This window comes from Sphingomonas sp. BLHR8, assembly GCF_056821725.1.
Map to the genome: position 1 here is coordinate 1,631,716 of NZ_JBPDIM010000001.1, position 221,723 is coordinate 1,853,438.

At 68.5% G+C, this 221,723-nt stretch carries 226 protein-coding genes, 6 tRNA genes and 5 pseudogenes (2 of these 237 only partly in view); 113 read left to right on the plus strand and 124 right to left on the minus strand.

Features of this window, described 5'->3' with window-relative positions; all coding sequences use genetic code 11:
* The 28 genes from ACRYJK_RS08125 to ACRYJK_RS08260 form a co-directional block, all read right to left on the minus strand.
* On the minus strand, positions 1-414 hold the 5' portion of the coding sequence (locus ACRYJK_RS08125; protein WP_482667024.1) for an adenylate kinase. Its footprint begins 255 nt before the window's first position; only the first 414 of its 669 coding nucleotides appear in the window; the start codon lies at positions 412-414; its stop codon lies beyond the left edge, outside the window.
* 51 nt (positions 415-465) lie between these two features.
* On the minus strand, positions 466-1,833 hold the full coding sequence (gene secY / locus ACRYJK_RS08130; protein WP_482667025.1) for a preprotein translocase subunit SecY: 1,368 nt from the start codon (positions 1,831-1,833) through the stop codon (positions 466-468).
* A gap of 166 nt (positions 1,834-1,999) precedes the next feature.
* Positions 2,000-2,494, minus strand: a complete 495-nt coding sequence (gene rplO, locus ACRYJK_RS08135; RefSeq protein WP_482667026.1) for a 50S ribosomal protein L15 — start codon at positions 2,492-2,494, stop codon at positions 2,000-2,002.
* An 87-nt stretch (positions 2,495-2,581) separates the two neighbouring features.
* Complete coding sequence (gene rpmD, locus ACRYJK_RS08140) at positions 2,582-2,770, minus strand: 50S ribosomal protein L30 (protein WP_482667027.1); 189 nt, start codon at positions 2,768-2,770, stop codon at positions 2,582-2,584.
* Positions 2,771-2,777: 7 nt separating this feature from the next.
* Positions 2,778-3,509, minus strand: coding sequence for a 30S ribosomal protein S5 (gene rpsE, locus ACRYJK_RS08145; protein ID WP_482667028.1), 732 nt, complete (start codon positions 3,507-3,509; stop codon positions 2,778-2,780).
* A 2-nt stretch (positions 3,510-3,511) separates the two neighbouring features.
* Positions 3,512-3,862 carry a 50S ribosomal protein L18 gene (rplR, locus tag ACRYJK_RS08150; RefSeq protein WP_482667029.1) on the minus strand — a complete coding sequence of 117 codons (351 nt, stop codon included), beginning with the start codon at positions 3,860-3,862 and terminating at the stop codon, positions 3,512-3,514.
* Between the two features lie 11 nt (positions 3,863-3,873).
* Positions 3,874-4,407 (minus strand): 50S ribosomal protein L6, encoded by a 534-nt coding sequence (gene rplF / locus ACRYJK_RS08155; protein WP_482667030.1) that lies wholly within the window; start codon positions 4,405-4,407, stop codon positions 3,874-3,876.
* Positions 4,407-4,811 (minus strand): 30S ribosomal protein S8, encoded by a 405-nt coding sequence (rpsH, locus tag ACRYJK_RS08160; protein WP_482667031.1) that lies wholly within the window; start codon positions 4,809-4,811, stop codon positions 4,407-4,409. Before rpsH ends, rplF begins: the two co-directional genes overlap by 1 nt.
* Positions 4,812-4,821: 10 nt before the next feature.
* A complete protein-coding gene (gene rpsN / locus ACRYJK_RS08165) occupies positions 4,822-5,127 on the minus strand; it encodes a 30S ribosomal protein S14 (protein WP_482667032.1) in 306 nt (101 codons plus the stop codon).
* 36 nt (positions 5,128-5,163) lie between these two features.
* The gene (gene rplE / locus ACRYJK_RS08170; RefSeq protein ID WP_482667033.1) at positions 5,164-5,742 is read right to left on the minus strand and encodes a 50S ribosomal protein L5; all 579 of its coding nucleotides are present in this window, start codon (positions 5,740-5,742) and stop codon (positions 5,164-5,166) included.
* Complete coding sequence (rplX, locus tag ACRYJK_RS08175; RefSeq protein ID WP_482667034.1) at positions 5,735-6,052, minus strand: 50S ribosomal protein L24; 318 nt, start codon at positions 6,050-6,052, stop codon at positions 5,735-5,737. Before rplX ends, rplE begins: the two co-directional genes overlap by 8 nt.
* Before the next feature lie 2 nt (positions 6,053-6,054).
* Positions 6,055-6,423: a 50S ribosomal protein L14 gene (rplN, locus tag ACRYJK_RS08180; protein WP_482667035.1), complete on the minus strand. Its 369-nt coding sequence runs from the start codon at positions 6,421-6,423 to the stop codon at positions 6,055-6,057.
* 68 nt (positions 6,424-6,491) lie between these two features.
* On the minus strand, positions 6,492-6,794 hold the full coding sequence (gene rpsQ, locus ACRYJK_RS08185) for a 30S ribosomal protein S17 (RefSeq protein WP_482667036.1): 303 nt from the start codon (positions 6,792-6,794) through the stop codon (positions 6,492-6,494).
* Positions 6,795-6,805: 11 nt separating this feature from the next.
* A complete protein-coding gene (rpmC, locus tag ACRYJK_RS08190; RefSeq protein WP_482667037.1) occupies positions 6,806-7,033 on the minus strand; it encodes a 50S ribosomal protein L29 in 228 nt (75 codons plus the stop codon).
* Complete coding sequence (gene rplP / locus ACRYJK_RS08195; protein ID WP_482667038.1) at positions 7,033-7,467, minus strand: 50S ribosomal protein L16; 435 nt, start codon at positions 7,465-7,467, stop codon at positions 7,033-7,035. Before rplP ends, rpmC begins: the two co-directional genes overlap by 1 nt.
* Positions 7,468-7,473: 6 nt before the next feature.
* Positions 7,474-8,184 carry a 30S ribosomal protein S3 gene (rpsC, locus tag ACRYJK_RS08200; RefSeq protein ID WP_482667039.1) on the minus strand — a complete coding sequence of 237 codons (711 nt, stop codon included), beginning with the start codon at positions 8,182-8,184 and terminating at the stop codon, positions 7,474-7,476.
* Between the two features lie 4 nt (positions 8,185-8,188).
* On the minus strand, positions 8,189-8,566 hold the full coding sequence (rplV, locus tag ACRYJK_RS08205) for a 50S ribosomal protein L22 (RefSeq protein WP_482667040.1): 378 nt from the start codon (positions 8,564-8,566) through the stop codon (positions 8,189-8,191).
* Positions 8,566-8,841 (minus strand): 30S ribosomal protein S19, encoded by a 276-nt coding sequence (gene rpsS, locus ACRYJK_RS08210; RefSeq protein WP_482667041.1) that lies wholly within the window; start codon positions 8,839-8,841, stop codon positions 8,566-8,568. Before rpsS ends, rplV begins: the two co-directional genes overlap by 1 nt.
* A 3-nt stretch (positions 8,842-8,844) precedes the next feature.
* The gene (gene rplB, locus ACRYJK_RS08215) at positions 8,845-9,681 is read right to left on the minus strand and encodes a 50S ribosomal protein L2 (protein WP_482667042.1); all 837 of its coding nucleotides are present in this window, start codon (positions 9,679-9,681) and stop codon (positions 8,845-8,847) included.
* Positions 9,682-9,695: 14 nt separating this feature from the next.
* On the minus strand, positions 9,696-10,013 hold the full coding sequence (locus tag ACRYJK_RS08220) for a 50S ribosomal protein L23 (protein ID WP_482667043.1): 318 nt from the start codon (positions 10,011-10,013) through the stop codon (positions 9,696-9,698).
* On the minus strand, positions 10,006-10,632 hold the full coding sequence (gene rplD / locus ACRYJK_RS08225) for a 50S ribosomal protein L4 (RefSeq protein ID WP_482667044.1): 627 nt from the start codon (positions 10,630-10,632) through the stop codon (positions 10,006-10,008). Before rplD ends, ACRYJK_RS08220 begins: the two co-directional genes overlap by 8 nt.
* A 6-nt stretch (positions 10,633-10,638) precedes the next feature.
* The gene (rplC, locus tag ACRYJK_RS08230) at positions 10,639-11,397 is read right to left on the minus strand and encodes a 50S ribosomal protein L3 (protein ID WP_482667045.1); all 759 of its coding nucleotides are present in this window, start codon (positions 11,395-11,397) and stop codon (positions 10,639-10,641) included.
* 243 nt (positions 11,398-11,640) lie between these two features.
* Entirely contained in the window at positions 11,641-11,952 is a 312-nt protein-coding gene (gene rpsJ, locus ACRYJK_RS08235; RefSeq protein WP_482667046.1) for a 30S ribosomal protein S10, read from the minus strand.
* Between the two features lie 158 nt (positions 11,953-12,110).
* Positions 12,111-13,301 (minus strand): elongation factor Tu, encoded by a 1,191-nt coding sequence (tuf, locus tag ACRYJK_RS08240; protein WP_482667047.1) that lies wholly within the window; start codon positions 13,299-13,301, stop codon positions 12,111-12,113.
* Positions 13,302-13,390: 89 nt separating this feature from the next.
* Positions 13,391-15,463 carry an elongation factor G gene (gene fusA, locus ACRYJK_RS08245; RefSeq protein ID WP_482667048.1) on the minus strand — a complete coding sequence of 691 codons (2,073 nt, stop codon included), beginning with the start codon at positions 15,461-15,463 and terminating at the stop codon, positions 13,391-13,393.
* 66 nt (positions 15,464-15,529) lie between these two features.
* The gene (gene rpsG, locus ACRYJK_RS08250) at positions 15,530-16,000 is read right to left on the minus strand and encodes a 30S ribosomal protein S7 (RefSeq protein WP_482667049.1); all 471 of its coding nucleotides are present in this window, start codon (positions 15,998-16,000) and stop codon (positions 15,530-15,532) included.
* Positions 16,001-16,106: 106 nt separating this feature from the next.
* Positions 16,107-16,478 (minus strand): 30S ribosomal protein S12, encoded by a 372-nt coding sequence (gene rpsL / locus ACRYJK_RS08255; protein WP_482667050.1) that lies wholly within the window; start codon positions 16,476-16,478, stop codon positions 16,107-16,109.
* A 244-nt stretch (positions 16,479-16,722) separates the two neighbouring features.
* On the minus strand, positions 16,723-19,125 hold the full coding sequence (locus tag ACRYJK_RS08260) for a S8 family peptidase (protein ID WP_482667051.1): 2,403 nt from the start codon (positions 19,123-19,125) through the stop codon (positions 16,723-16,725).
* A 169-nt stretch (positions 19,126-19,294) separates the two neighbouring features.
* Between ACRYJK_RS08260 and ACRYJK_RS08265 the strand changes: the two genes are divergently transcribed.
* The 3 genes from ACRYJK_RS08265 to ACRYJK_RS08275 all read left to right on the plus strand — a co-directional run bounded on the left by ACRYJK_RS08265 (position 19,295) and on the right by ACRYJK_RS08275 (position 23,126).
* On the plus strand, positions 19,295-20,026 hold the full coding sequence (locus ACRYJK_RS08265; RefSeq protein WP_482667425.1) for a pyrimidine 5'-nucleotidase: 732 nt from the start codon (positions 19,295-19,297) through the stop codon (positions 20,024-20,026).
* A gap of 1 nt (position 20,027) precedes the next feature.
* The gene (dapD, locus tag ACRYJK_RS08270) at positions 20,028-20,909 is read left to right on the plus strand and encodes a 2,3,4,5-tetrahydropyridine-2,6-dicarboxylate N-succinyltransferase (protein ID WP_482667052.1); all 882 of its coding nucleotides are present in this window, start codon (positions 20,028-20,030) and stop codon (positions 20,907-20,909) included.
* A gap of 114 nt (positions 20,910-21,023) precedes the next feature.
* Positions 21,024-23,126, plus strand: coding sequence for a TonB-dependent receptor plug domain-containing protein (locus ACRYJK_RS08275; RefSeq protein ID WP_482667053.1), 2,103 nt, complete (start codon positions 21,024-21,026; stop codon positions 23,124-23,126).
* Here ACRYJK_RS08275 and gpmA read toward each other — a convergent pair.
* The 3 genes from gpmA to ACRYJK_RS08290 are packed head-to-tail and all read right to left on the minus strand — an operon-like array spanning position 23,123 to position 26,425.
* Positions 23,123-23,809, minus strand: a complete 687-nt coding sequence (gpmA, locus tag ACRYJK_RS08280; protein ID WP_482667054.1) for a 2,3-diphosphoglycerate-dependent phosphoglycerate mutase — start codon at positions 23,807-23,809, stop codon at positions 23,123-23,125. The genes ACRYJK_RS08275 and gpmA overlap by 4 nt on opposite strands.
* A 22-nt stretch (positions 23,810-23,831) precedes the next feature.
* Entirely contained in the window at positions 23,832-24,398 is a 567-nt protein-coding gene (locus ACRYJK_RS08285; RefSeq protein ID WP_482667055.1) for a cytochrome b, read from the minus strand.
* Between the two features lie 17 nt (positions 24,399-24,415).
* A complete protein-coding gene (locus ACRYJK_RS08290; protein ID WP_482667056.1) occupies positions 24,416-26,425 on the minus strand; it encodes a TonB-dependent receptor in 2,010 nt (669 codons plus the stop codon).
* Between the two features lie 107 nt (positions 26,426-26,532).
* Here ACRYJK_RS08290 and ACRYJK_RS08295 point away from each other — a divergent pair, with 107 nt between their 5' ends.
* Complete coding sequence (locus tag ACRYJK_RS08295) at positions 26,533-27,795, plus strand: multidrug effflux MFS transporter (RefSeq protein ID WP_482667057.1); 1,263 nt, start codon at positions 26,533-26,535, stop codon at positions 27,793-27,795.
* Here ACRYJK_RS08295 and ACRYJK_RS08300 read toward each other — a convergent pair.
* From ACRYJK_RS08300 to ACRYJK_RS08315, 4 genes are all read right to left on the minus strand, one after another.
* Entirely contained in the window at positions 27,749-28,246 is a 498-nt protein-coding gene (locus ACRYJK_RS08300) for an acyl-CoA thioesterase (protein WP_482667058.1), read from the minus strand. The genes ACRYJK_RS08295 and ACRYJK_RS08300 overlap by 47 nt on opposite strands.
* Positions 28,246-29,028 carry an SDR family NAD(P)-dependent oxidoreductase gene (locus ACRYJK_RS08305; RefSeq protein WP_482667059.1) on the minus strand — a complete coding sequence of 261 codons (783 nt, stop codon included), beginning with the start codon at positions 29,026-29,028 and terminating at the stop codon, positions 28,246-28,248. The genes ACRYJK_RS08300 and ACRYJK_RS08305 overlap by 1 nt, the downstream gene beginning before the upstream one ends.
* Positions 29,029-29,240: 212 nt before the next feature.
* Entirely contained in the window at positions 29,241-30,413 is a 1,173-nt protein-coding gene (locus ACRYJK_RS08310; protein WP_482667060.1) for an acetyl-CoA C-acetyltransferase, read from the minus strand.
* 67 nt (positions 30,414-30,480) lie between these two features.
* Positions 30,481-31,635, minus strand: a complete 1,155-nt coding sequence (locus ACRYJK_RS08315) for an acyl-CoA dehydrogenase family protein (protein ID WP_482667061.1) — start codon at positions 31,633-31,635, stop codon at positions 30,481-30,483.
* A 347-nt stretch (positions 31,636-31,982) separates the two neighbouring features.
* On the opposite strand from ACRYJK_RS08315, the gene ACRYJK_RS08320 reads away from it, so the two are divergent.
* From ACRYJK_RS08320 to ACRYJK_RS08380, 13 genes are all read left to right on the plus strand, one after another.
* On the plus strand, positions 31,983-32,870 hold the full coding sequence (locus ACRYJK_RS08320; RefSeq protein WP_482667062.1) for an SMP-30/gluconolactonase/LRE family protein: 888 nt from the start codon (positions 31,983-31,985) through the stop codon (positions 32,868-32,870).
* Positions 32,871-32,939: 69 nt separating this feature from the next.
* A complete protein-coding gene (locus ACRYJK_RS08325; RefSeq protein WP_482667063.1) occupies positions 32,940-33,911 on the plus strand; it encodes an ABC transporter ATP-binding protein in 972 nt (323 codons plus the stop codon).
* Positions 33,908-35,146 carry an ABC transporter permease gene (locus ACRYJK_RS08330; RefSeq protein WP_482667064.1) on the plus strand — a complete coding sequence of 413 codons (1,239 nt, stop codon included), beginning with the start codon at positions 33,908-33,910 and terminating at the stop codon, positions 35,144-35,146. Before ACRYJK_RS08325 ends, ACRYJK_RS08330 begins: the two co-directional genes overlap by 4 nt.
* 203 nt (positions 35,147-35,349) lie before the next feature.
* Positions 35,350-36,591, plus strand: a complete 1,242-nt coding sequence (locus ACRYJK_RS08335; RefSeq protein WP_482667426.1) for a cytochrome P450 — start codon at positions 35,350-35,352, stop codon at positions 36,589-36,591.
* Positions 36,592-36,771: 180 nt separating this feature from the next.
* Positions 36,772-37,260: a peptide-methionine (R)-S-oxide reductase gene (gene msrB, locus ACRYJK_RS08340; RefSeq protein WP_482667065.1), complete on the plus strand. Its 489-nt coding sequence runs from the start codon at positions 36,772-36,774 to the stop codon at positions 37,258-37,260.
* Positions 37,261-37,336: 76 nt separating this feature from the next.
* Positions 37,337-38,446, plus strand: coding sequence for a 4-hydroxyphenylpyruvate dioxygenase (gene hppD, locus ACRYJK_RS08345; protein WP_482667066.1), 1,110 nt, complete (start codon positions 37,337-37,339; stop codon positions 38,444-38,446).
* Positions 38,446-39,777: a homogentisate 1,2-dioxygenase gene (hmgA, locus tag ACRYJK_RS08350; RefSeq protein ID WP_482667067.1), complete on the plus strand. Its 1,332-nt coding sequence runs from the start codon at positions 38,446-38,448 to the stop codon at positions 39,775-39,777. Before hppD ends, hmgA begins: the two co-directional genes overlap by 1 nt.
* Complete coding sequence (gene fahA / locus ACRYJK_RS08355; protein WP_482667068.1) at positions 39,774-41,063, plus strand: fumarylacetoacetase; 1,290 nt, start codon at positions 39,774-39,776, stop codon at positions 41,061-41,063. The genes hmgA and fahA overlap by 4 nt, the downstream gene beginning before the upstream one ends.
* Complete coding sequence (locus ACRYJK_RS08360) at positions 41,060-41,443, plus strand: Rieske (2Fe-2S) protein (RefSeq protein WP_482667069.1); 384 nt, start codon at positions 41,060-41,062, stop codon at positions 41,441-41,443. Before fahA ends, ACRYJK_RS08360 begins: the two co-directional genes overlap by 4 nt.
* Positions 41,444-41,520: 77 nt before the next feature.
* Positions 41,521-42,291, plus strand: coding sequence for a DUF2334 domain-containing protein (locus ACRYJK_RS08365; protein ID WP_482667070.1), 771 nt, complete (start codon positions 41,521-41,523; stop codon positions 42,289-42,291).
* Positions 42,288-43,460 carry a glycosyltransferase gene (locus tag ACRYJK_RS08370; protein ID WP_482667071.1) on the plus strand — a complete coding sequence of 391 codons (1,173 nt, stop codon included), beginning with the start codon at positions 42,288-42,290 and terminating at the stop codon, positions 43,458-43,460. Before ACRYJK_RS08365 ends, ACRYJK_RS08370 begins: the two co-directional genes overlap by 4 nt.
* Positions 43,457-44,446: a hypothetical protein gene (locus ACRYJK_RS08375; RefSeq protein WP_482667072.1), complete on the plus strand. Its 990-nt coding sequence runs from the start codon at positions 43,457-43,459 to the stop codon at positions 44,444-44,446. The genes ACRYJK_RS08370 and ACRYJK_RS08375 overlap by 4 nt, the downstream gene beginning before the upstream one ends.
* A 10-nt stretch (positions 44,447-44,456) precedes the next feature.
* Positions 44,457-45,611 (plus strand): glycosyltransferase, encoded by a 1,155-nt coding sequence (locus ACRYJK_RS08380; RefSeq protein ID WP_482667073.1) that lies wholly within the window; start codon positions 44,457-44,459, stop codon positions 45,609-45,611.
* Between the two features lie 95 nt (positions 45,612-45,706).
* Here the strand turns inward: ACRYJK_RS08380 and ccoS are convergent.
* The 15 genes and pseudogenes from ccoS to ACRYJK_RS08455 all read right to left on the minus strand — a co-directional run.
* Positions 45,707-45,850: pseudogene (ccoS, locus tag ACRYJK_RS08385) on the minus strand (cbb3-type cytochrome oxidase assembly protein CcoS); the annotation flags it as partial.
* 13 nt (positions 45,851-45,863) lie between these two features.
* Entirely contained in the window at positions 45,864-48,014 is a 2,151-nt protein-coding gene (locus ACRYJK_RS08390; protein WP_482667427.1) for a heavy metal translocating P-type ATPase, read from the minus strand.
* Complete coding sequence (locus ACRYJK_RS08395; protein WP_482667074.1) at positions 48,011-48,463, minus strand: FixH family protein; 453 nt, start codon at positions 48,461-48,463, stop codon at positions 48,011-48,013. The genes ACRYJK_RS08390 and ACRYJK_RS08395 overlap by 4 nt, the downstream gene beginning before the upstream one ends.
* Positions 48,460-49,920 carry a cytochrome c oxidase accessory protein CcoG gene (gene ccoG, locus ACRYJK_RS08400; protein ID WP_482667075.1) on the minus strand — a complete coding sequence of 487 codons (1,461 nt, stop codon included), beginning with the start codon at positions 49,918-49,920 and terminating at the stop codon, positions 48,460-48,462. The genes ACRYJK_RS08395 and ccoG overlap by 4 nt, the downstream gene beginning before the upstream one ends.
* Positions 49,917-50,981: a cytochrome-c oxidase, cbb3-type subunit III gene (gene ccoP / locus ACRYJK_RS08405; RefSeq protein ID WP_482667076.1), complete on the minus strand. Its 1,065-nt coding sequence runs from the start codon at positions 50,979-50,981 to the stop codon at positions 49,917-49,919. The genes ccoG and ccoP overlap by 4 nt, the downstream gene beginning before the upstream one ends.
* Entirely contained in the window at positions 50,971-51,150 is a 180-nt protein-coding gene (locus ACRYJK_RS08410) for a cbb3-type cytochrome c oxidase subunit 3 (RefSeq protein WP_482667077.1), read from the minus strand. The genes ccoP and ACRYJK_RS08410 overlap by 11 nt, the downstream gene beginning before the upstream one ends.
* A 28-nt stretch (positions 51,151-51,178) precedes the next feature.
* Positions 51,179-51,907 carry a cytochrome-c oxidase, cbb3-type subunit II gene (gene ccoO / locus ACRYJK_RS08415; protein ID WP_482667078.1) on the minus strand — a complete coding sequence of 243 codons (729 nt, stop codon included), beginning with the start codon at positions 51,905-51,907 and terminating at the stop codon, positions 51,179-51,181.
* A gap of 13 nt (positions 51,908-51,920) precedes the next feature.
* Complete coding sequence (gene ccoN / locus ACRYJK_RS08420) at positions 51,921-53,588, minus strand: cytochrome-c oxidase, cbb3-type subunit I (protein ID WP_482667079.1); 1,668 nt, start codon at positions 53,586-53,588, stop codon at positions 51,921-51,923.
* Positions 53,589-53,660: 72 nt separating this feature from the next.
* A complete protein-coding gene (locus tag ACRYJK_RS08425) occupies positions 53,661-53,942 on the minus strand; it encodes a hypothetical protein (protein WP_482667080.1) in 282 nt (93 codons plus the stop codon).
* Positions 53,943-53,975: 33 nt separating this feature from the next.
* Positions 53,976-55,292: an oxygen-independent coproporphyrinogen III oxidase gene (gene hemN / locus ACRYJK_RS08430; protein WP_482667081.1), complete on the minus strand. Its 1,317-nt coding sequence runs from the start codon at positions 55,290-55,292 to the stop codon at positions 53,976-53,978.
* A 73-nt stretch (positions 55,293-55,365) separates the two neighbouring features.
* Positions 55,366-56,073, minus strand: a complete 708-nt coding sequence (locus ACRYJK_RS08435) for a Crp/Fnr family transcriptional regulator (protein WP_482667082.1) — start codon at positions 56,071-56,073, stop codon at positions 55,366-55,368.
* 50 nt (positions 56,074-56,123) lie between these two features.
* Positions 56,124-56,687: a DUF1190 domain-containing protein gene (locus ACRYJK_RS08440; RefSeq protein ID WP_482667083.1), complete on the minus strand. Its 564-nt coding sequence runs from the start codon at positions 56,685-56,687 to the stop codon at positions 56,124-56,126.
* Between the two features lie 14 nt (positions 56,688-56,701).
* Positions 56,702-57,121 (minus strand): DUF350 domain-containing protein, encoded by a 420-nt coding sequence (locus tag ACRYJK_RS08445; RefSeq protein WP_482667084.1) that lies wholly within the window; start codon positions 57,119-57,121, stop codon positions 56,702-56,704.
* 22 nt (positions 57,122-57,143) lie between these two features.
* Positions 57,144-57,782: a DUF2491 family protein gene (locus ACRYJK_RS08450; protein WP_482667085.1), complete on the minus strand. Its 639-nt coding sequence runs from the start codon at positions 57,780-57,782 to the stop codon at positions 57,144-57,146.
* Positions 57,779-58,807: a potassium channel family protein gene (locus ACRYJK_RS08455; RefSeq protein WP_482667086.1), complete on the minus strand. Its 1,029-nt coding sequence runs from the start codon at positions 58,805-58,807 to the stop codon at positions 57,779-57,781. Before ACRYJK_RS08455 ends, ACRYJK_RS08450 begins: the two co-directional genes overlap by 4 nt.
* Before the next feature lie 80 nt (positions 58,808-58,887).
* Between ACRYJK_RS08455 and ACRYJK_RS08460 the strand changes: the two genes are divergently transcribed.
* From ACRYJK_RS08460 to ACRYJK_RS08470, 3 genes are read left to right on the plus strand one after another with little or no spacing between them, the layout of a single operon-like run.
* Entirely contained in the window at positions 58,888-59,325 is a 438-nt protein-coding gene (locus ACRYJK_RS08460; protein WP_482667087.1) for a YjfI family protein, read from the plus strand.
* Between the two features lie 36 nt (positions 59,326-59,361).
* A complete protein-coding gene (locus ACRYJK_RS08465) occupies positions 59,362-60,132 on the plus strand; it encodes a PspA/IM30 family protein (protein WP_482667088.1) in 771 nt (256 codons plus the stop codon).
* 10 nt (positions 60,133-60,142) lie between these two features.
* On the plus strand, positions 60,143-61,309 hold the full coding sequence (locus ACRYJK_RS08470; protein WP_482667089.1) for a glutathionylspermidine synthase family protein: 1,167 nt from the start codon (positions 60,143-60,145) through the stop codon (positions 61,307-61,309).
* Between the two features lie 217 nt (positions 61,310-61,526).
* On the opposite strand, the gene ACRYJK_RS08475 is transcribed toward ACRYJK_RS08470, so the two are convergent.
* Positions 61,527-63,806 (minus strand): NADP-dependent malic enzyme, encoded by a 2,280-nt coding sequence (locus tag ACRYJK_RS08475; RefSeq protein ID WP_482667090.1) that lies wholly within the window; start codon positions 63,804-63,806, stop codon positions 61,527-61,529.
* Between the two features lie 77 nt (positions 63,807-63,883).
* Complete coding sequence (locus ACRYJK_RS08480) at positions 63,884-65,953, minus strand: S9 family peptidase (protein WP_482667091.1); 2,070 nt, start codon at positions 65,951-65,953, stop codon at positions 63,884-63,886.
* Between the two features lie 118 nt (positions 65,954-66,071).
* Between ACRYJK_RS08480 and ACRYJK_RS08485 the strand changes: the two genes are divergently transcribed.
* The 3 genes from ACRYJK_RS08485 to rpmG all read left to right on the plus strand — a co-directional run bounded on the left by ACRYJK_RS08485 (position 66,072) and on the right by rpmG (position 68,783).
* Positions 66,072-67,889: an aminopeptidase P family protein gene (locus ACRYJK_RS08485; RefSeq protein WP_482667092.1), complete on the plus strand. Its 1,818-nt coding sequence runs from the start codon at positions 66,072-66,074 to the stop codon at positions 67,887-67,889.
* A complete protein-coding gene (locus ACRYJK_RS08490; protein ID WP_482667093.1) occupies positions 67,889-68,362 on the plus strand; it encodes an acyl-CoA thioesterase in 474 nt (157 codons plus the stop codon). Before ACRYJK_RS08485 ends, ACRYJK_RS08490 begins: the two co-directional genes overlap by 1 nt.
* 253 nt (positions 68,363-68,615) lie before the next feature.
* On the plus strand, positions 68,616-68,783 hold the full coding sequence (gene rpmG, locus ACRYJK_RS08495) for a 50S ribosomal protein L33 (protein ID WP_066483558.1): 168 nt from the start codon (positions 68,616-68,618) through the stop codon (positions 68,781-68,783).
* 100 nt (positions 68,784-68,883) lie between these two features.
* Here rpmG and ACRYJK_RS08500 read toward each other — a convergent pair whose 3' ends face one another.
* Positions 68,884-69,267, minus strand: a complete 384-nt coding sequence (locus tag ACRYJK_RS08500; RefSeq protein ID WP_482667094.1) for a response regulator — start codon at positions 69,265-69,267, stop codon at positions 68,884-68,886.
* Positions 69,268-69,365: 98 nt separating this feature from the next.
* Between ACRYJK_RS08500 and ACRYJK_RS08505 the strand changes: the two genes are divergently transcribed.
* From ACRYJK_RS08505 to ACRYJK_RS08515, 3 genes are read left to right on the plus strand one after another with little or no spacing between them, the layout of a single operon-like run.
* Positions 69,366-69,644, plus strand: coding sequence for a DUF3572 family protein (locus tag ACRYJK_RS08505; protein WP_482667095.1), 279 nt, complete (start codon positions 69,366-69,368; stop codon positions 69,642-69,644).
* Positions 69,641-70,264, plus strand: coding sequence for an HAD family hydrolase (locus ACRYJK_RS08510; RefSeq protein ID WP_482667096.1), 624 nt, complete (start codon positions 69,641-69,643; stop codon positions 70,262-70,264). Before ACRYJK_RS08505 ends, ACRYJK_RS08510 begins: the two co-directional genes overlap by 4 nt.
* Before the next feature lie 41 nt (positions 70,265-70,305).
* The gene (locus ACRYJK_RS08515) at positions 70,306-70,758 is read left to right on the plus strand and encodes a RidA family protein (protein WP_482667428.1); all 453 of its coding nucleotides are present in this window, start codon (positions 70,306-70,308) and stop codon (positions 70,756-70,758) included.
* 7 nt (positions 70,759-70,765) lie between these two features.
* Here ACRYJK_RS08515 and ACRYJK_RS08520 read toward each other — a convergent pair whose 3' ends face one another.
* The 4 genes from ACRYJK_RS08520 to ACRYJK_RS08535 all read right to left on the minus strand — a co-directional run bounded on the left by ACRYJK_RS08520 (position 70,766) and on the right by ACRYJK_RS08535 (position 75,174).
* Positions 70,766-73,183, minus strand: a complete 2,418-nt coding sequence (locus ACRYJK_RS08520) for a transglycosylase domain-containing protein (RefSeq protein WP_482667097.1) — start codon at positions 73,181-73,183, stop codon at positions 70,766-70,768.
* Positions 73,184-73,238: 55 nt separating this feature from the next.
* Complete coding sequence (locus ACRYJK_RS08525; RefSeq protein WP_482667098.1) at positions 73,239-74,174, minus strand: ribose-phosphate pyrophosphokinase; 936 nt, start codon at positions 74,172-74,174, stop codon at positions 73,239-73,241.
* Positions 74,175-74,239: 65 nt separating this feature from the next.
* Entirely contained in the window at positions 74,240-74,983 is a 744-nt protein-coding gene (locus ACRYJK_RS08530; RefSeq protein WP_482667099.1) for an extensin-like domain-containing protein, read from the minus strand.
* Positions 74,984-75,051: 68 nt separating this feature from the next.
* Entirely contained in the window at positions 75,052-75,174 is a 123-nt protein-coding gene (locus ACRYJK_RS08535; protein ID WP_482667100.1) for a hypothetical protein, read from the minus strand.
* Here ACRYJK_RS08535 and ACRYJK_RS08540 point away from each other — a divergent pair.
* The gene (locus tag ACRYJK_RS08540; protein WP_482667101.1) at positions 75,173-75,559 is read left to right on the plus strand and encodes a hypothetical protein; all 387 of its coding nucleotides are present in this window, start codon (positions 75,173-75,175) and stop codon (positions 75,557-75,559) included. The two genes, ACRYJK_RS08535 and ACRYJK_RS08540, sit on opposite strands and share 2 nt — an antisense overlap.
* Here ACRYJK_RS08540 and ACRYJK_RS08545 read toward each other — a convergent pair.
* Genes ACRYJK_RS08545 through rsmI form a run of 4 tightly spaced genes read right to left on the minus strand, consistent with a single transcriptional unit; the run spans position 75,556 to position 78,414 of the window.
* Positions 75,556-76,167, minus strand: coding sequence for a DedA family protein (locus ACRYJK_RS08545; protein ID WP_482667429.1), 612 nt, complete (start codon positions 76,165-76,167; stop codon positions 75,556-75,558). The two genes, ACRYJK_RS08540 and ACRYJK_RS08545, sit on opposite strands and share 4 nt — an antisense overlap.
* A 5-nt stretch (positions 76,168-76,172) precedes the next feature.
* Positions 76,173-77,162 carry a glutathione synthase gene (gshB, locus tag ACRYJK_RS08550; RefSeq protein WP_482667102.1) on the minus strand — a complete coding sequence of 330 codons (990 nt, stop codon included), beginning with the start codon at positions 77,160-77,162 and terminating at the stop codon, positions 76,173-76,175.
* 47 nt (positions 77,163-77,209) lie between these two features.
* Positions 77,210-77,566 (minus strand): YraN family protein, encoded by a 357-nt coding sequence (locus tag ACRYJK_RS08555; RefSeq protein ID WP_482667103.1) that lies wholly within the window; start codon positions 77,564-77,566, stop codon positions 77,210-77,212.
* Positions 77,563-78,414 (minus strand): 16S rRNA (cytidine(1402)-2'-O)-methyltransferase, encoded by an 852-nt coding sequence (rsmI, locus tag ACRYJK_RS08560; protein ID WP_482667104.1) that lies wholly within the window; start codon positions 78,412-78,414, stop codon positions 77,563-77,565. The genes ACRYJK_RS08555 and rsmI overlap by 4 nt, the downstream gene beginning before the upstream one ends.
* Here rsmI and ACRYJK_RS08565 point away from each other — a divergent pair.
* Positions 78,413-79,639 carry a penicillin-binding protein activator gene (locus ACRYJK_RS08565; RefSeq protein WP_482667105.1) on the plus strand — a complete coding sequence of 409 codons (1,227 nt, stop codon included), beginning with the start codon at positions 78,413-78,415 and terminating at the stop codon, positions 79,637-79,639. The genes rsmI and ACRYJK_RS08565 overlap by 2 nt on opposite strands.
* 268 nt (positions 79,640-79,907) lie before the next feature.
* On the opposite strand, the gene fsa is transcribed toward ACRYJK_RS08565, so the two are convergent.
* The gene (gene fsa / locus ACRYJK_RS08570; protein ID WP_482667106.1) at positions 79,908-80,561 is read right to left on the minus strand and encodes a fructose-6-phosphate aldolase; all 654 of its coding nucleotides are present in this window, start codon (positions 80,559-80,561) and stop codon (positions 79,908-79,910) included.
* 113 nt (positions 80,562-80,674) lie between these two features.
* On the opposite strand from fsa, the gene ACRYJK_RS08575 reads away from it, so the two are divergent.
* From ACRYJK_RS08575 to ACRYJK_RS08600, 6 genes are read left to right on the plus strand one after another with little or no spacing between them, the layout of a single operon-like run.
* Positions 80,675-81,319 carry a DUF2490 domain-containing protein gene (locus ACRYJK_RS08575; protein ID WP_482667107.1) on the plus strand — a complete coding sequence of 215 codons (645 nt, stop codon included), beginning with the start codon at positions 80,675-80,677 and terminating at the stop codon, positions 81,317-81,319.
* Between the two features lie 58 nt (positions 81,320-81,377).
* Positions 81,378-82,769, plus strand: a complete 1,392-nt coding sequence (radA, locus tag ACRYJK_RS08580) for a DNA repair protein RadA (protein WP_482667108.1) — start codon at positions 81,378-81,380, stop codon at positions 82,767-82,769.
* Positions 82,770-82,778: 9 nt separating this feature from the next.
* Complete coding sequence (locus ACRYJK_RS08585; RefSeq protein WP_482667109.1) at positions 82,779-83,378, plus strand: CvpA family protein; 600 nt, start codon at positions 82,779-82,781, stop codon at positions 83,376-83,378.
* Entirely contained in the window at positions 83,375-83,824 is a 450-nt protein-coding gene (locus ACRYJK_RS08590) for an iron-sulfur cluster assembly scaffold protein (protein WP_482667110.1), read from the plus strand. The genes ACRYJK_RS08585 and ACRYJK_RS08590 overlap by 4 nt, the downstream gene beginning before the upstream one ends.
* The gene (locus ACRYJK_RS08595) at positions 83,821-85,629 is read left to right on the plus strand and encodes a cation:proton antiporter domain-containing protein (protein WP_482667111.1); all 1,809 of its coding nucleotides are present in this window, start codon (positions 83,821-83,823) and stop codon (positions 85,627-85,629) included. The genes ACRYJK_RS08590 and ACRYJK_RS08595 overlap by 4 nt, the downstream gene beginning before the upstream one ends.
* The gene (locus ACRYJK_RS08600; RefSeq protein ID WP_482667112.1) at positions 85,629-85,994 is read left to right on the plus strand and encodes a DUF423 domain-containing protein; all 366 of its coding nucleotides are present in this window, start codon (positions 85,629-85,631) and stop codon (positions 85,992-85,994) included. Before ACRYJK_RS08595 ends, ACRYJK_RS08600 begins: the two co-directional genes overlap by 1 nt.
* On the opposite strand, the gene ACRYJK_RS08605 is transcribed toward ACRYJK_RS08600, so the two are convergent.
* The 3 genes from ACRYJK_RS08605 to ACRYJK_RS08615 are packed head-to-tail and all read right to left on the minus strand — an operon-like array spanning position 85,949 to position 87,755.
* Positions 85,949-86,101 carry a DUF2256 domain-containing protein gene (locus tag ACRYJK_RS08605; RefSeq protein WP_482667113.1) on the minus strand — a complete coding sequence of 51 codons (153 nt, stop codon included), beginning with the start codon at positions 86,099-86,101 and terminating at the stop codon, positions 85,949-85,951. The genes ACRYJK_RS08600 and ACRYJK_RS08605 overlap by 46 nt on opposite strands.
* The gene (gene aroB / locus ACRYJK_RS08610) at positions 86,101-87,210 is read right to left on the minus strand and encodes a 3-dehydroquinate synthase (RefSeq protein ID WP_482667114.1); all 1,110 of its coding nucleotides are present in this window, start codon (positions 87,208-87,210) and stop codon (positions 86,101-86,103) included. Before aroB ends, ACRYJK_RS08605 begins: the two co-directional genes overlap by 1 nt.
* On the minus strand, positions 87,207-87,755 hold the full coding sequence (locus ACRYJK_RS08615) for a shikimate kinase (protein ID WP_482667115.1): 549 nt from the start codon (positions 87,753-87,755) through the stop codon (positions 87,207-87,209). The genes aroB and ACRYJK_RS08615 overlap by 4 nt, the downstream gene beginning before the upstream one ends.
* Before the next feature lie 105 nt (positions 87,756-87,860).
* On the opposite strand from ACRYJK_RS08615, the gene ACRYJK_RS08620 reads away from it, so the two are divergent.
* The 4 genes from ACRYJK_RS08620 (at position 87,861) to ACRYJK_RS08635 (ending at position 93,482) form a co-directional block, all read left to right on the plus strand.
* Positions 87,861-89,870: a hypothetical protein gene (locus tag ACRYJK_RS08620; RefSeq protein WP_482667116.1), complete on the plus strand. Its 2,010-nt coding sequence runs from the start codon at positions 87,861-87,863 to the stop codon at positions 89,868-89,870.
* Positions 89,867-90,832: a tyrosine recombinase gene (locus ACRYJK_RS08625; RefSeq protein WP_482667117.1), complete on the plus strand. Its 966-nt coding sequence runs from the start codon at positions 89,867-89,869 to the stop codon at positions 90,830-90,832. The genes ACRYJK_RS08620 and ACRYJK_RS08625 overlap by 4 nt, the downstream gene beginning before the upstream one ends.
* 33 nt (positions 90,833-90,865) lie before the next feature.
* A complete protein-coding gene (locus ACRYJK_RS08630; protein ID WP_482667118.1) occupies positions 90,866-91,825 on the plus strand; it encodes an acetyl-CoA carboxylase carboxyltransferase subunit alpha in 960 nt (319 codons plus the stop codon).
* Positions 91,826-91,967: 142 nt separating this feature from the next.
* Positions 91,968-93,482 carry a M48 family metalloprotease gene (locus tag ACRYJK_RS08635; RefSeq protein ID WP_482667430.1) on the plus strand — a complete coding sequence of 505 codons (1,515 nt, stop codon included), beginning with the start codon at positions 91,968-91,970 and terminating at the stop codon, positions 93,480-93,482.
* A gap of 81 nt (positions 93,483-93,563) precedes the next feature.
* On the opposite strand, the gene ACRYJK_RS08640 is transcribed toward ACRYJK_RS08635, so the two are convergent.
* From ACRYJK_RS08640 to ACRYJK_RS08650, 3 genes are all read right to left on the minus strand, one after another.
* Positions 93,564-93,725 (minus strand): Flp family type IVb pilin, encoded by a 162-nt coding sequence (locus ACRYJK_RS08640; protein ID WP_482667119.1) that lies wholly within the window; start codon positions 93,723-93,725, stop codon positions 93,564-93,566.
* Positions 93,726-93,857: 132 nt separating this feature from the next.
* Positions 93,858-94,040 carry a Flp family type IVb pilin gene (locus ACRYJK_RS08645; protein ID WP_482667120.1) on the minus strand — a complete coding sequence of 61 codons (183 nt, stop codon included), beginning with the start codon at positions 94,038-94,040 and terminating at the stop codon, positions 93,858-93,860.
* A gap of 87 nt (positions 94,041-94,127) precedes the next feature.
* The gene (locus ACRYJK_RS08650; RefSeq protein WP_482667121.1) at positions 94,128-94,937 is read right to left on the minus strand and encodes a methyltransferase domain-containing protein; all 810 of its coding nucleotides are present in this window, start codon (positions 94,935-94,937) and stop codon (positions 94,128-94,130) included.
* A gap of 82 nt (positions 94,938-95,019) precedes the next feature.
* Here ACRYJK_RS08650 and ACRYJK_RS08655 point away from each other — a divergent pair, with 82 nt between their 5' ends.
* The 6 genes and pseudogenes from ACRYJK_RS08655 to ACRYJK_RS08680 all read left to right on the plus strand — a co-directional run.
* Positions 95,020-95,787, plus strand: coding sequence for a double zinc ribbon domain-containing protein (locus tag ACRYJK_RS08655; RefSeq protein WP_482667122.1), 768 nt, complete (start codon positions 95,020-95,022; stop codon positions 95,785-95,787).
* A gap of 64 nt (positions 95,788-95,851) precedes the next feature.
* Entirely contained in the window at positions 95,852-96,112 is a 261-nt protein-coding gene (gene grxC, locus ACRYJK_RS08660) for a glutaredoxin 3 (protein WP_482667123.1), read from the plus strand.
* A complete protein-coding gene (locus ACRYJK_RS08665; RefSeq protein ID WP_482667124.1) occupies positions 96,109-96,636 on the plus strand; it encodes a DUF1178 family protein in 528 nt (175 codons plus the stop codon). Before grxC ends, ACRYJK_RS08665 begins: the two co-directional genes overlap by 4 nt.
* A 54-nt stretch (positions 96,637-96,690) precedes the next feature.
* A tRNA-Arg gene (locus ACRYJK_RS08670) sits at positions 96,691-96,767 on the plus strand.
* A gap of 99 nt (positions 96,768-96,866) precedes the next feature.
* On the plus strand, positions 96,867-97,349 hold the full coding sequence (locus tag ACRYJK_RS08675) for a hypothetical protein (protein WP_482667125.1): 483 nt from the start codon (positions 96,867-96,869) through the stop codon (positions 97,347-97,349).
* Between the two features lie 272 nt (positions 97,350-97,621).
* Positions 97,622-97,963, plus strand: a pseudogene (locus tag ACRYJK_RS08680) (pyridoxamine 5'-phosphate oxidase family protein); the annotation flags it as partial.
* Positions 97,964-98,026: 63 nt separating this feature from the next.
* Here ACRYJK_RS08680 and ACRYJK_RS08685 read toward each other — a convergent pair.
* The gene (locus ACRYJK_RS08685) at positions 98,027-100,216 is read right to left on the minus strand and encodes a S9 family peptidase (RefSeq protein ID WP_482667126.1); all 2,190 of its coding nucleotides are present in this window, start codon (positions 100,214-100,216) and stop codon (positions 98,027-98,029) included.
* An 84-nt stretch (positions 100,217-100,300) separates the two neighbouring features.
* Positions 100,301-100,747 (minus strand): DUF2147 domain-containing protein, encoded by a 447-nt coding sequence (locus ACRYJK_RS08690; protein WP_482667127.1) that lies wholly within the window; start codon positions 100,745-100,747, stop codon positions 100,301-100,303.
* A 199-nt stretch (positions 100,748-100,946) separates the two neighbouring features.
* Between ACRYJK_RS08690 and ACRYJK_RS08695 the strand changes: the two genes are divergently transcribed.
* Positions 100,947-102,044, plus strand: coding sequence for a CaiB/BaiF CoA transferase family protein (locus ACRYJK_RS08695; RefSeq protein WP_482667128.1), 1,098 nt, complete (start codon positions 100,947-100,949; stop codon positions 102,042-102,044).
* Here ACRYJK_RS08695 and ACRYJK_RS08700 read toward each other — a convergent pair.
* Positions 102,016-102,540, minus strand: a complete 525-nt coding sequence (locus ACRYJK_RS08700; protein WP_482667129.1) for a DUF3833 family protein — start codon at positions 102,538-102,540, stop codon at positions 102,016-102,018. The genes ACRYJK_RS08695 and ACRYJK_RS08700 overlap by 29 nt on opposite strands.
* 35 nt (positions 102,541-102,575) lie before the next feature.
* Between ACRYJK_RS08700 and ACRYJK_RS08705 the strand changes: the two genes are divergently transcribed.
* Positions 102,576-102,866: a DUF3253 domain-containing protein gene (locus tag ACRYJK_RS08705; RefSeq protein ID WP_482667431.1), complete on the plus strand. Its 291-nt coding sequence runs from the start codon at positions 102,576-102,578 to the stop codon at positions 102,864-102,866.
* On the opposite strand, the gene ACRYJK_RS08710 is transcribed toward ACRYJK_RS08705, so the two are convergent.
* On the minus strand, positions 102,863-103,870 hold the full coding sequence (locus ACRYJK_RS08710; protein WP_482667130.1) for a DUF2171 domain-containing protein: 1,008 nt from the start codon (positions 103,868-103,870) through the stop codon (positions 102,863-102,865). The two genes, ACRYJK_RS08705 and ACRYJK_RS08710, sit on opposite strands and share 4 nt — an antisense overlap.
* Before the next feature lie 191 nt (positions 103,871-104,061).
* On the opposite strand from ACRYJK_RS08710, the gene ACRYJK_RS08715 reads away from it, so the two are divergent.
* The 4 genes from ACRYJK_RS08715 to ACRYJK_RS08730 all read left to right on the plus strand — a co-directional run bounded on the left by ACRYJK_RS08715 (position 104,062) and on the right by ACRYJK_RS08730 (position 106,235).
* Positions 104,062-104,481 (plus strand): pyridoxamine 5'-phosphate oxidase family protein, encoded by a 420-nt coding sequence (locus tag ACRYJK_RS08715; RefSeq protein WP_482667131.1) that lies wholly within the window; start codon positions 104,062-104,064, stop codon positions 104,479-104,481.
* Positions 104,478-104,873, plus strand: coding sequence for a DUF2061 domain-containing protein (locus ACRYJK_RS08720; RefSeq protein WP_482667132.1), 396 nt, complete (start codon positions 104,478-104,480; stop codon positions 104,871-104,873). Before ACRYJK_RS08715 ends, ACRYJK_RS08720 begins: the two co-directional genes overlap by 4 nt.
* A gap of 64 nt (positions 104,874-104,937) precedes the next feature.
* Positions 104,938-105,435 (plus strand): GAF domain-containing protein, encoded by a 498-nt coding sequence (locus ACRYJK_RS08725; RefSeq protein WP_482667133.1) that lies wholly within the window; start codon positions 104,938-104,940, stop codon positions 105,433-105,435.
* Between the two features lie 98 nt (positions 105,436-105,533).
* Positions 105,534-106,235, plus strand: coding sequence for a hypothetical protein (locus tag ACRYJK_RS08730; protein ID WP_482667134.1), 702 nt, complete (start codon positions 105,534-105,536; stop codon positions 106,233-106,235).
* 4 nt (positions 106,236-106,239) lie between these two features.
* Here the strand turns inward: ACRYJK_RS08730 and ACRYJK_RS08735 are convergent, their stop codons facing one another.
* The 3 genes from ACRYJK_RS08735 to ACRYJK_RS08745 form a co-directional block, all read right to left on the minus strand.
* On the minus strand, positions 106,240-106,959 hold the full coding sequence (locus ACRYJK_RS08735) for a S24 family peptidase (protein WP_482667135.1): 720 nt from the start codon (positions 106,957-106,959) through the stop codon (positions 106,240-106,242).
* Between the two features lie 68 nt (positions 106,960-107,027).
* Entirely contained in the window at positions 107,028-108,401 is a 1,374-nt protein-coding gene (locus ACRYJK_RS08740; RefSeq protein WP_482667136.1) for a DUF5935 domain-containing protein, read from the minus strand.
* Between the two features lie 39 nt (positions 108,402-108,440).
* Positions 108,441-108,581: a hypothetical protein gene (locus ACRYJK_RS08745; protein WP_482667137.1), complete on the minus strand. Its 141-nt coding sequence runs from the start codon at positions 108,579-108,581 to the stop codon at positions 108,441-108,443.
* Between the two features lie 64 nt (positions 108,582-108,645).
* On the opposite strand from ACRYJK_RS08745, the gene ACRYJK_RS08750 reads away from it, so the two are divergent.
* Positions 108,646-109,893, plus strand: a complete 1,248-nt coding sequence (locus ACRYJK_RS08750) for a TIGR04063 family PEP-CTERM/XrtA system glycosyltransferase (RefSeq protein WP_482667138.1) — start codon at positions 108,646-108,648, stop codon at positions 109,891-109,893.
* Between the two features lie 3 nt (positions 109,894-109,896).
* Positions 109,897-110,838, plus strand: coding sequence for a hypothetical protein (locus tag ACRYJK_RS08755; RefSeq protein ID WP_482667139.1), 942 nt, complete (start codon positions 109,897-109,899; stop codon positions 110,836-110,838).
* Between the two features lie 6 nt (positions 110,839-110,844).
* On the opposite strand, the gene arfB is transcribed toward ACRYJK_RS08755, so the two are convergent.
* Entirely contained in the window at positions 110,845-111,252 is a 408-nt protein-coding gene (gene arfB / locus ACRYJK_RS08760; protein ID WP_482667140.1) for an alternative ribosome rescue aminoacyl-tRNA hydrolase ArfB, read from the minus strand.
* A gap of 61 nt (positions 111,253-111,313) precedes the next feature.
* On the opposite strand from arfB, the gene ACRYJK_RS08765 reads away from it, so the two are divergent.
* Positions 111,314-111,913 carry a DUF2939 domain-containing protein gene (locus ACRYJK_RS08765; protein ID WP_482667141.1) on the plus strand — a complete coding sequence of 200 codons (600 nt, stop codon included), beginning with the start codon at positions 111,314-111,316 and terminating at the stop codon, positions 111,911-111,913.
* Here ACRYJK_RS08765 and ACRYJK_RS08770 read toward each other — a convergent pair.
* On the minus strand, positions 111,843-112,466 hold the full coding sequence (locus tag ACRYJK_RS08770) for an RluA family pseudouridine synthase (RefSeq protein WP_482667142.1): 624 nt from the start codon (positions 112,464-112,466) through the stop codon (positions 111,843-111,845). The genes ACRYJK_RS08765 and ACRYJK_RS08770 overlap by 71 nt on opposite strands.
* A gap of 264 nt (positions 112,467-112,730) precedes the next feature.
* Between ACRYJK_RS08770 and ctrA the strand changes: the two genes are divergently transcribed.
* The 5 genes from ctrA to ACRYJK_RS08795 all read left to right on the plus strand — a co-directional run bounded on the left by ctrA (position 112,731) and on the right by ACRYJK_RS08795 (position 118,273).
* On the plus strand, positions 112,731-113,471 hold the full coding sequence (ctrA, locus tag ACRYJK_RS08775) for a response regulator transcription factor CtrA (RefSeq protein ID WP_482667143.1): 741 nt from the start codon (positions 112,731-112,733) through the stop codon (positions 113,469-113,471).
* 80 nt (positions 113,472-113,551) lie between these two features.
* Positions 113,552-115,216, plus strand: a complete 1,665-nt coding sequence (locus ACRYJK_RS08780; RefSeq protein WP_482667144.1) for an NAD+ synthase — start codon at positions 113,552-113,554, stop codon at positions 115,214-115,216.
* Positions 115,213-116,541, plus strand: a complete 1,329-nt coding sequence (locus tag ACRYJK_RS08785) for a glutamate--tRNA ligase (protein ID WP_482667145.1) — start codon at positions 115,213-115,215, stop codon at positions 116,539-116,541. Before ACRYJK_RS08780 ends, ACRYJK_RS08785 begins: the two co-directional genes overlap by 4 nt.
* 11 nt (positions 116,542-116,552) lie before the next feature.
* Complete coding sequence (locus ACRYJK_RS08790; protein WP_482667146.1) at positions 116,553-117,746, plus strand: acetyl-CoA C-acetyltransferase; 1,194 nt, start codon at positions 116,553-116,555, stop codon at positions 117,744-117,746.
* Positions 117,743-118,273: a GNAT family N-acetyltransferase gene (locus ACRYJK_RS08795; RefSeq protein WP_482667147.1), complete on the plus strand. Its 531-nt coding sequence runs from the start codon at positions 117,743-117,745 to the stop codon at positions 118,271-118,273. The genes ACRYJK_RS08790 and ACRYJK_RS08795 overlap by 4 nt, the downstream gene beginning before the upstream one ends.
* A gap of 132 nt (positions 118,274-118,405) precedes the next feature.
* On the opposite strand, the gene ACRYJK_RS08800 is transcribed toward ACRYJK_RS08795, so the two are convergent.
* The 6 genes from ACRYJK_RS08800 to cysS form a co-directional block, all read right to left on the minus strand.
* On the minus strand, positions 118,406-119,020 hold the full coding sequence (locus ACRYJK_RS08800) for a GNAT family N-acetyltransferase (RefSeq protein ID WP_482667148.1): 615 nt from the start codon (positions 119,018-119,020) through the stop codon (positions 118,406-118,408).
* Between the two features lie 211 nt (positions 119,021-119,231).
* The gene (gene rpmA, locus ACRYJK_RS08805; protein ID WP_482667149.1) at positions 119,232-119,510 is read right to left on the minus strand and encodes a 50S ribosomal protein L27; all 279 of its coding nucleotides are present in this window, start codon (positions 119,508-119,510) and stop codon (positions 119,232-119,234) included.
* A 32-nt stretch (positions 119,511-119,542) separates the two neighbouring features.
* A complete protein-coding gene (rplU, locus tag ACRYJK_RS08810; RefSeq protein WP_482667150.1) occupies positions 119,543-119,938 on the minus strand; it encodes a 50S ribosomal protein L21 in 396 nt (131 codons plus the stop codon).
* A gap of 142 nt (positions 119,939-120,080) precedes the next feature.
* Positions 120,081-120,155: transfer RNA gene (locus ACRYJK_RS08815), tRNA-Glu, on the minus strand.
* A 58-nt stretch (positions 120,156-120,213) separates the two neighbouring features.
* Positions 120,214-120,288 (minus strand) — tRNA-Glu (locus ACRYJK_RS08820).
* An 84-nt stretch (positions 120,289-120,372) separates the two neighbouring features.
* Entirely contained in the window at positions 120,373-121,809 is a 1,437-nt protein-coding gene (gene cysS, locus ACRYJK_RS08825) for a cysteine--tRNA ligase (RefSeq protein ID WP_482667151.1), read from the minus strand.
* 101 nt (positions 121,810-121,910) lie between these two features.
* On the opposite strand from cysS, the gene ACRYJK_RS08830 reads away from it, so the two are divergent.
* Genes ACRYJK_RS08830 through grxD form a run of 3 tightly spaced genes read left to right on the plus strand, consistent with a single transcriptional unit; the run spans position 121,911 to position 122,838 of the window.
* Complete coding sequence (locus ACRYJK_RS08830; RefSeq protein WP_482667152.1) at positions 121,911-122,234, plus strand: DUF1476 domain-containing protein; 324 nt, start codon at positions 121,911-121,913, stop codon at positions 122,232-122,234.
* Positions 122,235-122,244: 10 nt separating this feature from the next.
* The gene (locus ACRYJK_RS08835; RefSeq protein ID WP_482667153.1) at positions 122,245-122,481 is read left to right on the plus strand and encodes a BolA family protein; all 237 of its coding nucleotides are present in this window, start codon (positions 122,245-122,247) and stop codon (positions 122,479-122,481) included.
* 30 nt (positions 122,482-122,511) lie between these two features.
* Positions 122,512-122,838: a Grx4 family monothiol glutaredoxin gene (grxD, locus tag ACRYJK_RS08840; RefSeq protein ID WP_482667154.1), complete on the plus strand. Its 327-nt coding sequence runs from the start codon at positions 122,512-122,514 to the stop codon at positions 122,836-122,838.
* A gap of 202 nt (positions 122,839-123,040) precedes the next feature.
* Here grxD and putA read toward each other — a convergent pair whose 3' ends face one another.
* The 3 genes from putA to ACRYJK_RS08855 form a co-directional block, all read right to left on the minus strand.
* Positions 123,041-126,106 (minus strand): bifunctional proline dehydrogenase/L-glutamate gamma-semialdehyde dehydrogenase PutA, encoded by a 3,066-nt coding sequence (gene putA / locus ACRYJK_RS08845; protein ID WP_482667432.1) that lies wholly within the window; start codon positions 126,104-126,106, stop codon positions 123,041-123,043.
* A 71-nt stretch (positions 126,107-126,177) separates the two neighbouring features.
* Positions 126,178-127,179 carry a YeiH family protein gene (locus ACRYJK_RS08850; protein ID WP_482667155.1) on the minus strand — a complete coding sequence of 334 codons (1,002 nt, stop codon included), beginning with the start codon at positions 127,177-127,179 and terminating at the stop codon, positions 126,178-126,180.
* Positions 127,180-127,257: 78 nt separating this feature from the next.
* A complete protein-coding gene (locus ACRYJK_RS08855) occupies positions 127,258-127,635 on the minus strand; it encodes a hypothetical protein (RefSeq protein ID WP_482667156.1) in 378 nt (125 codons plus the stop codon).
* Positions 127,636-127,824: 189 nt separating this feature from the next.
* Here ACRYJK_RS08855 and ACRYJK_RS08860 point away from each other — a divergent pair, with 189 nt between their 5' ends.
* Entirely contained in the window at positions 127,825-129,576 is a 1,752-nt protein-coding gene (locus ACRYJK_RS08860; RefSeq protein ID WP_482667157.1) for a DUF885 domain-containing protein, read from the plus strand.
* A gap of 8 nt (positions 129,577-129,584) precedes the next feature.
* On the opposite strand, the gene ACRYJK_RS08865 is transcribed toward ACRYJK_RS08860, so the two are convergent.
* Positions 129,585-130,097, minus strand: a complete 513-nt coding sequence (locus ACRYJK_RS08865) for an outer membrane protein assembly factor BamE (RefSeq protein WP_482667158.1) — start codon at positions 130,095-130,097, stop codon at positions 129,585-129,587.
* Between the two features lie 174 nt (positions 130,098-130,271).
* On the opposite strand from ACRYJK_RS08865, the gene ACRYJK_RS08870 reads away from it, so the two are divergent.
* From ACRYJK_RS08870 to ssb, 3 genes are read left to right on the plus strand one after another with little or no spacing between them, the layout of a single operon-like run.
* Positions 130,272-130,532, plus strand: a complete 261-nt coding sequence (locus ACRYJK_RS08870; protein WP_482667159.1) for a FeoA family protein — start codon at positions 130,272-130,274, stop codon at positions 130,530-130,532.
* 13 nt (positions 130,533-130,545) lie between these two features.
* Positions 130,546-132,399: a ferrous iron transporter B gene (feoB, locus tag ACRYJK_RS08875; RefSeq protein WP_482667160.1), complete on the plus strand. Its 1,854-nt coding sequence runs from the start codon at positions 130,546-130,548 to the stop codon at positions 132,397-132,399.
* Between the two features lie 20 nt (positions 132,400-132,419).
* Positions 132,420-132,941: a single-stranded DNA-binding protein gene (gene ssb, locus ACRYJK_RS08880; protein ID WP_482667161.1), complete on the plus strand. Its 522-nt coding sequence runs from the start codon at positions 132,420-132,422 to the stop codon at positions 132,939-132,941.
* 13 nt (positions 132,942-132,954) lie between these two features.
* On the opposite strand, the gene ACRYJK_RS08885 is transcribed toward ssb, so the two are convergent.
* Positions 132,955-133,479, minus strand: coding sequence for a gamma carbonic anhydrase family protein (locus tag ACRYJK_RS08885; RefSeq protein WP_482667162.1), 525 nt, complete (start codon positions 133,477-133,479; stop codon positions 132,955-132,957).
* A gap of 135 nt (positions 133,480-133,614) precedes the next feature.
* Here ACRYJK_RS08885 and ACRYJK_RS08890 point away from each other — a divergent pair, with 135 nt between their 5' ends.
* The 7 genes from ACRYJK_RS08890 (at position 133,615) to ACRYJK_RS08920 (ending at position 139,127) form a co-directional block, all read left to right on the plus strand.
* Positions 133,615-134,361, plus strand: a complete 747-nt coding sequence (locus tag ACRYJK_RS08890) for a glutaredoxin family protein (RefSeq protein WP_482667163.1) — start codon at positions 133,615-133,617, stop codon at positions 134,359-134,361.
* A gap of 61 nt (positions 134,362-134,422) precedes the next feature.
* Positions 134,423-134,767, plus strand: coding sequence for an ArsR/SmtB family transcription factor (locus ACRYJK_RS08895; protein ID WP_482667164.1), 345 nt, complete (start codon positions 134,423-134,425; stop codon positions 134,765-134,767).
* Positions 134,764-135,654 carry an MBL fold metallo-hydrolase gene (locus tag ACRYJK_RS08900; protein WP_482667165.1) on the plus strand — a complete coding sequence of 297 codons (891 nt, stop codon included), beginning with the start codon at positions 134,764-134,766 and terminating at the stop codon, positions 135,652-135,654. The genes ACRYJK_RS08895 and ACRYJK_RS08900 overlap by 4 nt, the downstream gene beginning before the upstream one ends.
* Before the next feature lie 11 nt (positions 135,655-135,665).
* A complete protein-coding gene (locus tag ACRYJK_RS08905) occupies positions 135,666-136,436 on the plus strand; it encodes a sulfite exporter TauE/SafE family protein (protein ID WP_482667166.1) in 771 nt (256 codons plus the stop codon).
* 42 nt (positions 136,437-136,478) lie between these two features.
* Positions 136,479-137,918 carry a cytochrome ubiquinol oxidase subunit I gene (locus tag ACRYJK_RS08910; RefSeq protein ID WP_482667167.1) on the plus strand — a complete coding sequence of 480 codons (1,440 nt, stop codon included), beginning with the start codon at positions 136,479-136,481 and terminating at the stop codon, positions 137,916-137,918.
* Positions 137,918-138,985 (plus strand): cytochrome d ubiquinol oxidase subunit II, encoded by a 1,068-nt coding sequence (gene cydB / locus ACRYJK_RS08915; protein WP_482667168.1) that lies wholly within the window; start codon positions 137,918-137,920, stop codon positions 138,983-138,985. Before ACRYJK_RS08910 ends, cydB begins: the two co-directional genes overlap by 1 nt.
* The gene (locus ACRYJK_RS08920; protein WP_482667169.1) at positions 138,975-139,127 is read left to right on the plus strand and encodes a DUF2474 family protein; all 153 of its coding nucleotides are present in this window, start codon (positions 138,975-138,977) and stop codon (positions 139,125-139,127) included. Before cydB ends, ACRYJK_RS08920 begins: the two co-directional genes overlap by 11 nt.
* Positions 139,128-139,447: 320 nt before the next feature.
* Here the strand turns inward: ACRYJK_RS08920 and glmS are convergent, their stop codons facing one another.
* The gene (glmS, locus tag ACRYJK_RS08925; RefSeq protein ID WP_482667170.1) at positions 139,448-141,271 is read right to left on the minus strand and encodes a glutamine--fructose-6-phosphate transaminase (isomerizing); all 1,824 of its coding nucleotides are present in this window, start codon (positions 141,269-141,271) and stop codon (positions 139,448-139,450) included.
* 93 nt (positions 141,272-141,364) lie between these two features.
* Between glmS and ACRYJK_RS08930 the strand changes: the two genes are divergently transcribed.
* Complete coding sequence (locus tag ACRYJK_RS08930) at positions 141,365-144,961, plus strand: class I SAM-dependent DNA methyltransferase (protein WP_482667433.1); 3,597 nt, start codon at positions 141,365-141,367, stop codon at positions 144,959-144,961.
* Between the two features lie 245 nt (positions 144,962-145,206).
* On the opposite strand, the gene glmU is transcribed toward ACRYJK_RS08930, so the two are convergent.
* The 5 genes from glmU to ACRYJK_RS08955 are packed head-to-tail and all read right to left on the minus strand — an operon-like array spanning position 145,207 to position 149,244.
* On the minus strand, positions 145,207-146,613 hold the full coding sequence (gene glmU / locus ACRYJK_RS08935; protein WP_482667171.1) for a bifunctional UDP-N-acetylglucosamine diphosphorylase/glucosamine-1-phosphate N-acetyltransferase GlmU: 1,407 nt from the start codon (positions 146,611-146,613) through the stop codon (positions 145,207-145,209).
* Positions 146,614-146,638: 25 nt separating this feature from the next.
* Complete coding sequence (locus ACRYJK_RS08940) at positions 146,639-147,658, minus strand: nucleotidyltransferase family protein (protein ID WP_482667172.1); 1,020 nt, start codon at positions 147,656-147,658, stop codon at positions 146,639-146,641.
* The gene (locus tag ACRYJK_RS08945; RefSeq protein WP_482667173.1) at positions 147,655-148,521 is read right to left on the minus strand and encodes an HprK-related kinase A; all 867 of its coding nucleotides are present in this window, start codon (positions 148,519-148,521) and stop codon (positions 147,655-147,657) included. Before ACRYJK_RS08945 ends, ACRYJK_RS08940 begins: the two co-directional genes overlap by 4 nt.
* The gene (locus ACRYJK_RS08950) at positions 148,518-148,802 is read right to left on the minus strand and encodes an HPr-rel-A system PqqD family peptide chaperone (protein ID WP_482667174.1); all 285 of its coding nucleotides are present in this window, start codon (positions 148,800-148,802) and stop codon (positions 148,518-148,520) included. Before ACRYJK_RS08950 ends, ACRYJK_RS08945 begins: the two co-directional genes overlap by 4 nt.
* Before the next feature lie 22 nt (positions 148,803-148,824).
* Complete coding sequence (locus ACRYJK_RS08955; RefSeq protein WP_482667175.1) at positions 148,825-149,244, minus strand: hypothetical protein; 420 nt, start codon at positions 149,242-149,244, stop codon at positions 148,825-148,827.
* 108 nt (positions 149,245-149,352) lie between these two features.
* Here ACRYJK_RS08955 and ACRYJK_RS08960 point away from each other — a divergent pair, with 108 nt between their 5' ends.
* From ACRYJK_RS08960 to ACRYJK_RS09005, 10 genes are all read left to right on the plus strand, one after another.
* Positions 149,353-150,609, plus strand: coding sequence for a sensor histidine kinase (locus ACRYJK_RS08960; protein WP_482667176.1), 1,257 nt, complete (start codon positions 149,353-149,355; stop codon positions 150,607-150,609).
* A gap of 127 nt (positions 150,610-150,736) precedes the next feature.
* A complete protein-coding gene (locus tag ACRYJK_RS08965; protein WP_482667177.1) occupies positions 150,737-151,789 on the plus strand; it encodes a substrate-binding domain-containing protein in 1,053 nt (350 codons plus the stop codon).
* A 34-nt stretch (positions 151,790-151,823) separates the two neighbouring features.
* On the plus strand, positions 151,824-153,221 hold the full coding sequence (gene pstC / locus ACRYJK_RS08970; protein WP_482667178.1) for a phosphate ABC transporter permease subunit PstC: 1,398 nt from the start codon (positions 151,824-151,826) through the stop codon (positions 153,219-153,221).
* Positions 153,214-154,497 (plus strand): phosphate ABC transporter permease PstA, encoded by a 1,284-nt coding sequence (gene pstA, locus ACRYJK_RS08975; protein WP_482667179.1) that lies wholly within the window; start codon positions 153,214-153,216, stop codon positions 154,495-154,497. Before pstC ends, pstA begins: the two co-directional genes overlap by 8 nt.
* A 65-nt stretch (positions 154,498-154,562) precedes the next feature.
* A complete protein-coding gene (gene pstB / locus ACRYJK_RS08980) occupies positions 154,563-155,309 on the plus strand; it encodes a phosphate ABC transporter ATP-binding protein PstB (RefSeq protein ID WP_482667434.1) in 747 nt (248 codons plus the stop codon).
* A gap of 16 nt (positions 155,310-155,325) precedes the next feature.
* Positions 155,326-156,063, plus strand: a complete 738-nt coding sequence (phoU, locus tag ACRYJK_RS08985) for a phosphate signaling complex protein PhoU (protein ID WP_482667180.1) — start codon at positions 155,326-155,328, stop codon at positions 156,061-156,063.
* Between the two features lie 24 nt (positions 156,064-156,087).
* Positions 156,088-156,786 carry a phosphate regulon transcriptional regulator PhoB gene (gene phoB / locus ACRYJK_RS08990; protein ID WP_482667181.1) on the plus strand — a complete coding sequence of 233 codons (699 nt, stop codon included), beginning with the start codon at positions 156,088-156,090 and terminating at the stop codon, positions 156,784-156,786.
* A gap of 191 nt (positions 156,787-156,977) precedes the next feature.
* Positions 156,978-157,340 (plus strand): hypothetical protein, encoded by a 363-nt coding sequence (locus tag ACRYJK_RS08995; protein ID WP_482667182.1) that lies wholly within the window; start codon positions 156,978-156,980, stop codon positions 157,338-157,340.
* Entirely contained in the window at positions 157,337-157,627 is a 291-nt protein-coding gene (locus ACRYJK_RS09000) for a hypothetical protein (RefSeq protein ID WP_482667183.1), read from the plus strand. Before ACRYJK_RS08995 ends, ACRYJK_RS09000 begins: the two co-directional genes overlap by 4 nt.
* 367 nt (positions 157,628-157,994) lie before the next feature.
* Complete coding sequence (locus tag ACRYJK_RS09005) at positions 157,995-158,891, plus strand: SDR family NAD(P)-dependent oxidoreductase (protein WP_482667184.1); 897 nt, start codon at positions 157,995-157,997, stop codon at positions 158,889-158,891.
* 120 nt (positions 158,892-159,011) lie between these two features.
* Here the strand turns inward: ACRYJK_RS09005 and ACRYJK_RS09010 are convergent.
* Together ACRYJK_RS09010 and ACRYJK_RS09015 are read right to left on the minus strand one after the other, a co-directional pair.
* Positions 159,012-159,087, minus strand: a tRNA-Ala gene (locus tag ACRYJK_RS09010).
* A 92-nt stretch (positions 159,088-159,179) separates the two neighbouring features.
* A complete protein-coding gene (locus ACRYJK_RS09015; protein WP_482667435.1) occupies positions 159,180-159,506 on the minus strand; it encodes a TIGR02300 family protein in 327 nt (108 codons plus the stop codon).
* A 181-nt stretch (positions 159,507-159,687) separates the two neighbouring features.
* Between ACRYJK_RS09015 and aroA the strand changes: the two genes are divergently transcribed.
* Genes aroA through ACRYJK_RS09050 form a run of 7 tightly spaced genes read left to right on the plus strand, consistent with a single transcriptional unit; the run spans position 159,688 to position 166,382 of the window.
* Entirely contained in the window at positions 159,688-160,953 is a 1,266-nt protein-coding gene (gene aroA, locus ACRYJK_RS09020) for a 3-phosphoshikimate 1-carboxyvinyltransferase (protein ID WP_482667185.1), read from the plus strand.
* A complete protein-coding gene (locus ACRYJK_RS09025) occupies positions 160,950-161,216 on the plus strand; it encodes a CBU_0592 family membrane protein (RefSeq protein WP_482667186.1) in 267 nt (88 codons plus the stop codon). Before aroA ends, ACRYJK_RS09025 begins: the two co-directional genes overlap by 4 nt.
* Positions 161,213-161,848: a (d)CMP kinase gene (gene cmk / locus ACRYJK_RS09030; protein ID WP_482667187.1), complete on the plus strand. Its 636-nt coding sequence runs from the start codon at positions 161,213-161,215 to the stop codon at positions 161,846-161,848. Before ACRYJK_RS09025 ends, cmk begins: the two co-directional genes overlap by 4 nt.
* 55 nt (positions 161,849-161,903) lie before the next feature.
* Entirely contained in the window at positions 161,904-162,584 is a 681-nt protein-coding gene (locus tag ACRYJK_RS09035; protein ID WP_482667188.1) for a GIN domain-containing protein, read from the plus strand.
* On the plus strand, positions 162,539-163,363 hold the full coding sequence (locus ACRYJK_RS09040) for a GIN domain-containing protein (protein ID WP_482667189.1): 825 nt from the start codon (positions 162,539-162,541) through the stop codon (positions 163,361-163,363). The genes ACRYJK_RS09035 and ACRYJK_RS09040 overlap by 46 nt, the downstream gene beginning before the upstream one ends.
* A gap of 56 nt (positions 163,364-163,419) precedes the next feature.
* Positions 163,420-164,745 carry a M48 family metalloprotease gene (locus ACRYJK_RS09045; RefSeq protein WP_482667436.1) on the plus strand — a complete coding sequence of 442 codons (1,326 nt, stop codon included), beginning with the start codon at positions 163,420-163,422 and terminating at the stop codon, positions 164,743-164,745.
* Positions 164,746-164,783: 38 nt separating this feature from the next.
* Positions 164,784-166,382, plus strand: coding sequence for a DsbA family protein (locus ACRYJK_RS09050; RefSeq protein ID WP_482667190.1), 1,599 nt, complete (start codon positions 164,784-164,786; stop codon positions 166,380-166,382).
* On the opposite strand, the gene ygfZ is transcribed toward ACRYJK_RS09050, so the two are convergent.
* Entirely contained in the window at positions 166,379-167,113 is a 735-nt protein-coding gene (gene ygfZ, locus ACRYJK_RS09055) for a CAF17-like 4Fe-4S cluster assembly/insertion protein YgfZ (protein WP_482667191.1), read from the minus strand. The genes ACRYJK_RS09050 and ygfZ overlap by 4 nt on opposite strands.
* 49 nt (positions 167,114-167,162) lie before the next feature.
* On the opposite strand from ygfZ, the gene ACRYJK_RS09060 reads away from it, so the two are divergent.
* Positions 167,163-168,491 (plus strand): dihydroorotase, encoded by a 1,329-nt coding sequence (locus ACRYJK_RS09060; RefSeq protein WP_482667192.1) that lies wholly within the window; start codon positions 167,163-167,165, stop codon positions 168,489-168,491.
* A 96-nt stretch (positions 168,492-168,587) separates the two neighbouring features.
* Here ACRYJK_RS09060 and rarD read toward each other — a convergent pair.
* Positions 168,588-169,391 (minus strand): annotated as a pseudogene (rarD, locus tag ACRYJK_RS09065) (EamA family transporter RarD); the annotation flags it as partial.
* Complete coding sequence (locus ACRYJK_RS09070) at positions 169,367-169,588, minus strand: hypothetical protein (RefSeq protein ID WP_482667193.1); 222 nt, start codon at positions 169,586-169,588, stop codon at positions 169,367-169,369. The gene ACRYJK_RS09070 and the pseudogene rarD, both read right to left, overlap by 25 nt.
* Positions 169,589-169,851: 263 nt before the next feature.
* Between ACRYJK_RS09070 and ACRYJK_RS09075 the strand changes: the two genes are divergently transcribed.
* Both ACRYJK_RS09075 and clpS read left to right on the plus strand, forming a co-directional pair.
* Positions 169,852-170,322, plus strand: a complete 471-nt coding sequence (locus tag ACRYJK_RS09075) for a phasin family protein (protein WP_482667194.1) — start codon at positions 169,852-169,854, stop codon at positions 170,320-170,322.
* Positions 170,323-170,465: 143 nt separating this feature from the next.
* Positions 170,466-170,852, plus strand: coding sequence for an ATP-dependent Clp protease adapter ClpS (gene clpS / locus ACRYJK_RS09080; RefSeq protein WP_482667195.1), 387 nt, complete (start codon positions 170,466-170,468; stop codon positions 170,850-170,852).
* A gap of 12 nt (positions 170,853-170,864) precedes the next feature.
* On the opposite strand, the gene aguB is transcribed toward clpS, so the two are convergent.
* Positions 170,865-171,713, minus strand: a complete 849-nt coding sequence (gene aguB / locus ACRYJK_RS09085; RefSeq protein WP_482667437.1) for an N-carbamoylputrescine amidase — start codon at positions 171,711-171,713, stop codon at positions 170,865-170,867.
* Between the two features lie 58 nt (positions 171,714-171,771).
* On the opposite strand from aguB, the gene ACRYJK_RS09090 reads away from it, so the two are divergent.
* The gene (locus ACRYJK_RS09090) at positions 171,772-172,560 is read left to right on the plus strand and encodes a DUF72 domain-containing protein (RefSeq protein WP_482667196.1); all 789 of its coding nucleotides are present in this window, start codon (positions 171,772-171,774) and stop codon (positions 172,558-172,560) included.
* A 26-nt stretch (positions 172,561-172,586) separates the two neighbouring features.
* A tRNA-Arg gene (locus ACRYJK_RS09095) sits at positions 172,587-172,663 on the plus strand.
* A gap of 75 nt (positions 172,664-172,738) precedes the next feature.
* On the opposite strand, the pseudogene ACRYJK_RS09100 reads toward ACRYJK_RS09095, so the two are convergent.
* The 8 genes and pseudogenes from ACRYJK_RS09100 to exbB all read right to left on the minus strand — a co-directional run.
* A pseudogene (locus ACRYJK_RS09100) lies at positions 172,739-172,918 on the minus strand (NAD(P)H:quinone oxidoreductase); the annotation flags it as partial.
* 282 nt (positions 172,919-173,200) lie between these two features.
* Positions 173,201-173,521 (minus strand): PepSY domain-containing protein, encoded by a 321-nt coding sequence (locus ACRYJK_RS09105; RefSeq protein ID WP_482667197.1) that lies wholly within the window; start codon positions 173,519-173,521, stop codon positions 173,201-173,203.
* Between the two features lie 2 nt (positions 173,522-173,523).
* Positions 173,524-174,060 (minus strand): ferric reductase-like transmembrane domain-containing protein, encoded by a 537-nt coding sequence (locus ACRYJK_RS09110; protein WP_482667198.1) that lies wholly within the window; start codon positions 174,058-174,060, stop codon positions 173,524-173,526.
* Positions 174,061-174,098: 38 nt separating this feature from the next.
* Positions 174,099-174,782 carry a Fe2+-dependent dioxygenase gene (locus tag ACRYJK_RS09115; RefSeq protein WP_482667199.1) on the minus strand — a complete coding sequence of 228 codons (684 nt, stop codon included), beginning with the start codon at positions 174,780-174,782 and terminating at the stop codon, positions 174,099-174,101.
* Between the two features lie 16 nt (positions 174,783-174,798).
* A complete protein-coding gene (locus ACRYJK_RS09120; protein ID WP_482667200.1) occupies positions 174,799-177,156 on the minus strand; it encodes a TonB-dependent receptor in 2,358 nt (785 codons plus the stop codon).
* A 15-nt stretch (positions 177,157-177,171) separates the two neighbouring features.
* Positions 177,172-177,933, minus strand: coding sequence for an energy transducer TonB (locus ACRYJK_RS09125; protein ID WP_482667201.1), 762 nt, complete (start codon positions 177,931-177,933; stop codon positions 177,172-177,174).
* Entirely contained in the window at positions 177,933-178,358 is a 426-nt protein-coding gene (gene exbD / locus ACRYJK_RS09130) for a TonB system transport protein ExbD (protein WP_482667202.1), read from the minus strand. The genes ACRYJK_RS09125 and exbD overlap by 1 nt, the downstream gene beginning before the upstream one ends.
* A gap of 3 nt (positions 178,359-178,361) precedes the next feature.
* Positions 178,362-179,132, minus strand: a complete 771-nt coding sequence (gene exbB, locus ACRYJK_RS09135) for a tonB-system energizer ExbB (protein WP_482667203.1) — start codon at positions 179,130-179,132, stop codon at positions 178,362-178,364.
* Between the two features lie 295 nt (positions 179,133-179,427).
* Here exbB and ACRYJK_RS09140 point away from each other — a divergent pair, with 295 nt between their 5' ends.
* The gene (locus ACRYJK_RS09140) at positions 179,428-179,697 is read left to right on the plus strand and encodes a hypothetical protein (RefSeq protein WP_482667448.1); all 270 of its coding nucleotides are present in this window, start codon (positions 179,428-179,430) and stop codon (positions 179,695-179,697) included.
* Positions 179,698-179,917: 220 nt separating this feature from the next.
* Here the strand turns inward: ACRYJK_RS09140 and ACRYJK_RS09145 are convergent.
* Together ACRYJK_RS09145 and ACRYJK_RS09150 are read right to left on the minus strand one after the other, a co-directional pair.
* Positions 179,918-180,148 (minus strand): annotated as a pseudogene (locus ACRYJK_RS09145) (DUF6538 domain-containing protein); the annotation flags it as partial.
* A gap of 21 nt (positions 180,149-180,169) precedes the next feature.
* Positions 180,170-180,245, minus strand: a tRNA-Thr gene (locus tag ACRYJK_RS09150).
* 126 nt (positions 180,246-180,371) lie between these two features.
* Here ACRYJK_RS09150 and ACRYJK_RS09155 point away from each other — a divergent pair.
* On the plus strand, positions 180,372-181,742 hold the full coding sequence (locus ACRYJK_RS09155) for a PAS domain-containing protein (protein WP_482667204.1): 1,371 nt from the start codon (positions 180,372-180,374) through the stop codon (positions 181,740-181,742).
* Here the strand turns inward: ACRYJK_RS09155 and ACRYJK_RS09160 are convergent.
* The 5 genes from ACRYJK_RS09160 to ACRYJK_RS09180 all read right to left on the minus strand — a co-directional run bounded on the left by ACRYJK_RS09160 (position 181,739) and on the right by ACRYJK_RS09180 (position 190,905).
* On the minus strand, positions 181,739-184,033 hold the full coding sequence (locus tag ACRYJK_RS09160) for a glycosyltransferase (RefSeq protein WP_482667205.1): 2,295 nt from the start codon (positions 184,031-184,033) through the stop codon (positions 181,739-181,741). The two genes, ACRYJK_RS09155 and ACRYJK_RS09160, sit on opposite strands and share 4 nt — an antisense overlap.
* Positions 184,034-184,080: 47 nt before the next feature.
* Complete coding sequence (locus tag ACRYJK_RS09165) at positions 184,081-185,184, minus strand: zinc-dependent alcohol dehydrogenase (protein WP_482667206.1); 1,104 nt, start codon at positions 185,182-185,184, stop codon at positions 184,081-184,083.
* Positions 185,181-187,223: a glycosyltransferase gene (locus tag ACRYJK_RS09170; protein WP_482667207.1), complete on the minus strand. Its 2,043-nt coding sequence runs from the start codon at positions 187,221-187,223 to the stop codon at positions 185,181-185,183. Before ACRYJK_RS09170 ends, ACRYJK_RS09165 begins: the two co-directional genes overlap by 4 nt.
* 26 nt (positions 187,224-187,249) lie before the next feature.
* On the minus strand, positions 187,250-189,610 hold the full coding sequence (glf, locus tag ACRYJK_RS09175; protein WP_482667208.1) for a UDP-galactopyranose mutase: 2,361 nt from the start codon (positions 189,608-189,610) through the stop codon (positions 187,250-187,252).
* A gap of 92 nt (positions 189,611-189,702) precedes the next feature.
* Complete coding sequence (locus tag ACRYJK_RS09180; protein ID WP_482667209.1) at positions 189,703-190,905, minus strand: glycosyltransferase; 1,203 nt, start codon at positions 190,903-190,905, stop codon at positions 189,703-189,705.
* A gap of 147 nt (positions 190,906-191,052) precedes the next feature.
* Between ACRYJK_RS09180 and ACRYJK_RS09185 the strand changes: the two genes are divergently transcribed.
* A complete protein-coding gene (locus tag ACRYJK_RS09185) occupies positions 191,053-195,711 on the plus strand; it encodes an NAD-glutamate dehydrogenase (RefSeq protein ID WP_482667210.1) in 4,659 nt (1,552 codons plus the stop codon).
* 67 nt (positions 195,712-195,778) lie between these two features.
* Here the strand turns inward: ACRYJK_RS09185 and ACRYJK_RS09190 are convergent, their stop codons facing one another.
* On the minus strand, positions 195,779-196,132 hold the full coding sequence (locus ACRYJK_RS09190) for a glycine zipper 2TM domain-containing protein (RefSeq protein ID WP_482667211.1): 354 nt from the start codon (positions 196,130-196,132) through the stop codon (positions 195,779-195,781).
* Positions 196,133-196,298: 166 nt separating this feature from the next.
* Between ACRYJK_RS09190 and ACRYJK_RS09195 the strand changes: the two genes are divergently transcribed.
* The 9 genes from ACRYJK_RS09195 (at position 196,299) to ACRYJK_RS09235 (ending at position 205,806) form a co-directional block, all read left to right on the plus strand.
* Positions 196,299-197,099, plus strand: coding sequence for a hypothetical protein (locus tag ACRYJK_RS09195; RefSeq protein ID WP_482667212.1), 801 nt, complete (start codon positions 196,299-196,301; stop codon positions 197,097-197,099).
* Entirely contained in the window at positions 197,099-198,310 is a 1,212-nt protein-coding gene (locus ACRYJK_RS09200) for a hypothetical protein (RefSeq protein WP_482667213.1), read from the plus strand. The genes ACRYJK_RS09195 and ACRYJK_RS09200 overlap by 1 nt, the downstream gene beginning before the upstream one ends.
* On the plus strand, positions 198,307-199,263 hold the full coding sequence (locus tag ACRYJK_RS09205) for an AAA family ATPase (protein WP_482667214.1): 957 nt from the start codon (positions 198,307-198,309) through the stop codon (positions 199,261-199,263). Before ACRYJK_RS09200 ends, ACRYJK_RS09205 begins: the two co-directional genes overlap by 4 nt.
* Positions 199,264-199,290: 27 nt before the next feature.
* A complete protein-coding gene (locus ACRYJK_RS09210; RefSeq protein ID WP_482667215.1) occupies positions 199,291-200,598 on the plus strand; it encodes a DUF58 domain-containing protein in 1,308 nt (435 codons plus the stop codon).
* A complete protein-coding gene (locus ACRYJK_RS09215; RefSeq protein WP_482667216.1) occupies positions 200,595-201,614 on the plus strand; it encodes a stage II sporulation protein M in 1,020 nt (339 codons plus the stop codon). Before ACRYJK_RS09210 ends, ACRYJK_RS09215 begins: the two co-directional genes overlap by 4 nt.
* A complete protein-coding gene (locus tag ACRYJK_RS09220; protein ID WP_482667217.1) occupies positions 201,611-202,564 on the plus strand; it encodes an RDD family protein in 954 nt (317 codons plus the stop codon). Before ACRYJK_RS09215 ends, ACRYJK_RS09220 begins: the two co-directional genes overlap by 4 nt.
* Positions 202,561-203,229, plus strand: a complete 669-nt coding sequence (locus tag ACRYJK_RS09225; RefSeq protein ID WP_482667218.1) for a nitroreductase — start codon at positions 202,561-202,563, stop codon at positions 203,227-203,229. The genes ACRYJK_RS09220 and ACRYJK_RS09225 overlap by 4 nt, the downstream gene beginning before the upstream one ends.
* A gap of 153 nt (positions 203,230-203,382) precedes the next feature.
* On the plus strand, positions 203,383-203,904 hold the full coding sequence (gene infC / locus ACRYJK_RS09230) for a translation initiation factor IF-3 (RefSeq protein ID WP_482667438.1): 522 nt from the start codon (positions 203,383-203,385) through the stop codon (positions 203,902-203,904).
* Positions 203,905-204,009: 105 nt separating this feature from the next.
* Complete coding sequence (locus ACRYJK_RS09235; RefSeq protein WP_482667219.1) at positions 204,010-205,806, plus strand: sensor domain-containing diguanylate cyclase; 1,797 nt, start codon at positions 204,010-204,012, stop codon at positions 205,804-205,806.
* Between the two features lie 63 nt (positions 205,807-205,869).
* Here ACRYJK_RS09235 and ACRYJK_RS09240 read toward each other — a convergent pair whose 3' ends face one another.
* Positions 205,870-206,637 (minus strand): c-type cytochrome, encoded by a 768-nt coding sequence (locus ACRYJK_RS09240; protein ID WP_482667220.1) that lies wholly within the window; start codon positions 206,635-206,637, stop codon positions 205,870-205,872.
* Between the two features lie 153 nt (positions 206,638-206,790).
* On the opposite strand from ACRYJK_RS09240, the gene thrS reads away from it, so the two are divergent.
* The 6 genes from thrS (at position 206,791) to infB (ending at position 215,081) form a co-directional block, all read left to right on the plus strand.
* Complete coding sequence (thrS, locus tag ACRYJK_RS09245) at positions 206,791-208,824, plus strand: threonine--tRNA ligase (RefSeq protein WP_482667221.1); 2,034 nt, start codon at positions 206,791-206,793, stop codon at positions 208,822-208,824.
* Entirely contained in the window at positions 208,821-209,378 is a 558-nt protein-coding gene (gene copM, locus ACRYJK_RS09250) for a CopM family metallochaperone (RefSeq protein ID WP_482667222.1), read from the plus strand. Before thrS ends, copM begins: the two co-directional genes overlap by 4 nt.
* A 147-nt stretch (positions 209,379-209,525) precedes the next feature.
* Entirely contained in the window at positions 209,526-210,089 is a 564-nt protein-coding gene (locus ACRYJK_RS09255) for an LSm family protein (RefSeq protein ID WP_482667223.1), read from the plus strand.
* Positions 210,090-210,091: 2 nt separating this feature from the next.
* The gene (gene nusA / locus ACRYJK_RS09260; protein ID WP_482667224.1) at positions 210,092-211,732 is read left to right on the plus strand and encodes a transcription termination factor NusA; all 1,641 of its coding nucleotides are present in this window, start codon (positions 210,092-210,094) and stop codon (positions 211,730-211,732) included.
* Positions 211,713-212,474 carry a DUF448 domain-containing protein gene (locus tag ACRYJK_RS09265; protein WP_482667225.1) on the plus strand — a complete coding sequence of 254 codons (762 nt, stop codon included), beginning with the start codon at positions 211,713-211,715 and terminating at the stop codon, positions 212,472-212,474. Before nusA ends, ACRYJK_RS09265 begins: the two co-directional genes overlap by 20 nt.
* Before the next feature lie 18 nt (positions 212,475-212,492).
* Entirely contained in the window at positions 212,493-215,081 is a 2,589-nt protein-coding gene (gene infB, locus ACRYJK_RS09270) for a translation initiation factor IF-2 (RefSeq protein WP_482667226.1), read from the plus strand.
* Positions 215,082-215,096: 15 nt separating this feature from the next.
* Here infB and queG read toward each other — a convergent pair whose 3' ends face one another.
* The 7 genes from queG to recQ form a co-directional block, all read right to left on the minus strand.
* A complete protein-coding gene (gene queG / locus ACRYJK_RS09275; protein ID WP_482667227.1) occupies positions 215,097-216,164 on the minus strand; it encodes a tRNA epoxyqueuosine(34) reductase QueG in 1,068 nt (355 codons plus the stop codon).
* A gap of 43 nt (positions 216,165-216,207) precedes the next feature.
* Complete coding sequence (locus ACRYJK_RS09280) at positions 216,208-217,794, minus strand: GMC family oxidoreductase (RefSeq protein WP_482667228.1); 1,587 nt, start codon at positions 217,792-217,794, stop codon at positions 216,208-216,210.
* Positions 217,781-218,632 carry a sterol desaturase family protein gene (locus ACRYJK_RS09285; RefSeq protein WP_482667439.1) on the minus strand — a complete coding sequence of 284 codons (852 nt, stop codon included), beginning with the start codon at positions 218,630-218,632 and terminating at the stop codon, positions 217,781-217,783. The genes ACRYJK_RS09280 and ACRYJK_RS09285 overlap by 14 nt, the downstream gene beginning before the upstream one ends.
* A gap of 68 nt (positions 218,633-218,700) precedes the next feature.
* Positions 218,701-219,114, minus strand: a complete 414-nt coding sequence (locus ACRYJK_RS09290; RefSeq protein WP_482667229.1) for a hypothetical protein — start codon at positions 219,112-219,114, stop codon at positions 218,701-218,703.
* Positions 219,111-219,557, minus strand: coding sequence for a protein tyrosine phosphatase family protein (locus ACRYJK_RS09295; RefSeq protein ID WP_482667230.1), 447 nt, complete (start codon positions 219,555-219,557; stop codon positions 219,111-219,113). The genes ACRYJK_RS09290 and ACRYJK_RS09295 overlap by 4 nt, the downstream gene beginning before the upstream one ends.
* A gap of 16 nt (positions 219,558-219,573) precedes the next feature.
* On the minus strand, positions 219,574-220,599 hold the full coding sequence (locus ACRYJK_RS09300; RefSeq protein WP_482667231.1) for a YihY/virulence factor BrkB family protein: 1,026 nt from the start codon (positions 220,597-220,599) through the stop codon (positions 219,574-219,576).
* Between the two features lie 44 nt (positions 220,600-220,643).
* A protein-coding gene (gene recQ, locus ACRYJK_RS09305; protein ID WP_482667232.1) for a DNA helicase RecQ crosses the window boundary here: on the minus strand, positions 220,644-221,723 show its 3' portion. Its footprint extends 705 nt past the window's final position; 1,080 of the gene's 1,785 nt are visible here — the last part of the coding sequence; its start codon lies off the right edge, out of view; the stop codon is at positions 220,644-220,646.

The following is a 221,723-nucleotide window of genomic DNA, read 5'->3' on the forward strand; positions in this document are numbered from 1 at the left end:
CGGCGCGCCGCAATTTGCGCAGGAGAAACGGCCGCTGATCCGCTGCACCAGCGCGTCCTCGTCGACCTCGAGCTCGATCACATGATCGAGCGTTCGACTCCGCGACGCGAGCAGCTGGTCCAACGCCTCGGCCTGGCGTTCGGTGCGCGGATAACCGTCGAACGCCACCGGCGTATCGTGCCCGAGCACATCGAGCTGCTCGCCGATCAACCCTGAGACGATCTCGTCCGAGACGAGTTCGCCGGCTTCCATCACCGCCTTGGCCTGCAGCCCGATCGGCGTCCCCGCCTTGACCGCCGCGCGCAGCATGTCGCCGGTCGACAGCTGCACCATGCCGTAACGATCCTTGAGCCGCGCCGCCTGCGTGCCCTTACCGGCGCCCGGTGGTCCAAGCAGGATGATGTCGAGCGCCATTCAGCCGTCCCCTTCAGCCTTCAAGCCGTCCGTTGTGCCGAGCCCGGAGGATCAGCGCAACCGACCCTTGAGCTTCGCTTTCTTGATCAGGTCGGCATACTGATGCGCGAGCAGATGGCTCTGAATCTGTGCCACCGTGTCGATCGTGACGTTGACGAGGATCAGCAGGCTCGTGCCGCCCAGCGCAAGCCCTACACCCGTCGCCGACGTGACCCACTCCGGAATGAGGCAGATCACCGCGAGGTAGATCGCGCCCACCACCGTAATGCGCGTCAGCACATAATCGAGGTAGTTGCTGGTCGCCTGCCCCGGGCGATAGCCGGGGATGAACCCACCCTGCCGCTTCAAATTGTCCGCCGTCTCTTCGGGGTTGAACACCACCGCCACGTAGAAGAACGCGAAGAAGATGATGCCCGCGGCGTAGAGCGCCATGTACAGCGGCTGGCCGTGCGCGAACCACTGGTTGAGCTTCAGCAGCGCCGAACCCCACACTGTTTCCTCGTTCACCCGCTGACCGAGAAACTGCGTGATCGTCAGCGGCAGCAGCAGCAGCGAGCTCGCAAAGATCGGCGGGATGACGCCGGCGGTGTTGACCTTGAGCGGCAGGTGACTGCGCTCCTGCTGCGCACGGCCTTGCGCGGTCATGCGCTTGGGATATTGCACCAGCACGCGCCGCTGCGCACGCTCCATGAAGCTGATCGCCCAGATCACCGCAAAGGCGCCGATCAGCAGCGCGGCTATCAGCAGCGGCCCCTTGTCGCCGGTCCGGCCCTGCTCGAACAGCTGCGCGATGGTGCGCGGCATGCTGGCGACGATGCCCGCCATGATGATCAGTGAGACGCCATTGCCGATCCCGCGCTGCGTGATCTGCTCACCCAGCCACATCAGGAACATGGTGCCGCCGATCAGCGTCACCACCGCGCTGATCTTGAACAGCAGGCCAGGGTTGACCACCGCAGCGATGCCCTGGCTGGCGCCCAGCGTTTCGAGGCCCGAGGCGATGAACCAGCCCTGCACCGCGGTCAGCGCGACCGTGCCGTAGCGGGTATATTGGTTGAGCTTCTTGCGCCCGCTCTCGCCCTCTTTCTTGAGCGCGCCCAGCGTCGGCGAAAGCGCCGCGGCAAGCTGCACCACGATCGACGCGGTGATGTAGGGCATCACGCCGAGCGCGATGATGCTCATCCGCTCGAGGCTGCCGCCCGAGAAGGTGTTGAACAGATCGAGGATGCCGCCCGACGCCGCTTGGCTGTAGAGCTGGTTCATCGCCACCGGGTCGACCCCGGGGATCGGCACGAACGACAGCGCGCGAAACACGACCAGCGCGCCGAGCGTGAACCACAGCCGGTTCTTGAGCTCGGTGGCCTGGCCGAATTTGCTGAAATCTAGGCTCATCGCCATCTGGTCGGCGCGGGTCGCCATGTCGCTTCACTCGACTGATAGGAGGGCCCGCGTGCGTCGCGGCGCCGATGAAAAGCCCATCTGCGAGCGTGCTACGCCAAACGCAAGTGTGGGCGAGATGGCACAGGCTTTCCGTGCCGAAGCAACAGGGGGCGCCCCGCGAATGGAGCGCCCCCCGGTCGAAGCCTCAGGCTTCGGTCGTCTCTGCGGTCGCGTCGGCCTTCGGCGCGAGCAGCGTTACCGAACCGCCGAGCTTCTCGACCGCTTCGATTGCGCCCTTCGACGCGCCGGCGACGGAGAAGGCGAGCTTCGTCGTGAGTTCGCCCTTGCCGAGCAGCCGCACGCCGTCCTTGCCGCCGCGCGCGACGCCCGCCGCCTGCAGCGCGGCCTGGTCGACGGTCGCGCCGGCCTCCAGCTTGCCGGCATCCACCAGCTTCTGGATCATGCCGAGGTTTACGATGGCGTAATCCTTGGCGAAGACGTTGTTGAAGCCGCGCTTTGGCAGCCGCATGTGCAGCGGCATCTGGCCGCCTTCGAAGCCGTAGACGCTGACGCCCGAGCGCGCCTTGGCACCTTTCTGGCCGCGCCCTGCGGTCTTGCCCTTGCCCGAGCCGATGCCGCGGCCGACGCGCATGCGCTGCTTGCGGGCACCAGGATTGTCGCGGAGGTCGTTGAGATTCATGGTCTGCACTCGCTTTCGCTTCGTTCGCGCTGAAAAAGGTGACGCCCGCCACTGGGGCGGGCGCCGGGTCCGGTCAAGCCGTCAGGCTTATTCCTCGACCACTTCCACCATGTGCCGCACGGCGTGAACCATGCCGCGGGTGGACGGGGTGTCCTCGAGCTCGACAACGCGATGCAGCTTGCCGAGGCCGAGGCCGGTGAGGATCTTGCGCTGGTCCTTGGGACGGCGGATCGGCGAACCGATCTGACGCACCTTCATCATCTTCTTGTCGGCCATCGCCCGATTACTCCGTCAGCGCAGCCGCGTCCGCCTCGGCGGTCTGCGAACCGCCACGGCCGAGAAGATCGGCGATCTTCTTGCCGCGACGCTGCGCCACCGACTTGGGGCTGGTCTGCGTGGTGAGCGCGGCAAAGGTCGCGCGGATCATGTTATAGGGGTTCGACGTGCCGTTCGACTTCGTCACGACGTCGGCAACACCGAGCGCTTCGAACACCGCACGCATCGGACCACCGGCGATGATGCCGGTCCCCTGCGGCGCCGAACGCACGTTGACGAGGCCCGCACCGAAGTGGCCGACGCCGTCATGGTGCAGTGTGCGACCATCCTTCAGCGGCACGCGGACCATTGCACGCTTCGCAGCGGCGGTGCCCTTCGAGATCGCTTCCGGCACTTCGCGCGCCTTGCCGTGACCGAAACCGACGCGGCCCTTGCCGTCGCCGACCACGACCAGCGCCGCAAAGCCGAAGCGCTTGCCGCCCTTCACCGTCTTCGAGACGCGGTTGATGTGGACGAGCTTTTCGATCAGCTCTTCGCCGCCCTCTTCGCCGCCGCCGCGACGATCGTCGCGCCGACCACGGTTGCCGTCACGGCCGCCGCGACCGCGGTTGCCGTCGCGACCGCCGCCACGCCCGCCGCGCGGACCGCGCGACTGGTGCTGCTCGGGGGCGAGGCCCTGCGCGTCCTGCGCGGTCACCTCGGGGGTGATGACCTCGTTCTGGGTGGGATCGTCAGCCATCGTCAGAACTCCAGTCCGCCTTCACGCGCGGCATCCGCCAGCGCCTTCACCCGCCCGTGGAAGAGGTAGCCGCCACGGTCGAAGACGACGCGGGTGACGCCGGCTTCCTTGGCGCGCTCGGCAATGCGCTGCCCGACGGCGCGCGCCGCGTCGCAGGTCGCGCCGGCCTGGCCGCGCACGTCCTTGTCGAGCGTCGAGGCCGAAGCGAGCGTGCGGCCTGCCGCATCGTCGATCAGCTGCGCATAGATGTGCTGGCCCGACCGATAGACCGACAGCCGCTTGCGGTCGCCCGCGCGCGAACGGATCGCGGTGCGGACCCGCTGACGCCGCTTGTCGAACGGCGTGCGTTTCATGCCCATGCCCATTACTTCTTCTTCCCTTCCTTGCGGAAGATGAACTCGCCGCGATACTTGATGCCCTTGCCCTTGTACGGCTCGGGCTTACGCCAGCGGCGGATTTCCGCTGCGACCTGGCCGACCTTCTGCTTGTCGATGCCGGTGATCTCGACGGTGGTGTTGTCGGGGGTCTTGATCTCGATCCCCTCCGGCACCGCATAGTCGACGTCGTGGCTGTAGCCGAGCTGCAGCTTGAGCTTCTTGCCCTGCGCCGTCGCACGATAACCGACACCCGAGATCTCGAGTACCTTGGTGAAGCCCTCGGTCACGCCGGTGACGAGGTTCTGCACCAGCGTGCGCTGCATCCCCCAGGCCGCGCGAGCGTCCTTCGTGTCGTTCGACGGCTGCACGCTGATCTGGCCGTCGGCCACATCGTAGCGCACATGGTCGCTGAGCGGCATGGAGAGCTGGCCCTTGGCGCCCTTCACCGTCAGCTGGTTGTCGTTGATGGTCGCGGTGACGCCGCCGGGGACGGCGACCGGACGTTTGCCGATGCGGCTCATCAGAACACCTCCGCCAGCACTTCGCCGCCGACGTTGCTCTCACGCGCTTCCGCATCCGAAAGCACGCCGCGCGGCGTCGAGACGATGGTGATGCCGAGGCCCGACTTCACCCGCGGCAGCTCCTTGCTGCCCGAATAGATGCGGCGGCCCGGCTTCGAAACGCGGGCCACGTGGCGGATCGCCGGCTCGCCTTCGAAATACTTGAGCTCGATGCGCAGCCCCTTGTGCTGCTCCATGCGGCCCAGCAGGACTTCGGTGTATCCGCGGATATAGCCTTCGCGCTGCAGCACATCGAGCACGCGCGCGCGCAGCTTCGACGCCGGCGTGATCACGCTGTCCATCTTGGCGCGCTGGCCGTTGCGGATGCGGGTGAGCATATCACCCAGGGGATCGGTCATTGCCATCGGATGATCCTTACCAGCTCGACTTCACGACGCCCGGGATCAGGCCCTTGTTGGCCAGATCGCGAAGCTGCACGCGGCACAGCTGGAACTTGCGGTAATAGGCGCGCGGACGCCCGGTCAGCGCGCAGCGGTTGCGCACGCGGGTCGGGTTCGCATTGCGCGGAATTTCCGCCATTTTGAGCCGGGCGATCAGCCGCTCCGTCTCGTCGAGGCTCTGGTCGTTCGCCGTCGCCTTCAGCCGCGCATAGCGACCGGCGTACTTGACGACCATTGCCTTGCGCTTCTCGTTCTTGTTGATCGAACTCAGTTTCGCCATGACTTAAGTTCTAGCCTTTCACGTCGAAGGAAGGGTTCAGGCCGCCTGCGCGACCGTCTCGTCCTTCGGGAAGGGGAAGTTGAACAGACGCAGCAGCTCGCGCGCCTCTTCGTCGGTGGTCGCGGTGGTGGCGATGATGATGTCCATCCCCCGCACCTTCTCGATCTTGTCGTAGCTGATTTCCGGAAAAATCAACTGCTCCTTGAGACCCATCGCGTAGTTGCCGCGCCCGTCGAAGCTCTTCGGGTTCAATCCACGGAAGTCGCGGATGCGCGGCATGGCGATCGTCACCAGGCGGTCGAGGAATTCGTACATGCGCTCGCGACGCAGCGTCACCTTGACGCCGATCGGCATGCCTTCGCGCAGCTTGAAGCTGGCGATCGACTTCTTCGCCTTGGTGATGACGGGCTTCTGACCAGCGATCAGCTCGAGTTCCGCCGCGGCGGTCTCGACCTTCTTCTTGTCCTGGACCGCCTCACCGACGCCCATGTTGATGACGATCTTGTCGAGCTTCGGCACCGCGAAACGGTTCGCGTAGCTGAACTTCTCGGTCATCGCCTGAACGATGCGCTCGTCATAGTCGCGCTTGAGGCGCGGGATGTAGCGATCAGCCATTGATCAGCTCCCCGGACTTCACCGCGACGCGCACTTTCTTGCCGTCGCGGGTTTCGAAACGAACGCGGGTGGCCGCGCCCGACTTGGGATCGGCGACCGCAACCTTGCACAGCGCCATCGGCGCTTCACGACGCTCGATCCCGCCCTGCGGATTGGTCTGCGACGGCTTCACATGACGGGTGATCATGTTGACGCCTTCGACGACAACCTTGCCGTCCTTGGGGTGGACGCTGGCGACGGTGCCGGTCTTGCCCTTGTCCTTGCCGGACAGGACGACGACGCTGTCACCCTTCTTGATCTTCGCGGCCATGGTCAGAGCACCTCCGGCGCCAGGCTGATGATCTTCATTGCACCGCGGTTGCGCAATTCGCGCACCACCGGGCCAAAGATACGGGTGCCGATCGGCTCCTGGTTCTTGTTGATCAGCACCGCGGCATTGCCGTCGAAGCGGATCACGCTGCCATCGGCGCGGCGGATGTCCTTCGCCGTGCGCACGATGATCGCGCGGTGAACGTCGCCCTTCTTGACGCGACCGCGCGGGGCCGCATCCTTGATCGACACGACGATCACGTCGCCGACGCCCGCAAAGCGACGCTTCGACCCGCCCAGCACCTTGATGCACTGGACGCGCTTCGCGCCGCTGTTGTCGGCGACGTCGAGGTTGGACTGCATCTGGATCATCGATCCGTATCCTCACGTCTGGCCTACCGAGCGCGTGCCCGGCGGTTCCGGTTACTTCTCTGTGACCCTCAGGCCGCGGCGTCTTCGGGGGCCGGGGCGGGAGCGGCATCGACCGAACCCTTGGGCCGCGAGTGCGTGTCGACCTTGTCGAGCACACGCCACGTCTTGGTCTTGCTGATCGGGCGGGTTTCTTCGATCCGCACCACCTGACCTTCCGAGAACGCGTTGTCCTCGTCGTGCGCGTGGTACTTCTTCGAAAGGCGGATGATCTTGCCGTACAGCGGGTGCTTCACCCGGCGCTCGACCTTGACCACGACCGTCTTGTCGCCCTTGTCGGACACCACGGTGCCCTGCAGAATGCGCTTCGGCATCGCTTACGTCCTCAATTCGCCGGCGCGGCGTCGGCGCGCTTGGCTTCCGCCGAGCGCTGCGTCTGCAGCGTCTTGATCTGCGCGATGGTGCGACGCACCTCGCGCACGCGGGCCGGGCGCTCGAGCTGCCCGGTGGCCGACTGGAAACGCAGGTTGAAGGCCTCGCGCTTCAGGTCACCCAGGCGCTCCGACAGCTGGTCGTCGCTCTGCTGACGCAGGTCTTCGATCGGCTTGGCCATCATTCGCCTCCCAGGTGGCTGGTGTCGCCCAGGCGAGCAACAACCTTGGTCTTGATCGGCAGCTTCATCGCCGCACGCTCGAACGCTTCCGCTGCGAGCGGGCCGGGGACGCCGTCGAGCTCGAACAGGATGCGGCCGGGCTTGACGCGCGCCGCCCAATATTCAGGCGCGCCCTTGCCCGAGCCCATGCGGACTTCGGCGGGCTTCGAGCTCACCGGCACATCGGGGAAGACGCGGATCCACAGCCGGCCCTGACGGCGGATGTGACGCGTGATCGCGCGGCGCGCCGCTTCGATCTGCCGGGCGGTGATGCGTTCCGGCTCCATCGCCTTGAGGCCGTAGGCGCCGAAGTTGAGCGCGGTGCCGCCCTTCGCTTCGCCGTGGATGCGGCCCTTGTGCGCCTTGCGGAACTTGGTGCGTTTCGGTTGCAACATGACGACTTAGTTCCTGCGGTCTTCGCGCGCCGGACGGACGCCCGAGGTCTGCGATTCAAGCATCAGCCGATCGGTCGCGAGCGGATCATGGGCAAAAATCTCGCCCTTGAAGATCCACACCTTGATCCCGCACACGCCATAGGCGGTGTGCGCTTCGGCTTCGGCATAGTCGACGTTAGCGCGCAGCGTGTGGAGCGGCACGCGGCCTTCGCGGTACCATTCGGTCCGTGCGATTTCCGCGCCACCCAGGCGACCCGCGCTGTTGATCCGGATACCTTCCGCACCAAGGCGCATCGCCGACTGCACCGCGCGCTTCATCGCCCGGCGGAACGCCACGCGGCGTTCCAGCTGATCGGCGATACCCTGCGCGACGAGGCGGGCGTCGACTTCCGGCTTGCGGATTTCGACGATGTTCAGGCTGACCTCGGCCTGGGTCATCGAACCCAGCGCCTTCTTCAGCTTGTCGATGTCCGCACCCTTCTTGCCGATGATCACGCCGGGGCGCGCGGCATAGACGTTAATGCGGCACAGCTTCGCCGGGCGCTCGATCACCACCTTGGAGATCGCCGCCTGCGGCAGCGTCTTCATGATGTGGCTGCGGATCCGCAGATCCTCGAGCAGCATGCGGCCGTACTCGGCGCCTTCCGCGTACCAGCGGCTGTCCCAGGTGCGGTTGACCTGCAGCCGGAGGCCGACGGGGTTGGTCTTGTGACCCATGACGTTACGCCTCTTCGCTCTGTTCGACGACGATGCGGATGCGGCTGAACGGCTTTTCGATCCGCGTCGACTTGCCACGCCCGCGGGCATGGAAGCGCTTCATCGTGATCGACTTGCCGACGCTCGCTTCGCTGACGACCAGCGCGTCCACGTCGAGGTTGTGGTTGTTTTCGGCGTTGGCGATGGCGCTCTGGAGCACCTTCTTCACGTCGACGGCCATCGCGCGCTTGGAGAAGGAGAGCACGTTCAGCGCTTCCTCGACCTTGCGACCACGGATGAGCGCGGCGACGAGGCCGAGCTTCTGCGCCGAGCCGCGGATCTGCGTGCCCACGGCGAGCGCCTGATTGTCGCCCACGCGACGGGGAGCGGCTGCCTTGCCCATTAGCGCTTGCCCTTCTTGTCGGCAGCGTGACCCGGGAAGAAGCGCGTCGGCGCAAATTCGCCGAGCTTCATGCCGACCATGTCCTCGTTGACCGAGACGGGCACATGCTTGCGCCCGTTATAGACGTTGAAGGTCAGCCCCACGAACTGCGGGAGGATAGTGCTGCGGCGCGACCAGGTCTTGATCGGCGCACGATTGCCACCTTCCGAAGCCGCTTCCGCCTTCTTCAGGAGATGCAGGTCCACGAACGGACCCTTCCAGACCGAGCGGGCCATGGCTTACCTCTTCTTCTTCGCGTGACGGCTGCGGATGATGAACTTGTCCGTCGCCTTGTTGTGCCGCGTGCGCGCGCCCTTGGTCGGCTTGCCCCACGGGGTGACCGGGTGACGACCGCCCGAGGTCCGGCCTTCACCACCGCCGTGCGGGTGATCGACCGGGTTCTTGGCGACGCCGCGGGTCAGCGGACGCTTGCCGAGCCAGCGATTGCGACCGGCCTTGGCAAGGTTCTGGTTGGCGTTGTCGGGGTTCGACACCGCACCCACCGTGCCCATGCAGTCGCCGCGCACGTAGCGCTGCTCGCCCGAGCCCAGACGCACGATCACCATGCCGCGATCGCGACCGACGAGCTGCGCATAGGTGCCGGCCGAACGAGCGATCTGCCCGCCCTTGCCCGGCTTCATCTCGATGTTGTGGATGATCGTGCCGACTGGCATCTGCGACAGCAGCATCGCATTGCCGGGCTTCACGTCCACCTTCGCACCCGCGACGACGGTGTCGCCCGCGGCGAGACGCTGCGGCGCGAGGATGTAAGCGAGCTCGCCGTCCTCATACTTCACCAGCGCGATGAATGCCGACCGGTTGGGATCGTACTCGAGCCGCTCGACGGTCGCCGGCATGTCCCACTTGCGCCGCTTGAAGTCGACGTAGCGGTACTTCTGCTTGTGGCCGCCGGCGATCCCGCGCGAGGTGACGTGGCCCATGTTGTTGCGGCCGCCGGTCTTGCGCTTGCCTTCGGTCAGCGCCTTGACGGGCTTGCCTTTCCACAGCGCCGACTTGTCGACGAGGATCAGGCCGCGCCGTGCGGGGCTGGTCGGGTTGTAGTTCTTGAGTGCCATGGTTCCCGTCCGCCTCAGATGCCCGAGGTGACGTCGATCGACTGGCCCTGGGCCAGCGTCACGACCGCCTTCTTCACGTCCGAGCGCGTGTAGGGACGACCCTTCCAGCGCTTGGTCTTGCCCTTGGCGACCATCGTGTTGACGCCGGTGACCGAGACGTTGAACAGCGCCTCGACCGCCGCCTTGATGGCCGGCTTGGTCGCGTCCTTCGCCACCCGGAACACAACCGCGTTGTGCTCCGACAGCAGCGTCGACTTTTCGGTGATGACCGGGCTCAGCACCACGTCATAGTGACGCGTGTCGACCGCGGCCGTGGTCTTTGCCTTAGCCATTGAACCGCGCCTCCAGGGCCTCGACCGCGGCGCGCGTGAGCACCAGCTGGTCGTGCTTCAGAATGTCGTAGACGTTGGCACCCATCGACGGAAGCATGTTGACCCCCGCAAGGTTCGCCGACGCCCGCGCAAAGCTGACGTTGGTCGCATCGCCGTCGATGAACAGCACGCTCTTGGCGCCGTTCTTTTCGAGCTGGCCGACCAGCGACTTGGTCTTGCCCTCGGCAACGTCGAGACTGTCGACGATGCGAAGACCGCCGCCCTGCGCCTTGGCCGACAGCGCCATCTTCAGCCCCAGCGCACGAACCTTCTTGTTGAGGTCGTGGCCAAAGGTGCGGGCGCGAGCGCCGTGCGCCTTGCCGCCGCCGATGAAGATCGGGGCCGCGCGATCGCCGTGACGAGCCGTGCCGCCGCCCTTCTGCTTGCCGAACTTCTTGCCGGTGCGCGACACCTCCGACCGCTCGCGCGTGGCGCGCGCCGGAGCACGGCGCTTCTCGAGCTGCCAGGTGACGACGCGGTGGAGAATGTCCGTCCGCGGCTCGACGCCGAAGATCGCGTCGTTGAGCTCGATCTCGCCCGAACCGGTCGAGCCGTCGAGATTGTGGATGGGAAGCTTCATGGCGTGTTAGCCCTCGCTCGCTTCGTCGGTGGTGGTCACCGCGGCGGTATCTTCCGCCGGCGTGTCGGCCACGACCGGAGCGTCATTCTTCGCCGAACGCGCGGCGACCGGGTAGGGCGCCTCGCCGTGACGGGCGACCTTGACCGCGTCCTTGACGAACAGCCAGCCGCCCTTGTGCCCCGGGACCGAGCCCTTGACGAACAGCAGGCCACGTTCGGCGTCGGTGCGCACGATCTCGAGGTTCTGCTGGGTGCGATTGCGCGCGCCCATGTGGCCGGCCATCTTCTTGTTCTTGAAGACGCGGCCCGGATCCTGGCGGTTACCGGTCGAACCATGCGCACGGTGGCTGATCGACACGCCGTGCGTCGCACGCATGCCGCCGAAGCCCCAGCGCTTCATCGGACCGGCAAAGCCCTTGCCCTGCGTGACGCCGGAGACGTCGACCATCTGGCCGGCGACGAAATGGTCCGCCGAGATTTCGATGCCGACTTCGACGAGCGCGTCGTCCGCCACGCGGAACTCCACGACCTTCGCCTTGGGCGCGATCTCGGCGTTGCCGAACGCGACGCGCTGCGGCTTGTTGACATTCTTGGCCTTGGCGGTCCCGGCGCCGACCATGACGGCGGTGTAGCCGTCCTTGTCCGCGTCACGCTGACCGATCACCTGGCACCCTTCGAGCGCGAGAACCGTCACGGGAACGTGGCGGCCGTCCTCTTGGAACAGCCGCGTCATTCCGACCTTCTTCGCGATCACGCCGGTACGCATGATCCGTTGCTCCTACAGAGGCCCCCGAACCCTCACGGTCAGGGGGCGTGCACAGCCCACGAATGATGCCTCGCCCCGCCTGGGCTGCAGTGTCGCCCGCTCCGTTTAGAAGCCGACGACGGCGGGGGACGCATGCCCGGGCGCTTGCCCGGAGGTATCCACCTGATTTCCGTCATCCCTGCCCGAAGGCGGGGGACCCGGAGCGGCGCCCTGAAGCGCCCGGCTGCTCCGGCGGCCGGCCGATCAGGCCAGCTTGATTTCGACGTTCACGCCCGACGCGAGGTCGAGCTTCATCAGCGCTTCCACCGTCGCGGCGGTCGGCTGGACGATGTCCAGCAGCCGCTTGTGCGTGCGCACCTCGAACTGCTCACGCGACTTCTTGTCGATGTGCGGTCCGCGGTTGACGGTGAAGCGTTCGATGCGCGTCGGCAGAGGGATCGGGCCGCGCAGCAGCGCGCCGGTGCGACGCGCGGTCTCCGCAATCTCATTGGTGGCCTGGTCGAGCACACGATGGTCGAAGGCCTTGAGGCGAATGCGGATGTTCTGCGTGTCCATGGAAAAACCCGTACGATCCCGTCTTACCGATGCGAAAGAGCGCCGCCGGCCTCAAAAAGAGGAGGGCGCCCGACTAGGGGCACCCCCGCAAATCTTCAGACCGGCTGAATTTCCGCCCGCCCGAATCTGTCGATCCGGGCGGTGCGGGCTGGCCTATATTACTTCGTGATGGTGCTGACAACCCCGGCACCGACCGTGCGGCCACCTTCGCGGATCGCGAAACGCAGGCCCTGGTCCATGGCGATCGGCGCGATCAGCTTCACGCCGATCGTGATGTTGTCGCCCGGCATCACCATCTCGGTGCCCTCGGGGAGGACGACCTCACCGGTGACGTCGGTGGTGCGGAAGTAGAACTGCGGACGATAGTTGTTGAAGAACGGCGTGTGACGGCCGCCTTCGTCCTTCGACAGCACGTACACTTCCGCGTTGAATTCGGTGTGCGGGGTGATCGAACCCGGCTTCGCCAGGACCTGGCCGCGCTCCACGTCTTCACGCTTGGTGCCGCGCAGCAGCGCGCCGATGTTGTCGCCCGCTTCGCCGCGATCGAGCAGCTTGCGGAACATTTCGACGCCGGTGCAGGTGGTCTTCACCGTGTCCTTGATGCCGACGATTTCGATTTCGTCGCCAACGTTGACCACGCCCTGCTCGACGCGACCGGTCACCACGGTGCCGCGACCCGAGATCGAGAACACGTCTTCGATCGGCATCAGGAACGGCTGGTCGACCGGACGATCCGGCTGCGGGATCCAGCTGTCGACGGCGCGCATCAGCTCGAGGATGGCTTCACGACCGATCTTGTCGTTGGTGCCTTCGAGCGCGGCGAGCGCCGAACCCTTGATGATCGGAATGTTGTCGCCGTCGAAGTCGCGCTTCGAGAGCTCTTCGCGGATTTCCAGTTCGACGAGCTCGAGGATTTCCTCGTCGTCGACCTGGTCGACCTTGTTCATGAACACGACCATCTGCGGCACGCCGACCTGCTTGGCGAGCAGGATGTGCTCCTTGGTCTGCGGCATCGGGCCGTCGGTCGCCGACACGACCAGGATCGCGCCGTCCATCTGCGCCGCGCCGGTGATCATGTTCTTCACATAGTCGGCGTGACCCGGGCAGTCGACGTGCGCATAGTGGCGGTTTTCGGTCTCATACTCGACGTGCGCGGTCGAGATGGTGATGCCGCGCTCGCGCTCTTCCGGCGCCTTGTCGATGTTGGCGTAGTCGACGAACGTCGCGCCGCCGGTTTCGGCCAGCACCTTGGTGATCGCCGCGGTCAGCGAGGTCTTGCCATGGTCGACGTGACCGATGGTGCCGATGTTGACGTGCGGCTTGTTCCGCTCAAATTTAGCCTTGGCCATTGGGGTTCCTCAGATTTTCGATGGGTTCCAGTGAAGCGAGCGCCGCACGCGACCGGAATCAGGCGCGGCCATTACTCGCTTGGGTCCGATCAGGCAAGTTTCGCCTTCACCTCGTCGGCAACGTTCTGCGGCACTTCCTCATAATGAGAGAACTGCATCGTGTACTGCGCACGCCCCTGGGTGAAGGAGCGCAGCTGGTTCACGTAGCCGAACATGTTGGCGAGCGGGACCTGCGCCTCGACGACCTGCGCGTTGCCGCGGCTGTCGGTGCCCTGGATCTGCCCGCGACGCGAGTTGAGGTCGCCGATGACGTCACCCATGAATTCCTCAGGGGTGACCACCTCGACCTTCATCACCGGCTCGAGCAGCTTGATGCCCGATTTGGCGGCGACTTCGCGCATCGCCGCGCGGCCGGCGATTTCGAACGCCAGCGCCGACGAGTCGACGTCGTGGTACGCACCGTCGACCAGCTTGATCTCGAAGTCGATGATCGGGAAGCCGATCATATGGCCGTTCTCGGCGCTCTCGCGCATGCCCTTCTCGACCGACGGAATATACTCGCGCGGGATGTTGCCGCCCTTGATCTCGTCGAGGAAGGTGATGCCCGAACCACGCTCGCCGGGCGCGACCTGCACCTTGACGCGGCCGAACTGGCCCGAGCCGCCCGACTGCTTCTTGTGGGTGTAGTCGATCTCGACCGGCTTCGCGAGGCTCTCACGATAGGCCACCTGCGGCGCACCGACGTTCGCTTCGACCTTGAACTCGCGCTTCATGCGATCGACGAGGATGTCGAGGTGAAGCTCGCCCATGCCCTTGATGATCGTCTGGCCCGATTCATGGTCGGTCGACACGCGGAACGAGGGATCTTCGGCGGCGAGGCGATTGAGCGCGATGCCCATCTTTTCCTGATCGGCCTTGGTCTTCGGCTCCACCGACAGCTCGATCACCGGCTCGGGGAATTCCATCCGCTCGAGGATGATCGGCGCACGTTCGGCGCACAGCGTGTCCCCGGTGGTGGTTTCCTTGAGGCCCGCGAGCGCGACGATGTCGCCCGCATACGCTTCTTCGATGTCCTCGCGGCTGTTGGCATGCATCAGCAGCATGCGGCCGATCTTTTCCTTCTTGTCCTTCACCGAGTTCAGGTAGCTGCCCTTGGTCAGCGTGCCCGAGTAGATGCGGCAGAAGGTGAGCGAGCCCACGAAGGGATCGTTCATGATCTTGAACGCCAGCGCCGAGAAGGGCGCGTCGTCCGCGGTCTTGCGGCTGTCGGGCTCGTTCGTGTCGGGGTTGACGCCCTGCACATCGGCAATGTCGAGCGGCGAGGGCATGAAGTCCACGACCGCGTCGAGCAGCGTCTGCACGCCCTTGTTCTTGAACGACGAGCCGCACAGCACCGGCACGAACGCCTGCGCCAGCGTGCCCTTGCGGATCAGCGCCTTGAGTTCGTCGGCCGACGGGATGGTGCCTTCGAGATAGGCCTCCATCGCCGCATCGTCCTGCTCGACGGCCAGCTCGATCAGCTTCTCGCGATACTCCGCGGTCTTGTCGGCCATGTCGGCGGGGATGTCGGTATATTCGAACTCGGCGCCAAGGCTCTCGTCCTTCCAGACGATGCCGCGTTCGTTGATGAGGTCGACGAGGCCGACGAAGTCACCTTCGGCGCCGATCGGCAAATACAGCACCGCCGGGGTCGCGCCGAGACGGTCGATGATCGTCTGCACGCAATAATAGAAATTGGCGCCGGTGCGGTCGAGCTTGTTGATGTAGCACATCCGCGGCACGCCGTACTTGTCGGCCTGGCGCCACACCGTTTCCGACTGCGGCTCCACGCCGGCAACGCCGTCGAACGCGGCGACTGCGCCGTCGAGCACGCGCAGCGAACGTTCGACTTCGATGGTGAAGTCGACGTGGCCGGGGGTGTCGATGATGTTCAGCCGGTGGTCGTTCCAGAAGCAGGTCGTCGCGGCCGACGTGATCGTGATCCCGCGCTCCTGCTCCTGCTCCATCCAGTCCATCGTCGCGGCCCCGTCATGGACTTCGCCGATCTTGTAGGACTTGCCGGTGTAGTAGAGGATGCGCTCGGTCGTCGTCGTCTTGCCGGCGTCGATGTGCGCCATGATGCCGAAGTTACGGTATTTCTCGAGCGGATGGCTGCGGGCCATGATCTGTCTCCGAGGGAGGGAGGCGGGGAGTAAGGCCGGCGGCGGGTCGCCCCGCCGCCGATGCTGTTACCAGCGGTAGTGCGAGAAGGCGCGGTTCGCTTCCGCCATGCGGTGCGTGTCTTCGCGCTTCTTGACGGCGTTGCCGCGATTGTTCGAGGCGTCCATCAGTTCGCCCGACAGGCGCGCGGCCATCGTCGGTTCGCTGCGCTTGCGCGAGGCGTCGATCAGCCAGCGGATGGCGAGCGCCTGGGCGCGCTCGTGACGCACCTCGACCGGCACCTGGTAGGTCGCACCGCCGACGCGGCGGCTGCGGACCTCAATTCCCGGCTTCACGTTGTTGAGCGCGTCGTGGAACACGCCCAGCGGTTCGCGCTTCGCACGCTGTTCGACGGTGTCGAGCGCGCCATAGACGATCGCTTCGGCGACGGACTTCTTACCATCGTACATGATCGAGTTCATGAACTTGGTCAGCACCTCATCACCGAAACGGGGATCGGGCAGGACTTCGCGGCGTTCGGGACGACGACGACGGGCCATGGGTAATTCCTTCGTTCGCTGGGACGCCACGCTCGGTATGTCGGGCGGCGGGCAGCGGTAAGACCAATGTCAGCGGCGCGCCGGACAAACCGCGCGCCGCACGCAATCACTTCGGACGCTTGGCGCCGTACTTCGAACGCGACTGCTTGCGATCCTTCACACCCTGCGTGTCGAGCACGCCGCGCAGCACGTGATAGCGCACACCCGGAAGGTCGCGCACACGACCGCCGCGGATCAGCACCACGCTGTGCTCCTGCAGGTTGTGGCCCTCGCCGGGGATGTAGGTGATCACCTCACGGCTGTTGGTGAGGCGGACCTTGGCGACCTTGCGAAGCGCCGAGTTCGGCTTCTTCGGGGTCGTCGTGTACACGCGGGTGCACACGCCACGCTTCTGCGGGTTGGCCTCCATCGCGGGGACCTTGGACTTGGTCTTCTGCAGCTCGCGACCCTTACGGACGAGCTGGTTGATCGTAGGCATGAAGTCTTCACCTTGAGTCTGGTTACTCTGCCCAAGCGCGGTCACCGGCATCGCGCAGACGGGGCACACCCCGACAAGCGCAAAGACTCCGGCGGGCATCCCTGAAGGGCGCCCCGGAGCCACGTCGATCCCGGCTTGAACAGTGTTCAGGCGTCTGTAGCGCCCGGCCGAAGGCTGTCGCCCCCTGACTCGGACGAGCGCGCCTGTAGGCGAAGGGGGCCGCCGGGTCAATCGGCGGCCGCCGTCAAAAGCCGAGCGCGAGCCGCACCGCTGCGCCGAGATCGTCGCGCGCGTCGCTGCGATGCTCGGGGTGGGTGCGCCAGTAACCCCCGAGCGAGAGCGATCCGACCGCCAGCGGCGCGCTCCACACCGCTTCGGCCACGCGTTCGCGCTGTTTCGGCGCGAGCGACAGGCTGACGTTGCCCATCGTCGGCGCGAGCGTCGCATAATCGTAGGCAACCGGCACCTCGAGCGCCAGCGCGCCCCCGGTCACCGCCAACGGCTGCGCATAACGGAGCGCCAGACGGTCGCCACGGCTCACCAGGTTGCTGCCAGTGAGCGTCATGCTCCATGCCTGCGAGCGGACCGTTGCGCCGCGTGCCGCCACGCCGCCCTGCCCGGCGCGCGTGAAGCCTTCGCGCCATTCACCATCGATCCGCCAGGACGGCGAAAGCGCGACCCCCGCCCCCGCATCGAAAAACAACGTGCTCGCCCCGACCGGTGCCAGTCCGGGGAGCAGCCGCGCGCCGAGTAGCGTATCGCGTTCGGTCATCAGCGACGCGCCACCATGCAGATCGAGCCGTCCGACCCCGCGGTCGTAGCGTACGCGGGCGACGTGATAGCGATAGTCGCCGTCGAAGGCATCGAAGCGGCCTTGCCGTCCGCCGCTGAGCAGCGGGTCGATGCGCCCTTCCTCCAGCGTCGCGGTGACCGCTCCACCGAACGCGAGGCGACGCGCCCCGCCGGCAAGCGTTCCCCGCGCACCGATTCGGTCGAGCGACTGCGCGCCGCTCGCCAGCAGGAAGGGGGCCGCGTGGGCCGCGCTGGCCGGGGCAAACAGGCTGTCGCCGCCGCGACCGATGCCGAACGCGACCGACGTATTGGGCGAAATCCGGCTCACCACCCCCGCTGCAATGGCCCGTGCCTGCTGGCGCTGGTGCGGGCCGAGCGCGAGCGGCGCAATGTCGACGAGCCCGCCTTGGCGCAGCGACACGGACACCGCCGTCGCGCCGACGCTAGCGCCCACCTGCCGCACCGGGTCCGCCAGCGCAGCGGCCAGCCGCGGGCGGACGGGCGCGGAGCGGTGCAGCTTGGCAAGATCGACCGCGTAGGCGCGACCATAGCTGTCGAGCACCACCGTCTGCGCGACGCCGCTGGTGGTGGCGTCGCCGGTCGCGCCCGAGCCCATCCCGGCGAGTTGATCGAGCGGCAGCGCGGCGTTGCTTCCCGCCAGAGTCGCGCTGCCCTGTGGCGCGAAAGCCCGCGCGATATCGAGGATGCCGCGCCCGAACACCGCATCCGTTCCGGGGTTGCCTGCCTCGCGCGCGCTCGTCAGCAGCAGTTCGACGATCTGCCGCCCGGTGAGATTGGGAAACGCCTGCGCGAGCAGCACCGCGGCTCCCGAAATCTGCGGCGCCGCAAATGACGTTCCGTTGAGCAGGTAGACATAGGTCCCGGTCGCATCGGTGGTCGTGCGGATCTGGCCGTTCTCGTAATCGCAGCAGACCCGCACACCCAACGCGCTGAGATATTGATTGGCGTAGGCCCCGGCGCGGTTCGAGAAGTCGCCTATCACGCCATTCTTGTCGACCGCGCCGGCGATGATCACCATCCCCTGCCCCGCGGACGCGATGCTGGAGGCGAACGGGTCGGGCTGATTGGGGTCGACGGCCGTATTCGATCCGTCGCCGTCGTTGCCCGCCGCGACGATCACCACAATCCCGGCCGCCGCCGCGCGCTGAATGGCGGAAAGCACCTGGCTGCCCGCCGTCCCTCCGCCGAGCGAGATGTTGATGACGCGCGCATTGGCGCTGATCGCGCGATCGATTCCCGCTGCGATCGCACTGTCGGGAAAGCGGCACTTGCTTTCGGTGGTGGTCGATGTGTCGGTGCAGCTGTCGGCACGGTCGGCCCGGAGCGCAAGCAGCGTCGCATCAAAGGCGATGCCCATGGTGCCGAGGTTGTTGCGAGCCCCGAGCAGCACCTGGGCGACGTTGGTTCCGTGCCCGTCGCCGCCGGCCTCGTCATAGCCTCGCCCGGCGCCGGTGACGTCGGTCGACAGCGGATGGAAGCGGCCGATGAATTCCGGGCTGTCGGCGTCGAAGCCCGAATCGATGACGCCCACCGTCACGCCTTTTCCGGTCGCTCCGACCACCCAGGCAGAAACGGCATTGTGATACGCGGGTCCGTCGGACCGCCGATATTCGGCCGTGTTGGTGAACTCATAAGGCGAGGCGACCGGCGTGGGCGTCGGGGTGGGCGCAGGCGCAGGCGCAGGTGCCGGAGCAGGGGCCGGAACCGGCGCGGGCGACGGGGTGCTGGTTGGAGGGGGCGGCAAGGTCGCGATCCCACCGTTGCCCCCGCCGCAGCCGGCGAGCGACAGCGCCGCCAGCGCGGTCCCGCTCAACCGCAGGAGCCGTCCGTTCATCCACGCGCCCACCATCCTGCCCGCCCCCCTTCGTCTGTGCGGCACGCTGGGCGACCGCTTCTCCTGTGCGAGATGCAATGTGCAGGGATTGGGCACAAAGACTTTCGGAAAACTGAATTTCGATCCGGCGCTTGCGTCGGCGCGGACGGGCGGCAAAGGCGCGGCGGTGCTGCGCGAATCCCTCCCCTCCCCCACGCCATCGCCACCCAACGGGCGCGCCCGCGCGACGCTCGCGCAGGTCGACGACTGGCTGTTCGACCTCGACAACACGCTGTATTCGCCGGACATCGGTCTGTTTGCACAGGTCGACCAGCGCATGGGCGCCTACATCATGCGCCTGCTGGGCTGCGATGCGGTCGAGGCACGGCGCGTTCAGAAGCTCTATTTCCACGATCACGGCACCACGCTGGCCGGACTGATGCGGCACCATGCCATCGACCCCGAGGAATTCCTCGCCGATGTGCACCGGGTCGACATGGCACGGCTGCAGCCCGACCCACATCTGCGGGCGCTGATCGAGCGGCTGCCGGGCCGAAAGCACATCTTCACCAACGCCAACCGTTCCTACGCCGAAGAGGTGCTGGAGCGACGCGGCCTCACGGGCCTGTTCGAGATCATCGTCGACATCACCGCCTGCGGTTATGTGCCCAAGCCGGAGCCACGCAGCTACGCAACGCTCGCGACGATGATCGATGGCCTGGAACCGGCGCGCGCGTGCCTGTTCGACGACATGAGCCGCAACCTCGCGCCGGCGCATGCGCTCGGCATGACGACGGTGTGGCTGGCGAACGGCTCCGAAAGCGGTGATCGCGGCCATTCGGCGGCGCACACCGACCACATTATCGCCGACCTTCGCCCCTGGCTGGAGCGGGTCGTCCCTGCGCTCGAGAGGATCCGCTGACATGACCGATTTCGCACAGCTGGAAGCGGTCATCGCCGCCGCCTGGGACGAGCGCGCGAGCATTGGCCCGGCGACGCGGGGTGAAGTGCGCGACGCTGTCGAGACCGCGCTCAATGCGCTCGACCAGGGCACGCTGCGGGTAGCGGAGCCGGTCGGTGACGGGCTCGGACCCGATCAGTGGCGGGTCAACCAATGGGCCAAGCAGGCGGTGCTGCTGTCGTTCCGCCTCAGCGACAACGCGCTGATCGAATCGATCCCGCTTTACCGCGGCTCCGAAGCGCGCCCCGGCCCGTGGTACGATAAGGTGCCGTCGAAATTCGCCGACTGGGACGCGGATCGCTTCGCCGCCGCCGGGGTGCGAGTGGTGCCCGGCGCCTATGCCCGCCGCGGCGCCTTCATCGGCCGCGACACGGTGCTGATGCCGAGCTTCGTCAACATCGGCGCTCATGTCGGGCCGGGCACGATGGTCGACACCTGGGCGACCGTCGGCAGCTGCGCGCAGATCGGCGCCAACGTCCATCTGTCGGGCGGGGTCGGTATCGGTGGGGTGCTCGAACCGCTGCAGGCGGCGCCGGTGATCATCGAGGACGACTGCTTCATCGGCGCCCGCTCCGAAGTGGTCGAGGGCGTTCACGTCGAACGCGGCGCAGTGCTCGCGATGGGCGTGTTCCTGTCCTCCACCACCAAAATCGTCGATCGCGACAGCGGCGAGATGCTCGTAGGCCGCGTGCCCGCCTACAGCGTCGTCGTCCCCGGCACCCTCCCCGGCCGCCCGCTGCGCGACGGCTCGCCGGGTCCGGCGCTCGCCTGCGCGGTGATCGTGAAGCGGGTCGATGCGCAAACGCGCGCCAAGACCGCCATCAACGATCTGCTGCGAACCTGACTGGTTGCATTGGTCGAGAATTGTGGCACGCCTTCGACTTTAGGCGGGCGGTCGACAGCTTGCGCGGATGAGGGAGGACAGGGGTTGTCGGGAGCGGGGCGCGAGCCGTCACTGTTGCGCCTGGGCGCCAGTGCGATCGCGCTGAGCTATTCGGGCGCCGCCCTGGCGCAGGATGGCGCGTCATCGCCTGCGGTCACCGTCGCTTCGCCGCCGAGCGCGGACGCAACATCCAACACACCTGCGACCGCCGTGACTGCGGGAACGTCCGCCACCGAAACCTTTACCCCGGCCGACTTCGCACGCTTCGCGCCACGCAGCGCGCTCGACATGGTACGGCAGATTCCGGACTTCCGCATCTCAGCGGTCAGCGACGCGCGCGGGCTCGGGCAGGCGAGCCAGAACATCCTCATCAACGGCCAGCGCATCGCCGGCAAGGATCAGGACGCGGAAGCGGTGCTCGCCCGCATAGCCGCCAGCGCCATCGCGCGCATCGAGGTCGTCGATGGCGCAACGCTGTCGATCCCCGGGCTTACCGGCCGCGTCGCCAACGTCGTCACCATCCCGTCGGGTCTGACCGGGCAATTTCGCTGGGTTCCCGAATTTCGCCCCGTGCTGGGCGCCAACCTCCTCTCGGGCCGCGTTTCGCTCAGCGGGCGATTGGGCGCGAGCGACGTGTCGTTCAGCCTCTCCAACGACGGCGCGCTGCGCGGCGGGGCGGGCCTGCAGACGCTGACGCGGGCTGACGGCGCGCTGCTCTACGAACGCGATGAATTGGCGCGATATGATTTTCAGGCACCCAAGCTCGCCGCTTCGATCGGCCGGGCGTGGGGCGACGGCAGCGCGCTCAATCTCGCCCTGTCCGCGCAATACAGCCGCGACCGCATCCGTATCGACGGCGCCGCCGATCTGCCACGCTTCGAACCGCCGTTCGACGACAGCTATCTCGGCAATTATGACGGCTGGTCGAGCGAGGCGAGCGGCGATTACGCCTTCCCCATCTCGGCCGGTGCGACCATCAAACTCATCGGGTTGCAGCGGCTTGGCGCCGGGGAAACCCGCGACCGATACAGTTACCGCTACCGCGGACCGGGCGAGGAGGACGCTGGCACCGCGCTCAGCGTCGACGAACGCTACGGCGAAAGCGTGCTGCGCGGCGAACTGACGACCGCGCGCGGTTGGACGCTGGCGATCGAAGGCGCCTATAATTTCCTCGACCTCGACAGCCGGATCGGCGCGATAAGGGGCGATCGGCCGGTCGCCTTCAGCTCGCTGCCCGGCGGCACCGTATATGTCGACGAATGGCGGGCGGAGGCGAGCGCGAGCCGACGCTTCACCTTCAGCCCGGGGCTTACCCTGCAGGCGACACTCGGCGGCGAATTCAGCCGATTGCGCCTCGCGGGTCAGTCCCGCCGTGACTTCGTGCGGCCCAAGGGAGCGCTGGCGCTCGCGTGGACGGCGTCGCCCCGCTGGACGGTCAACGCCGCCATCGAACGCCGCGTCGGCCAGCTGTCGTTCGGGGATTTTTCCGCCCGCGTGAACCTGCAGCAGGGCGCGCAGCTCGGCAGCAACGCCGACCTCGTTCCCGCGCAAAGCTGGTTCGGGGAGGTGCTGGCGACCCGCACGCTGGGCGCGGCTGGTTCGCTGACCGTCGGCGCTCGCTACGAAGCGATCAGCGACATCGTCGATTATATCCCGGTCGGGCCGTCGTTGGCGGCGGTCGGCAATCTTCCCTCAGCCCACCGCGCGTCGGTGATCGGTCGCGGTACGTTCAACCTCGACCGGTTCGGGTTCGCCGGGGCGCGGCTCACCGCCGACGTGGAGCTGGGCGACAGTTCGGTACGCGACCCGCTGTTGGGGGAGCAGCGTCCGATCAGCAATGACCTCATCACTCGCATGACGATCGACCTGCGCCACGACGTTCCCGCCACGCCGCTCGCGTGGGGCACGTCACTGACGATCGACGATCGCGCGGCGATGTATCGTCCGGACCAGATCTTTCTCTCCCGCCTGACGCGTCCGGTGTGGAGCAGCTTCATCGAACATAAGAACGTGCTGGGCCTCACCGTGCGCGCGACGGTGCGCAACCTTCTGGGCGCTCGGGAGGCGATCAGCCGCGACGTGTTCGCCCCGCGCCGCGACGTGGCGCTCGACTTCACCGAACGTCAGGAACGCCGCATCTCGCCGTTCCTGCTTCTTTCGGTCAGCGGCAGCTTCTAACGTTCCGACAGATAATAGCGGTCGCGCGCGTTGAGTTCGTCGTCGAGGTCGTAGACGATCGGCTGCCCGGTCGGAATTTCGAGGCTGGCGATGTCGGCATCGCTGATCCCCGACAGATGCTTCACCAGCGCGCGCAGGCTGTTGCCGTGGGCGGAGATGATCACCCGCTCCCCCTGCCGCAGCGCGGGCGCGATGTCGCTCTCCCAATAGGGCAGCACCCGCGCGATCGTGTCTTTGAGGCTTTCGCTCCGCGGCACGGTCACCCCGGCGTAACGCCGATCCTGAGCGAGGTCATATTCCGATCCGACGTCGAGATTGGGCGGCGGAATATCGAAGCTCCGCCGCCAGATCTTGACCTGGTCGTCGCCGTGCCGGGCGGCGGTCTGCGCCTTGTCGAGGCCGGTCAGCCCGCCATAGTGCCGCTCGTTGAGGCGCCAGTGCTTGGTGACCGGGATCCACAGCCGCCCCATCGCCTCCAGCGCGATGTTGAGCGTCTTGATCGCGCGCGTCTGCACGCTGGTGAACCCGCGATCGACGTCGAGGCCTTTCGCGGCGATGAGTTCGCCCGCGGCCTTGGCCTCGGCTTCGCCCTGCGGCGTCAGGGTGACGTCCCACCACCCGGTGAAGCGGTTTTCGAGGTTCCAGGCGCTCTGGCCATGGCGGACGAGGATCAGCTGCGGCATGGTCGGGGCGAGGTTCCTGCGGTTAGCGACGTAGCCCGCGCCCGGTCATGCGGACCAGCGTCGGGTCATTCTTGATAAAGTGATGGTACATCGCCGCACCGACGTGGCCGACCGCGAGGCCGAGCAGCAGGAACGCCATCAGCTCGTGGCCTTCGCCGGCGATGTTGGCGAGCGGATCGCCGCGCGAGATGGCGAACTTCGGAATGTCGAACAGGCCGTAGAAGGTCAGCGGCGCCGGCCCGCTCGACGCGTACATCCATCCGCTCAGCGGCACGAGGAACATCAGCGCGTAGAGGATGGTGTGGATCACCCCGGCGAGACTCTTTTCCATGCGCGTCACCTGCGGCGGGTGCGGCGGCGGCGGATAGAGCAGCCGCCAGCCGAGCCGGATCGCCGCCAGCGTGAGGATGAGAATGCCGGTCGATTTGTGGATCGGCATGATCAGCGCGGGTGCCGCATTGTGCAGGATACCGCCCGCCGCATTGCCGAGGATCAGTGCGGCCATCAGCCAGTGCAGCGCGCGCGACACGCTGTGGTAGCGCGCGACCTGCGCGGGGTCGTAGGGTGTGCTCACTGCCTGCGTTGCCATTGCCGGTCCCTCCTCGCTCAACGGCCAGCGCCGCGCCAGCGCAGCGTGAGCCAACCCGTCCGCGGCGCGCCGAGGTCGATGCTGCCCCCCGCGTTGCGCGTCACCACGTCCACGTCAAAGAGGTTTTCGACCGCGAGCGCAAGCTCCAGCCGATCCGTCAGCTGCCAGCCAAGCCGCGCATCCACCAGCGTGGCAGCGGGCAGGCGGTCGACATTGCGATCGTCCTCGAATGCTTCGCCCACATGGCGCACGCCGGCTTCGGCCCGCCACAGCCCGCCGATCCACATTAGACGCGCGGACGCCTGCAGCCGCGGGGTCTGCGCCGGACGGAGGCCGTCGAGCGCGCGCGCCGTGGGGTCGTCGCCCGCCTCGATCCGTGCATCGGCAAAGGCGAGGCTGGCGCTCGCAAGAAACGGCCCGCGACGCCATTCGCCCTCCGCCTCGACCCCGGTTGAGACAATGGCGTCGAGGCTGCGCCGCTCGCGCAGATTGGGGCCGATGGTGACGTTACCGATCGCGCCCCCCAGTCGATCGCGATAACCGGTCAGCGATAGCCGCACCGCCTCTGCCGGGCGAAGGTCGAGCCCGATCTGCACGCCGCGCAGCCGTTCGAGGTCGAGCGCGGGGTTGGCGCGGGTCACCACCGGGAACGCCGTGAACCCCCGGTAAAGCTCGTTGAGCGTCGGCAGCCGGAAGCCGGTGTAGGCCGCCGCGCGCAGGTCGATCGCCGGCGACATCGCGTATCGCACGGCGGCGCGCACGCTCGGCTCGATCCCGACCCGATCGGCAAAGCGCGCATCGGCGACCGGCCGTCCATCGACCAGGCTTTCGCGCGCGAAGCCGCTGCTCTGCCGCCAGCGGTCGAGCCGTACGCCGATGCTGCCGCTCATACGCCCGGTGGCCGCTCCCAACTCGCCGAACAGGCCTGCGACGCTTTGCGCCCCGCCACTCGCCCGCCGCCGGGTGATGCTCCCATCGGCGGCGAGCGCACGTTCGAGCGCCGTGCCTTCGCCGCCGCGGATGTCCGCGCCCAGCCGCAACGTCATCGCTCGCGGGACCGGCGGACGCAGCTCGACCTTGGCGCCCCAGCCGTTCGACGGGGTGGCATATTGGTCGAGCGTCGGCCGAAAACTGGTCGCACTGACGACCACCGAACGGAAATCCCGCGCCTGCAGCCAGCCCAGCGCGTCAACCTGCCAGCGCGTGCCACCGGTCGCGCGGACGCTCGCGTCGAGCCCCTGAATGCCACTGTCGGCACCGCGAAAGCGCAGCGTGCGCGCATCGTCGAACCCCGCCAGCCGCCCCTGCAGCGTCAGCGCGTCGCCGAGCGGCGCCTCGGCCGTCAGCGCCAGCCGCGTCGCGGCATAAGCCGCGCGCACGCTCGCAGCGACCCGCTCGTCCGGCGGGGTCGTGAAAAAGCCCTCGCCGCTCTCATGCGCGACGTCGAGCGCGACCCGCCCCGCGCCGAGCGCCGCCACCGCGCCAGCGGAAAGACGTCGGTCACCGAGGCTCGAGAGGGCAGCGAACGCACGTGCGCCGCTCCGCCGGTCGAGCGGGGTCGATCGGGCATCGATCACCCCAGTCAGCGCGCCCGCACCGAACGCCCCCGCCCCGCCGCCGCGTGTCACCTCGACACTCGCCAGCGTCTCCGGGTCGAGCGCCGCAAAGGGGATGGCCCCAAAGAAAGTGTCCGCGAGCGGCACCCCGTCGAGCGTGACCAGCGCCCGGCTCGAGGCATTGCCGCCGAGCCCGCGCAGCGTGACGCCTTGCGCGCTCGGATTGGACGAGCGCCCGTCGCTGCGCCGAAACTGGGCGAAGCCCGCGACGCGCGCCAGCGCCTCCTCGATCCGCCCGCCCGGTGCCGAACGCAGCGCATCGCCGTCCACCCGGCGCACGGCATAGCCTTCCGCCCCGACCGGCGTCGGCAGCGCGGTGACGACGATCGGCACATCCTCCACCCGTTCGGGGGCCGAGGCGATGATGGCCGGCGGGGCTGGCGGGGGTGGGGGTGGGGGCGCGTCGAACACTGCCCTGCGATAGTGCGAGCATGGTCGGCGTGAAAGCGCTGCGAGCTTGGCGTCACACTGGCGTTTCTCGCATGACGCGGCGAGGCCGCTGTGGCAGGGCCTTCGCAATGATTCCAGCGCCACCTGCCGCCCCGCGGACCCAAGCCGACCGCCTCGGCCCGCGCGAGTTCGTGGCGATGATGGCGTTGATGATGGCGTTGAACGCGCTCGCCATCGACGCGATGCTGCCCGCGCTGCCGCAGATCGCGGGCGAACTCGGCGCGCCGACTGCCAATGCGCAGCAGCGCATCATCACCCTCTACTTCGTCGGCCTCGGCATCGGCTCGCTGATCCACGGCCCCCTCGCCGACCGCTTCGGGCGCCGCCCGGTCATTCTGGTAAGCCTCGTCGGCTATATCGTCGCAGCCCTCGCCTCGGCCTTCGCGCCGACGTGGGAGACGATGCTCGGCATGCGCTTCCTGCACGGGCTGATGGCCGCGGCGATGGGCGTGGTCGCGACCGCAGTCGTGCGCGACCGCAGCTCGGGCGATGCGATGGCCAAGATGATGAGCCTCATCTTCCTCATCTTCATGGTCGTGCCCATCGTCGCGCCCACGCTCGGGCAGGGCATTCTCTCGATCGCCACCTGGCCGGCAATCTTCGGCTTCCTCGCGATCATGGGCAGCGTCATGCTGGTCTGGATCGGCCTGCGCCTGCCCGAGACGATGAAGCCCGAGGACCAGCGCCCGCTCGCACTGCGGCCACTTCTCGGCGTCTGGCGCCAGGTGGCGACGCATCGCACCGCGCTCGCCTATATGGCCGCGTCGAGCATCGCCATCGGCGCCAACTTCGGCTTTCTCAACAGCGCGCAGCAGATCATCGCGCGGACCTTTGGCGCCGGGGCGATCTTTCCCTATGTCTTCGCCATCGTCGCGGCGGGCATCGCGGCCGCCAATTTCACCAACTCGCGGCTGGTCATGCGCTTCGGCGCGCGGCGGGTGAGCCATACCGCGATCATCGCCTTCATTGTCTTTTCGTGCGTGCAGCTGTTGTTCGCGATTGTCGGCGAATCGCTGTGGCTGTTCGTCGGCATCGTCACGCTCAACATGGCGATGATGGGCTTCATCGGCGCCAACAGCAGCTCGATCGCGATGGAGCCGTTCGGGCGAGAGGCGGGCAGTGCGTCGTCGTTCCAGAACAGCGTGCGCACGCTCCTCTCCGCCGCGGTCGGCGCGATCATCGGCGGCGCCTATGACGGGACGACGGTGCCGCTCGCGGTGGGTTATCTGATCGCCGGGATCGTCGCGCTCGCCGCGTTGCTGTGGGGGGAGCGCGGGCGGCTGTTCACGCGCCCGAACCCGCCGCACCGTCCGCTGCCGCGGGCGCCCTGAACGCGAGCGCGGCGAGCGCCGCGCGCACATCGTCCCTGAGCGGGCTCGCTGCGCCATCGCGGCGCACCGCGACGACGGTGGCCGAAGTCGCGATCGGCCGCCCCGCCTGCGTCATCAGTTGAACGATGGTGAAGCTCGACCCGCCGATCCGGCCCACGGCGGAGTGGACCTCCACCGGTTCGGGGAAGCTGCCTTCGCCGAGATAGTCGATGGTCACCTGTACGACGACCGACCGCTCCCCCTTCGGGCGTTCGCCGGGTGGGCGCGTGCGGCGGCTGATGTTTACCCGCGCGCTCTCGAACAGCGCGGCGAAGGCGACATTGTTGAGGTGGCGGTTGGTGTCGAGATCCTGATAGCGCGTGCCGATCGTCTCGTTGATCGCATAGCGCGCGGGGTCGAGCCGGGCGGGGTCGGGCCGGCTCGAACCGCTCCCGTCCCCGCCCGAACGCATCAACGCGGCGCCATGCGAATGGCCCCGTCGAGGCGGACGTCCTCGCCGTTGAAGTAGCCGCACTCGATCATGGTGAGCGCGAGCTGCGCATATTCCTCGGGGTGGCCGAGCCGCTTGGGGAAGGGCACCGACTGCGCCAGCGCTTCCTTCACCGCGGGCGGAGCGGCGTTCATCAGCGGGGTGTTGAAAATCCCCGGCAGGATCGTGTTGACGCGGATGCCCTCGCTCATCAGGTCGCGCGCGATGGGGAGGGTCATGCCGACGACGCCGCCCTTCGACGCCGAATAGGCCGCCTGGCCGATCTGCCCGTCTTCCGCCGCGACGCTGGCGGTGTTGACGATCGCGCCGCGTTCGCCGTCCTCCATCGGGTCGAGCGTCAACATCCCCGCCGCCGACTTGGCGATGCAGCGGAACGTGCCGACGAGGTTGATCTGGATGATCCAGTTGAACGCGTCGAGCGGGAAACTCTTGATGCTGCCGTCGGTCTTGGAGCGGCTGGCGGTTTTGATCGCGTTGCCGGTGCCGGCGCAGTTGACGAGGATACGCTCCTGCCCGTGCGCGGCGCGGGCCTTGGCAAAGCCCGCGTCGACGCTGGCGTCGTCGGTGACGTTCACCTCGCAGAACACGCCGCCGATCTCCGCCGCGAGCGCTTCACCCTTTTCCTGCTGCAGGTCGAAGATCGCAACCTTGACGCCCTTTGCCGCCAACGCCCGCGCCGTCGCCGCGCCGAGCCCGGAAGCCGCGCCGGTCACGACCGCGGCGGTAGTGTTGTCGAGTTTCATGCCTGTCCTCTCAAAGCTTCGTCACCCTGAACTTGTTTCAGGGTCGATGTTTCGCGCCCGCCGCGTGGATGCTGAAACAAGTTCAGCATGACGGGGAATATCCCAACCCCCCCTTCAGGGGAGGGGTTGGGGTGGGGTGGTGCGGCCTAGCTCGGCGCCTCGTCCAGAGACCCCACCCCCGGCCCCTCCCCTGAAGGGGAGGGGAGAAACAGTCAGCACCGCTCGACGATGGTCACGTTGGCGACGCCGCCGCCCTCGCACATCGTCTGGAGGCCGTAGCGCTTGTCCTGCACCCGCAGCGCGTTGAGCAGCGTCGCCATCAGCTTGGTGCCGCTCGCGCCGAGCGGGTGGCCGAGCGCGATCGCGCCGCCGTGGACGTTCATCCGCGACGGGTCGGCGCCGACATGCTTCGCCCAGGCAAGCGGGACCGGCGCGAACGCTTCGTTCACCTCATGAAGGTCGATGTCGTCGATCTTCATGCCCGCGCGGCTGAGAGCGCGGTCGGTGGCGAACAGCGGTTCCTCGAGCATGATCACCGGGTCGCCTGCGGTGACGGTGACATTGTGGATGCGCGCCAGCGGGGTGAGGCCGTGGTCCTTGAGCGCCTGTTCCGACACGACCAGCACCGCGCTCGCGCCATCGCAGATCTGGCTGGCGTTGGCGGCGGTAATTGCGCCCCCTTCCGCGAGTAGCTTGACGCTGGCGATGCCCTCTAGCGTCGCGTCGAAGCGGATGCCTTCGTCGACCTTGTGCTTCTGCGGGCCGTCGGGGGTTTCGATCTCGAGCGGCACAATCTCGCGCTCGAACGCGCCGCTTTCGGTCGCGGCCTTGGCCTTCTGATGACTTTCGAGCGCGAACTGGTCGAGCTGTTCCTTGCTGAAGCCGTGCTTCTTCACGAGCATCTCGGCGCCCATGAACTGCGACCACTGGACGCCCGGATATTTCTCCTCGAGCCCCGGCGATTTGTAGCTGCCGAGCCCTTCCTTCGCGAACAGCATCGCGGTGGAGCCCATCGGCACGCGGGTCATGCTCTCGACGCCGGCGGCGATGACCATGTCCTGCGTGCCCGACATCACCGCCTGAGCCGCGAACTGCATCGCCTGCTGGGAGGAGCCGCACTGGCGGTCGATGGTTACCGCGGGCACTTTCTCGCCCAGCCGCTTGGAGGCGAGCACCGCGTTGCGGCCGACCTGCAGCGACTGCTGCCCGCCCTGGATGACGCAGCCCATGATGACGTCATCGATGCGCTGCCCGTCGACCCCGGTCCGTTCGACGAGGAAATCGAGCGTCGCCGCCGCCATGTCCACCGGGTGCCAGCCCGCGAGCCTGCCCCCACGCTTTCCCCCCGCGGTGCGGACGGCGTCGACGATGTAGGCGGTGGGCATGGGTGGGGTCCTTTCAAAAATGCGGCGCGATGGGCGTCATTTCCATCCCGCGTGCGGGAGGGGAGGGTCAGAGCTTGCGCCCGATCAGTTCTTTCATGATCTCGTTGGTGCCGCCGAAGATGCGCGTCACGCGCGCGCCGCGCCAGGCGCGGGCGATGGGATATTCGTTCATGTAACCCGCGCCGCCGTGCAGCTGGAGGCATTTGTCCATCACCTCCCACTGGAGGTCGGTGTGCCACAGCTTTGCCGCGGCGCCCTCCTCCGGGGTCAACTCGCGCTTGAGGTGCCGCGCGAGCGCCCAGTCGAGGTGCGCCCAGCCGACCTGCAGCTTGGCCTTGAGGTCCGCGAGCACGAAGCGCGTATTCTGGAAATCGAGGATCGGCTTGCCGAACGCCTTGCGGTCGCGAGTGAACTCGACGGTGTCGTCGAACGCGCGCTGGGCGGACGCCTGCGCGGAGACGGCGATCGACAAGCGCTCCTGCGGCAGCTCGCTCATCAGATAGATGAAGCCCTTGCCCTCTTCGCCGAGGCAGTTGGTGATCGGTACGCGCACGTCGTTGAAGAACAGCTCGGACGTGTCCGCCTCGTCCTGGCCGATCTTGTCGAGGTTGCGGCCGCGCTCGAATCCTTCGCGGTCCGCCTCGACGAGGATGATCGACACGCCCTTCCACGCCGGTTGCACCTCGGTGTCGGTCTTGGCGCAGACGAGGATGAGGTCGGCGTTCTGGCCGTTGGTGATGTAGGTTTTCGACCCGTTGATAACGTAGTGATTGCCGTCCTTCTTCGCGGTCGTGCGCATGCCCTGAAGGTCGGAGCCGGTGCCCGGTTCGGTCATGGCGATGGCGGTCACCACCTCGCCCGACACCATCTTGGGGAGCCAGTGCCGCTTCTGCTCCTCGCTGCCGTACTGGATGAGGTAGTTCACGACGATGTCCGACTGGAGCGAAAAGCCCGTCGTCACGCGGCCGTTGTAGGCGCTCTCCTCATCGACGATCGCGTTATAGCCGAAGTCCAGACCGAGCCCGCCGTACTCCTCCGGTACCGTCGGGCACAGCATGCCCACCGCGCCCGCTTTGGGCCACACCGATTTGGGGACGATCCCCGCCTCCTGCCATTCGGCGGCGTGCGGCGCGATCTCGCGTTCGAGAAAGGCGCGGACCGAGTGGCGAAAGGCTTCGTGATCTTCGGTGTAGGCGGTGCGGGACAGCTGATCGAGCGACATGGCGGCAATCTCTCCGGGGGGCGGCTCTCACGTCCGCTGTTCCGCAAAGACAAGCTGACGTTTACGTTCGCGTCAAGTGCCAAGGCGAGCGCGGCCACGCCCGCGCGGTGCCGCGAAGCGGCACGCCGAAGGCCGGCCGACAGGCGGCGAAGCCGACCTGATCGACGTCATGGGATTTAATCCCATGACGGCCTCGCCGCGTCTCGCCCCCCCGTCACCCTGAACTTGTTTCAGGGTCCATCCGTCACGCCCCAGCGCTGGATGCTGAAACAAGTTCAGCATGACGAAGCTAGGCTGCGAATACCGGAGGCTGGCGGGGCCGAGCTCTGCGACCTAAACCGAAACCCATGCCCCCCATCACCCCAGCCTTCGACCACGCAGCCACCCTCGGCGAATCCCCGCGCTGGCACGCCGGTGAAGGCCGCCTCTACTGGGTCGACATCGACGCGGGCGAAGTCCTGCGCGCGCGCCCCGGCGAGGCGGTGGAGCACTGGTCGATCGCTCAGCCCGCCGCCTGCCTCGCCTTCCGCGCGGGCGGAGGTCTGTTGATCGGCGGCAAGGCGGGTTTGCTCGCCGCCGACGAATGGCGCGGCGACCTGACGCCATTTGGCGAACAGATGCTAAAAGGCCGCGACGACTACCGCCTCAACGACGGTCGCACCGACCCCGCCGGGCGCTTCTGGGTCGGAAGCATGGACGAGGCAAAGCTGACCCACGACGCCGCGCTCTACCGCGTCACGCCGGCGGGCGAGGTCACGCGCGCCGCGGGCGGTATGACCACCTGCAACGCCGCCGCCTTCACCGCGGACGGACGGCGCTTCATGCACGCCGACACCGCGACCCATGCGCTGCGCCGCTACGATGTCGACCCGACCACGGGGGGCCTCTCGAACGAGCGGCTGTTCCACCAGTTCGAGCGCGGCGGCGTCGGGCCGGGCCTCGGTCGCCCGGACGGCGGCAGCTTCGATAGCGAAGGCTGCTACTGGAGCGCGCTGTTCGACGGCTGGCGCGTCGTGCGCCTCTCGCCCGGGGGCGAGATCGTTGCGGAGGTCGCGCTGCCGGTGCAGCGACCGACGATGATCGCATTCGGCGGAACGGACCACCGCACCGCCTATGTCACCACCGCGCGCAAGGGGCTCGACGAAGCGGCGCTGTTGGAACAGCCCCTGGCCGGCGCGGTGTTGAGCTTTCCCGTCGACGTGCCGGGCGTGCCGGAATTTGCCTTCGCAGGCTGACGCCCCCTTCCCCACCGCCGCGCCGCCGCCTATCCCTTGCTCGAACGGCCTGGACGGGGGAACGCGATCTTGAGCGACTGGGTGGTCGAGGCAGAGGGCTTGGGCAAACGCTTCGGCGGGTTCGACGCGGTGCGCGACGTGTCGCTGACCATCCCGCGCGGCAGCATCTACGGCGTGCTCGGGCCCAATGGCGCGGGCAAGACGACCACCATCCGCATGCTGCTGGGCGTGATCGAACCCGACACCGGCAGACGCCGGCTGCTCGGCCACGACCACCCGCGTGAGGTCGCGCCGCGGGTCGGCTACCTGCCCGAGGAGCGCGGCCTTTACCCTGCCATGACCGCGCGCGAAGCGGTCGCTTTCATGGGTGCGCTGCGCGGCCTCCCCCTCGCCGAAGGGCGCCGCCGCGCCGACGAACGGCTGGCGCAGCTCGGCCTCGAACGCGCGCAGAAGCTGAAGGTGCGAAAACTCAGCAAGGGCATGGCGCAGATGGTGCAGCTGGTGGGGGCGCTGGTGCACGATCCCGAGGTTGCGGTGCTCGACGAGCCGTTCTCCGGGCTCGACCCGGTCAATCAGGAGCGGCTGGAGGCGATGGTCCTGGAAGCGCGCGACCGCGGCACCACGGTCATCCTGTCGACCCACGTTATGGCCCACGCACAGCGCCTGTGCGACGGCCTCGCCATCATCGCCGGCGGTGAGCGCCGCTTCGAAGGGAGCGTCGCGCAGGCCCGCGCGCTGTTGCCGCAGCAGGTACGTTATCGCCCGCGCGACGGTGTGGACGAGGCGGCGCTTAAACACGCGCTACCGTCCGGCGCGACCCGCGATGCACAGGGCGAATGGCACTTCGCCATCCCCGACGGCGGCGTCGATCCGCTGATCGGCGCGCTCGTTGCCGGGGGCTTCGGCGTGCAGGAACTGGCGATCGAGCGGCCCGGGCTGCACGAGGCCTTCGTTCATATCGTCGGCGACGCGCCCGACCGTCGCGGGGTGCCGCCTGAGCCTCCGCTCCGCTCCGAAATCGGCGAGGAGTCCGCGGCATGAATTTCTGGCGTTCGGTCTGGATCGTCGCACGGCGCGACGTAACGGCGCTCGTGCTGACCCCGACGTTCCTCGTATTCCTGCTGGCGCCGTTGCTGATGCTGGGCTTCGGCGCGCTCGGTGGCGCGTCGGCGAGCGCGGTGGCGGCGAGTGCCGAGAACAGCGACCGCATCGTCGCATATGTTCCGGCAGCGGAGCGCGACCGCTTCATCGCCGCCGACCAGCGCCTCCGACGCGCATGGGAGCGCACGCCGCCGATCACGGTCGTGCCGCAGCTGCCCGAGCACGCCGGCGTCGCGCGCGAGCTTACTGCCGGGGCCGATGTGCTGGCGGTGCTGACCGGCCCCGCCGCCGCGCCCCGGATCGCCGAGCGGAACAAGGACGGCAGCTCGGGCCGATATCTCGCGCTCCTCGCCGAGACGGTGGCGCGGGAAGGCGCGCGCGCGACCGCGCCGACCGCCAGCCGTGCGACCTTCGTGCCGCTGGCGCGCGATGCGGGCAATTCGCGAAGCGCGCGGCAGGCGCTGGGATATGGCGCGGTGTTCGCGCTGTTCATGCTGCTCCTGCTGCTTGCCGGGCAGACCGTCGGCACCATGGCCGAGGAGAAGGGCAACAAGGTCCTCGAAATTCTCGCGGCGGCGATCCCGCTGGAGGCGCTGTTCTTCGGCAAGCTGATCGGCATGTTCGCGGTGGCGATGCTGTTCGTCGCCTTCTGGGGTCTGGTGGGCGCGGGCGCGCTCAGCTCCGCGGCCGGCGTTGCACCCGAACTGGCGGCGCGCCTGTCCGTGGTGCCCGCGATCGGCTGGCCGATGTTCGTGCTGCTCACCGGAATTTACTTCTTCCTCGCCTTCCTCCTGCTCGGGGCGATGTTCCTGTCGGCGGGCGCGCTCGCGTCGACGGTGCGCGAGATTCAGATGCTCTCGCTGCCGCTCACCTTTCTCCAGGTCGGCGTCTTCGCGCTGGCGAGCGCGGCGGCGAATGCCCCCGGCAGCGGCATCGCCACCGTGGCGCAGTGGGTGCCGTGGGCGTCCCCGCTCGCCATGTCGGCGCGAGCGGCGACCGACGCATCGCTCGCGCCGCACCTCGTCGCGATCCTCTGGCAGCTCCTGTGGGTGACGCTCACCATCTGGCTCGGCGTGCGAGTGTTTCGCGCGGGCGTCCTGCGATCCTCGAGCAGCGGCGGCGGTTGGCTCAGCCGATTGCGCCGGAGCCAGCCGGACACGCCGGTCGCCCGTTGACATGCGTGTCAGTAATGGCATTCTCGACAGGTAATTCGCGCGACCGGACGGGACAGTTCGGCGCGCGCCCTCCGACATCGGAACCCTGAGAGAGAGCCATGGCCAGCACTGCAACTGTCACCGACCAGACCGCCGCTCCGCCCCCGCCCGACTGGACGGTCGAGGATCGCTATCGCATCGTGAAGGACACCAGCCCGCGTCCCATGCCCGCGGCCGGCCGCGTGGCGGATCGGTTCGAGGACGTCACCCATCCCGACCTGTGGGCGCAGGACCGCTGGCAGGAGCCTTTCCGCCAATTGCGCGCCGACGGCGGCATCCATTATTTCGAGGACGCGCGGTTCGGCCCCTATTGGGCGATCAGCACCTACAAACCGATCGTGCACATCGAAGCGCTGCCGCAGATCTACAGCTCGGCGGGGCAGTTGGGCGGCATCACCGTCGCCGGCGACGGCATGGATTCGCGGCTCGAATTCGAAGTGCCGACGCCGATGTTCATCGCCATGGACCCGCCCAAGCACACCGCGCAGCGGCGCACCGTGGCGCCCGCGTTCGGCCCCTCCCCCGTCGCGGAGATGAAGGCCGACGCGGTCGCGCGCACCGCCGCGGTGCTGGATTCGCTGCCGATCGGCGAGAGCTTCGACTGGGTCGAGCGCGTGTCGATCGAACTCACCACGCAGATGCTGGCGCGACTGTTCGACTTTCCGTGGGAGGAGCGGTCAAAGCTCACCCACTGGTCCGACGCATTGGGCGATGTCGAAACCTTTCACACGCCCGAACAGCGCAAGGCGCGGCTCGAACAGGCGATGCAGATGGGCGCGGCGTTCGGCGCGCTGTGGCAGTCGAAGGTCGGCCAGCCCGCGACCAACGACCTCATCTCGATCATGCTTCACAGCGACGCGATGAAGGACATGGACCATTATGAGTTCATGGGGAACCTCATCCTTCTGATCGTCGGCGGCAACGACACAACGCGCAATTCGATGAGCGCCTATGCCTATGGGCTGAACCAGTTCCCCGACCAGCGCGCGCTGCTCGAGGAGCATCCCGAACATATCCCGAATGCGGTGCAGGAACTGGTGCGCTGGCAGACGCCGCTCGCGCACATGCGGCGAACCGCGCTGCAGGATGTCGACCTGTTCGGCCACCAGATCCGCGCGGGCGACAAGATCGCGCTGTGGTATGCGAGCGCCAATCGCGACGAAAGCGTGTTCGCCAACGGCGACGCGATCGACATCACCCGCGAAAATGCCCGCCGCCACCTCGCCTTCGGCTACGGCATCCACCGCTGCGTCGGCGCGCGCGTCGCCGAGCTGCAGTTGCAGGTGCTGCTCGAGGAAATGGCCAAGCGCCGCCTGCGGGTCCACGTCGAAAGCGAACCCGAGCGGGTGCCCGCCTGCTTCGTCCACGGCTATCGCCACATGCAGGTGCGGCTCGAGAAATACTGAGGGTAGTTCGACCCTCACCCTCCCACGCTGCGCGCGGGCCCCTCCCTCTCCCAGGGGGAGAGGGGCTTTAATTCCCTCTCCCCCTGGGAGAGGGAGGGAGGCGCGCAGCGCCGGAAGGGTGAGGGTCGATAGGCGCGCACGATGCTTGCCTCCCGCAACGCTACTGATCACAACCGGGGGATGACCACCCGCCTCGATCGCCGCAAGCTGATGCAGTACGCTCTCGCAGCGGCCGGGACGGCCGTCGTTCCGGCGGGCGCCGCCGCAGCGACGGCCACCGCGAAAACCTCGCTCACCGATGCGGACTGGCGCCAGCGCTTGTCGCCGATGACCTATTATGTGCTGCGGCAGGAGGGGACCGAGCGGCCCTTTACCTCACCCCTGCTGGCGGAGGCGCGCGCCGGGCGCTACGCCTGCGCCGGGTGCGGCAGCGACCTGTTCGCCAGTCACGCGAAGTTCGACGTCGGGACCGGATGGCCATGCTTCCACGCCGCGCTGCCGGGCCGGGTCGCGACGCGCGAAGACCGCGCGCAGGGGCTGGTCCGCACGACGGTGCACTGCCGCGGTTGCGGCGGGCACCTCGGCCATCGCTATGACGGGAAGGAGGCGGCGACCGGGCGGCCGCATCTAGCGATCAACGGCGCCGCACTCAGTTTCCGGCCGCTCTGAGGAGCGATTGCTTCGCAAACCGGGCGTTGCTACATCGTTGCACTCGAAACCATTTACGCCTGTGGAGGCCGCCCGCATGAACGCTCCCGTCCCGCCCCCGACCGTCGGCGCCGACGATCATATCGACGTCAACCCGATGGGGCTCAACGGCTTCGAATTCTGCGAATTCACCTCGCCCGAGCCCGAAGTGCTGGAGCGGCAGTTTCAGGCGCTCGGCTTCACCGCGGTCAAGCGGCACCCGGTCAACGACGTGCTGCTCTATCGTCAGGGGCGCACGCACCTCCTCGTCAATCGCATGGGCGAAGGCAGCCACGCCGCCCAGTTCCGCGCCGAGCACGGCCCCTCGGCGAGCGCGATGGCGTTTCGCGTGAGCGATGCCAAGGCGGCGTTCGACAACGCCGTCGCGCGCGGCGCCAAGCCCGCCGACGCGGGGCTGGGCGCGCTCGGCGCCGACGCCTACGCGCTCGAAGGCATCGGCGGCTCGATGCTCTATCTCGTCGACCGGCACGGCGCGGCGGGCAGCCTGTACGACGACTGGATCGACATTCCGGGCGCGGCCGAGGCGGAGGCGGCCAACAGCGTCGGGCTCGACGTGCTCGACCACCTCACCCACAATGTTCGCCGCGGCCAGATGCGGGTGTGGAGCGAATTTTACGGCCGCATCTTCGGGTTCGAAGAGCAGAAATATTTCGACATCAAGGGCAAGGCCACCGGGCTGTTCAGCCAGGCGATGATCGCCCCCGACCGCGCGATCCGCATCCCGCTCAACGAAAGCCAGGATGACAAGAGCCAGATCGAGGAATTCATTCGCGACTATAAGGGCGAAGGCATCCAGCACCTCGCCATGACCACCGACGACATCTTCGACACGGTGGAGAAGCTGCGCGCTCGCGGTGTGCGGCTGCAGGATACGATCGAGACCTATTACGAACTGGTCGACAAGCGTGTGCCCGGCCACGGCGAAGACCTCGAGCGGTTGAAGCGCAACCGTATCCTGATCGACGGCAACGTCGGTGAGGAAGGCATCCTGCTGCAGATCTTCACCGAAACCATGGTCGGCCCGATCTTTTTCGAGATCATCCAGCGCAAGGGCAACGAAGGTTTCGGCAACGGCAATTTCCAGGCGCTCTACGAATCGATCGAACTCGACCAGATCCGCCGCGGCGTCATCACGGTCGACGAGTGATGGGCGCCCCCGCACAGATCGACGCCGCCGCGACGGCCGCTGCTGCGAAAGCGAGCTACCTCCCCGGCTTCGGCAATCATGCCGTTACCGAAGCAGTGCCGGGGGCGCTGCCGGAGGGCCGCAATTCGCCGCAGCGCCCGGCGTTCGGGCTCTATGCCGAGCAGCTGTCGGGCACGGCGTTCACCATGCCGCGGCATGAGAACAAGCGCTCCTGGCTCTACCGCCTCCGCCCGACCGCGGAGCATCCGCCCTTCACCCCTTATCCCGACGCGTCCAACTTCGTGCGCGGCGAGGACAGTCGCGAACCGCTGTCGCCCAATCGTCTGCGCTGGGATCCGCCAGCCGCGGCGATGGCGGGCACCGACCTTATCGACGGGCTGGAGACGCTGCTGGTCAATGGCGATCCGGCGAGCCTCGTCGGTGTCGCCTTCCACCGCTACGCCGCGTCGAAGTCGATGACCGACCGGGTCATGATGAACGCCGACGGGGAGCTGCTGTTCGCGCCGTTCGACGGGCGACTCTGCCTCGTCACCGAATTCGGCCGCGTCGACATCGCGCCCGGGCATATCGCGGTGGTGCCGCGCGGCGTGCGCTTTCGCGCGGAACTGCCCGACGGCGCCGCGCGCGGTTATGCGCTTGAGAATTACGGCGTGCCGTTCCGCATCCCGGACCTTGGCCCGATCGGCGCCAACGGCCTTGCCAACCCGCGCGATTTCGAAACGCCGGTTGCATGGTTCGAGGACCGCGACGCGCCGTGCGAGGTCATCCAGAAATTCCTCGGTCGGCTGTGGACGACGACGCTGCCGCACTCCCCGCTCGACGTGGTCGCGTGGCACGGCAACCTCGCGCCCTATCGCTACGACCTGCATCGCTTCAACACGATCGGCACGGTCAGTTACGATCACCCGGATCCGTCGATCTTCACCGTGCTGACCAGTCCCTCGGACGTCGTCGGCCGCGCGAATGCGGATTTTGTCATCTTCCCGCCGCGCTGGATGGTGGCGGAGGACACCTTCCGCCCGCCCTGGTTCCACCGCAACATCATGTCGGAGGCGATGGGGCTGATCGAGGGCGCCTATGACGCCAAGGCGGAGGGCTTCCAGCCGGGCGGCGTATCGCTCCACAACATGATGGCCGGCCACGGACCCGACGAGCCGAGCTGGCGCGCCGCGACCGATGCCGCGCTCGCCCCGCACAAACAGGAAGGGACGATGGCCTTCATGCTCGAAAGCTGCTGGCCCTATCGCCCGACCCCGCACGCCTGCCGTTCCGCCCAGCCCGACTATGACGCCGTGTGGGCCAATTTTCCGAAAGCACAGCTGCCCCGATGACGCTCGATCCGACGCACGACACCGCCCTCCGCTGCTGGGTGGAGGGGGCGGACGGCCATGCCGACTTCCCCGTGCAGAACCTGCCGCTGGGCGTTGCGCTGATCGACGGCGAACGGCGCATCGTCACCGCCATCGGCGACCATGCGCTCGTCCTTGGCGTGATCGCGGCGCTGCTGCCGGAAGGGGTGCGCGCGGCGGTGGCGGAGCCGACGCTCAACGCCCTGTTCGCACTTCCCGCGAGCGAGCGCGCGGGACTTCGCGCGGCGCTGTCGCGGCTGCTCACCGACGAAGCGCAGGCGGCCGGCATCCGCGGCGCGTTGCGGCCGCGCGACGGGCTCAAGATGTGCCTTCCCGCGCAGATCGGCGACTACACCGACTTCTACGTTGGCATCCATCACGCCAACAATGTCGGCAAGCAGTTCCGCCCCGACAATCCGCTGCTGCCCAACTATAAATGGGTGCCGATCGGCTACCATGGCCGCGCCAGCAGCGTGCGCGTGTCGGGCGAAGACGTGCGTCGGCCCAACGGACAGCGCAAGGCGCCCGACGCTGATGCGCCGGTGCTCGGCCCGTCGCAGCGGCTCGACTATGAGCTCGAACTGGCGGTGTGGATCGGTGAGGGCAACGCGCTCGGCGAGCCGATCCCGATCGGGGAGGCATCCCAGCATATCGCCGGCATCGGCCTCCTCAACGACTGGTCGGCGCGCGATCTGCAGGCTTGGGAATATCAGCCGCTCGGGCCTTTCCTCGCCAAGAACTTTCACTCCACCGTCTCGCCCTGGGTGGTGACGATGGAGGCGCTCGCCCCCTATCGCATCGCGCAGCCAAAGCGGGCCGAGGGCGATCCGCAGCCGCTGCCCTATCTTCACGACGAGGCGGACCAGGCCGGCGGTGCGTTCGCGCTTACGCTCGAAACGCACCTGCTGACCGCCAAGATGGCGGCGGCGGGCGATGCGCCGGTCACCATCGGCCGCGGCCCGGCCAGCAATGCCTACTGGACGCTCGCACAGCTCGTCACGCATCACAGCGTCGGCGGGTGTAACATGCAGCCGGGCGACCTTCTCGGCAGCGGCACCATCTCCACCCCCGACGACAGCGGCTTAGGCTCGCTGCTCGAGCTGACCCGCGGCGGCCAGCAGCCGATCACGCTTTCCAATGGTGAGCAGCGGCGCTTCCTCGAAGACGGCGATACGGTTATTTTGACCGCCTACGCGGAAGCGCCGGGCCATCCGCGTATCGGCTTTGGCGAGTGCCGCGGCACGATCGTTCCCGCGCCGACGGTGTGAGCCAACCGGGCGACACCCCCCCGCCGCCGGAGCGGCTCACCGCAACGCCTGCGGGGGTGGTGCTCGGCCCGCTCGACCTGATCGCCGACGGGGCGGCGCGCAATTTCGTGCTGCAGATGAAGGCGGGGCGCTTTCACGGGTTCGTCCTGCGGGAGGGCGACAGCGTGCGCGGGTTCGTTGACCGTTGCCCGCACCTCGGGCTGCCGCTGGCGCGCAGTCTCGACGCCTATCTCACCCCGGACGGCAGCCGCATCGCCTGCGGCTGGCACGGCGCGCTGTTCGAACGCGACGGACGCTGCGTCGGTGGCCCGTGCGTCGGCGCCAGCCTCACGCCCTGGCCGGTGCGTGTGGACGAAGCCGGGCGCATCGTGACCGGCTGACACAGCTTGGGCGACCTTGCCAAAGCGCGCGGAAATGCCGATAGCCAATCGACGCGTCGGAGACGGGAGGCAGGAGATTGACGACGCCACCCGCCGCGCGCGCCCTCAAACGGCTGATCGCATCGATCCACGACGTCGGCCCCCGCTTCGAACGCGAGGTCGATCAGCTCGCCGACGCGCTTTCCCGCCGGCTTGGCACGGCGAACTTCGCAATGCTGGTCGTGCCCGATCACTGGGGCGAAGCGCCGCTGGCGGCGAATCCTGCCTTTCAGCGCCGCCTGCGCGACTGGGCGGATGCGGGCGTCGAGATGTTCGTCCACGGCTGGCTTCATCGCGACACGTCGGAACATCGCGGCGTTGCGGCGCTGAAGGCACGCCACATGACCGCCAGCGAAGGGGAATTTCTCGGCCTCTCGCAGCGCGACGCGGCGCAGCGCATGGCCGACGGCCGCGCACTGATCGAAGGGATCATCGGACGCCCCGTCGCGGGATTTATCGCCCCCGCCTGGCTCTACGGTGAAGGCGCTCACGCCGCGCTGCGCGACAGCGGCTTCGCGCTCGCCGAGGATCATTGGCGGGTCTGGCGCCCCGCCGACGGCGCAGTGCTCGCCAAGGGGCCGGTGGTGACCTGGGCGAGCCGCAGCGCTCCAAGGCGCCTGTCCTCGCGGATGGTAGCCGGAGTGGCGCGCGCGGCGTTCCATCCGCTCGACGTGCTGCGCATCGCCGTCCACCCCGGCGACACCACGCGCCCCGAACTGATGGCCAGCATCGACGCGACGCTCGCCCGCTTTGCCGCGCGCCGGACGGTCTCGCGCTATGCCGATTTGCTGCCGAGCCGCCCCGCGTGACCCCGCCCCGAGTCCTCGTCTTTCTGCACAGTTTCGAGCCGGGGGGCGTCGAGCGCGACGCGCTGCGGCTTGCGGCGGACTGGCAGCGCCACGGCGTCGACGTGGTGGTCGTGCTCGGCCGGCGCGAAGGGCGGCTCGCCGACGAAGCTCCGCCGCTCACCTATGACGTTCTCCAGCGCGGCACGCGCTCGACCGCGTGGTTCGAGACATTGTTCATGATCGCCCGTCTGCCGCAGGCGATCCGGCGGTGGCGGCCGGACGTCATCCTCTGCGCGGGCAACACCTATTCGATCGTGGCGCTGGCGATGCGGCTGCGCTTCGGTCGAGCCTGTCCGCCGATCGTCCTCAAAGTCTCGAACGACCTCGAACGCCGCGACCTGCCGTGGATCGCGCGCCGCGCCTATCATCTGTGGCTGCGTGTGCAGACCCCCGTGTTCGCGCATATCGTCGCCATGGCCCGCCCCGCGCTCGCGGAGATCGAGCGCCGCATGGCGCCTAGGCCCGACCTGCTGAGTGTCATCCCCAACGCATCGCTGACGCGCGAGGATGTCGCGCGGTTCGCCGCCGCGCGCGAGGCGGCGGCGGAAACGCGCGCCGCGCGCACCGGCCGACACTTCCTCAGCATCGGGCGGCTCGTCCACCAGAAGCACCAGACGCTGCTGATCGAAGCCTTCGCCCGCATTGCGCGGCCCGACGACCGGCTGACCATCGTCGGCGAAGGGCCCGAGCGGGCGAGGCTCGAGGGGTTTCGAGCAAGGCTCGGGCTGGAAACACAGGTTGCGCTGCCCGGCCACAGCCGCGCGCTCGCCGAACATCTGGCGCTCGCCGACGCCTTTGTCCTGTCGTCGCGCTACGAAGGGCTGGGGGTCGTGGTGGTCGAGGCGTTGGCGGCGGGCGTGCCGGTCGTCGCGACCGACTGCTGCGTCAACATGCCCTCGCTCGTCGATGGCGCCGGGCTGCTCGTGCCCCGCGGCGACGTCGCGGCGCTGGCGGCGGCGATGGAGCGCATCGGCGACTGCCGGGTTGATGTTCTCCATATGCGCGCGCGGGCCCAGACATTCACGGTCGAAGCGACCAGCGCACCATGGCTGGCCCTGTTCGATCGCTTGCGTGCCCGGCAACCCGCTTGCGCCCGTGCGGCCTCGTCCACCATGCGGCCCGCGCTATGACCGAGCCGTCGCCCTCCACCGCGCATGAGGCGCTGCCGCGCATTGCCCGCGCGGGGCCCGGACGTTGGGCGCGGTGGCTGTCGGCGGCGATCAGCATCGCCATTCTGGTCGCGGTGCTGCTGGAACTGCGCAAGCTCGACCTCGGCGACGTGCGCGCACTGATCCCGACCAACCCGTTGTTCTGGTTTATTTTCGCGCTCTACTATCTCGCCGCCCCGATCAGCGAATGGATCATCTACCGTCGCCTGTGGAATTTGCCCGTCCGCGGCATCGCGGCGTTGCTGCGGAAGCTCGTCAGCAACGAACTGCTGCTCGGTTATCTGGGTGAGGTGCAATTCTACGCGTGGGCGCGCGCGCGGACGCGTATGACGGCTGCCCCGTTCGGCGCGATCAAGGACGTCACGATCTTGTCGGCGCTGGTGGGCAACCTGTTCACGCTCGCGCTGCTGGCGGCGGCGTGGCCGTTCATCTCCACGACCGAGGTCGGGATGGAGACGCGTACCGTCATCCTCAGCCTCGCCGTCGTGCTGGTCACCAGCCTCGCCATCCTGCTGTTTCGCCAGCGCCTCTTCACGCTCCCGCGGCGCGAGCTATGGTGGGTGAGTTCCGTTCACCTCGCGCGGATCATAGTGTATCTCGGGCTGAGCGCGGCGATGTGGGCGCTGATCCTGCCGATGGTGCCGGTCGGCTGGTGGCTGGTGCTCGCCACCATCCGCATGCTGCTGTCGCGCCTGCCGCTGCTGCCCAACAAGGACATCGTCTTCGCCGGGCTCGCGGCGGTTCTGCTGGGCCAAAACGCACCGGTGGCGGAGCTGATGACCCTGATGGCGGGGCTCATCCTCGCCGCGCATATCGTCGTCGGCGCACTCGCGGGCATTGCCGAATTCCTGTTGCGCGACAGCGACGACGATCTCGACGCGCCGGAGGGCGCCACCCTCTCGCCGCCCCCGAGCGAAACGCTGGCGGATCGGTCACCCCGCGCCTAACAGGGCGGTCGTGAAGATCGTCGATGTCTGCGCATTCTACACGCCCCACGGCGGCGGGGTGCGCACCTATATCGAGCAGAAGCTGCGCATCGGCCCCGAACTCGGCCACGACATCGTGATCATCGCCCCCGGCGACCGGGCCGAGGTGATCGAACGCGGCCCACGCGCGCGTATCATCACCCTCCCCTCACCCCGCTTTCCGCTCGACCGCAAATATTGGTATTTCGCCGACGAAGCGGCGCTTCACGCGGCGATCGATGCGGAGGCGCCGGACATGGTCGAGGCATCGTCGCCGTGGCGCTCGGCGGCGATGGTCGCACGCTGGCCCGGCGCCGCCCCGCGCGCGCTGATCATGCACGCCGATCCACTGTCGGCCTACGCCTACCGCTGGTTCGAGCCGCTGCTGGCGCGTGAGACGATCGACCGCCGGTTCGAAATCTATTGGCAGCATCTGCGCGAGCTCGGGCAGACGATGGACCGAGTCGTGGTCGCCAACGCCCAGCTCGAAGCGCGACTGGTCGAGGGCGGCGTCGCCAAGGTGGCGCTTCACCCGATGGGGGTGGAGGCCGACACATTCTCCCCCGACGCGCGCGACCCGGCGCTGCGCGCGCATATGCTCGACCTCCTCGAACTGCCCGAAAGCGCGACGCTGCTGGTCGGCGTCGGCCGTCTCTCGCCGGAGAAGCGCTGGCCAATGGTCGTCGACGCGGCGGTCGCTGCGGGGGCGGCGCTGCCGGTGGGGCTGGCGATATTCGGCGCCGGCCGACACCGCTCGCGCATCGAGCGCGCGATCGGCGGCAACCCGCACGTCCGCTTGATGGCGCCCGAAAAAGACCGCGCGCGCTTCGCCGCCATCCTCGCCAGCGCCGACGCGCTCGTCCACGGCTGCGAGGCGGAGACTTTCTGCATGGCCGCAGCGGAGGCACGCGCCAGCGGCACGCCGGTCATCGTCCCCGACGAAGGCGGCGCCGCCGACCACGCCGCGGGGGGCGCCGGCATCACCTACAAGGCGGCGTCGGCGATCGCTCTCGCGGACGCGATCGAGCGGTTCATAGCGCAGCCGCTGCGGCCACCACGCACGCCGGTGACCACCATGCGCGACCATTTCGCGCGGCTGTTCGACGATTATCGCGCGCTGGTCGACGCACGGCGCATTCCTGCCTAGACCTCCGGCCCGTCCTCGCGGCGGCAGGCGTGGCAGGCTTTGGACTTGGGTGCGGGCTGGCCCTCGTCGGGCAGCGGAATCGGCAGCGGCGCGACCTCTTCCTCATCGTCGATGAGAATGCGCATCGCCGCGCCGTCGAGATCTTCGAATTGGTGGCTGCGCATCGACCAGAAGAACGCGCCGAGGCCCAACAGCCCGAGCCCGATCGCAACCGGAATGAGGAGCGCCAGGCTGGTCATGCGTCGCGACCGGTCATTCGCGCTGTCCCAGCCGCGCGAGACGCAGGGCGTTGCCGACGACGATGATCGACGACCCCGACATGGCCAGCGCGGCGATCAGCGGCGTGACGAGCCCCATCAGCGCCAACGGAATCGCGAGGATGTTGTAGCCGATGGCGAGGATGAAATTCTGGCGCACCACGCGCATCGTCGCGCGGGCGATGCGCACCGCGTCGACGACCGGCATCAGCGCATCGGAGGTGAACACCGCGTCCGCAGCGGCCCGGCTGACATCGCTCGCCGATCCCGGGGCGAGGCTGGCGTGCGCCGCGGCCAGCGCCGGACCGTCGTTGATCCCGTCGCCGACCATCAACACCCTGCGCCCCGCCGCCTCGCGCTCGCTGATGATGGCGAGCTTGTCGGCGGGGGTGGCCGCGGCACCCGCGACCGGGATGCCGACCGCCGCCGCCGCCTGCGCGACCGGAGCCGGCTGGTCGCCCGACAGAAGTTCGCTGGCGATGCCGAGCCGCCTGAGCGCGCCCAGCGCTTCCGCCGCATCACGGCGAAGCGGATCGGCAAAGGCGATCCGCGTCCGCTCGTCGCCGAGCACGAGGTCGCTGGCGAGCGTTGCGCTTCCTTCCGCGCGAACGAGAGCGACGCGCTGCTCGCGCCAGGTCCCGGCGAGGCCTTCACCGGCAATCTCGGCGATGTCGTCGACCACCGCCGCCGCGACACCTCCCGCCGCAAGCGCCTGCGCCAACCCGCGGCTCAGCGGATGGCGGCTGCTGCGGGCCAGCGCCAGCGCGACGGCGCGCTCGTCATCGCCGAGCGCTGCCAGGTCGAGCGGCTGCGGCGCACCCAGTGTCAGCGTGCCGGTCTTGTCGAACAGCGCGTGATCCACCTCCGCCAGCCGTTCGAGCGCGCTGCCGTCCTTGACCAGCACCCCGCGCTTCATCAGCGCGCCCGACGCCACCACCTGCGCGGCAGGCACGGCGAGGCCGAGCGCGCAGGGGCAGGTGATGATCAGCACCGCCGCGGCGATGGTGATCGCGGTGTGCACCCCCGCCCCCGCCACCAGCCAGCCGACGAACGCCAGCACCGCCAGCGTGTGCACGGCGGGCGCGTACAGTCGCGCGGCGCGGTCGGCGATGCGGACGTAGCGCGAACGGTTCTGCTGCGCGTCCTCCATCGCCCGGGCGATGGCGGCGATGGTCAGCTCCTCGCCGACCGCGGTGACTTCGACGGTGAGCGGACGGTCGAGGTTGATCGACCCTGCCAGTACGCGCTCTCCCGCGCCGGTCGCTTCGGGCGCGCTTTCGCCGGTCAGCAGCGACAGGTCGACGAGGGACGCGCCCTCGCGCACGATGCCGTCGGCGGCGAAGGCTTCGCCCGCGGCGACGCGCATCATGTCGCCGACTTCGATCTGGTGGGCGGGCACCCAGCGCGTTGCGCCGCCCGCTTCGACCAGAGTCGCCCCGGGTCCTGCCCGCGACAGCAGCGCCTCCACTCCGGCGCGCGCGCGTGCCCGCATCATCGCGTCGAGCACCCGCCCGGCGAGGAGGAAGAACAGCAGCATCGTCGCGCCGTCGAAATAGGCGTGCCGCCCCGACTGCGACGTCTCGTACAGGCTGAGCGCGGTGACCAGGGCGACGCCGATCGCGATCGGCACGTCCATGTTGGTCCGCCCCTGCCGCAGCGCGCGCCACGCGGACACGAAGAAGGGCCGCCCCGAATAGGCGACCACCGGCAGCGCGATCAGCGCCGACAGCCAGTGGAACAGGTCGCGCGTCGCCCCAGCGGCCCCCGACCACACCGCCACCGACAGCAGCATGACGTTCATCGACCCAAAGCCCGCCACCGCCAGCGCCTTGACCAGCCGGTCGAATTCCGCCTTCTCCGCCGCCGCGGCGCTGCCGGGGATCGGGTCCGCGTCCGCGCGCTGCGCTTCGAACCCCGCCTTGGCGAGCGCGGCAATCAGCACCTCGCCCTCGACTTCGGGGAGGTGACGGACGGTGACGCGGCGCGCGGTGACATTCACCCGCGCGTGGGCGACGCCAGGCACCGCCTGCGTCGCACGCTCGATCCCTGCAACGCAGCCGGCGCAGCGGATGCCCGGCACGATCAACCGCGTCTCGTCGAGCGCGAGCGGCCCGGTCGCCGCGAGCGAGGCGGCGGGCGCGTTCAGAGGACGTCCACCAGGTAGCGGAATCGTTCACCGTCGATGCGCTGTTCGACCCGCACGCGCAGCCGCCCGCCGGGCAGCGTCTCGCGCGACTGCCACGGGCCATCGCCGGTCATCGTCAGCGTCGGCTGGCTGGGCTGGCGACCGAGCGGATGTTCGACCGTCGCGCGCACCTGGCCGCCTTCATCGGTGCCGTTCGCGTTGCGAATGCGCAGCAGCAGCCGGCCATCCGCCTGCCGCGTGGCGCTCGCGCTCCACCCGCGCACCTCCGCCGCGCGCGCGTCGGCGAGCCAGCCGTTGAAGCGCTGGCTCGCGACATAGCTGTTGTCGACCACGGTCCCGCCGAAATCGCGCGTTGCCATGCGCGCCATGTAGAGGTTGACCGCGATCACCACGCCGAAAAAGGCGACCAGGATCAGCGTGATGTGCCGCCCGGTGAACTCGCGTCTCATGTCGCGGGCCGTTCGAAGCGCAGCTCCTCCCGCGCCGTCACCTGCGGCCGATCCGCGGATTCAGCTTCGCTGACGTTGAGCGCGAACGCCTCGCCATTCTGTCCGCGCGGCGCCGCGACCAGCAGCGACAGCTGCGTGACCGCATCGGGCGCGGCCTCCACGGTGATGGCGCGGGTGCCATGCGAACGATCGCTTTCGCCCGCCAGCCACATCGTCCCGCCGGGCAGCCCGTGGAGCGTCACGGTCAGCATGCGCGGACGGCTTTCCATATTGCTGAGCTTCACCGTGAAGCTGTTGCGCACCGTGCCGTCGGCGAGCTGCACATAGGGCGGGTTGCGCTGCTGGATGGCACCGATCGACAGCCGCTCGCGCGTGCCGAGCGCGAACAGCATCCCAATCCCGATCGCGCTCCACACACCGAGATACACCAGCGTGCGCGGGCGGAACAACGTCTTCAGCACCGGCCGCGGCTCTTCCCCCGCCTGCTCGGCGGCGGCATCATCGAGCGTCGTGTAGGCGATGAGGTTCGGCGGGCGCCCGACCTGCGCCATCACATTGTTGCAGGCGTCGATGCACAGCGCGCAAGTGATGCAGCCGATCTGCGGCCCTTCGCGGATGTCGATGCCGGTCGGACACACCGCGACGCACTGGTTGCAATCGACGCAGTCGCCCAGCGGCGTCGGCGAACGCTTCGCTTCCTTGAGGCTTCCGCGCGGTTCGCCGCGCCAGTGCTTGTAAGTGACGAGCAAGGATTTTTCGTCGAGCATCGCCGACTGGATGCGCGGCCACGGGCACATGTAGATGCACACCTGTTCGCGCATGAACCCGCCGAGGATGAAGGTCGTCGCCGTCAGCACGCCCACCGTCGCATAGGCCACGAACGGCGCCTGTCCCGTGACGAATTCGCGCGCCAGCGTCGGTGCGTCGGCGAAGTAGAAGATCCAGGCGCCGCCGGTGGCAATGGCGATGATCAGCCAGATCGCCCACTTCGAGAGTCGCTTGGCGACCTTTTGCGGACCCCATGGCGCCGCCTGCAGGCGAAGCTGCGCGTTGCGGTCGCCGTCGATCCAGCGTTCGACATGCTGGTAAAGGTCGGTCCACACCGTCTGGGGACAGGCATAGCCGCACCACGCGCGCCCGACCGCGCTGGTCACCAGAAACAGCCCGATGCCCGCCATGATCAGCAGGCCGGCGACGAAATAGAATTCCTGCGGCCAGATCTCGATCGAGAACATGTAGAACCGCCGGTTCGCCATATCGATCAGCACCGCCTGATCGGGGGCGTACGGCCCGCGATCCCAGCGCAGCCACGGCGTGATGTAATAGATCGCCAGCGTGACGACCATCACCGCCCACTTCAGCCGACGGAACGGACCGTCGACGGCTTTGGGGAAAACGGCGCGGCGTTTCTCGTAACCGTGAAAGGCGCGAGCGGTGAGGTCGTCGATGTTGCTCATTTCCCGATGATCTGCGCCGCCGATCGGGGCGGGGGCGTGGGTTTCGGCTCCGCGCTCCGCGGACCCGAGTTGGGCTGCGGGCTGGCGTCAGGCGCCGGCGCCTGATTTGCCGCGGTGGGCGCGCCGGAGGCCGACGGCGCAGCCGCCGCCGCTCCCGCCGCAGCACTCGCCGCGGCGACCGCCGACGTGGCTTCACCACCGCCGCGGCTGTGGACGTAGGTTGCCAGCATACGGATCGTTACCGGATCGAGCCGGTCACCGAAGCGCGGCATCACGCCTTGGCGACTGTTGTGCACCGAATTGCGCACGTCGTCGCGGTCGCTGCCGTAAAGCCAGATCGCATCGCGCAGGCTCGGCGCGCCTTGGCTGCGCATGCCTTCGCCGTTGGCGCCATGGCAGACGGTGCAGTTGGCGGCGAACAGCGTCGCTCCGCGCTGCGACGCGGCGCTCGCCTTTTCGAGGCCCGACAGGCTGCGGACATAGCTCACAACATCCTCCACCTCGTTGGGCTGAAGAATGCCGTCGCGACCGAAGGCGGGCATCTGGCTCATCCGCGTCTGCGGGTGGCCGGGGTTCCGGATGCCGTGGGTCAGCGTATATTCGATCGCCTTGAGATCGCCGCCCCACAGCCAGTCGTCGTCGTTGAGGTTGGGATAGCCCTTCGACCCTGCCGCGCCCGACCCGTGGCATTGCACGCAGTAGACGCGGAACGCCGACGCGCCGCCCGCCACCGCCGCGCGCATCAGCTGGCGGTTGCCGGGAAGCTGCTCGATCGGGGTCTGCGCGATGGCGGCGTAGATCGGTGCACGCTCGCGCTCGACCTCGGCCACGTCCTTTTCATAGGTGCCCCGGCTGGTCCAACCGAGCGTGCCGGCCGTCGCCCGCTCCACCAGCGGCCAGGCCGGAAACAGGATGACATAGATCAGCGACCAGACGATCGTCGCGTAAAAGGTCCACAGCCACCAGCGCGGCATGGGCGTGTCGAGTTCCTCGATCCCGTCCCATTCGTGGCCGACGGTTTCCGTGCCCGTCGCGTCGTCGATGCGTTTGTTATCGGTCATGGTCGGCATCCAGAATGCTGGTAGCGGCACGGTGATGGTGATCGCGCGCGGCGGGGCGAAGGGCAAAACCGACGCAGACGAGGAACACGATCCCCAGCCCGAGCAGCCCCCAGCTGTCGGCGAGGTGCCGCAGCGCGTTATAGAGCGAATGTTCGTCGCCGCTGATCATCGCGATCCCTCTCGCAGCGCGGCGCGGGTCATTGCGCCTGCTCCTGCGCGGCGGCGGCGTTCACGTCGACCAGCGTGCCGAGCATCTGCAGATAGGCGACGAGCGCGTCCATCTCGGTCACCCGCGTCGGATCGCCGTCGAAGTCGCGCGCCTGCACGCGGTTGTAGCGCTTGGCGAGGTCCGGCGCCCCTTCCGCACTCGCCTGCGCGGTGAGGTCGGCCTGGGCGTTGTCGATCTGGCTCTGCGTGTAAGGGACGCCAAGCCGGGTCTGCGCCATCAGCTGCGCGCGCATGTCGACCGGCCCCAGCTCGCGCTCCGCGAGGAAGGCGTAGTTGGGCATGATCGACTGCGGCACGACGCTGCGCGGTGCCTTTAGGTGCTGGACGTGCCATTCGTCCGAATAGCGCATACCCACGCGCGCGAGATCCGGGCCGGTCCGCTTCGAGCCCCACTGGAACGGTTTGTCGTACATGCTCTCCGCGGCGAGGCTGTAATGACCGTAGCGTTCGACCTCGTCCCGGAACGGGCGGATCATCTGGCTGTGGCAGACATAGCAGCCTTCGCGCACGTAGATGTTGCGCCCCGCCTGTTCGAGCGGAGTGTAGGGGCGCACCCCGTCCACCTTCTCGATCGTGCTGTCGATCCAGAACAGCGGCGCGATTTCGACGATGCCGCCGATGGTCACCACGAACAGCGCCAGCGCCCCGAGGAGGGTCACGTTGCGCTCGATCGCCTTATGTTTTTGCGTCAGGCTCACGAAAGCATCCCCCTCATTCGGCCGGCTGGAGCTGCGCGGGGACGACCGGGCGGTCGCGCGCAGGATCGGGCTTGGTTTCGGTCATCGGCTTTTCATCGCGCACATGGCCGAGGATGGTCCGCCACACGTTGACGACCATGATGACCGCACCCGCAAGGTACAGGAGCCCGCCGAACGCCCGCAGCACGTACATCGGCTTGATCGTCGACACGATGTCGCTGAACGCCCAGACGAGGTAGCCGTCGGCGCCATATTCGCGCGCCATGAAGCCCTGCTGCAGCCCCGCGACCCACATCGATGCGGCGTAGAAGACGATGCCCAGCGTCGCGAGCCAGAAGTGCCAGTTGATCATGCGATAGCTGAACAGCCGGTCGCGGTTCCACAGGCGCGGCACGAGGTAGTAGATCATCGCAAAGGTGATCATCCCGTTCCAGCCGAGCGCGCCCGAGTGCACGTGGCCGATGGTCCATTCGGTGTAGTGCGACAGGCTGTTGACCGCCTTGATCGACAGCATCGGCCCTTCGAACGTGCTCATCCCGTAAAAGGCGAGCGCCAGCACCATCATGCGGATGATCGGGTCGGTGCGCAGCTTGTCCCACGCCCCGTTGAGCGTCATCAGCCCGTTGATCATGCCGCCCCAGCTCGGCATCCACAGCATGATCGAGAACACCATGCCCAGCGTCTGCGCCCAGTCGGGAAGCGCCGTGTAGTGGAGGTGGTGCGGACCCGCCCAGATGTAGAGGAAGATCAGCGACCAGAAGTGGATGATCGACAGGCGATAGCTGTAGATCGGGCGCTCCGCCTGCTTGGGCACGAAATAATACATCATGGCAAGGAAGCCGGCGGTCAGGAAGAAACCGACCGCGTTGTGGCCGTACCACCATTGCACCAGCGCATCCTGCACGCCCGAGAACACGCCGTAGCTCTTGGCACCGACCAGGCTCGCCGGCAGCGCCAGGTTGTTGACGATGTGCAGCATCGCGATGGTCACGATGAAGCTCAGGTAGAACCAGTTGGCGACATAGATGTGCGGTTCCGACCGCTTGAGGATCGTGCCGACAAAGGTGACGAGATAGGCAACCCAGACAATCGTCAGCCACAGGTCGACATACCATTCGGGCTCGGCATATTCCTTCGACTGGGTGATGCCGAGGAGGTAGCCGGTCGCCGCCAGCACGATGAACAGCTGGTAACCCCAGAACACGAACTTCGCGAGGCCGGGAAAGGCGAGCCGCGCGCGGCAGGTGCGCTGAACGACGTAAAAGCTCGACGCGATCAGCGCGTTGCCGCCGAACGCAAAAATCACGCCCGAGGTGTGCAGCGGGCGCAACCGGCCAAAGGTCAGATATTCGCTGCCGAAGCTCCATTCGGGAAAGACCAGCTGCAGCGCGATGAACAGCCCCACGGTCAGCCCGACGATGCCCCAGAACACCGTCGCCAGCACGCCCCAGCGGATGACATCGTCGTCATAGCGTGACGGGTCCCCCGGCACGCGCAGCACCCCGCGCGCGACGGCGGCGTAATCGACCCGCGTCACGCTCGCCCACAACGCGACAAGCGCGGCGAAGGCCACGATGGTCATGTGCGCGGCGAACCCGGAGTCGGCGGCAGTCGCGATCGCGATCAGCGCGGTCAGCGCAACCGCCGCCCACAGCCCCGCCCTCGATACGATGGAAATCATGGTTACAGCTTCCTCAGTCGTCGGCTCTGCCGTGCGCGGGCCGCCGCCGCGCAACATTGATCGGCGTCAAATTCAGGGGATGTTCGTCACGGGTTGGGTCGCGACGTCGCCTTCTTTCGCCGCATTGCTGACCAGCATGATCGACGAGGTCCAGATCGCCGCGGCCGCGATCCAGCCCAGATTGAAGATGATGATCGCCGCCCACACGCGCCCTTTGGACTGGGTGCCACGGCGCGGCGCGGCAATCTCGGGCTGCTTGCGGAAGGCGGCAGCGACCGACGCGCCATGCACGATCAACCAAACCCCCGCGGCGAGCGAGACGACCGCACAGGCGACCAGCACCAACGCCAGCATCTGCGATGAAAGGCCCATGTTATCCCCCAGACTTCAGATGGCGCTGCTGAACCGGTTGGGCGGGGCAGCACGGTAAGGATCGAACAGCGCCGCGATCGATCGCACATAGGGCGCGCTCGCCGCAGTCTGCTTCAACAGGCCCCCCTCCTGCCGAATGACACCCGCCTTTTCGAACGGCGCGAGCATTTTTTCAAGCGCCGTGTCGGGCAGAAACAGCGACGCATCGGCATCGCGTCCGCACAGCAAATCCTCGATCAGCAGCGCGCGTTCGCGATCTTCGCGGGTGCGGGTGACGCCCACCGCGCCGGTGAGCTGTTCCTGCGACAGCCGCATGCGGTATCGGCCGGCGTTCTTTTCGTTCTGGACCAGCAGCTCCGGAAAGCTTGAGATCGCACTCGCGCCGAGGCCGATGACCTGCTCGGCGGTGTCGTCGGTAAAGCCCTGGAAGTTGCGCCGCAGCGTGCCGTCGCGCGCGGCAACGGCTAGGTCGTCGTGCGGCAGCGCGAAATGATCGAAGCCGACCGCCTGCCAGCCCGCATCGACCAGTCGCGACGCGCCGCGCGCCGCCATGGCGAACCGTTGCGCGGTGCCCGGGAGCGCGGTCGCATCGATGCGCCGCTGACGCGGGATGAGGTGCGGGACGTGCGCGTAGCCGAACAGCGCGATCCGCTCCGGCGCGAGCGCGATGGCGGTGGCAAGCGTCGCGTCGAGCACCGCATCATCCTGGTGCGGCAAGCCGTACATCAGGTCGAAATTGAGCGATGGCACCCCCGCCGTACGCAGCATGTCGACCGCCGCCACGATCTCCGCTTCGGGCTGCACCCGACCGATCGCCGCCTGCACCTGCGGATCGAATGTCTGGACGCCGAGGCTGGCGTGCGTGATGCCCGCCCGCGACAACACTTCGCCCCAGCCGGGATCGAGCCCGCGCGGGTCGAGCTCCACCGACAGCACGTCGGGCGCCGCCGCAAAGCTCGTCAGCAGCCGGTCGAGCAGCCGCAGGAAGCCGATCGGATGCAGCGCGTTGGGGCTGCCCCCGCCAAAGGCGATGCGCCGCACGCGCGCATCGGCGGGCAGCGCGCGGGCAACCAGCGCGATCTCGACCTCCAGGGCCTCAAGGTAGGCGGCGAGTCGCTGCTCGCGGCCGGCGGCCCCGGTGTTGCAGCCGCAATACCAGCAGATCTCGCGGCAATAGGGGATGTGCACATAGAGCGAGACGTCGCCCCGTGCCTGCTCGATCGCGCTCTGTTGCTGGCTCGCGCCGACGCCTGGCGTGAACTCGGCGGCAGTCGGAAAGCTCGTGTAGCGCGGCACGGGGCGCTCGAGCAGTTGGGGGTGGTAGGGCCACATGGGCGTTGGACCTGCCACCGCGCCCCGGGGCGCACCTTGATCGGCGTCAAACTTTGACCCTGCGACAATCGCCTCAGGCCGCGAGCGCCTCCAGCGCGGCGCGATCGCGGATGACGATGTCGCGGCGCGCGGGCAGGTCGATCACCCCGTCGCTGCGCAGCCGGGTGAGTTGCCGGCTGACCGTCTCGATGGTGAGGCCGAGGATATCCGCGATCTGTTGGCGTCCGAACGGCAAGGTAAAGGCGTCGCCCGCCGGCTCCATCTTGCTCGCGCCCGCCGGGGTTCGCTCGCAGGCGAGCCGGTCCGCCATATCGAGCAGGAAACTCGCCACCCGCCCCTCCGCCGATTTGCGCCCGAGCAGCAGCATCCACTCGCGCGCCCGGTCGAGTTCGGTCAGCGTCGTCTGCAGGAGCCGATGCTCGAGCGCCGGGTGCTCCCGCGCGAACCGGTCGAAATCGCTTCGCGCGAAGGTGCAGACGCGCGCGTCGGTCAGGGCGGTCACCGTTTGCGCCGTGCGTGTGCCGAACGGGCGACCGATGAAGTCCGCGGGATAGACGACGCCGACGATCTGCTCGCGCCCGTCCTGCGTGCCGGTCGACAGCTTCAGCACGCCTTCGATGACGTTGGCGACGCGCAGCGATTCATCGCCTTCCCACAGCAGCGCTTCGCCCGCGCGGACGGTCTGCTGGTGACCCATGCCGCTCAGCAGCGCGCGCTCCTCATCGCTGAGGGCGGCGCAGATCGCGCGGTTGCGGACCGAACATTGCGAACAGGCGGACATCACCCGCCCCTAGCGGAGCGCGGTCGGCTTGTCAGTGTTTGTGACGGCGCTCAGCCGCCCCAGCCGCCGCCGCTTGCGCGACCGCCGAATCCGCCGCGCGACACGACCGAACTGCGGCTCTGGATGCGTGGCGTCGCCTTGGGCGCCTCCAGCGCGCGGTTCTGCGCGTAGAATTTGCCCGGACCGCCGCCGTAGCCAAGCCGATAGCCATTGCCGAGGTAATAGCCCCCGCCCGGCCCGTAATAATAGGGTCGCGGGCTCAGCGCCTGGCCAAGCAGGAAGCCGGTCATCATCGGCATGAAAAAGCTTTGCCCGCCGGAGTTGGCCGGGACGCAGCGACCGACGCCGTGTTGCTCCTCGCAAGTCTGCTGCCCGTCGTAACGCGGCGCTTCGGTCGCGTTGCTGGCGAGCGCCTGATTATAGGCGGTGCTGCAGTCCGCTTCGGTGCGGCCGCTGGCAACGCAGGCGGCGACATCGGGAAATGCATCGACCTGCTGCTGCGGGCCGCCATCGTCGCAGCCCGCGAGCATCAGCGTCGCGCCCGCGACGCCCATGCTGGTGAGCGTGACTCGCGTCGAGCGCTTGGTTCGCCGTCGCGCTGGAAGGCTGGTCATGCTCGCAACTCCGATCAGTAGGTCATCGACGCGGCGTTGATCAGGCCGATGCCGATCGACAGCGCCGCCATGAAGATGCCGGTGGCGACGTTGCCTGCCTCGATCTTGGCAGCGAAGTCACGGATGACAAGGCTGCGCACCACCAACGGCGCGACGATCTGGATGATCCCGGCGATCACCCCCCAGATGGCGAATTCGAGCGGGCTGGTCGTTTCGCGGATGGCGCTGGCGAGCGGCAGCGCGAAACCGACCAGCGCGCCGCCGACGGCGATCGCCGCAGCGGAGTTGCCCTCGCCCACCAGCCGGCGCTCATCATAAGGAGTGGACGCCTGGTAGAGGCGCAGGAACAGCACCAGCAGCGCCATCCCGAGTACCATCGACAGCAGGAACCAGACCGCCCCGTTCGCCACCGCCTGTCCGTCAATCGGTGCCATCACCACTTTTCCGTCTCCCCCGTTAGACTGTGAATTCAGCCGTCGTGACCGGCACCCCGACCATCAGGTCGAGCGTTGCGTCGCCCCGCTCGGGCCGCGTCGAAATCGCCAGCAGAAGCTCGCGATCCGCACCCAGTTCGCGGGCGTAGAGCATACAGCGCTGCTGGATATGCCGTGGCCGCGCCATCGTGCGGTCGTCCCACACCGTTTCCCACAGCGTCACCGGCGGCTGCACGCCTTCGTCGCCGTCGTACCAGAAGCGCTGGTAGGGGCCGACGCCGTGGAGGTCGAACACCGGCTGCGAGATCGTCTGCACGAACGCCGCTTCCTCACCGGGCCGCGGGTAATGGCTCGACCAGGGCATGAACAGCGTGAGGTCGTCGGCATCATGGCCGTCGGGCGACTGGCTGACCGCCTGCAACATCAGCTCGTCTTCGGTGTAGAAACGGTGGACGTAGCCGCCCGCATCGTCGAGCTCGATGCGCCCCTGCGCGACGATCTCGAGCGTGCCGCGGTCGAGCGTGAAGGCGGCGCCAGTGAGCCGCCGCCAGATCAGCGTGTCGAGCTCGACCGTGCGACCGATGGTGATCTGGTGCACCACCGGCAGCTCGGCCGCGGGCTTGTCGGGTTCGCCCGATCCGAACAGCTTGCCCCAGATCATGCCGGCACCCGCCCGCGCGCGACATAAAATAGCGTGCCGAGCGCCGGGGCGGCGTCGTCGAGCGGCAGTTCGATCGCCGCGTCGCGCGAGGCGGCGTGGGCGAGCAAGATCGCGCCCGCGCCCCGCAACCGCTGTGCTGCCGCGCCGATGCTCTCGCCCGAGCGCGCGGGCGTCGCGTAGAGCGTCCCGCCATCGTCGGTGTGGCTGGCGAGCTGCGCCAGCACGCGGCTCGCGCCGGGGTCGGCGAGCGCCTTCACCACCAGCTCGACACTTTGCGCGCGCACGACCTCGACCCGCGGACAGTGCGCCCCGATCAGCGCGGCGGCGTCCGGGTCGGTGAGGTAGGCGACGACATGCGCGGATCGATTGGCGGCGGTCACCGCCAGCGTTGCCGCGAGCGTTTCCGCATCGCTCCCTGCTTTCACGATCACCCGCGCCGCCCCCGCAATGCCTGCGCGGGCAAGGTCGCTGGCGGAGGTGAGCGCGCTCGCGTGGACGTAACGGTAGCGCGGGTCGTCGACCTCCATCGCCTGCGTCGCGACGACAATGATGTCGTGCTCGCCGTCGGCGGTCAGCTCGTCGATCATGCGCGGCGTGCGCGAGGGATCATAGCCGATCAGCAGCGTCGCACCCTGGATTTCAGCGAAGTCACCCACGCCGATGCGGCGCCGCTTCCACACCGCGGCCAGCCCCGCAAAGGCACGCGCGATGGCGGTGGTGAACAGCGCGATCGCGCCCGGCAACACGAACGCGATGGTGGCGATCCGCCCTGCCGCCCCCTGCGGGCTGACGTCGCCATAGCCCACCGTCGACGCGGTCACGGCATACCAGTAGGCGAAGTCCGCCAGCGGCCGCAGCTTCTCCTCGCCCGCCCATTGCAGCAGCAGGTACGACAGCGCCATATGCGCCACCGCCGCCGCCAGCAGCACGCCGGGCCGAAGGTCGCTCGCCGCCAGATAGAGGCGGCGCAGGAAGGCGGTCAGCGTATATGGGCGCATTCCCTCGTCGCACTTGATCGGGCGCAAGTCGGGCCAATCTCCCTTTGCGCTGCGCCCGTGGGGTGCAATAGGTTGCCCCGCAACGTCAAGGGAGAGCGATACACGCGATGGCCGACACCAACCCTGCTGCCTGGACCACCGCCAGTCTTTATCGCGCGCTCGCCGCGCCCGACTATGCGGACGATCTCGACGTCTCGCGCATCGACGGGGCGCAGCCAGTGCTCGCCGTGCGGATGAAGCAATATGGCGACCTTCCCATCCTCATCACCGCCGGCGAAGAGCAGATCGTCGTCGCGACCCTGCTCTGGCCCGTCGACGAACAGGATAATGCCAGCGAATTCAACAGCTTCCTGCTGCGCGCCCAGCGGCTGATCCCGCTCTCCAACTTCGCCATTACCGTGGTCGATGGGCGCGAATATTACGAACTTATGGGCGAACTGTCCGCCGAATCGCGGCTCGTCACCATCGTTCAGGAACTGACCGTGCTCGCCGAAAACGCGATGGCCGCCGCAGGCGAGCTGCGCGAAGCCTTCGCCGCTCGCTGACGTTTCCCCTCCAACGCCCCCCGAAGGACCCATCCCATGTGGAAACAGCTCGTCACCCTGATCCGCGGCACAGCGCACGAGACCGGTGAGAAGATCGTCGATGCAAAGGCGCTGACCATCCTCGACCAGCAGATCCGCGACGCCGCCAACGCGCAGTCGAAGGCGCGCGACGATCTCGCGACGCTCACCGCGCGGCGGCGGATGATCGAGAAGGAGGTCGAGACGCTGACCGACCAAATGGTCCGCTACGAAGCGAGCGCGCGCGCCGCCATCGCCAAGGGCGACATGGACCTCGCCCGCGAAGTGGCGGAGCGGATGGCGCAGATCGAAACCGACATCAATGCCAAGACCCCGCAGGCCGAAGAGATGCGCACCGCCGAAGAGCGCATCCGCGGAATCGTCCGTCAGGGCGACGGCAAGATCGAGGCGCTCCGCCGCGAGGTGGAGATCGTCCGCGCCAACGACAGCCTGCAAAAGGCGCAGGCGTCTGTCGCCACCAACTATAACGGCACGGTTTCCTCGCTCGGTTCGGCGGCGGACAGCCTCAAGCGGCTGCGCGAGCGGCAGGCGATTCAGGACGAAAAGTTCAAGGCCGCCGCCGAACTCGAGGATATGCGCAGCGGCGCCGATCTCGACGCGAAGCTGCGCAACGCGGGCTTGCTCGAAGGTCAGTCGAGCGCGGACTCGATCCTTGCGCGGCTGTCTGCTCCGGCGGCGCAACCTGCGGCCATCCCGGATCAGAGCGGCCGCCTCCCCTCGCAACGCGAGCGCGTCGAGGACGCCGACTACACCGACGACAAGGCCTGAGCAGCGCACGATGGAACGGGTGAAGATCGACCCGCGGCCCGACTGGGAGGCGACCGCGGACCAGGCCGGGTTCGTCTTCCACCACATCGGCGGCGAGCTTTACTGGGACGAAAGCGCCTACTGGCGCTTCTCCCTCGCCGAGGTCGAGCGCGAGATCGAGGACGCCTCGACCGAGCTCTACGCCATGTGCCTCGCCATCGCCGACGAGGCGGCGGGGTCGCAGGAGCTGATGGAACGGCTCGCCATCCCCGAGGCGTTTCGCGACGTGGTCGCCGACAGCTGGCGCAAGGGCGATGCCTCGCTCTACGGCCGCTTCGACCTCGCCTACGACGGCAGCGGGGCGGCGAAGCTGCTCGAATTCAACGCCGACACGCCGACCAGCATCTACGAGACGGCGTACTTCCAGTGGCAGTGGCTGGAGGATCAGATCGCGCGCGATGTGCTGCCCGATGGCACCGACCAGTTCAACCGCCTGCACGAGGCGCTGATCAACCGCTTCAAGGCGCTGCTGACGCAGGGGTCGCTGATCCATTTCTCCAGCGTCGAGGACCATGTCGAGGACCGCTCGACGGTGCGCTACCTCGAGGATCTCGCCAAACAGGCGGGGCTGGAGGCGGAGTTCGTGGCGATCGACAAGATCGGGCTCGATGCCGAAGGGCGCTTCGTCGATGAGGACAAGACCATCCTCCAGGCGCTGTTCAAACTCTACCCGTGGGAGGATATGCTGCGCGAACCCTACGCCGAGCATATCGCCAAGTCGGGCACGATGTTCATCGAACCCGCGTGGAAGGCGCTGCTCAGCAACAAGGGGCTGCTGCCGCTGCTGTGGGAACGCCACCGCGGCCACCGCAATCTGCTCCCTGCGGCGTTCCTCGACGGCGCGGATGCAGACGAGATCCGCGCCAGCGACCATGCGTTGAAGCCGCTATTCTCACGCGAGGGCGCGGACCTGCGGCTCGAGGTGGGTGGCGAGACGCACCACGGCCCGATCCAGGGCTATGGCGCGGAGGGGCACGTCGTGCAGGCGGCAGCCAAACTCGCCCACGCCGACGGGCAATATGCGGTGGTCGGCAGCTGGATCGTCGGCGACGACTGCGTCGCCATGTCGATCCGCGAGGACGACCAACCCATCACCCGTGACACGGCGAGGTTCGTCCCGCATGTAATCGCCGACTGAGGCTCGCAAACCTCCCCGTCACCCCGGACTAGATCCGGGGTCCCGCTCGGCGCTGGTCAAACTCCGCGAGCCTCCGCTCCGCCGTCGCCCTGTACTTGTTTCAGGGTCCATGACGCACCGTCGGTTGAGGACCCCGGATCAAGTCCGGGGTGACGGATAGTATTGAGGCCGGTGGCGGGCGTGGCGACGGTTCGCCTCTTCACTCCAGGGCTGGCACCTACCGCGCGATGCCACCGGCGGCGAGCACCGCCAGCGTAACGAGGTCGCTGGCGCTGGCGGCCATCGGCGCGATCTGCACCGGGCGGCTCATGCCGATCAGCATCGGGCCAATGACGCTGTCTCCGCCTAGTTCGCGCAGCAGCTTGGCGGAGAGGTTGGCGCTTTGCAGCCCCGGCATGACTAGCACGTTGGCCGGCCCCGAAAGCCGCGCGAACGGGTACTTCGCCATCATCCCCATGTTGAGCGCGACATCGGGCGCCATCTCGCCCTCATATTCGAAGTCCGCGCCCTCCGCGTCGAGCAGGTGCACCGCATCGCGAATATTTTCGAGCCAGTTGCCCTCGGGATTGCCGAAGGTCGAGTAGCTTAGGAACGCGACGCGCGGGTCGTGGCCCATGCGCCGCGCGACGGTCGCGGTCTCACGCGCGATCTGCGCCAGCTGCTCCGCGCTCGGCCGCTCGTTGACGGTGGTGTCGGCCATGAACACCGTATGATGCTGGCCGACGAGAACGTGGATGCCGAACGGCGTCCGCCCCTCCGCCGGGTCGAGCACGCGGCCGATCTCGCGCATCGTCTGCGCGTAGGTGCGGGTGACGCCGGTCAGCATCGCGTCGGCGACGCCCATCTCGAGCAGCAGCGAGCCGAAGATGTTGCGGTCCTGGTTGACCATGCGCTCCGCGTCACGCTGCAGCCAGCCCTTGCGCTGCAGTCGCGCGTAGAGCCGCTCGACCATCTCCGGCACCAGCGGCGAGTGACGGCTGTTGTGCAGCTCGTAGCTGTCGGGGTCCTCAACCCCGAGCGCGCGCAGCCGGTCGCGCACGTCGTCGCGCCCAACCAGCACCGGGATGCCGTAGCCGCCGTCGCGGAACTGGATCGCGGCGCGCAGCACCACCTCCTCTTCCGCTTCGGCAAACACGACGCGCTTCGGATCGCGCCGCGCCGCGTCATAGGCGAGCGTCAACACTGCCGTCGTCGGGTTGAGCCGCGCGCGCAGCTGCTGGCGATACGCCGTCATGTCCTCGATCGGACGCCGCGCGACCCCACTCTCCATCGCCGCCTGCGCGACCGCCGCCGGCACGACCTCGAGCAGGCGCGGATCGAACGGGGCGGGGATGATGTAGTTGCGGCCAAAGCTCTCCGCGCGCCCGCCGTAGGCCGCGGCCACCTCCTCCGGCACCGGCTCGCGCGCGAGGTGCGCGATGGCGTGCGCGGCGGCGATCTTCATCGCATCGTTGATCGTCGTCGCGCGCACGTCGAGCGCACCGCGAAAGATGAACGGAAAGCCGAGGACGTTGTTGACCTGGTTGGGGAAATCACTGCGCCCGGTGGCGATGATCGCATCGGGCCGCGCCGCGCGCGCGTCGGGCGGGCTGATCTCCGGGTCGGGGTTGGCCATGGCGAAGATGATCGGCTGCGGCGCCATCGCCTCGACCATCTCCGGCTTCAATGCGCCCGCGGCGGAGAGGCCGAGGAAGACGTCGGAGCCGACCAGCGCCTCGCTGAGGTCGCGCGCTTGCGTCGGCGCGGCGTGCGCGCTCTTCCACTGGTCCATATTGTCGGTGCGGCCGCGGTAGATCACCCCCTGCCGGTCGCACATGATGACCTGGTCGCCCGGGACGCCCATCGCCTTGATGAGTTCGGTGCAGGCGATCGCCGCCGCGCCGGCGCCGTTGACCACTACCCGAATGTCCGCGAGCGCGCGGCCGGTGAGCGCGCAGGCGTTGATGAGACCGGCGGCGGTGATGATCGCCGTCCCGTGCTGGTCGTCGTGGAACACCGGGATCGCCATGCGCTCTTTCAGCGCAGCTTCGATGATGAAGCAGTCGGGCGCGGCGATGTCTTCGAGGTTGATGCCCCCGAACGACGGTTCGAGCAGCGCCACCGCGTTGACGAAGGCGTCGGGGTCTTCGGTCGCGAGCTCGAGGTCGATCGCGTCGACGTCGGCGAAGCGTTTAAACAGCACCGCCTTCCCCTCCATCACCGGCTTGGAGGCGAGCGCGCCCAGATTGCCGAGGCCGAGGATGGCGGTGCCGTTAGAGATCACCGCGACGAGGTTGCCGCGCGCGGTATAATCCCACCCCGCCTCCGCGTCCGCGGCAATCGCGCGCACCGGGGCGGCGACGCCGGGCGAGTAGGCGAGGCTGAGGTCGCGCTGCGTCGCCATCGGCTTCGACGCGACAATCTCGAGCTTCCCCGCGCGCGCGCCGCTGCTGCCCGCAGCGTGATATAGCAGCGCCTCCCGATCGCCGAAGTCGGGCCTGTCGTCGCTGCTGGTCATCATGGTCCTTTCATCGCCTCGCCGCGCAGCGCATAGCGGCAAACGGCGGCCGGGTCAGCCCGCGCCGCCGTCCGCGATCAGGCGAGCCCCATGCTGGTCAAGAGAAACGCCTGCTCCTCCGCATCCTCGCGCAGCGATTCGAAACGGCCCGACTTGCCGCCGTGGCCCGCGCCCATGTTGACCTTGAGCAGCAGCGGGTTCGCATCGGTCTTGGTCGCGCGCAGCCTCGCCACCCACTTGGCCGGCTCCCAATAGGTAACGCGCGGGTCGTTGAGGCCGGCGGTCACCAGCAGCGGCGGATATTCGCCCGCGCGGACATTGTCGTACGGCGAGTAGGCGGCGATGTGGCCGTAAGCCTCCGCATCCTCGATCGGATTGCCCCACTCGGGCCATTCGCCGGGGGTGAGCGGCAAGCTCGCGTCGAGCATCGTCGCCAGCACGTCGACGAACGGCACATGCGCCACCGCCGCGCCGAACAGCCCCGGCGCCTGGTTGAGCACCGCGCCGACCAGCTCGCCCCCAGCGCTGCCACCGGCGATGGCGATGCGCCCCTCGCGCGTCCAGCCGCGCTCGACGAGGCCGCGCGCGACGTCGATGAAGTCGTCGAAACTGCGCTGGCGATGCGCCTTCTTGGCGGAGAGATACCAGCCGCGGCCCAGATCGTCGCCGCCACGGATATGCGCGATGGCATAGACAAAGCCGCGATCGGTGAGGCTCATCCGCGTGGTGGAGAAGCCCGGCGGGATGGCTATGCCGTAAGCGCCATAGCCGTAGAGATAGAGCGGCTGGCCGCCATCCTCCCGCTTGAGGTCGCGCCGCCAGACGAGACTCACCGGAATGGCGGTACCGTCGCGCGAGGGGATCATCAGCCGTTCGGTCGCGTAGAGGCTGGCGTCGTAGCCCGACGGCACCTCCTGCACCTTGCGCACCACCATCTCGCCGCTGTCGACGCTGTAGTCATAGACCGTCGCCGGGGTGACCATCGAATTATAGACTAGCTGCAGCGTGCGCGTCGCGAACTCGGGGTTCTCGCCGAGCCCAGCGCTGTAGCTCGCTTCCGGAAAGGCGATGCGGTGCTGGTCCTGCGGCGCGTCGTAGCTCGCCCAGCTGAGCTGATCGAGCCCGTCCTCCCGCCCTTCGACCACGAAGAAATCCGCAAAACAGGTGACATCGGTCAGGTAGAAATGGTCGCTGCCCGGGATCAGCGTCGTCCACTCGCCCGGCGCGTCCAGCCGCGCAATGGCGAGACGGAAGTTGATGTGGTCGTCGTTGGTGACGATGTAGAGCGTGCCGCCGCGCTCCTCGACCTCATATTCGACGCCGGGCCGACGCGCGGCCACCAGCAGCGGCTCCGCGAGCGGATCGTCGGCAGGGAGCAGGCGCACTTCGCTCGTTTCATGATCGCCGGTCGAGATGACGATGAACCGTTCGCTGTGCGTCATGCCGACGCCGGCGGAGAAGCCTTCGTCGGGCTCTTCGTAAAGCGTCACATCCTCTGCGACCGGCGTGCCCAGCCGGTGCAGCTTGATCGTGCGCGTGCGCCAATTGTCGTCGACCAGGCCGTAGAGCAGCATGGTCGCATCCGCGCTGAACACGATGCTGCCGAGCGTGCCGGGGATTTCGTCCGCGATCTCGTGCCCGCCCAACAGGTCGCGAAAGCGCACGGTGAACCGCTCCGACCCGTCGGTATCGGTCGAATAGGCGAGCATCGCGTGGTCCTTGGACACGTCCATCGCGCCGAGGCGGAAATATTCATGCCCGTCAGCCAGCGTGGGCTCGTCGAGAATGCACATCGGCTCGCCCGAGCCGTCCGCGGGGCGGCGCCACCAGGTGCGATACTGGGCGCCCTCGGCGAACTCGCGCCAGTAGAGCCAGTCGCCGTCGCGCACAGGAACACTCTTGTCCGCCTCCTTGATGCGCCCCTTCATCTCCTGAAACAGCGTTTCGATCAGCGGGGCATGCGGCGCCATCTGCGCCTCGAACCAGGCATTCTCGGCGTTGAGATGGGCGAGGATTTCGGCGTCCTTGACCTCCGGATAACCGGGATCGCGCAGCCAGGCGTAGTCGTCGTGACGGTCGAGGCCGTGGTGCGTGGTGGTCGACGGACGGCGCGGCGCGGTCGGGGGAGCGATGGGGGTGTCGGTCATGCGCGGGGATTAGCGTCTCTCGGGAAGAGGTCACGCATCTTTCGTCCCCTCCCCACAAGGGGAGGGGAGAGCGGCGCCCCCTTGGTCGCGCCGCGCGCGCTGCCTATAGCGCGTGCGCATGACGGCTCCTCTCGAACCCACCGCCTCCCGCCTCGCCGCACTGCGAGGCGAACTCGCCCGGCAGCAGCTGGACGGATTCATCGTCCCGATCAGCGATGAGCATATGAGCGAATATGTCGGTGCCTATGCGCAGCGCCTGGCGTGGCTGACGGGCTTTGGCGGGTCGGCGGGGACCGCGGCGGTACTGCGGGACGGGGCGGCGATCGCGGTCGACGGGCGCTACGAATTGCAGGTGCGCGATCAGGTCGCAGGCGCCAATTTCACCCCGCTCGACGTTCCCCGCGACAGCTTAGCCCTGTGGGTCGCCGAGCATGGGCGCGCGGGCGACCGCATCGGCTACGACGCATGGCTGCATGGCGAGGCGTGGGTGAAGGCGTTCGCGCAGGCGCTTTCCGCGAAGGGCGCGAGCCTCGTCCCGGTCGCAGCAAACCCCATCGACGCCATCTGGACCGACCGCCCGCAGCCGAGCAATGCGCCCGCGACGCCCTATCCCGAACAGCTCGCAGGCCGCAGCTCCGCCGACAAGCGTGCCGAGCTGGGCGAGTGGCTGCGGCGCGAGGGGCATGATGCGGTGATAGTGTCGGCGCTCGATTCGATCGCGTGGCTGTTCAACCTGCGCGGCCGCGACGTCGCGGGCACGCCGGTCGCCCTCGCCTTCGCCAGCGTGCGCAGCGACGGCACCGCAACGCTGCACATCGACCCCGTCAAGGTGACGCCGGAGCTCGCGCAGGCGCTCGGCAATGCGGTGAAGATCGCGCCGCGCGCCGACTTCGGCGCCAGCCTCGCGGGGTTCGCCGGGCGGCGGGTGGCGGTCGACCCGGAGCGCACCGTGGTTGCGATCATCGACGCGCTCGAAGCGGCCGGCGCGACCGTCGTGCGAACCCGCGACCCGGTGGTGTTGGCAAAGGCTGTCAAGAACGCGGCCGAGCTCGACGGGATGCGCGCCGCGCACGTCAAGGACGGGGTCGCGATCACCCGCTTCCTCGCGTGGTTCGATGCGGAAGCGCCCAAAGGGGAGCTCGACGAGCTCGCCGCGGCGGCCGAGATCGCGGCGCTACGCGGCGAGGAAGAGGGCTGCTTCGACGCGAGCTTCGACACCATCGCCGGCGCCGGCCCCAACGGCGCGATCATGCATTATCGGGTGTCGCAGGAGACCAACCGCCCGATCGAGACCGGCTCGCTGTTCCTGCTCGATTCGGGCGGGCAATATGCGGAGGGGACTACCGACATCACCCGCACGATGGCAGTGGGCCAGCCGACCGCGGAGATGCGGCGGCGCTATACGCAGGTGCTCAAAGGACACATCGCGCTTTCCACTGCGCGCTTTCCGCGCGGCACGCGCGGCGGCCAGCTCGACATCCTCGCGCGTCATGCATTGTGGCAGGACGGCGCGGATTATGCCCACGGCACCGGACACGGCGTCGGCCACGCGCTGGCGGTGCATGAAGGGCCACAGCGCATCGCCAAACCCGGCGGCGCGCAGCCGGGCACCGACGAGCCGCTGCTCGCCGGCATGATCCTCTCCAACGAGCCGGGTTACTACAAGCCCGGTGCATTCGGGATCCGCATCGAAAATCTGATCGCGGTACGCGATGCGACGCAGTCGGGCGACGAACAGCCGATGCTGGGGTTCGAGAATCTGACCTTCGCTCCGCTCGACCGGCGGCTGATCGATGTCGCAATGCTCAGCGCGGACGAGCGGCGGTGGGTCGATGACTATCACGCGACAATATACGCTAAGCTCGGCGAGCGTCTCGATCCGGAAACCCAAGCGTGGCTCTACACGGCCACCGCCCCGCTGGAAGGAGCCGCCTGATGGATCGCAGCTGGTGGGACGTGCCAATCGAACATTTCGCCGTCACTCATGACGTGCGCGTGCGCTATAATGAAATCGACGGCCAGGGCATCGTCTTCAACGGCAATTACCTGATTTACGCCGACATTGGCGTGACCGAGCTGTTTCGCGCACTGGGGGAAGGTCAGCCCGGCCCCTTCTTTGGCCAATATGGCACCGACATCGTGGTGGTGAACGCCGACATCGATTATCATGCGTCGGCCGAACTCGACGATGTGATCACCATCGCCGCGCGCGTGGCGCGCTTCGGTCGGACGAGTTTCGTCATCCATATTGCGCTGTTTCGGGGCGAGCAGCGGCTGACCGACCTGGCGCTCACCTACGCCCACGTCGCCGCCGACCGCAGCGCGTCAATGCCGCTCCCGGCGCTGTTCGTCGCCGATGTGCGCGCATTTCAGCCGCTGGCACCGGAACAGGCCCCGCCGCGCGCATAAAAAAAGGACCGCCCCACGAGGGAGGCGGTCCATTTAGGGAGTTGGGAGAGAGTGCCTCGAAAGGCAGGCGCGTTGTGCACCGCAGCACGGTGCGCCGCAAGTGCGAAGCACCGAAGTCGAGTTGCATTTGGTGCAACCCTGTGTCGCCCGGCCCATCCTTGACATCGGCCCCGAATCCCGACTATCGGCGCGCCCAGCGGGCAGCCCGGCGCTGCCCTTTTTTATTGTCTCATTCGTTTTCAGGAACCGGGTCATGGCCAAGCCGACCACCGTCAAGATCAAGCTCGTCAGCACTGCCGACACCGGCTTTTTCTACGTGACCAAGAAAAATCCGCGCAATCAGACGGAAAAGATGAGCTTTCGCAAATACGACCCCGTCGTGCGGAAGCACGTCGAGTTCAAGGAAGCGAAGATCAAGTAATCGCGCACCGCTCGGCGGCGCGCCTGCGTTTCCGAGTGAATTTGCGTTGATGGAATGGGGCGGCGTTGTGCTGCCCCTTTTTGCGTTTTCCGGACGTCGGTCAGGCCGTTGCGCTCTGCAACAGCCCCTCGACCGCTTCGACGAAGCGCATGACCGAAATCGGTTTGGAGACATAGCCCTCCGCCCCGGCTGCGCGGATTCGCAGTTCATCGTCCCGGGCGGCGTAGGCGGTGACCGCCAGAATCGGGGCGGCGGACAGCGTCGGATCGCCCTTCATCGCGACGATCAGGTCCAGCCCGCTGACGTGCGGCAACTGCACGTCCATCACCGTCAGATCCGGGCGAAAATCGCGCGCCGCCTCGAGCGCGTCGCGGCCGTCGTTGACCGCGCGCGTTTCGAACCCGTGGACGCGCAAGAGGTCACAGAACAGCCGCAGGTTGAGCTCATTATCCTCGACCACCAGCACGCGCCGCGCATCGCCCATCGTGCAACTCTTTCTGTCGGCTGCGTCGTGCCCCGAAGGGCGGGGCACGCACGGCTTGTCTCGCCTTCGCGCATAGGCCAAGGCGGCGGCCGCCTGCAATGATTGCCGATCCGCATCCCACCCCCGGTCGCGACGATGCGACGCTGATGATCGACGCGCTCACCTGGGTGCTGAGCGACGAGGCGCGGGCCTCCCGCTTTCTCGGCCTCACCGGGCTGTCCCCCGATCGATTGCGCGTGATGATGGGAACGCCCGCGCTCAACGAGGCGGTCGCTCGTTTCCTCGAGGGGCATGAGGCCGACCTCATCGCCTGCGCGCATGCGCTTGGGCTGGAGGCGGGCGTGCTGGCCGCCGCGGTGCAGGCGGCGCGGACGTGAGCCGGCCGCTCATCATCTCCGATTGCGACGAGGTGCTGCTGCACATGGTCACGCCCTTCGGCGCGTGGCTGGCGGACGATCATGACATCGAATTCCGCATGGAGGACGCGAGCTTCGGCAATGCGCTGAAACGGCGCAGCTGCGGCACCCCGCTCGAAGCGGCGGAGGTGTGGCCGCTGCTCGACGCCTTCTTCACCGGCCAGATGCATCGTCAGACACCGATCCCGCGCGCGCTGGAATCGATCCGGTCGCTGACCGCGCATGCCGACCTCGTCATCCTCACCAATGTCGGTCCGGAACATCAGCCGCGCCGCGTCGCGCAGCTCGCGGCGTTCGGACTGGACGCGGAGGTGATCGGCAGCCGCGGGCCAAAGGGTCCGCCCGTCGCGTCACTGATAGCGCAGCGCTCGCCCAGCGTTGCGCTGTTCATCGACGACCTTCCCCAGCATCACGGCTCGGTCGCAAAGGACGCGCCGGATTGCTGGCGTCTGCACCTGGTCGGCGAGCCCGCGATCGCGGACAAGGTGCCCCCGGCGCCACACGCGCACGCGCGCATCGACCATTGGCCCGACGCGCACGACTGGATCGCAGCGCGGCTCGGGATCGACCTGCCCGCCTGAAGAGAGGATATGACGTGACCGAACCCAGCCGCAGCGACCCGATGGCGAAATTGGCCGAACTGGGCCTCGGCCTGCCGCCCGCCATGGCACCGATCGCTTCCTATGTGCCGACCGTCGAACATGGCGGAATGCTCTACATTTCCGGTCAGATCAGCTTCGCCGATGGAGAAGTGCTGACGGGGCGGCTGGGCGACGATCTCGACGTAGACGCAGCGCGCAAGGCGGCGGAGGCGTGCGGGCTCGCCCTGCTGGCGCAGATGCAGGCGGCGCTCGGCTCGCTCGATCGGGTGGAGCGCATCGTGAAGCTCGGCGGGTTCGTCACCTCAACGCCCGACGCCACCGATCAGCCCGCGGTCATCAACGGCGCGTCGGACCTGATGGTCGCGGTGTTCGGAGATGCTGGCAAGCATGCGCGCGCTGCGGTCGGCGTCCCCGCCCTGCCGCGCGGAGCGGCGGTGGAGGTGGACGCGATCGTCGCCGTCCGCGGCGCCTGACGCCGCGTCAACGCCTTGCGGCTTCGGCCTCGCGGCGTTGCGCGTCGCGGAGCTCGGCCTCGATCCGGCGCTGCGCGGCGCGCGCCTGATCCTCGGCTGCGCGGGCGGCATCCTCAGCGTTGACCCGCACGCCGTCGCGATCGACGCGCACGCCGACGCCGCCGATCTGCGTGTCGATACCGATCCCGTCGGGGTTGATGTCGATGTCGGGCACCTCCACTTCCGGGATGCGCACGTCGTCGAAGATTTCGGGCAGGCGGATCGTCTCGGGTTCGGGCGGCGGCGCCGGTCGGCGTGGGGCGGCCCCGGGCACTGCCGCGACGACGAAATCGCGCCAGATGCGCGCGGGCACCCCGCCCCCGGTCAGGCCGCGCACCGGCTGATTGTCGTCGCGCCCGACCCACACTCCAACGACCAGATTGTCGACGAAGCCCACGAACAACGCGTCGCGCCCGTTCTGCGTCGTGCCGGTCTTGCCATAAGCGGGGATAGCGAGGCGCGCGGCGCGACCGGTCCCATCGGCGGTTGCCGCGCGCAGCAGCTCCATCAGATCGCGCCGCACCCGCCCCGGCAGCGGGCTCTGTCCGTCGAACAGCCGCGCCACAAAGCCCGTCTCCGCCCGACGCAGCGCGTGCGGCTCGACCGGTGCATAATTGCCCGCGACTGCGGCAAAGGCGCTGGTGAGGTCGATCAGCGTCGTGCTGCCGGTCCCCAGCGCGGCACTGGCATTGCGCGGGATGACGCCGCCAATGCCGAGATCCCTCGCCGCCGCGGCGACCGCGTCATGGCCGAGCTCCTGATACAGACGGACGGCAACGACGTTGCTCGACTTCGCGAACGCCTCACGCAGCGTGATCCGCCCGCCGTAACGATCGCCGTAATTGGCGGGGCGATAGTCGCCTTCCCGGATCGGCCGGTCATCGACCATATCGTCGGGACGCATTCCCGATTTGAGCGCTGCGTAATAGACCGCGAGCTTGAACACCGACCCCGGCTGGCGGCGCGCCTGAGTGGCGCGATTGAAGCTCGATCGCGCATAGTCGCGCCCCCCGATCATCGCCACGACCTCACCGTTAGGCCGCATCGCGACCAGCGCGACCTGCGTGCCGGCCGGTGCCTGCGCCGTCACCCGCCGCGCGATATCCTGCAGCCGCGCGTCGAGTGTCGTCGTCACCCGCGCCTCGCGATAGCTGGGGTCGATCGATGCGCGCGCTTCTCGCTGCGCCCAGTCGGCGAAGTAGGTGCCGGTCGGGATCGACGACCGCGCGCGCACGTCGAGCACCGCCAGCGGCACCCGCGCCGCCTCCGCCTTGGTCATGAAGCCCGCATCGGCCATGGCGTTGATGACGAGGCGTTGCCGCGCCTGCGCCCGCGCCAGATTGCGCGTCGGCGCGAGCCGCGATGGCGCCTTCACCAGCCCGGCCAGCATCGTCGCCTGGCTGACCGTCAACCGTTCGGGCTGGCGGTAGAAATAGTGCAGCGACGCCGCGCGCAGCCCGTACACATTGTCGCCGAAATAGGCGTTGGAGAGATAGCGCGAGAGAATCTCGTCCTTCGTCAGCCACGCCTCCATCCACCACGCAATCAGCAATTCGCGCGCCTTGCGCCCGAGCGTCTGGTCGGCCGAGAGAAAGGTGATCTTCGCGAGCTGCTGGGTGATCGTGCTGCCGCCCTGGCTGGTGCCGTTGGTGAGGTTGCTCCACAGCGCGCGGCCGATGCCGATCGGATCGACGCCCCAATGCCGATAAAAGCGTCGGTCCTCGATCGCGAGGAAGGCTTCGGCGACATGCGGCGGCAGTTTCTTCACCTCGACCGGCGCGGCGACCTCGGCGCCTGCGCGGGCGATCGGACGCCCCTCGCGCGATAGCAGCGTCATGCGCGGCGGCGCGATCGGCTCGAGCGATTTGGAGAGCGGCGCGGTGAAGGCGAGCCACGCCACCGCGACCATGAACAGCGCGAGGAACAACCACAGCCCCCGCCGGATCCACGGCCACCGTCGCTTCCACGGCGAAGGGGCCGTGACGGCGCCGCTGGCGTCCGGAGCAAGACCGTCGGGCCGATCCCGGCCGTCCATCGGGTCGGCTGCAAACGTGCCGTCCGCAGCCGCGGGGTCCGCATCCACCGCGCGCGAACGGCCGAACCGCCATCGCCGGCGCTCGCCGGGATCGCCATCGACCGCGTCGAGCTTGCGTTCGATGGCTTCGATCCGATCGCGGTAGGGGGAGCGCGGCTCGTCAGGAGCGCCTTCGCCGCCCCAGGGCGTTCGGTTGAGCGGTCTCGCGTCACCGCCCCAGATCGACCCGGCGGTGCCGGCCGCGTCCGCCTGCGGCGAAGCCGTCGGGTTGCGCGGCGTCTGGCTGGGCGGCGTCGGCGGTTCGACCCCGCCATAGCCTGGCGGCAAATCAAAGGGGTCGTCGGCGCTCACGTCGGCGGTGTTTTATGTCGCTGATACGGTGCGCGCAAGGCCGCCGCCCGGCGCGTCAGTCGAACAGGCTCGAAACGCTCGACTCATCGGCGATGCGGCGGATGGCTTCGCCGAGCAGCGGGGCGATCGGCAGCGTCCGAATGCGCGTCGACGCCCGCACCTCGTCGGTCGGCTGGATCGAATCGGTGATGACCAGTTCCGTGAGCGCGCTGCTGTCGACCCGCGCCACCGCGCCGCCCGACAGGACGCCGTGGGTGCAATAGGCCGCGACCTCCGCCGCGCCTGCGTCCTTGAGCGCCTTCGCGGCATTGCACAGCGTGCCGGCGGAATCGACGATGTCGTCGATCAGGATGCAGGTGCGGTCCTTCACGTCGCCGATGATGTTCATCACTTCCGATTCGCCAGCGCGCTCGCGGCGTTTGTCGACGATCGCGAGCGGCGCGTTGTCGAGCCGCTTGGCGAGCGCGCGCGCGCGCACCACCCCGCCCACGTCCGGCGATACGACCATCAGCGGCGCATTGCCGAAGCGCGCCTGTATGTCCGCGCTCATCACCGGCGCACCGTAGAGGTTGTCGGTCGGAATATCGAAGAAGCCCTGGATCTGCCCGGCGTGGAGGTCGACCGACAACACCCGGTCCGCGCCCGCGGTGGTGATGAGGTTGGCGACCAGCTTGGCCGAGATCGGCGTGCGCGGGCCCGGTTTCCGGTCCTGTCGCGCATAGCCGAAATAGGGGACGACCGCGGTGATGCGCTTCGCCGACGCACGCTTCAGCGCGTCGATGATGATCAGCAGCTCCATTAGATTGTCGTTCGCCGGAAAATGCGTCGGCTGGATCACGAACACGTCTTCGCCGCGCACATTTTCGTGCACTTCGACGAACACTTCCTCATCCGCAAAGCGACGCACGCTGGCGTCGGTCAGCGGCACTTCGCAATAATCGGCGATGGCGCGGGCGAGCGGCAGGTTGGCATTGCCGGAAATGAGCTTCACGGGCGCTTGCCCCCCTGTCGTGACGTGAACGTTGGCCGCGCCCATAGCGGGCGGGGGCCGCTCCCTCAACGGCAGACGCGGTAGCCGCCCCGCGCTGCGACATCGAGGTGGAAGTGATCGGCGTGAGCGCGGTTGTAGTCGGGGGAAAGCGTCGTCGCGAACAGGTCGCACGCGCCATCACGTGCCTCGCGCAAAAAGGCGCGGGTGGCGGGGTCGTCGCTGTTCCAGTCGCGCAGCAGCGTCACGCGCCGCCCGCCCTCCAGCACAAAGCCGGCGATGTCGATGGCGCCGCCCGTGGCATGTTCGCTCAGCTGCGCTGTGCCGGCGATGGTGCGGCAATTTTCGGTGCCGAGATGCTCAACCCGCGCCACCGGCTTGCCGAAATGGCGAAATGCCGCCGCCTGGACCCGGCGGTCGAGCCAGATCAGCAGGCTCGCGTTGACGACGCAGCGCGCGACCGGCGGCGACGGTGCGAGCCGGACGTTGTAGATCGGCCCGTCGGGCAGCCGCAGCCGGTCGATCTTGCGGCACTGGCCCCGTCCCTCCGGCGCGAGCGAGCTGACGCGGATGCCGGCGTCGCGGAGCGCAACGACGCAAGCCGCCGGATCTTCGCGCAGGCGGGCAAGCTTGCGCGCAGTCGCCCAGCCGATCGGATCGTTCATGGAAAAGGGCGCGCGCGGATCATGCTGCGGGTTGGCCTTCAGCCAGCGATCGCCGAGCCACAGCCCGCCCGCCAGCAGCGCGAGCAGGATCAGCGCGACCAGCCATCCGGGTACGCTGCCCCGGGTGCGCCGCCTGCTCCGCGTCACGATCGCCCCCACCCGCAGGCCCGCTCACGCGCTGCCGCGAGCTGTCCGATCCTTGTCATACGCGTTCGCTAGGCATGCGTCGGCAGCAGCGTCAACGGCAACGTCGGTCGCAGGCGCACCGTAAAGATTCGCGCGCCGGCGCCGTTGTCATGAGTGGGGCCGCAGTCCGCGGTCGACGAGGCGAATGACATGATGGCTCTCCCACCGCGCCTGTTCTGCCCCGATGCATCGCCCGATCCAGCGTTGTCGCCAAAGCTCGCGGCGCGGCGACGCTCGGCCGTGCGCGCGCGGTATCGCGACGGCGGACCGATCGACCCGACGCTGATTGCGGCGGAGCTCGTCGGCCTCTCGCCATCACCCAATGCCGCCGCGCGTGCCCAGATCGTCGGCCTGCTGCACCACGCGCTGTTGGCGCTGGACCCTTGCGCGCTGACGATTCTTCAGCTTCGCTTTGTCGAGGGCGAGGAGGATGCGACCATCGCCGAGGTGCTCGATCTCAGCGAGTCCGAAGTCGTCACCGCGCGGACGCGGGCCTGCGCCCATCTCGCCACAGCGCTCGACGGCAGCGTTGGCTAGGGTGCGGTCGGCGGGCCGGGGCGCCAGGTCGCGACGCGGTAGGCGTAGAGGATCGCGACGATGACGATCGTCCCGACCACCACCGGGCCGGTCCATTTCGCGAGGTCCTTGAAATTGGTCCCGAGGTGCCAGCCGGCCCAGACCAGCAGCGCATTCCACACCGCCGACCCGGCAAAGGTATAGATCAGGAACGGCGCATGCCCCATCCGCGCCAGACCCGCGGGGAGCGAGATCATCGTGCGGAACAGCGGCGAAAAGCGGACGCCGAACACGATCCAGTGGCCGTGCCGATGGAAAAAGGCATTGAGCTGTTCGACCGCTTTCCAGTCGAGCGTAAGCCATCGGCCCCAACGCTCCACGAACGGCTGCAGCCGTTCGATGCCCAGCCGCCGGCCGACGAGAAACCAGGCATAATTGCCAAATGTCGACCCGAGCGTCCCCGCCAGCATCAGCGGCAGCACCTGCATTCGTCCATCGGCGACATTGATCCCGCCGACGCCCATGATCACTTCGGACGGGATGGGCGGGAAGATATTCTCGAGCGCCATCAGCAGGAAAATGCCGAAATAACCGCCGCGCGCGATGCCATCGAGGACGAGTTGCGTCAGGTCCATCAGCGCACCGTTGACCGCTCAGCCACACGCGCCTCCACCGCGTCCCAGATGAGCGCGGCGGTGTTGCTGCCATTGAAGGCATCCATGGAGACGATGCCGGTGGGCGAGGTGACGTTGATCTCCGTCAGCCAGCGGCCACCGATCACATCGATCCCGACGAACAGGAGCCCGCGCCGCTTGAGCTCCGGGCCGAGCGTCGCGCAAATCTCCGCCTCGCGCTCGGTCAGCCTGGTCGCGTGGGCGGACCCGCCCGCGGCGAGGTTGGAGCGGATTTCGCCCTTGCCCGGCACGCGATTGATCGCGCCGGCGACCTCGCCGTCCACCAGCACGATGCGTTTGTCGCCGTCCCTGACCTCGGGGAGGAAGGGTTGCACCATGAACGGCTCGCGCCAGACGTGGCCGAACAATTCGGTGAGCGCGCCCATGTTGGCGCCGTCTTCGCCTATGCGGAACACCGCCGCACCGGCGTTGCCATGCAGCGGTTTCACCACGATCGCGCCGTGCTGCGCGTGAAATTCGCGCACCTTCGTCAGGTCGCGCGTGATGAGCGTCGGCGGCATGAACTGCGCGAAATCGAGCACCCACAGCTTTTCCGGCGCGTTGCGCACGCTCACGGGATCATTGACCACCAGCGTCCGTTCAGCGACCCGTTCGAGCAGGTGCGTGGCGGTGATGTAGCCGAGGTCGAACGGCGGATCCTGCCGCATCCAGATGACGTCGACGTCCGCGCCGAGGTCGAGCGAGCGGCGCTCTCCCCCGCGAAAATGCACGCCTTGGCTCCGTTCGACATGATCGATGCGCGTCGCCTGCGCCGACAGGGTGCCGCCGTTCGCGTCCTGCTCCCAGCTCAGCATGTCGGCGGTATAGTGCCAGATCATGTGGCCGCGCGCCCGCGCCTCGAGCATCAGCGCAAAGCTGCTATCGCCCGCGATGCCGATCCCCTCCATCGGGTCCATTTGAAATGCGACGCGCAAGGGGGCGGGGGGCATGGCGGCTCAACGATCCTTCGGGGATGCGGCTCCGCGATGGCGGAACTTCAGTCGGCAATCAGACCCTTGAGGTGCCGTGGCCACTGCCCCGGCGCAAGCAGGATCGCGTCGAGACGAAGATTTTCTCCGTCGCGCGCGTAGCGGTGCGCCACCACCTCCGCCGCGCGCGCAACCCGCCGCAGCCGCCAGGCGTCGAGGGCAAAGTCTCGCTCGGCGGCCGTAGCGCGCCACTTCACTTCGACACAGGCGAGCGTGTTGCCGCGCCGGGCGACGATATCGATCTCGCCGCCACGCACCCGCACCCGCTGCGCAAGGATGTGCCAGCCGTGCAGGCGCAGCCACCAGCAGGCCATCGTTTCGCCCCGCCGCCCGCGACGCTCCGCTGCGGCGCGGTCGCGCGTCATTCGCGCGCAAGTTCAACGGCGCGGGCGTAGGCGCGGGCGCGCGGCACGCCGAGCGCACTCGCAACGGCCTTCGCCGCACGGGCGGCGCTGCCCTCCGCAAGCGCGGCGCGCAGCGCGTCGTCGAGCGCTGCATCGTCGACCTCCCCCGCTTCCACCGCGATCGGCGGGCCGATGACCAGCGTCACCTCCCCTCTGGGCGGCGCATCGGCGTAGCGTTCCGCCAGCGCCGCGAGATCGCCGGTCACCACCTCCTCGTGAAGCTTGGTGAGTTCGCGCGCGACTGCTGCTTCGCGCGGGCCCAGCCCCTGCGCCAGCGCCGCCAGCGTGCGCTCGAGCCGCTGTCCGCTCTCGAACAGGATCAGCGTCGCCCGCACCGACGCGAGTTCGGCAATCGCCTCGTCGCGCGCTTTCGCCTTGGCGGGGAGGAACCCTGCGAAGAGAAAGCGGTCGCTCGGCAAGCCCGACAGCACGAGCGCGAGGATCGGCGCTGCCGGACCGGGCACGCCATGCACCCCCACCCCAGCCGCGCGCGCGTCGCGCACCAGCCGATAGCCGGGGTCGGAGACGAGCGGCGTCCCCGCATCGCTCACCAGCACCACCGCCTCGCTCTTCATGCGCGCGATCAGCGCGGCGCGGGCGGCATCGTCGCTGTGGTCGTCGTGCCGCACGAGCGGGCGTTTGATGCCGACGAGGTGGAGGAGCTTGCCGGTGACGCGCGTGTCCTCGCACGCGACGACGTCCGCCGCGGCCAGCGTCTGCCGTGCCCGATCGCTGAGGTCGCCGAGGTTGCCGATCGGCGTCGCGACGATGTAGAGGCCGGGGGATATTTTCGGGGGGACCGATCCCATGACCGCCACCATTGCCTTGCCCGTCCGTGGCCGTCCAGAGTCGGCCCTTCATCTGTCGTTGCGGCTATTGCTGGCCGCATTGTTCGCCCTGCTGCTCGCCGGATGCCAGTCGATCATCCCGCGCGGCGCGCCGTCGAGCCAGCCTGCGCCCCCGGTGGCGAGCACTCCGCCGACCGGGCCGACCGCACCCGTCGTTTCCCCCGGTCTCCCCACCGATACGCAGCGTCACCGCGTGGCGCTGCTCGTGCCGCAAAGTGGCCCCGATGCCGCCGTCGGCACCAGCCTTCAAAATGCGGTGATGATGGCGCTGGTCGATTCCCGCAGCGAGCGGGTGCGCATTACCACCTATGACACCGGCACCGGCGCTGCCGCTGCTGCACAGGCGGCGATCGCGGAGGGCAACAAGCTGATCCTCGGCCCGCTGCTCGCCGATGACGTGCGCGCGGTTGCGCCGATCGCGCGCGCCGCCAACGTGCCCCTCATCAGCTTTTCCAACGACAGCAGCGTCGCGGGGAATGGCGTGTTCCTGATGGGCTTCGAACCGGGTCAGTCGGTGGCGCGGATCGTCAGTCATGCGCGGCGCGAGGGGAAAAGTCGTTTTGGCGCGCTGCTGCCGCGCTCCACCTACGGCGACCGCTCTGCCGCCGCGCTGCGCAGTGCGGTCACGGCCGCAGGGGGCACGCTGGTGGCGAGCGAGGTTTATGACCGCTCCGCCGCGGGCCTTTCCGGCGCGGCGCGGCGGCTGGGTGCGGCGGGCACGCTCGATGCGCTGCTGCTGGCCGATGCGAGCAGCACCGCGGCGCGCGCGCTGCCGCTGCTCCGAAACGCCGGCATGGGTGGATCGCCGCTCGTCCTCGGCACCGAGCTGTGGAACAATGACAGCTCCATCGCCGCCCAGTTGCCCTTGCGCGGAGCGCGCTTTGCAAGCGTCTCCGACGCGATGTTCACGCAGATGGCCTCAAGCTACCGCCAGCGCTACGGCCGCACGCCCTACCGCATCGCCAGCCTTGGTTACGATGCGGTGCTGTTGACCGTGCGCGCCGCGCGCGATTGGCGGGTGGGCAGCGTCTTCCCGCAAAACCGCCTGCTCGCGAGCGATGGTTTCGGCGGCATCGACGGCATCTTCCGTTTCGACAACCGCGGCCTCGCCATCCGCGCGCTCGAGGTGAGCGAGGTTCGGGCAAACGGGCCGGTGGTGATCGATCCTGCACCGACGGCGTGGTGAGGGGGGGGGGCGGTTTAGCCCCGCGATCCGCTTCTCCCGCGACCTCGACCGGCGCATAGTTCGAGGTTCTGCCGGCGAAGCAGTGCCGTCGGCGTCATCAAGATCCCGTCATGCTGAACTTGTTTCAGCATCCATCGCAACGATCGCGGTGGGCAGCCGTCATGGGAGTAAATCCCACGACGTCGGACGGGTTCGCTGGCGCGACCCGCCGGCCGGCTTGCGGCGTCGCGGCGTGCGCCGCGCACGCGCGGGCGTCGCCGCGCTCGCCTCAGCCGATGCTTTGCCCCGTTTTCGCCCAGTCGCTCAAAAACCCCTCGATGCCCTTGTCGGTGAGGTGGTGGTTGGCGAGCGCCTTGATCACCGCGGGCGGCATGGTGGCGACGTCGGCGCCGATCTTGGCGGCTTCGAGGACGTGGACCGCGTGGCGCACGCTGGCGACGAGGATCTCGGTCGCGAAGTCGTAATTGTCGTAAATCAGCCGGATGTCGGCGATCAGCGCCATGCCGTCGAAGCCATTGTCGTCGTGGCGCCCGACGAACGGCGACACGAACGTCGCGCCCGCCTTCGCCGCGAGCAACGCCTGGTTGGCCGAGAAACACAGCGTCACGTTGACCATCGTACCGTCGGCGGTGAGCGCGCGGCAGGTCTTCAGGCCATCGATGGTCAGCGGCACCTTGATGCAGACATTGTCGGCGATACGGCGCAGCACCTCGGCCTCGCGCATCATTTCGTCGTGGTCGAGCGCGACCACCTCCGCCGACACCGGTCCGTCGACCAGCGCCGCGATTTCGCGCGTCACTTCGACGAAATCGCGCCCCGCCTTGGCGATCAGCGACGGGTTGGTGGTCACCCCGTCCACCAGCCCCGCCTCGGCAAGCTCGCGGATCGCGGCGGTATCGGCGGTATCGGCAAAGAATTTCATCGAAGCGTCACAATCCTGTCAAAAAACTGTCACAAACGCCGCGCGCCTGTCTATGAACTATATAGCTGGCTCGCCGGTCCTCTGCCAGCCGCGTCCTAGGGAAAGCTTCGCCGATGTCCCGCCGGTTTCGATCGCTGCTGCCGCTGCTCTTGCTTGCCGCTGCCACGCCTGCCTGCGCCGAGCAGGAGGGCCAGCTGTGGCTCCAGCAGACCGCGACCACCGACCTCGGCGACGATGGCGACCGCATGCTGATCGAACTCAACGAACGGTTCCGCAGCGAGCGCTTCGGTGGCGATCAATATCAGGCGACGATGCTGTTCTCGCGCCCGATTGCCGAAGGGCTGCGCGCCGGGGCGGGGGTCAGCTACGTCAACACCGGCGGCGACGACGAAGGACGGCTGATGACCCAGCTCGACTATCGTCGCGGCGTCCTGTCGCTGCGCGGGCGGATGGAGGCGCGCATCCGCGCCGGCCGCGACATCGTGCTGCGCGCGCGCCCGCGCGCCGGGGTGGCGGTGCCGCTCGGCGTCGCCGACCTGACCGCGGTGGCCAATCACGAACTGTTCTTCACCCTCAACGAGGGGCGCCCCGGTGACGCCACCGGCCTCACCAGCATGCGCTCGATCGCCGCATTGCAGCGCAAGTTCAGCGATACGCTGACGGTCGGCGTCGGCTATCTCCGCCAGCAGGACGTTCGCCGAAATGCCGCCGATCGCATCGGCAACGCTGGCTATGTCTCGCTGGCGGTGAGCTTCTAGGACTCACCCGGGAACGGGGGGCTTGTCGTTCGCTATGTGTTCCCGCTAGGGGCGGACCATGGCGAAAGCGCGTCGCACCTATGTCTGCCAGGCCTGCGGGTCGCCGACGCATCGCTGGCAGGGCCAGTGCGGCGACTGCGGCGAATGGAACAGCCTGGTCGAGGAGGTCGTACCCGCTGGCGTCAGCGTCGGCGGGGGCGCGGTGTCGAGCGCGCCGGGTAGCCTGACCCGCGGCGGTCGCGCGCTGGAGACCGAGAGCCTGTCGGCGGAGGAGACGCTGCCCCCCCGGCTCGTCACCGGCATCGCCGAATTCGACGCCGCGATCGGCGGCGGGCTGGTCGCGGGCTCGGCGACGCTGATCGGGGGCGATCCGGGCATCGGCAAATCAACGCTTTTGCTCCAGGTCGCCGCGCGGCTGGCGATGGCGGGCAAGCGTGTCGCCTACGTCTCGGGCGAAGAAGCAGCGGGGCAGGTGCGACTGCGTGCGCAGCGGCTGGGCTTCGGCGGCGCACCGGTCATGCTCGCCGCGGCGACGTCGGTGCGCGACATCCTCACCAGCTTTGCGGGCGGCGAGCCGCTCGACCTTCTCGTCATCGATTCAATCCAGACGATGCACGTCGACACCATCGACAGCGCGCCCGGCACCGTCAGCCAGGTCCGCGCCGGCGCGCATGAGCTGGTGCGCTTCGCCAAGGACATGGGCGTCGCGCTGGTGCTGGTCGGGCACGTCACCAAGGACGGCAGCCTCGCGGGCCCACGCGTGCTCGAACATATGGTCGACACGGTGCTGAGCTTCGAGGGCGAGCGCAGCCACCAGTATCGCATCCTGCGCGCGGTCAAGAACCGCTTCGGCGGTACCGACGAAATCGGCGTGTTCGCGATGGGCGGCGGCGGGCTGGAGGAGGTCGCCAACCCCTCCGCGCTGTTCCTCACCGACCGCAGCGGCGAAGGGCCGGCGGGGACCGCGGTGTTCCCGGCGATGGAGGGGACGCGCCCGGTGCTGGTGGAGGTGCAGGCACTCACCCTGCGGCTCGCCAGCGGCGCCACCCCGCGCCGGGCGGTGGTCGGCTGGGATTCGGGCCGCCTCGCCATGATCCTCGCCGTGCTGGAGGCGCGCTGCGGGCTTTCGCTGTCGGGGGCGGAGGTCTATCTCAACGTCGCGGGTGGCTACCGCCTGTCGGACCCCGCCGCCGACCTCGCCGTGGCGGGAGCGATCGTTTCCGCCTTTGCGGAACGTCCGCTCCCCGCCGACGCGGTGCTGTTCGGGGAGGTCGCGCTGTCGGGCGAGCTGCGCCCGGTGGCGCACGCTCCGCTGCGACTGCGGGAAGCCGCCAAGCTCGGCTTTGGCCGGGCGATCGTGCCGGCCGCCACGGCCGCCGACCCGTCGCTGACGCTGGAGAGCCATGCGCGCCTGATCGCTGTCGTTGACCGGCTGTTGGGGAGGGCTTAGCCGGGCCCCATGGCCGGCCTCAGCTTTATCGACATCATTGTCATCATCCTGCTGGTCGCGGGCGTCATCAACGGCGCGCTGCGCGGCATCGTGCAGGAGGCGCTGTCGCTGGTGGCGCTGATCGCCGCGCTCGCAGCGCTGCGCTTCCTCCACGAACCCGTCACGCGATTTCTGACCGAAGTCACCGGCAACGATTTTTCAGCGATGCTGCTCGCGCTGCTGCTGATCGTCGGCGTCGTGTGGGGCGGCGGCAAGATGGTGGCCCGGCGGATCGGGCAACGCTCGCGAAGCAGCGTCATCGGGCCATTCGACCGGTTGCTCGGAGCCGGCTTCGGCGCGCTCAAGGCGCTCCTGATCGCCGCCATGGGCGTGCTCGCGTTGGGGCTGCTGCTGGCGGTCGTTGCGGGGGGCGATCGACGCGCGGCGCAGCCCGGTTGGCTCACCGTCAGCCGCACCTACCCCCTTCTTCGTGCCATCGGTGACGAGGTGTCGGTGGTGCTGGGTGACCGTTTCGACCGCCGTCTCCACATCGACCGAAGCGAGGAGACCGGCGACCGCGCGGGCGATGCGCCGACTCGCACCGGCCCACCCGGCGACGCCGCCCGGTGAGCGCGCCGTATACGCGCGCGCTGCTCAGACTGGCGGCCGAGGGCGCCGCACATCTGCCGCTGTCGGGCGCGACCCATCGCGCAACGCGGCGGACGGTCAGTTGCGGCAGCAGGATCGCGCTTGATTTGATGCTCGACGATGACGGGCGCGTGCGCGACGTCGGCTACGACCTCCACGCCTGCGCCTTCGGCCAGGCTTCGTCGGCCCTGTTCGCGCGCGGTGCCCGCGGTCGTTCGGCCGCGGAGATCACCGCCGCGCGCGACGAATTGAAGCGCTGGCTGGCGGGGGACGGCGCTCCCCCCGAGTGGCCAGAAATCGGCGAACTCGCGGCGGCGGCTCGCGCGCTCCCCGGGCGTCACGGGGCCGTCACACTCCCGTTCGATGCCGCGGTCGACGCGCTGGCCGACCCGGCGGCCGCCACCGACGACGCGAGCGTCGCACCATGACCGCGGGTGTCCTCGAACTGACCGTCCTGCTTGGCGCGTCGGTGCTGTTCGTCATGATCTTTCGCAGGCTCGGACTCGGCGCCGTGCTCGGCTACCTCATTGCCGGAGCGGTCGTCGGCCCGTTTGGGCTGGGCCTCGTCGGCGGCGGCGAGGAAAAGATGCAGGTCGCCGAGATCGGCATCGCCATGCTGCTGTTCCTCGTCGGGCTCGAACTCAACCCGACGCGGCTGCTCCGTCTCAAGCGTGAGATTTTCGGACTGGGGCTGGCGCAGTTGGTGGTCACCGCCGCGGCGCTCGCGGTGGGTCTGTGGCTGGTGACGGGCTTTACCACGTCGGCCATCGTCGCACTCGCGCTGGCGCTGGCGCTGTCATCCACCGCGCAGGTCCTCCCTGGTCTGCGCGAAAGCGGGCGCATCAACACCCCCGACGGCGAGCGAGCCTTTTCGATCCTGCTGATGCAGGATCTGTCCCTGATCCCGATGATCGCGATCATTGGCGCGATGACCCGTGATCCGGGCGTCGGCCCCGGAACGCCAATGTGGCAGCAATTGGCGCTGACCGTCGCTGCGGTGATGGGTCTGGTGCTCGCAGGGCGCTTCCTCCTCAACCCGCTGCTCCGGATCGTCGGGCGCATCGGCGAGCGCGAGCTGTTCGTGCTGGTCGGGCTGGCGACTGTGCTTGCCGCTTCGGCGCTGATGCACGCGCTGCACCTGTCGACCGCGCTCGGCGCGTTCATCGCCGGGGTGATGCTCGCCGACTCGCCCTATCGGCACGAGCTGGAGGCAGACGTCGAACCGTTCCGCTCGCTGCTGCTTGGCCTGTTTTTCCTCGCCGTCGGGATGGTGCTCGACCTCGACGTCGTCGCGGCGCGGCCATTTGAGGTCATCGGGCTCGCGATCGGCCTCGTCGCAATCAAGACGCTCGCGCTGTGGGTGGTCGCACGCGCGTTCGGGATGCGCCCCTATGCCGCGCTCGGCATGGCGCTGCTGCTGAGCCAGGGCGGCGAGTTCGCCTTTGTCCTGTTCGCTCAGGCGGGGGATGCGCTGCTGCTCGCGCCGGAGGCGGTGAGCCTGTTCAGCGCGGTCGTCACCCTGTCGATGGCGACCACCCCCTTCCTGATGATGCTCGGTCGCCGGCTGGAAGCGCGCGTGGTGCGCAGCGGCGCCGACCTCCCCGGTCCGCAGAACGCCGCGCCGTCGGAAGTCATTCTCGTCGGCTATGGTCGCTTCGGGCAGATCGTGGCGCAGGTGCTGCACGCCGCCGACCTCGCGCTGACGCTGATCGATTCGAAAGCCGAACAGATCGAACTGTCACAGCGCTTCGACACCAAGGTCTATTACGGCGACGGGTTGCGGCTCGACGTGCTGCGCCATGCGGGGGCGGACAGCGCGGCGGCAATCATCCTGTGCATTCGCAACCCCGACATCGGGCCGGAGCAGCTGCTGGCGATCCGACGCGCCTTTCCGCAGGCCCGCCTGTTCATGCGCATGAACGACCGGCGGCAGCAATTGGCGCTGGCAGAAGTGGACCTCGCCGGCCGCGTGCGCGACACGTTCGAAAGCGCCATCACGCTCGGCCGCAAGGCGCTTGCCACGCTCGACTTCAACGACGACGAGGTGGACGATATCGAGGCGGCGGTGCGCCAGCTCGACAAGGCGCGGTTCGAGGAACAGGCGCGATCGGGCGATCTGGCCGCGGCATCGCATCTGCGCTTCACCGAAGAACGTCGCGGCCGCCCGCAGGAGGTTCTCGACAAGCTCCTCGGCCGTCGGGGCCGCGAGGGTGCGGTGGAGGAACGGTCGTGATGCCATCACCGCGACGACTGGCCGGGGCGGGCGCGCTGCTTGCGGCGGTGGCGATCGCCGCTGGCGCCTTTGGCGCGCATGCCGCCCGCGATACGCAGGCGGCGGAGTGGCTCCGCACCGCCGGTCTCTATGCGCTTGTGCATGGCGCGGCGGGGACAGCGCTTGCCGAGCGTCACCCGCGCGCGACGATGCTGCTGCTGGTCGGGGCCGCATGGTTCGCGGCGACGCTCGTGGTGCTGGCGCTGGGCGGGCCGCGCTGGCTTGGCGCGCTCACGCCGATCGGCGGGGTGGCGATGATCGTTGGCTGGCTGGCGATCGCCTACGTGCGCGTCGCAGCGCCGCGACGGCAGCGTTCGGAGCAATAGACGACGCGCTCCCAGTCGCGCGCCCATTTCTTGCGCCAGGCGAAGGGGCGCGCGCAGGCCGGGCAGATTTTCGTCGGCAGGTTCGATTTGGCGACGCCGTTGGGCATCAGCGGAGCCGGTCGAGCAGCTCGGCCGCAACGTCGAGCCCGACCGCGTCGGTCATGAAGGCGTTGCCGATCCCCCGGGCGAGGATCAGCGGCACCCGTCCCCCGCTCGCTTTCTTGTCGTACGCCATGTGCGCGACGAGCGTTGCACCGCTCGCGTCGATGCCGGTCGCACGCGGCGTGGTGGGCAGGCCAGCCGCGGCAAGGTGAGCGATCACGCGATCCGCATCCGCGGCCGCGCACAGGCCGAGCGCCTGCGACAGCGCAAAGGCGACGGCGGTTCCCGCCGCGACGGCCTCGCCATGGCGCAGGCGCTCGGGGTCGAACCCCGCCTCCGCCTCCAGCGCGTGGCCGAACGTGTGGCCGAGGTTCAGCAGCGCGCGCTCGCCGGTCCGCTCGTGCGGATCGCGCGCGACGATCTCCGCTTTCCCGGCAATGGCGGCAGTGATGGCATGCCTGAGCGCGTCCGGGTCGCGTGCGAGCACCGCCGCGACCGACCGTTCGAGCCAGTCGAACAGGACTGCATCGCCGATCAGTGCGATCTTCGCGATCTCCGCGTAACCGGCGCGAAGGTCGCGATCTGGCAGGGTGTCGAGCGCGGTCGGATCGACCAGCACGGCGGACGGCTGGTGAAAGGCGCCGACCATATTCTTGCCGGCGCGGGTGTTGATCGCGGTCTTTCCGCCAACGCTCGAATCGACCTGCGCGAGGAGCGTGGTCGGGATCTGCACGATGCCGACGCCGCGCTTCACCAGCGCCGCAGCGAGCCCGGCGAGGTCGCCGACGACGCCGCCGCCCAGCGCGAGGATGGTCTCACGTCGCTCCACCCGCGCGTCGATCAGCGCTTCGCACAGCGTTTCGAGCCCGCGCCAGCTCTTGGCCCCCTCCCCCGCTGGGAGGATGACGGGTTCGACCGCCACGCCGCTGCGGGCGAGGCTGCGCGACAGCCTGGGCAGTTGCAGCGGCGCGACCTGTTCGTCGGTGACCACGACCGCCCGGCGGCCGAGCCAGGGTCGCAACAACTCGTCGGCGCGGTCGAGCCCGCCGGGCGCCACGACGACATCATATGCGCCGCTGTGCAGCGCGACCGCGATGCGCGTGTCCGCCGTCACGCCGCATTCGCCCGCAATTGGCGCAGCGCTGTGACGATCAGCCCCACCGTGTGACCATGCGGCCCCTCCCCCGCGGCGACGCGCACATGCGCCTCCGCATAAGCGTCGCGACGCTTGTCGAGCAGGTCCGACAGCACGGTGCGCGCATCCTTTCCACGCAGCAGCGGTCGATGATCGCGCCGCGAGACGCGTTCGACCAGCACGTCGAGCGGCACGTCGAGCCATACCGTCAGCGACTGTTCGTTGAGGAGCGCGCGGGTGTCGGGCTGCACGAACGCCCCGCCCCCGGTCGCGAGCACGCCGTGGCCCTCGTTGAGCAGACGCGCGATGACCCGCCGTTCGCCGTCGCGGAACGGACCTTCGCCATGCCGCGCGAACATCGTGTCGATCCCCATCCCCGCCGCCAGTTCGATCGCGTCGTCAGCATCGATGAAGCTGCGCCCGAGCCGCTGGGCGAGGCGGCGCCCGACGCTGCTCTTTCCCGCACCCATCATGCCGACCAGCGCGATCGGTCGCAGATGGAGGGGAGCGGGCGGCGGCAGCATGACGCAAGCGGCTGTAGCGCGCAGCGGCCCGCCCCGTCACCCCATGCGCTTCCATCCCCTGCTGCCACGCGCTAAGCGAGCGCGATCGGCAGAAGGTGCGCGCGCGTGGCGAAACGGTTGTTGACGGGGTTGATGGCGGGCAGTGCCGGTATCGCGCTGCTGTTCGCGCTGCCCGTTCACGGCCAGGAATCGATTCTGCCGCCGGGCTTCGGCCAGCCGAAGGCGACGCCCGCTCCCAGCCCGACCCCCGCGCCGCGTCCCACGCCAGCGCCACGATCGACGCCAACGCCTGCACCGCGGCCGACGCCCGCCCCGCGCCCCGCGCCGACACCCACGCCGGCACCGACCCCCGCGCCGACACCGCAAATTCCCGACTATAGTCCGCAGCCCGAAGCACCGGCGGCGCCGTCCAGCGAAGGTGGCTTCCGCACGCTGCCGCCGCCGCCATCGGCCTACACCGGCGGCAGTCCGCGCGGCAGCGACGAGGGCGTCTCCGAAAGCGACAGCCTGACCCCCGAGGAGGAGGCCGCCGCGCTGCTGCCGCCGCCCCCGCCGCGCTACGATCTGCCGCCCGGTTCGCGCCGCCTGCTGACGCGCGTCGGCGTGCTCGACGAAGCGAACGGCGGTCTCGACCCGTTCGCATTTGGATCGCGGGGCGATTATCTCACCCGGCTGATCGACGGGATCGACCAGCCGCTGGTGTCACGCTGGGGGGTGATCCTGCTTCGCCGCGCTTTGCTGACCGCGGCCGACACGCCGCCCAACGTCAACGGCGCGGATTTCGTCGCGGCGCGCGCACAGCTCCTGCTGCGTCAGGGCGAAGCGATCGGCGCCCGCTGGCTGGTGCAGTCGGTGGATGTCGACCGCGCCACCCCGCGCCTCAAGGCGGCGGCGCTCGACACCGCGCTCGCGACCGCCGATCCCGCGCTCGCCTGTCCGTGGGCCGCAGCGCTCGCGGGGAGCAACGGGCGATGGGGGCTGATCGCGGGCATGTGCAGCGCGATGCAGGGTGAGAACGGCCCCGCCTCTGCCGCGGTCGAGCGCGCCCGTCGTCGGCAGGGCATCGCCGGCGCCGACCTGAAGCTCGCGGAAAAGGTCATCGGCGCCGGGACCAACAGCCGTCGCTCGGCGATCGTGCGCTGGGACAATGTCGACGTCCTCAACCCGTGGCGCTTCGGCCTTGCGGCAACGACCGGCGCGCCCATTCCCGGCGCGACGTGGGAGCGCACCCCCGCGGCGATCAAGGCGTGGGCGGTGCAGTCGCCGATGCTGTCGGTCGGTGAGCGGCTGGCGCTGGCGCCGGTCGCCGCGACGTTGGGCACGCTGTCGTCGTCCGCCTGGCCGCAACTGGTCGCGCTGGCGGTCGATCAGCGCCCGATCGGGGTTCAGATCGAACCCGGCGAGCCGGACCGCGACAATCCCGCCCCCGTGCCGCTGGCTTTGGATGAAGAGGCGCAGCGGACTTTGGCCAATCGCGTGCGGGTCGCCTTTGCCGGCCGCACCTACGGCGACCGCCTGACGGCCATCGCGACGTTGCAGGGCGAATATGATTATGCCGGCGCGGTGCTGACCGCCGAAGCAGCGGCGCGCATTCCTCCTGCGACCCTCCCCACGGAGGACGTCGACCGGCTGCTCCGAGCGATGTTCGCAGGCGGGCTCGATCGCAATGCGATGGCCTGGGCGGAGCAGACGCGGGTGGGCACGGCGGGCTGGGCGATGCTCGCGGTCGGCTCGCCCCGACCGCTGAGCAATGTCACCGCTCGCCAGGTCGGTAGTTTCGCGAGCGACGATCCGAGCCGCGACGAGCATCGCACCAAGCTGCTCGCCGCAGCGCTTACCGGGCTCGGGCGGGTCAACGGCGACGTCGCCCGCAACCTCGCGGAGGAATATGGGCTTGCGCTCGGCACCGACAGCCGCTGGACGCGCGCCATCAGCGACGCCGCCTCGCGCGGCGAACGCGGCGTCGTCGCCGTGCTGGTCGCGGCCGGGTTGCAGGGCCGCGACTGGAGCGGGGTGCCGCCCTACCACTTTTACCACATCACGCGTGCGCTGCGTGCGGTCGGGCTCGAGGGCGATGCGCGCATGATCGCGGTGGAGGCGGTGACGCGCGGGTGAGCCGTTCGCCGGCCGATGCGCCGACGCCGATCGGCGATGACGATGCGGCATTGATCGACCGCTATCTGGAGATGCTGGCGGTCGAGCGGGGTGCCGCCGTCAACAGCCTGTCCGCATATCGCAGCGACTTGATGCAGGCCGCGCGGCTGCTCGGCTCACGCGGGCTCGCGCGGGCGCGCGCGGAAGATTTTCGCGAGGTCGTGACGCGCTGGGCGCGGCTTTCCGCTGCCAGCCAGGCGCGCAAGCTCTCGGCGGTGCGCGGTTTCTACCGCTTCGCGACGGAGGAGGCGCTGGTCGGGGAAGACCCGAGCGTCGAGCTGGTTCGCCCGCGCACGCAGCGCCCCCTGCCCCGTCTGCCGGAGCGGCCGCGGATCGAGGCCATGCTGCGCATCGCTCGTGACCGCACCGCAGCGGGCGACGCGCGCAGCCTCCGCGATCATGCCATCGTCGAGCTGCTCTACGGGTCCGGGCTACGGGTGAGCGAGCTCATCACCCTCCCCCGCAGCGCCATCGCGCCAGGCCGGCCCTACGCCATTGTGCGCGGCAAGGGTGGGAAGGAGCGCATGGTCCCCCTCTCGGCGACCGCCGTCGCTGCCGCTCAGGCGTGGATGGCAACGCTGCCCAAGGCTGAGACGCGGCTTTTCCCCGGGCGCGCGCCGGGAACCCACCTCACTCGCATGCGCGTCTTTCAGCTGGTGCGGGAGATCGCGCTGGCGGCGGGGGTCGACCCGGCGGAGGTCAGCCCGCACGTCTGGCGCCACGCCTTTGCGACCCATCTGCTCGAAGGCGGAGCGGATCTTCGCGCGGTGCAGACGCTGCTCGGCCATGCCGACATCGCGACGACCGAAATCTATACCCATGTCGAACGCGCGCGATTGGTGAAGCTGGTGCACGATTTGCACCCGCTCGCCGACGGCAACCCCGCCGATGCGGTCGCCGCAAAGGACGCCGCGCGCGATTGACGCTGCCGCACCCCCCGCCTAACCCCCCGCGGCATGGCGAGCCCGCTCGAATTCGAAAAGCCGTATCTGACGCTCATCCAGCAGATCGAGGCCCTCAAGGCTTCGGGGGCGAGCGATGGCGTCGACATCGACGCGGAGGTCGCGCGCCTGGAGGCGAAGGCGCAGACCGCGCTGCGGGACGCCTACACCCGCCTCACCCCCTGGCAGAAGACGCAGGTGGCGCGCCATCCGCAACGGCCCCGATTTCTGGGCATCGTCGATGCGATGTTCGACGATTTCCTACCGCTGGCGGGGGATCGCAATTTCGCCGACGATCGCGCCATCCTCGGCGGGCTCGCGCGCATGGGTGACCGGCGCATGGTGGTAATGGGCCACGAAAAGGGGCACGACACCGCCAGCCGGCTGCACCACAATTTCGGCATGGGCAAGCCCGAAGGCTATCGCAAGGCGATCCGGCTGATGGACCTCGCCGACCGTTTCGGCCTGCCGGTGCTGTCGCTGGTCGACACCTCGGGCGCGTTTCCCGGCGTCGAGGCGGAAGAGCGCGGGCAGGCTGAGGCCATCGCCCGTTCGACCGAACGCGGGCTCGAACTGGGCGTGCCGTTCGTATCGGTCATCGTCGGTGAAGGTGGTTCGGGCGGCGCGATTGCGCTGGCAGCGGCGGACCGCGTGTTGATGCTCGAACATGCGGTCTATGCGGTGATCTCGCCGGAAGGTTGCGCATCGATCCTGTGGCGCACCGCGGACAAGGCGCCCGACGCAGCGGCGGCGATGAAGACCACCGCGCAGGACCTGAAAGCGCTCGGCGTCATCGATGCGATCATCCCGGAGCCGGTGGGCGGCGCGCATCGCGACCCCGCCGCGACGATCGCTTCGATCGCGCAGGCCGTATCGACCGCCTTCGATGATATCGGCGATATGCGGGGTGAGGCCCTGCGCACCGCGCGCGGCGAGAAATTTCTCGCCATGGGGCGCGCCGTCGGCACAGCCTGACGCTTCGCCGTCACCGGGGGAAGCCCGCTCTCCTTGCCCCTCCCAACGTCGGGTGAACAGGCGGATCAGGAACCGCTCATCCCTGTTGCGCTTTTATCGCTGCAATGGGCCGCCAATGCGGGGCGAGGGAGATTTGGGGATGATGTCGTACAAGGCGCGCGCAATGATCGGCGCGATGGCGATGGCGAGCGTGGTCGTGGTGCCCGCCGCGGCGCAGACGCGGAGCGGTGGGGTCCAGCCCTTCACGCAGTCGGAGCGCCAGCAGGGTGCGCAGGCGCACTCGCAGATCCTCGCCGAGATGGGCGGCGCGATGACCGGTCGTGCGGCAGACTACACCCGCCAGGTCGGGCAGAACATCTCCGTCCAGTCCGGTCTGTCGACCGCTCGCAGCGACTTTAACGTCACGCTGCTCGACTCCGCGGTCAACAACGCCTTCGCTCTTCCCGGCGGCTATGTGTACGTGACGCGGCAGCTGATGGGGCTGATGAACAACGAGGCGGAGCTGGCGGGCGTGCTGGGGCACGAGGTCGCGCACACCGCCGCCCGGCACGCGCGTCAGCGGCAGAGCGCGGCGACGCGCAACGGCCTGCTCGGCATTGCCGGCACCGTGCTCGGCGGACTGCTGGGGAACAATGGCGGGCTGCTCGGCGCGCTGGGGCGCGGGTTGCAGCAGAATTCGATGCGTGCGGCGCAGGTCGCGACGCTTGGCTTCTCGCGCAGCCAGGAAACGCAGGCCGATGATCTTGGCATCCAGTATCTGGCGCGGGCGGGTTACGATACGCGCGCGCTGTCGACGATGCTCGCCAGTCTCGCTGCGCAGAATGTCCTCGATGTCCGCTCGTCGGGCCGCGACGCGCGCGATGTTCCCGAATGGGCGAGCACGCACCCGGATCCCGCCTCCCGCGTACAGCGCGCGCTGCAGCAGGCGCAGCGCATGGGCGGCGTCGGCGGGCGGACCAATCGCGACGAGTTCCTCAACGCGCTCAACGGAACGCTCTACGCCGATGACCCCGCGCAGGGCGTGATCGAAGGGCGCGATTTCCTGCACCCCGACATGCGCCTCGCCTTCACGGTGCCGCAGGGGTTCGGCATCGGCAATTCGCCCGCTGCAGTGAACGTGAGCGGGAATACCGGCCAAGCGCAGTTCACCACGCTCGGCAGCCAGGGGGGCCGCGACCTCGACACTTATGTCGCGCAGGTTTTCCGTCAGATCGCCGGGGGCCAGCAGGGTCAGCAGAGCCAGCTCAACATTCCACAGCCGCGCCGCACGACGATCAACGGCCTTCCTGCCGCCTATTCGATGACTCGTGCCAATACGCAGAACGGGCCGGTGGACGTGACGGTTGTCGCCTATGACTTCGGCAACCAGATCTACCATTTCCAAGCACTGACCCGCGCCGGTAGCGGGACGACGTTCGACACGATGTTCAACAGTGTCCGGCGGCTGTCGCCCAACGAAGCCGCCGCAATCCGGCCGCGTCGGATCGAGGTGGTGACGGTGCCGCGCACCGGCGGCAATGTGCAGACCTATGCTGCGCGGATGGCCTATCGCGATTATCACGCCGAGCGTTTCCGCGTGCTCAACGGGCTCCCCGCGAACGCTACGACGCTGGCCCCGGGAACGCGCGTCAAGGTCGTGACCTACGGCACCCGCTAGAGGGCAGCCTGCGACGCGCAAACAGAGAAGGGCGGCGCTCCTGCGAGCGCCGCCCTTCACGTAACTTCCCGAAAGGGGAAATTACTTCATGTTGTCCGCCGCCTTGTTGAAGGTGGTCTTGATGTTGGTGCCGACGGTCGTGAAGGCGGTCACGCCGGCCACCGCGATGAGAGCGGCGATGAGGCCATATTCAATGGCGGTCGCACCCTTCGAATCGCGAAGCAGCTGCTTGAAACGGATCATATCCCTGTCTCCTGTAAGTAACTCACTCACCCGGTCGAAGGATGGAACCACCGCCTCGACATGGCCGGAACTAGGAGCGCTCGGTTGATAAATGGCTAACGCGCGGTGGGGCTTCTGCCGATTTTGATGCGCTTAGCTCATGTTGGCGACGACCGTGTCCTTGATGAAGGTCCAGATTTCGATCGCACGGCCGCTGAACAGCTGGATCGCGCTCATCGCCGCGAGCGCGATCAGCGCTAGGATCAGCCCATATTCGACCGCCGTCGCGCCCGTCTGATCAGACGCCACGCGTTCGATCGACATTCTCTTCGCCATTCCCCACCCCCGTCATGCCACGCTCACCCGCGTCCACTATCCGGCAAATGGATTAAAAAACGCGAACGATCGCATCGATATGGCGGTTCAGTAGGGCGACACCGGTGGGGGGCGCACGCCCCGGCCGCCGCCAGGCGTGGGGCCGATGCCGGCGAAGTGAATGATCCGCAGGCGATCGACACGCTGCTCCAGCTCGCTCGACAACGCCTGCGCGGCGCTGCGCGAGAGGGGGTGCATCTCCGCCATCACATTGCCGAGCGCCGCGGCGCGCAGCTGCGCCGCCCGAGTCCGGAGCGAGGCCGGCGCAAGCTCGAACATGTCGACGTCGACCACCGGCGAGCCAAACCCGACCCGCAACATCAGATCGGACATCGCAGCCAGACCGAGCTGCGGATGCATGCGCGCGACGCGCCGGCCCTGCTCGACGCGCGCCAGCCCTTCGCGCATTGCCGGGAAACTGCCGTCGCCGACGCAGGCCCCGAGCAGCAACCCTTCGGGCGCGAGTGCCAGCCGCGCCCGCAGCAGTGCCGACGGCACGTCATCGACGCTCTCCAGCCCGCCCGGCCATATGACCAGGTCGTAGGCACCGGGCTCCACGTCCAGCGCTGCCTCCTGCTGGCTTAGCGCCGCGCGCTGCGTGGCGACGTCGGGCGAGGGTTCGACCACGTCGACGGCGATGCCCTGCCGCTCGAGCGTGCTGCGCAGATCGGGCAACAGCGCCCCAATCAGGAGGGCGCGTCGAAAAGTGACGCGATGATCCGCGAGCCGATCGAGCAGATCATCGGCGAGCTGCGGCAGGATGGCGAACGTATCACCGCCGCGTGCGATCATCCGCGTGGCCCGCGTGCGCGCCTGACCGCGGCGTCGCGGGTCGAACAGCATGGGTCGGTCTTCCATCGCGGCGCTTGTGGCGTTCGGACGGCCGGGTCACAAGCGGCGCGTGACCGCCGCGCCCATATCACCAACGACGCCATCGTGGATGAGCCGCGCGCTGGTGCCGCTCGACCGGCTTGGCGGCGCGGTCATCGCCCTGTTCGACCTTGTCCTGCCCCACCGATGCGCGCGCTGCACCGCGACCATCGCCGACGGTCCCGGCTTTTGCACCGAATGCTGGCGAGTGATCGACTGGCTCGACGGACCCGCCTGCTCGCGCTGCGGCATCCCCCTGCCGGTGGCGGTCAATGCCGACGCGACCTGTGGCGGATGCCAGACCCAGCCGCCGCCCTACACGCGGGTGCACGCGGCCATCGCCTACGGCACGGCAGCGCGCACGCTGGTGCTGAAGCTCAAATATGGGCGGCGCATCGGCATCGCGCGGCTCCTCGCGCGGCTGATCGCGAACCGCCTGCCGGCCGATCCGTCGGACGCAGCCCCGTTGATCGTTCCCGTCCCCCTGTCGCGCGCCCGGCTGTGGCGGCGTGGTTTCAATCAGGCGCTGCTGATCGCCGAACGGCTCGCCACGCTGCGCAAGGGAGAGCTCTCGCGCGACCTGTTGCGTCGCAAAGGCGGCGGCGAATCGCAGCGCGGGCTGACCCGCGCCGCGCGCGAGCAGCGCATGAAAGGTGCGTTCTACCTCGACCCCAGGCAGCGTGAGCGGCTTCGCGGACGCCGCGTCTGGCTGGTCGACGACGTGTTCACCAGCGGCGCGACTGCTCGGGCCGCGGCGCGCGTGCTGCGGCGCGGTGGCGCGGCGAGCGTGGAGGTGGTGGTGTTCGCACGCGTGCTCGACGGGCGCGGCGATCGGTGACCGGGTCGTTGACGATCCTTCCCCCGCCCTCATATCAGTCCGGCGACAACAGGGAGCAGCAAGCGTGGCGAAGGTCGAAATCTATTACAAATCATGGTGCGGCTATTCGCAGCGCGCGCTGCGCCTGCTGACGGAGAAGGGCGTTCCGTTCGAAAAGTTCGACATCGAACAGTCGACCGAGCGCCGCGACGAGATGCTTCAGCGCGCCAATGGTCGCACCACCGTGCCGCAAATCTTCATCGACGATCGGCATATCGGCGGCTGCGACGACCTGGTCGCACTCGACCGCGACGGCAAGCTGGACGCGATGTTGTCCGGGGCATGATCCTTTACGACCTGCAATGTGATGCGGGTCACCGGTTTGAAGCGTGGTTCCGGTCCTCGGCCGATTTCGACCGGCAGGCCGAACGCCGGCTGCTGTGCTGCGCGGTCTGCGGCACGAGCGACGTGGAAAAGGCGGCGATGGCGCCCGCGCTGCACGGCACCTACGCCGAGCAGCGCCCGCTCGCCGCACCGGCGGGGGCGGACGCCGGCAATCGCCCGCCGCCCACGGTGGCGGATCGCAAGACCCTCCACGAACTTGCCGCACGCATCGCCGAACATCAGGCGATGATGCTGCCGCAATCGCGGTGGGTGGGCGACGATTTCGCGCGTGAGGTGCGGGGCGTGGCAGGCGACGCCACGCCGGCCGGCGATACCAGCTCACCTGCCCCTGCTCGACCGGCGCCAGCCGCCATGCCCGCGATCCACGGACGCGCCACCCCGGATGAGGTCGCGGAACTGATCGAGGAAGGGCACGCCGTCGTGCCTCTTCTCGCGCCGTTCACGCCCCCCGACCGCGCGCATTGACGGGCCTCCCCGCGGCTTGCGCGCCGCCGTCGCAGCCCCTACCCGCCGCGGCGGGCGCCCGTAGCTCAGCAGGATAGAGCATCAGATTCCTAATCTGAGGGCCGTGGGTTCGAATCCCGCCGGGCGCGCCAGATCGCATCGACGGAGAGGTCCTGGTGCGAGGCGCGAACTTTGTCGCGCGGCCCCCCTCCCCGCGGGATGGGCAAGATTTTATTTACGGCCGGCGTGGCATGATCGGGTTGATGAATTTCATGCCCTCTCCCCCCGTCGATGCCCCCCAGCGCGAGCAGCGGACGTCGAAGCTGATCGTGCTCGCGCTGTCCACATCGCGCGAAAAGCACGCGCGCATCGTGGTGCGGAACGTGTCCCCTCACGGCCTTGGCGCCCGGGGCGAGATCGATCTGCTGCCGTGCGAGCGCGTGACCGTGCATCTGCCCGGCGGGCGCGATGTGGCGGCGACGGTGCGCTGGGCGCGAAACGGGAAGTTCGGACTGGCCCTTGATGAACGGGTCGACCCGGCATCGCTGCAAACTCGGGCCGCCGCGTCACCGACCGACCTTCGCAGTCGCGACGAATCGATGGAATTCGTGCCGATGAAGATCCGTCCCGTGGAAGGCGGCAGGACCGGCTTCAAGCGCAGTCATCGCGACCAGGTGCTGGCCAGCGCCCAAGACAAGGGCGGCTCCATCTCCGAATGGATCGAGCGCGGATAATCGCCGCGACCGGATACGCGCAAGCGTTCGAACGCGTCTGAACCCATTCGCCATCGGTGCGTTGATCGCGCCGGACAGGCTGAGGGAGGACGGGTGCCATCGTCGATGACCAGGACAATCGCGAACTGGTGGCGGTTTTTTGGAAGTCGCTCGAAAATAGCCGCACGGTGATGCTGGGCGTGGTCGGCGCGCAGAACGGGGCGCCCGCCGATGACGGCGCAATTGCGCGAGGTCGATGGCGCGGACACCGACCCTGAAATCTTTTCTTCGCGAGCCGTAGCGAAGGCGTCGGCAGCGATGTGCTGGCCACAGCGGGCGCGCGCGCCATCGCCGCCTTTTCCGCCAAGGACCATGGCATTTTCGCGTCGATTCACGGGCCGCTGAACATTGTCGAGGATCGCGCGACGATCGACGAACTATGGTCGCCGATGGCCGCGATCTATTACAAGGATGGCCGCGAAGACCCCGATCTCCTGCTGCTTCGGCTCGACGCCGGCGACGTCAGCTTGTGGCGGTCCGACACCTCCGGTTTCCTCAAATCGATCGCATACAAGGTCATGGGCCGCGACGGAGGTCGCGCCAATCCCGAGGATCGGGCCGACGTAACCCTGTAACCAGGACCTTCCCGTTAACCGGCGGGCGGCGGTGCAACAGGGCGCCGCCGCCCGACCCGCGGTTCAACGCGCGACGCGGTCGCTCGCGCCGAGCTGATCGAGCATGAAGGTGATATATTCCGCCTGCTCACCGAAGCGGCGCAAACGACCGGACCGCCCGCCGTGCCCCGCCTCCATGTTGGTCCGGAACAGCAGCGGGTTGCTGTCGGTCTTCACATGGCGCAGCGCCGCCACCCACTTGGCCGGTTCGAAATACTGGACCTGGCTGTCGTGCAGCCCGGTGGTCACGAACATCGCCGGATAGGCCTGCGCCCTGACATTGTCGTACGGACTGTAGCTCAGCATATAGTCGTACGAAGCGCGGTTGGCCGGGTTGCCCCATTCATCATATTCGCCAGTCGTCAGCGGGATCGACGCGTCGAGCATGGTCGAAACGACGTCGACGAAGGGCACGTGCGCGACGATCGCCTTGTAATCCTGCGGCGCCATATTCGCGACCGCGCCCATCAGCAGCCCGCCCGCACTACCGCCCATCGCCGCCACGCGATCGGGCGCGGCGTAGCGGTTGGCGACCAGCCAGCGGGTGACGTCGATGAAATCGGTGAAGCTGTTCTTTTTGTTAAACATCTTGCCCTGGTCATACCAGGCGCGACCCATTTCTTGACCGCCGCGGATATGTGCCAGCGCGATCACCACCCCACGATCGGCGAGGCTGATCTGATAGGTCGAAAGCGCAGGGTCGCTCGACATGCCGTAGCTGCCATAGGCGACCTGCAGCATCGGCGCGGTGCCGTCGCGCGGCGTCCCGCGGCGGTAGAACAGCGACACCGGAACCCGCGTCCCGTCGCGTGCGGTCGCCCACACGCGTTCGGAGGCATAGTTGGCCGGGTCGTACGTGGGCACCGGTTGGACCCGCATCACCCGGCGTTCGCCCGTTGCAATATCCACGTCGTAGATCGTCGCCGGCGTGTTCATCGCCGTATAGACGTAACGCAGCGTGTTCGCGCCCGCCTCGCGGTTGTCGCCGATGCTCATGGCATAGGCGCTGTCGTTGGCGTCGATGACCCGGCTCGACCCGTCGTTGTTGAGGATGCGCAGCCGCTTCACCCCGCCGACGCGCTCGTTGATGGCGACGAAGCGATCGAACGGCTGCACGCTGTCGATGAAGGCCGTCTCGCTCGGCGCGACGAGGTCGCGCCAGGCGGACGGCCCGCGGGCGATGTCGGTCGTGGTGTAGAGCCTGTAATTGGGCGCGCCGCGGTTCGATCGGATCACCCAGCGGCCGGCGGCGTGGTCGACATCATAGAGGTGGTCGCGCGTTCGCGGCGCGACGACGGTCCAGGTTCCGGGGTTAGCGGCGGGGGTGCAACGGCTCTCCGCCGACACGGTGCTCTGCACGCCGATGCAGATATACTGGTCATCGATGGTCTTGCCGATGCCCATGTAAAAGGTTTCGTCGCGCTCCTCATAGACGAGACGATCGGCGCTCGCCGGGGTGCCGAGCACGTGCGCCTTCACGCGCTTGGACAGCAGCGTCACCGGATCTTTCTCGACGTAGAAGATCGTGCGGCTGTCGCCTGACCAGACGAAGTTCGGCTCGACGTTTTCGACGGTTTCGGCGAGATCGCGGCCGGTCGAAAGATCGCGAAACCGCAACGTATATTGCCGCCGCCCGACGCTGTCGTCAGCATAGGCGAGGATGCGGTCGTTGGGCGCGACCTCATAATCGCCGACGCTGTAATAGCCCTTGCCCGCGCCCATCGCGGCGACGTCCAGCAAGATCTGCTCGGGCGCATCGAGGCTGCCGCGGCGGCGGGCGTGGATCGGATAGTCGGCACCAGGCGCAAAGCGGCTGTAGTAATAATAGCCGTTCTCGAGCGTCGGCAGCGACGCCTCGTCCGGCTGAACGCGGGCGGTGAACTCCTGCACCAGGCGGTCGCGCAGCGGCGTCAGGCGCTGCATCATCGCGTCGGTGTAGCTGTTCTCGGCGCGAAGATAGCCGAGCACCTCCTCGCTCTGCCGCGTATCGTCACGCAGCCAGTAATAGGGATCGTTGCGGCTCGCACCGAAGGGCGCGGTCACCGCATGATCGCGACGCGCGGCGACCGGCGGGACGGGAGCGGTAGCGGTGCTGGCCGATGTCTCGACGGCGGTCGGCGGAGGCGGCGCGCTCGCGACATCCTGCGGCGCATAGGCACAGCCGCCAAGCGCCAAGGCGGCGGAACTCACCCCAACCAGAAACAAGCGCGTCATTGTGCAACCCCTCCACCCATGCGTCGCGCAGAACGCTAGGCGAGAGCGCGCAAAAGGCAACGCTCTGATGGCGAATTCACGCGCTCAAGACGGGCGCGGCGGCGCGATCCGGGTCCATTCCTGGCTCTGGCAGATGATCCCGCCGAGAACGCAGCCGGCAATCGTCAGCCGATCCGGGCTGCGCTGGCGGATGTGACTGCCGTAGGTATTGCCGTTGTCCGGCACGAACACCCGCCCCGACCAGCGGTTCGCGCCCGTGCGACGATAGTCGCGCAAGAGTGACGTGCCGATGAGGTTGGGTGTGCCGTTTTCGCGCGCGTCCTGCTTGGCGCTCTCGCTCGCCCAGATCACCGTGCCGCACAGCCGGTTGTCGCCGCAGGGCGTCGCCCGCACCGTGACCGTGCGCTTCGGGTTCTGCCAATCGCCGTAGGGGCTGAAGTCCGCGCCGCGCTGCGACTGCGCCATAGCGGCGCTGCCGAACGTCGCCGCGACCGCCGCTGCGGCCCACAGCGCCTTCTTCGCAATCCTCATGTCGTTCGCTTTCCTGTCTGTCTCTACCTCTTCCCTCGCCGCGCCGAGGCGCGGACCGGGGATGCTTCAGCCTCGCATCTTGCCACAAAGCGCGTGGCAGTGCGATGAACGGCGCAGATGTCGGATGGTACGGATGGCGAATGAGCCGGGCAGGCGGCCCGTGGTGACACAGACCCGGTCACGCGGGGGAGGCACCCCGATGCTTGCCGGAGTGCGCGTGCTCGACCTCACGCAGTTTCTGCCGGGCCCGATGATGACCCTCGCCATGGCCGATCAGGGGGCTCGCGTGCTGAAGGTCGAGCCGCCCGCCGGCGACCCGGCGCGCACGCAGGGACCGTTCGAAGCCGGGCACAGCATCTGGTTCCGCCAGCTCAACCGCGGCAAGCGCCAAGCGACGCTCGACCTCAAAAGCGACGCGGGCCGCACCGCCATGACCCGGCTGATCGCCGAAGCCGATGTGCTGGTCGAGGGGTTTCGCCCCGGCGCGATGACGCGGCTCGGCTTTGATGCCGAGCAGGCGCACGCCATCAACCCGCGGTTGATCTATGCCTCGCTCACCGCCTTCGGACAGACCGGCGAGCGCGCCCATCACCCGGCGCACGACATGGTCGTTCAGGCGCTTGCGGGGTTTCTGGCGGTCAACGACTCAGCGGACGGCACGCCGGTGGTGCCCGGTGTCGCGAGCGCCGACCTCGCCGCCGGCCTCACCGCACTGTCGGCGGTTGCGATGGCGCTTTTCGCGCGGGAAAGGACGGGCGAGGGCGCCGTGCTCGACATCGCCATGTTCGACAGCCTGCTCCCGTGGATGGCCCACACCGCCGGAAGCGCCATCGCCGGCGGGTCGGCGCCGCGATCCGCTTGGCAGCGCTCGCTCGGCGGCGCTGCCTTCTACAACGTCTATCGCACAGCCGACGATCGATATGTCGTGCTGGGCGGGCGGGAGGCGAAATTCGCCCGCGTGCTGCTCGAGGCACTGGGGCGCGCCGACCTCATCCCCCTCGCTGACGAGGAGTCGGACGAGGCGCAGGCGCCGCTGGTCGCGTTCCTGCGCGAAACCTTCGCCCAGCGCAGCCGCGCCGAATGGGAGGCGTGGTTTGAGGACAAGGACGTCGCCTTCGCTCCCGTCCTCGACTTCGCAGAGGCGCTGGCACACCCCGCCGTTGCGGAGCGCGGTTTGTGGGGTGCATCCAATGGCGCGCACCATATCGGCCCCGCCATTGCGCCAGCGACCGGCTGGCAAGCGAGCGAGCCGCCGCCGCTCGGCCCGGTTAACGTGTTGCCCGCGGACCCCTGGTGATGGTTTCGTCGAGCGAGGCCACGGTGAAGCCCCACTTGCGCACGGTCAGGATGTTGCGCGCCACCTGCCCGTCACTGCTGAGCGTCAGCCGCTGATGGACGCGCATGCCGTCCATCGGGAAATCGATCAGCAGAGTGCCCGGCAGCGCGCGTGCACTGACAGGACCGTCGGCATCGGTCAGCGTGCCGCTCCATTGCCCGGGCGATATTTCGCGCAGCGCCCAGCTCCGCGTCCGCTCAGGCTTGGCGCCTTCGCGGATGCGCTGGACGAGGTTGAGCGTTCCGTCGGCGCCCATGCGACCATCGCTGTCGACCTCGACCCGCACCGGCTGCTTGGTCGCCACCCGCAATGTGCCGTTGCCATGGCTGACCCCCGAAAAGAAGCGCACGACGTCGAACGTCGGCGCGGTGCTGGGCGCAGCGGCCACGCGCGGCACGCTCACGCAGGCGGCGAGCGGGATCGCGCAGGACGCGATGATCAGATGACGCAGTGACACGCGACACTTCCTCCTGCTTTCAATCGCGCGACGAGGTGCGCGGACACGTGCTCGATAAACTCGCGCAGCGTGCCATCGGTGCCACCATCTGCCCGAGCGAAGTGGCGCGCTCGATCGATGGCGACGCGTGGCGCTCGCTGATGCCGGACGTGCATGCCGCGGTCGCGGAACTGGCCATCGAGGGGCGGGTTCGACTGAGCTGGAAAGGCCAGCCCCGCACGGTCGCGGACGGTCCCTATCGCATCGGCCACCCGCAACGCGAAACGCCCGCCCCGACCGAAGTCGAGGCGGGCGATTTCCAACCCGGCCGGTCGAGCGGCGCTTAACGCGCGGTCACGACCAGATCGGTGCGACGGGCCGACTGCTGCGCACCGCCGGCGGCATTGTCCGCAACGCCACCACCGCGGCTGTTGACGCGGTTGGCGGCGATGCCGCCTTCAAGCAGCGCCGCTTTCACCGCAGCCGCGCGCTGAACGCTCAGACGCTCGTTGGTTGCGCGGTCACCCTGCGCGTCGGTGAAGCCGACGATGTCGACCTTCACGTTCGGATAGGCCTTCAGGATCGAGGTCAGCGACGCGATCGTGTCGCGGTCCTCGGCGCGGATATTGGCCGACCCGGTGTCGAAGTTGAGCTTGTCGAAGGTGAACGTCCGCGGCGCAGCTTCATTCCCCTGCAGGAAGCGGTTGAGATCGTAGGTCAGCGTGTTCGGCCGCACCTCGATCGTTCCCCCACCCGGCAGGCTGACCCGCTCGGTCGTCGTCGTGGTGGTCGTCGTGCTGGTCGCCGCCGGCACGTTATCCGTGGTCACGGTCGTGGTGCTCGTGTCATCGGCACAGGAGCGCAACAGAAGCAGCAGCGCGAGGGCACCAACACCGGCCAGAACCCATGGCACCCAGTTGAAGCCACGGTCGCGATCGACATGGGTGGTGTGCGTTGCCCCATGGGTGGTGTGGGTCGTGGTGGTGTGATCACGCGCGTCGCGGGTGTCGAACGCGTCCGGCGTGCCGTCGCGGTCGCTGTCACGCGTCAGCGGCGTGCGACCGTCCGCGGCCATGCCGGCGCCAACGCCGGCGGCGCCCGCAGCGGCGGCGTAGCCGGCGCCGGTCGTCCCGTGCGTGTCGTGGCCCAACCCAGTCACGCCGGCGCGCAGGTGAACATGGTCGTCGACCCGGTCGATGTCCGACACGTTGAGGTAATGATGCTGCCCGTCGGGCGAGTCCCGCCGCGTCAGTTTGATGCGGCCGTCTTCGACGTTGTCGACGACACCGACTTGGGTGCCATCGGACCCGATGACCTGCATATGTTTGCGAATGCTGCCGATATCGACCATGGCTTATTCTCCCCATCCGCCGCGAATGACCCGCGGCCATCCCCAAAGCAGTCGCACCGACTCGGCACGATTCAACCCGGCAAAGTCACCAGGATGCAGCACAAACGTTTCGCTGTCGGCGCGGTTCCTGTGCACCCAATAGGTGCCTCGCTCGTTCGGAGGGCTTTCCGGCCTTCAATCTGGAGTGTGAGATGGACGAACCATCGAAGCCGATCGCCGCTGCCGACATCGCGCGCGCGATGCGTGACATGGACATCGCCATGTTTGCGACCCGCGTCGACGGGGCGCTGGCGTCGCGGCCGATGAGCAATAATCGCGACGTCGACTTCGACGGCACGTCGCGGTTCTTCACCCGCGACAGTTCCAACGTCGCGCAGCAGGTCGAAGCCGATCCGGCGGTGATGCTCGACTATTCGGGCGAGGGTCAGTGGCTTTCGCTGCAGGGCACGACAACGCTGGTGCGCGACCGTGAACGGTTTGCCGAACATTGGGTGCCCGATCTCGATCGCTGGTTTGAACAGGGAATCGACACGCCCGATCTGGTGATGATCGAAGTCACGGCGAACCGCGTCACCGCCTGGGGCCGCATCGACGGGGCGGTGGAATTTTGATCCGTCACGACCACCCGGCGCCCAAGTTACCCCGGCCTGGGCGCTGGTGGTCGCGTGACCTCACCAAGACGTTCACCTATCTCGCCGTCCACCTCGCGGTCGGGTTCAGCGTGGCGTACCTGCTGACCGGTTCGGTCGCGATCGCGAGCGGCATTGCCCTCATCGAGCCCGCGGTGAATGCGGTCGCATTCTACTTTCACGAGCGGTTCTGGAAGCGCATCGAAGCAAAGGAATCCGCAACGACGCCGACCCCGCCGCCCGCCGGGGGCCGCACCGACCCAGACCGGCGCGTGGCGATGGACGGATTCGATCCCTGGGTGCTGCACCCCACGCCGGGGCACCGCCTTCGTCCAAACGCGCCGCCGGAGCCCGCGCCACGCGAGCGGCCTTGATCGTACCATCACCACGCCGCCGCCGCCGCTTGCGTGCCGGGCGTTGAAGGCATAGCCGGCCGGGATGTTCGCCTTCGACTTTGATGCCGCCGATCCCACAACGCTGTGGGACGATCTGACCAGCGCCGCCCAAGCGGTGTGCGCCGATGAACCCGACCCCATCGCCAACATGGCCAATGTCGCGGCGCTCCTGTGGCAGGCGTTACCGGACCTCAACTGGGCTGGATTTTATCGCTTCGACGGCCGCGAGCTGGTGCTCGGACCGTTTCAGGGACGCTCCGCCTGTGTCCGGATTGCGCTCGACCGGGGGGTGTGCGGCGCTGCGGCGCGTACGCGCACCACGCAACGGGTCGATGATGTGCACGCTTTCCCGGGGCACATCGCCTGCGACGCCGCCAGTCGGTCGGAGCTGGTCGTGCCGATCGTCCACGAGGGACGGCTGATCGGCGTGCTGGACCTCGACAGCCCCAGCCCCGCACGGTTTGGCGAGGTCGACGCGCGTGGCGCCGAGCGCCTCGTCGCGGCCATCGCGTCGGCGCTGGCCGGAGTCCCGCTGCCCTAAAGCGGGACGAATCTTAACTCTCTCGCCCGGTCGCGGGGATGCGGCCAAAATGCTAACGAGGCGTTAACCAGCCTTCGGGGCAGGAGGGGAGTCGTCGCGTGAAACAATTGGTGCTTTTCGTTGGAGTTGCCGTCGTCGCCGCACTGGCCACCGATGCGCAGGCGCAGCCGACACGCCCTGCCCCGTCCGCGACCGCTTCCCCCACCCGCGTCGTTATCCCGACCGCCGGTATCAGCAGCGAGGTGCGGCCCGACGGAACGCGGGTCGTGCGGCAGGTGCGCGTCATTCGCGATGATGCGGTCAGCCCGCCAATCGTCGATGCCAGCGCCCCTCCCCCGCCGCCGGCGGACATGCGCGGCGGTCGCGTCTGGCGCGATGGCCGCTGGGTCGAAGGCGATTGGAACGGCGGCTGGGATCGCGAAGGCCGGGTGTTCGAGGGCGAATATCGCGGCACCTATGTTCGGGATGGACGTGCGCGCTACGACAGTCGTCGGGTCTATGCGGAGGACCCCTATGGGCGCGTCTATGACCGCCGCGAAGATGGCTTTGGCTGGCGCGGCGACGGTCGCAACGGCTACGACTATGGCGGCGAATACGGCCACGAAGGCTGGGGCTATCGCGAGATCGTGACGCCTGGCGCGCCGATCGTCGTCGAGGAGATCGAAACGACCTATGAAACGGTCGCGCAGCCGGTCGCCGCGCGCGCGCGGGTCGCGACGCGCGCGCGCGTAGCACCGGCCCGCGCACAGCGAGCCGCGCCTGTGCGTCGTTCCGTGCGCCCGCGCTGCGTCTGCCGTTAAACCCTCAAAGCGCGCGCCCAACCCAGCGCACCCGCCCGACGATATCGAGCGTGTCAAGCGCCACGTCCGCTTCATCGGGGAAGTCGGGGTTGTCCGACAGCACCGCGATCCGCCCCTCGGCACACTGGCTGCGCGACAACCGCTTGACGCTGAGCGCGTCGTCACGCCGCAGCACATAGACGGCGTCCCGGCGCTCGGGCACGCGCGCGCCCGCATCGACCAAAATGTCGTCACCGGCGAGGAGCGTGGGCGCCATCGAATCGCCGGTCACCTTGACAATGGTGAGCAGATCGAGCGGCGAGCGGGTCATTTTGCGCAGTTCGCCGATGCTCAGCCCTACGTCGGCCAGCGTGCGTTCGTTGCCGGTGAAGGCGCCCGCCCCCGCCGACACCGCGACGTCGAGCCGAGCCACCCGCGGGGAAGACAAGGGCGCGTCCGATCCGGTCCGCTCACGGAGCAAGGCCTCGTCCATTTCCAGGTACGCCGCCAGCGCGGCGCGATCGCGTTCATCCAGTCGGCGGGGTGTTCCCCGGCGCAGATATTGCTGCACATATGCGGCGTTGCGGCCGATGGAGAGGCTCAACCGTCGCCAGTCCACCCCGCGCGCGGCAGCCGCCTCCTCAAGCGCGCGCCGAGGGTCCCCCCGCGCTGCGGCGGAAAGGTCGAGCGGTGGCGAGCGCAGTCGGCGCCCGCGCCGCGAACCGCTGTCGCCACGCAATACCATCAGAACGGCGCATCATACCGCTAGGAATCTTCCTACGCAACGCACAGGCCGGCGGGGATCCGTCCGCGTCAGGTCCGGGCAAAGCCGACCGCGCCGCGCGCCGGTCCGAACCCTTCGACGACTTGCCAGGGCTGCTGTGCGAATTTGCCACGGGCATAGCTCCACAGACCGATCTGCGCTGCAATAAGCATGAACATGAACGGCTGGAACGCGATGCCGACGAACATGCAGCCCAGCAGGTAGACGAGGTGTCCGCCCTGCAACGCGCCGGCGAGCGGGCGCACCCACGCATCGTCGCCGGCCACGCCCTTGAACCGTCGCCGCAGCCGCTCGATCCGCGTCAGACAGACGATCTGCAGTGCCAGCCACAGGAACAGCCCCGGAAAACCCTGTTCGCCCAGCATCTCGAAATAGCTGTTGTGAAACGCGCGCGACTGGTCGGTGTAGGGAACAATGCGCCGCGTGACGCTGTTGCCGGAGACGGTCGTTTCGACCCGGTCCACCTGCAGCCGGTTCTTCACATAGACGTTGAAGCCGCCCCCGAGCGGGTGGTCGAGCGCGTAGTTCCAGGTCCATTTCCACACGGCAACGCGGGTGGAGGCGCTTTCATCGCTCTTATAGTCGCCGATCGTCCCCATGCGCGAGGAGAAGGCTGCCGGAGCGAGCGCCGCACCCAGCAGCCCCAGCGCGGCGATCACCGCGAGATAGGCGCCCCGTCGCCGCGTCTCGCGCAGGCCGAGCAGCACCAGCAAAGCAATGCACAACAGGCCGGTGCGCGCCTGGGTGCCGATCGGGATCAGCAGGCAGTTGAGCACCAGGAACAGCGCCGCCGCCCACACCAGCCGGCTGGGGCGGAACACCGTGCCATAGCGGGCGAGCCACAGGATGACCGGAATGATGGCGATGGCGACCGTGGAAAAGATCGACCCTTCAAAAAGGCCGCTGTTGTCGGAGATGAGGATGCGGAGCGATCCGTAGCCCGACCCCCCGCCCAGCGTCTTCAACCCGCCCGACAGCGCCAGCGTGCCCGCCGCCAGCACCATGGTCAGCAGCAATGCCTCGATCCGCAATCGCGTCGTCAGCGTCAGCGGCAGAAAGATCGACCATAGCAGCGCCTTCCACACCCACGACCACTTCTCCCCCGCCGCTTCCGGCACATGCGCGTTGATGGTGGTGGCGAGGCAGTAGAGGAACAGCGCCAGCAGCAGCCCCTGCGCCAGATCGAAGCGTGTGCCGCGTTTCTTGTCGAAGATCAGCCACGTTCCAACCGCCAGCGCGAACAGCACCAGCGACAGCTGAATTTTGGGCAGGATGAGAAACGCGAGCCGCTGCGGCGCGACGATGTCGACGTAGCAAAAGGCGAGCGTGAACAGGAACGGCCGGCGCACCGCTGCGGCAAGAATCACCAGCAGAAAGCCGATGAGGAACGCTTCCTTCAGCATGTTATGCGCCGCACGCTGGCTCGGGCTCGAACCGGCGCGTCAGTTCGACCGCGGCCAGGCAAAGCCCGGCTGCGCATCGGCGGCAAGGTCATCGGTGTCGAGATCGGGCCGCGCCGACAGCCGCCAAAAGGTGATGCCGAGCAGAACATGGGTGACGAGGATGGCGATCGTATCGATCATGGCGATGGCTCTAGCGCAAATTCGGTTGACGCGGGCTTAAACATTGCCGGCCTAGTGCGACACCGTGATCCGCGTCATCCACATCCTCGACCATTCGCTGCCGGCGCAATCGGGCTACACCTTTCGCACCCGCGCTATCCTCAAGGCGCAGCAGGCGCTTGGCTGGCACGTCACCGCGCTGACCGGGCGCCGCCACCCGCGCAAGGGGCCCGAGCGCGAAGTGATCGACGGGATCGAATTCGTTCGCACGCCGCGCATCGATCGCGCGCCCTTTCCCGCGCCGCTGGGCGAGGCGGACGAAATCGCCGCCCTGTCCCGCCGGCTCGACGCGCTGGTGCGGGAGGCGCGGCCCCACATCCTTCACGCGCATTCGCCGGTGCTGGACGCGCTCGCGACCTGGCCGGTGGCGCGGCGCCATCGCCTGCCATGGCTCTACGAGATTCGCGCCTTTTGGGAGGATGCCGCGGTCGGCAACGGCACGGGCCGCGAGGGCGACGCCCGCTATCGCGCGACCCGCTGGCTCGAAACGCGCGCAGTCCATGCGGCGGACGCGGTGGCGGTGATCTGCGACGGGCTGCGGCGCGACCTCGTCGCGCGCGGCGTCGCGGCGGAGAAAATCCTCGTCTCCCCCAACGGCGTCGACATGGCGATGTTCGGCACGCCCGCCGCCCCCGACCCCGCGCTGCGGCGCGAGTTGGGACTCGAGGATGCGGACGTGATCGGCTTCGTCGGCAGCTTCTACGATTATGAAGGAATCGACCTCGCCATCGCCGCCATGCCGCAGATCGTTGCCGAGAACCCGCGCGCCGCGCTGCTGCTGGTCGGCGGCGGGCCGATGGAGACGGCCTTGCGCGCCCAGGCCGAGGCCAGCCCGGCGGCGGGTCGCATCCGTTTCGTCGGCCGCGTGCCGCATGCGGAGGTCGAGCGCTATTATGCGCTGGTCGACCTCACCCTCTATCCGCGCAAGGCGATGCGGCTGACCGAGCTGGTGACGCCATTGAAGCCGCTCGAAGCGATGGCGCAGGGCAAGCTCGTCGCCGCGTCCGACATCGGCGGTCACCGCGAGCTGATCGCCGATGGCGACACCGGCACGCTGTTCGCGCCCGACGACCCCGCCGCGATCGCCGCCGCCATCGCCTCCGTCTTCGCGCGGCGGGCGCAGTGGCCGCAGATGCGGGCGCGCGCGCGCCGCTTCGTCGAGCGCGAGCGTAACTGGGCGTCAAACATTCGCCGCTACGAACCGGTCTATGAACGGCTTGTGGCGCAGCACGGCGGCTCCCGACCCACCGGGATGCACGGCGGGAGCCGATAGGTTATGGATCCGATGATGGACGAGAATTTCCGCATCCGTCGCCACGCCGGAGCGCTGTTCGTGCCCGGCGGTGCGATGACCGTCGCAACGCTGATGGCGCTCGCGCTGGCGGCAACGGCATTGCTGGTGCCGATCGCCTGGCTCGAGCGGATCGGCGCGCAGATCGGCCTGTCGACGTGGATGCCCGACGCCGTGCCGCCGTTCGACTTCACCGAACGGCTGCTGTTCGCCATTCCGCTGGGGCTGCTCGGCGCGCTGCTAGGCGCCGCGCTCGCACGCGCCTTTCGCGTCGCCGACGATGGCGAAGGCTGGGCGAGGCTGCTCGAGCGGCTGCGCGGCATCAGCGCCACCGCGGATGAGGTGGACGCGCCGCGGCTCAATCCACTCGACCGCCACCCCGACGCCCCCGCCCGCCGACCGCTGTCGCCGCTACGCGACCTCGTTCCCTCGCGCGATGCGGACGCCTTCGACGCCGACGAGCTGCTGCTCGACACGCCCGCGCCCATCGGCGTGCCGCAGGCCGAGCCGATTGCTCCGGTCATGGCGACGAACGAAACATGGTTTGACGGGTCCGATGAGGCACCGGTGGTCGAAACGCCAGATAGCGCGCCGGCGATGGACCTGACGCCGCCCACGCTCACACCGGAACCGCTGGCGGCTGAGCCGGTGACGCCCGAGCCGGTGGCGGCTGCGCCAGAGGCGGTGGTCGATGCGCCACGCCGCGCCCCGCGTCCGCCGATCGACCTGTCGGTGGAGCGCCTCGATTCCCTCGTGGCGCGGCTCGAAGCGGGCGCCGCGCGGCGGGAGGCGGCGCTGGCGGGCACCGCCGAGCCCGCCCCGTCCGCGGACGACGAACCCGCCGATGCCGAGGAAGCCGCGCTGCTCAACGATCCTGCGCTCGCCGCGGCGCTGCGCACGCTGCGGCGGATGAACGCCGCCGCCTGAGCCAGGTCAGTCGAGCCGGACGGGAGCGCGGCTGGCCTTGATCCCGCCGCGCGCTTTCTTGCTGTCGACGCGGCGCGCTTTGGCCGCGCGCGACGGACGGGTGGCGATGCGCCGCTCGGGCCGTTCGTGCGCCGCCGCGAGCAACGCCTCGACCCGAGCGCGCCCGTCGGCGCGGTTCGCCTCCTGCGTGCGAAATCGCTGGGCGAGGATGACGATCACCCCATCCCCCCGCATCCGCCGCCCCGCCAACACCCTGAGCCGCGCATACACCGCCGGCGCCAGCCCGAGCGCGGTTGCGTCGACAAACAACTGACACGCACTCGCGACTTTGTTGACGTTCTGCCCGCCGGGGCCCGAGGAGGCGATGAAGCGCTCTCTAAGAGCGTGTTCCGGGAGAGGAACTCGAATTGTCACGCGATTGACGAGGTGAAGTTTTGACGCTCTTGTCGAACGTCAGTCCATAGGGGGAGTAATGATGACAAGGCGTTTATATCTCGACTCGGAAAAAAGCAGATGGCGACGGCCGCTAATCTGGGCGGCTGCAGTTGGCCTTTCCCTTCTCGCCTTGTACGTCGCTTCGCCCTGGTGGGCAGCAAGGTCTCTAAGACAGGCTTTCCTGAGCGGTGATGCATATACTTTAGAGGAAATGATCGACTTTCCAAGCGTGCGGGCGGATCTAAAATCTCAGATGACGTCCGCGCTCACACAACGGATGCAGAATGATCCGGAATTGCGAAACAACCCATTCGCAGCGCTTGGCTTGGTCATGGTACCGCAAATCGTCAATACGATGGTCGATGGTCACGTCACCCCGCAGGGTCTTACACGCCTGATTACTCGAGAAACTGGAAGCGGCGAGGAACAAAAAGGTCCTACTAATTACAACATGCGGTATCGCGATTTGAACCGGTTTGAGTTGGCGGGTCCGAAAAGCAGCCCAGAGCGCGAGCGAATTCGGTTCATCATGCGGCGTGAAGGTTTTTTTGCCTGGAAAGTCGACCGAGTCAGCTTGCCGATGGACCGATTGCGCACTGAAAGTGGCGAAAGCGGGCCGGCTGCGGGACAGACGCGCTAATTTCAGTTCGTCCGTTCCCGTCCTGGACTTCGAGCGACGCGGCGTGGAGCATCAGGCCGAGGGGGTGCGCCTCACCGTAAACGGGGTCGCCCACGATCGGGCAGCCGAGGCCGCCGGCGCAGTGGACGCGGAGTTGGTGGGTTCGGCCGGTTTGGGGCTTGAGTTCGAGAAGCGCGCGGCGTTCGTGCGTCGCCAGCACGCGCCAGCGGGTGATCGCCGCCGCGCCCGCAAGGTCGGGCACCATGCGCCAGCCGGCGGTCGCGCTGGAGCGTTTGCCGAGGGCCAGGTCGATGACGCCCTCCGCCGCGCGCGGCACGCCTTCGACGATCGCGAGGTAGGTCTTCTCCACCGTTCCCGCCTCGAACGCCGCGGCGTAGCGCTTGAGCGCGCCGCGGGTGCGCGCGATCAGCAGGCAGCCCGACGTATCGCGGTCGAGCCGGTGCACGGGCAGTAACCGCTCCACCCGCGCGAGCCCCTGCTGCGCCAGCCGGTCGGCAATGGTCTCCCCGCCGGCGCGCGGTCGGTCGACGGGCACGCCCGCGGGCTTGTCCACGATCCACGCATCCTCGCCCGTGGCTAGGATCGCGATGGCGTCTGGCGGGGCTGCGGCGATGGCGACGATCCTTGCGATGGCGGCTTTACCCTTCGTCAGGAAAGCTTTCGCGCCCCGCAAGCAAGCTTAGGGTTAAATTAACCATTTGCGGTCACAAGCGGTAAGGTTAACGTCGCATTGAGATGTGGGTGCTGCAAGGGGAGCGATCCATGGGGATCAGGCAACCGCTGCAACCAGGCACCCGCTGGATGACGGGGGACGGGCATGCGGGTACTGCTGATCGAGGACGAGCCGACGACCGCCAAGGCGATCGAGACGATGCTCACCGTCGAAGGGTTCAACGTCTACACCACCGATCTCGGGGAAGAGGGCCTCGATCTCGGCAAGCTGTATGACTACGACATCATCCTCCTCGACCTGAACCTGCCGGACATGCACGGCTATGACGTGCTCAAGAAACTGCGCGTGGCGCGGGTGCAGACGCCGGTGCTGATCCTGTCGGGCGTCAGCGAGATGGAGTCGAAGGTCCGGAGCTTCGGCTTCGGCGCCGACGATTATGTCACCAAACCCTTCCACCGCGAGGAACTGGTGGCGCGCATCCAGGCGGTCGTGCGCCGCTCCAAGGGCCATTCGCAGTCGATCATCCGCACCGGCAAGCTCGCGGTGAACCTCGATGCGAAGACGGTCGAAGTGGACGGCGCGCGCGTGCATCTGACCGGCAAGGAATATCAGATGCTGGAGCTGCTTTCGCTCCGCAAGGGCACGACGCTCACCAAGGAAATGTTCCTCAACCACCTCTACGGCGGGATGGACGAGCCCGAATTGAAGATCATCGACGTCTTCATCTGCAAGCTGCGCAAGAAATTGAGCCTCGCCTGCGGCGGCGAGAATTATATCGAGACGGTGTGGGGCCGCGGTTATGTGCTGCGCGACCAGAATGAGCCCGTCGACGAGGACACTCCCGCCGGCAGCGACGGTGGGGTGAGCGAACTGCGGGTCGCCTGATCGTCGCCTGACCCCTCCATCAGGCCGCGCCACGCCACGGCGCTCTTCCCGCGCAGCCGCGATGTGCTAGGCGGCGGCGCATGGCCGAACCAACGCTGACGATCGTCCTCGCGCAATGCAGCCAGAGCGTGGGCGACATCGACGCCAATGCCGACGCGATGCGCGCCATCCGCGTGGCGCATCCGCACGCCGACCTGATCTGCTATCCCGAACTGCAGCTGATCGGCTACCCGCCCGAGGATCTGGTGCTGAAGCCCGCGCTGTGGGCCCGTGCGGACGCCAAGCTGGCGGAGCTTGCCGCGGTGACCGCCGATGGGGGGCCAGCGATGCTGGTCGGCACCGTGCACCGCTCCGAGGCGGGCCTCCACAACGCCGTCGCGCTGCTCGATTGCGGCCGGGTCGCCGCGCTGCGCCTGAAGCATGAGCTGCCCAACTATGGCACCTTCGATGAAAAGCGGGTGTTCGTGCCCGGCCCGCTGCCCGACCCGGTCGACTTTCGCGGCATCCGCCTCGGCCTCCCCGTCTGCGAGGACGGCTGGCTGCCGACGGTCTGCCAGCACCTCGCCGCGTCCGGCGCGGAACTGCTGATCTCGATCAACGGCAGCCCCTACGAGATCGACAAGGACGAGCGGCGCCTGACGCAGGTGTTTGCCGCGCGGGTGCGCGATACCCGCCTGCCGCTGATCTTCCTCAACCGCATCGGCGGGCAGGACGAGCTGGTGTTCGACGGCTGCTCTTTCGTGCTCAGCGGCGATGGCGAAACGCGCCACCGCCTGCCCGACTGGGAGCCGGCGGAGCGCATCACGTGCTGGACGCGCGGTGCCGACGGTCGTTGGGATTGCGCGGGCGGAGAGGTCGCGACGTGGGACGACCATCCCGCCGACATCTATCACGCGATGCTGGTCGCCACGCGCGATTATGTGGAGCGCAACCGCTTTCCGGGCGTGCTGCTCGGGCTGTCGGGCGGGATCGACAGCGCGCTGGTCGCCGCCATCGCGGTCGATGCGCTGGGGCCGGAGCGCGTGCGCTGCGTCATGCTGCCCTCCCGCTACACCAGCGCCGCGAGCCTCGCCGATGCCGAGGCTTGCGCGAAGGCGCTCGGCTGCCGTTACGAGACGATTTCCATCGCCCCCGCGGTGGAGGCGTTCGACGCCATGCTCGCGGGCAGCTTCGCCGATACCGAAGTCGACCTGACCGAAGAGAATATCCAGTCGCGCATCCGCGGAGTCACGCTGATGGCGCTCAGCAATAAATTCGGCGAGATGCTGCTAACCACCGGCAACAAGAGCGAGATGAGCGTCGGCTACGCGACCATCTACGGCGACATGGCGGGGGGCTACAACCCGCTCAAGGACGCCTACAAAACGACCGTGTTCCGCGTCGCGCGCTGGCGCAACGCGCACGTGCCGAGGCTGGGGCTCGGCCCTGCGGGGGAGGTCATCCCCCGCGCGATCATCGACAAGCCGCCGAGCGCGGAGCTTCGCCCCAACCAGACCGATCAGGACAGCCTGCCGCCCTACGACCAGCTCGACGCGATGCTGATGGGGCTGATCGAACGCGAACAGTCGGTCGACGACATCGTCGCCGAACATCGATTCGACCGCGCGGAAGTGGCGCGGATCGAACGGCTCGTGGCCCTCGCCGAATATAAGCGCCGGCAGGCCGCGCCGGGGGTGAAGCTCGGCACCCGCAACTTCGGCCGCGACCGCCGCTACCCCATCACCCAAGGTTTCCGCACCGCATGACCCGCACCCGTTTCGCCCCCTCCCCCACCGGGCGCATGCATCTCGGCAACCTCCGCGTCGCGGTGCTGAACGCGCTTGCTGCGTTGCGCGACGGCGGCGAGTTCTGGCTCCGTATCGACGACACCGACGCCGCGCGCAGCGAGGAGCGCTTCGTCGACGCGATCCGCGAAGACCTCGCATGGCTGGGGCTGACCCCGGCGGGGGAGGTGCGCCAGTCGCAGCGGCTCGCGCTATACGAAGCCCGCTTCGATGAGCTGCGCGCCGCCGGGCGCGTTTACCCCTGTTTCGAAAGCGCGGAGGAGCTCGACCTGCGCCGCAAGGTGCTGCGCGCGCGCGGGATGCCGCCGGTCTATGAACGCACCGCGCTGGCGCTCACGTCGGTGGACATCGAGGCGAAGCTGGCGGCAGGGGAGCGGCCGCACTGGCGCTTCACGCTCGACCACGCCGCGCCAATCATGTGGCAGGACGCGGTGCGCGGCGAGCAGCGCTTCGACCCCGCGCACCTCTCCGATCCCGTCGTGCGCCGCGCGGACGGGAGCTGGCTCTACCTCCTCCCCTCGGTCATCGACGACATCGACATGGGCATCACGCACGTCATTCGTGGCGAGGATCATGTCAGCAACACCGCGGCGCAGGCGCAGATGTTCGATGCGCTCGGCGCCGAGCGGCCACAGTTCGGCCACGTCGCACTTCTGACCGGCGCGGAAGGCAAGCTTTCCAAACGCGACGGCGCCGCAGACCGCGACGCACTGGTTGAGGCGGGGATCGAGCCCGAGACGGTGCGCGCCTATCTCGCGCGGCTCGGCACGCGCGACCCGATCGAACCGCAGGCGGACCTCGTGGACCTGGCGGCGGGGTTCGACCTCGGCCGCTTCGGTCGCGCGCCGGCGCCGGTCGTGGCGGAGGAGTTGACCGGCCTCAACGCGCGCATCGTCCACCAGCTCGACTACGACCGGGTTGCGGAGCAGCTGCCCGATGGCATGGACGCCGCCGCCTGGAAGGCGCTGCGCGGCAACCTCACCCGCATCGACGATGCGCCCGCCCTGTGGACGAGCGTCGACGGCCCGGTCGCCGCGCCTGAGCTGAACGACGAAGAGCGGGCGGTCATCGCCGCGGCGGCGGCGGCGCTGGAACGCGAAGCGTTCGCCGACTGGAAACCGCTCACCGCCGCTGTCGGGGTGGCCACCGGCGCCAAGGGCCGCGCGCTGTTCCTGCCGCTGCGACGGGCCTTGACGGGCGTCGACGCGGGGCCCGACATGGCGAGCCTCTTACCGCTGATCGGACGCGACCGCGCGCTCGAGCGGCTGCGCGCCGCACTCGCCTGACGGAGACTGACATGGCCGACGCCTTCATCGCCCTGCCGCTGCGAACGCCGGTCGGCCGCTACCTCGGCTCGCTCGCCGACGTGCCTGCGGAAAAGCTCGCCGAAACCGTGCTGCGTGCGCTGGTCGAACGCTCCGGCGTCGACCCCGAGCGGATCGAGGACGTCATCTTCGCGCAGGCCTATCCCACCGGCGAAGCCCCCGCGATCGGGCGGTGGGCCGCGCTGGCCGCGGACCTGCCGCTGTCGGTGCCGGGGATGCAGGTCGACCGGCGCTGCGGGGGCGGACTCACCGCCATCGGCCTCGCCGCGGCGATGGTGCAGGCGGGGCAGGCGGACATCGTCATCGCCGGCGGGGCGGAGAGCATGTCCAATGCCGAACATTACGCGCTGGGCTTGCGCAAGGGCGTCAAGGCGGGCTCGCCGGTGCTGCATGACCGGCTGCTGCGCGGGCGCGAGCGTTCGCAGCCCGAAGCGCGCTTCGGCCGCATTTCGGGCATGATCGAAACGGCGGAGAATGTCGGGCGGGACGCCGGCATCTCGCGCGCCGACGCCGACGCCTATGCCCTCACCAGCCACGAACGCGCCGCGGCCGCCTGGGCGCGCGGTGCCTTCGCCGACGAACTGGTGCCGGTGACGATCGAGACGCGCAAAGGCAGCGTCACCGTCGACCGCGACGAAGGCGTGCGCGGCGATGTCACCGCCGAAAGCCTCGCCGCGCTGCGCCCGATCATGAAGGACGGGACCGTCACCGCGGGCAACGCCAGCCAACAGAACGACGCCGCCGCGGCCTGTCTCGTCGTCAGCGAAGCGGGCGCGCGGGCGCTCAAAGTCGATCCGGTGGCGCGACTGGTGGGCTTCGCGGCGGCGGGGTGCCACCCGGCGACGATGGGACTCGGCCCGGTGCCCGCGGTCGAAAAGCTGTTCGCGCGGACCGGCAAGGGCTGGGGCGACATCGACCTCGTCGAGCTCAACGAAGCGTTCGCGACTCAGGTGCTGGGCGTGCTCAAGGGCTGGGGCTGGCACGATCCGGAGCGGCTCAACGTCAACGGTTCGGGCATTTCGCTCGGCCACCCGATTGCCGCGACCGGCGGGCGCATTCTCGCCTCGATGATGGCGGAGCTGAAGCACCGCGACGGACGCTACGCACTCGAGACCATGTGCATCGGCGGCGGACAGGGCTGCGCGGCGCTGTTCCAGCGCGTGTGAGCGCCGCGCCGGTCATCGAGACCGAACGCTTCCGCCTGCGCGGAGCGGAACTGCGCGACTTCGACTCCTATGCCGCCATGTGGGCGGACGATCGCACCACCGCCTTCATTGGCGGTGGGCGCGGGCGCACACGGCAGGAGGCATGGTATCGCTTCCTCGGCCAGCCAGGGCTGTGGGCGACGCTCAGCTATGGCTATTGGGTGTTCGCCGAGCGCGCGAGCGACGGGCTGGTCGGCTGCGGCGGCTTCGCCTCTTGGGAGCGCGGCATCGCCGAGCTCGACGGCGTGCCCGAAGCCGGCTGGGCGATCGCGCCCGACTGGTGGGGCAAGGGCGCCGCGAGCGAGGTCATGGCCGCGGCGCTCGGATGGGCGGACGCGTCGCTCGACGCCACCGAAACGCGCTGCATCATCGACCACGGCAACGCCGCATCGATGCGCGTCGCCGAGCGGCTGGGCTATGCGCGCCTCGGCGACGTGGCGTTCGGCGAGGACACGACGACGCTGTGGCGGCGGCAGAGGGGCGGCTGACCGCCCATCAACGCCTGCGCCCGCGCAACCCCGCCCCCGTCTTGCTGAACTCTTTTCGGCATCCATCGCAGCGCTGGCGACATGGACCCTGGAACGAGTTCAGGGTGACGGGATCGTAGGGCAGGCGTCGCGCTACGCCGCTTGCAGCCGCCACTCCTCGCGAAGGTCTGGTTGAAACCGCGGTCGCACTACGCCGCTTGGCATGAGCTCCGCTACGTCGCTCTCCTCGTACAGCGCGCAAGCCACCGTTTCGCCGCGCGCGACGCTGACGCGCGGCGCGGTGCGACCAGTGGCGCGGAAACCGAGCTTGCGCAGCACCGCGCCCGACGCGGCGTTGTCCACGAAATGCCCCGCGCGCAGCGGCGGCAGCCCCACCGCGCGCGCGATCTCCAGCACGGCGCGCCCGGCTTCGGTGGCAAAGCCCAGTCCCCAATAGGGTCGCGCGATCCAGTAGCCGAGCTCATGATGGCCGCGCCCGTCGCCGAAGCCGCCATCATCGTCGCGCCAGTGGACGCCGATCCCGCCGACCAGCCGCAGCGACCCCCGCGTGCGCGCCATGATGACGAAGCGCATGTCGGTCGGATCGCCGGCTTGGCTCAGCCAGTCGCGCGCGTCCGCCTCACCATAGGGCAGCGGCACCCGCCCGAGATGGCGTGCGACCAGCGGGTCGCCGATCGCCTGCGCCAGCGCCGCCGCATCCTCCAGATAGCCCGGCCGCAGCAGCAGCCGTTCGGTCCGTGCGTACATGTGTCTCTCCTCCGCGGCCCGGTGGCACGTCGATATGACGTGTCTGCGACAGCCCCCATTGCTGGAGGGAGACGGTGTTGCAGCTCCTGGGGCGTCATGTTTCGCCCAACAAAAAAGGGAGCCGGGGCGACCCGTCTCCCTCCTTCGATGTGGACCCTTGGGGTCCAGCGGGGGGTCGCCCTAGCGGTGCGACCCTTCGAAATCGCCCGCCTTATTCTGCCGCTTCCAACGGCATAATCTGCGCGTCGACCGATACGAACTTGCGGCCGAGCTTGCCGTCGTGGAATCGCACGCGGCCGTCGGTGGTCGCAAACAAGGTGTGATCCTTGCCGATGCCGACGTTGGTGCCCGGGTAGAATTTGGTGCCGCGCTGCCGCACGATGATGTTGCCGCCGACCACTTCCTGGCCGCCGAACTTCTTCACGCCGAGGCGCTTGCCGGCAGAATCGCGACCGTTGCGCGACGAACCGCCTGCCTTTTTATGTGCCATGGCTGCTGTCTCCTAACAGATGCGCGAAGCGGTCAGGCTTCGGTGGTTGCGGTCTGGGCTTCGGCGGTGACCGGAGCCGTCTGCGTCGGCGAAGCGGTCTGAGCCGCCTTCTGGCGCGGCTGCGCCTGCACGTCACCCACGCTCAGGATCTGAAGCTGGGTGTGGTACTGGCGGTGGCCGTTGCGGCGACGATAGTTGTGGCGGCGCTTCTTCTTGAAGACGATGATCTTCTCACCGCGGCCCTGGCCGACGATCTCCGCCGCGACCTTGAGGCCGTCGGTCGGCTTCAGATCGCTGCCGTCGCCCGCGAGCAGGACGTCGCCGAGCTCGATGCGGTCGCCCACGGCTCCGCTGAGCTTTTCCACGACAATCCGGTCTCCGGGGGCAACGCGATACTGCTTGCCGCCCGTGCGCACGATGGCGAACATGGCGTAATCTTCCTTCAAGGGCACAAGACCGGCGGTCGCGGGATCGACTCCCGACGCCGGAAAGCCCGGCCCGTTAAGCCGCCCGCGTTTCATTGTCAACGATTCCCCGCTGCCATGTTGCGGATTTCGCGCCGTGTTCGACTGGTGACCCCTACGGGAATCGAACCCGTGTTTCAGCCGTGAGAGGGCCGCGTCCTGACCGCTAGACGAAGGGGCCGTGAGCCGCGCCCGGCGAACCGAAGCGTCGACGCGTGGCGCTGTAGCATCGCTGCCGATGGTGACCCCTACGGGAATCGAACCCGTGTTTCAGCCGTGAAAGGGCCGCGTCCTAACCGCTAGACGAAGGGGCCGTGATTCCCGGACGGGCCGGGGATATCGGCAAAGCGGAGCGCCCCTTGCCCGCATGCGCGCGCAACGTCAAGGCATCGCGGGCTTCAGTCGAGCCGCCAATCCCAGCCGAGCGGGTCGCCGTCCATCACCTCCACCCCCGCCGCGGCGAGCTCGTCGCGCACCGCGTCCGACGTCGCAAAGTCCTTCGCTGCGCGCGCGTCGCGGCGGCGGGCGAGCGCTGCGTCGATGGCCGGCCTGTCGATCGTCGCCGCGACCGGACGCACGCGCAGGTCGGCGCGGGTGAGCTTGTCGAGGTCGAGCCCGAGCACCGCGTCGAACCGCGCCGCCAGCGCCAGGCGCGCGGCGGGGCTCGTGCCCTTCACGCCCAGCGCCTGTTCGAGCAGCGTCAGCGCCACCGCGCTATTGAGGTCGTCGGCAATCGCCGCGTCGAACTCCGCCGACAGTTGCGCGAGGCGCGGATGATCGTCGCTGCCCTGCGCCTGGGCACCGCGCAGTTTCTCCACCGCCATCACCAGCCGCTTCAGCCGGGTCAGCGCCGCGCCGAGCCCCTCCCACGTGAATTCGAGCTCGCTGCGGTAGTGCGCATGCAGGCACAGCATGCGGTAGGCGAGCGGGTGGTAGCCGCGGTCGACCAGCGTCTGCAGCGTCAGAAACTCGCCGCTCGATTTCGACATCTTGCCGCGCCGGTCGACGAGGAAATTATTGTGCATCCACAGCGTCGCGCCGCTGTCCGCGCAACCAGCGTGCGCCTGGTTCTGCGCGATTTCGTTGGGGTGGTGGATCTCGCGGTGATCGATCCCCCCGGTGTGGATGTCGAACGGATGGCCGAGCAGCGCCGCGCTCATCACGCTGCATTCGATGTGCCAGCCCGGCGCGCCGCGGCCCCAGGGCGAATCCCATTCCATCTGTCGCGATTCGCCCGGTGGCGTCGTGCGCCACAGCGCGAAGTCCGCCGCGTGGCGTTTGCCCGCCACCTCCTCGATCCGCCCTTCGCCATCGAGCTCGCTTGTGCCGGCGCGGGCGAGGCGGCCGTAGTCGGGCACGCGCGCCGTGTCGAAATAGAGCCCGCCCGGCAGGCGGTAGGCGTAGCCCCCCTGCTCCATGCCCTGCGCCCACGCGATCATCCCCTCGACGTGATCGGTCGCACGCGGATGTTCGAGCGGGCGGATGTTGAGCCGCGCGAGGTCCGCCTCGAACAGCGCGGTATAGTGCGCGGCGATGTCCCATGCCGACTGGCCGGTCGCCGCGGCGGCGCGCTCCATCTTGTCGGCGCCCGCGTCGGCATCGCTGGTGAGGTGGCCGACATCGGTGATGTTGACCACATGCCGCAGCCGATAGCCGAAATGGGTCAGCGCCCGCCCCAGCGTGTCCGCGAACAGATAGGCGCGCATGTTGCCGACATGCTGGTGCGCATAGACCGTCGGCCCGCAGCTGTAGACGCGCGCCTCACCCTCCCGCAGCGGCTCGAACCGCCGCATGCTGCGCGTCAGGCTGTCGAACAGGTGGAGCTCTGGGGTCATTGCCGACGCCCTAACCGCGCGCGGCGTAGCGTCAACGCCGTTGCGGCGCTGCGTGCACCCGCTTACATCCAACGCCAAGCCCCGAAGAAGAGAGCCATGACATGACCGACTTCAGCGACCGCGAGCGTGCGTTCGAAACCAAATTCGCCCGGGACGAGGAAATGCAGTTCCGCGTGGTGGCGCGCCGCAACAAGCTGCTCGGCGCCTGGGCCGCAGAGCGCATGAAGCTGACACCCGAGGAGTCGGACGCCTACGCCAAGGCCGTCATTCGCGCCGATTTCGAGGAAGCGGGCGACGAGGACGTGATCCGCAAGCTGGTCGGCGACCTCACCGCTGCGGGGGTCGAGACCGACGAAGCGCAGGTGCGCGAGGCGCTCGAGCGCTGCTCGGTCGATGCCCGCCGCCAGCTCATGGCCGAAGGCTGACCCCCCGGCCATGCCGATGCACGCCAACGATATCGCCGCGCTGATCGAGGCCGCGCTGCCCGGTGCGGCGGTGACGATCACCGACCTCGCCGGTGATGGCGATCATTATGCGGCGCATGTCGTGGCGGAGCAGTTTCGCGGCATGTCGCGCGTCGCCCAGCAGCGCGCGGTCTATGCGGCGCTCGGCGGGCGCATGGGCGGCGAGCTGCACGCGCTGCAATTGACCACCGCCGTTCCCGCGACCTGACCCTTCCCCTTTTCTCCCGGAGCCAACCCCATGACCGACCCGACCACCGACGTTCAAACGCGCATCGCCGAACTGGTGCGCGACAACCGCGTGCTGCTGTTCATGAAGGGGACGCCGCTGTTCCCGCAGTGCGGCTTTTCGAGCCGCGCCGTCGCCATCCTCGACCGCCACGGCGTCGAATATGGCAGCGTCGACGTGTTGCAGGACGCCGAAATCCGCCAGGGCGTGAAGCAGTACAGCGACTGGCCAACGGTGCCGCAGCTTTATGTCGACGGCGAATTCGTCGGTGGCTCGGACATCATGATGGAGATGGAGCAGGCCGGGGAGCTCGGCCCGCTGCTAAAGCCCGCCGCCTGATCGGCGGCAGCTGCGACCCCGGGTGAAGCGGGCTGGCGACAGGGACCAGAGCCAGCCCGCTTCGGGTGGGGTGAGCGCCCATTGCGGGCTCATCGACACATGACGCAACGCCCGTGCCAGATCGCATTATCGGCGGAGTTTCGCGATTGCGCGACGATCTTAGGGCGCGGCCGCGCGGCCAGTTGTAAAAACTCCCGACAGGTCAGCGCGTCATCAGCGCGGCGTTGCCCCCCGCCGCGGTGATGTCGATCGACACCGTCTTTTCATCCCCGAACCGGGGCAGATAGTGCGGCCCGCCCGCCTTGGGACCGGTCCCCGACAGGCCGCGTCCGCCAAAGGGCTGCACGCCGACGACCGCGCCGATCTGGTTGCGGTTGACGTAGACATTGCCCACCCGCACCCGCGCCGCAATGTGCGCCGCGACCGTGTCGATGCGGCTGTGCACGCCAAGCGTCAGGCCGTAACCGGACGCGTTGAGCGCATCGATCACCGCGTCGAGCTCGTCCGCCTTCCACGTCGCGACGTGCAGCACCGGGCCGAAAATTTCGCGCTTCAGATCGGCGATGGTCTTGAGGCGGATCAGCGTCGGCGGCACGAAATAACCGCCCTCGACCGCGTCCCCCCGCGTCGCCTGCGTGAGCACGCGGCCCTCGGCCCGCGCCTCCTCGACATATTCGGCGATCGCGCCCCGCGCTTCGTCGTCGATGATCGGCCCGACGTCGGTGGCGAGGTCCGCCGGGTCGCCGAGGTTCAGCTCGGCCATCGCCCCGGCGATCATCTCGATCATGCCCTCGGCAACATCCTCCTGCACCAGCAGCAGCCGCAGCGCCGAACAGCGTTGGCCCGCGCTCTGGAAGGCGGAGGCGACCGCGTCGCGCGCGACCTGTTCGGGGAGCGCGGTCGAATCGACGATCATCGCGTTGATGCCGCCCGTTTCCGCAATCAGCGTCGCGATCGGGCCGTTGCGCGCGGCGAGCGTGCGGTTGATCGACTGCGCCACCGCGGTCGATCCGGTGAAGGCGACGCCCGCAATTTCCTCGCGCGCCACCAGCGGCGCGCCGACCTGCTCGCCGTCGCCGGGGAGGAGGTGGAGGAGTTCACGCGGAATGCCCGCGCGGTGCAGCAGGTCGACCGCCGCGGCGGCGATCAGCGGGGTTTGCTCGGCCGGCTTGGCGAGCACGGCATTCCCCGCCGCCAGCGCCGCCGACACCTGCCCGAGGAAGATCGCCAGCGGAAAATTCCACGGCGAGATGCACACGAACAGGCCCTTGCCTTCCAGCAACAGCGTGTTGCGTTCCCCCGTCGGTCCGGGGAGGAGGTCGGGGCGCGCGAAGTGGCGCCGCGCCTCGCGCGCATAATAGCGCAGGAAATCGACCGCTTCGCGCACTTCGGCGATGGCGTCGGGCAGCGTCTTGCCCGCCTCGTCGGTGCAGAGCGCGAGGAAGGTCGCCTCCTCCGCCTCCAGCATGTCCGCCGCGCGATCGAGCCGGTCGGCGCGATAGTCCCCCCCGGCGAGGCTCCAGTCGGGTTGCGCGACGAGGCTCGCGCGCACCGCTGCGTCGACGGCGTCGGCGTCGGCGGCGATGACATCGCCGACCTTTTCTCCCGTCGCGGGGTTGAGCACCGCTTCGCGCAGGCCGTCGCGCCGCTCGCCGGCGATGACCGGCTGGGCGATGCGCGGCTTGGCGCGCGCCGCTTCCATCGCCGCCGCGAGCGCTTCGGGCACGCCCGGCTCACCCAGGTCATGCCCACGGCTGTTGCGGCGGTCGCCGTACAGGTTGAGCCCGGTCGCCAGCGGCTGTCCCGCGGGCGAGGCCGCCTCGCGCGGGTCGATGGCGAGCATGTCGACGGTCACGTCGGGGTCGGAGAACTGATGGACGAAGCTCGAGTTCGCGCCGTTCTCGAGCAGCCGCCGCACGAGATAGGCGAGAAGGTCGCGGTGTGTACCGACCGGCGCATAGACGCGCACCGGTCGCTTCGGCGGAGCGATCTCGGCGAGCGCGTCGTGCGCGCCTTCGCCCATGCCGTGCAGCCGCTGCAGCTCGTAATCGGCCCCCTCACCGAACAGCTCGGCGATGTAGGCGATGGTCATCGCGTTGTGGGTCGCGAAGGCGGGATAGACGACGTCGTTCATCCCCCGCAGCGCCTGCGCGCACGCCATGTAGCTGAGGTCGGTGTGAAGCTTTTCGGTAAACACCGGAAAGCCCGACAGCCCCAGCACCTGCGCGCGCTTGATCTCGCTGTCCCAATAGGCGCCCTTCACCAGGCGCAGCGCGAGCTTGACCCCGCGCGCCCGCGCCAGCGCACCGACCCACTCGACCACGGTGAGGCCGCGCTTCTGATAGGCCTGGACGACGATGCCCAGCCCCGGCCAGCCGTCCGCTACCCCGGCGTCGACCAGCGCTTCCAGAATGTCGAGATGCGGTTCGAGCCGCTCGCTCTCCTCGGCATCGATCATCAGCGGCACGTTCGCCGCGCGCGCCGCCTGGGCGAGTTCGAGCACCACCGGCGTCAGCTCGTCGCGGCGGCGCTCGGGCTGGAGATATTCGTAGCGCGGGTGGAGCGCGCTCAATTTGATCGAAATGCCGTGGTTGGCGTGCGGATCGCCCGCCGTCGCCTCGCGCCCCAGCGCGGCGATGGCGTCGGCGTAGCTGCGCGCGTAACGCGCCGCGTCCTCTGCCGTCCGCGCCGCTTCGCCGAGCATGTCGAAGCTCGCCAATTCGCCCGTTTCGCGATTGGCGCGGCGGATCGCGGCCTTGATCGATTCGCCCATCACGAACTGCTGGCCGAGCAGCTTCATCGCCGCGTAGGCCGCCTGGCGGATGACCGGCTCGCCCGAACGACGGATCATGCGCTTGAGGATCGAGGTGGGCGACGAGGTGCTGCCAATCGCATCGAGCAGCAGCGTCGCCGACCCGAGGCTCAAGCCATAGGCGGACAGGTCGACCAGCCACGACCCCGACGCGCCCTCCCCGGTCCAGTGCCGCCCGGCGATCTTGTCGCGGATCAGCGCGTTGGCGGTTTCGCTGTCGGGCACGCGCAGCAGCGCTTCGGCGAGGCACATCAGCACCACGCCCTCTTCGGTCGACAGGCGGTAGCGGTTCATCAGCGCACCGACGAGGCTGTCGCGGCTCGCGGCCTGCTTGGCTTTGGCGATGATGCGCCGGCCGAGCGCGGTCACTTCGATGGGGTGCGGATCGCTGTCAGCCAGCCGCGCGCGCAGCGACGCCACCACCGCGCCTTCATCCTGCCGCGCGATGGCGCGCATGGCGTCGCGCGGGGGGCCGGCGACGGCGGTGGGAGCGAGCGTGCGGGCGGGAGCGTTCACGGGGTTATCTCTCAAGACATCGGCATCAGCAAGACGACGACCAGCGCCATAGCAAAGCTGGCGACGCTCGCCAGTGCGACCGGCAGCAGCGCGCGCCAGCCCTCGGCGACAAGATCGCCGAGGCGGGTGTTGAGCGCGGTCGCCGTCACTGCGATCAGCAGCAGCGTCTTCGACAGCCATAACACCGCGTCGCGCGCGTCCTGACCGATGGGCACCACGCTGCCGAGCACCAGGAGCGCGACGAAGCCGCTGATGAACCACGGCGGCAGCAGCGCGCGCCAGCCGCCCGGCGCCCCGGCCGTGCGCTCCCCCCGCCGCGCGAGGACGATGCCGATCATCGCCACCAGCGGCGCCAGCGTCGCGACTCGCGCCAGCTTCACGATCGTCGCGCGTGTGCCCGCCGCGTCGGAATAGGCAAAGCCCCCGCCGATCGCCTGCGCCACGTCATGCACGCTGGCGCCGATCAGGAACCCCGCCTGCCCATCGTCGAGACCGACCGCGCGCGCGAGGAAAGGATAGAAGCTCATCGCCAGCGCCGAGGCGAGGCTGACCCCGACCAGCGTCAGCGCGAACTCCCCTTCGCGAATGCGCTCGCGGCCGAGCACGCCGTACAGCGCGAGGCTCGCCGACGCGCCGCAGATCGCGGTGGCGCCGCCGGCGAGCACGCCGACGCTCGTGCTTTGCCCCCCGAGCCGCGCCCCCAGCACCCCGCCGCCGAACGCCGCGGCCATCACCAGCATTAGCGCGATGAACGGCAGGACGCCCAGCGCGCCGACCTCCGACAGCGTCACCTGCACCCCCAGCAGCACGATCCCGATCCGCAGCAGCTCACGTCCGGCAAAGGACAGGCCGGGTTTCGCGCTCGGCCAGACCAGCACTCGCCCCACGGCCAGGCCGATCAGCAGTCCGAGGAGGATGGCGGCGAGGCCGCTCCACGACGCGAGCCACGCGGCGATGGCGCTGACCGCGAGGGCCAGGCCGATACCGGGAGCGAAGCGCAGGGCGGCGAGCATCGCGCGCCCTTTGCCGCCCGCGCGCGGCAGCGCAAGGGGCGAGCGGGCACTCGCCGCCTTGGGCAGGCGATCGAAGACTTAACGGACGAGGATGTTGAGCAGCGCCACCGCGCCGATCCACAGCGTCGGCAGCAGGAACGCGCCGCGCCACAGCCGTGCGCGTTCGACGCGATAACGCACGTCGAGCCCCGGGCCGGGCAGCGCCACGTCGCCGATCGCCCGCCAGCGCCGCTCGACGCGGCGGGCGTAGGGGAGCGCGACGAGCAGCAGCAGCGCCATCGCCACATAGGGCAGCAACTGCGCATAGGGCTGATCGGCGAGGGCGATGACGCCGATCGTCTGCAGCGTCGCGAACATCAGGACGGTGGCGGACGCATGGCGGCTCATCGACTGGGCAAGTCGCGGCGCGGTCGGCGTCATCATCCGCCGCCGTCCTGCGATTGCCTGTCCCGCCATGCCGCTCTCTCCCGCGGTTTGCTATGCCATCGCCGCAGCTTTCGCACACAATGGTTAACGGTCAACCACCTGCCGTTACGGCCGCCTGCGTTTCGTCGCCTCTCATCATCGCTTCGTCGATCCGCATGACGATTGCCCCCATCGACAGGCGCGCTATGCCTTTGCACGAAGCTGGGGAGAGACTGAACGATGCGTTGCCGCCTGCCGATCGCCGCCGCCGTGCTGGCGCTGTCGACCCCCGTGTTCGCGGGGCCGGTCGAGGATTTCGCCGCGATCGAACGCGACTGGGATGCGCAGTTGGTGCGCGACAATCCCGATTACGCTGCGACGCTCGGGCTGGGTGACGGCACGATCCGGCTGACCGACCCCAGCATCGCCGCGATGGACGCGCGCGCCGCCGCCGCCGGAGCGCTGCTCGCCCGGCTCGAGCGCGTGCCGCTCGCGCAACTTCCCGCCTCGCAGGCGACCGCCGCACGCATCCTCCGCCGCCAGTTGAGCGAGACGGTGGAGGCCAACCGCTTCGGCCAGCGCACCCAGCTGTTCACCACCTACGCCGGCTGGCACCAGGGATTTGCCAGCCTCGCCGACGGCCTGCCGTTTCGCCGCGCCGCCGACTACGAAGGCTGGATCCGGCGCATGGAGCTTTATCCCGCGCAAAGCGACGCGGCGATCGGGGTGGTGCGCCAGGCGGTGCGCGGGCGCTACACCCTCCCCTGCGCCGTGCTCGACGGCCATCCGCGCACGATCAGCGGGCTGAAACCGGCGGACGTCACCCAGTCGCGCTACTACGCGCCCTTCACCCGCCCGCGTCCGGCCAGCATCTCTGAAGCGCAGTGGAGCGGACTGCAGGCGCAGGCGCGCGCCGCGATCACGCAGCACATCTACCCCGCGCTCGACCGCCACCTCGCCTTTTATGAGCGCGACTATCGCCCGAACTGCGCGAACGCGGTCGGCGTGTCGGCGCAGCCCGGCGGCGCGGCCTATTACGCGTTTCGCGCGCGGCAGGAGACCACCACCGACAAGACGCCGGAGGAGATCCACCAGATCGGCCTTAGCGAGGTCGCCCGCATCCGTGCCGAGATGACCGAGGTCGCGCGGCGCGCCGGCCACCCCTCGCGCGAAGCGATGATCCAGGCGATGCGCACCGACCCGCGTTTCTTCGCGCGCACGCCGGAGGAGTTGATGCAGCGCACCGCGCGCATCACCCGCCGCATCGACGGCGAGCTCCCCAAATATTTCCGCACGCTGCCCCGCCTCCCCTACACCATCCGCGAAATTCCGGCGGAAACGGCGGAGGGGACGACCACCGCCTACTACAACCCCGGCTCAAGCGCGGCGGGGACGGCGGGGATCTATTACGTCAACACCAGCAAGCTCGATCAGCGACCGCTGTGGGAGATTCCGTCGCTGTCGCTGCATGAGGCGGTGCCCGGCCATCACCTCCAGATCGCGCTGCAGCAGGAGCTCGATCTGCCGCGCTGGCGGCGCGATTTCACCGGCTTCACCGCCTTCGTCGAAGGCTGGGGGCTCTATGCCGAACGGCTCGGCATCCCGATGGGCCTCTACGATACGCCCGAAGCGGACATGGGCCGCCTCTCCTACGAAATGTGGCGCGCCTGCCGGCTGGTCGTCGACACGGGCATCCACGCCAAGGGCTGGTCCAAGGACCAGGCGATCGCCTTCATGCGCGACAACAGCGCGCTGACCGACGCCAATATCGAGGCGGAGGTCAATCGCTACATCAGCTGGCCGGGACAGGCGCTCGGCTACAAGATCGGCGAGATCGCCATTCGCGCCGCACGCACTCGCGCCGAAGCGGCGCTCGGCGACCGGTTCGACCTGCGCGACTTCCACGCCGCCATGCTGGAGCAGGGTCCGGTGCCGCTGGACGTCATGGACGCCCAGGTCGATGCGTGGATCGCGCGGGTGCGGGGGAGCTGAGGGGGCGCTTAGCCGCCCGAGCTCCCCCGCGCGCCGCCGCCCGCACCCGGCGCGCCGACCGCGCCGATGTTGCCGAACAGCTCCTCAAAGAAGCTGCGGTCGCGGCCGAGCGTCGGCGTCTTGTCGCCGTTGGGCGACAGCCGCACGACGCGGTCGACGCCGGTACGGTTGACCGCCGCGACATTGCCCGCCGGGTCGAACTGCACGTGGAGGACCAGCTGATCCGACGCCTGCGGACGACCGAAGGCGAGCTGGCGCGTCTGGCGGGAGAGATAATACCAGTCGTTGGCCTGCTCGGGCGTGGTCATCTGCCCCTGGCCGAACTGGCTGGCAAAGGTCGGACGGCCGAGCGTGCGCTCGACGGACGCCTTGTTATCGATGCCGACCGCGATCGAATCGGCGAGCGTCTGGTCGAAGATATAGCCCTGCTGCCCCCGCAGCCGCGTGCACCCGGCAAGCGTCGGCGCCGCGAGCGCCAGGGTGAGGCCGAGGATCAGGCTGTTACGGACGGAAACGCGCATCGATCGGAAAACCTCTGGGCAATGATGGCGCCGCCCTACCGTGGCGGGCGCGGTGGTGCAAATGGCGCTGCGCATGCCCATATCGGCCTGACGATGCGCTGAACCGGCACGTCGCCATGCCACGCTGCGATGGCGCTTGCCCCCGACCGTTGTAACTGATAATCGTTCGCAACAATGCCCCGCTCTCCCTTGACCCTGGACCGTGTTGCTCTCGGGCGAGTCGCGCGCGTGTCGCGCGTCGACTGGGACGCGCTGCCGGCGCAGGAGGCGCGGCGGCTGAAAGACCTTGGCCTGTACGAGGGCGCCGAGGTCGAGCCGCTGCATCGCGGCGCGCTGTTCTTTCGCGACCCGCTGGCGGTGCGGCTGGGGCGGCTGTCGGTCATCCTGCGCGGCAAGCATGCGCGCGCGGTGACGGTGGTCCCGGAACCGGATTGAACCCGCCGCCACGATGACCACTCACCCGCCTCTGGTCGCGCTTGCCGGCAACCCCAATGCCGGCAAAAGCTCGCTGTTCAACGCGCTCACCGGCGCGCGGCAAAAGATCGCCAACTATCCGGGCGTGACCGTTGAGCGCCATTCGGGCCGCGCCGCGCTCAGCGATGGGCGCCCGATCGAGCTGGTCGACCTGCCCGGCGCCTATAGTCTCGATCCCGCCAGTCCCGACGAAGCGGTGACGCGCGCGGTGCTGATGGGCGAGCAGCTTGGCGAGCGACGCCCCGATGCGCTGATCGTCGTGGTCGACGCTGGCCAGCTCGACAATCACTTGCGCTTCGCGCTCGAGCTGATCGGCCTCGGCCTTCCCACCGTCGTCGCGCTCAACATGGTCGACATGGCGGAGCGCGACGGGCTGGTGCTCGACGCCGATGCGCTGTCGAAGGCGCTGGGGGTGCCGGTCATCCCGACCGTCGCCGTGCGCAAACGCGGGCTCGTCGCGCTGACCGGCGCGCTGGGCGAAGTGCTCGGGGGCGCTCCCAGCGCGCTCGCCATCGCCGACGACGACGCCGGACGCCGCGAACAGGCGCGCGACATCGCCCGGACCGCGACCTTGTCCGAAAGTTGGGAGCGCAACTGGACCCGCCGGCTCGACAACGTGCTGCTGCACCCGGTGGCGGGGTTCGCGATCCTGCTCGGCATCCTGTTCGCGCTGTTCCAGGCGGTGTTCAGCCTCGCCGAGACGCCGATTGCGCGGATCGAGGGCGCGATCGCCACGCTTGCCGACACCATTTCCGGCGCTCTCCCGCCCGGGTTCGTCCACGACCTGATCGTCGACGGGGTGATCGCCGGGGTGGGCGCGGTGATCGTCTTCCTGCCGCAGATCGTGATCCTGTTCTTCTTCATTCTGTTGCTTGAAGCGACCGGCTACATGGCGCGCGCCGCGTTCCTGATGGACGGGCTGATGGCGCGCGTCGGGCTGTCGGGGCGCGGGTTCATTCCGCTGCTGTCGAGCTTTGCCTGCGCCGTGCCGGGGATCATGGCCACCCGCGCCATCCCGGAGACGCGCGACCGGCTGACCACCATCCTCATCGCGCCGATGATGACCTGTTCGGCGCGGTTGCCCGTCTATGCCGTGATCATCGGCGCGTTCATCCCCGCGCGCACGATCGCAGGCGGGATCGGCCTGCAGGGGCTGGTGCTGTTCTGCCTTTATCTGGCGGGAGTCGCGGGCGCGCTGGCCGTTGCGTGGGTGCTGCGGCGGAGCGTCACAAAAGGCTCGGCCGGCGGCTTCCTGATGGAGCTGCCCCGCTACCAGCTGCCGCGCATCGGCGACATCGCGCTGGCGCTGTGGCAGCGCGCGTGGCTGTTCCTCAAGCGCGCGGGCACGATCATCTTCGCCTCGACGGTCGTCCTCTGGCTGCTCCTCGCCTATCCCAAGCCGCCGGCGGGGTCGGACATTCCGACCACCGAATATTCAATCGGCGGTCGCATCGCGAGCGGGCTCGAGCCGCTGGTGCGCCCGATCGGGTTCAACCACGACATCGCCATCGCGCTGATCCCGGCGATGGCCGCGCGCGAGGTCGCGGTGTCCGCACTCGCCACCGCCTACGCGATCGACAGCGACGACGAGAGCGCGACCGAACGCGCGCTCGGCAGCCAGCTCGCCAAGAACTGGAGCCTCGCCACCGCGCTCGCCTTCCTCGCCTGGTTCGTGTTCGCGCCGCAGTGCGTGTCGACCATTGCCGTCGTGCGCCGCGAAACCAACGGCTGGAAATGGCCGGCCTTCATGGTTGGCTATCTCTTCGGGCTCGCTTACCTCGCCGCAGGGTTGACATATTGGGTCGCGGTCGCCTTCGGCTTGGGCTGAACAGGGGAGCGTCACGCGACATGGCAGGCAGCGTCAACAAGGTCATTCTGGTCGGCAACCTCGGCGCCGATCCGGAGGTGAAGAGTTTCCAGAACGGCGGCCGCATCGCCAACCTGCGCATTGCCACTTCCGAAAACTGGAAGGACCGCGCCACCGGCGAGCGCAAGGAGCGCACCGAATGGCACAATGTCGTGATCCAGTCGGACGGCCTCGTCGGCGTCGTCGAACGCTATCTGCGCAAGGGCAGCAAAATCTACGTCGAAGGGTCGCTGCGCACCCGCAAATGGCAGGATCGCGACGGTAACGACCGTTACACCACCGAAGTCAGCGTCGGCGGCATGGGCGGCGTGCTGACCATGCTCGACGGCGCGAGCGGCGGCGGGAGCGGTGGTGGCGGCGGTTCGCGCGGCGGCAGCGATTACGGCTCCGGCGGTGGCGGCGGCTACGGCGGGGGCGGCTCGGACTTCAGCTCGGGCGCGAGCCGGGGCAGCTCGGGCGGCGGCGCGCCGTTCGACGATCTCGACGACGAAGTGCCGTTCTGATCGCGACCCTTCGCTAGTCGAGCCGCCGCAGCCCGCTGCGAAAGCGCGCGGCGCGCTCGACATAATGCGCCGCCGACAACTTGAGCGCGCTGGCGGAGTCCTCGCCGAGGTCGCGCACCGCGCGCGCGGGCGACCCGACGATCAGCGTGCCGGGCGCGAAGCTCTTGCCCTCGGTCACCAGCGCCCCCGCGCCGACGATGCAGCCATCGCCGATCACCGCGCCGTTGAGGATGATCGCGCCCATCCCGATCAGCGCGCCGTGCCCGACGGTGCAGCCGTGAAGGATGGCGTGGTGGCCGACGGTCACGTCGTCGCCCATCGTCAGCGGCGCGCCGGGGTCGCTGTGCAGCATCGCCCCCTCCTGCACATTGCTGCGCGCGCCGACGATGATCGGGGTATTATCCGCGCGAATTACCGCCCCGAACCAGACATTGGCGCGCTCGCCGAGCCGCGCGTCGCCGATGACATGCGCGTCCGGCGCGATCCACACCCCCTCCCCCAGCGTCGGCGAGGCGTCATCGATGGCATAGGTGGGCATGGACGAAGCTCCGGTCGCGGGAGGTGTCTTCATGGTCGCGTGCGCCAGTCATCGCAAGCGCGAGGACCAATGGCTGCAACGCGCCGTACGCGACCCCATATGCAAGGTTCACGATCACCCCGGAGGCTCCGCATCATGTCCGCCCGCCCCACCGCCACGCTCTACCGCATGGTCATGCCGTCGCACACCTGCCCCTACGGGCTGAAGGCGCTCGATCTGCTGCGGCGCCGAGGCTTTGCGGTCGAGGATCGCCACCTTACCACCCGCGCCGAAACCGACGCTTTCAAGGCGCAGCATGGCGTGAAAACGACGCCGCAAGTGTTCATCGATGGCGCCCGGGTCGGCGGCTATGATGACCTCCGCCGCCACTTCGGCCTCGCCGTCGCGGAGGCTGGAGCGACCAGCTATCGCCCGGTCATCGCGCTGTTCGCGATCACCGCGCTGATGGCGATGGCGGCGAGCCATGCCGTTCACGGCACCCCCTTCACCATGCGCGCGGCGGAATGGTTCGTCGGCTTCAGCATGGCGGTGCTCGCGCTGTTGAAGCTGCAGGACGTCGACAAGTTCGCGACCATGTTCCTGAACTACGACCTGCTGGCCCAGCGCTGGGTCCGCTATGGCTATGTCTATCCCTTTGCCGAAGCGACCGCGGGCATCCTGATGATCGCCGGCGCGCTGACGTGGCTGTCGGTGCCGATCGCGCTGTTCATCGGGACGATCGGCGCGGTGTCGGTGTTCAAGGCGGTCTATCTCGACCGGCGCGAACTCAAATGCGCTTGCGTCGGCGGATCGTCGAACGTGCCGCTCGGCTTCGTTTCCCTGACCGAGAACCTCGGGATGATCGGCATGGCGCTGTGGATGGTTGCGCGCACCGGCATGTGACGCGGCGCCATCCCATGCTGCGGGCCTTGAAGGTAGATAAGCAAGTTCTTATGTACTGATCATGGATGACACACGACTCGCCAATGTCGCTCCCGCCCTCGCCGACCAGGCGGCGGAGGTGTCGGACATTCTGCGCGCGCTCGCCAACGCCAATCGATTGCAGCTGCTGTGCCTGCTCGCGCAGCATGAGGAGATGTCGGTCGGCGCGCTGGTCGAGACGGTGGGGCTGGGCCAGTCCGCCACCTCGCAGCATCTCGCCAAGCTGCGCGAAGAAGGCATCGTCGCCACTCGGCGCGATGCACAGAGCATCTTCTACCGCATCGCCGATCCGCGCGTCACCGACCTGATGCGCACGCTCTACGATCTGTTCTGCGCCCCCGCGCTGGGGTCGAAGGAGGCCACATGACCGCCACTCCCATCGTCAAGACGTTCTTCGACGACGCGACCTTCACCGCGACGCATGTCGTCCACGATCCGGCCACCCGCGCGGCAGCGATCATCGACAGCGTGCTCGATTTCGACGCCGCCTCGGGCGCCACTCGGACGGAGAGCGCCGACGCGATCATCGCCTATGTCGGCGAACATGGACTCGACGTGCACTACCAGATGGAGACGCACGCCCACGCCGATCACCTGTCCGCCGCCCCCTATCTGCAGGAACGCCTCGGCGGGGAAATCATCATCGGGCGGGACATCCTCACCGTCCAGCAGACCTTCGGCAAGATCTTCAATGAAGGCACCGAATTCGCGCGCGATGCCTCGCAGTTCGATCGGCTGGTCGGCGACGGCGACCGCCTGCCGCTGGGCGACCTCACCATCGAAGTCATGCACGTCCCCGGCCACACGCCGGCGGACATGGCCTATCTGATCGGCGATGCGCTGTTTCCGGGCGACACCATTTTCATGCCCGACTATGGCTCGGCCCGCGCCGATTTCCCAGGCGGCGACGCGCGCACGCTGTTCCGGTCGGTGCAGCGGTTGATGGCGCTCCCCGACGAAACGCGGGTGTTCCTGTGCCATGATTACAAGGCGCCCGGCCGCGACAGCTTCGCCTGGGAGACGACCATCGGCGCCGAGCGCACCGGCAACGTCCATCTGCGCGAGGGCACGAGCGAGGACGAGTTTGTCGCCATGCGCGAGGCGCGGGACAAGACGCTGCCGATGCCCAAGCTGATCCTGCCGTCGATCCAGGTCAACATGCGCGGCGGCCGCCTGCCCGAGCCCGAGGCGAACGGCGTCAGCTACCTCAAGCTGCCAATCAACGCCCTCGGCCACCCCCCGCGCCCGTCCTGATCGCACCGGGGGTGACCCTCCTCCAATATCTCTTGGGCGCGCTTTCGGGCGGGCTGGTGGGCTTTGTGCTCGGGATGGTCGGCGGGGGCGGGTCGATCCTTGCCGTCCCGTTGATCGTCCACCTCGTCGGCGTGACCAATCCCCACGTCGCCCTCGGCACGAGCGCGCTGGCGGTGGCGGCGAACGCGGCGATGGGCGTGGTCAATCACGCCCGCGCCGGGACGATCCGCTGGGGGGTCGCGTTGCGCTTCGCTGCTGCGGGGATCGCCGGCGCCGCGATCGGGTCGACGCTCGGGAAAGCGTTCGACGGGGAGGGGCTGCTCGGGCTGTTCGCGCTGGTGATGCTCGGCGTCGCGGCGCTGATGTTCCGCAAAGGCAAGCCGCCGCTCCCGGCTGACGCGCCGCTGCGCGCCGGCGCAGGCGGTCGCACGCTCGGATTCGGCGCGGCGACCGGGCTGTTCTCGGGCTTCTTCGGCATCGGCGGAGGCTTTCTGGTGGTGCCCGCACTGGTCGCGGCGACGGGGATGGCGATGGCCAATGCGATCGGCAGCTCGCTCGTCGCCATCACCGCCTTCGGCGCCACCACGGCGGTCAACTATGCGCTGTCGGGCCTCGTCGACTGGGCGCTCGCCGCAGCGTTCGTCGCAGGCGGCTTCGCCGGAAGCTTGCTCGGCGTGCGCGCGATGACGCGCCTCGCGGGCCGCGAACTCCTGCTCAAAAGGCTGTTTGCGTCGCTGATTGTGGTGACCGCAATCTACATGCTCGTCAAAGCAATGGGATGATCCGCTCTGACCGGGTAAAGGCAGACGACTGAGAGGTAAGCCGTGGTTGAATCGGAGCTCGCCCTGTTACTGGCCCGCGCGCAGTTCGCGTTCACGGTCAGCTTTCACTTCATCTTCCCCGCCTTCTCGATCGGGCTGGCGAGCTTTCTCGCGGTGCTCGAAGCGCGCTGGTTGATGACCGGCGAGCAGAAATATCTCGACCTGTTCCGCTACTGGCTGCGCATTTTCGCGGTCGCCTTTGCGATGGGCGTCGTCAGCGGCATCGTCATGTCCTACCAGTTCGGCACCAACTGGTCGGTGTTCTCCGACAAGGCGGGGCCGATCATCGGCCCGCTGATGGCCTATGAGGTGCTGACCGCCTTCTTCCTCGAAGCGGGCTTCCTCGGCGTGATGCTGTTCGGGCTCGAGCGGGTGGGCAAGAAACTCCACTTCGTCGCGACGCTGATGGTCGCCATCGGCACCTTCGTCTCCGCCTTCTGGATCCTCAGCGTCAACAGCTGGATGCAGACCCCGGTCGCCTTCACCGTCAACGACGTCGGCCAGTTCGTGAAGGCGGGGACGTGGTGGGACATCATCTGGAACCCGAGCTTTCCCTATCGCCTCGTCCACACCGTCATCGCCGCCTATCTCACCACCGCGTTCGTGGTCGGCGGGGTGGCGGCGTGGCACCTCCTCAAACGGCACGACACGCCGCAGGTGCGCACCGCTTTCTCGATGGCGATGTGGATGGCGGCGCTGGTGGCGCCGATCCAGCTCGTCGCGGGGGACATGCACGGCATCAACACGCTCGAGCATCAGCCGGCCAAGGTGCTGGCGATGGAAGGGCATTTCGAGGATCACCCCAACGGCGCCCCGCTGATCCTGTTCGGCGTGCCCGATCAGGACGCGCAGACGACGCGCTACCAGCTCGCCATCCCCAAGGTCGGCTCGCTGATCCTGAAGCATGATCCGAACGCCCCCCTCGAAGGGCTGAAGCGCGTGCCGCGCGACGAACAGCCGCCGGTGGCGATCGTCTTCTGGTCGTTCCGCATCATGGTCGGCATCGGCCTCGCGATGATCGGCCTCGGGCTGTGGAGCCTGTGGGCGCGGCTGCGCGGACGCCTCTACGCGCCCGGCTGGCTGCATCGCGCGGCGGTGCTGCTCGGCCCGGCGGGGTTCGTCGCGGTGATCGCCGGCTGGGTGACGACCGAGGTCGGGCGCCAGCCGTGGACCGTCTATGGCGCGCTACGCACCGCGGACTCTGTCGCCCCGATCGGCGTGCCCGGGGTGGCGGCGTCGCTGCTCGCCTTCATCGTCGTTTACACCGCGGTGTTCGGCTTCGGCGTCTGGTATATCCTCAAGCTGATGAGCCAGCCGCCGCACGCGGGTGAGACCCCGCTCGCCGCGACGCCGACGCGTTCGGCGGGCACCACGCCGATCGCTGCGACCGGCGGCGACGGGGCGCCTCGCCCAGCCGTCGTGCCGACAGGGGAGGCGGGTTGATGTTCGAGGCTCTTACCCCCGCGCTGCCGGTCATCTGGGCGGTGATCATTGCCGTGGCGGTGGCGATGTACGTCTTCATGGACGGCTTCGACCTCGGCATCGGCGTGCTGTTCCCCGGCTTCAAGGTCGGCGAAGAGCGCGATGCGGCGATGAACTCGATCGCGCCGGTGTGGGACGGCAACGAAACCTGGCTGGTGCTGGGCGGCGGCGGGCTTCTGGCGGCGTTCCCGCTGGCCTATGCCGTCGTGCTGCCCGCGCTTTATGCGCCGCTGATCGCGATGCTGCTCGGCCTCGTCTTTCGCGGCGTCGCGTTCGAGTTCCGCTGGCGCGACCCGCGCCATCGCCGCGCGTGGGACGCAGGCTTCACCTTCGGCTCGATCGTCGCGGCCTTCGCCCAAGGCGTGACGCTGGGCGCGCTGGTGCAGGGCATCCCGGTCGAGGGCCGCGCCTATGCCGGCGGCTGGTTCGACTGGCTCACCCCCTTCTCGCTGCTGACCGGCGTGGCGATCGTCGTCGGCTATGCGCTGCTCGGAGCGACCTGGCTGATCTGGAAGACCGCCGGGCCCGTGCACGCTGATGCGCGCCGCTACGCGCGTTGGCTGCTGCCCGTCTTCGCGCTGCTGGTCGCGGCGGTGAGCCTCTACACCCCCTTCCTCGAGGGGCAGTATTGGCGCCGCTGGTTCGCCTTCCCCGGCCTCCTCGTCACCATTCCGATGCCGCTGCTGGTGGCGCTGGCAACGTGGAAGCTGTGGGCGGCACTGAAGCGCGACGAAGCGGTCGCGCCCGAAGGCGGCACGCTCGCGACCTTCGCCGACGCGAGCGCGTTCGGCTGGACGCTGGCGCTGTTCGCGCTGTCGATGATCGGGCTCGGCATCTCGATCTGGCCCGATGTCGTCCCGGGGCGGATCAGCATCTGGGACGCCGCCGCGCCGCCCGACGCACAAATCTTCATGCTGATCGGCGTCGTCATCCTGCTGCCCCTGATCCTCGGCTACACCGCCTGGTCCTACTGGGTGTTCCGCGGCAAGGTCGACGCGAGTGGCGGCTACCACACGCATGACCACTAAGCCCGAACGCCCGCTTGGGCGCATGAACAGCGAGCCCGAGCGGCCCTTTGATGAACGGCTGAGCTGGTTTATCGTGCTTTGGGCGGGGAGCGTCGCGGTGGTCGGCGCGGTCGCCTACGCCATCCGCGCGGTATTGCTGTAGCCTTGGGGGGCGAGGCGCGGCCCCCGCAGCGCCCGTCACCCCGGACTTGATCCGGGGTCCAGCTTGTCGCGTTGGCGGGCCGTCATGGGAGCAAGTCCCATGACGTCGGTCGGGTTGGCCTGCCGGCCACCCGCCGGCCGGCCGTAGCCATCCGCTCCGCGGACCGGCGAATAGCCCCGCTATTCGCCTTGGCTATCGGTGGCGGGCCGTCATGGGAGCAAGTCCCATGACGTCGGTCGGGTTGGCCTGCCGGCCACCCGCCGGCCGGGAATAGGCGTCGGCTCCGCCGACCGCGAAATAGCTCTCGCTATTTCGCTCGCCTATTCGACCGTCACGCTCTTCGCCAAATTCCGCGGCTGGTCGACGTCGGTGCCCTTGGCAACGGCGACGTGATAGGCGAGCAGCTGCACCGGCACCGCGTAAACCAGCGGCGCGATTAGCGGGTGCACCTGCGGCATCTCGATCGTGGCGAGGCACCCGTCGCCCGCCTCGGCAATGCCCTTTGCGTCGGAAATCAGCACCACCTTGCCGCCCCGCGCGCGCACCTCCTGCATATTGGAGACGGTCTTCTCGAACAGCGGCCCCGACGGCGCGAGCACGATCACCGGCACGCTTTCGTCGATCAGCGCGATCGGGCCGTGCTTCATCTCGCCGCTGGCATAGCCCTCGGCGTGGATGTAGCTGATCTCCTTGAGCTTCAGCGCCCCCTCCAGCGCCAGCGCGAAGTCCGGCCCGCGCCCCAGATAGAGCACGTCGCGCGCCGGCGCGATCAGCGGCGCCATGCCTGCGATGTCCGCGTCATGGTCGAGCGCGGCGTTGAGTGCGCCCGGCGCTTCGATCAGGTGGCGCACCACCTCCGCCTCTTCGGCGCGGTCCATCCGCCCCTTGGCCACCGCCAGCTTCGCCGCCAACGCCGCCAGCACCGCGAGCTGGCAGGTGAACGCCTTGGTCGACGCAACGCCGATCTCCGGCCCGGCGTGCGTGGGGAGGAGGAGGTCCGCCTCGCGCGCCATGCTCGACGTCGGCACGTTGACCACCACCGCGATGGTCTGCCCCGCCGCCTTGGCGTGGCGCAACGCCGCCAGCGTGTCCGCCGTCTCCCCCGATTGCGAGATGAACAGCGCCAGCCCGCCCGGCTCCAGCACCGGGTCGCGGTAGCGGAATTCGCTCGCCACATCGATGTCGACCGGCACCCGCGCGAACTGTTCGAACCAGTAGCGCGCGACCAGCCCCGCATAATAGCTCGTCCCGCAGGCAACGATCGTCACCCGCTTCACGCTCGCGAGGTCGAAGTCCATCTGCGGCAGCGCGACCTGGCTTTCGACCGGGCGGACGTAGGAGGAGAGCGTCTGCGCCACCACCGTCGGCTGCTCGAAAATCTCCTTGAGCATATAGTGGCGATACGGCCCCTTCTCGACCGCCGCGGCAGTGAGCCCGCTTGTCGTCACCTCGCGCTCGACGGGTTCGCCCGCGGCGTTGTAGATCTCCGCACCCTGCCGGCGCACCACCACCCAGTCGCCCTCGTCGAGATAGGCGATGCGTTGCGTCAGCGGCGCCAGCGCCAGCGCGTCGGAGCCGAGGTAGGTTTCCCCCTCGCCATAGCCGAGCACCAGCGGCGACCCCAGCCGCGCGCCGATCAGCAGGTCGGGGTGCTGGCGAAAGGCGATCGCCAGCGCGAAGGCCCCGCGCAGTTGCGGCAGCACCGCCTGCACCGCGTCCTGCGGCGACTTCCCTGCCTCAACTTGTTCGGAGACGAGGTGCGCGACGACTTCGGTGTCGGTCTCGCTCTCGAACACCCGCCCGCGCGCGATCAGCTCCTCGCGCAGCGGCTTGTAGTTTTCGATGATGCCGTTGTGGACCAGCGCCACCTCGCCCGTCGCGTGCGGGTGCGCGTTGCTGGTGGTCGGGGCGCCGTGCGTCGCCCAGCGCGTGTGCGCGATGCCGATCGTGCCGGGCGCAGGGTTCTGCGCCAGTTCGGCGACGAGGTTATTGAGCTTCCCCTCCGCCCGCCGCCGCACCAGCGCGCCATCGTCGACGGTACACACCCCCGCGGAGTCATACCCGCGATACTCCATCCGCCTGAGCCCATCGACCAAACGATCCGCGACCTCGGCCTTGCCGACGATTCCGATGATACCACACATGGCGCGGGGCTTTAGCGTGCGAGCGCGCGGCGCGCCATGGCTCGATTGCCAACGGGCGTTGAGCGGGCGCGATGACTATGCTCTATCGCCGTGATGGGGGACGCCACCGACGCCGACATCGAACGCTTCATCGCAGCGTGGGAGGCCACCGGCGGGTCCGAGCTCGCCAACACGCAAAGTTTCATCGGCGACCTGTGCCGCCTGATCGGGGTCGATCCGCCGGGGGGCAGCCACGCCGACGACGCGCGCAACGATTATGTCTTCGAACGCCGCGTGTTTCAGGACAATGGCGACGGCACGACCAGCTTCGGGCGGATCGATTGCTACCGCCGCGGCTGCTTCATCCTCGAAGCCAAGCAAGGAAGCGATCTCGACCGCCGATCCGCCGCCGCGGGGGAGGCCGACCTCGACCTGTTCGGGCACACCGCCACCGACCGCATGAAGCGCGGCACCGCGCGTCGCGGCACCCCGGCATGGGCGCGGGCGATGGTCAGCGCCAAGGTGCAGGCCGAACGCTATGCCAAGGCGCTGCCCGTCGACCACGGCTGGCCACCGTTCCTGCTCGTCGCCGACATCGGCTATTGCATCGAAGTCTATGCCGACTTCACCGGCACCGGCAAAGCCTACGCCCAGTTTCCCGACCGGTCGCGCTATCGCATCATGCTCGCCGACCTGCGCGATGCTGCGGTTCGCGAGCGGCTGCGTGCGATCTGGACCGAGCCCGCCTCGCTCGACCCGACCGCGCGCGCGGCGCGGGTCACGCGGGAGATCGCCGATTTGCTGGCAACGCTCGCACGCCGTCTCGAACGACGGGGGCATGGCGCGGAGCAGGTCAGCGGCTTTCTTATGCGGCTGCTGTTCACCATGTTCGCGGAGGACAGTGCGCTCATTCCACCGGGCAGCTTCACGCAGTTGCTGAAGGATCAGCGCGGCCATCCGGAACATCTTCACCACCAGCTGTCCGCGCTGTGGGCGGCGATGGACAAGGGTGAGTTCGCCCCCGCGCTCGGCATCCCGCTGCGCCGGTTCAACGGCTATCTGTTCAAGGACCGGCAGGCGCTCCCGCTCGAAGCGGAGGAGCTCGACGTGCTGATCGCGGCGGCAACCCACGTCTGGACCGAAGTCGAACCGGCGATCTTCGGCACGCTGCTCGAACGCGCGCTTGACCCGAAGGAGCGCTCGAAGCTCGGCGCGCACTATACCCCGCGCGCCTATGTCGAACGACTGATCGGTCCGACCATCATCGAACCGCTGCGCGCCGATTGGGACGGCGTACGCGCCAGCGCCGCCAAACTGATCGACGAGAACGAGCCCGAGGCGGCGCGTGAGCTGGTCGAGAAGTTTCACGGCCAGCTTGCTCGCACGCGCGTGCTCGATCCGGCGTGCGGCACCGGCAACTTTCTTTACGTCGCCATGGCGCGAATGAAGGAGCTGGAGGGAGAGGTGCTCGACCTCCTCCTCGAACTCGGCGACGATCAATATGTCGCCGAACTGTCGGGGCACACCATCACCCCCGAAAATTTCCTCGGCATCGAAATCAACCCGCGCGCGGCGGAGATCGCGCAGCTGGTGCTGTGGATCGGCTATCTGCAGTGGCATTTCCGCGTCAACGGCGCGGAGAAGATGCCTGCCGAGCCGATCCTGCGCGACATCCGCACCATCGAAAACCGCGACGCGCTGATCGCTTATGACGATCGCGTGCTGGAGCGGGACGAGGCGGGGCGCCCGGTCAGCCGCTGGGACGGCGAGACAATGAAGCCGCACCCCGTCACCGGCAAACCGGTCCCCGACGAGGACGCGCGCGTCGAAGTCTGGCGTTACGTCAATCCGCGTCCCGCCAGCTGGCCGCGCGCCGACATCATCGTCGGCAACCCGCCCTTCATCGGCGGCAAAGACGTGCGCGACCGGCTGGGCGACGGTTATTTCAAGGCGCTTTTCAAGACCACCAAAGTGCCCGAAAGCGCCGATTTCGTGATGCACTGGTGGGACAAGGCGGCAACGCTGGTACGCCGCAGCAGCATCCGCCGCTTCGGCTTCGTCACCACCAATTCGATCACCCAGACCTTCAGCCGCCGTGTCATCGCGCGTCATATGGAGGCGAAGGACCGCCTCAGTCTGCTGTTCGCCATTCCCAATCACCCGTGGGTCGACGAACGCAACGGCGCAGCGGTGCGCATCGCCATGACCGTCGCCGCCAAGGGCCGCCACGACGGCCGCCTCCTCACCGTCACCGACGAAAGCGGCGCGCCGGAAACCATCGAATTCGCGCAGCAGGCGGGCGACATACGCAGCGACCTGCGGGTCGGCGCGGATGTCACGTCGGTGAAACCGTTGAAAGCAAACGACCGGCTTTGCTCGCCCGGCGTAAAGCTCCACGGCGACGGCTTCATCGTCACCCGCGAGCAGGCGGTGCTGCTCGATCCGGTCGGCGCCGTGTCACGTCGACCGCGCGGGGTGGCATCGCGGCCAATGGCGTTCGCTGGGCGCGAACCGTCAGCACTGGCAGCGCCTCGCGAACCTACCGAACAGCCCGTCATCTTCGACTATCGCAATGGCCGCGACCTCGCCGGCCACGCGCGCGACGTGATGGTCATCGACCTCTACGGCCTCACCGAAAACGAGGTGCGCGAACGGCATCCGGCGATCTACCAGCACCTCCTCGCAACCGTGAAACCAGCGCGCGAAGGCCAGCTGGCCAAAAGTCAGACAGCGGACTCTCGGCAATACGCCAAGGACTGGTGGCTATTCGGGAAGACGCGGCCAGAGCTGCGTAAGGCCTTGGTCAACTGCGTACGCTTTATCGCCACCGTCGAGACGGCGAAACACCGCGTATTTCAATTTCTGCCGATCGACACTCGACCCGACAACATGCTCGTTTGTACGGCATCTGACGACGCTTACGCACTTGGAGTGCTGACTAGCAGGCATCATGTCATATGGGCGCTGGCGGCCGGGGCAAGGCTGGGAGTAGGTGACGATCCGCGTTACTCGAAATCACGCTGCTTCGACCCATTCCCCTTCCCCGCCGATGTGCCCGAACCGCTCCAGCAGCGCATTCGAGCGGAGGCGGAGGCGCTCGATGCGTTGCGCAAACGGGTATTGGCGCAGCATGCCGATCTGACGCTCACCAAACTCTACAATGTGCTCGAAGCGTTGCGCGCCAATGATGGGCGCGGGCGGGCGTTGACCGACGTCGAACGCGACATTCACGATCGCGGTCTCGTCACCATCCTCCGCCAGCATCATGATGCGATCGATGAACTGGTCGCCGACGCCTATGGCTGGGGCGACGACTGGCGCGCCGGGCGGCTCGATGACGAAACCATCCTCGCCCGCGTCGTCGCGCTCAACGCGGAACGCGCGGCGGAGGAGGCGAAGGGGCTGATTCGCTGGCTGCGGCCCGAATTTCAGGCACCCGACTATCGGCCGCCCGTCGAAGCGGCGGACGAACTCGCCCTCCCTGGCGGCGCGGGCGTGGCGGAGGACAATGTCATCGCGTGGCCGACCGCGCTTCCCGAACAGGTCAGCGCCGTGCGCGCGGTGCTGACCAGCGCGCCCGCCCCGCTCGCCGCCAACGACATCGCCCGCGCCTTCCGCGGCAAGCGCGCGGCGAGCGTGCGCCCGGTGCTCGACGCGCTCACCAACGTCGGTCTCGCCCGCCGCCTCCCCGACGGCCGCTACGCCGCCTGACGCGCCCCCCGTCATGCTGAACTCGTTTCAGCATCCACCGCCGACGGCGCGGCATGGACCCTGAAACTAGTTCAGGGTGACGGTGGGGCGGGTAACGGGGAGGGGGGGCGCGAGCGCCCGCTGTCCTACACGCCTCGCCGTCGGCATAGCTCCGCCCGAGGCTCGGCGCAGGCGCGTCGCAAAGCCGTCCCTCTTATGTGCGAACTTTGTGCGCTTGTCGCTCGACGGGCAGGCTCCGCGTCCGCTCAGCCGCTTTTTTTGGCCGCCGCCTCCGCCTTCTTGCGGCGCATGGCGTCGTGGAAGCGGTCGGCCCAGCCGGGCTTCACCAGCTGCTCGGCGCGCACCAGCCGCAGCTCGCCGTCGGCAACGTCGCGGCTGACCGCGCTCCCCGCGGCGACGATCGCGTCGCGGCCGATCTTCACCGGCGCCACCAGCGCGCTGTTCGAGCCGATGAAGGCGCGCTCGCCGATTTCGGTGCGGTGCTTGAAATAGCCGTCGTAGTTGCAGGTGATCGTCCCCGCGCCGATGTTCGCCCCCGCGCCGACGTCGGCATCGCCGATGTAGCTGAGGTGATTGGCCTTCGCCCCCTCCCCCAGCCGCGCCGATTTGACCTCGACGAAATTGCCGACCTTGGCGCCCTTCTCCAGCACCGCGCCGGGCCGCAGCCGGGCATAGGGGCCGACCTCGACCCCCTCGCCCACGCGCGCGCCCTCCAGGTGCGAGAACGCCCGGATGCGCGCGCCTTCCGCAACGCTCACGCCGGGGCCGAACACCACATTCGGCTCCACCGTCACGTCACGGCCGAGCTGCGTGTCGGCGCTGAAGAACACCGTCTCCGGCGCCAGCAGCGTCGCGCCGCCGGCCATCGCCTTCGCCCGCGCCATACGCTGCCATTCGCCCTCCAGGCTGGCGAGTTCGGCGCGGCTGTTGACGCCAGCGACCTCGACCGGATCGCCGACCTCGATCACCGCGCTCTTCGCACCGGGCAGCATGACGATGTCGGGGAGGTAATATTCGCCGGCGGCATTGTCGTTGCCGATGCGGTCGAGCAACACGAACAGCTCCGCGCTGCGCACCGCCATCAGCCCGGAATTGCACAGATCGACCGCGCGCTCCTCCGCGCTCGCGTCCTTATATTCGACCATCCGGTCGATGGTGCCGTCGCCCTGCGCGACGATCCGGCCATAGGCGCCCGCGTCCTCGGGGCGAAAGCCGAGCACCACCGCGCGCGGTTCGATGCCGAAATTGAGCCGCTCGATCATGCGGTGCATCGTCTCCGGGCGGACGAGCGGCACGTCGCCGTAGAGGATCAGCACATCGCCCGCGAACCCGTCGAGCGCGTCCTTGGCCTGCGCCACGGCGTGGCCGGTGCCGAGCTGTTCGCGCTGCCAGGCGACGCTCAGTCGCGCCGCGTCGGCGCGTTTGTGCAGATGCGTCTCGACCTGCTCGCCGTTCGCGCCGACCACGACGACGGTGCGCTCCGCGCCGAGCTCCGCCACCGCGTCGAGCAGGTGGTCGAGCATCGCCTTGCCCGCGATCGGGTGCAGCACCTTGTGCTTGGCCGAGGCCATGCGCGTGCCGCTCCCCGCGGCGAGGATGATCGCGGCCAGCGGGCGGCGGGGGCGGTCGGAGGCGGGGGTCGCATCGGTCATGCACGCCCCCTGCCACCGCGATGCGTCAGGGGGAAGACCGCGCGAACGCCTTGCGCGCCAGATGCGGGACCAGCAGCCGCAGCGGCATCCGCAGGAGATGCCCGCGCAGGTAAAAGGCGGCGCGCAGCGGCTTCGTTGTCCCCCGCCCCCACCCGTCACGGGCGAGGATGCGGCGCAGGAAGAGGGCGTCGCTGCGCTGCTCGGCCGGCCAATCGTCGGGCAGCGGCGTCGCGTAGAGCGCCCGCGCCAGCCGCCCCGCCCGCGCCATCGCCGGCCACAGCTGGTGAAGCTCCGCGCGGGCGCGAAGCTCCGCCCAGAAGTCCGCGCGCTCGCTCAGTTCGCGCAGCAGTCGGTCGATGTCCCACAGGTTGCGCATCGCCCCGTCCATTTCGCCATCGGCGAGACAATGCGCCGCTGCGTGCAGCACGAGGTCGGCATCCCCCAGCCGCTTGAGCCGCGCCCCGCACGGCACCGCGCCCGCGATCAGCGCCCCGGCATCGACCTTGGGCCGCGCGGTCAGCGGCAGGATCGTGTGGTGCACATCCAGCATCCGGTCGCGGCTCGCGTGGATCAGCGGCGGCAGCTCGTGCATCCAGCGGCGGTAATAGGCGTGGTCGTAGGGATCGGTCTTGACCCACTCCCAGCCGCCCGAAAGCAACGCCGCCTCCGCTTGCGGCAGCATATCGCGCGGCAGCAGAATGTCCGTGTCACCGATGTTGCGCCCCGCCGCCGCCGCCAGCCCTGCCGCGGCGTAGGCGCTGCCCTTGAGCAGGATGGGCGTCAGCCCGAGCGGCGCCAGCACCCGCGCCACCTCGTCCGCCTCCCACAGCATTTGCCGCTGCGCGTGGTGCGCGCGATTCGCTTCCGCGGTGAGGGTCGCTGCCACGGGGCGCGGCATGGGTTGCCCGGCGACTCGCTCCGCCAGCGTTGCCGACAGCCGCTCGGCGCGGGCGAGGCTGAGGAGGTCGCTCCACCGCGAGGGCGACAGCGCCGCCGCCCGCGCCGGGTCGGTGAGGATCGTCGCGAGGGTTCGTGCAAGGCTCATCGCGCAGCCCACAATTGCTCGACCGCCGCGACACCCTGTTCGCTGTCGGCATAGTGCAGCTCGACCGCGGGCGCCGCCGTCACCAGCGCAGTCAGCGTCGCAAAGGCGGACCGTCCCAGTGCGAGATAATTGGTCGACCCTTCGGTCAGCCGCACGAATGCATCCGCTTTGCCGACGGGCGCAAGCGCGGCGCTGTCGCCAAATCGCGGGAAGAGGATCATCGCCGGGCGCGCCGCTTCGCGCTGGCGGGCGATGGCTCGCGCGTTGGGGATGAGGTGACGCACGGTGCCCTTGGGCGTGCCCTCAAGCATCGGGCCCCAGCGCCGCTCGTCCGGGACGACCGCCCGCATCGCGGCGATGCTCTGGTTCTTGAGGCTCACCGCGCGCGGGTGCGCGTCGGCAAGGCCCGACCCATCGAGCCGCAGCAACACGAATTCATCGCCCATCAGCCGCCAGCCGCGCTCGCCCAGCAATGCGGCGAGCGTCGATTTGCCCGAACCCGACTCCCCTACCAGCAGCAACGCCTCACCGTCGCGCTCGACGCTGGCGGCATGAAGCAACAGATGCTGCGACCAGCCCAGCGCCAGCTGCAGGTTGAGCGCCATCTCCGCCGCGAGCAGCGCCTGCGCCAACGGCAAGGGTGCGGCGTCGGGGATGGCGAAGTCGCCGGCGATGGCGACGCTCGGCCGCAGCCAGCGGCGTAGCGGGCCCGCCGGCTCGAGCCGCGCGGTGGCCGCGGCAAACCCATCGTCGGGCGCAGGATATTCGGCGTAGAGCCGCTCGAGCGCGCGCACCGGCTGGCGCCACGCGCTGGCGAGGCGCATCGGCACCGCCCCGACCTGACGGCGCCAGATGAAGCTCACCCCGCCTCTGCAAGCCCGAGCGCGACCAGCTCGTCGCAGCGCTGCGCGATCGCGTCCGCCGCGCCATCGCCCAGCCGGTACGCGCGGTTGAGCCGGGCGAGCAGCGTCTTCACGTCCGCCGGCCCCTCCCCCAGTGCCTCAAGCAGCTGCGGCAGCGGCGCGCCGAGCAGGTGCGTCTGTCCCGAACTTTCGTCATACAGGGCGACGATACCGTCGAGGTCGCGCTGCACCAACGCCTGACGTTCCGGGCGCAGACGCCAGCGCCGCGCCGGCTCGGGCATCGCCGCCGTCCCGGTCAGCGAATCAGCGTTTGCGCATCTGGATGGAGGCATAGCAGGTGAACCCCTGCTGCCCGCTCCGCAGCCGCCGGATGTAATTGAGGTAAGCGGTATTCTGTTCGTACGTCGTACCGGGGAGGCTGCGTCCGCTGAGCGCGGCCTTCACCTCTTCGCCCGTAAACGGCCGCATCGCCGCGGGGACGCTGCCGCGCGTTCCCGCCGGCACCACCCGCCCGTCGAGCGCGATCGCGCGCCCCGCATGGGCGGCATCGGGCACGGGGATCTGGCAGTTCATGATCGACACCGCGGTCTGTGCGAAGGCCGGGCGCACCGTCAGCGAGGCCGCCACCCCGACCGCGCCGAGCATCAACGTGCGCCGCTCCACCATCGGCGACGCCGGTGGCGTGGCGTCAGGGTCGGCCGCTTGAGGTCGAGGATCGTCCATCGCTGTCGCCGCTACCACAGCCGCGACATGCGAGAAAGCGCCGCGATGTGCGCAGCGTTTCGTTTTCGGGCAGGTTGGCACACCCGGTCGCGACGCTAGGAAGGGAGCGTGACCCTTCACCTCCGCCTTTCAGCTCCGGCCATCCTCCTGCTGGTGATCGGCTTCGGCTTTCTGACCGCGGTCGGGGTCGATCGGTCGGCGTTGCTCGGCGCGGGGGTGGCGATTGTCGTCCTGATCGCGCTCAGCGCGCTCAATCGCGACGAGGTGCCGGCACCGGAACGTCCGGCGCCTTCGCCGGTAACGGGGGCCACAGCGGCGATGAAGGGGCCAGGGCCGCTGTGGGAGGACGATCGCTTCGCGGCCACGCTCGACGCGCTGCCCGTGCCGGTTTTGCTGATCGACGGCGAAAACCGCGTGGCGGTCGCCAACCGCGCCGCACGTGCGCTTTTGGGCGGATTCATCGTCGGCACCGATGTCCGCGCCGCCATCCGCCATCCGGCAGCCGCGGATTTGCTCGCGCAGCGGCATCAGAACGCAGCGCGTTCCATGGAGCTGGTCGGCCTCGGCGGCGCGGGACGGCGCTGGCGCATGGCGGTGAGCGAAGTCGGCGACGGGCGGCTGGTGCAGCTTACCGACGAAAGTCAGCGTGACGCGGTCGAGCGCATGCGCGCCGATTTCGTCGCCAACGCCAGCCACGAACTGCGCACGCCTCTGGCCGCGATCTTGGGCTTCGTCGAAACGCTGAGCGACGAAGACGCGGGGGGCGACCCCGCGACCCGCGAACGCTTTCTGGGCGTCATCGACACCGAAGCGCGGCGTATGACCCGGCTGGTCGACGATCTGCTGTCGATCTCCCGCATCGAAGCAAGCAAGGGGTCGGTCCCCGGCGACACGCTCGACCTGTGCGAGCTGGTGGAGGAGGTGGTGGCGCAACAGCGTCGGTCGACACGCTCGGTGCGTGCGCGCGACCTCGCGCTCAGCTGCGATCCGCCGACGCGGGTGCAGGGTGACCGCGCGCAATTGCTGCAGATGATCGACAACATCGTCGCCAACGCGCTGAAATATGGGCGCGCGGGAACGCCGGTAACGGTGCGCGTGGGAGCAGCCGCAGGATCGATGATCGAACTCACCGTCGCCGACCAGGGGGACGGAATCCCGCGCCACGCGCTCCCGCGCCTGACCGAACGCTTCTACCGCGTCGACAGCGCCCGCAGCCGCAAGCTCGGCGGAACTGGGCTCGGGCTCGCGATCGTCAAGCATATCGTCGAACGACATCGTGGCCGGCTCGACATCGAAAGCGAGCAGGGCGTCGGGACGCAGGTCCGCATCCGCCTCCCCGCCGCTGCCGATGAAGACCAGGACTGACGACGCTGTCACAAAAGTGACACGCGCTTGTCACATGGGCAGCGCGGACGAAGGCTGGGCGTTGCAAAACGCCGGCGAATCCGGGCGAATCGGCCACCGGCCGCTCACCCGCTGGAGGACACGGTCGATGACGAAGAAGCTGCTCGGTGCGCTGGCGCTGGTAACGCTCCCCCTGACCCTCGCCGCATGCGGTGGCGGTTCGAGCGCGGGTAGCGGCACGCGCGACTATGTTTCTGCGGTCGGCTCGTCGACGGTGTTCCCCTTCGCCAGCGTTGCGGCGGAGCGGTTCGTCGCCACCAACCCGGGCATGAAGAACCCGCGGGTCGAATCGATCGGCACCGGCGGCGGCATCGAACGCTTCTGCTCGGGCGTGGGCGCGGGCACCCCCGACATCGCCACCGCATCGCGCCGCATGAAGGCAAGCGAGTTCGAGACCTGCGCGCGCAACGGCGTCACCGACATCGTCGAGATTCCCGTCGGCATCGACGGCCTCGCGCTCGGCCAGGCGGCGAACGGTCCGCGCATCTCCCTGTCGGAAACCGACATCTACAAGGCGCTGGCCGCCAACCCCTTCGGCCGGCCGAATACCGCCCGCACCTGGCGCGACGTGAACCCGGCGCTGCCCGCGACGCCGATCGTGGTGTTTGGCCCCCCGTCGACCTCGGGCACCTTCGACAGCTTCAAGGAGCTGTTCATGACCAAGGGTTGCGAGAGCGATCCGGCGATGAAGGCGCTCAAGGACAGCGACAAGGCGCGCCACGACGAGGTTTGCGGGACGCTGCGCGGCAGCCCCGAATATGTCGAGCAGGGTGAGAACGACAACCTCATCATCCAGAAGCTGAGCCGCAATCCGAATGCGATTGGCATCTTCGGCTTCTCTTACCTCGACGCCAACCGTCAGACCGTGCGCGATGTGCCGATCAACGGCACCGAAGCGACGGTCGCGACGGTCACCTCGGGCCAATATCCGGGCTCTCGGATCCTCTATCTTTACGTCAAAAAGGCGCACGTGGGGGTGATCCCGGGCATCACGGAATATCTAAAGGCGTTCCTCGACAATGCCGGCGCCGGCGGGCTGCTCGCGCAGCGGGGGCTGGTGCCGTTGCACAGCAACGAAGCGGCGCAGGCCCAGGCGGCATTGACCGGAATGACCCCACTCAGCCGCGACGCGCTGAAATAACGGTCCCGCCGAACGCTCCCACGCTGCTGCTGCCGTGACCCCCGCCGCTCTCGCCTTTCTCGTCGCCGGGTTCGCGCTCGTCGGCTGGCTCGTTGCCCGAGCACGCGCCGCGGCGTTCGCGCGGGTTCCGGCGGGCAGCGACAAGGCGACGGTGCGCGCGGCGCGTCCGCATTCGCTGCCCAGCTATCACGGCTGGTATGTGGCGATGTGGACGGCGGTGCCCGCGCTTCTGTTCCTCGCCGTGTGGAGCGGGATCGCCCCCGGATTCGCGCAGCAGGCGGTGCTCGACAGCCCGGCCGCGGCGAGCCTGCCGCCGACCGATTTCCAGCGCACCGCGATCCTCGCCGAAGCGCGCCAGCTCGCGACGGGCAAAATCGAGCGCGGCTTCAATCCGCTCTCCGCGGGGCTGGTCGAACCGTACCGAGCCGCGATCGGGCGCTTTCAGTGGATCGGCGCCGCAGCGGCAGCGCTGCTCGCCTTCGCCGGCTTCGCTTTCGGCTTCACCCGGGTCCGCCGCGACTTCCGTGCCCGCACCCGGGTCGAGCGCGCGGTGATGATCGCGCTGCTGGCCGCGAGCCTGGTTGCTACGCTGACCACGCTCGGCATCCTCGTCTCGTTGTTGTTCGAAAGCTCGCGCTTTTTCGCGCGCGTTCCGATCATCGACTTCCTCACCGGGTTCAACTGGGCGCCGGTCAGCGGGTCGGAGAACCCTGCGCAATTCGGCGCGATCCCGCTGTTCTGGGGCACCATCCTGATCGGTGCGATCATCGCCATGCTGGTGGCGATCCCGCTCGGGCTGATGACCGCCATCTACCTTACCCAATATGCGCCCGCGCGGTTGCGCAAATGGCTGAAGCCGGCGATCGAGGTGCTCGCGGGTATTCCCACGGTGGTTTACGGTTATTTCGCCGCGCTGGCGGTGGGGCCGGTGCTGCGCGACTTCGCCGCCGCCATCGGCATCAGCGGCGCGAGCAGCGACAACGCGCTTGCGGCGGGGCTGGTCATGGGGGTGATGATCATCCCGCTGGTCTCCTCGATCGCCGACGACAGCATCACCGCGGTGCCGGGGTCGATGCGCGACGGCAGCCTGGCGCTGGGCGCCACCCCGGCGGAGACGATCCGCAAGGTGCTGATCCCCGCCGCGCTCCCCGGCGTGATGGGCGGCGCGCTGCTCGCGGTCAGCCGCGCCATCGGCGAAACGATGATCGTGGTGATGGCCGCGGGCCAGTCCGCCAACCTCACCGCCAATCCATTCGAGAGCGTGACCACCGTCACCGTCCAGATCGTGAAGCTGATGACCGGCGATCAGGAGTTCAACAGCGCCAAGACGCTCGCCGCCTTTGCGCTCGGGCTCACCCTGTTCCTCGTGACGCTGGCGCTCAACATCGTCGCGCTGCGCATCGTCAAACGGTACCGCGAAGCGTATGAGTGACGCCGCCGCCCCGATCCCGGCGCCGAGCGCCGCCGCATCGCGCTGGCAGAGCGCGGAGATGCGTGCGCGCGTCGCGAAACGCTACCGCTCCGAACGGCTGTTTCGGGGGCTCGGCCTGTTCGCGGTGCTGACCAGCGTCGCCGCGCTGGTGCTGCTGCTGGGGTCGATGCTGTGGTCCGGCCTCCCCGGCTTTACCCAGCCGCGCGTCGAGGTGCCGATGCAGTTGGCTGGGAGTGGCCTCACCCTCCCCGCGGGCGATGTCGACGAGGCGCAGGCGACCGCCGCGCTGACGAGCGGCGGCATCGCCGATATCGTCAGCCTCTCCGCCACCGCCGCCTATGGCCCCCAAGCGGAGGCATGGTTCGGCCCCGCTGCGACCCGCGCCGCGATCCAGGCGATCATTGCCGACCCGGCGCTGCTCCAGCGCGGTAACGTGACGCTCGACCTCCCCGCATCATCGGCGCTGACCGCCGCCGCGCGTGGACATGGGCCAGCCGAATTGATCCGCACTGCCGAGCGGCTGCGTGGCGAGGGGAAGCTCTCGACCGGCTTCAACTGGAACTTCCTGACCCTCTCCGACGCCACCGATCCGACCATGGCGGGGATCAAGGGCGCGCTGATCGGCAGCCTGCTCACCATGCTGGTGACGCTGGCGATCGCCTTCCCGGTCGGCGTGCTAGCCTCGCTCTACCTCGAGGAATATGCGCCGCGGAACCGGATCACCGACTTCATTGAGGTGTCGATCAATAACCTTGCCGCGGTGCCGTCGATCATCTTTGGCCTGCTCGCGCTCGCTCTCTTCATCAACACCATGGGGCTGTGCGCAGGGAGCCCGCTGGTGGGTGGCCTCACGCTCGCGCTGATGACCATGCCGGTGATCGTCATCTCGGGCCGCAACGCGATCAAGGCGGTGCCGCCCTCAATCCGCGATGCCGCACTGGGCGTCGGCGCGTCCAAGGTGCAGGTGGTGTTCCACCACGTCCTCCCCCTGGCGCTGCCGGGCATCCTCACCGGCACGATCATCGGCATCGCCCGTGCGTTGGGCGAGACCGCGCCGCTGCTGCTGATCGGCATGCGCGCGTTCGTCACCGGCGCGCCCGATGGCCTCTGCGCCGGTTCGACGGTGTTACCAATGCAGGTTTTCCTCTGGTCGGATCAGGTCGATCCGGGCTTCGTCACCAATACCAGCGCGGCGATCATCGTGCTGCTGGTCGTGCTATTGTCGATGAATGCCATCGCCATCGTGCTCAGGAACAGGTTCGAAAAGACATGGTGACGACCCCCGCACCGACCCCGAGTTCATTCGCCGTTGCGGCAGAGGAGGCGACTTCCGCGCCCAAGATGGCCGCGCGCGACGTCAACGTTTTCTACGGCGTGAAACAGGCGATCGACGGCGTATCGATCGACGTTTATCGCGACCATGTCACCGCGTTCATCGGCCCGTCGGGTTGCGGCAAGTCGACCTTTCTTCGCACCTTGAACCGGATGAACGACACCGTCGCCGGCGCGCGGGTGGAGGGCGACATCCGCCTCGACGGCGAAGACATCTACGCGCCCAGCATGGACGTGGTGCAGCTGCGCGCGCGGGTGGGGATGGTGTTCCAGAAACCCAACCCCTTTCCCAAATCGATCTACGACAATGTCGCCTACGGTCCCAAAATCCACGGCCTCGCCACGTCCAAGGCGGACATGGACGCGATCGTCGAGAAATCGCTCACCCGCGCCGGCCTGTGGAGCGAGGTCAAGGATCGCCTCTCCGACAGCGGCACCGCGCTCTCGGGCGGGCAGCAGCAGCGGCTGTGCATCGCCCGCGCCATCGCCGTCGATCCCGAAGCGATCCTGATGGACGAGCCCTGCTCCGCGCTCGACCCCATCGCTACCGCCAAGATCGAGGAATTGATCCACGAATTGCGCGGGCGCTACGCGATCGTGATCGTCACCCACAATATGCAGCAGGCCGCGCGCGTGTCGCAGCGGACCGCGTTCTTCCACCTCGGCCGGATCGTCGAATATGGCGCGACCAGCGACATCTTCACCAACCCGCGCGAGGAAAAGACCAAGGATTACATCACCGGCCGCTATGGCTGACGTGAAGGCCCGCATCATGAGCGAACACACCATCAAAGCCTTCGACGAGGAACTGACCCGCATCCGCGGCCTCGTCTCCGAAATGGGCGCGCGTGCGTCGAACTCGATCGCCCGCGCCGTCGAAGCACTCGATCACCGCGAGCGCGACACCGCGGCGCAAATCGTCGCCGACGACCGCCGCGTCGACGAGCTCGAAGCGGAGGTCGAACGCTCGGTCGTCCAGACCATCGCGCTGCGCGCCCCGCTCGCCGACGACCTGCGCGCGATGATCGCCGCGCTCAAGATCGCCGCGGTGCTCGAACGCGTGGGCGATTACGGCAAGAGCATCGCCAAGCGCGTGCCACTGCTCAGCGGCGACCGCGCCGTCGACGCCATCCCCCTTCTCCGCACCATGGGCGAGATGGTTGTCGAAATGCTCGAAGACGTGCTCACCGCCTATGCTTCGGGGGATGCCGAGCTCGCCGCGGCGGTGTGCTCGCGCGACAAGAATGTCGACGATTTCTATAACTCGATCTTCCGCGCACTGATCACCTACATGATGGAAAACCCGCGGGTGATTTCGGAGGCGGCGCATTTGCTGTTCGTCGCGAAGAACCTTGAACGCGCTGGCGATCACGCCACTAACGTCGCCGAGATGGTGGTCTATTCGGTGACCGGCGAACGCATGGAGGAGCGCGAGAAGGGCAAGGACCCCACCGCCTTCCCCGACCGGCGGCACCATCACCCCGACCGCGCGCCGGACGAGGCGGGCTGATCCCGATCGACGGAGGAACTTGCCATGGCCGCCGCCGACCTCCTGCTGGTCGAGGACGACCCAGCCATCGCCGAGCTGGTGCAATGGCATTTCGAACGCGCGGGCTATGCCGTGCGGCAGACGCCCAATGGCGATGAGGCGCTGCTGCTCGCTGCCGAACGCGCGCCCGATGTCATCCTGCTCGACTGGATGATCGAAGGCCCGTCGGGGATCGAGCTCTGCCGCCGCCTGCGGCGCGACATGGCGACGCAGAACGTGCCGATCATCATGATCACCGCGCGCGGCGAGGAGGCGGACCGCGTGCGCGGGCTCGAAACCGGCGCCGACGATTATGTGACCAAGCCCTTCTCCCCGCGCGAGCTGGTGGCGCGGGTCAGCGCGGTGCTGCGCCGCGTGCGCCCGGCGCTGGCGGGCGAAACGCTCGCCTACGCAGACATCGAAATGGACACCGTCGCGCACAAGGTCCGCCGCGGCGGCCGCGCGATTGCGCTGGGGCCCACCGAGTTCCGCCTGCTGCGCCACTTCCTCGAACACCCCGGCTGGGTCTTCAGCCGCGAACGCCTGCTCGACAGCGTGTGGGGCCAGGACAGCGACATCGAATTGCGCACCGTCGACGTCCACATCCGCCGCCTCCGCAAAGCCATCAACGAAGGCGACGCCCCCGACCTCATCCGCACCGTGCGCAGCGCCGGCTACGCGCTGGACAAGGACGGGGCGGGGTAGGCTCGCCCCCTCGGGTGGCGCGTGTCACCCACGCGCTCCACCATTCGCCCGGAACCCGACACCGCGCCCCACCCCGTCACCCCGGACTCGATCCGGGGTCCAGCTAAAACGGCGAAGGTGCAGCGGATCCCCGGGCCACGCCCCGGGGTGACGGAAAAAGGCGCGCGCGCCCGCCCGATCGATCTGCTGCGATGCGCGTCGTCACACTCTTCTCGACATCGACGTCATCCGGTGGAACATCAGCTCGAATCGCTTGGATGTTGATGCGTGAGCTCGGTGAATTGGCGATCATTGCACCACCCTGCCCCGCCTGTCGGACAGCGATCCCGTTCAAGCAAACGCTGTGGGGGCTCGGACGACCTTTCACCTGCAAGGGTTGCGGGACACGCCTGATCGTCCCGCAAAACTTCTGGATCGCGCCGAGCGCGATGATGGCCTATTTCGCGCTTCGTTCAAACTTCGCGTCCATCACCGGCCACTTGCTGCTCATTACGGTACTGGGATGTATCATCCTGTTGCTCACCCGCCTGTTCGTCCATCCGGAGACCGTATGATGCGAAGCTGTCCGATCTGTCGCGCCGAGCTCGGGATCGCGGCGCTGCTCCGGCCACGGCTGACGAACGACCTCACCTGTCCCCGCTGCGCCGCCACCCTACGCCTGGGCGGGAACTTTGCATGGGGTTTCGCCGCCGGCGTCGCCGCCTTCGCGGTTTATCTGGCGGTTGAGGGCAAGTTTGCCGAGATGTCCCTCGCGATTGTGGTTGGCATCGCCTTCGCCGCGCTACAATTTCGCTACGCCCGGCTCGAAGCCGTTCGATCGCCGACGAGCGGTCCGCGCTGACGAGACTCAACTTCTTCGTCACCTCGGGCTCGACCCGGGGTCGAGCTATTCGCTGCCGTGTCGCGGGACCCCGGATCAAGTCTGGGGTGGCGGATGGGGCGGGGCTGATCGCCGTCCCCTACGTCCCACGCCGCCTGCGCGTGATTGCCGAGCTTCGATGATGTCTGCGCCCTGTCCTACGCGCCGCCCTCGCCGCGAAGCCGCCCCCGAAAGGATGGCGTCAGGCCGCGGCCTGGCTGTTCTTGAGCGCGAAACCCGTGTCGCATAGGCGCGATGATCGCTAAGTTTGACCCGGCGTGACCACGCGGTTCCCGCCGCGCCGCGATGGCGGTAAGGCGGGGCGAAACATTTTCGAAGGACCCGCCCAATGACCATCGATTTCACCAACCGCGTTGCCATTGTCACCGGGGCCGGTGGGGGCATCGGGCGGGCTTATGCGCTCGAGCTCGCGCGGCGGGGGGCGAAGGTGGTGGTCAACGACCTCGGCGGGGCGCGTGATGGGACGGGGACGTCCGACGCCGCGGCGCAGGTGGTGGCGGAGATTGAGGCGGCGGGGGGCGAAGCGATCGCCAACGGCCATAGCGTTACCGAATATGATCAGATGGAAGCGATGGTCGCGCAGGCGAAGGAGCGTTGGGGCCGCATCGACGTGCTGATCAACAACGCCGGCATCCTGCGCGACAAGAGCTTCGCCAAGATGGAGCCCGCCGACTTCGAGCTAGTGGTGAAGGTCCACCTGATCGGCTCCGCCTACGCCACCAAGGCGGTGTGGGAGACGATGCGCGAGGCGAACTACGGCCGCATCCTGATGACCTCGAGCTCGACCGGGCTCTACGGCAACTTCGGCCAGGCCAATTATGGCGCGGCGAAGCTCGGCCTCGTGGGGCTCATGAAGACGCTCGCGATCGAGGGCGCCAAGCACAACATCAAGGTCAACTCGATCTCCCCCGTCGCCGCGACGCGGATGACCGAGGACATCTTCCCCGAAGCGATGCAGGCGATGTTCGCGCCGGAGCTGGTGGTGCCCGCGTCGCTGTTTCTGGTGAGCGACGATGCGCCCACCTCGACCGTGCTTGGCGCGGGCGCGGGCGCGGTGCACGCCGCGCAGGTGACGATGACCCGCGGCGTCAAGCTCGGCGAGGACGAGCGCAGCCCGGAAGGTGTCGCCAAGCGCTTTGCCGAGATCATGGACCGTACGGACGACAGCGTGCCGCAGAGCGGCAGCGAACAGTCGATGGGGATTTTGAAGCTGCTCAACGGCTGACGAATCTGGGCCCGGCCCATGCGACGCAAGGGGTCGGGCACAACCCGGAGACCGGCGCAGCACCGAAACGCGCCGCCCTTGGGCAGCCATCGGGCTCTACTATTGCTGCAGGTGGTGAGGTGGTGGAGCCTAGCGGGGTCGAACCGCTGACCTCCTGCATGCCATGCAGGCGCTCTACCAACTGAGCTAAGGCCCCGTCACCGTGCCGGCGCGCGATCTGACGCCGGATATGCGAGGCGCGCCTCTAGCGGACGCGCGCCCCGTTTGGCAAGCCGCTATTGCAGCCGATCAGACCTCTTCGTCACCGTCGCCGGGCGCGTCGACGCCGAGGTCGTCGTCGCCGCCAAGATCGACGTCATTGTCGGGCGAGACGTTGTCATCATCCTCGACATCCACGTCCAGATCCACGTCGGCGGGCGTGTCCGGCTCAGCCGCGGGCGCGGCGCCCTGCTTAACCTGCTCGAACGGCATGGGCTGCTTGGATTTCAGCGCCGGTTCCGGGTTCCACGCATAGCCACATTCGATGCAGGTAACCGGATCGACCTTTTCCAGGTCGTAGAAGCGGGTGGCGCATTTGGGGCAGCTACGCTTGTGGCCCCATTCAGGCTTGATCATCGAATCGGATACTCGCTGGAGATGCGACAAGGGCCTGACGTCGCGGAAGAACGCGCCGTCGCCCGAACGGCGCGCGCCTTGCCAGAGCAAGGGCGCGGTGTCAAAGCCGCCGACGATGCCTGCCCCGCCGCCCCCCGCGCCCGCGCGATTTGCGCCGACCGGGCCGCTTAAGGGGACAGTCATGGTCCCGGGCGACAAATCGATCAGCCATCGCGCGCTCATGCTCGCGGCGCTGGCTGTGGGGCAGAGCGATATTCGCGGCCTGCTCGAGGGCGAGGATGTGCTCGCCACCGCCGAAGCTTTGCGCGGCTTGGGCGCGCAGATAGAACCCGTCGCCGAAGGGCATTGGCGCGTCCATGGCGTCGGCGTGGGCGGCTTGTTGCAGCCGCGTGCGGCCCTTGACCTTGGCAACAGCGGCACCTCGGCGCGGCTGCTGATGGGACTGATCGCGACGCATCCGCTACAGGCCGTGCTGACCGGCGACGCCAGTCTGTCGCGGCGACCGATGGCGCGGGTGATGGAGCCGCTCGCTCGCATGGGCGCGGAGTTTCTCGCCTCGCCCGGGGAGCGGCTGCCGCTGACGGTGCGCGGCGCGCTGCGCTCCGTCCCGATCCGCTACGAGCTGCCGGTCGCATCGGCGCAGGTCAAATCCGCGATCCTGCTCGCCGCGCTTAATACGCTCGGCACGACCGAGGTCGTCGAACGCTGGCCGACGCGCGACCACAGCGAACGCATGCTGGCCGCCGCGGGGGCGCAGATCGCGGTCGAGACCGACGGGCCTACCCGCAACATCCGCATCACCGGCGAGGCGGACCTGCGGCCGATGTCCATCGACGTTCCCGGCGACCCGTCCAGCGCTGCCTTCTTTCTGATCGCGGCCTCCATCGTGCCCGGCAGTGCCCTCACCTTACGCAACGTGGGAATGAACCCGACCCGGAGCGGGCTGGTCACCGTGCTGCGCGCGATGGGCGCGGACATCGTCGAACTCGACCCGCGCGAGGTAGGCGGCGAGCCGGTCGCCGACCTCCTCGTTCGCCATGCACCGCTGAGCGGCGTGGTGGTCGATCCAGCGCTCGCACCGACGATGATCGACGAATTCCCCGCGCTGTTCGTCGCCGCTGCCTTTGCATCGGGCCGCACGACCACGCGGGGGCTCGAGGAATTGCGGGTCAAGGAGAGCGACCGCCTCGCCACGATGGCGCGCGCGCTGCGCACCATCGGCGCCGCGGTCGAGGAACAGGCCGATGGCCTCACCATCACCGGCAGCGGCGGCGATCCCCTCCCCGGGAGCGACGAGCCGATCGTCACCCACTTCGATCATCGCATTGCGATGAGCATGGCCATCGCCGGCCTCCACAGCCGCGCTGGGACGGCCATCGATGACATGACCCCGGTGGCGACAAGCTTTCCTGATTTCGTCACCGTGCTGGAAGGACTGCGGGCATGAACCTCGACATCTACGACCTAGTCGGCCTCGCCGGCAGCACGCTGTTCGTCATCGCCTTCCTCTACGCCAACCGAGCCAAGGTGCTCGACAAGCGCTGGTTCAACGCCCTCAACCTAGTCGGCGCAGTGCTGCTGCTGTGGTCGCTGTGGTACAAGTTCAACCTCGCTGCCTTCGTGCTCGAGATCGTCTGGGGCGGCATCGCGCTGGTCGGGCTGATCGCCGCGCTGCGTAAAGGTGCTCCCGAACCGGCCGAGCGCGTATGATCGTTGCCGTCGACGGGCCAACGGCGAGTGGCAAGGGCACCATCGCCGCGGCGCTCGCTCGGCATTATGGGCTGCCGCACCTCGACACGGGGCTTCTCTACCGTGCGGTCGGGTGGAGCGTTCGCGCGGCTGGGGGCGACCCCGACGATGCGGCCGATGCACTGCACGCCTGCGACTTTGCCGACGAGCTGCTGCGTGAGTCCGGCCTGCGCGAGGAGGCGACCGGCGCGCTGGCGAGCCGCGTGTCGGTCCATCCCGCCGTCCGCGCCGCGCTGTTCGAGCGGCAGCGCGATTTCGCGACGCAGCCGGGGGGCGCGGTGCTCGACGGGCGCGATATCGGCACGGTCATCGCTCCGGATGCCGACGCCAAGCTGTTCGTCACCGCCAGCGTCGAAGCGCGCGCGCAGCGGCGCTGGCGAGAGATGCAGCAACGGTCCGGCCCCGCCGCGCCCGACCTTGCCAGCGTCGCGGCCGACCTTGCGGCACGCGACGCACGCGATAGAGGCCGCGCGAGCGCGCCGCTTGTGGCTGCCCCGGACGCGGTGAATATCGACACCTCGACGCTCCCCATCGACGCGGCCATCGCGGCCGCGATCGAGGCGGTGGAGCGGCATCGCAAGGGCGCGTGTTGACCCCCGAGGGCGCGATCCTATGCTTTCGCCGGAGCTTCGAGAGGGGGGGGGCGGGATGACGCGAACCTTGGCAATCTGGGCGGCGGTGGGCGCGCTGGCTCTAACGGGCTGTCAGAACGGTCGGGATGAAGCCGCTACTTCGGACGCGGTGTCGGGCGCCGAGACGCCAGCCGGGGCGGACACCGACGAGGCGCACCGCTTCACCGTCACCGATTTCGATTCCATCGACCTCGTCGGCGCGGTCGACGCCGACGTGCGTGTGGGCGATGTCGCCAGCGTCACGGCGCTCGGCCCGGATCGCGCGAGGCTCGTGATGCGGCAGACCGGGCGCCGGATCCTGTTGACGCAGCGTGATGGGGAGCGCGTGCGAAGCGGGCGTTTCGTGGTGACCGTGCCGCAGCTCACCGCGCTCACGCTGTCCGGGACCGGCGACATGACGGTGAGCGGCCTGAACGCGGACCATTTCGACATCAGCCTGTCGGGCACCGGCGACCTCGACATTCAGGGGTCCGCCCGCCGTGCGCGCGTGCAACTTTCGGGCACCGGGGACCTCGACGGCGACGACTTCCGCGTCAGCGACGCGCTCGAACTCGACAGCAGCGGAGCGGGCGATGCGGAGCTCAATGCGGTGAACAGGGCGACCGTCAACGCCAGCGGTGCAGGTAATGTGCAGATTAAGGGCGCGCAGACGTGCACGGTGCGCAACAGCGGGACCGGCAACGTGTCGTGCGGCTGAGCGGGCCGCTGATCGCGGCGTTCGCGCTTGTGCTCGCGGCTGTGCCCGCAGCTGCCGAGACGCGATCGTTCGGCATCACCAGCTATGCGCGGCTCGTCGTGCGTGGGGACATGATTGTCGAGGTGACCGACAACCCCAGGCTCAGCGGGCGGGCGGAGGGGCCACGCGATGCGCTGCTCGCGCTGCGGGTGGAACAGGCGGGCGACACGCTGATCCTCAGCCAGTCGCGCGACGGCCCCTACGGACCGGTTGCGCCATCGTCGGGCACGTTGACCGTGCGGATCAGCGCCGCCGGGCTGCGCGAGGTCGACGTGCGCGGCGGCGGACGAGTGCGTGTGGCGCGGATCGTCGGGGATACGGCGCGGGTCGGCGTCGACGGCCCCGCGAGCGTGAACATCGCATCGCTCACGAGCCGGGTCGCGACCATCGTTCAGCGCGGCGCGGGCGAGCTTCACGTCGCCGGGCGAACGATCGCGCTCAATGCACGCTCGACGGGCTCCGGCACGCTCGATCTCGCGCAGCTGACCAGCGACGAGGCCACCTTGGTCGCCGCGGGCAGCGGGGCGCACCGGCTGCAGGCGCGGCGAACCGCGGCGCTGACGCTGTCGGGCGAAGCGGGGGCGCAAGTCTATGGCTCGGCGCGCTGCACGATCACCAACAGCGGTGCCGGCGACGCGCGCTGCCGGCAGACGCTGCCGTCCGGCGCCGTCGACGCAACGGCGTCGACGCCGGCAGCTTCACCAGCGGTTCAGCCGCGCAGGGCTTATCCGGGCCGGTGACCCGACCTTCACTCTCCCGCAGGATTGTCGCCGGTATCGGCGTGACGCTCGCCCTGATGGCGGCGCCGGCGAAGGCGCAGTCGGTGCTGCGCGACGCGGAAACCGAAGCGTTGTTCCGTGACATGGCTGCACCGCTGGTGCGCGCCGCGGGCATGAACCCCTCCGATGTGCGGTTGGTGCTGATCGGCGATCCGTCGATCAACGCCTTCGTCGCCGGCGGGCAGGTCGTCTATATTCACAGCGGGCTGATCACCGCCGCCGACAGCGCCAACCAGGTGCAGGGCGTGATCGCGCACGAACTCGGCCACGTCGCGGGTGGTCATGCGGTCCACAATGCCGGCGCCGAGCGCGCCAGCACCATCGCGCTGCTGTCGCTGCTCGCGGGGCTCGCCGCCGGCGCAGCGGGCGGTGGTGAAGCAGGCATGGGCGTCATGGCGGCGGGGCAGCAGGCTGCGCTGGGAAGCTACCTCTCCTTCTCGCGCGGCCAGGAGGCGACCGCCGATGCCGCGGGCATGCAGTATCTTGCCGCCGCGGGGATCAGCGGGCGCGGCAGCGTCGAGTTTTTCCAGAAGCTTCAGAACCGGGAACTTCGTTACGCCGTCCCGCAGGGCGAGGACAGCGCCTATGGCCGCACCCATCCGCTGTCCGGCGATCGCATCCGATTCCTGCGCGACAGTTACAGCGTCGATCCCGCCTGGAGCCGCCCGTCCGACCCTGCGCTCGAGGCGCGCTTCCAGCGCGTGAAGGCGAAGCTGTTCGGATTCGTCACCGAACCGGCCCGCGTGCTGCAACGCTACCCGTCGAGCGACACCAGCGATTCGGCGCGTTATGCCCGCGCCTACGCGCTGCACCGCACAGCGCACGTTGCCGAAGCGCTTGCGGAGGTGCGCGCGTTACGCCGCGATGCGCCGCGCGATCCCTATCTCGCGGAGATCGAGGGGCAGATCCTGCTCGAAAGCGGACGCCCGGCAGACGCTCTGCCCCCGCTGCGCGCAGCGGTCGACGCGACCCAGGCGCAGCCGTTGATCGCGGCGCTGTTCGGCCACGCGCTGATCGCCACCGAAAACCCCGCCAATCATGCCGAGGCGGAGCGCGTTCTGCGCGCGGCGGTGGCGCGCGACAATGATAACCCGTTCGCCTGGTACCAGCTCGGCATCATCTACGCGGCCCGCGGTGACGAAGCGCGCGCCGCGCTCGCCACCGCTGAGCGCGCCATGCTGACCGGTGAGACACGGCTGGCGCTGGTCAGTGCCGAACGGGCAGGCGTCGCTCTCCCCGTCGCCTCACCCGACGCGTTGCGCGCTCAGGATATCGCGCTCATCGCGCGCAGCCGCTTGGAACGCGAGCGGCGTCGGTCTAGGCAAAGCCGCAACGGCGTGTGACGGGCATCCCGTCGGGGGTGAGGCGGGGTCAATCGGTAATGGCGGGCGAAGATCTGGGCTGGAGCGCGGCAACGGCGTCGGGCGATGACTGGCGTCCAAAGCCGCTCCCGACCCGCGAGACCCGGGCGACCAGCCCCAGTGACGGCGAACCCTCGGCCAGTCATGGGCGAGTGATCAGCCACAGCCCCGCCGACCCGCTGTTTCTTCGCAACGATCGGTCGGCAGGCGCCGCCAATGACGGGCGGGAGCAGGCTGCGGCGCTCATGCGCGGAGCGGCGACGCAGTTGCGGCAGGGCCTTGAACGGTTCGCGGATGCGACCATCGCCATTTCGACCCGCGCCGACGTGCCCACGCGCGTCGCGGCGCTCGATATTCCCGGCAAGATCGGGGCGAGCGCAGCGGCAACGGTCGATCTGTCCGGCCGGCTGGTCCGCACCGCCCGCGACGGACTGAAAGCGTCGGGCGTCGCTGCCGGCCCCTTGGTGAGCGCCATGGGAGAGCGTGCTCGCGCCATCGGCCACCGCGCGGGCGAGGGCCTTGGCCAGATGTCGCGCGAGGCGGTCGAACAGGTGCGGCGCGTTAGCGGGACCGAGCCGATCACCCCGCCCGAAAGCCAGCTCGCAAGGTTGCTGGCCGAGGATGAGCAGCGGGTGCATGACCCCAGCCCCGCCGCGCTGTCGATGCCGCTGTTCGCGCAAGCCGTGGCTGGGGAAGATCGCGACGGCGAGCGCGACAGCCCCAATGTGGCGGGAGTCGCCGGCGCCTCGTCGGACACGCCCTCCTCCGACGGCAGCGCCGATGCTCCGCGGGACGCGAACGTCCGGACTGAGCCGCCGTCATCGCGCGGCACCACCTCGCCGCGCGAGCCGACCCCGCCCCGACCGCCCGTTCCCCCGCCCCCGCCCCCGACTATGGGCGGAAGAGGCGACTGGTGGCGGCACCCCGCGACATGGTTGCTCGGCGGCGCGCTGCTGTTCACCGGCGGACTGGCGCTCGGGCGGCAGCTGCCGGGTGCGGACCGGGTCGCGACCGAGCGGGTGGTGCGCGAATATCTCATCGCGCATCCCGAGGTGATCGCCGAGGCGTTGACGGCCGGCCGCACCCGCCAGCACGCGGCGGCCATCGCCGACAATCGCGCACGTCTCGTCACTCCCTTCTCCGGCGCTTGGGCGGGCGCCGCCGACGGTGACGTAACACTGGTGATGTTCACCGATTATCGCTGCGGATACTGCCGCGCGAGCCTGCCGATCGTGGAGCGGTTGCTGCGTGAGGATGGCCGGCTAAAGGTCGTGTTCCGCGAACTTCCGATCCTGTCGGCGGACAGCGAAGCTGCGGCGCGGCTGGCGCTCGCAGCCGCCAAGCGCGGGCGATACATGATGGTCCACCGCGCGCTGTTCACCAGTGCCGACGCCGAGGGGCGCCGCCGCGTCGCCATTGCCTCCGAGGTGCCGAACGATGCGACGGCCCTCTCTGACCCGTCGATCACCGCGGAGCTTCAGCAGAACATCGACCTGGCTCGCGCCATCGGCGTGGACGGGACGCCCGCCTGGGTGGTCGGGGATCAGCTGATTTCAGGCGCAGTGCCGTTCGAGCAGCTCAAAAGCGCCGTCGCGGCCGCCCGCGCGCAGCGCGACTAGGGCGCGTCCACGCTCCACCAGGCGGGTCGGTGCTGCGCGTCGATGTCGTCGACGCGGCGATGCTCGACCGACCAGCCGAGCGCGGGGTGGGCGGCGCGCTGACGGGCGGGGTCGGCCTCCGCCAGCGGGACGACCACCAGCCGCCGGTTCACCTTTTGCCGCCAGTTCATCCGCGCGGTGTTCTCCTGGCCGACGTAGCAGCCCTTGGTGAAACTGACGCCGTTGAGGTCCACGGCGTTGGCCTCCAGCCACAATGTCGTCGCGTCGCCGAGTTCGGCGACCCCTTCGGTCACGCCGAGCGCGAGGCGGTGGGCGCGCCAGGCGTCACTCGCATCCGTGCCCGAAGGCGAAGCGAGCCAGCGCCGGCCGAGTGCTGGGAGGCGAGGGTCGGGGACGCCATCCGACCCCTCCGCCGCCCAGTGCACGGCCAGCCTATCATCGACCGCGATGGTGAGCGGGCGACGCAGGCGATACATGGTGAGACGCTGGACGATGGCTGCGGCCCGTGATGTCTCGACGTCGAGCAGCCGGTCCTCGCCTTCGGCCCACACCAGCATGTCGGCGATGACCTTGCCCTGCGGAGTGAGCAGTGCAGCGTAGGCGGGGAGCGGCCCCGCCACGACATCGTTGGTGAGCAGCCCTTGCAGGAACTCCGCAGCGCCCTCCCCCGACACGCGAACGACGGACCGGTCGGCGAGGCGGGTGGCGCCAAAGTGGGTGGAGGTGGTCATGGGGGGAAGCTAGGGTGCGTGCCATCCAGCGCAACCACCCGGAGCCTCCATGCCAACCTACGACCTGCTGCTCGCCAACGGCACCGTGCACACGCCGGGAGGGCCGCAGCGCGCGAGCGTGGGCGTTCGGGACGGGCGTATCGCGGCGATCGGCGTCGACGGCGACGCCGGCGAGGTGATCGATTGCGCCGGGCTCGACCTCCTGCCGGGCGTGATCGACAGCCAGGTGCATTTCCGTGAGCCGGGCCTCGTCCACAAGGAGGATCTCGAGAGCGGCGCACGCGCGGCGGTGCTCGGCGGGGTGACCGCGGTGTTCGAAATGCCGAACACCAACCCCAACACCGACACGCCCGAGGCGCTGCAGGACAAGCTCGACCGCGCGCGCCATCGCATGTGGTGCGACCACGCCTTTTACGCCGGTGCCACCGGGCAGAATGCCGAAGCGCTGATCGCGATGGAGGCGATGCCGGGCTGCGCGGGGGTAAAGCTGTTCATGGGCGCGTCGACCGGCAACCTCCTCGTCAGCGACGACGATGCGATCGCGCGCGTGCTCGCCGCCGGCACGCGCCGCGTCGCCATTCACGCGGAGGATGAGGATCGCATGCAGGCGCGGCTCGGCGAGCGCATCGAGGGCGACCCCGCCAGCCACCCCGTCTGGCGCGACGATGAAAGCGCGCTGGCGGCGACGCGGCGGATCGTGGCGCTCGCCCGTGCGGCCCGTCGGCCCATCCACGTCCTGCACATCACCACCCCCGCCGAGCTCGAGTATCTTTCCTCGCACAAGGACCTCGTCACCTGCGAGGTGACGCCGCAGCATATCACCCTGGCCGGTGAGGAGGCCTATGCGCGGCTGGGGACGCTGGCGCAGATGAACCCGCCGATCCGTTCGGGCGCGCATCGCGACGGGCTGATGTTCTGGCTGAATCAGGGCGTCGCCGACGTAATCGGGTCGGATCACGCGCCGCACACGCTCGAGGAGAAGGCCAAGCCCTACCCCGCATCACCGTCAGGCATGCCGGGGGTGCAGACGCTGCTGCCGCTGCTGCTCGACCATGCTGCCAACGGGCGCATGACGCTGCAGCGGGTGATCGAGCTGACCAGCGCGGGGCCGCAGCGGGTGTTCGGCATCGCCGGCAAGGGACGCATCGCCGTCGGCTACGACGCAGACTTCTCGATCGTCGACCTGAAGGCGCGTTGGACGGTGGAGCGCGACTGGCTGGCGTCGCGCTGCGGCTGGTCACCGTTCGAGGGGGAGACGCTCACCGGGCAGCCGATCCACACCATCGTGCGCGGGCACAGCGTCGTGCGCGACCGTGCGCTGACCGACGCTCCCGCCATCGGCGAGCCGGTCCGCTTCACCGCGGCGCTGCCGCTCTGAGCGCCACAGCGCCCAGCTATAGATCGCCAGCCCCGCCCAGATCAGCGGAAACGCGATGCGGTGTGCCGGGGTCACAGCCTCGCCGAGCAGGAACACACCCGACAGTAGCTGCATCGTCGGCGAAAGATACTGGACGAGGCCCAACGTCGACAGCGGCAGGCGTTGCGCCGCGCGGGCGAACAGCACCAGCGGCAGCGCGGTGACCGCCCCGCTTGCGATCAGCAGCGCTTCCCGCAGTCCAAAGCTCCCGCCAAAGGCGAGCTCGCCGCGTGACGCCCACCAGCCCAGCGCGAGAAGCGCCACCGGCAACAAAACCAGCGTCTCGACCGTCAGCCCGACCATCGGCGCGACCGGGGTCAGTTTGCGCACCAGCCCATACAGCGCGAAGCTTCCCGCCAGCGTCAGCGCGATCCACAGGTCGTCGAATGCGCTCACGGCAAGCACGCCAACCCCGGCGGCGACGACCGCGATTGCCAGCCACTGCACGCGCGTCAGCCGCTCGCGCAGCACCGCCCAGCCGATCAGCACGTTGAGCATGGGGTTCAAAAAATAGCCCAGGCTCGCGGCGATCACCCGGCCTTCGTGCACCGCCCAGATGTAGAGCAACCAGTTGATAGCGATCAGCACTGCCGATGCCGCGAGCGCGAGCGCAACCCGGCGTCGCGTAAAGGCCGCGACCAGTGCGTCGCGCTTGCCGAGCACGATAATCAGCGCGCCCAGCAGCACGGCCGACCAGGCGACGCGATGCGCGACGACCTGCCAAGCAGGCACCGCCTGCAGCAGGTGGAAGTACAACGGAAGGACGCCCCAAATCGCGTAGGCGCCGATCGCCGACGCCAGCCCTCCGTCGCGTTTCGATAGGGCGGTGGGCTCGCTCAGAGGATCCCGCCGCCAAGCGATAGGCGGATCGCGGCCAGCACGAAAACAATAAGGTTGAGGTTGCGGCCGCTTTTGCGTCCAGACAACTGACCGACGCTAGCGCCGAGCAGCGCGAACGGCAGCACCAGCCAGTTGAGACCACCCAGCAACGGCAGCGCGAAGAACATCGCGAACAGCAGAGCGACCACACCGATCACGATCGAAACGACGTTGAGCATTCCCGCGAGATAGCCCTCATAGGGAGCCGTGCAAGGGCAAGGCGCTGCGACTTGAAAAATTCGGGCTCTTACTTTATTGTGCAGTGCAACATAACGCGGCTGCGGTCGTTATCCGAAGCACAATCAGGACACGACGGGGCATGAAAGCTGATGGCAAAACGCCCCGGCGGCGACGGTCTCCCGCGGCCAAGGTCGCGGCACCGTCCGCGGACCACAACCGGGCAACAATGAACGCGGCTCTCCCCGCCACGAAAGGACAGGTCATGAACGATACCACGCAGCAACAGGCCGAAACCGCCCGCGCCACCGCCGACGCGATGCAGGGTCAGGCCGCGGACATGGCTCGCGAAGGCCAGGCGCAGTTCGCCGCCGCCGCCGAGCGCACGCAGGACGCCATGCGCGAGATGGCGGAGCTTGCGCGCGGCAACGCCGACGCCTTTGCCGAAGCCACGAGGGTCGCGCTCGAAGGCTTTCAGACGCTCAGCGGTGAGTGGGCGCAGTTCATGCGCGCGCAGGTCGAAGAGGCGAGCAACTGGTCCAAGCGCTATGCCGCGATCAAGAGCCCGACGGAATTCGTCGAACTCAGCCGCGAAGCGACTCAGGCCGGTGTCGACGCGATGGTCCAGCAGTCGAGCAAGTCGACCGAACTGGCGCTGAAGCTCGCCAACGAAACGGTGGCGCCGCTGTCCAACCGGATGGCGATCACCCTCGACCGGCTGAAGGTCGCAGCCTGATCGGCTGCGCTTCGGCGCGAAGTTTGACGCTATGGCGCCCGCCGTCGCACACCGCAGCGGCGGGCGTCATCGCCTCTGCTGCGGCGCGCGCGGCTGGCGCGAAAGGCTTGTCAAAGCGGCGCCCGGCTTCCTATCTGAGCGCTATGGCTTCAACCCGCGAAACGACCCTCGCGCCCACGCGCATCACCTGTGCAGGCGACGAGGATGGTGGCGGCATCACGCCGCCCGGCGATGACGCGACCACCGGCATCGCCACCAAGACGCGCACGCGGACCAAGAAACCGTCGCTCTACAAAGTGCTGATGCTCAACGACGACTACACCCCGATGGAGTTCGTCGTGATGGTGCTGCAGCGCTTCTTTCGCATGGACATCGAACAGGCGACGCGGGTCATGCTCCACGTCCACCAGCGCGGCGTGGGGGTATGCGGGATCTACAGCCTCGAGGTCGCGGAGACGAAGGTCAATCAGGTGCTTGACTGCGCCCGCGCCAACCAGCACCCGTTGCAGTGCACGCTGGAGAAAGCCTGAGCACTTTGGTTGCTAGCGATCTTCGGCAATCCGCGCATATAGTTCGGGCCGCCGGTCGCGGAAGAAGCCCATGCCGGCGCGGTTGCGGGCGGCGCGGGTAAGGTCGAGCGTCGCAACGATCGCGCCTTCGTCGGCATCGCCCAGCTCGGCGACGATGTCGCCCCATTCATCGCAGATGAAGCTGGTGCCGTAGAAATGCTGGCCGTCCTCGTCGCCGATGCGGTTGGCGGCGACGACGGGCACGATGTTGCTGACCGCGTGCCCGATCATCGCCCGCCGCCACAGCCGGCGCGTGTCGAGGCTCGGGTCGTGCGGCTCGCTGCCGATCGCGGTGGGGTAGAGCAGCAGCTCTGCTCCCATCAGCGCCATGACTCGCGCCGCTTCGGGATACCATTGGTCCCAGCACACGCCGACGCCGACCGTGGCGCCCTCGTGCGGCCACACGCGAAAGCCGCTGTTGCCGGGGCGGAAGTAGAATTTCTCTTCATAGCCCGGGCCGTCGGGGATGTGGCTTTTGCGATAAGTGCCGGCGACCTCGCCATCGGGACCAACCATCGCCAGCGTGTTGTAATGGTGCGGGCCGTCTCGCTCGAACACGCTGGTGGGGATGGTAACGCTGAGCTCACGGGCAAGGTCGCGCATGGCCTGCACCGTCGGGTGACGGTTGATCGGCTGCGCGCGCTCGAACAGCGTCTCGTCCTCGACCTTGCAGAAGTAGGGGCCGTCGAACAGCTCGGGCGGCAGGATGAGCGTCGCCCCCTGCCCCGCCGCTTCGCGCACCAGGGCGCTGACCCTGGCGATATTCTCTTCGGCCGAGCCGCCGAGCGCGCATTGCAGCGCGGCTACCGTGATCGTCGTCATGCGCCCGCCATCGCACAGCCCCTCGCGCTTGTCATCGGCGGCGGGTAGCATCGCGGCGATGGACGACACCTCTCTCGGCCCGATCCGCGTCGGCATCGGCGGCTGGACCTACGCCCCGTGGCGCGAGACCTTTTACCCGCAAGGTCTGCGTCAGGCGGACGAGCGTTCGTACGCCATCGCGCAGATGGGCGCGATCGAGATCAACGCGACTTTCTACGGCCGGCAAAAGCCCGGCAGCTGGGCCGCTTGGACGAAAGACCTGCCGCCCGAGTTCCGTTTCTCGCTGAAAGGCTCGCGCTACGTCGCCAGCCGCAAGGCGCTGGCCGACGGGGGCGAGGGCATCGCGCAGTTCGTAGCGCAGGGGTTCACTGCGCTCGGGCCCAACCTCGGTCCGATCCTGTGGCAGCTGCGCGAGAGCCGTGTGTTCGACCCCGACGACATCGCCGCCTTTATCGCGCTGTTGCCGGACGTGCAGGACGGCGTCGCGTTGCGTCACGTGATCGAAGCGCGGCATGAGAGCTTCACCGACCCGCGCTTCGCCGAGCTCTGCCACGCACGCGGGGTCGGCACCGTGTTCGCCAACAGCCTCGACTACCCGTGCATCGACCATAGCGACGGCGCGCCCTTCATTTACGCGCGGCTCCAGAATGCCCGCAGCGAGGAACCTGCCGGCTACGATGCGGCGGAGATCGACGCTTGGGCGGACCGGGCGCGCGGCTGGGCGACGGGCGGGCGCGAGGTGTTCGTGTTCATGATCAACGGCGCCAAGGAACGCGCCCCCGCCGCCGCGCTCGCGCTCCAGGCAGCGCTCGCCAAAAAAGCACGCCGAGCCACTGGCGAGGGGTAACGACCGTTGCTAAGGCCCCTCCCCACGCACCCGTAGCTCAGCTGGATAGAGCGTTGCCCTCCGAAGGCAAAGGTCACAGGTTCGAATCCTGTCGGGTGCGCCAGACTTATCCTACTATTGAAGCTGCCCCTCCGCGCGGATGCGGAACGCCGCGAGGTGCAGCGTCCCGCCCGAACGCTCACCCGAACAGCTTGGCCGCGACCTCCGCGATGCGGCGGCCCTGGTAGCGCGCGCCGTCGAGGTCGATGGCAGTCGGCTGGCGGCTGCCGTCGCCGCCGGCGATCGTCGTGGCGCCATAAGGCGCACCGCCGACGATCTGTTCGACATCCATCTGGCCGGCATGCCCATAGTCCAGTCCAGCGCCCAAGAGGCTGCAGCCTCGACGGAAATTCCGAATTATGATCTTCCGGGAGGCGTGAGCACAGGGCCGCCGTCAGGTCGTGCGGCCCCCCGGTCGCGCACAACAAGGAATGGAGTCTGGTGCCCTATAGACGACAAAGATGAACACTCAGATCATTGGAGAATTTCCGTCACTCTGCCTCGCTGACGTCCGCGTTGCGCCCCGATTCCGGACGTGCAGCCCCTCCGCCGGTATTCTGAACAGCAAAACATGTTCAGCTGCGACTTCGAGGTATTGAGACTAACCGGTGAAGCCAGCCTTCCTGTAAATCTCTCGGCCCCGTCGAAACACGACCAGCTTTTCCAACGTGACGGGGTGGAAGAAGGCTTCGATCGCCTGACCGCTTTCGGTCCGAGCGTAGACCTCGTAGCAATCGCCTTGCACGCGCGCTTCCTGGACGGTCCACCTTTCCAGCCAAGCCTTCTTACGTACCTCGCTGAGAGGTTGCCAGCTGTCCCGGGGACCGGCTGCGCAGACCACATTGCCGTCCGCCACGGCAGGTGCAGCGATCGCCAACGAGGCAGCAGCCGCCGCGACAGCGATGAAACGACGCATCATCATCCTCAACTCCTCGAGAAACGAAGGCCCTGGCGAGCGAACAAACGGAGCAGCCAGGCAACAGCGAGCGGCGCGAGATGCGCGAGAGCGGCCGCCCACGACCATCCGAGCAGCAGCCAATGTATCAGCGCGAGCGTGAACGCAGGATATACCAGCCACTGCAAATGCTGCCAGCGACGGCCAAGGCGTCGCATCGCAGTATCGAAGCTGATCGCAGCCGGCACCGCCAACGCGGCCAGCGACAGCCACCCGGTCCAGATCGCGGGCAGTCCCAGTTCGTCGAGCATGGCCGATACGAGCCGCATGTCGATCACGTAGAAGACGAGGTGGAGCAGCGCGTAGCAGAAGGCGGCGACGCCCAGATAACGCCGGATCGACAGCCAGCCCCGCAGGAAGCGGTTGCGTCCGAAAAACTCCGTCAATGGTCCGGGCAGCAAGGCGAGCAGCATCAGCCGCACGCTCATCTCGCCGCTCGGGTGGTAGAGGTCCATCGCCGACGCGGCGCCCGAAGCCAGCCGCTGCACCATAAGCACAGCGGGCATGGCCAACAGGGCCCACAGCAGCCAGCGTCGCCAGCCGGTCACACCTGGGCCCACTGCCGCAGCAGGTTGTGGTAGACGTGGATCAGCCGATCGATTTCGGGATCGTCCTTGGCCCTGCCCGGCGAAAGCGCGCGGATCGAGCAGTCCAAATCATACAGCAGCGCGCGCTGGTGGCTGTCGGCCACCGCGCTCTGCAGCCAGGTGATGGCGCAGACCCTCTCTCCATGCGTCACCGGCGTCACCTGATGCAGGCTGGAACTCGGGTAGAGCACCATGTCCCCGGCGGGCAGCTTGACCGCCTGCGCGCCGAACGGCGTTTCGGCTAGAAGCTCTCCCCCGGCGTAGCTGTCCGGATCGGACAGGAAGAGCGTCGCCGACAGGTCGCTGCGCAACGTCAGTCCGGCTTCGGGCAGGCGCATCAACGCCGCGTCCGAATGAGTGCCGTAATGGCCGCCGTTGCGGTAGCAATTGAACGTGGGCGGCCAAATCTTCTCGGCCAGGCTGGCCGAGACGAACTCGGGATGGTGGCCGAGCTTGCGCAGGATCGCCTGACCCAGCTCCTGCGCGACCGGATCGGTGCGCGGGAGCTGGAGGTTCTGCTTGACCGCGACCGAGCGCGTACCTGCCGTCGCCGCCCCGTCCTGCCAGCCAGCGGAAGCCAGGCGTTGGCGGAACGCGACGACTTCCTCGGCCGACAGGACATTCTCGATAACGATCAGCATCGGCAGGTCCTCAGCCTCAGAAGCGGCCCGTCAGGGTCAACACGGCGCGGCGTTCATCGCCCTTGTAGAGGAAATGTCCGCTGCGATAACCTGCCAGATAATAATCGGCGTTGCCGATATTGGTGACGTTGAGACGCGCGCTGACGTTTGGCGAGAAGTCGTAAGTCACGAAGCCATCAAACGTCCAGTAGGAAGGGATTGTGTACGAATACACCCCAAGCGCCGTATTGTACGAGGCCGCCGTATCCGGTTGCCCTGCCGACATTTCGCCTTTGTAGGTCGCGGTGCCGCCGAAGGCCAAGCGGTCGGACGCCTGATAGCGCACCTGCCCACTGAACTGTGTGTTGGCAAAATTGCTGAGCTTTAGGCCAACATTGGCAGGCACGTTGGATTGGCGCACCTCACTGTCCATTAGGGTGAGGGCGGCCTGCATCATCAACTGGTCGGTCACGTTGCCGACCACGCCGAATTCCACGCCGCGCACCCGGTTCCGGCCGGTGTTGAGAGAGCCGCCGGGTTCATAGCCGGTGCCCGCACTTTCGAACACGTCATCCTTGACGATCTGAAAGGCCGCTGCGGTGACGAGGAAGCGGTCATCGAACAGATCCGCTTTCAACCCCAGCTCGACGCTCTCGACGCTTTCGGGCCGGCCGGCGCCGATATCGGTGCCGGTGGCTACGCAGATGCCGCCATAGCCGCAACTGCCACCAAGATCGCTCTCCCCGCCATTGATTTCCTTGCCCGTGCCATAGTTCAAATAGACCATGACCTCTTCGACCGGGTGCAGACTGATCCCGGCCTGGAAGTTCCAGAGCGTGTCGTTGTAGGCATAGTCAGTGGTATTCGGGCCCTGAACGACGAGGTTGGAATAGTCGAAGAAGTCCACCCTCAGGCCGCCGTGCAGGCGGACCAGATCGCTGACACGCACGGTATCCATCGCGTAGAGGCCGAGCGTGCGGACTTTCCATGTGCTGTCCGTGATGCCCGGGGTGATGGTCCGTTGCAGGACACTGTGGATCGCGGTGTCGTCGAACAGCACATTGCGCCGGTTGTCGGTGATGCAGAAGGCATTGTTGGCGCCCGTGCCGCTGGTACGACAGTTGGGGGTGCCGCCGTTGGTCAGGGCATAAGTGCCGTTGGCAACGTGGAGATCCGAATACTCCGCGCCGATGATCGCGTCGTGTTCGATCCGTCCGGTGGCGAAGGAGGCAATGAGGTTCGTCTGGTTGACGAAGTACGAGACATCCTGACTGCCCTGGTGCGATGACAGGGTAAGCGGGGCGTAATCGTCGGTGGCCGGGCGATAGGCGCCTCCGCGCAACCCGGTCAGCACGTATCCGTTTTCTGTCTCGCCATAGCGGGTCGAATTGACGATCCGGACGCCCTCACCGACCCGCAAGGTTACACGACTGGTGACCGTATCGACGTCTGTCTCGAGAAAATCGCCAACTTGAGCATAGTTGGGCACATCGTCCCAAGGTGCGTGAATCTTCACGTCGGACGGTCCGGTGCCGGTCGGCGTGGGGAGGTAGCCACCGAGGTCGGGCGTATCGTTGGCGGTTAGGTGGTAATAGTCCAGCACCCATTCGACAGCGTCGGTCGGTTGCCAAGCGAGCGAGATCGCCGCACCGAAACGCTCGCGGTCGGAGAAGTTGCGGTTGGGAATCTCTTCCGTGCCGTACAGCAGGTTGGCACGAACGGCGAGGTTGCCGGTCAGCGGCACGTTGGCGTCGATGGTGCCGCGGTAATAGTTGTCGGTGCCCAGCCCCAGATCACCACGCACGAACATGTAGTCGGTGCTCGCTCGCTTGGTGATCGAATTGACTGCGCCGCCGATCGCGCCGCGCCCGGCAAAGGACGAGCTGGGGCCCTTGGTGATCTCGATCTGGTCGACGGCAAAGGTTTCGCGGGTGGTCATACCCGGATCGCGCAGGCCGTCGACGAACACGTCGGAACGGGCCTCGTGGCCGCGGATGATGTAGCGGTCGCCAAAGGCGTTGCCGTTCTCGCCCGTTCCCACCGTTACACCCGGCACATTATCGATAACGTCGCGCAGATCGTTGGCACCCTGCTCCTCGATTTGACGTTCGGTGAGCACCTGAATGGTTTGCGGCGTTTCGCGCAACGGCTGGGTGCGGCGAACGTCCCCCGAACGTTCAGCGCGATAAGGCACGCCCGGCGTGGCGTTCGGATTAACGTCGGCGGTAGCATCCTCGATCCTCAGCGTGTCGAGCACCACCTCGCCACCCTCCGGCGGGGCCTGCTGCGCGAGCGCCGGCGTCGCGAGCGCGGCCGAGAGACCAACGGCGGCCAGCGTGATGGGCTGGCGCAGGCTCATCGGCCGGATCGCTCCGCGGGTGGAGGAGGCAGTCATCGGTTTCCCCTTCGGTCAGTTGGTTCGCAGTGAATATTCGATCGGCAGCGTCAGCGTGACGCTGTCCCGCGTAAGCGAGCGCGGAAAGCGCGGCAGCGGCGAGACGCGCTGCAAGAGATCCAGCGTTGCCTGGTCGAGCAGCTGGTGGCCGCTGGAGTTGCGGATGGACGCGTTACTGACCGCGCCGTCGCGGCTGACGGTGAAGCGCACGGTCACGACACCCTGCTGGCGAGCCTGACGCGCCTCGCGTGGGTAGCGCTTGTTGCGTGCCAGATGCGAGTTCACCAAGCTGTAGTAGTCCGCCTCCTGCTGCCGGGTACGCGGGTCGATGCCGCCTGTCGTCGACGGGGCCGAGCTCGCGGGGACCATCTCGGCGGGCGCGGTCGTAGGAGCGCTGACAGGTGCCGCAGGAACCGGTCGTTCGCTGCGCACAGGTTGCGGCGGTGTGGGGGGCGCGGCGGCGACCACTTCGCGCGGCAGGGGCGCGTTTACCGCGGGCGCCTCGACCTGCGGCTCGGGTGATGAACTCGTCGGCAGAGCTTGGCTTGGCACAATAGTCTGTTGGGGGGCGGGCCGTGGCGAAGATATGACCGCCGGCGGGGGCATGGCGGACGGCGGCGGGAGTTCCACCAGCACCACCGGCTCTTCCGGCCGCGGCGCTGTGTTTTTGACAGTAGCCAGTCCCATCGCCGCCAACAGCGCGATATGAACCGCCAGCACGGCCGCGCCCGACCCCAGCCAGGTGACCCTGTCGTCAGCGGCCTCGAGCCGGCCCATCAGTCGGCCTTCGCCGCTTCGGCACCCATCAGTGCGACCTGCACGTAGCCGGCGGAACGCAGGGCGTTCATCGCCTGCATGATCTCGTCGTACGTGACCGACTTGTCGGCCCGCAAGTAGATGCGCTGCTCCCGGTCCTCACCGGCGACGCGCGTGACGGTCTGCCCCAGCGTCGCCAGCGTCACCTCGGTCTGGTTGACGCGCATCTCCCCACCCGACTGCAAGGTCAGATAGACCGGCGCATCGGGGCGTGCGGCGGGTCGCGCGGTCGACACCGGCAGCTCCACCTTCACGTCCACGGTCGCCAGCGGGGCCGCGACCATGAAGATGATCAGCAGCACCAGCATCACGTCGATGAAAGGGGTGACGTTGATTTCGTGCGCTACCGCCAGGTCTTCGCTGTCTGAAGCGAGCTTCAGTCCCATGACTCAGGCCACCTTGGTTGGGGCCAGCGCCGGGACGCTCCCGCGCGACAGGTCGCGGCTGACGAGCCGCAGTACGGCGGCCGCGCTGTCGGAGATCAGCGCGCGATGGGCCGCGATCTGACGGGCGAAGTGGTTATATATGACGACAGCGGGGATCGCGGCGACTAGCCCCAGCGCGGTCGCCAGCAGCGCTTCCGCGATACCGGGGGCCACCACCGCCAGATTTGTGGTTTGCATCTCGGCGATGCCGATGAAGCTGTTCATGATGCCCCAGACTGTCCCGAACAGGCCGACGAAGGGCGCTGTCGCGCCGATCGTGCCGAGGATGGTGACGCCGCGTGTCATCCGCCGCGCTACTCTGGCTTCGTACCGGTCGAGGCGTGACACGATGCGCTCCTTGACGCCCTCCTTGTCCTGCAGGGCATCGACCGACAAGGCGAGCTCGGCCTTGGCTTCGCGCACTAGGTCGCCGTTTGACAACTCGGGCGACAGATCGCCGAGCGAGCGAGCCCCTGTCAGCGCCTCGAGGGCTCGCGAGACGCCGGCCCGTTCGCGCTTCAGCTGTCGGTGCTTGGCGACGAAGACCGTCCAGGTGATGATGGAGGCAATCACCAAGCCGATCATCACCAGCTTTACGACCCAGTCGGCCTGCAGGAACATAGCGCCCACGGACAGCTTTGCCGGCAGGGCCGCAGCGCCGTCGGCCGCGAACGCGACGCTCCCGGACAACAATTGTGGACCAGCAACCGCTGCTGCCCAAGGCTTGACGCTCATCGAAAACCACCCCTTGCGAATCAGTCGCAACATTTGTTGCGACGCATTCGCAAAGAGGAGAGTTTATTGCAATCGATTTTCAATTGCGTCTTTGCGACTTCAACGGTGGGTGCGTTGGAATCACCCCACGTATGGCTGCTTCGAACCATCGAGCGGCAGCATTAGCAATGTGACGGTGGAATCAGTTTCGCTCGCCGATGGCGGTCCGTCCGCCTCCACGCGGTAGCAGACAGGGAGCTGATGGCGCTTGTCTCCGGCGGTGCGAAATCCTTTCGCTACGCCGCCAGTCCACGTTATGCCCGCGCTCGTCACCACCGCCCTGTTTAACCGCAAGACCATCGACCGTCATCTCGCCGCCGCAACCGAGCCCTCGCCTGACGCGATGGCACATCTGGTGGCGTGGGCGTCGACCATCGCGGATGGCAGCATCCGCTCCCAGTCCGAGACGGGGATCGAGGACCTCGACGCGCTGCCGCTCGCCGACAGCGGATCAGCTCCGAAGGGTCGCCGTCGAAGCCCTGCGCCCGCGCAACGGCCTCGGCCTCCTTCAAGGCGGCGCGCCTAACGCCCGCGTGCCCTAGACAGGCAATCCGCTCCCGTAGGTCCGCCACCTCTTGCTCGGCATCCGCCACCGCGCCGTCAATCGAGAGGGTCGCGCTCAGCGCATCCTCATCAGCGGCGACCCGCGCCCGAAGCCACTCCGCCGCGACGCTAAACGCCTGCGCCCGCGATAGCACCGTGCCCGCCGCCCCGGCCTTCGCCCGCCGTCCATCCACCTCAGCGAAGTAGGCGCGCTCCGCTTCGACCCGGCCCCGTTCGGCCTCCGCGAGCGTCTCCGTGCGGAGCGAGCGGCGGAACATTTCACCGCGCGTCCGTGCCACGTCGCCAGGTAGCGCGCGATTGTAATGCCAGACGCGGCCGCGGCGAATGAGATACTGGCGGGAGGGCATCTGAGCGGCCTCACTAGTGACAGTCTTACGTGCCACGGTGCGCGCCCAGCCTAGATTTCCCGCCATTTAGGCCGCCTTGAGGGCCGATGGTGCCGCTTACAGGACTCGAACCTGTGACCCCCGCATTACGAATGCGATGCTCTACCAACTGAGCTAAAGCGGCGTTGGCGGGCGGTTAGCAGGGGACATTGCGGGGGGCAAGCGGCTCTTCGTAGCCAGGTGCGCGGCGTTTAACCCCCCCTTTACCGTAAGGCGATAGCCTTGGCAGAGTAAGGCTTAGGGACCTGCCATGGGGATCGAACAGATGTTTGCCGGCGACGTGCGCCAAGCGCCCGATACGCCTGCGCTGCTGGCGCGGCGGCTCGGACGTGACGCGCCGCCGCCGGATGACGGCGGCTCCTCTGGCAGCAGCGACTCACCCGGCATCGAAGCGCCTCCTGCGATCGGCCAGGACGAGCGGCGCATGCACGTGCGCGCCTATAATCACTGGGCGAAACTGCTCGATGGTCGAAGCTTCCCCGCGATCGATACGCTCGACGTGCAGAACCTTGGCGATTTCGGCGACCATGCCGTGCTGCTCGATTTTCGGGGTGGCCTCGACGACCCGGCGGTGGGGCATCTCGGCGCTGCGATTGCCGAGGAATGCGAGGCGACCGGACCTATCGCTACCATCTCCGACGTGCCGCGCCGGTCGCTGCTGAGCCGGCTGACCGACCATTATCTGCAGATCATCGCCAACCGCGCCCCGATCGGATTCGAGGCGGAATTCGTGAACGCCAGCGGTGTTACCATCCTCTACCGCGGGGTGCTGCTGCCCTTTTCGTCGGACAATGACACGATTGATTACATCCTCGGCGTGATCAACTGGAAGGAGGCGGCGCCGCCGGCGCTGGAGGCATCGATCGCCGCCGAAATGGTCGCCGCGCAAGAATCTGCCCCGCCGCCCGGGCCAACTATGCCGGTGTGGGGCGATGGCCCGTCCGAGCATATCGAGGACGACGCGGACACCGTCGCGGAAGCCGAGACAGCACTGCCCAACACGCCCGACGAAGACGTCGCGATCGGCGATGCGCTCGCGTCCGCACGCCAGGCAGCGCAGCGCGCCGCGTCCGTCAGCGCGCGCGGTCATGCAGCGCTGTACCGCGCGCTGGCGCTGGCCTCGGCCTTTGCCGGCGCAACTCGCGCTGCGCCGGATGACTATGCCGAACTGCTCGAAGACAGCGGGATTAAGGCGTCGCCGCGATCGCCGATGACCGCGGTGGTGAAGCTGGTCTTCGGCGCCGATGCGGACAAGACGCGGCTGGCCGAATATTCCGCGGTGCTCGGTTGGGCGGAGGACGAGGGATTGGCGCCGCAAGCCCTCGAAACTCGGCTCGGCAAGGCGCCGGGCGGCGTGAAGGGGTTGCTGCGCGACATTCGTGCGGCCAAACGCGGCGAGCGTCCGGCGGCCGACCCGCTCGACCAGGCTCGATTGAAGGCCGCCGAGGCCGCTCCGCTGGCCCGGTTGCGTGCCATCGACGGGCTGCCCGACACGCCGCTCATCGCGCTGCTCGCCCGGCGCGAGGCGGATGGGACGCTGACGCTGGTGCATGCGGATGGGAGCGGACCCGCGACCGGGCCCCTGCTGCGCAGCCTGAGTCGACGCGTACGCGCCAGCTAAGCGCGAAAGCGCCGCTGCTGTTGCGCGAGCTCCGCGGCAAGCGGCCCATCGACGGTCCGTTCACGTTCGCCCGGGCGCCATTCGATCAGGCCGTTGGCGCAGTAACGATCATCGTCCCAGCCGAGATGCCCAAGCACCGGATAGAGGCAGACCCCCTCGACCGGCACGCCTAAATCGCGCGCCGCCGCGACCTCGTCGCCGATGTAGCGCAGCCAATCCGGTCGAGGGGTGGCTTCGATGCCGGTTTCGCTGACGAAGATGGGCCGCCCGTATCGCGCATAGACTTCGGCCAGGACATCACGGAACAGGCGGCGATGGGGGTCGCGCCAGTCGATTGGCGGGCCGGCATGGATCCACTGGTTGTTGTGGTAGAAGTTGATGCCGACGATATCGAGCAACTCTTCAGCCCCGCCGAGCTGCTGCCACTGGCGCCCTGCGATCATGTCGACCGCCTGATATTGCGCCTGATGATGGCCCTGCGCGTAATGCGCGTCCCGCGGGCGGCCAGGGTCATGCTGCACGACAATCGCGGGCTCGCACGTGACGAAACGCGCGTTCGGGATGGCGCCACGGATGGCGCGCGTTGATTCGATCGCGGCGCGGGCGAGCTGCACCTTGAATTCATGCCCGCGCCCGCGCGCGAAAGGATTGAGGTAGCCCGCGTCGCCGCCGCCCCAGCTCAGGAAGCTGATTTCGTTGACGGGGCAGAAAAAGGGTGCGCCGTCGGTGCGTTCCGCGATGTAGCTGGCGGTTTCGAGAGCAAAGTCCACAAAGCGCGGCACGAACGCTGGGCCGAGCGGATCGAAGTCATCAGGCCAGCCGTAGTGGAGTAGATCCCACAACACGGTCACGCCGTGCCGGCTCGCTGCCGCTAGCTGCGCATCGACGCTGGCGAAGTCGTAGCGCCCGGGCTCGGTTTCGATGCGATGCCAGCGCACGCCGTCGCGAACGGCCGCGATGCCGTGCTTGCGCAAGAGCGCAAAGTCTTCGTCGGCGCGCACATCATGTTCGGTCAGTTCGATCATGTCACGGCGCGCGCGATCGACATGGCGGCGGTGCGACGAACATTCGAACCCGCCGAGGAAGAAGCTTGGGAAGAGGGTCGGCGGCGGGGCCGGCGGGTTGGTCGTCGCCGCAGCCATGTCGAACAGGGCGCGCCACTGCGGTATGACGGCGGCAATGCTGTAGCTCGCCTCGACATGAGCCCGCAGCGCGCGGCCGAGCCGCTCCCGCTTCGCCGGGTTCGCGGCGAGCGCGAGCATCGCACGCGCCACGTCGGCTGGACTTTCGTGCGGCACGAACAATCCGGATTCGCCATCGCTGATCTGTTCGAGCGCGCCATTGTCGGGAGTGGCGATCACTGGCAGCCGCGCCGCGCCCGCTTCGGCGATGACGTGCGGCATCCCCTCCCCCCGCGACAGCCACACGAACATGTCGAGCGCGCTCAGCAGCTCCGGCACGTCCGCGCGATCGCCGAGAAAGCGCAAGCGGTGGCTGAGGCCGCGTTCGGTCGCCAGCGCACGCAGATGATCGGCATATTCGGGCATGAAGGCATCGGGCCCGCCGATGACGAGGAAGTCGATGTCGGGACGCGCCCGCGCCACGATCGCCGCCGCCTCGATGAAATCCTCGACCCGCTTCTTGCGATCGAGCCGTCCGAGCCAACCCGCCACCAGGCGCCCGTCGCCGATGTTGAGCGCTCTGCGCGCCGCGCTTCGATCCGCGCGGTCGAACGGCGCCAGGTCCACCATCGACGGAATTTCGAGGGCATGGCCGGGCCGGTCGGGCATCTTCGATGCAGCCGCATCGCGGATGGTCGCGCATACGCCGACGTACCGGTGCGTGAAATGCTTGGGCCCCGACAGCGCCTCCGACACGAGACCGCCATGTTCGATCAGCGCCGGGCGCCGATGCATCCGTTCGAGCGCCGGGTACACATCCGCCACGTCCTGGCACGACACGACAATGTCGTAGCCCGCCATCTTGCCCGTCAGATAGGTGATCGTGTCGTCGAAATTGAGGTGGTAGGGCGTCGTGTCGAGATCGACCCCGGCCGCGCGCAGCTGATCGTGAGTCTGCTCCGGCATGTTGTCGCGCCGGAAGCAGGCGACCACGTCGATGCGGTAGCGATCACGCGGAAGATGTTCGGCGAGCAGCCGCACCTCGGTCTCCTCTCCGCCCACCACCAGCCAAGCGAAGACAAAGAGGATGCGAAGCGGTCGTTGCAGCAGGCGACCTGCGGTTATCGCGCTGGCGTGTTCCGCCAGTAATTCAGCGACGCGCGGGTCCACGGCCGCGCCGACCGCGCCGATCGATTGTTCCCCCCTCCCCACGACCGTCAGCCGCGCTGATAGTCAAAGACGATCTGAATGAAGTCCGGCCGTTCGGCAACGAGGCGGCGCAGGAAGTCGGGCGCTTCGTCGAAGGGCACGACGTGCGTGATGAGCTGCGTCGCGATGTCGCTGCCGCGCCGTTCGAGCAGCTTCACCGTCTCACGCGACAGGCGCGCGCGGTCCCACAGCCGCTCCATGCCGCGCGGCACGCGGCCGATCTGCGCACAGCGGAGGCCGAGGCCGTTGTGGTGGAACTCCTCCCCTAAACGCAGCGGTTCGGCGCCACCCTGATAGAAGGCGAGGTCGATGACCGTCCCTTGCGCGCGCAGCGCCTGCATCGCGCGGTGAAGCGATGCCGCATCCGCGCGCGTCTGGAAAACGAGATCCGCGCCGCGGCCATGCGCGGAGCCACCGTGCCAGCGGTGCTTGGCATGGTCGACCGCCTGCTCTTCGGTCATGGCGAGGAAGCCGAGGCATTGGGCGCGCATCCGGCGGAACGGGTTGGGGTCGGCGATGACCACCTCGCTCGCCCCGGCGGCTTGCGCGAACAGCGCGACGAGGAACCCGACGATGCCCGCGCCGAACACCAGCACCGGCCGCCCTTCGAGACTGGCGCCGAGGGTCGAGACGTCGCGCCCGATGAGTTCGGCGTCGGCGTGGAGGATGCCGTTGGCGGCGATCGGACCCATCTGCCCGACGTAGATGCCGAGCCGCGGGTCGAGGCCGGCGGGCAGCGGCACGATGAGGTCGTGATTGGGATCCGCGGTGTGGCCCGATTTATGCCCCCACATGCCGCCGACGAGCTCGCCTTCGCGATAGCCAGCGCCGTCGTGGATGACCCGTCCGACTTCCATGTAGCCGACGAAGGGCACGGGGTAGTGCATCCCCGCTTCGCCCGCGACAAAGCGCTGGCGCCAATCGTCCCAGCGGCTGTGGAGATAGGGGTTGGTCCCCTTCATGAACGTCAGTTCGGTGCCGGCCGAGAAGCCCGAATAAAGCGTTTCGATCCGCACCTGCCACGGTTCGGACGGGCCTTCGTCGTAGCCGGCGAAAAAGGGTTCGCCCGGGCGTTCGAAGCCGAGGCTGCGGATGTGTCGATGCTCGTTCATGCGGCGGCTGCGATAGTCGTCGATGCCGCGGACGCAAGCTCGATCGCGCGGCCCTCGCGCGCCGAGCGGTCGAGCGCATCGGCCACGCGCAACGTCGCCAGCGCCTCATGATAGGGGCAGCGGATGCGGTTTTCGCCGCCGCGTACGGCGTCGATAAAATCGCGATCTTCGCGCATAACGGGGTCGGAGCGGTTGGGGGTGACCGGGCGGCCGTGGCCGACGTCGATCATCGCGTCGCGGTCGGTGATTTCCGCGGCAAAGCCTTCGCCGAACAGGTGGAGGCCGACGCGGTGGTTCCAGCCGAGGAGGCAGGTCGCGGCGAGATTGGCGATGGCGCCATCGGCAAAGAGCAGGCTCGCGGTCGACGCGGTGGCGACGTCGAGGTCGGGGAAGGCATCGCGGTGCGTGTGTTCCTCGAGCGCATAGACGCGCGTCACATCGCCCATCAGATAGCGCGCGAGGTCGAGGAGGTGCGTCGCCTGTTCGGCCATCTGCCCGCCCGACTGCTCGCGCCGCCACCACCAGCGCGGCGGCGGGGTCGAGTCGAGCCAGTAGCCCGACGCGAGGCGCGGTTTTCGCGCCCCCATCGCGTGCGCGACGTCGTCGAGCACGTCGAGATAGCGCCAATGATAGCCGACCCCGGTGATCAGCCCCTTGGCCTCCACCGCCGCGGCGATGCGCTCGGCGGTTGGGAGGTCGATGGCGACCGGCTTTTCGACGAAGAAGGGGATGCGGTGCGCGATCGCAGCGTCTTCGGGTGCGCCGTGCGCGAAGGGGGGAACGCAAATCCACAGCGCGTCGACCTCGCCGCTGGCGCAAAGTTCTTCGGCGCTGGCGAAGGTCCGCGCGCCCGTGTCTTCGGCGAAGCGGCGCGCACCGTCGGCGTCGACGTCGGTGACGGCAGTAACGAGCACATCGTCCATCGTCTGCAGAACGCCGAGATGGCGGCGGGCAATACCGCCGGCGCCGATGAAGCCGACACGGGTTGCAGTCATACGACGAGGCTCCTTGGCAAGACCGGTCCAGACGGCGCGTGTTTCCTGACGCATGCGGTCGGCGGTGAAGTGATCGGCATGACGCTGCCTGGCCGCCTCGGCGCGGGCGGTGCGGGCGGGCGCATCGTCAAGCGCGGCGGCAATGGTGTCGGCGAGCGCCTGCGCGTCGTCGACCGGCACCAGCCAGCCCGATCGATCGTCGAGCGCGTCGCGGATGCCCGGGGCGTCGGTGGCGATGATCGGGGTGCCGAGCGCCATCGCCTCCAGCGCCACCAGCGGAAGGCCTTCGAACTTCGAGGGCAGCAGCAGCAGGTCGGCTGCGGCAATCAACGCCGCGCAGTCGTCGCGCTGACCGAGGATGCGCACGCGACCCGCGAGTCCATTGGCGATTGCGCGCACGATCTCGCTCCGCAGATCGCCGTCGCCGACCAGCAGCAGCTGCGCGTCGCCGCCGAGCCGGCGCATCGCGTCGAGCAGCACCGCATGATTCTTCTGCGCGCTGAAGCGACCGATGTGGAGCAGCATTGGCGCATCGCCGAGGCCAAGTTCGCGGCGCAGCGCCGCGGGGTCGCGCGTCACCTTCGGCGCTCCGACCCCGTTGGCCACGGTGACGATGACGTCTTCCGACATCTCGGCTAAACGGTAGCTCTCGGCGACGCTGGGCGACACGGCGATGACGCGATCGACGGTCTCGCTCGCTCGCTGATAGGCGGCGACGTCGTCGGCCTCGGTCAGCAGCCACGGCAGATGTTCGGTGCGCAGCACCTGCGCTCCCGACGCGCGCGCGGCGGCGGTGAGCGCGTGCCCCTCCCAGCCGATGCCGGCGTGCACGTGGACCACGTCGAACGCGGCGGCGGTCAGCCAGCCCGTCAGCCTGTCGATGTCACCATCGAGCGCGCGCACGCGGATGCCGCGGGCGACTGCCTCGCGAAACAGCGCGGTATCGCGTGGCGCGACCAAGGTCATCGCCACGCCATCGGCGTCCATCGCGAGCAGGTCGAGCATATGCTGCCCCATCCCCGATGGCGCAGCACTCTCGGTCATCAAACACAGCCGCAAGAACGCCCCCTTCACCCCGCGAGCGGCAGCCGTTCGCGCAAGCGGCGGTAAGTAGCAAGGGCCTGCCCCACCACCTGGTCCATATTATAGTAGCGATAATTGGCGAGCCGCCCGACGAAGGTCACGTCCGGGGTGGCATTGGCGAGCGCGTCATACTGGCGGAACAGCGCCTGATTTTCGGGCCGCGGAATCGGGTAATAGGGGTCGCCTTCCGCCGTCGGATACTCCCAGGTCAGGCTGGTCTTCGGGTGCTGCTGGCCGGTGAGGTGCTTGTATTCCGTCACCCGGGTGTAGGGCACGTCCTCGGCCGGGAAATTGACCGTGCCAACCGCCTGCACCTGTTCGACATCGCGGGTTTCGTTGACGAAGCGCAGCGAGCGATAGGGCAGCTTGCCAAAGCGATGCCCGAAATAGGCATCGATCGGGCCGGTATAGACGGTGTGCTTGCGCGCCACGTCGGCCACATCGGCGAAATCGGTCGAGGTTTTGACCGTGATGTTCGGATGATCCAGCATCCGTTCGAACATCCGCGTGTAACCCTCCGCCGGCATCGCCTGATGCTTGTCCTGAAAATAGCGGTCGTCGCGGCTGGTCCGCGTCGGCACGCGCGCGGTGACGCTCTTGTCGAGCTGCGACGGGTCGAGCGCCCACTGCTTGCGCGTGTAGCCGCGGAAAAAGGTTTCGTAGAGTTCGCGCCCGATCGCGTTGACGACGACGTCCTCCGACGTTTCGATCGGGTCGCGCGGTTCGGCGCGGGCGGCGAGAAACGCCGCCGCCGCATCGTCGCTGTCGAGCGACACGCCGTAGAGCTTCTCGAGCGTGGTGCGGTTGATCGGCATCGGCACCAGCTGTCCGCCGACTTCCGCCAGCACGCGGTGTTCGTACGCGCGCCAGGACGTGAAGCGCGAGAGATAAGCGAACACGTCGTCGCTGTTGGTGTGAAAGATGTGCGGGCCATAGCGGTGCACCAGCACGCCGGCATCGTCGAGATGATCGTAGGCGTTGCCGCCGACATGATCGCGGCGGTCGATGACCAGCACGCGCTGCCCGGCGTCGGCGGCGATCCGCTCCGCCATGACGCTGCCGGCAAAGCCCGCGCCGACCACGAGCGTATCATATTCGGCACGGCGGGTCGGGATCAGCGTCGGCGTGGAGGGCGCCCCCGGCGCGGCGCGCTCCCGCACCGCCCGGGCCATCAGCGCGCGCATCGCGGCGTGCGTGCGATCCCAGCTGATCTCTGCGAGCTTGTCATCCGCCTCCGCGAGCCAACCCGGCTTCCCGCCACGCGGCAGTTTGAGCGCAAGTTCGATCGCCGCAATGAAAGCATCAGGCGTATCGGCAATCCACACCGCCTCGAGATGGCCGTAATCCGCGACCACATCGGTGATCGATGTAGAGACGACCGGCACCCCGCCCGCGAGATACTCGGGCGTCTTGGTCGGACTGATGAACCGCGTCGCATCGTTGCGCGCAAACGGCATCAGCGCCACGTCCCAGCGCGCGAGGGCAGCCGGGAGCTGATCGTAGCTCGCCGGTCCCGCCCAACGAAGATTGTCGAGCCGCGGCAGCGTCGCGGGGTCAATCTTGACCACCGGCCCCAGCATTTCGAAGCGCCACTGCGGCCGCGCCTTGGCAACGGCGGCGATCAGGTCGACGTCGAAGCGTTCGTCGATCACCCCGAACCAGCCGAGCGTCACCCCGTCGTTCGCGGCCGCCAGCGAACGCGCCTGGGCGAAATGATCGGCGTCCACCGCGCTCGGGAAGGCGTGCACATTGCCATGCCGGTGCCGCTTCGCCTCATAAAGGCTGCGCCCGCCGGTGAGCACGAGATCGGCCCGATCCAGCAACATCTGTTCGCGTTGCAGCAGAAGCGGGTCGGCGTGCGCAAAGGCCGATAGTTCGTCCATGCAGTCGTACACCACCGCCGCCGGCTTCGGCCCGGCACCGCCGACCACCGGCAACAACATCGGCGTGTAGAACCAGTGCACCGGCGCCGTATCGAGCGCGGTCTCGGCGAAATGATCGTACAGCGCCGCCAGCCCGGCTTCGAGCTCTTCACGCGACCACCAGTGCGGCAGGCGCGGGCGCAGCGAGGTTACGCGATCTTCGGGGAAATGATGATGTTCGAGGTAAGGACGCGGGTGGTCGCACGGGATGTGCTCTTCCCACACCCACACGTCGCGCTCGCGCGCGAACCGGCTCAGCAGATGCTGCGGACGCTGGCGAACGAAATCCCAACGCAGGTGGGAGAAGACGACCATCGGCGGGGCAACCTGCGGCTCGGGGGCAGGACCTGCACCCGAGGCTGCAAATCGATCCGAGCGTTCCGCCGCACCCTCTCCCGCGGCCAAGCTCGAATATCCGTCGTCCACGCGCGCGCTCCTGCGTTCAGGGAGCACAAAACGCGCCCATCCGACCCCATCGAACGTTCATACTCGAGAAAGGTGCCGCCGTCCGACAATGGTTAAGCGTTCTTCGTGAATTTGGCGATCCGGTCAAGCAGCATCCCGGCGGAACGCCGCCAATGACAGCGTGCCAGCGCTTCCGCACGCGGGTCGAAGCGATCGAGATCGTCGAGCATCTCCGCGATCACGCGCGGCCAGTCCGCGGGAACGGCGCAGCGCCCGCTGCGCGGCGTCACATATTGCCGCCCGCACACCAGCCCGGCATTGGCCAGCACCGGCAGCCCGGCGAGCATATATTCGGTGATGATTGCCGGGGCGCCATCGTCATAGCCCGCAATCACGCCAATTCGCGCATGATTGACGAGGCGATTGACCTCCTCGAACGGCACCCCCGGCGGGCCGACGAAGTCGATGTCGAGCCCGCGCCGGGCCACGTCCTCGCGGTAATGATCGGCGAGTTCGCCATAGCCGAACACGCACAGCGCACGCAGCGGGCGGGGTGAGCGCTCGATCGCGTCGAACAGCAGGTCGTGCCGCTTGTAGGGCTGCGCCGCCGCAACATAGACGAGGTCGTAGCTCTTCTCGATGTCGAGCGGACGGAATTGTTCGCCGCACGCAAACTCCGGCCCGACCGGCAGCACCAGCGTCGGCATGTCGGGGTGACGACAGGCGACCTCGCGCGACTGCCATTCCTCGCCGGTGATGACGAGATCGAAGTGGCGCGACACCTCCGCGGGCACGCGCAGCGGCGGTGCGTCGATCGAATTGTAGATGATGACGCTGTTGGCGCAGAGCTCGAGCAGCGCCTCGTCGACCCCGAGGCCGTAAACCAGCAGCAAGTGCGGCGCGCCGAACGCTTCGACGAAAGCGCGCATGTCGGCGCTCGCGATCGGCGCTTCGCGCGTGTCGGCGTGGAATGCGCGATAGGCAAGCCGAGGATTAGCACGGCGAAAGGGCGCCTCCCCGTCGGCGGCGCCATAATGATGCCACACCTCCGCCCGGTCATAGGCCCCCGCAGCGATCAGGCTGAGGGGGAGGCGTTCGAGATAACCGCCAGCGACGGCCACCGGCGCGGAACACTCTGCATCAGCCAGTTCGCGCCACGGCTGGTCCGCCTCGGCAAGCGCCGCCCAGCGTTGCGCGTGATGCTCGAACGGCAGCATTCCCTCCCGCGGGGGCCAGCCCTCCATCCGGTCGGAGATGACGACGATGCTGCGTAAAGCACTGAGCGGCGCCGCTTTCCCTTCGTCCACCCGTGCCATTCCCCCTCGTCGCCAAGCCCAGGTCGGCGCGCCTAGCGGGCGGAGCGACCCTGCGGCAAGGCCGCTTCGGGGTTGAGCCGGCGACGGCGCGGGTGCATGGCGCGCCCGCGGCCCCGTTTCCCGCCGCAAGCTTCCAGAGCGAGTAGCATGGCTGACGAATTGACGAGCGCGACGCCCCCCGCCCCTGCGGAGCCGGCGCCGCCGCCCGGGATCGTTGCCGCGCTGCGCGACGCGCTGGAGGCGAGCGCGCTCCCCGACGAGGCGAGCGAGCTCGACCCGGCGGAGTGGGAAGACGCTGCCGCGTTCATCGCCGCGACCGCGATGCAGCGCGCACCGGGCACGCCCGCGCTTCGGCTCGAAAGTTCGCCCGGCCAGGCCGGCGCGCGGCATATGCGGTTCGCCATCGTCAACGACGACATGCCCTTCCTCGTCGATTCCGTTGCCGGTGCGATTACCGATGCGGGAATCGCGGTGATGGGGGTGATGCACCCCGTCGTCGCGGTCGAACGCGACGCGGCGGGGCGCCTCACCACCCTCTCGCGCGCCAACGGTGGCGCGCACGCGCGCGAATCGATGATCTATGTCGAGCTCGCCCGCGTCGATGCGCGCGAGCGGCGGCAGCTTGTCACCAGCGTCGAAACGGTGCTGGCCGACGTGCGCGCGGCCGTGACCGACTGGCGCGCGATGCAGCAGGCGCTGCGCGCGGACATCGACCGCCTCGGCGACGGCGAGGAAGCCGCGCTGCTCGCCTGGTTCCTCGACCGCAACCTGACGCAGCTCGGCCACGAATTGCGCGGGCGCGACGGGGCGCAGGTCGCCGCGCTCGGCATTTGCCGCAGCAAGGGCGAGGGCGAGCCGCTGCTAGCGCCCGCGACGTGCGAGGCCGCCTTTGTGCGGTTCGATGCGGGTGCGCCGATGCTGCTGGTCAAATCGAACCGCGTCGCCACGGTCCACCGCCGCGTCCTCCTCGACCTCATCCTCGTTCCGGTGCGCGAGGGCGGGCGCGTCGCCGCGCTGTCGATCCACGCCGGGCTGTGGACCAGCGCCGCGCTCAACACCTCGCCCGACAAGGTGCCGGTGCTGCGCCAGCGCCTTGCGACGATGGCGGAAAAGTTCGGCTTCGATCCCGCGGGCCACGCCGGCAAGGCGCTGGCGCATGTGCTGACCCGCCTGCCGCACGACCTGATGGTCGCCAGCAACGACAGCCAGGTGGAAGCGCTGGCGCTGGCGGCGATGTCGATCGAGGATCGCCCGCGGCCGAAAGCGGCGTTCATCGGCTCGCCCCTCGACCGGCACCTGTCCGCCTTCGTCTGGCTGCCGCGCGACGAGCTGTCGACCGCGCGCCGCCAACAGATCGCGCGGATGCTCGGCGACGAAGCCAACGGCAAGCTCCTGTCGTGGAGCATTTCGATGGAGGAAAGCGGCGTCGCGCTGATCCGCTACACCTTCGACCTGCGCGGGGGCGGGCGCGTGCCCGATGTCGAGCGGGTCAACGACGCGCTCGAAACGATGGTGCGCGGCTGGGAGCCGGGCATCGAGGCGGGCATCGCGCGCATGGGCGAGGAGCAGCGCGCCGCCGCTCTCACGCACCGTTTCGCCGGGCTTTTCCCGCAAACCTATCGCATCAGCCACACCCCCGACGACGCGGCCGCCGACGTGATGCGACTGCGCGAGCTCGGGCCTTCGCGGATGGCAGACGTGCGCTTGCTCGGCACCGGCGATTCGACGCGGCTCAAGGTGTACCATCAGGGCGGCGTGCTGGCGCTGTCGCGGCTCGTGCCAGCGCTCGAGAATTTCGGCTACACCGTCGAAACCGAAGTGCCGACCCGGCTCACCGACGAGGCGGGCAGCTACATCCATGACATCATCGTCAGCGGCGGGCGCGCCGTGCCCGAGGGGCGCGTAGGCATCGTCGAGGCCGCCATCGCCGAAGTGCTGGAGGAGCGAGCGGAGAACGACGGGTTCAACCAGCTGATCGTCGCCGCCGGGCTAGACCCGGTTGCGGTGGTCTGGCTGCGCGCCTGGTTCCGTTACCTGCGGCAGGGGGGGCTTCCCTATTCGCTGCCCACGGTGGTTCAGGCGCTGCGCAACGCACCCGGCGTTACCCGCGGGCTCGTCGACCTGTTCCGCGCGCTGCATGACCCGGCGGCGCTGTCCGAGGCGGGCGCGTGCGCGGCGCGGCAGGCGATCGCGGATGGCCTTGCCCAGGTCGCGGCGATCGATGAGGACCGCATCCTCAGGCAGATGAGCGCGCTCATCGAAGCGACGCTGCGCACCAACGCCTTCGTTCCCGCCAGCGCCGAAGCGCTCGCGTTCAAGATCGACAGCAGCAAGGTGCCGGGCCTCCCCCGCCCGCTGCCGTGGCGCGAAATCTGGGTCTATTCACCGCGCGTCGAGGGCATTCACCTGCGCGCCGGCCCGGTCGCGCGTGGCGGGCTGCGCTGGTCCGACCGGCGCGACGATTTCCGCACCGAAATCCTCGGCCTGATGAAGGCACAGCGCGTCAAGAACGCGGTCATCGTGCCGACCGGCGCCAAGGGCGGCTTCTACCCCAAGCGGCTGCCTGACCCCGCCACCGACCGCGATGCGTGGCTGGCGGAAGGGACCGAATGCTACCGCATCTTCATCCGTTCGCTGCTGTCGATCACCGATAACCGCATCGACGGGGTGGTGGTGCCGCCGCAAGCTGTGGTGCGCCGCGACAGCGACGATCCCTATTTCGTGGTCGCCGCGGACAAGGGCACGGCGAGCTTCTCCGACGTCGCCAACGCCATCGCGCTCGAGCGCGACTTCTGGCTGGGCGACGCCTTCGCGAGTGGCGGCTCGAACGGCTATGACCACAAGGCGATGGGCATCACCGCCAAGGGCGCGTGGATTTCCGTCCAGCGGCACTTCCGCGAAATGGGCATCGACGTGCAGACCGAGACGGTCCGCGTCGCCGGCGTCGGCGACATGTCGGGTGACGTGTTCGGCAACGGCATGCTGCTGAGCCAGGCGACGCAGCTGGTCGCGGCATTCGACCATCGCCACATCTTCCTCGATCCGACGCCCGACCCGGCCAAGAGCTGGGCCGAGCGCAAGCGGCTGTTCGAACTGCCGCGGTCGAGCTGGGCGGACTATGACGCGACGCTGATTTCCGCAGGCGGAGGCGTGTTCCCACGCTCGCAGAAGTCGATCCCGCTGTCGCCCGAAGTCCGCGCCATGCTCGATCTCGAGGTCGAGGAGATCGACCCGTCGTCGCTGATGAGTGCGATCCTCAAGGCGCGCGTCGACCTGCTCTGGTTCGGCGGCATCGGCACTTATGTGAAGGCGGCGGCGGAGAATAACGCAGCGGTCGGCGACCCCGCCAACGACCGGCACCGCGTCGACGCGGAGGATCTGCGCACGCGCGTGGTGGGCGAAGGCGCCAACCTGGGCGTCACGCAGGCCGCTCGCATCGCCTTTGCGAGCGCCGGGGGCCGCATCAACGCCGACTTCATCGACAACAGCGCCGGGGTCGATTGCTCAGATAATGAGGTCAACATCAAGATCGCGCTGAATGCCGAGATGCGGGGCGGGCGGTTGGGCCTCGACGAACGCAACGCGTTGCTCGAGCGGATGACCGACGACGTCGCCGAACTGGTGCTCAACGACAATCGCGCGCAGGCCTTGGCGCTGTCGATCGCCGAAGGCGAGAGCGCGGCGGCAGCGCCCGCCGTCGTCCGACTGATCGGTCGGTTCGAGGAAGAAGGCCGGCTCGACCGCAGCGTCGAAGGGCTGGCACGCGACGATGAGTATCTTCGCCGTGCGCAGGACGGGCGCGGGCTCACCCGGCCCGAACTGGCGGTGGTCATGGCGACCGCCAAGCTCGCGTTGCAGGAAAGCGCGGAGGAAGGCCGGCTGGGCGACGATCTGCTGATGGACGCAGAACTCCTCGCCGCCTTCCCGCGCGAGATGCAGGAGAAGGAGGCCGACGCGATCTTGGCGCATCAGCTCCGCCGGGAAATCGTCGCGACCAAGGTCGCCAACCGCATCGTCAACCGGCTGGGCTTCGTCCATCCGTTCGAACTCGCGGAGGAAGAGGGGGTGAGCCCGGGCGAGGTCGCCGAGGCGTTCGTCGCGGCCGAACGGCTGCTCGAACTGCCGCGGCTGTGGGCGGATATCGACGCCGCGACGCTGCCCGAAACCACCCGGCTCAGCCTGTATCGCGATGTCGCGACGGAGGTGCGCGCGCACATGGCCGACCTCCTCCGTCATGCCGACCCCGATCGCAGCATCGCGGACTGTGTGGCGCAGCTCGAGGGGGGCGTCGACGCGATCGAAACCGCGAGCGACCAGTTGCTGCAACGGCACGGACGCGAGGCGGCGGCGAGCTTCCGCGCGCGCCTGGTCGCGGCGAGCGTCGATCCCGAGCTCGCCAACCGCATCGTGCGGCTGGCGGAAATCGACGGGGCGATGGGCCTCGTCGCGCTGTCGCGCGAGAGCGGGGCGGACGTCCGCGCGCTGACCGAAGCCTTCGGTCGGCTCGGTCAGGCGACCGGTCTCGACTGGGCGCAGGGCGCGGCGATGGCGGCGAGCCCGTCGGATCCATGGGAGCGGCTGCTGGTGGCCGGCCTGTCGCGCGACTTTGCGGAGATGCGCCTCGATCTCCTCAAGCGGCTCGGGGGCGACCCCCTGGCCGAAGCGGATGCATGGCTGGCGCGCAATGCGGCGCGGGTGGAGCGGCTGCGCAACTTCGTTTCGCGCGCGCAGCGGCAGACGCAACCGTCGGCGGCAATGCTCGCGCAACTGGGCGGGCAGGCCAAGGGGCTGATGGACTGCCGCTGACGGAGCGACCGGGCACAAGAAAGCGGGCGGCGGCCAACGCCTCCGCCCGCTTTTTCATTGCGCTCGATCAGCGGCAGCTGATGCGGCGGTCGACCTCCCGTCCGAGCAGTGCGCCGCCGGCGGCACCAAGGATCGTGCCCACCGTACGATCGCGCCCGCCGTCGATCGCACGACCGGCGAGCGCTCCGCCCGCCGCGCCGACGACCAGCCCGGTCGTCCCGTTGCTGCGTCGGCAATAGTAGCGGCCGTCGTCACCCTGCCAGTAGCGTGTCGCCTGCTGCGACCGGGCGTAGCGCGCCTGCTGTCCCGGCGCATGCCGGTGGCCATAGGCATGGCCGCGGCCCGGATGGGCCATCGCCGGTGCGGCGGCGGTCAGAACGGAAGCGGCAGCGGCGAGCGCCAGCAGCGGACGAGCAGTCATCGAAAATATCCTTCGCCTCTTTGGGTCGCCCTCTCATCACGCTCCAAAGCTGAACGGGAGCCAGCGGCGCCGTTCAGCTAGGCGACGATGCGGCAGGCTGTGTCGCGCTGTCGGTGGATCGCGATTGCGTTCGCGGTGATGCCAGCCACCCCGGCGACTTTTCCCATTGCCCGCAGCGCCACGCACCGCCACGGTGGCGGCGATGTGGGGTGACGGTTCGGGGCGCTGGCGAGCTTGGGCGATTGCGCCGCTGCTGGTCATCGCGCAACCCGCCTCCGCCGAACGTGCGTCCATCACGGCGGTCGATCGCGACCGCGAGGTGCCGACGAAGTTCGAAGTGCGCGCCGAAACGATTGAAGGCGCCCGCAAGGCCGCGATCGACAGCGACCGGTTTCAGTCGCGCATGCTCGCCCCGCGCGCGCCCGAACCTTCGCGCGAACTTCCGCAATGGCTGCAGGCCGTGTTCCGCACGTTTGCCCGGTTGCTCCAGGGGGTGCTCAAGCCCGGCCTGTGGATCGCCGGAGTGATCCTTGGCGCCCTGCTCCTTTACGTACTCGTGCCGGACATCCGCCATGCGGTGGATCGCTGGTTGCGGCGGCGGAGAGATTCGAGACCGCAGGAGGTCACGCCGTTCGAGATCGAAGCCGCGCGCGACCTTCTCGCCGAAGCCGAGGCGCTGGCCGCGGCGGGGCGGTTCGGCGAGGCATCGCAGCTGTTGCTGACGCGCAGCGTCGAGGAAATCGCGCGTTGGCGGCCGGGGGAGCTCGCACCCGCCGACACCGCTCGCGTCATCGCCACCTTCTCGCACGTCCCGCCACGCCCGCGTTCCGCCTTCGCGCGCCTCGCGGCGATCGTGGAGCGCGTTCGCTGGGCGCGCGCCGACGCCGATGCACGTGACTGGGAAGAGGCGCGCGCCGCATGGGCCGAGGTCGTCGACCGCGCCGGTTGGCGGGCCGCGGCCGCATGATGGGGAGCGCGCTCTCGCCGCACCGACGCGCCCCCGACACGGGATTTTTCGAGCGGCGGATCGCGCCCGCGGCCTTTGCGGCGTTCCTGCTGGCGGCGCTCCTCTTCGCGCTGGGAAGTGCTTTTGGCGAAGGCGGGGGCAGCGGCCGCGATGGGCGCGAACATGGGCTGTCCGTGGGGGCGACAGGCTATGCCGGCATCATCGACGTCGGCCGGCGCGCGGGGCTCGACATCGCCGTCGACCGCCGCATCGCCGCCGACACCCCGCGCGGGCTCACCGTGATCACGCTCGGCGCATTTGACGACATCAATGAGGATGACAGCGATCTGGCGGAGCGAGTGAAACGCTTGCGCGGGCCGGTCCTGGTCGTGCTCGGCAAACACTGGACCGAACCGGCATCGGATCAGCGCAGGGGTTTCGTGCGGCGTTCGGCGGGGCGCCGCGACATGCCGCGGGGGGTCGCCCTCCGGATCGTGGCCGCCGACGCGAGGCTCGATCTCGCACCGATCGGCGTCGCCGACACCGTGCCGCTCCCGCGCCAGGTGCAGAGCTGGTCGGCGGCGAATGCGACCCCCGTGCTGAGCGTCGATGGTCATGCCTTGCTCGTGCGCAAGCCCGTCGGTGGGCGCGATGTCCTCATTCTGAGCGAGCCCGACCTCATCTCCAATCTCGCGCTGGGCGATGCCGATGCGACACGCGGAGGGCTGGCGCTGCTGTTCGCGCTGTCGAAGGGGGATGCGGTGCGCTTCGACGTCGCGCTGAACGGGCTTGCGAGCGACGCCCGATCGCTGTTGCAGCGGGCGCTGGCACCGCCCTGGCTCGGCCTGACGCTGGCCGGCTTGACCGCGCTCGTCGCGCTGCTGTGGGCGGGTTTTCAACGCACCGCGCCGCCGCGCATCGCGCCCGTGCCGTTCGCACAGGGCAAGGCTGCACTGATCGCCTCCGGCGCGCGATTGGTGAGCAAGACGGGTCGCTGGCGGATGCTCGCGCCGCGGTACACCGGCTGGGTCCGCGAAAGCGTCGCACGGGCGCGTCACGCGCCGCCGGGGCTCGACCCTGCCGCGCTCGATCAGTGGCTTGACCGCTTCAGCGATGCGCGGGGACAAAGGTTCAGCGACCTCGCGACGCGGCTCGACCACGCGCGCCGACCGGTCGAAATGATCGACGCCGCGAGCGATCTCGCCCGCTGGAGACAGGAGATTATTGCGTGACGCCTGCCGAAATATCCGCCTGGGGCCAGAAGCTGTCGGCGGAGATCGGCCGCGGCATCGTCGGCCAGCAGCGCAATGTCGCCCGGCTCGCCGTCGCCGTGCTGGCGTCCGGTCACGTGCTGCTGGAAGGCCCGCCGGGCACCGCCAAGACATTGCTCGCGCGCAGCTTTGCGCGCTGTCTCGGCCTCGACTTCGGGCGCATCCAGTTCACCCCTGACCTGCTGCCCGGCGATATTCTCGGCGGCAACCTGTTCAATTTCCAGACGTCCCAATTCTCGCTCACCCGGGGGCCGGTCTTCACCGAATTGCTGCTTGCCGACGAAATCAACCGCACCCCGCCCAAGACGCAGGCGGCGCTGCTGCAGGCGATGCAGGAACGGCAGGTGACGCTCGACGGGCAGACGCATGCGCTGTCGCCATTCTTCACCGTGATCGCGACGCAGAACCCGGTGGAAAGTCAGGGCGTCTATCCGCTGCCCGAGGCGCAGCTCGACCGGTTTCTGTTCAAGCTCGCCGTCCCCTACCCGACCGCAGAGGAAGAGGCGCAGATCGTCATGGCGCACAGCCGCGGTGAGGACCTCCCCACCCCGGAAAGCTTTGGCATCGCCCCGATTGGGGACGCCACGACGCTCGCGGCGCTGCGGCGCGGCGTGGAGGCGGTGACGGTCGCGCCCGACGTCGCCGACTATGTCGTCGCATTGGTGCGGGCAACGCGCGAATCGCCCGAAATCGTCAGTGGCGTCTCACCGCGAGCGGGGGCGATGCTCGCACGTGCCGCGGCAGCCCATGCCGCGCTCGACGGCCGCGACTATGTCATTCCCGACGATGTGCAGGCGCTGGCGCCCGACCTGTTCCGACACCGCCTGATGCTGTCCGCGGCGGCGGAGATCGACGGGCGGGTGAGCGATGCGGTCGTCGCCGATGTGATCGCCGCCGTGCCGGCGCCACGCTGACCGTCGGTGACCCCCCGGCCATCCCAGTTGCTGGCACCCACCCGGCGCGCCCTGTGGCTGTTCGCGGCGGCGCTGCCGATTGCCGTCGTATTCCTCATATGGGCGCCGGCGATGTGGTGGGTGGCGCCGCTGTGGTGCCTGCTGGTGCTGGGCGCGGTGCTGGTCGATGCCGGCCGCGCCGGACAGCCGAGTGAGGTCATCCTGACCTCGGCGCGGGAGGTCGGCGTCGGCGACCCGATGGCCGTCACCCTCCGTATCGAAGCGGCTTCCCGGTTGCGCCGCCTGTCGGCAACGCTGGCGCTCGACGGCGCGCTGGCGGACGGCGGGCGTGCGGCAATGATCGCACGCGACCGCCACTTCGCAGCCGACCTCCATCCGCTCCGGCGCGGACGCTTCGCCATCGATTCCGCCTGGCTGAGCTGGCTCGGCCCGGCTGGACTGGCGCGTCGGGGGGCGGTGTGGCCGCTGAACGCCGTCGTCGCCGTGCTGCCTTCGGTCCGGCGAGCGCATGAGGTCGCACGCCGCTGGTTCGATGCCGAAGCGATGCTGGGCCAGCGGCTGGTCGCGCGGATCGGCGAAGGGAGCGAGTTTGAGAGCCTCGACCGCTACCAACAGGGGCTGGAGGCGCGGCGGATCGACTGGAAACAGTCGGCGCGCCACACCGAACTGCTGGTGCGCCAATTCGAGACCGAGCGCGACGCCCGCATCCTGCTGCTGATCGATGCCGGGCGGACGATGACCGATCCCCTGCCGCTGCCCGACGGCCGCATCGGCACGCGGCTGGATGCGGTGATCTCGGCGGCGCTCGGCTTTGCCTATGTCGCGCTGCGCGCCGGCGACCGCATCAGCTTTGGTCATTATGCCGAGCGTCCGCGCATCGACCCGCGCCAGTTCACGCGTCCGGGCGAACTCGACGCGCTCCGCCGCGCCGCGGCCGAGGTCGAATATGGCGCGGTCGAAAGCAATGTGACGCTCGGGCTCGCTGCCGCATCGTCGCTGCTGCGCCGGCGGACGCTGATCCTGCTGTTCACCGAAATCACCGATGCCGCGGGAGCGGCGCTGATGCTGAAGGGCGTGCAGCGGATGACGCGTGATCATCTCGTCATGTTCGTGCTGCTTGCGGACCCGTCGGTCGAAAGCGTCGCGGCGGCCGCGCCACACAGCCTGCACGATGTCGCGGCGGCGACGATTGCCGCCGACCTGCTGCGCGATCGGCGTCAGGTCATCGTGCGCCTGCGCCAGCTCGGAGCGATCGTCGTCGAGGCCGGAGTCGACGGGCTCACCGATGCGCTGATCCAGCAGTGGATCGACATCAAGCGAAAGGGTCGGCTGTGACCGCGGCGCGCGAAGCCATCCGCTACGATGCGCAGATGCTGCGCGCCGAACATGGCGAAAGCTGGGCCGAATTCGAGCGGCTGATCGGACGCATCGAACGCGGTCGCATCTCGGGCCTGTCCGACGACGAACTGCTGGCGGTGCCGCGGCTCTACCGCGAAACCCTCTCCTCGCTCAGCCTGGCGCGCCTCATCAGCCTCGATGGCGCGCTCAACGCCTATCTCGAGGATCTCGCCAAGCGGGGCTATTTCGTCCTTTACGGGGTGCGCGAAAAGCGGCTCGCCCGGATCGTGCAATTCTTTCGCAGCGAATGGCCGTGCGCGGTGCGCTCGCTGTGGCGGGAGACATGGCTGATGGCGGCGCTGTTCTTCGCCGCCGCGTTCATCGCCTATCTCGTGCTGCGCATCGACCCGAGCTGGTATGCGAGCTTCATCCCCGAAGGGCTGGCCGGGGGCCGCACGCCCGATGCCTCCCAGGCGGCGCTGCGCGAAACGATCTTCGAGCGCGAGACGCGCGGGCTCAATGTCTTCGCGACCTTTTTGTTCACCCACAACACGCGGGTCGCGTTCCTCGCCTATGCGATCGGCGTGCTGTTCGGCGCGCCCACCGCCTTGCTCGTGGGGTATCAGGGCTTTCCGCTCGGCGCGCTCTACTGGCTGTACGATCGCCACGGGCTTGGCATCGATTTGATCGGCTGGATCGCGGTGCACGGCACGACGGAGTTGCTGGCGATCTTCATCGCCGGCGCGTGCGGGTTTCGGATCGGCATGGCGGCGGTGTTTCCGGGGGAGCGCAGCCGGCTCGATGCCGCCCGCGATGCCGGACGGTCCACCGGCGCGGCGATCATCGGCGTCATGATCATGCTGCTGTTTGCCGGTCTGCTGGAGGGGTTCGCCCGCCAGCTGATCGCCGACACCGGCGCCCGATTGCTGATCGGCGGGACGATGCTCGCGCTGTGGCTGGCCTATTTCGTCTGGGCCGGGCGGCCGCGCCGCGCCGCTGCGGGCGTACGGTGACCATCCTCCTCACCATCATCGCGGTGGCCGCCCTCGTCGCGTTGTTCGCACGACAGCGCGGGGGCACCTTCAAGGGACAGGCCAAGGCGCCGAGCCGCCGGCTGGTCACGCCCGAGGGACTGGCGATCGATGTAGAGATCGCGCCCGCCACCGCACGCCTGTTCGCGCTCGTCATCGACCTCACGATGATTGCGATGATGCTCGTGGCGTTGGCGATCGGGTTGACCCAGCTCTTCGACTTTGCCGATCTGGATTATATTCTCATTGGCTATCTGCTGGCTTTTTTCGCGCTCCGGTATTTCTGGTTTATCGCTTTTGAATCGAGTCCGCGCGCGGCGACGCCCGGGAAACGGGCGCTGGGATTGCGGGTGGTCGCTCGCGACGGCGGGACGCTCGATTTCGGGGCGGTCGTCGCCCGCAACCTCATCCGCGACCTCGAATGGTCGCTGCCGCTGCTGATCCTGTTCGAGCCCGCAATGTCCGATGTCGGCGGGGTGGACAGCGTGCGCTGGCTGGCGGCGCTGGCGATGAGCGCGCTGCTTTCCGCCGCGCTGCTGTTCAATCGCGACCGGATGCGGATCGGCGACATCGTCGCCGGGACGTGGGTGGTGGTCGACCAACGCCGTCGCCTGGCGCGCAGTCTGATCGACGAACAAAGCGCGCGCGACGCGACGAGCTTCGCATTTTCGCCGGCGGAGCTCGCCACCTACGGCGTCTATGAACTGCAGGTGCTCGAACAGGTCTTGCGGCGAGGTCAGCGCAACGAACAGCGCGAAACCGCGGACGCCATCCGCCACCGCCTGGGGCGCGAGCTGATCGGCGACGACCGCATTTTCCTCGAAGCCTATTATCACGCGGCGCGAGCGCACATGGAACGCGAGCTGCTGTTCGGTCAGTCCCGCCGCGACAAGCATGATCGCATAGCTACGCAGAGCGGAGCCGCCCGATGACATTTCGCCCATCCGCAACCGTCAGCGACGCGGTCGCCACGCGCCGGTCGATCCGCGCGTTTACGGCAGAGGCGGTCGACCCGGCGACGCTCGACGCGATCCTCGCCAAGGCGCGGCGGGCGGCGTCGGGCGGCAATCTTCAGCCGTGGGAATATGTCGTGCTGACCGGCGATCGACGGCAGGCGCTGATCGACGCGGTGGCCGAACGTATCGCCATGGGCCTCGTCGGCATGCAACCCGAATATCCGATCTACCCCCCCGACCTGCCCGACCCGTGGGAGGGGCGACGGCGCGGTGTCGGCAAGGCGCTCTACGACGCGATGGGCATTCGTCGCGAAGACCGGGAAGCGCGCGATACCGCGATGCGGGCCAATTTCGAAGGGTTTGGCGCGCCGGTGCTGCTCATGCTCGCAACGCCGCGCTTCATGGGGCCGCCGCAGTGGGGCGACATGGGCATCTGGCTCGGCACCGTCATGCTGCTGTTGCGCGAAGTCGGCCTCGACAGCTGCCCGCAGGAGGCGTGGGCGATGTATGGCGAGACGGTGCGCGCGGTCTGCGGCTGGGGTGACGACATGATCTTCTGGACCGGGCTGGCCATCGGTCATCGTGATGTCACAGCCGCGGTCAATAATTTCCCCGTGCCCCGTCGCGAAGGATCGCCATGAGGCGTTCGCGCCACAGGTGCGCGGCTTTCGTGCCATGGGGGTGTTTGCCTGACGGGCGTGCGCGACTATATCTCGCGCGCGGCCAGCTGGCCCGCCGCCGATGAACGACCAGGAGACAGTGTTATACGTCCGCCGATGATGCGCCGTGGCATGATGCCCCCGCCCCCCCGGAGCGGCCCGCGATTCAATCAGTTCATCACCGTGCCCAAGGTGCGCGTGATCGATGAGAATGGGGAAAATCTGGGCGTTTTGCTGACCGCCGAAGCCATCGAGCAGGCGGCGGAAGTGGGGCTCGACCTGGTCGAAGTGTCCCCCAATGCGGACCCGCCGGTGTGCAAGTTCCTCGACGTGGGCAAGTTCAAGTACGAGGCGCAGAAGAAAGCCAACATCGCCCGGAAGACTCAGAAGACGCAGGAGATCAAGGAGATCAAAATGCGTCCGAACATCGACGACCATGATTTCGATACCAAGATGAAGAAGGTCGTCGATTTCCTCGAAGAGGGCGACAAGGTGAAGCTCACCATGCGCTTTCGCGGGCGTGAGATGAGCCACATGCAGCTCGGACTCGACGTCCTGAAGCGCGCGGCGGACCAGGTCGCGGATATCTCCAAGATCGAAGCGCACCCCCGCACCGAGGGCCGTCAGATGCTGATGGTGATCGCCCCCAAGACGTGATCGACGTCGCCGAGCGGTCGGCCGGGGGCAACCTCCCCGTCGCCGACCGCTCAGCTTCGATTGTTTCTTAATGACTGCGAAACCATCGCCGCCTACTCCGTTCGCATGTCAAGGCGGCGCGGGAATCTGAGACAGACAGTCGACGGCGACCGGCCCTATTGGACCGCGCCCCGGCTCCTGCTGCTGTTTTTCGTCTATTTTGTGCTGGCTGCGGCGACGATCGCCACCACGCGCTTCCGCGGAGGCGTCAGCCTCGTCTGGCTGGCCAACGCCGCTTTGATCGCGGTGCTGATGACGACGCCGCGGCGCGAGTGGCGTGCACCGATCGCGGTTTCCTTTTTAAGCGGCGCTCTGGCGACCGCGACTCTGGGCCTCGGCGCGCTGGCCGCGGTCCCGATGGCAATCGTCAACGTCGCCGAAGCCTGGTTCGGCGTGCGCCTGATCGGCTGGTTTCGCGGAAAGGCGCGACGAACGCCCTTCACCGACCTTCGCAATTTCGTGCTCGGACCGGCGATCGTTTCGCCTGCCACCTTCGGTCTGGCGGGAGCGGCGATCGCCACCTATTTCGGCGCGTCGAGCTATCAGGACAATTATGTTGCGTGGCTCGCGGGGCATGGCCTGGGGGTCGTAACCTTTACCCCGCTCGCGATGTATCTTGTTTCGACACCGCTGCGGGCGATGCGCTCTGCCGACCGATCGGAGCTCGCTTATCAGGCGATGCTGGTGGCATTGATGGTGGCGGTGTGTCTGCCTGTCTTCACGCAGACGCGTTTTCCCCTGCTGTTCCTGACCCTGCCGCCGTTGATCCTCGTCACCTTCGAAGGCGGGCGGCCGGCGGCGGCCCTGGGCATTGTCGCGCTGACCCTGATCGCGGGCGCTTTCACTCTCGCCGGTTACGGTCCGATCGCGCTGATCGACGCGCCCGTATCGTCACGCGTTCAATTCCTTCAGTTCTTCCTCGCGGCGACGGTGCTGACCATCTTGCCGATTTCGACCGCACTGGCCGACAAGCGTGACACCCTGCGCCGCCTGCGCGAGAGCGAGGCGCGCTATCGCCTGCTGGCCGACCAGTCGACGGACATCGTCCTGACGCTCACCGCCGATGGCGTGATCGAATATGCCTCGCCGTCGATCCACCAGCTCGGCGGCTACAGCCCAGCGGAGATGATCGGCACCTCTGCCTTGGCGCTGGTCGAGGCGGAGTTCGCCAAGCCGGTCATCGAATCGCACCGGGCCGCGCTCGAAGATCCGTCCCGAACCTTCATTGTCGAATATCAGGCCCGCACCGCACAGGGACAGCTGCGCTGGTTCGAGACGCATTCCCGCGCGGTGGTGGACGAGGACGGAACGATCGGCGGTGTCACCGCTGCCGTACGCGACGTGACGCACCGTAAAGCGCGCGAGCAGCGGCTGGCCGACGCAGCCCTGACCGACCCCCTCACCGGGCTCGCCAATCGTCGCGCGTTCGAAGCCGCGCTCGAGGAGCGGCTCGGCCGCGATGGGAGCGGCGGCTGCGTCGCGCTGTTCGACCTCGACCGGTTCAAGGGCATCAACGACCGGTTCGGGCACGCCGGTGGCGACGCCGTGCTGCGCTGTTTCGCGAGCCTCGCGCGGTCGACCGTGCGCGACAATGATATGGTCGCGCGATTGGGCGGTGAGGAATTTGCCGTGCTGCTCCCCGGGGCGGGGCTGGAGCAGGCGCGCCTGGTCTGCAACCGTTTGCGGGAAGCGCTGTCGGCGGCAACGATCCGCAACGGGTCGCAGGTCATTCGCGCGACGGTGAGCGCGGGCGTCGCCGCCCTCCCGACGGACGGCACCGCCGCGGACGTCATGGATGCCGTGGACCGCGCCCTCTACCGAGCCAAGCGCGACGGACGCGATCAGGTCGCGCTCGCCGCCTGATCGCGGCGCGCTTCTGAAAGCGCGCAGTGACCCACGCCGCGCCCCGAAGTGCGCGGCGTAAGGTCAGGTCGGGTTCACGCCCTTGTTCGCGGTCGCCTTGGGCGCGCTCTGCGTCGGAGCCGCCGGGGTGGGCGCCGCTGCCCCTGCAACCGGCGCGCCGACCGATCCGCCGGCCGCCGATCCCGCAGGCGCTGCCGCAGGGGCCGGGGTCGCCGGGCCGCCCGTCGCCGGAGCCGCGCCTGCACCCGCCGGAGCGGCCGCCGTACCGCCAGCCGCCGGGTCAGCGCCTTCTGCCGGCGCCCCTTCCGCCGGAGCGGCGGGCAGCGGCAGGTTCGACCCTTGCGCGTTCAGATACGCCATGATGTTGGCGCGATCTTCGGCACTCGACAGGCCGGCAAAGCTCATCTTGGTGCCGTTGGCGAAGCGACGCGGGCTGGTTAGCCATTCGTTCATCGCCTGCCAGGTCCAGCTGCCGCCCTTGGATTTCAGCGCGTCGGAATAGGCGAAGCCGGGCGCGTGGCCGCCGATCGCGCCGCCCATCACACCATGCAGGTTCGGACCGATGCCGTTGGCACCGCCCGCGTTGATCGTGTGGCATGCGGTGCATTTCGCGAATACCGCCTCACCCTTCGCCGCGTCCGCGGTCTGGAGGAGGGTTTCGATTGCCGGGCCGCCCCCGCCGCCGCCCGCGGCCGCCGCGCCTTCAACGGCAAAGCCCGCCTTTTCCGGCGTATGCGCCTTCCACAGGTGGGAGGTCAGGCTGCCCATGCCCAGAGCGACGATGCCGGCGCCCAGCACCCAGCCCAGGATCATATTGTTGCGGTCGTCCATCGCGCTTCGTCGTTCCGTAAAGCCCACGGGATTCGCCCGCGCGCGAACGGGCGCGGGACGGCACCGCCCTTAGCGACGCGGCCTTCGCTCCGCAAGCAAACCGATCCTGTGCGCGCTTGACTTCGCAAGGCCCCTCTCGCCATGCGCTCGCGCATGAGTGTGATGTTCAAAATCAGCCTTCCCGACGGGTCCGTGCGCGAGATGCCGGAAGGGTCGACCCCCGCCGACGTCGCCGCCGCGATCGGCCCCGGCCTTGCTAAAGCGGCGATCGCCGCGCGCGTCGATGGCGAGCTGCGCGACATCACCCGGCCGTTCGAAAGCGACGCGTCTCTCGCGCTGGTCACGATGCGCGACGAAGCGGACGCGCTCGAGCTCGCGCGGCACGACTTCGCGCATGTGCTGGCGGAGGCGGTGCAGCACCTCCACCCCGGCACACAGATCACCTTCGGCCCGGCGACCGAGGACGGATTTTACTACGACTTTGCCCCCGCCCCCGAGCGCGGCATGTTCACCGAAGACGACCTTCCCGCAATCGAGGCGGAGATGCGGCGCATCATCGCCGAGGACAAACCACTCCGCCGCGAGGTGTGGGACCGCGAAGACCTGATCGCCAAGTGGCGCGCGCAGGGCGAAACCTTCAAGGCGGAGTGGGTCGCGGAGCTGCCGCAGGATGCGGAGATCACCGTCTATCACTCGGGCGATGGCTGGTACGACCTGTGCCGCGGGCCGCACATGGCCTCGACCGGCAAGCTCGACCCCGCCGCCTTCAGGCTGACCCGCGTATCGGGCGCCTACTGGCGGGGCGACCAGAACAACGCGATGCTGAGCCGCATCTACGGCACCGGATGGCTCAACAAGAAGCAGCTCGACGCGCACCTTCATCGGCTGGAGGAAGCGGCAAAGCGCGACCACCGCAAGCTGGGCGCGGAAATGGACCTGTTCCACCTCCAGCAGGAGGCGCACGGGTCGGTGTTCTGGCACCCCAACGGCTACACCATCTGGCGCGCGCTCGAAGCCTATATGCGCCGCGCGATCGACGCCGCGGGCTATCACGAGGTGAAAACCCCGCAGGTGATGGACGCGCGCCAGTGGGAACAGTCGGGCCACTGGGGCAAATATCGCGAGAATATGTTCGTCATCCCCGACGAGGTGCCGAACATCGCCGATGAAGGCCCCATCGTCGGCCACGACGCCGACTGGATGGCGCTGAAGCCGATGAACTGCCCGGCGCACGTCCTGATCTTCCGGCAAGGCATCAAAAGCTATCGCGACCTGCCACTTCGGCTTTACGAAAACGGCTGCTGCCACCGCAACGAACCGCACGGCGCGCTGCACGGGCTGATGCGTGTGCGCCAGTTCACGCAGGACGATGCCCACATCTTCTGCCGTGAGGATCAGATCGTCGAGGAGGTGCAGGCGTTCTGCGCGCTCGCCGACCGCATCTACCGCGACTTCGGCTTCACCTATTCGATCAAGCTCGCGCTGCGGCCGGAGAAGCGCTTCGGCTCCGACGCCGACTGGGACAAGGCGGAGAGCGAACTGCGTGACGCGGTGCATCGCGCTGGCCTCGCGACGGCAGAATATGGCTGGGAGGAGCTGCCGGGCGAAGGCGCCTTTTATGCGCCCAAGCTCGAATGGCACCTCACCGACGCGATCGGCCGGACCTGGCAGGTCGGTACCATCCAGTCCGACCGGGTGCTGCCCGAACGACTCGATGCGAGCTATGTCGGCGAAGATGGCGAGCGGCACCGCCCGGTGATGCTGCACCGCGCGATCTTTGGCAGCTACGAACGCTTCATCGGCATATTGATCGAGCATTTCGCGGGGCGCCTGCCGACGTGGCTGGCGCCGACCCAGGCGGTGGTGGCGACGATCGTCAGCGACGCCGACGATTACGCGCGCGAGGTGGACGGGAGGCTGCGCGCGGCGGGCATCCGCGTCGACACCGACCTGCGTAACGAAAAGATCAACTACAAGGTGCGCGAACACAGCCTCGCCAAGGTTCCGCACCTGTTGGTGGTCGGCAAGCGCGAGGCCGAAGAGGGCACCGTCGCGCTGCGCACGCTGGGGCGCGAGGGGCAGCGGGTGATGACGCTCGACGAAGCGGTCGCGCTGCTGCACGATGAAGCGACGCCGCCCGATTTGCGTTCGGCGACCGTGGACCATGCCGAGGGAGAGACAGCATGACCATCCGCACCCTGATCCTGGCCGGCGTCGCCGGCCTCGCGCTCACCGGCTGCGACATCAAGCGCGGCGCCGAGACGACGAGCGAGACGACCACCACGACGAGTTCGGCGACGCCCGCCGAGGGCACGACCACCGCGGCAGCCGGCTCGACCGACCCGACCGCCGCCAGCCCCACCCCCGACGCCGCGCGGGTGACGACAGGCGCGGACGAGGCGATGCAGGCGATGACGCCGGCGCAGCTCGCCTACACCGATGCCAACAACCGCATGCACCGCGCCATGGGCGAAGTGCCGGCCGACCCGGACGTCGCCTTCATGCAGGGCATGATCCCGCACCATCAGGGCGCGGTCGACATGGCGCGCGTGGCGCTGGTCTATGGCAAGGACCGGGAGGTTCGCGCGCTCGCGCAGCGCGTCATCGAGACGCAGGAGGCGGAGATCGCCGACATGCGCCGCTGGATGCGCGAAAAAGGCGCCGCCACCGCTCCCACCGCCGCGCCTGCGGCTGCGAACAAGGCCGCGACGCCGGCCGACCACAGCGCGATGGGGCATTAAGAGGGGGGCAGCGTCGAACGCTTGCGCGGGTGACCGCGCTGCGCTAGGCAGCGATCGCTTCCTGACATCGCGAGAGGTTCGGCAGCGCCGGGGCGCCCGCTTCGGCGGCCGGGCCCGCATGTCCGGCACATCCTCAACCGGAGCCCCATGGCCGACCTCGACACCATCGCCACGCTGATCCAGCCGCATCTCGACGAGATGGGGCTCGAGCTGGTACGCGTGCGGCTGTTCGAGGGCGAGGAGCGCACGCTGCAGATCATGGCCGAGCGTCCCGACACCGGGCAGCTCACCATTCCCGACTGCACCGCGTTGTCGCACGCGATCTCCGATGCGTTCGACGCGCTCGAGGCGGAGGGGCGCGATCCGGTGCCCGGCGCTTATCGGCTCGAGGTAAGCTCGCCCGGCATCGACCGGCCGCTGACCCGGCTCAAGGACTTCGCCGATTGGGCGGGGCACGAGGCGCGGGTGACGCTCGCCAACGCCGCGGACGCCGCCGATGGATCGGCGCGCAAGAACCTCGCCGGTACGCTCGCCGGCGTCGAGGGCGATGCGATCGCCTTTGACGACCGCAAGGCGGGGCGGCTCAGCTTTGCGCTGGCCGACGTCGCCGAGGCTAAGCTGACGCTCACCGACAAATTGCTCGCCGCCACTGCGCCGCTCGATGCGACCGGGGCGGACGAGACGCTCGAAATCGATTCCACAGAGGACTGACCATGGCCAGCAACGCCATTTCCGCCAACCGCGCCGAACTGCTCGCGATCGCCAACTCGGTTGCGACCGAAAAGCTGATCGACAAGGGCATCGTCATCGAGGCGATCGAGGAAGCGATCGAGCGCGCCGCCCGTGCCCGCTTCGGCCAGGAAAACGACATCCGCGCGCGGCTCGACCCGCTGACCGGCGACCTCCGCCTGTGGCGCGTGGTCGAGGTGGTCGAGGCGGTCGACGATCATTTCAAGCAGGTCGATCTCGACCGGGCGCAGCAGCTGGAGCCCGGCGCGAGCGTGGGCGACTTCATCGTCGACCCGCTGCCCGCGATCGACCTCGGCCGCATCGACGCGCAGTCGGCGAAGCAGGTCATCTTCCAGCGCGTGCGCGACGCCGACCGCGAGCGGCAGTTCGAAGAGTATAAGGACCGCACGGGTGAGATCATCACCGGCGTCGTCAAGTCGGTCGAGTTCGGCCACATCATCGTCAACCTCGGCCGCGCCGAGGGCGTCATTCGCCGCGACCAGCAGATCCCGCGCGAAATCCCGCGCATCGGCGACCGCATCCGCGCGGTGATCCTCAAGGTCGTGCGCGAGACGCGCGGGCCGCAGATCTTCCTCTCCCGCGCGCACCCGGAGTTCATGAAGAAGCTGTTCGCGCAGGAAGTGCCCGAAATCTACGACGGCATCATCGAGATCAAGGCCGCCGCGCGCGATCCGGGCAGCCGCGCCAAGATCGGCGTCATCAGCTACGACAGCTCGATCGACCCGGTCGGTGCGTGCGTCGGCATGAAGGGCAGCCGCGTGCAGGCGGTTGTCCAGGAAATGCAGGGTGAAAAGATCGACATCATCCCCTGGTCGGAGGACACCGCGACCTTCGTCGTCAATGCGCTCCAGCCCGCCACGGTGAGCCGCGTGCTGATCGACGAGGAGGAAAGCCGCATCGAAGTCGTCGTCCCCGACGATATGCTGAGCCTCGCCATCGGGCGCCGCGGGCAGAACGTCCGCCTCGCCAGCCAGCTCACCGGCCGCGCCATCGACATCATGACCGAGGCCGATTCGAGCGAGAAGCGCCAGCGTGAATTCGTCGAACGCTCGACCATGTTCCAGGAGGAGCTGGACGTCGACGAAACGCTCGCACAGCTTCTCGTCGCCGAAGGCTTCACCGAGATGGAGGAAGTCGCCTACGTTGGGATCGACGAGCTGGCGGCGATCGAAGGCTTCGACGAGGAGCTCGCCGAAGAGCTGCAGCAGCGCGCATTGGAAGCGCTGGAGAAGCGCGAGGCCGCCGCGCGTGAGGAACGCCGTGGGCTTGGCGTCGAGGACGCGCTCGCCGAGCTGCCGCACCTCACCGAAGCGATGCTGGTGACGCTGGGCAAGGCCGGCCTCAAGACGCTCGACGATGTCGCCGACCTCGCCACCGACGAGCTCATCGCCAAGAAGCGGCAGGAACCGCGCCGTGGCGGCAAGGAGCGCCCGGAGGACAAGGGCGGCGTGCTCGGCAGCTACGGCCTCACCGAAGAGCAGGGCAACGAGATCATCATGGCCGCGCGCGCGCACTGGTTCGAGGACGAAGCGTCCGAGAGCGACGGTGCGGATGCGGGCGCGGACGCCAGCACGGAGGCCGCCGATGCGGACTCCACCCAATGACGATCGCCTGATCCCGGACACCACGGAACGCGAGCCACGCAGCCCTGAACGGCGTTGCGTGGTGAGCGGCGTGACGGGCGCGCGCGAGGACATGCTGCGCCTTGCCATCGCGCCCGACGGCGCGGTGCTGCCCGACGTGCGCGCGGCGGCGCCGGGCCGCGGGGCATGGCTCAACGTCGATCGTGCGACTCTTGAAAGCGCGCTCGTCAAGGGCAAGCTAAAGGGAGCGTTGGCGCGCGCGTTCAAGGGCGCGCCGCTCTCCATCCCCGACGACCTCCCCGCCCGCATCGACGCCGCCTTCGCACGCGAGGCGCTGGCGCTGCTGGGGATGGCGGCGCGGTCGGGGGTGTTGCTGCTCGGCGCGGACCGCATCGACACCGCCGCGCGCGGGGGCGAGGTGCACTGGCTCGCGCACGCCGCTGACGCCGCCGAAGACGGTCGCCGCAAGCGCGACCAGAGCTGGCGGGTCGGGCTCGATGAGGAAGGTTCGGGCCGCCACGGCGACGTGCTGCCGCTTGGGCGCGACGCCTTGTCGATCGCGCTTGGGCGGGAAAATGCCGTGCACCTCGCGCTCACCGATCGTGGCTGGGCGGAACGTGCGGCGCGGATGTTCGCCCGCTGGCGCGCGTTCCGTGGATGCGCTACGGGCGGCGACGCCGAGCAACAGATTTTGGGCTCCACCGAGCCGCTCGAAGTTTCTTCGTCACCGGAAAGCGCCGGTGGCGAGGCTGCTGCTGTTTGAAGGACGAGTTGACCCTCGATGAGTGATACGAACGACAAGCCGACCCTGACCCGCAAGCCCCTGGGGCTCAAGCGGACGGTCGAGGCGGGCCAGGTGCAGCAGCAGTTCAGCCACGGGCGCAAGAACACCGTGGTGGTCGAGGTGAAGCGGCGCCGCATGCTCGGCAAGCCCGGCGAGGCTGCGGAAGCGACGCCGACGCCTGAGGTTGCTGCGCCCGCACCGGCGCCGGCCCCCGCCCCGGTGGCCAAGGCCCCGGCGCCCAAGCCCGCCGCCCCGCGTCCGCCAGCGGACAGCCTTGAAACGCGCCAGGAGCGCCAGGCCCGCTTGCTGCGCGAAGCCGAAGAGGCACGGCTGCAGGCGCTCGAGGACGCCCGTCGCCGCGAAGAAAACGAGAAGCAGCAGGCGAGCGAGGACGAGCGTCGCCGTGCCGAGGAGAACCGCCGCGCCGCGGAGGAAGCTGCGCGGGCCGAGGCGGAAGCCGCCGCTCGCGCCGCCGAGGAGGCCGCCGCCACCGCGGCGCCTGCGCCGACGCCGGCCGAACCGGCCGATGCGACCCCCGAGGCCGCCAACGGCGAGTCGGCTCTGGCGACCACGGAAGCCAAATTCCCGCCGCCGCGCCGCTTCACCCCGGTCGAGAGCCCCAAGCGCCCCGAACCCAAGCGCCCCGCTCCCGCGGCCGACAAGAAGGCGACCGGCGACAACCGCCGCCAGTCGGGCAAGCTCACCGTCACCCGCGCGCTGGGCGACGATGAAGGTGCGCGTGCGCGCAGCCTCGCCGCGCTGAAGCGGGCGCGCGAGAAGGAGCATCGCCGTGCGTTCGGCGGTGGCCCTTCGCAGCCGCGCGAAAAGCAGGTGCGCGACGTGGTCGTGCCCGACGCGATCACCGTCCAGGAACTCGCCAACCGCATGGCCGAGAAGGGCGCCGACCTCGTGAAGGCGCTGTTCAAGATGGGCATGGTGGTGACCGTCAACCAGACGATCGACCAGGACACCGCTGAACTGCTCGTCACCGAATTCGGCCACAACCTGACCCGCGTCAGCGAAGCCGACGTCGACATCGACACCGATGCGGACGTCGATGCGGCGGAGACGCTGAAGGCGCGGCCGCCGGTGGTGACCATCATGGGCCACGTCGACCACGGCAAGACCAGCCTGCTCGACGCACTGCGCGGCACCAAGGTCGTGTCGGGCGAAGCGGGCGGGATCACCCAGCACATCGGCGCCTATCAGGTGAAGGCGTCGAACGGGGAGGTCATCACCTTCCTCGACACGCCGGGCCACGCGGCCTTTACCGAGATGCGTGCGCGCGGGGCGAACGTCACCGACATCGTCATCCTGGTGGTTGCCGCCGACGACGGGCTGATGCCGCAGACGATCGAGGCGATCAATCACACCAAGGCTGCGGGCGTGCCGATGATCGTCGCGATCAACAAGGTCGACAAGCCCGAAGCCAACCCGCAACGCATCCGCGAACGCCTGCTCGAGCACGAGATCGTGGTCGAGGCGATGGGCGGCGACGTGCAGGATGTCGAAGTGTCGGCGCTGAAGGGCACCAACCTCGACAAGCTGATCGACGCGATTGCGCTCCAGTCGGAGATCATGGAGCTGAAGGCCAACCCCGACCGCGCGGCGGAAGCGACGGTGGTCGAGGCGAAGCTCGACAAGGGTCGCGGGCCGGTGGCGACGGTGCTGGTGCGTCGCGGCACGCTCAAGACCGGCGATATCTTCGTCGTCGGGTCGGAGTCGGGCCGTGTGCGCGCAATGGTCGACGATGCGGGCAAGCAGATCAAAGCCGCCGGCCCCTCGGTGCCGGTCGAGGTGCTCGGCCTCGGCGGGGTGCCGCAGGCGGGCGACACGCTGACCGTCGTCGAAAGCGAAGCGCGTGCGCGCGAGGTTGCGGGTTATCGCGCTGAACAGGCGCTCGCGCGCCGCACCGCCTCGGCGCCGGCGAGCCTTGAGAACATGTTCTCCGCGCTCGCCGACAAGGCCAACGTCATCGAATATCCGCTGATTATCAAGGCGGACGTGCAGGGGTCGGTCGAAGCGATCGTCAACGCGCTCAACAAGCTCTCCAATGACGAGATCAAGGTGCGCGTGCTGCATTCGGGCGTGGGCGCGATCACGGAAAGCGACGTGACGCTCGCCGCTGCATCCAACGCGCCGATCGTCGGCTTCAACGTGCGTCCCAACGCCAAGGCGCGCGAGATCGCGAACAGCCGCAAGGTCGAGTTCAAATATTACGACGTGATCTATCACCTGACCGAGCAGATTGCCGAGGAAATGGCCGGCAACCTGTCGCCGGAGATCATCGAGAACGTCATGGGCCGCGCCGAGGTGAAGGAGGTCTTCCCCGCCGGCAAGAAGGACAAGGCGGCGGGTCTGCTCGTGCTCGAAGGCGCGATCCGCAAGGGGCTCCACGCGCGCCTCACGCGGAACGACGTCATCGTCTCCAAAACCACCATCGCCTCGCTGCGGCGGTTCAAGGACGACGTGGCGGAGGTGCGCGCAGGCCTCGAATGCGGCGTGCTGCTGGCGGACACCAACGACATCAAGCCGGGCGACATGCTCGAGGTGTTCGAGGTCGAGGAACGCGCGCGGACGCTGTGATCCGCGCCATAGCGGTCAGCCGGGCGGCGCGCCTGCGGGTGCGCCGTCCAGCTGCGCCAGCGCCCATTGCGCGGCTTCGGCGACGACCTCGTCGGTATCCGTCCTGAGCGCCGCGAGCGCCGGCCGCAACCGCGCATCGCCGCTGTTGCCGGCGGCGATCGCCGCGTTGCGCACCATGCGCGATCGGCCGATGCGCTTGATCGGCGAGCCTGCAAAGAGGGCGCGAAAGCCCGCATCGTCGAGCGCGAGCAGGTCCGCGATGCGCGGGGCGACGAGTTCCGCGCGCGGCAGGAACGCGCGGTGGCGGTGCGCTGCGTCGGCGAACTTGTTCCACGGGCATACCGCCAGGCAATCATCGCAGCCGTAAACGCGATTGCCGATGCCGCGCCGCAGGTCATGCGGGATCGGCCCTTGATGTTCGATCGTGAGATAGGAGACGCAGCGCCGCGCATCGAGGCGATAGGGCGCGGGGAATGCGTCGGTCGGGCAGGCGCGCTGGCAGGCGTCGCACGACCCGCACGACCCGCGCGCGAGCGGCGTGGGCGTAATGTCGAGCGTGGTCATGATCGCGCCGAGGAACAGCCAGCTGCCATGCTCGCGGCTGAGGAGGTTGGTGTGCTTCCCCTGCCAGCCCAGCCCCGCAGCGGCGGCGAGCGGTTTTTCCATCACCGGCGCGGTGTCGACGAAGACCTTCACCGCCTCCCCCATGGGTGCGGCGGCGAGGAGGTCCCGCGCCACCGCCTTCAGCGCGCGCTTGACGATGTCGTGATAGTCCGCGCCCTGCGCGTAAACGGAGATGCGGCCGCGGTCGGGATGCGCCGCGAGCGCCAGCGGGTCGCGGCCGGGCGCGTAGCTCATCCCCAGCATGATGACGCTGCGCACGTCGGGCCACAGCCCCGCCGGCGACGCGCGTTCGTCGGCGCGGGCCTCCATCCACAGCATCGAGCCGTGGCATCCCTCCGCCAGCCATGCGCGCAGCCGCTCCCCCGCACGCGGCGCGGCATCGGCGGGCGCGACGCCCCATGCGGCAAAGCCATGCCGCGCGGCGCTGTCCGCCAGGATCTGTTGGAGGGTCGCAGGCACGGCGAGGGCTTTACCACCACCCCCGCGCCGCACCCACTCCCCTTTATCGCAGCGCCGCCGCGATAAAGTCCGCGGCGCGTTCGCCGATCATGATGGACGGTGCGTTGGTATTGCCGCTGACGAGGCGGGGCATGATGCTGGCGTCGGCCACCCACAGCCCGTCGACGTGGCGCGATTTCAGCGTCGGGTCGACCACCGCGCCGTCGTCGCCGCCCATGCGGCAGGTGCCGACCGGGTGATAGACGGTGTCGGCGCGGGCACGGATCTGATGATCGAGCGCTTCGTCATCGTCATAGTCGACCGGGTGGCGATCGACGCCCTTGTAATCGCCAAGCGGCGGCGTGTTGAGGATGCGGTGCATCATCCGCACCCCGCGCCGCAGCACCGCGATGTCACGCTCGTCGGTGAGGAAGGCGGGGTCGATCAGCGGCGCCGACGCCGCGTCGCGGTTCCGCAGCCGCACCGTCCCGCGGCTTTCCGGGCGCAGCACGCAGGCGTGGCAGGAAAAGCCGTGGCCCTTCACCTTCGTGCGGCCATGATCCTCGAGCATGGCGGGCACGAAATGATATTGCACATCGGGCGCGGGAAGGTGGCCTTCCGATTTCCAGAAGCCGCCCGTCTCCGCATAGGGCGTCGTCATCACCCCCGATTTGCGGCGCCGATGTTCGAGGATGGCCAGCGCCATCTTCCACGTCCCCGCAAGGCTCGAGCCAATGAAGTCCTTGGACGCGGTCTGATAGCTCGCGACATAGTCGATGTGGTCCTGCAGATCGCCGCCCACCGCCGCCACGTCGGCGACCACGTCGATCCCCATCTCGCGCAGATGCTCGCCCGGCCCGATGCCCGAAAGCATCAGCAGCTGCGGGCTGTTGAAAGCGCCCGCGCTCAGCACCACCGCGCCGTTTGCTTCGAGGGTCTCGCTGCCACCCGGCGTCCTGATGCGCACCCCGTGCGCCCGGCCATCGCGGATCGCGAGCCCCTCGACGATCACCCCGGTCCGCACGTCGAGGTTCGCGCGTCCGCGCGCGCTTTCGAGATAGGCGCGCGCCGCCGACCAGCGCTCGCCCCCCTTCTGCGTCACCTGATAGGCGCCGAACCCCTCCTGTCGCGCGCCGTTGAAATCGTCGTTGCGCGGCAGCTGCAGCATCGCCGCGCCTTCGACAAAGGCGCGGCTGCCGGGGTTGACCCACGCCTGATCCATGACGTTGAGCGGTCCACCGGCGCCATGATATTCGTCCGCCCCGCGCTCGTTGTTCTCGGCACGTTTGAAATAGGGCAGCACGTCGTCATAGGCCCAGCCGGTGCAGCCAAGCTCGGCCCAATGGTCATAGTCCCACTTGTGCCCGCGCACGTAGAGCATGGCGTTGATGGCCGAGCTGCCGCCCAGCCCGCGCCCGCGCGGCTGATAACCGGTGCGGCCGTTGAGCCCCCGTTGCGGCACCGTTTCGTAGCGATAGTTGGACGCGTCCTTGATGAACGGCATCATCCCCGGCGTCTTCACCTGGAAATTGTCGTTGGTGCCGCCCGCTTCGAGTAGGCACACGCGGCGGGTTCCGTCCTCCGACAGCCGGCCGGCGATGGCGCTGCCGGCCGACCCGCCGCCGATCACGATGATGTCATAGCTCGCCATGGCCCGCGTCTCTCTCCTTTTCCGCCTGGCGTTTTCGCCATAGCGCCTTGATCTCTTCGCTGGTGCGGCGGCTGCCGTCGTGGCTCCATCCGGGCGGGCCGAAGGCATAGCCGAGCTTCGCGCGCCACGGCGCCGCGTTCACGTCGCGTGCGATACCGACCCACTCGTGAAACGCTGCCCACAACAGGTTGAAGCTGCCGAGTTGATGGACGAGGCCGTAGCGCGGGCGCTCCGCGTCGCGCTCGGGCACATAGCTGCCGAACAGGCGGTCCCAAACGATGAACACCCCCGCATAATTGGCGTCGAGATAGTCGGGGTTGGTGGCGTGGTGGACGCGGTGGTGCGACGGCGTGTTCATCACGCTTTCGAACCAGCGCGGCATCCGCCCGATCGCTTCGGTATGAATCCAGAACTGATAGACGAGGTTCAGCCCCGCGCAGAAGAACACCATCACCGGATGAAAGCCGATCAGGAAGAGCGGCATCCGAAAGATGAAGGCGAGGCTGAAAAAGCCCGTCCAGGTCTGCCGCAGCGCGGTCGTCAGGTTATAATGCTGCGAGCTGTGGTGGATGACGTGGCTCGCCCAGAACCAGCGCACGCGATGCGCGGTGCGGTGGAAGGCGTAGTAGGCGAGGTCGTCGAGCACGAAGCACAGCGGCCACGCCCACCAGACAAAGCCGATGTCGAAGGCGCGATACTGATACAGCGCCATCGCCAGCGCAAAGACTATGCCGCCGGTCAGCGCGCCCGCGACCGTGCTGCCGAAGCCGAGCAGCAGCGACGTGCGCGTGTCGTTGGGCTCGTAACGGGTCGGGTCGCGCCGCTTCACGAGCCACATTTCGAGCAGCACCAGCGCAACGAAGCCGGGCACCGCCCATTGGACGACGTCGGGAAGCTGGGGCACATTCACGCCGAAACCCTCCGCAGCACATCGGCGACCCTTGTTGCGCCTGCGCCCAGTGTGAGCGTGACCGGACCGAACCGGCGATCCGCCGGCGTGACAATCAACCGGTCATTCTCCAGCCGGATGTCGGTGCCGCGACCGATCCGCCGCGCCGCATGCGCGACCCCGTGGGCGCGGACCAGCATCGCATCGCCCGCACGGTCGCGCACGATCGCGGCGCGACCGTCGGCGTCGACCCAGGCCTCGACCCCGACGAAGCCGCACTCCGCCTCTTCGGCGAGCGCCAGCGCGTGCGCTTCGTCACGAATCGCAGGACCGGTCGGGCCCAACCCCATGCGGCCCGTCAGCCAGGCGATCACCAGCACCGCCGCGAGGCTCGCCGCAAGCGGCAGCATCACGGCGAGCGCCTCGCTCACCGCCCGCCCGGCGCCCGCTGAGTGGCGAATATGTTGAGCGTGGCGGCGAGGGGGGCGAGGTCATAGCCGCCCCGCGCTGCCGCGGCGATCAGCTCGCCCGGATCGTCGCCCGCCTGCGCGCGCGCCAGCGCCCACAGATGCGTCGAGCGCGTGCCCGACCGGCAGAAGGCGAGCGCCTTCCCAGGATGCGCCGCGAGCGCGTCGTTGAGCGCGGGCAGTTGCCCCGCGTCGAACTGCCCCGGCGCGACCGGCAAGTGGATGTAGGCAAGGCCCAATCGCCTCGCCTCCGTCTCCATGTCGGCGGCGCTCGGCGCGGCCAAGTCTTCACCGTCCGGGCGATTGTTGACGACCAGCGTCACCCCAAACGCCTTTGCCTCGGCAAGATCGGCGAGCGTCAGCTGGGGGCTGACGGCAAAGGTCGGCGTAAGCGCGTGCATGTCCATGCTGACATGCGTGTCATTAGCCTCGGTCGGGGTCAAGCGGGGCAGGCTCGCCGCGCGTGTTGTCGGGTGCTGGCGAGCCATCGGGCGCCGCCACCGTGTCCGCCATGGCCGCGCCGCGGGCGCCCATCGGCCGCTCCGCGCCTTCGGTGGTGTCGCGCGCGGTCTGGCGCTCGAGCTCCGCGTTGAACTCCGCCCCGAACAGCAGGATGTATGCGCTGAGGTAAAGCCACATCAGGAACGACACGACTGCGCCCAGCGCACCGTAAGTCGCATTGTAGCTGCCAAAGCGGCTGACGTAGAAACCGAAGGCCAGCGTGCCGACGAAAATGCCGATACTCGCCAGCACCGCACCCGGCGACAGCCACGACCAGCGCGCATTGTCGCGGTCGGGACCGTAGCGATAGATGGCGGCGATCAGCGCAGCCAGGATCAGCGCCGCGACGCTCCACGCGACAATCGTGCCGACCAGCGGCAGCGGCGCGGCGGCGGGAATGACGTTGCCGAGCAGGCTCATCGCGGCGATCGCCGCGGTCACCGCGATGCCCACCGCAACCGCGCCCAGCGTCATGCCGAGCGCGAGCAGCGTCAGCTTGATGAAGCCGCGCCGCTCCTCCTCCTCATAGGTGACATTGAGCGCGCCGATGATCGCCTTCGCGCCCTTGGTCGCGCCGTAGATCGAAAGCGCGGTGGCGGTCAGCAGCCCGACCCCCTGCCTTGTCGGCGCTTCGCTCGTGATCGCGACGAGCTGGTCGCTGATGATGCCCGCGATGTCGGCGGGCAGGTTGCGCACCAGCACGAGGAGGTGCGCCGCCACGCTCTCCGCATTGGCGACGAGGCCGTAGATCAGCACGATCGACGCCAGCAGCGGCACGAACGCCAGAAACGCGTAAAAGGCGACGCCCGCCGCCAGAAGGTCCAGGTTGTCGCGGGAGGCTTCGGTGAAGGCCCGCCGCGCTACCTGCCACCAGCCGCGCCACGGAATCTGCCGCGGATCGCTTGCGTTACGGCCGGTCGCGCCGGCGGGAGAGGTTGGGTTGGTCATGCCCCGTCTTTAGGCGAGCACTCCCTCGCGCGCCATCACCTCGATCAGGCGAAGGCGTGAATGACCTCCAGAAAGGCGTCACCCCATTGGTCGAGCTTGCGCGCACCGACGCCGGGAAGCTCGCCCAATGCGCTGCGCGTGCCGGGACGAAAGGACGCCATGTCGCGCAGCACGCTGTCGTGAAAGATGACATAAGGGGGCACGCCGGCGTCGCTGGCAAGCTCGCGGCGGCGGGCGCGCAGCGCATCGAACAGCGGGTCGCCAACCGGATTGACCCCGCTGCCCGCCGCGCCACCCGCACGGTCGCGGCGACGGCGACTTTGCGGCGCGGGGGTCACCTCGACCGCGACCTCGCCCTTGAGGATGGCGCGTGCGGCCGGGCCGAGCGCGAGGCCGCCATGATCGGTCTGTCCCAGCGCGTCGCGCGCGATCAGTGCCTGCGCCACGCGCGGCAGCAGCGCGGCCTCGCTCGCCTCGACGATGCCGAACACGCTCAGCTGATCGTGTCCGCGCGTGCGGACGCGTTCGTCCTCCACCCCGGTCAGGACGCGGCTGAGGTGGCCCATGCCGTAGCTCTGACCGGTGCGATACACCGCCGAGAGCAGCTTGCGCGCGAGTTCGGTCGCGTCCTGTGTCGCGACGCCGTCGAGGCAGACGTCGCAATTGTCGCATCGTTCCGGCGGGTCTTCGCCGAAATACCGCAGAAGGATCGCGCGGCGGCACGACGTCGCCTCAACCAGCCCGGCCATGGCGTCGAGCCGCGCGCGTTCGCCTGCGCGGCGCGCTTCGGGGATCTCGGAGAGGCGCCGCCGCGCCTTGGCGAAATCGTCCGCGGCCCAGAACAGGTGCGCGCACGCCGGGTCGCCGTCGCGCCCGGCGCGGCCGGTTTCCTGATAATAGGCCTCGATCGATTTGGGCAGCGCGGCGTGGGCAACGAAGCGGACGTCGGGTTTGTCGATGCCCATGCCGAAGGCGATGGTCGCGACCATCACCATGTCCTCACTGGCGACGAACGCCGCCTGATGCGCGGCGCGCGTCTCGGGCGCGAGGCCGGCGTGGTAGATGCGCACCGCGCGGCCGGTGCGCGCCAGGCTCGCGGCGATCCGTTCGGTCGCATCGCGCGT

Bases quoted from the DNA above. Each gene is read 5' to 3' on its own strand.
- hmgA (WP_482667067.1), top strand. From the start codon at position 38,446: ATGGGCGCCCCCGCACAGATCGACGCCGCCGCGACGGCCGCTGCTGCG.
- ACRYJK_RS08695 (WP_482667128.1), top strand. From the start codon at position 100,947: ATGCTTGCCGGAGTGCGCGTGCTCGACCTCACGCAGTTTCTGCCGGGC.
- rpsE (WP_482667028.1), bottom strand. From the start codon at position 3,509: ATGGCTGACGATCCCACCCAGAACGAGGTCATCACCCCCGAGGTGACC.
- ACRYJK_RS09235 (WP_482667219.1), top strand. From the start codon at position 204,010: ATGTCAAGGCGGCGCGGGAATCTGAGACAGACAGTCGACGGCGACCGG.
- ACRYJK_RS08630 (WP_482667118.1), top strand. From the start codon at position 90,866: ATGGCGAGCCCGCTCGAATTCGAAAAGCCGTATCTGACGCTCATCCAG.
- ACRYJK_RS09060 (WP_482667192.1), top strand. From the start codon at position 167,163: ATGCCAACCTACGACCTGCTGCTCGCCAACGGCACCGTGCACACGCCG.
- ACRYJK_RS08930 (WP_482667433.1), top strand. From the start codon at position 141,365: ATGGGGGACGCCACCGACGCCGACATCGAACGCTTCATCGCAGCGTGG.
- ACRYJK_RS08335 (WP_482667426.1), top strand. From the start codon at position 35,350: ATGCCCGCGGCCGGCCGCGTGGCGGATCGGTTCGAGGACGTCACCCAT.
- ACRYJK_RS08830 (WP_482667152.1), top strand. From the start codon at position 121,911: ATGACCGACTTCAGCGACCGCGAGCGTGCGTTCGAAACCAAATTCGCC.
- ACRYJK_RS09280 (WP_482667228.1), bottom strand. From the start codon at position 217,794: ATGGCGAGCTATGACATCATCGTGATCGGCGGCGGGTCGGCCGGCAGC.
- rpsQ (WP_482667036.1), bottom strand. From the start codon at position 6,794: ATGCCGAAGCGCATTCTGCAGGGCACCGTGGTGTCCGACAAGGGCGAC.
- infC (WP_482667438.1), top strand. From the start codon at position 203,383: ATGCCCCCGCCCCCCCGGAGCGGCCCGCGATTCAATCAGTTCATCACC.
- rplP (WP_482667038.1), bottom strand. From the start codon at position 7,467: ATGTTGCAACCGAAACGCACCAAGTTCCGCAAGGCGCACAAGGGCCGC.
- secY (WP_482667025.1), bottom strand. From the start codon at position 1,833: ATGGCGACCCGCGCCGACCAGATGGCGATGAGCCTAGATTTCAGCAAA.
- ACRYJK_RS09295 (WP_482667230.1), bottom strand. From the start codon at position 219,557: ATGGACATGCACGCGCTTACGCCGACCTTTGCCGTCAGCCCCCAGCTG.
- rplU (WP_482667150.1), bottom strand. From the start codon at position 119,938: ATGTTCGCCATCGTGCGCACGGGCGGCAAGCAGTATCGCGTTGCCCCC.
- ACRYJK_RS08690 (WP_482667127.1), bottom strand. From the start codon at position 100,747: ATGAGGATTGCGAAGAAGGCGCTGTGGGCCGCAGCGGCGGTCGCGGCG.
- gpmA (WP_482667054.1), bottom strand. From the start codon at position 23,809: ATGCCGCAGCTGATCCTCGTCCGCCATGGCCAGAGCGCCTGGAACCTC.
- hemN (WP_482667081.1), bottom strand. From the start codon at position 55,292: ATGTGGCCCTACCACCCCCAACTGCTCGAGCGCCCCGTGCCGCGCTAC.
- ACRYJK_RS08460 (WP_482667087.1), top strand. From the start codon at position 58,888: ATGGCCGACACCAACCCTGCTGCCTGGACCACCGCCAGTCTTTATCGC.
- ACRYJK_RS08410 (WP_482667077.1), bottom strand. From the start codon at position 51,150: ATGATCAGCGGCGACGAACATTCGCTCTATAACGCGCTGCGGCACCTC.
- fsa (WP_482667106.1), bottom strand. From the start codon at position 80,561: ATGAAATTCTTTGCCGATACCGCCGATACCGCCGCGATCCGCGAGCTT.
- rpsC (WP_482667039.1), bottom strand. From the start codon at position 8,184: ATGGGTCACAAGACCAACCCCGTCGGCCTCCGGCTGCAGGTCAACCGC.
- rpmD (WP_482667027.1), bottom strand. From the start codon at position 2,770: ATGGCCGACAAGAAGATGATGAAGGTGCGTCAGATCGGTTCGCCGATC.
- cydB (WP_482667168.1), top strand. From the start codon at position 137,918: ATGTTCGAGGCTCTTACCCCCGCGCTGCCGGTCATCTGGGCGGTGATC.
- ccoP (WP_482667076.1), bottom strand. From the start codon at position 50,981: ATGACCGATAACAAACGCATCGACGACGCGACGGGCACGGAAACCGTC.
- glmS (WP_482667170.1), bottom strand. From the start codon at position 141,271: ATGTGTGGTATCATCGGAATCGTCGGCAAGGCCGAGGTCGCGGATCGT.
- ACRYJK_RS09110 (WP_482667198.1), bottom strand. From the start codon at position 174,060: ATGCCCGCTGTGCTTATGGTGCAGCGGCTGGCTTCGGGCGCCGCGTCG.
- clpS (WP_482667195.1), top strand. From the start codon at position 170,466: ATGGCTTCAACCCGCGAAACGACCCTCGCGCCCACGCGCATCACCTGT.
- ACRYJK_RS08895 (WP_482667164.1), top strand. From the start codon at position 134,423: ATGGATGACACACGACTCGCCAATGTCGCTCCCGCCCTCGCCGACCAG.
- ACRYJK_RS08665 (WP_482667124.1), top strand. From the start codon at position 96,109: ATGATCCTTTACGACCTGCAATGTGATGCGGGTCACCGGTTTGAAGCG.
- ACRYJK_RS08375 (WP_482667072.1), top strand. From the start codon at position 43,457: ATGACCGAGCCGTCGCCCTCCACCGCGCATGAGGCGCTGCCGCGCATT.
- ACRYJK_RS08315 (WP_482667061.1), bottom strand. From the start codon at position 31,635: ATGTCGCTCGATCAGCTGTCCCGCACCGCCTACACCGAAGATCACGAA.
- ACRYJK_RS08540 (WP_482667101.1), top strand. From the start codon at position 75,173: ATGATGGCTCTCCCACCGCGCCTGTTCTGCCCCGATGCATCGCCCGAT.
- ACRYJK_RS08220 (WP_482667043.1), bottom strand. From the start codon at position 10,013: ATGGCTAAGGCAAAGACCACGGCCGCGGTCGACACGCGTCACTATGAC.
- ACRYJK_RS08885 (WP_482667162.1), bottom strand. From the start codon at position 133,479: ATGCCCACCTATGCCATCGATGACGCCTCGCCGACGCTGGGGGAGGGG.
- ACRYJK_RS09075 (WP_482667194.1), top strand. From the start codon at position 169,852: ATGAACGATACCACGCAGCAACAGGCCGAAACCGCCCGCGCCACCGCC.
- ACRYJK_RS09125 (WP_482667201.1), bottom strand. From the start codon at position 177,933: ATGGGCCGGCTCGAGGCCGCTGACGACAGGGTCACCTGGCTGGGGTCG.
- ACRYJK_RS08860 (WP_482667157.1), top strand. From the start codon at position 127,825: ATGCGTTGCCGCCTGCCGATCGCCGCCGCCGTGCTGGCGCTGTCGACC.
- ACRYJK_RS08635 (WP_482667430.1), top strand. From the start codon at position 91,968: ATGTCGTACAAGGCGCGCGCAATGATCGGCGCGATGGCGATGGCGAGC.
- ACRYJK_RS08295 (WP_482667057.1), top strand. From the start codon at position 26,533: ATGATTCCAGCGCCACCTGCCGCCCCGCGGACCCAAGCCGACCGCCTC.
- ACRYJK_RS08645 (WP_482667120.1), bottom strand. From the start codon at position 94,040: ATGGCGAAGAGAATGTCGATCGAACGCGTGGCGTCTGATCAGACGGGC.
- grxD (WP_482667154.1), top strand. From the start codon at position 122,512: ATGACCGACCCGACCACCGACGTTCAAACGCGCATCGCCGAACTGGTG.
- gshB (WP_482667102.1), bottom strand. From the start codon at position 77,162: ATGCCCCCCGCCCCCTTGCGCGTCGCATTTCAAATGGACCCGATGGAG.
- ACRYJK_RS08995 (WP_482667182.1), top strand. From the start codon at position 156,978: ATGCGCGTCGTCACACTCTTCTCGACATCGACGTCATCCGGTGGAACA.
- ACRYJK_RS09300 (WP_482667231.1), bottom strand. From the start codon at position 220,599: ATGACCAACCCAACCTCTCCCGCCGGCGCGACCGGCCGTAACGCAAGC.
- dapD (WP_482667052.1), top strand. From the start codon at position 20,028: ATGACCGATTTCGCACAGCTGGAAGCGGTCATCGCCGCCGCCTGGGAC.
- ACRYJK_RS09240 (WP_482667220.1), bottom strand. From the start codon at position 206,637: ATGGACGACCGCAACAATATGATCCTGGGCTGGGTGCTGGGCGCCGGC.
- ACRYJK_RS08595 (WP_482667111.1), top strand. From the start codon at position 83,821: ATGACCGCGGGTGTCCTCGAACTGACCGTCCTGCTTGGCGCGTCGGTG.
- rsmI (WP_482667104.1), bottom strand. From the start codon at position 78,414: ATGGGATCGGTCCCCCCGAAAATATCCCCCGGCCTCTACATCGTCGCG.
- ACRYJK_RS08320 (WP_482667062.1), top strand. From the start codon at position 31,983: ATGCCCCCCATCACCCCAGCCTTCGACCACGCAGCCACCCTCGGCGAA.
- ACRYJK_RS08615 (WP_482667115.1), bottom strand. From the start codon at position 87,755: ATGCTGCCGCCGCCCGCTCCCCTCCATCTGCGACCGATCGCGCTGGTC.
- ACRYJK_RS08480 (WP_482667091.1), bottom strand. From the start codon at position 65,953: ATGACCGACACCCCCATCGCTCCCCCGACCGCGCCGCGCCGTCCGTCG.
- ccoN (WP_482667079.1), bottom strand. From the start codon at position 53,588: ATGATTTCCATCGTATCGAGGGCGGGGCTGTGGGCGGCGGTTGCGCTG.
- ACRYJK_RS08555 (WP_482667103.1), bottom strand. From the start codon at position 77,566: ATGACGCGCGACCGCGCCGCAGCGGAGCGTCGCGGGCGGCGGGGCGAA.
- rpsN (WP_482667032.1), bottom strand. From the start codon at position 5,127: ATGGCGAAACTGAGTTCGATCAACAAGAACGAGAAGCGCAAGGCAATG.
- putA (WP_482667432.1), bottom strand. From the start codon at position 126,106: ATGCGCGCCATCGCGCGGCAGGATGAAGGCGCGGTGGTGGCGTCGCTG.
- ACRYJK_RS08500 (WP_482667094.1), bottom strand. From the start codon at position 69,267: ATGGGCGATGCGCGGCGCGTGCTGGTGGTCGAGGATAATGAGCTCAAC.
- ACRYJK_RS09050 (WP_482667190.1), top strand. From the start codon at position 164,784: ATGGCGGGCGAAGATCTGGGCTGGAGCGCGGCAACGGCGTCGGGCGAT.
- ACRYJK_RS08890 (WP_482667163.1), top strand. From the start codon at position 133,615: ATGTCCGCCCGCCCCACCGCCACGCTCTACCGCATGGTCATGCCGTCG.
- ACRYJK_RS08470 (WP_482667089.1), top strand. From the start codon at position 60,143: ATGGAACGGGTGAAGATCGACCCGCGGCCCGACTGGGAGGCGACCGCG.
- ACRYJK_RS08305 (WP_482667059.1), bottom strand. From the start codon at position 29,028: ATGAAACTCGACAACACTACCGCCGCGGTCGTGACCGGCGCGGCTTCC.
- ACRYJK_RS08745 (WP_482667137.1), bottom strand. From the start codon at position 108,581: ATGATCGATACGATCGCCATCCTCGTCACCCATGTTCTGCTCGGCATC.
- ACRYJK_RS08535 (WP_482667100.1), bottom strand. From the start codon at position 75,174: ATGTCATTCGCCTCGTCGACCGCGGACTGCGGCCCCACTCATGACAAC.
- hppD (WP_482667066.1), top strand. From the start codon at position 37,337: ATGAACGCTCCCGTCCCGCCCCCGACCGTCGGCGCCGACGATCATATC.
- ACRYJK_RS08790 (WP_482667146.1), top strand. From the start codon at position 116,553: ATGGCCGACGCCTTCATCGCCCTGCCGCTGCGAACGCCGGTCGGCCGC.
- cmk (WP_482667187.1), top strand. From the start codon at position 161,213: ATGATCGTTGCCGTCGACGGGCCAACGGCGAGTGGCAAGGGCACCATC.
- ACRYJK_RS08260 (WP_482667051.1), bottom strand. From the start codon at position 19,125: ATGAACGGACGGCTCCTGCGGTTGAGCGGGACCGCGCTGGCGGCGCTG.
- ACRYJK_RS08765 (WP_482667141.1), top strand. From the start codon at position 111,314: ATGACAAGGCGTTTATATCTCGACTCGGAAAAAAGCAGATGGCGACGG.
- ACRYJK_RS08800 (WP_482667148.1), bottom strand. From the start codon at position 119,020: ATGTACGCACGGACCGAACGGCTGCTGCTGCGGCCGGGCTATCTGGAG.
- ssb (WP_482667161.1), top strand. From the start codon at position 132,420: ATGGCAGGCAGCGTCAACAAGGTCATTCTGGTCGGCAACCTCGGCGCC.
- ACRYJK_RS08310 (WP_482667060.1), bottom strand. From the start codon at position 30,413: ATGCCCACCGCCTACATCGTCGACGCCGTCCGCACCGCGGGGGGAAAG.
- ACRYJK_RS08855 (WP_482667156.1), bottom strand. From the start codon at position 127,635: ATGGCGGGACAGGCAATCGCAGGACGGCGGCGGATGATGACGCCGACC.
- ACRYJK_RS08785 (WP_482667145.1), top strand. From the start codon at position 115,213: ATGACCCGCACCCGTTTCGCCCCCTCCCCCACCGGGCGCATGCATCTC.
- ACRYJK_RS09090 (WP_482667196.1), top strand. From the start codon at position 171,772: ATGGACGACACCTCTCTCGGCCCGATCCGCGTCGGCATCGGCGGCTGG.
- ACRYJK_RS08950 (WP_482667174.1), bottom strand. From the start codon at position 148,802: ATGCCCGAGCCGGCGCGGCGCTGGCGTCTGCGCCCGGAACGTCAGGCG.
- ACRYJK_RS09140 (WP_482667448.1), top strand. From the start codon at position 179,428: ATGCCCGCGCTCGTCACCACCGCCCTGTTTAACCGCAAGACCATCGAC.
- ACRYJK_RS08395 (WP_482667074.1), bottom strand. From the start codon at position 48,463: ATGAGACGCGAGTTCACCGGGCGGCACATCACGCTGATCCTGGTCGCC.
- aguB (WP_482667437.1), bottom strand. From the start codon at position 171,713: ATGACGACGATCACGGTAGCCGCGCTGCAATGCGCGCTCGGCGGCTCG.
- ACRYJK_RS09190 (WP_482667211.1), bottom strand. From the start codon at position 196,132: ATGACTGCTCGTCCGCTGCTGGCGCTCGCCGCTGCCGCTTCCGTTCTG.
- aroA (WP_482667185.1), top strand. From the start codon at position 159,688: ATGGTCCCGGGCGACAAATCGATCAGCCATCGCGCGCTCATGCTCGCG.
- ACRYJK_RS08725 (WP_482667133.1), top strand. From the start codon at position 104,938: ATGTTCGCCTTCGACTTTGATGCCGCCGATCCCACAACGCTGTGGGAC.
- ACRYJK_RS08565 (WP_482667105.1), top strand. From the start codon at position 78,413: ATGACCGCCACCATTGCCTTGCCCGTCCGTGGCCGTCCAGAGTCGGCC.
- ACRYJK_RS08850 (WP_482667155.1), bottom strand. From the start codon at position 127,179: ATGCTCGCCGCCCTGCGCTTCGCTCCCGGTATCGGCCTGGCCCTCGCG.
- ACRYJK_RS08285 (WP_482667055.1), bottom strand. From the start codon at position 24,398: ATGGCAACGCAGGCAGTGAGCACACCCTACGACCCCGCGCAGGTCGCG.
- rplR (WP_482667029.1), bottom strand. From the start codon at position 3,862: ATGAAACGCACGCCGTTCGACAAGCGGCGTCAGCGGGTCCGCACCGCG.
- ctrA (WP_482667143.1), top strand. From the start codon at position 112,731: ATGCGGGTACTGCTGATCGAGGACGAGCCGACGACCGCCAAGGCGATC.
- ygfZ (WP_482667191.1), bottom strand. From the start codon at position 167,113: ATGACCACCTCCACCCACTTTGGCGCCACCCGCCTCGCCGACCGGTCC.
- phoB (WP_482667181.1), top strand. From the start codon at position 156,088: ATGGCCGCCGCCGACCTCCTGCTGGTCGAGGACGACCCAGCCATCGCC.
- ACRYJK_RS08300 (WP_482667058.1), bottom strand. From the start codon at position 28,246: ATGCGTTCGGGCGGGGACGGGAGCGGTTCGAGCCGGCCCGACCCCGCC.
- ACRYJK_RS08780 (WP_482667144.1), top strand. From the start codon at position 113,552: ATGGCCGAACCAACGCTGACGATCGTCCTCGCGCAATGCAGCCAGAGC.
- ACRYJK_RS09185 (WP_482667210.1), top strand. From the start codon at position 191,053: ATGGCTGACGAATTGACGAGCGCGACGCCCCCCGCCCCTGCGGAGCCG.
- ACRYJK_RS08740 (WP_482667136.1), bottom strand. From the start codon at position 108,401: ATGCTGAAGGAAGCGTTCCTCATCGGCTTTCTGCTGGTGATTCTTGCC.
- rplX (WP_482667034.1), bottom strand. From the start codon at position 6,052: ATGGCCGCGAAGATCAAGAAGGGTGACAGCGTCGTCGTCCTGTCCGGC.
- ACRYJK_RS09255 (WP_482667223.1), top strand. From the start codon at position 209,526: ATGGCCGACCTCGACACCATCGCCACGCTGATCCAGCCGCATCTCGAC.
- exbD (WP_482667202.1), bottom strand. From the start codon at position 178,358: ATGGGACTGAAGCTCGCTTCAGACAGCGAAGACCTGGCGGTAGCGCAC.
- ACRYJK_RS09265 (WP_482667225.1), top strand. From the start codon at position 211,713: ATGCGGACTCCACCCAATGACGATCGCCTGATCCCGGACACCACGGAA.
- ACRYJK_RS08505 (WP_482667095.1), top strand. From the start codon at position 69,366: ATGATTGCCGATCCGCATCCCACCCCCGGTCGCGACGATGCGACGCTG.
- ACRYJK_RS08435 (WP_482667082.1), bottom strand. From the start codon at position 56,073: ATGTCCGCCTGTTCGCAATGTTCGGTCCGCAACCGCGCGATCTGCGCC.
- ACRYJK_RS08940 (WP_482667172.1), bottom strand. From the start codon at position 147,658: ATGAGCCTTGCACGAACCCTCGCGACGATCCTCACCGACCCGGCGCGG.
- ACRYJK_RS08440 (WP_482667083.1), bottom strand. From the start codon at position 56,687: ATGACCAGCCTTCCAGCGCGACGGCGAACCAAGCGCTCGACGCGAGTC.
- ACRYJK_RS08655 (WP_482667122.1), top strand. From the start codon at position 95,020: ATGAGCCGCGCGCTGGTGCCGCTCGACCGGCTTGGCGGCGCGGTCATC.
- rplN (WP_482667035.1), bottom strand. From the start codon at position 6,423: ATGATCCAGATGCAGTCCAACCTCGACGTCGCCGACAACAGCGGCGCG.
- ccoG (WP_482667075.1), bottom strand. From the start codon at position 49,920: ATGAGCAACATCGACGACCTCACCGCTCGCGCCTTTCACGGTTACGAG.
- ACRYJK_RS09165 (WP_482667206.1), bottom strand. From the start codon at position 185,184: ATGAACGAGCATCGACACATCCGCAGCCTCGGCTTCGAACGCCCGGGC.
- ACRYJK_RS08605 (WP_482667113.1), bottom strand. From the start codon at position 86,101: ATGCCCAACGGCGTCGCCAAATCGAACCTGCCGACGAAAATCTGCCCG.
- infB (WP_482667226.1), top strand. From the start codon at position 212,493: ATGAGTGATACGAACGACAAGCCGACCCTGACCCGCAAGCCCCTGGGG.
- rpsL (WP_482667050.1), bottom strand. From the start codon at position 16,478: ATGCCTACGATCAACCAGCTCGTCCGTAAGGGTCGCGAGCTGCAGAAG.
- rplB (WP_482667042.1), bottom strand. From the start codon at position 9,681: ATGGCACTCAAGAACTACAACCCGACCAGCCCCGCACGGCGCGGCCTG.
- ACRYJK_RS09115 (WP_482667199.1), bottom strand. From the start codon at position 174,782: ATGCTGATCGTTATCGAGAATGTCCTGTCGGCCGAGGAAGTCGTCGCG.
- ACRYJK_RS09200 (WP_482667213.1), top strand. From the start codon at position 197,099: ATGGGGAGCGCGCTCTCGCCGCACCGACGCGCCCCCGACACGGGATTT.
- ACRYJK_RS08920 (WP_482667169.1), top strand. From the start codon at position 138,975: ATGACCACTAAGCCCGAACGCCCGCTTGGGCGCATGAACAGCGAGCCC.
- pstA (WP_482667179.1), top strand. From the start codon at position 153,214: ATGAGTGACGCCGCCGCCCCGATCCCGGCGCCGAGCGCCGCCGCATCG.
- ACRYJK_RS08475 (WP_482667090.1), bottom strand. From the start codon at position 63,806: ATGACCAGCAGCGACGACAGGCCCGACTTCGGCGATCGGGAGGCGCTG.
- ACRYJK_RS09155 (WP_482667204.1), top strand. From the start codon at position 180,372: ATGGGGATCGAACAGATGTTTGCCGGCGACGTGCGCCAAGCGCCCGAT.
- ACRYJK_RS08650 (WP_482667121.1), bottom strand. From the start codon at position 94,937: ATGGAAGACCGACCCATGCTGTTCGACCCGCGACGCCGCGGTCAGGCG.
- ACRYJK_RS08965 (WP_482667177.1), top strand. From the start codon at position 150,737: ATGACGAAGAAGCTGCTCGGTGCGCTGGCGCTGGTAACGCTCCCCCTG.
- ACRYJK_RS09025 (WP_482667186.1), top strand. From the start codon at position 160,950: ATGAACCTCGACATCTACGACCTAGTCGGCCTCGCCGGCAGCACGCTG.
- rpsJ (WP_482667046.1), bottom strand. From the start codon at position 11,952: ATGGACACGCAGAACATCCGCATTCGCCTCAAGGCCTTCGACCATCGT.
- ACRYJK_RS09285 (WP_482667439.1), bottom strand. From the start codon at position 218,632: ATGTGGCTCGTGAAGCGGCGCGACCCGACCCGTTACGAGCCCAACGAC.
- ACRYJK_RS09000 (WP_482667183.1), top strand. From the start codon at position 157,337: ATGATGCGAAGCTGTCCGATCTGTCGCGCCGAGCTCGGGATCGCGGCG.
- ACRYJK_RS08900 (WP_482667165.1), top strand. From the start codon at position 134,764: ATGACCGCCACTCCCATCGTCAAGACGTTCTTCGACGACGCGACCTTC.
- rplE (WP_482667033.1), bottom strand. From the start codon at position 5,742: ATGGCTGATCGCTACATCCCGCGCCTCAAGCGCGACTATGACGAGCGC.
- ACRYJK_RS09105 (WP_482667197.1), bottom strand. From the start codon at position 173,521: ATGATGATGCGTCGTTTCATCGCTGTCGCGGCGGCTGCTGCCTCGTTG.
- ACRYJK_RS08485 (WP_482667092.1), top strand. From the start codon at position 66,072: ATGACGGCTCCTCTCGAACCCACCGCCTCCCGCCTCGCCGCACTGCGA.
- ACRYJK_RS09005 (WP_482667184.1), top strand. From the start codon at position 157,995: ATGACCATCGATTTCACCAACCGCGTTGCCATTGTCACCGGGGCCGGT.
- ACRYJK_RS08675 (WP_482667125.1), top strand. From the start codon at position 96,867: ATGATCGGGTTGATGAATTTCATGCCCTCTCCCCCCGTCGATGCCCCC.
- ACRYJK_RS08445 (WP_482667084.1), bottom strand. From the start codon at position 57,121: ATGGCACCGATTGACGGACAGGCGGTGGCGAACGGGGCGGTCTGGTTC.
- ACRYJK_RS09035 (WP_482667188.1), top strand. From the start codon at position 161,904: ATGACGCGAACCTTGGCAATCTGGGCGGCGGTGGGCGCGCTGGCTCTA.
- ACRYJK_RS09170 (WP_482667207.1), bottom strand. From the start codon at position 187,223: ATGACCGAGAGTGCTGCGCCATCGGGGATGGGGCAGCATATGCTCGAC.
- rpsS (WP_482667041.1), bottom strand. From the start codon at position 8,841: ATGGCCCGCTCGGTCTGGAAGGGTCCGTTCGTGGACCTGCATCTCCTG.
- rpmC (WP_482667037.1), bottom strand. From the start codon at position 7,033: ATGGCCAAGCCGATCGAAGACCTGCGTCAGCAGAGCGACGACCAGCTG.
- rpsG (WP_482667049.1), bottom strand. From the start codon at position 16,000: ATGGCCCGTCGTCGTCGTCCCGAACGCCGCGAAGTCCTGCCCGATCCC.
- radA (WP_482667108.1), top strand. From the start codon at position 81,378: ATGGCGAAAGCGCGTCGCACCTATGTCTGCCAGGCCTGCGGGTCGCCG.
- ACRYJK_RS08955 (WP_482667175.1), bottom strand. From the start codon at position 149,244: ATGGACGATCCTCGACCTCAAGCGGCCGACCCTGACGCCACGCCACCG.
- rpmA (WP_482667149.1), bottom strand. From the start codon at position 119,510: ATGGCACATAAAAAGGCAGGCGGTTCGTCGCGCAACGGTCGCGATTCT.
- ACRYJK_RS08685 (WP_482667126.1), bottom strand. From the start codon at position 100,216: ATGACGCGCTTGTTTCTGGTTGGGGTGAGTTCCGCCGCCTTGGCGCTT.
- fusA (WP_482667048.1), bottom strand. From the start codon at position 15,463: ATGGCCCGCAGCCATCCGCTCGAGAAATACCGTAACTTCGGCATCATG.
- rpsH (WP_482667031.1), bottom strand. From the start codon at position 4,811: ATGGCAATGACCGATCCCCTGGGTGATATGCTCACCCGCATCCGCAAC.
- glmU (WP_482667171.1), bottom strand. From the start codon at position 146,613: ATGACCGATGCGACCCCCGCCTCCGACCGCCCCCGCCGCCCGCTGGCC.
- ACRYJK_RS08465 (WP_482667088.1), top strand. From the start codon at position 59,362: ATGTGGAAACAGCTCGTCACCCTGATCCGCGGCACAGCGCACGAGACC.
- exbB (WP_482667203.1), bottom strand. From the start codon at position 179,132: ATGAGCGTCAAGCCTTGGGCAGCAGCGGTTGCTGGTCCACAATTGTTG.
- ACRYJK_RS08575 (WP_482667107.1), top strand. From the start codon at position 80,675: ATGTCCCGCCGGTTTCGATCGCTGCTGCCGCTGCTCTTGCTTGCCGCT.
- fahA (WP_482667068.1), top strand. From the start codon at position 39,774: ATGACGCTCGATCCGACGCACGACACCGCCCTCCGCTGCTGGGTGGAG.
- cysS (WP_482667151.1), bottom strand. From the start codon at position 121,809: ATGACCCCAGAGCTCCACCTGTTCGACAGCCTGACGCGCAGCATGCGG.
- ACRYJK_RS09015 (WP_482667435.1), bottom strand. From the start codon at position 159,506: ATGATCAAGCCTGAATGGGGCCACAAGCGTAGCTGCCCCAAATGCGCC.
- rpmG (WP_066483558.1), top strand. From the start codon at position 68,616: ATGGCCAAGCCGACCACCGTCAAGATCAAGCTCGTCAGCACTGCCGAC.
- ACRYJK_RS08865 (WP_482667158.1), bottom strand. From the start codon at position 130,097: ATGCGCGTTTCCGTCCGTAACAGCCTGATCCTCGGCCTCACCCTGGCG.
- nusA (WP_482667224.1), top strand. From the start codon at position 210,092: ATGGCCAGCAACGCCATTTCCGCCAACCGCGCCGAACTGCTCGCGATC.
- ACRYJK_RS09180 (WP_482667209.1), bottom strand. From the start codon at position 190,905: ATGGCACGGGTGGACGAAGGGAAAGCGGCGCCGCTCAGTGCTTTACGC.
- thrS (WP_482667221.1), top strand. From the start codon at position 206,791: ATGAGTGTGATGTTCAAAATCAGCCTTCCCGACGGGTCCGTGCGCGAG.
- ACRYJK_RS09045 (WP_482667436.1), top strand. From the start codon at position 163,420: ATGGCGGCGCCGGCGAAGGCGCAGTCGGTGCTGCGCGACGCGGAAACC.
- ACRYJK_RS08870 (WP_482667159.1), top strand. From the start codon at position 130,272: ATGCCCCGCTCTCCCTTGACCCTGGACCGTGTTGCTCTCGGGCGAGTC.
- ACRYJK_RS08585 (WP_482667109.1), top strand. From the start codon at position 82,779: ATGGCCGGCCTCAGCTTTATCGACATCATTGTCATCATCCTGCTGGTC.
- pstB (WP_482667434.1), top strand. From the start codon at position 154,563: ATGGCCGCGCGCGACGTCAACGTTTTCTACGGCGTGAAACAGGCGATC.
- ACRYJK_RS08450 (WP_482667085.1), bottom strand. From the start codon at position 57,782: ATGATCTGGGGCAAGCTGTTCGGATCGGGCGAACCCGACAAGCCCGCG.
- rplO (WP_482667026.1), bottom strand. From the start codon at position 2,494: ATGAATCTCAACGACCTCCGCGACAATCCTGGTGCCCGCAAGCAGCGC.
- rplC (WP_482667045.1), bottom strand. From the start codon at position 11,397: ATGCGTACCGGCGTGATCGCGAAGAAGGTCGGAATGACGCGGCTGTTC.
- msrB (WP_482667065.1), top strand. From the start codon at position 36,772: ATGACCACCCGCCTCGATCGCCGCAAGCTGATGCAGTACGCTCTCGCA.
- ACRYJK_RS09120 (WP_482667200.1), bottom strand. From the start codon at position 177,156: ATGACTGCCTCCTCCACCCGCGGAGCGATCCGGCCGATGAGCCTGCGC.
- ACRYJK_RS08835 (WP_482667153.1), top strand. From the start codon at position 122,245: ATGCCGATGCACGCCAACGATATCGCCGCGCTGATCGAGGCCGCGCTG.
- ACRYJK_RS09225 (WP_482667218.1), top strand. From the start codon at position 202,561: ATGACATTTCGCCCATCCGCAACCGTCAGCGACGCGGTCGCCACGCGC.
- rplD (WP_482667044.1), bottom strand. From the start codon at position 10,632: ATGAAGCTTCCCATCCACAATCTCGACGGCTCGACCGGTTCGGGCGAG.
- rplF (WP_482667030.1), bottom strand. From the start codon at position 4,407: ATGAGCCGCATCGGCAAACGTCCGGTCGCCGTCCCCGGCGGCGTCACC.
- ACRYJK_RS08755 (WP_482667139.1), top strand. From the start codon at position 109,897: ATGGATCCGATGATGGACGAGAATTTCCGCATCCGTCGCCACGCCGGA.
- feoB (WP_482667160.1), top strand. From the start codon at position 130,546: ATGACCACTCACCCGCCTCTGGTCGCGCTTGCCGGCAACCCCAATGCC.
- tuf (WP_482667047.1), bottom strand. From the start codon at position 13,301: ATGGCCAAGGCTAAATTTGAGCGGAACAAGCCGCACGTCAACATCGGC.
- ACRYJK_RS08715 (WP_482667131.1), top strand. From the start codon at position 104,062: ATGGACGAACCATCGAAGCCGATCGCCGCTGCCGACATCGCGCGCGCG.
- ACRYJK_RS08735 (WP_482667135.1), bottom strand. From the start codon at position 106,959: ATGGTATTGCGTGGCGACAGCGGTTCGCGGCGCGGGCGCCGACTGCGC.
- ACRYJK_RS08425 (WP_482667080.1), bottom strand. From the start codon at position 53,942: ATGCTGGCGTTGGTGCTGGTCGCCTGTGCGGTCGTCTCGCTCGCCGCG.
- ACRYJK_RS08330 (WP_482667064.1), top strand. From the start codon at position 33,908: ATGAATTTCTGGCGTTCGGTCTGGATCGTCGCACGGCGCGACGTAACG.
- ACRYJK_RS08640 (WP_482667119.1), bottom strand. From the start codon at position 93,725: ATGATCCGTTTCAAGCAGCTGCTTCGCGATTCGAAGGGTGCGACCGCC.
- ACRYJK_RS08515 (WP_482667428.1), top strand. From the start codon at position 70,306: ATGGCGAAATTGGCCGAACTGGGCCTCGGCCTGCCGCCCGCCATGGCA.
- phoU (WP_482667180.1), top strand. From the start codon at position 155,326: ATGAGCGAACACACCATCAAAGCCTTCGACGAGGAACTGACCCGCATC.
- rplV (WP_482667040.1), bottom strand. From the start codon at position 8,566: ATGGGCAAGGCAGCCGCTCCCCGTCGCGTGGGCGACAATCAGGCGCTC.
- copM (WP_482667222.1), top strand. From the start codon at position 208,821: ATGACCATCCGCACCCTGATCCTGGCCGGCGTCGCCGGCCTCGCGCTC.
- ACRYJK_RS08600 (WP_482667112.1), top strand. From the start codon at position 85,629: ATGCCATCACCGCGACGACTGGCCGGGGCGGGCGCGCTGCTTGCGGCG.
- ACRYJK_RS08490 (WP_482667093.1), top strand. From the start codon at position 67,889: ATGGATCGCAGCTGGTGGGACGTGCCAATCGAACATTTCGCCGTCACT.
- ACRYJK_RS09070 (WP_482667193.1), bottom strand. From the start codon at position 169,588: ATGCTCAACGTCGTTTCGATCGTGATCGGTGTGGTCGCTCTGCTGTTC.
- ACRYJK_RS08710 (WP_482667130.1), bottom strand. From the start codon at position 103,870: ATGGTCGATATCGGCAGCATTCGCAAACATATGCAGGTCATCGGGTCC.